The organism is Gemmatimonas phototrophica, from assembly GCF_000695095.2.
Taxonomy (GTDB): domain Bacteria; phylum Gemmatimonadota; class Gemmatimonadetes; order Gemmatimonadales; family Gemmatimonadaceae; genus Gemmatimonas; species Gemmatimonas phototrophica.
In genome coordinates, this window is record NZ_CP011454.1 from 1 (window position 1) to 227,064 (window position 227,064).

Sequence of the window (227,064 nt, forward strand, 5' to 3'; positions counted from 1 at the left end):
CGCACAACGAGTTGGGGTTGGTGATATCGACTTGCTTGCCAACACGAACCGAGTCACAACTCACGACCCTGCACCCAATTGACTTATCCACACGGAACGGGGTACCTTCGCCGCCCCTCCCCTCTTCCGTTCGCCACTGCTTGGGACACCATGTCGCTATCGCCTGCTGAAATCTGGGACCGCCTGCGCCAACGTGCGCGACAGGTGCTTCCTGAGCAGACGTACCGCACCTGGCTCGAGCCCACCGACGCCATCGTCGTCGAAGGCGACACCCTGATGGTCGGCGCCCCCGACCAGTTTTCGGCCGACTGGAACGAGTCCAAGCACGCCGATCTGCTCGCCACCTTCGCCCCGGTGGCCCTCGGCCACCCCATGAAGGTGCGCTTCAAGGTGAACGAGGAACGAGCCGGGCGGGTGCAGATGGACATGTTCGTGGCGCCACCGCCAGCACCAATTGTCGCGCCACCAACAAAGCAGCAATCGCGCATTTCTACGCCACTCAACCCGTTGTACACCTTTGACCAGTTTGTCATCGGCAAGTCCAACGACGTGGCCGCGGCCGCCGCTCAGGCCGCCGCCCAGGCTCCCGGCAAGGTCTACAACCCGCTCTTCATCTACGGAGAAACGGGGCTCGGCAAAACCCACCTCATGCAGGGAATCGCCCACGAACAGCTCCGCCGCAACCCGGCGCTGCGCATTGCGTACGTGGGGACCGAGCAGTTCACCAACGAGTTCATCAGCGCCATTCAGACCGGCCAGATGGGCGATTTCCGCCGCCGCTTTCGGGAAATCGACCTGCTGCTCGTGGACGACGTGCAGTTCCTCAAGGGGAAGGAATCCACCCAGGAGGAGTTCTTCCACACCTTCAACGCCATCTATGAGGCCGGGCGCCAGATCGTGCTCACCTCCGATCGGCCCCCCAAGGAAATCCCCGGACTCGAATCCCGGCTCATTTCCCGCTTCGAGTGGGGGATGGTCGCCAACGTCGATTCCCCCGATCTCGAGCACCGCATCGCCATCCTCAAGAAGAAGGCGAGCGTCGATCACCTCGAGCTCACCATCCCCGACGAAGTCATCGAGTTCATCGCCCAGCATGTGAAGTCGTCCGTGCGCGAGCTCGAAGGCTCCATCATCAAGCTGTTGGCGTACGCCTCCTTTAAGCACCGCGAGATCTCCGTCGATCTCGCCCGCGAAGCGCTGCGCGACAAGCTCCGGGGGGCCAACACGTCCGATTTCCCCGACGTCCCGCCCACCACCATCACCGTCGCCACCATTCAGCAGGTCGTGGCGCGCGAGTGGGGGGTCACCCCCGATGGGCTGCGCTCCAAGACCCGCACCAAACAGCTCACTACCCCGCGTCAGGTGGCCATGTACCTCTGTCGCGAGCTCCTGGCACTGCAGCTGGTGGAGATCGGCAACGCCTTCGGTGGGCGCGACCACTCCACGGTTATCCATTCCCTGGAGCGGGTGGCCGAAGATATGGCCGGCGAAGCCGGGTTTACCGAGCGTGTTTTGAAGGTTCGGGGCATGTTGGAAACTCTGCGGACAACCGGCCAGCTCGGCACCTGAATCCCCATCGCTCCACAGTCCCCCACATTTTTGCCACCCCCACCTGTGCAACTTCGGGGAGTCTCCTCGCCTCCCCACAGGAAGTCCACATGAGGTGATATGGCGAAAGGTGTTCTGAACGCGTAGCTTGCAGCGTTTATAGACAAGCCCACATCCCCTGCTACTACCACTGTTTTTATATCTAAGTCTGTTTTTAAACAGCAGGTGTGCGCAGTCCTTCCACAAAAACGGGCATGAAGTTCACGATCTCGCGTGAAAAACTGCAGGAAGGCCTCCAGGCCGTGACCGCTGCGGTACCGGCCAAGACCACTTTGCCGGTACTCGCCAATCTGCTCGTCGAAACCACCGAGCGCGGAATTCGCTTTTCCGCGACCGACCTCGATATCGCTGTCAGCACGGAAGTCAGTGCCGACGTCGAAACGCCTGGCGCGATCACCATTCCCGCCAAGAAACTCAGCGAGATCGCCCGCGAGCTGCCGCCGTCGCCGGTCAAGATCACGGCGAGCGGCGAGCAGCGAGTGACCATCGAGTGCGGACGATCCAAGTTCAAGCTGCTTGGCTTGCCGCGCGATGAGTTCCCCACGTTCCCGAGCGTACGCTTCAACGACTCGTGGCGCGTCAAGTCGGGAGAACTGCAAAAACTCATCTCGCACACCGCCTTTGCCGTCAGCACCGAAGAGTCGCGACCCATTCTCAACGGCGTGCTCTGGGAGCTGCGCGAAGAGCGCATGCGCATGGTGGCCACCAACGGTCACCGCCTGGCCAAGATGGAGCTGCCAGTCGAAGCCAGCAGCGCCCCGCCGGGCGATCTCATCGTGCCCCCCAAGGCGCTCGAGCAAATCCGCCGGCTCTTTCCGGCCGAAGAAGAACTCGAAATTGCGCGCGGCGATAACCACCTCGGCTTCCGCTCGCCATTCACGTCGGTCTTTACCCGCCTCGTTGAGGGTCCGTATCCCAACTACGAACAGGTCATCCCCAAGGACAACGACCGCTATGCGCTGGCCGACAAGGCCGCGCTCACCAGCGCCCTCAAGCGCATGAGCGTCATTGCGTCCGATCAGACGCACCGCATCAAGATGTCGTTCAACACCGGGATGCTGAAGTTCAGCGTCACCACCCCCGATCTGGGCGAAGCCAGCGACGAACTCCCGGTGAACTACACCGGCGATCAGCTCGATATCGGCTTCAACGCCACCTATCTGCTGGAAATCCTGCGCTACATGCCCACCGAGCAGGTGCGCCTCACGTTCAAGGCCCCCGAACGTGCCGCCACCATCGAGCCCGAAGGGTGGGACGACCCGGCCAAGTACCTCTGCCTGGTCATGCCGCTGCGGTTGATGGATTGAGGTGGAAAGCTGTCAGCTCACAAGAACTGATAACTCAAGACTTGAACTGACAGCTGACAACTCGAACTCACAACTGAGAACTCGCCCGAGGATCACGTGATCTTCGGGCGAGTTCTCAGTTTTCAGTCGGAGTTCTCAGTCGTCAGTCAAAGTTGTCAGTTCTCAGTTCAACTACCGCACCCGCTCCGCCCTCACCTCGACCTTCTGCACAATCTGCTGGGTGCGGGCCGCATTGCCCGGTGTCCGTTCCGTCGCCTGCATCGTCAGGGTCGATGTGCCCTCCAGACGCTCCACAGTGCCCCCTGCAGCGGCGATCTCCACCCGCTGGGACCCAGTGGCTGTCCCGGCCAGTTCGAGGCTCCTGAAGGCCGATCCGCCCTTCCCTTCGAGCCTTGTGACCAGCTCCCGTCGAAGCACGAGTTGGCGATCGTCCAGCTTTTCGAGCGTTGAAATGACGGTGCTATACACCGTCATTGGGACACCATTGCGGCATACAAGGGTCACCGTACTGTCTTTCCACCGTTCTCCGGCCAGAATTCCATTGGGAATGCGGACCAGTAGTTCACGGGCCAGTGCGGCTGCGCCGGCTTCTGGCCGGTCACACTCGTTAGCCAGGGGTGGGCGGGTGGTCACCCGCACCAGAGCGCTGTCCATGACGGCATCCAGCAGCAGGAGCGCCGGCATCGTGGGGAGCATCGTCCCTTTGCTGTTGTCAAAGCTCGTGCGGACCGTGAACGAATCCACCTGACCCGCGCCCTTGAGCGCGCCAGCGGTGGTACGGTCGAAGCGCCACGACACGAGCGCGCGCGACTCCACCCGTTGCTCATCGGCGGCCGATCCGCTCACCCCCTCGCCACTCACCTTGAGCCGCGCCAGCGATTGCACACGCCAGGTGGCCATTGGCACGCGGCCGGGGAGCGAAACACGCAGGGGACCGCGCTCAACAGGCGCGGGAACCGGAATTGGAGCGGGGCTTGGTGTTGGAGTAATAACAGCACCACCACCGCAGGCAGACGCCAGCATTGCGCCAAAAGCGCCAAAAACTGCTCTCTTTACGGGTCTCGTCACGTTACATCACTTCCCGAAAAGACTGGAAAAAACACACGGACACCGCCGGCCTATAAGCCGGGTTCTGTCGGTACACCGAGGTGCACCGGACGGTCATTCCTCTCGGCGTGCCGTCACCGACACGCTCCAGCAGCCTACCCGCGGTTCACTGCGTCAGCCCGAAGGCCTGGCAGCCCTTTCGAGACGGGCCGTCTCTCACCGCCTATTTGGCCTTGCTCCGGTCGGGGTTTACCGAGCCACGTTCGTTGCCGAACGCGCGGTGGGCTCTTACCCCACCCTTTCACCCTTACCGTCTTCTTGCGAAGGCGGCGGTTTGCTTTCTGTTGCACTGTCCGTTGCGTGAAGCTCGCGCCGCACGCACCCAGGCGTTACCTGGCAACCTGCCCTGTGGAGCCCGGACTTTCCTCGGAGCTGAGGCGCGGCCACCAGGGCCCGTCCCCCATCTTCGCGACCGTCCGGCCGACGATATCCGTGTCTGCCCAATATAACGGCGCCCCCCATCATGACGGGGCATGGCGCGGCAAATCAGCGCCCAGACATACACCAGCACGCGGCAGGCTGACAGCGGAGTGACATGCGCCGGTATTGTCGCCCCGTTCATAACCAGGTGCGGAGTCCTGCTTCGGCCTGAGCAGTCACCTTGAACGGAGGATGGACATGGTCACCAGCAGTCGAGCACCACGTGCCGTGGTCACGTTCGTGACGCCGGCGGAACAGCAGCGCGTGGATGCCCTGACCGGCCGAGGGTGTGTTACCGTGCATCGCGAAAACCTGGACCAGGTGCTCAGCGATCTGCGCACACACGCCGTGTCGGCGGTCATCGTCAGCGTGTCGCGCTACCAGCAGCACTACGCGCCTTCGGTCGCGCGGCTTGTTCGTGAGTTTCCGCGGGTGCCGGCTGTGGCGCTCCTGTCGGCCTACGAGACCCGATCGTCAGCCGCGCTGCTATCGCTGGGTGAACATGGCGTGCGCACCCTGGTGGATACACGCGATCCTGCCGGGTGGCGCGAATTGCGCTCGCTGGTGAATGCGGAAACACCGGGGAGCATTGATAACCTCGCCATTCGCACACTGCGCAATGATTTGGCGACGGCCCGCAGCAGCAGCGTGCGCTTTTTCGACACGCTCTTCACAGTGCCGCGCAGCATGACCACAGTGCAGCAATTGGCCCGCTACATCGGTGTGGTCCCTACCACCCTCATGAGTCGATTCTACCGGGCAGGTATTCCGGCGCCCAAGAAGTATCTGGCCGCGGCCCGTCTGGTACGCGCCGCACACCTGCTGGAGAATCCGGGGAGTTCCATAACCCAGGTCTCCTTTCTCATGGAGTACTCGTCACCGCAAAGCTTCTCCCGACACGTTTCGGGCATTCTGCACATGGGAGCGGCGGAGTTTCGACGCCGCTATTCCGGTGAACAGATGCTGGAGCACATGCGGCAATCGCTCGTCCTCCCGTATCGACAGCAGCTCCAGACTTTCGATCCGTTTGCATCGCCACCGCAGTGGTTGGTGCAACGCCGTCCCGACAGTGAACGGGTGGCGGCGCCAGATTAGGCGTTAGCGCACCACCGCAAACTCTGTCGTGTGCCGCAGGGCCATGGAGCGTAGCCGCGCGGCCGCCTGCGACAGTTGCTGGGCGCTGTGGGACAGCTCTTCGAGACTGCTGCGCTGCGCCGCCGAACCATCCGCCGCCGTACGGGCGCCGGCTGACGCGCGCTGCGCGGAGAGATCAAGCGCTTCGAAGGCAGACGCGGCTGAGGCGGAGAGCTGCGCCTGCGTTTCAGCGAGCACGGCCACTTCATCGCTCTGCTTCGTGATGCGCGAAATGCCGTCCACCATGGTGGTGAGCGCCCGGGTGGCATCACGGGCAATGGTCCCGGCCCCCTGCACCTCGTCAGCCGTCGTATCCATGGCCAGGACGGCGGCGCTGATGTCATCGCGCACCCGCTGCACCGTGGCGGCCACGCGCTTGGCCGCCATCGCACTTTCCACCGACAGCGCGCGGATTTCATCTGCTACCACGGCAAACCCCAGCCCATCTTCTCCGGCACGCGAGGCTTCAATGGCGGCGTTGAGCGCCAGCATGTTGGTTTGCCGGGCAATGCGGGACACGGTATCCACAAAGTGTCCCACCTGTTCAGAGGCCGGCTCCAGTGCACGTACGGTAGTGGCGGCGGCGTTCACATCCTCCCCCACGCGCAGCAGCGCCTGCGCGGCGCGTTCAATGGCCTCTCGACTGGCCCCGGCCATGTCATCAAGCACATGCGCGTCGGAAGCCGTGGTGTGTGCGGTGCGCCGTGCCGAATCGGCGGTGCGCCGCGCATCGTGTCCCGTGCGAAGCCCCTGGGCGGCGCGCTCCTGTTGCACATGCAGCTCCTCGCTCAGGGAGTGCGCCCCACCGGCGACTTCCACCGCCCGTCGCTGCATGGTGCTGGAGGCGCTGTACACCTGCGTGGCCACGGCCGCGACTTCGTCGGCTTCACGCTGCACCGTCTCGATCAGCAGCTGGAGCTCGTCCACCATGCCGTTGAAGCTGCGCTCGAGAAATCCCAGTTCATCGGCGTGACGCGCATCGGCGCGGGCGGACAGATCGCCGTGTTCCACCTGCGCCATGCGCTCGCGGGTTCGCCGTAGTCGGGTGATAAGGCGCGACGGCATCTGAATGACCTGCTGCGAAACGAGCAGCAGCAACCCGGCCGCGAGCAGGATGTGCGGTGTGGGCGTGGCGCTGAACGGCATGAACGCGTTGTGCGCGAAACTGGCCGCTACAAACCCGGCAACAGACGCCGCCGTGGTGACGTACCCGAGCGTGGGTCCCCGATCGAACGAATAGGGGACAATGGCCAGGATGTAGGTGAGCACCAGCACGGGCGCCCCGAACACGTACACCACCCCGCTGATGAGGGCGGTGTCAACGATGGCAAAGAGGTACTTGAGCCAGCGGCGGTAGAGCGACGGCGTGGACCCGAGGACCGACAGCAGCGCATTGAGCGCCAGCGCTCCGGCCAACATCCCGGCCACAGTCCAGAGGGGGACGGCCGCGAGTCCCAGTTGCATGGCGCCAACCAGGACGACGGCCACGATGATCGTGCTCCACAGCCGGCGGCGCGACGCCACGCGGAAGGTAGCGACATCCTTGGCCCGCTCCTCTTCGTAGAGCGTGGCGGCCGAGACCGGCACCGCCCGCGTTGAGGCGGGGGTGAGCAGTCGCGGCATCGACCGCGGCGTCAGCGAGGGAAGGGCGGGAGAGGCCATACGCGTACAAGACGCGCAAGCCGGCGGGGGGTATCGGGGCGTGGCCCCCCGCCAATCCCCAGTCTACGCGATCAGCGGCATCAACTGTTCGGCGGTCACCAGACTGATGACCCGCAAGCCCGCCGCTTCCAGCGCTTCCCGCCCGCCTTCCTGGCGGTCTACCAGCGACAACACGCCCAGCACCTCGCCGCCGGCGGCGCGAATGGCTTCGACCGCCTTGAGGGCGGAGCCACCGGTGGTGATCACATCTTCCACCACCACCACCTTGTCGCCGGCCTGGAACGGCCCTTCGATGAGCTTCCCGGTCCCGTGCTGCTTGGCTTCCTTGCGTACGGTAAAGCCCCGAACCATCTCCCCGTCACCGCGCTCGGCGGCCAAGGCGCTGGCATGGGCAATGGCGTAGGCAATCGGGTCGGCGCCGAGGGTCAGACCGCCCACGGCGTCTACGGGCCAGCCGGTGGCACGGAGCGCGGCCAGGCCGGCCCGCCCAATGAGGAGCTGCCCTTCGGGGTGCATCGCCGTGAGGCGGCAGTCCACATACAGATTTGAGCGCCGGCCGGAGGCCAGCACAAAATCGCCCCGCTTGGCCGAACGGCTGGCCAGCAGGGCGATCAGGCGTGTCATGGTGGCGTCGGTCAACGTCCGAACAGTCCCTTCATCTTGCCAAAGAGTCCGCCCTTGTCCTTGCCGGCATCGCCGCCGCCCCCTGAGGAGGGGGCAGGAGCCGACTGCCCAGTGGGCATGACCGTGCTACCGGCCGCCTCGATGAAGGCATCGGAGAACGCCTTGACCGACGGATACCGTTCGGCGGGCGCCTTGGACAGGGCTTTCATGACCACCGCTTCCACGGCGGTCGGGAACGTGAGACTGGGCTTCGCCTTGTTGAGCGAGACCGGCGGCTGGGTGAGCAGCTGTGAGAACAGCTCACGCGGCGACTTGCCAGTGTACGGCAGGCACCCGGAGAGCAGGAAGTACGCGATGGTCGCCAGCGAATACTGGTCGGCCGCCGGACCCACCAGCTCGCCCGACAATGCTTCCGGCGCCACGTACATGAGCGTGCCCACGAAAAACCCGGCCCGGGTCAAGCGCTGGTCGGGAGCGGCGTCGGTATCGGCAGCAATGCCGAAATCGAGCAGCTTGATGTGCTTGGCCGCCGGATCGTACATGATGTTCTCCGGCTTCAGGTCGCGGTGCACGATGCCCACATCGTGGGCCGCCTGAACCGCTCCGCAGATCTGGGCAAGGATCTCACCAACCTCCTTGCACGGCAGGGGGCCGCTCTTTTCGGCGTACTTGTCCAAGATCTCGCCACCGGCCCACTCAATCGCCAGATAGTAGCGATCGGTGTCCGATTGGCCGTAGTCTAGGGTGCGTACGATGTTCGGGTGTTCTACCCGTGCACCGAACTGTGCCTCGCGCAGGAAACGCGCGACAGCGGTTTTATCGTGCTGCAGCTTTTCGCGCAGCACCTTCAGGGCTACGGTGCCATGTGTGGCATGATCGGCACGAAAAACGGTAGCTGTACCGCCTTCGCCAACCTTCCCACGCACCGTGTACCCGGCAAGAGTCGTCCCGACTAGCGTCTCGATGGCCACGGGGCGAACGTAACGCCGTACGGCAGTCGCAGCAAGACAAAGAACAGGAACGTGTCGTAACCTTTGGACTATACGTCATAACATGACACGGAAGCCATTTTCGCGTCCCGCCTTCGGGACCCTCATTTTCTCGGCTACTGCCGCCCTTCTCCTGGCCGGTTGCGCACGCGCGCGCCCCACCGGAGCGAACTCAACCGTACCGACTGCGCCAGGTGGCCCACCAGGGGCCCCGCCATCGGTGCTGGGAGCGCCGGCCGAAATGCAGCGGCTGTACCGGTCCATGGGACTGGTGGCCGGATCGGGGGCCATCCCCTTCACGGCATCGGTCTCCTTCCTGCGCATGCCGTCTCCGGATTCCACGCTCACCCTGCTGGCCCTCTCGCTCCCTTCCCGCGCGCTCGGCTTCACGCGCGAAGGCGACCGCTACGCAGCGGGGTACGTGGCGCGCGTGCAGATCCGGCAGGGCGCCACTCTGGTCCGTACCATCGAAGCCACTGAGCAGGTACGGGTCCCAACCTTCCGGGAAACGTCGCGTTCCGACGAGAGCATCATCTGGCAGCAGTTCGTGCGCCTCGCGCCCGGCCGCTACACCATGTCGATGAGCGTCAAGGATGAGTCCAGCATCCGCAACTCGAGCGAAGAAGTCTCACTGGAGGTGCCGCGACTGGCACCGGAGGGGCTTTCGTCACCGGTGCCGGTGTACGAGGCCATTCCACGGCAGAGCGTCGATTCGCTGCCGCGTATTCTGGCCCGCCCGCGGGCCACGGTGGTCTATGGCATCGATTCCGTGCTCGCGATCTACCTCGACGCCGTAGGGCCCACACCGCCCGCATCGATGCAGGTACGCGTGGTGGGCGACGCGGATATTGTGGGCGTGGACACCCTGGTTACGCTGCCGGTGCGCGCCGGCGGCCGCAGCGGTACGGTTGGCATTCTGGTGAATCGACTCGCGGTGGGGATCAACACGGTGCTGGTCTCGGCGCCCGGGCGCCCCGACACCGCGCGCACTCGCATCCTGGTGTCGCTGGGCGAAGATGTGCCCATTGGCACGTTCGACGAAATGATCGCCTATTTGCGTCTCTTCACCAACGCCGAGCGGATCAGGGCTTTGCGCGAAGCGGACCTGAGTGCGCGGGCGGCGGCCTGGACGACGTTTCTGCAGGAAACCGATCCGGTGCCCGGGACGGCTGAACATGAAGGCATACGTGATTACTTTGCGCGCATCCGCAACGCCAACGTCCGTTTCCGTGATGATGCCGGAGCCGGATGGCAGTCGGATCGCGGCACAGCCTTTGTTGCGCTGGGCGATCCGGACAACATTATCGACACCGGGTTGCTCAATCCAAATGAGCGCGTCCGCCAGCAGATCTGGGAATATCGCGAGCTTCGTATCCAGCTCATCTTCGTTGACCAGACCGGCTTTGGCCGCTGGCGCCTCAGTGCCCAAAGTCGTGGCGATCTCGACGTGGCCATTCGTCGCAAGCTCGGCGTCCGCTGAGTTGCTGCTGAAACGGGAGGGTACGCACCATGGCTGACGTGACCCTCCCGCCGTCCCCGCGACTGTTTCTGGTGGACGGCTACGCGCTCATCTATCGCGCGTTCTTTGCCCTCATGCAGCGTCCACTCACCACCAGTCGTGGTGAGAACAGTTCCATTGCGTGGGGCGTCGCCAATTTTCTCAAGCGCCTGCTCAACACGCACAAGCCCGAATTGCTGGCCTGGGTGCACGACAGCGGTGCGACGTTCCGCGACGAGCTGTACCCCGACTACAAGGCCACCCGCGAACGGCTCACCGACGATCTGCAGGCCGACTTCGATCAGGGACTCGAGCGCGTCATGCAGCTGCTGGCCGCGTACGACATTCCCGTGCTCACGGCCGAAGGGTTTGAAGCCGACGACGTGATTGGCACGATGGCGCGCAAGGGAGTGGCTGCCGGCTACAACGTGGTCATCGTGTCCGGCGACAAGGACTTTCAGCAGCTGGTGCGTCCGGGCGTGTGGCTGCTCAACCCCGGTCGGGGCGGTCCGGCCAGCGTGGAAGAGAACTGGGTGGGCGTGGAGAACGCCAACGATCGGCTGGGTGTGCCGCCCGAACGCGTCATTGATTATCTGGCACTGGTCGGTGACAGCTCCGACAACGTGCCGGGGGTGAAGGGCATTGGTGAGAAGGGCGCCATTGAACTGATCAATCAGTTTGGTGCCCTCGAAGAGATCATCGCGCACGTGCACGAGATCACCAAGAAGCGCCCGCGTGAAGCGCTGCTGCAATACGAAGCCGAGGCTCGGCTCTCCAAGCAGCTGGTGACCATTCACGAAGACGTTCCGGTGGAGCTTGATCCCACCAAACTCCAGGTGAACGCCCCGAACGCCGAGGCGCTGCGGGCGCTGTATCTGGAGCTCGAATTCAGCAGCCTGTTGAAGGACGTTGGAGGCACGGGCGCCACTGCCGGTCCGTCATCGGCCCCGGCGGCAGCGGCCCCGGCCCCCCCGGCGTCGCGTGCCCCGTCGCTCGCTGATCGCCCGGCGCCACTGCCGGTGGTGCGTGGCGAGAGCGGCGTGCCGGTGCTCGCCGATGCCGTGTATCGCACGGTGGATTCGCTCGACGCCCTGACGGCGTTGCTGGCCCGCGTGCGCGAGGTGCCGTACATCGCCATTGATACGGAAACCATTACCGACGCCGACGCGCCGTACGCCATTGATGCCATGCGCGCGCAGCTGGTGGGGCTGTCCGTGGCGGTGCGCGCCGGCGAGGCGTACTACCTGCCGTTCCGTCATCGGCGTGAGGATGGTGGTGGCAATCTCGCGTTGCTGTCGGGAGACGCGGGCATTGCGGGGCAGCGCATCAACGCGGGCGCGCCGGAGCCGGTCAATCTGCCGTCGTTCGACAGCGCGGCGTGTGCGCCGCTGCGCGCGATGCTCGAAGACGCCAGCGTGAAAAAAATTGCGCAGAACGCCAAGTACGATGTGCTGGTGCTGCGCGGCGCCGGGGTGCGACTGGCCGGGCTGGAGTTCGACACCATGCTGGCCAGCTACGTGCTCGATCCGGGACGTCGCTCGCACGGGTTGGACTTGCTGGCGCTGGAGTTTCTTGGGCACACCATGACGGCGTATGAACAGCTGTGTGGCAAGGGCAAAACGCAGCTGGGCTTCGATGTGGTGCCGGTGGATGCCGCGCGCGATTATTCGTGTGAGGACGTAGACGTCACCATGCGTATGCGGGGCGTGCTGGAGCCGCTGCTGGCGAGCCACGAGATGCTGTCGCTGTTGCTGACCATGGAAGTGCCACTCGTGTCGGTGCTGGCCGATATGGAGTACGATGGCATTGCCATCAATCTCGCATGGTTCGACAGTCTCAAGACACGCTTCAGGGCCGAGCGGGAGCGCGTGGAGCAGGCCATCTACGCGGAAGCGGGGCACGAGTTCAACATCAACTCCAATCCGCAGCTGCGCACGGTGCTTTTTGAGGAGCTGGGGCTGCCGGTCAAGAAGAAAACAGCCACGGGACCAAGTACCGATGCCAGTGTGTTGCAGGAGCTGGCCGAAGAGGGGCACACCCTGCCCACGCTGCTGATGGAATACCGCGAGATCTTCAAGCTGGAAGGCACGTACATCGACGCGTTGCCACGGCTTGTGCATCCGCGCGATCATCGATTGCACACGTCGTACAACCAGACCGTTGCCGCCACGGGTCGCCTGTCGAGTTCAGATCCGAATCTGCAGAACATTCCCAGCCGCCGTGAACTGGGTCGCGAGATTCGTCGGGGCTTTGTGCCGCGCGAGGGATGGCGGCTGCTCAGTGCCGACTACTCGCAGATCGAGTTACGATTGCTCGCGCACTTGAGCGCCGACCCGGCGTTCGTGACGGCGTTCAGGGCCGGTGGGGACATTCACAAGCAGACCGCGGCGATCATTTTTGGGGTCTCGCTAGTGGATGTCACCAGCGAGATGCGCGCACGCGCCAAGACGATCAACTTCGCGACCATTTACGGGCAGGGAGCGCACGCGCTGTCGCGTCAGCTGCGCATTTCGCACGCGGAAGCGAAGGCGTTCATCGACACGTACTTCGAGCGCTTTGCCGGGGTGAAGGGCTTCCTCGACGACTGTGTCACGGTGGCCAAACAGAAGGGGTACGTGGAGACGCTGTTCAAGCGGCGTCGGTACATCCCCGAGCTCAAGGAGCGGAACTTCAATATCCGCGCCTTTGGCGAGCGGGTGGCCGCCAACGCGCCCATTCAGGGCTCGGCGGCCGACCTGATCAAGATTGCCATGATTCGCGTGCACGAGGCGCTGGCCAGCGAGGGGCTGGCGGCGCGCATGCTGCTCCAGGTGCACGACGAACTCGTGTTCGAGCTGCCCCCGGAGGAAGAGGGGGCGTTGGCGGCGCTCGTGAAGCGGGAAATGGAGGGGGCGGCGACCCTCAATGTGCCCCTCCTGGTGGAGATGGGGATCGGCACCGATTGGGTATCGGCCAAGTCGTGATGCCATAAGCGCTTGCCTTCAATCACGAACCATCCGGTCTTGCAATGTGCAGGAAGTTCCGGGGTGTGCGAGAGAGGGTGCTGTTCAAGAAACCGGAACAAGAATCCCAAGTCGTTGCTATTCAACGGCTTGGGATTCTTGCTGAACGCGGCATCAGGATTGCTATACACGAGGACGTCTGCGGGATTCTGCCGCGCACGGCGTCCCGCTTCCTAATGTCTGCCCGGCCCCTCCGCCGGTTCCGTCCAGAGGCACTGCACATGCGATCCACCCGCCAGGGCTTCACGCTCATCGAACTGCTGATTGTGGTCGTGATCATCGGCATTCTTGCCGCGATCGCGATTCCGAAGTTCCAGACCACCAAGGGCAAGGCGTACGCCTCGACCATCAAGAGTGATCTGAAGAACCTCACCAGCGTGCAGGAGGACTACTTCTACTTCAATGAGACGTACGCCAACGCGATGGGGCTGGTGAACTTCGACGGCACGGACGGCGTGACGATCACGATTGCCGAGGCCGATGGGCGGGGGTGGTCGGCGACCGCCACGCATCCGGCGGCGTTTCCGCTAACTTGTGCCGTGTACTACGGCGATGCCGCGCCCCTGTCGCCCGCGACAAAGGAAGGGGTCATCGAGTGCCAATAACGTCTTGAGCGAACTCCCCCCCATCGCGAAGGACCCCGACTCCCGCCGGCGCATGATGCGCCTGCGGGAGCTGACGTTTGCACAGGGGTGCCGCGAATTTGCGCTCCGCAAAGCGGGGATGATTCACGCCATGGACGGTGGCCTCTGGCTGCATCGCCACGTGTGGAAAGGGGAGCCGCTGGTTCATTTGGTCAGTACCGATCGCGCACGGCTGGTGGCGTTCGGAACGGCACTGGGGCTCCCGGAACACCGCCTGCAATACAAGCCGCTCAAGGACCCGCGCAGCGAGCTGCGGCGGGAAGCCTGGCACTGGGATCTCGGTGGCCCGGTGTATCCGCCGTTGGATGCACGGCTGTTGACCCCCTGATCCCGCGCCGGTGCGTCCTGGGCGAGGCGCGCGTCAGGCGCTGATCACGGCCCGTTCGAGGTCGCCGGCTTCGCGGCGAATAGCGTCGGCTTCGCCAATGAGCCCCCGCTGCAGCTCCGGTTCGCGACGAAAGACGAAATAGGCCCGCATACGGGCGCGGGCTCGGCGCATGCGGTCTCCGTAGCGCAAATCGCTGCTGGCCGACGGCACCAGGGTGGCCAGAAACAGCAGGGCCCACCACGGCCCGGCCAACCACCAGACGGCCGCCGTTTGCACCACATAGGCGCCCAGCACGAGGAAGAGCCCCAGCACCAGGGTGTTCATGGCGGGTTCGTCGCGGGATGTCACGTTACGCAGCGCCAACCGTCGGGCGAGCTGGATGGGCACCAGATGCGTGAGTCGGCCCCAGAGCCCCACGGGCGCCAGAATTGTTGCCAGCAACAGCTCACGCAGGGCGAACCGGACACCGGGCGTGGCCTCGGCACTGATGGTCACGTCGTGCACGTCGAGAGCGCGCTGCTCGAGTTGGGCGCGGAACGCCCGGATGCGGGCTTCCAGGGCCACCGCCCGGCGCTCCAGGGCGGCGTTCTGTTTTTCGCGCATTGTCTGTTGGGCGCGATCGAGGCGCTTCACCACCGCGAGGGTGGAGCCCAGGGATGTCTCTTCGTCGCTCAGCGATGGCACGGGCTCCAGCAACGCCGCCAGCGTGCTGCCAACGGTGTGCAGTCGTTCGGCGTCTTCGGCCGATGCAAAGTTGAGCGTGACGGCGGCCAGACGTTCTGCCACGATGTGCGTGAGGGTACTGACCTGCACGTTGGCCGCCAGCAGCGCATCCACCTCAATGGGCTCACCCACCTGCACGAGGACACGCGAGCGTGGCTGTTCCTTGCGTTCAAACAGGAGGCCTACGGGCACGATGCGAATGCCCTGCACCCCGAACTGTTGTGCGGCGTGCACCGTCATGCGGGCGAGCCCGGTGCGCAGGGGGGCCATGCGGGGGTCATCATGACTCTTGCCCTCGGGGAAGATCACGATGGCGGCGTGTTGGGCGAGGGCCTGCGCCACCGCATCAAAGGAGGCCGCGTTGCGCGCGGGATCATTCGCCGCGTCGCTCCCCTGTTTGGCTTCGTCGGCTGCGCGCCGCAGCGGCACAACGCCTACGCGAGTAAAGAAGCGGGCGGCGATGGGGTTGGCGAAGATGGTGGCCTTGGCGGTAAAGCCAACGCGCCGCGGCGCGACGGCGCCCACGACCATGGCATCCACCAGCGCATTGGGGTGGTTGACCGCCAGGAAAATGGGGCCCTCGCGCGGAATGCGTTGCAGCCCCGTGGTACTGACGCTGCGGTAGTACCACCGCAGCGCCACACGGACCACAGGCAACAGCACTTCATAGAGCACGCGGTGCGATTCCGCTACACGCCGTGCGTGCGGGCATCCGCCTCGCGCGCCATGCGTTCACCGTCCTTGATGTTCACCAGCGACAGCAAGGCGCCGCCCACCACGAAGAAGGCGATGACCCAGAGAATGGCGCCACGACTGCTGCCGGTTTCGCCAATGGCGACACTGAAGACGAGTGGTCCGAGAATGCCGCCGAACTTTTCAAAGACGCTGTAGAAGCCGAAGAATTCCCCGCTCTTGTGCTTGGGCACCATGCTGGCGAAGAGCGATCGGCTGAGTGCTTGCGTGCCGCCTTGTACGGTGCCCACCAGCACCGCGAGGATATAGAACTCGCGCGCACTGTTGATACCGTACGCGAAGATGCAGATGCCGGTGTACACCGCGAGACCCAGCAGGATGGACAACTTGGTCCCCAGCTTTCCCGCCAGTGTGCCAAAGGCGAAGGCGAAGGGAATGCCGACAAACTGCACGATGAGAATGGCGGCAATGAGATCCTGCCGCGCAATACCAATCTCGGTGCCGTAGGCAGTCGCCATCTTGATGATGGTCTGAATGCCATCGTTGTAGATCGTGAAGGCGAGCATGGTCAGGAACGCCTGCTTGTAATGCCGCAATTCACGCAGCGTTTCACCGAGGCGGCTGAAGGCGACCAGCACGGCGTTGCCCCGTGGCACTTCATCCGCTTCAATGACTCGTGCCGGTTCACGCACCCCCCGGAACAACGGGATGCTGAAGAGCAGCCACCAGAAACCGACCGAAACGAACGCGAGCCGCGCCGGGAGCGTGGCCTGTTCACGGGGCAGGTTGTCGCCAACCGGCAGGCCGAGCAACGCCGGATTACTGATCCAGGCCAGATTCAACGCCAGCAACACCCCACCGCCGATGTAGCCGAATGCGTAGGCCGCGGTGGAGACCCGGTCGATTTCATCGTGACGCGCAATGTGCGGCAGCAACGACTCGTAAAAGGTCATGCTGCCGGTTGCTCCGGCCATGGACAACACAAACAGGGTGGCGGCCAGAAACAGGTCACCATGCTGGATGAAGTACATGCCCATCGTGGCAAACACGCCCAGCATCATGAAGACTGCGAGGAATTTTTTCTTGGCGGCCTGATAATCCGCGACGGCACCGAGGATGGGCCCGAGGATGGCAATCACCACGGCCGCAACGGTATTCGCGTTGGCCAGTGATTGGGTGGCGGACTCTGGAGTGCCGTTCGCCCCCGCCACGGAGATGAAGTAAATCGGAAAGACCGCCGTCATGATGACGGTCTGCATGGCCGATACGGCCCAGTCGTACATGGCCCAGGCGCGCAGCTCCGGCCGGTGTAGTCCTAGTGCGCTGAGAATTCCCTTGGGGGCGGTCGGTGCCGCGTTGGTAGTCATGGGACACAATCCTCTGGGGCGGCGCGGTCGCTGTCCAGTACGTCGTATGACATACTTCTGTGCATGTTGCCACGGCCATTCTGCGGGTTGTCCCGTCTGCGTGCGGTACGCCTTGCCCCGATCCTGATGCTCTTTGCCTGTGATCGTCCGGCACCGGCGGTGTCGGACGACTCCGTGCGGGCGGTGGCCGATAGTTCGGGGATGGACAGTACGCGCCTGCCGGACACGCCGAATGGCTGGGAGGCAGACGCCGGCCCTTTCGTGGTGCTCCCCACGGTGGATGGCGGGCTGCTGGCCGGATCGCTGCTACGCCCCGACGCTACCGATTCCACGGTGGCCGACACCACCGGGGTGGGGGCGCTGCTGGGAGACGGACGGCTTGATCTGTTCTCGCGGGCGGGCAAGGTGGCTGTCGTTCGCATGAGTGTGGAAACCAGCCGCGGGGAGGACGCGGGGTGCAGCGCCTGGCCGGTGGCTCGATTTGGCGTGGACGCGGGGGTCACGCTGGGACCGTGGACCGCGGCCTTTGCCGCCGGTCGGGTGGTCGCGATGCCGCTCGACTCCATTGAAGGGCTCGCGTCGCGCGATTCAATGCAGCTGGCGGCCAACCTCACGCGGCTGGCGTCCCGCCTTCCGGACGATACCAGCGCCACCTTCCGCGGACTGCCGTTTGTCGTGCTGCGCGCCTGGCGTGCGCGCGAGGGTGACAGTGCCAGCGCGGGTGGGTTTGTCGTCACCACGCTCGCCCGTCGGGTGAATCAGGAAGACAATCCTGTGGAAGAGCGGCTCGTGCTGGTGATCGATGCCCAAGGGGCGGATGCCACCACGTGGCGCGTGGGGTGGCACGAGCGCGCATCGGGGCGGGAGGAAGAGTTGGTGGTGGCGGAACCCTTGCTGGCGTACCGCATCACTGGCGCCAGTGAGCCGCGTCTGCTCTTTGGTCGCGATGATGGCGTGGCGCTCAGCGCCGCCGTGCTGTCGCGCCGTGGTGGTGTGTGGCGGGTGCTCTGGGAGAGCGCCATTGCCGGGTGCAACTGAGTCATCACTCCCGCACCGGCACCGTCAGGGAGCCGTGTCGCGCGTTGCCCGGTAGTCCAGGCCCCACTGCCGCAGCGCCTCAATGGCCGGTAGTGCGGTGCGCCCCAACGCGGAAATGGTGTAGTCCACATGCGGCGGTACCACGGGATGCACAGTGCGTGTCAGCAGGCGCGCCTCCTCCAGCTCCCGCAACTGCTGGGTGAGCATCTTGTGGGAGACCCGCTTGAGATCGCGGTGCAGTTCGTTGTAGCGCCAGCTGCGCTGATTGAGCCGCCAGAGAATGGGCATCTTCCACTTCCCGCCAATGGCGTGCAACGCCAGTTCGACGGGGCTCTGAAAGGTCTGGCCTTCGAAAACAAATTCGGGCATGTCACTCTCTAAATGGTAAGTATCACCCCAAAAGGTGCATACTGTACTGAATGGCTGTTTAATCGTACGCTCCGGGTGACCCTTAGAACAGGAGCTGCCGCGGTGAGTGCCACCCTCAATGTGTCCAACCCGACCCGCCCCAAGCGGGTGCTGATGATTGCCGCCAACCCGGCGGTCTCTCCCGTGACCCAATGGCCGGTGGGCTTCTGGTGGGCGGAGCTGACACACCCTTACTGGGCCTTTGCGGAGGCCGGCTATGCAGTGGAGATTCGCAGCCCCATCGGGGGCGCGCTGGTCGCGGACAGCTACTCCGATCCGGAAGACAGCAGCGGCTATTCGGCACACGACATTCTCTCGCTCGGTTTCAAGCGATCGGCCACGCACGCGGCATTGCTGGCCAACACCTTGTCTATCGCCGACGTTGATGTGGAGGCCTATGACGCGCTGTTTGTGACTGGTGGGCAGTCCCCCATGATCACGTTTCGCGGGAACGTCGGCATGCAGTCGCTGGTGTCGCGCTTTTACGAAGCCGGCAAGATCACCGCGCTGGTGTGCCACGGGACCTGCCTGCTGCTGGAGACGCGGCTGTCGTCGGGGGAACTGCTCGCGCAGGGCAAAACGTGGACAGGCTTTGCCAACAGCGAGGAGAAGTTCGTCGACAGTTTTGTGGGCAAGCGCATTCAACCGTTCTGGATTGAAGACGAAGCGCGCGCCATGGCCGACACCAACTTTGTGGTAGACCAACGCTTTCGTGAATTTGCCGTGCGCGATGGCCGGCTCATTACCGGTCAGCAGCAGTTCTCCGGTGCCGCCGCGGCGCGCCTCGTGATCGAAACGCTTGGCCGTTGACCCCCCAGCTCCCTGCCTCCTGCCCCCTGTCTCCATGACCATCGCCATTCTCGGTGCCGGCCGCGTCGGCACCACGCTCGGTCGTCGCTTTGCCGCCGTGGGTCACACCGTGGTGTACGGTGTGCGCTCACCCGCCGATCCGAAACACACGGACATGCCAGGCCCCGTGTTGTCATTGGCCGATGCGGCCCAGCAGGCAGAGATGCTTGTGCTGACCAGTGCCTGGGTGGGCGCCGAAGAGACGCTGCGCGCCGCGGGTTCACTAAACGGCAAGGTGCTCGTTGATGCCACCAATCCCATTGGCCCGGGGATGGTGCTCACGCACGGCACCACCGATTCCGGTGCCGAACAAGTGGCACGCTGGGCACCGGGCGCGCGCGTCGTAAAGGCCTTCAACAGCATTGGCATGGAAGTCATGGCCAATCCGGTCTTTGCCAACGGCTCCTCGGTGCTGTGGTTGTGCGGCGACGATGCGGCCGCGTGCGACACCGTGAGTGCGCTTGCGCAGAGCATTGGCTTTGAGCCCGTACGACTCGGGCCCTTGGTGCGCGCGCGTTTCCTCGAGCCGGCAGCACTCGTGTGGATTACCGCCAGCGCCTCACTGGGACGCGAGTTCAGCTGGGGCATTCTGCGGCGCTGAGTTTTCGCCCGCGGGTTGATCCGTGATGGCGAACAGTCGGTCAGCGTTCGCCGTGCACGCGCGCGAAGTAGTCCTGCACGTCCAGAGCGAACTGTTCGGGGTGCCCGGTCAGCTGCCATGTCAGTTGCTCCGTGAGCACTTCCGGACGGTCATCGATGGCCAGCCAGCGCTCAATGACGCGCGACTCCACATCCACAATCCAGTACTCCACCCCTTCGCGCTGATAACGGCGCCGCTTCACCACACGATCGTAGCGGGCGGTGCTGGGGGAGAGCACTTCCACGAACAGTACGGCAGACTCCGGCACCTCATCACGGGTCGGGGCTCGCCCGGCCGGTGTGGGCACCACGGTGATGTCCGGCTGGACCACTGTGTATGTGTCCAGCACATAGTCGAGCGGGGCGGGGAGAATGAGTGCCCGCTGACCTACGCCCGCGTAATCGTTGAGCGCCGACATAAGCAGCGACAGCGCAATCTGATGCGCCAGGACGGGGCTCGCGCTCACCAGCAGCTCCCCGTCCACACACTCAAAGCGCTTGCCCGGTTCCTCGGGCAAATTCTGCACCTCGGCCGCTGTCCAGCGGCGCTGCTCCAGGACTGGCATAGCCATAGTTTGCTCGGCGATTGGCAATGTTGGCAAGGGGACATGCCGGCAGGATAGCTCGACGACTTCGTGCACGTGTCACCAAAATGACGCCGATCGCATCATTCCCACGCACGTCGGCCCGGGTTTCGCAAGGACTCCAATTTGTCAGCCCCAATGCGTAGAATCCGCGCCTATGACTGCTCCTACCCTCGATCTACTCGCCCCCGTGCTCGTGTCACGCGTGGCGACGGAACTGTCGCTGAATCCCCAGCAGGTTCAGCGCACGCTCGCCCTCTTCGCCGAGGGCGCCACGCTCCCCTTTATCGCCCGCTACCGCAAGGAAGTCACGGGTGGACTCGACGAAGTGCAGCTCCGCGATGTGCGTGAGCGCGCCGAGTATCTCAAGGAGATGGAGGATCGCCGCGCGGCGATTCTCAAGAGTATTGAAGAGCAGGGCAAGCTCGACGATGCACTCAAGGCCACCATTCTGGCCGCCGACACCAAGCAGGCGTTGGAAGACCTCTATCTGCCGTTCAAGCCCAAGCGTCGTACCCGCGCCATGATTGCGCGCGAGCGCGGGCTGGGCCCGTTGGCGGAAACGCTCATGCAGGGCGCGATGGACGATGCCGCGATGCTGGCCCAGGCCGCGGGCTTCGTCTTGCCGGAAGTTGATGGCAAGCCCAGTGAAGTGCCGACGCCGGAAGCGGCGCTGCAAGGGGCACGGGATATTCTGGCCGAACAGATTGCCGAAGACGCCGTGGTGCGCGGGTGGGTGCGTGAAGTGACGCGCGCCAAGGGTGTGGTGAAGAGCAGCGTCCTCGCCGACAAGAAGTCTGACGACTCCAAGTTCAAGGATTACTTTGAATTTTCCGAGTCGCTGGGCACCATTCCCAGCCATCGCATGCTGGCTATTCGTCGCGGCGAAACCGAAGGCGAACTGCTGTGGCGCATTGAAGCGCCGGTCGAAGAGATCAACGCCCGTCTGTTTTCCGAAGTGGGCACGGGCAAGAAGGCGGTGCAGCAGTTCACACTGGTGTGCGCCGATGCCTACAAGCGCTTGCTGTCGCCGGCTATTGAGGTGGAACTGCGCGTGGAACTCAAGACGCGCGCCGACGACGAAGCCATTACCATCTTCGGCCGCAATCTCGAGCAGCTGCTGCTGGCCTCACCGGCTGGTGAGAAGAAGGTCATTGGGCTCGACCCGGGGTTCCGCACCGGCGTGAAGGTGGCGGTGGTAAGTGCCACCGGTGCGTTGGTGCACACCGACACGCTGTATCTCCATCAGGAAGATCGCTTCGCCGGCGCCGTGCGTCTCATGGTGGAGCGGTTCACCCCTGAACTCATTGCCATTGGCAATGGCACGGCGAGTCGCGAAACGGAAACGCTCACCAAGGCGGCGCTGCGGGAAATGGACGCGCCGCGTCCACAGGTGGTGGTCGTGAACGAAGCCGGCGCGTCGGTCTATTCGGCGAGCGATCTGGCGCGCAGCGAATTTCCCGAGCTCGATGTGTCGCTGCGTGGTGCCGTGAGCATTGCGCGCCGGCTGCAGGACCCGCTGGCCGAGCTGGTGAAGATCGACCCCAAGAGCATCGGGGTGGGGCAGTATCAGCACGATGTGAACCAGACGCGCCTCAAGCAGCGCCTTGATGACATTGTGGAGAGCTGCGTGAATCGCGTGGGCGTGGAGATCAACACCGCGTCGTCGGCGCTGCTGGGCTACGTGGCCGGTATTGGCCCCAGCCTCGCGCAGTCCATTGTGTCGTTGCGCGACAGTAAGGGTGGCTTCAAGAGCCGCGGTGATTTGAAGGACGTGCCGCGTCTTGGCGCGAAGGCGTTTGAACAGGCCGCTGGGTTCTTGCGTGTACGCGGTGGAGTGCATCCGTTGGACGCCAGTGCCGTGCACCCGGAGCGCTATGCGCTGGTGGAGCGCATGGCGAAAGATCTTGGTGTGGCCGTGGGTGAGCTGGTGGGGAACGAGGCGCTCGTCGATCGCATTGCGCTGCAGCAATACGTGAGCGACGACGTGGGCATGCCCACGCTGCGCGACATCGTGGCGGAACTCAAGAAGCCGGGGCGCGACCCGCGTGCCGCGTTCGAGCCGCCCGCGTTCCGCGAAGACATTCAGAAGCCGAGCGACCTGCTCCCCGGGATGGTGCTGGAAGGGGTGGTGACGAACATCGTGGCGTTTGGCGTGTTCGTGGACATCGGCGTGCACCAGGATGGGCTGGTGCACGTGAGTCAGATTGCTGACAAGTTCGTGAAGGACCCCAACGATGTGGTGAAGGTGGGGATGAAGGTGAAGGTCACGGTGCAGAGTGTGGATTTGCCGCGGAGTCGCATTGCGCTGAGCATGCGCAGCGACGGCGGCATGGGTCCCCGGGCTGGTGCGTCAGTCGAAGGGGGGACGCGCCGTGATGTGCAGCAGAACAATCAGCAGAACAGTCCGCAGCGTGGCGGGGCGCGTCCGGCCCCGGGCAAGCCTGCGGCTAAGCCTTTTGTCCCGACCAAGGGTGCGGTGGCACCGAACGGGATTCGGTTCAAATAGGGCACCGGTAGTGGCTGACGTGGGGTGAACAGCTCTCACAGAGGTCACGGAGGGACGGAGAGCACGGAGCAAACAGCGTTTTGCATTGCTGTTTTCCGTGTCCTCCGTCCCTCCGTTTCTCCGTGAGAGCTTTTCAAACCAAGCTGCCGCCGCACCCGCCCGCTGGCTAACTTGATTGGATGCTCTCTCGCGCCATGAATTGGCTTCGCCGCGGTGTCCATGCTTGATCCGGAACTGGAACGTCTGTTCTCTCCCGTGTTGCGGGAGCGTGCCCGGGCATACCTCGCACCGGGGCTGATCACCTGGCGCCAGGTGCACCACAGCCGGGTGGATGCCACGGTGCAGGGGACCCAGATGTATCGGGTCCAGATTGAAGTGGACGTGCGTGATGCCCAGAGTGGCTGTACCTGTGCCTATGCCAGCGAACATGGCATGTGCAAGCATCAGTGGGCGGTGATGATGCTGCTCGACCGCGAGGGAGCACTCCCGGAAGGGTTGCACCCGGCGGCGGCCCCACTGCGCGTGGCGTTTGTCACCCCTGAGGAGCATCAGGAGTTTGCGGCGCCCCCGCGTGAGGTGGTCCCTGAGGAGCCCACAGGGCCCCAGGCCGAATGGCAGATTGCCATGCGCGCCACGGCGCTCGCGCAGCGGGCGCGGGATCTGCGACCGGAGAGCAACCGCGCCACCGCCATGCCGGCCGACCGGCGCATTGTCTACCTCGTGCACGCCACCGAGGTCTCCGACCATCCCGGCGTGCGCGTTCAGGTGGCCACGCAGCGTCGTACCCGAGACGGGGTGTGGGAAGAATCGCGTCATTTCGGGTTTTCGGCTGATGCGTGGTTCAACGCCACCGATCCCGCGGACCGTCTGATTGCCGAAATGCTGCACGGCTCGCAGATGGTACAGCATGTGACCGGTATGCCCCCGGATGGCTTTCACGTGCCACCGCGCGCTTACGGCACCACACTGCGCGCCATCTGTGACACCGGGCGCGCCTTGCTGGCCACCAGCCGCCGTTCGCTGGATGGGCGGGTCATGAAGTGGGACGATGGCGCGCCCTGGACCGTCGCGTTGCGCGTGGAGCGTCCCGACGCCGAACGGTATGCGCTGGTGGGAGACGTGCAGCGCGATGGGCTCTCACGCCCATTGGCCGATGTGGAGTGGGTGTCTCCCAAGGGGCTCATCATTCAGGGGGATACGCTCGCGCGCTTTGACGCGCAGGATATCTGGCCGCTGGTGCATCGCCTCTGGTACGACAGCTCACTCGACCTGGGTGACGATCCGTCGCCGTTCCTGGCCGACTATCACCTGCTGCGTACCGCGCCCAAGCTGTCCTTGCCGCCGGGCGAATTGCAGACGGAGGCCGACGCGGCGCCGGTGCCGTATCTGAGCATCACCAGCGGTCCCGATGCCGGACGACGATCGCAGGCGTGGCTGATGGTGCGCTTCCGCTACGGGACCGCCATGGTGGATGCGCAGTCACCGGCTCCCACCACCTTCGATCGCAACACGCGGACGCTGTACCGGCGCCGCATGGCCGCCGAACGCAATGCCGTCACGCGGTTGCGCGCGCTGGGCGCACTGGAGATGTACTCCCATGTGAACCATCGCATGGGGCTCACCATGTCGTCGCATCTGTTGCCACGCGCCACCGCCACGCTGGTGCGTGAAGGGTGGCAGGTGGAGACCGATGGTGCGTTGCTGGTAGCCCCCGGCAAACTCGAGATCAGTCTCTCGTCGGGGATCGATTGGTTCGACCTGCACGGCGGCGTGCGCTACGGGGAGCAGATGGCCTCGTTCGCGGCGGTGCTGGCGGCCGCTGCGGCCGGCGAGGAACAGGTCCGGTTGCCCGATGGATCGATGGGTGTGTTGCCGATGGACCAGATTGCCACGCTGCAGGCGCTCATGGCGCTCGCCGAGCGTCGTGGAGACGCGTTGCGTTTCCGTCCGGCGCAGTTGGCCATGCTCGACGCGTTGCTCGACGAGCTCCCGGATGTGGATGTCGATGCGCACCTCGCCCACGCGCGCGCGCAGTTGCACGAATTCCGCGAGATTGCGCCGGAGCCGGTACCCGATGGTTTTGTCGGGGAGCTGCGCAACTATCAGCGCGACGGGCTGTCGTGGTTTGCGTTCCTGCGTCGCTTCCAGTTGGGCGGTTGTCTGGCCGACGACATGGGACTCGGCAAAACGGTGCAGGTGCTGGCCATGCTGGAAGCACGTCGCGCCGAAGGAAAGGGACTGTCGCTGCTGGTGGTGCCGCGGTCGCTGGTGTTCAACTGGATGCGCGAGGCGGAGCGTTTTGCGCCTGCATTGCGGGTGCTCGATTTGAGTCATGCCGAGCGTGAGATCGATGCGCTTGATGCGGCGGATGCCGATGTGGTGGTCTCCACGTACGGGACATTGCGCCGGGACATTGACCGGTTGGGATCGCGCCGGTTTGACTATGTGGTGCTCGACGAAGCGCAGGCGATCAAGAACGCGAGCACAGCCACCGCAAAGGCGGCGCGGTTGCTGCAGGGCGATCATCGGCTGGCACTCACGGGCACGCCCATTGAGAACCGTATTGAGGAGCTGTGGAGTCTCTTCGAGTTCCTCAACCCGGGGATGCTGGGCGCGTCCACGCGATTCAGCACGGCGGCGCGCATGCTGGGGCAGCGCGCCGGTGATGGCGTGACGTTACCAGGCCAGCCGCGTGATGATCTCTTTTCGCGCGCGCTGCGCCCGGTGATTCTGCGGCGCACCAAGGGGCAGGTGGCGTCGGAGCTGCCCATGCGCACGGAGCAGACGCTGGAAGTGGAGCTGGAGCCACGGCAGCGGGCGTTCTACGAGGAGCTGCGGCAGCAGTACGTGGAGAGTGTGTTTGCGCAGGTGGAGCGCGAGGGATTGTCCAAGTCGCGCATGCACATTCTTGAAGCGTTGCTGCGCTTGCGGCAGGCGGCCTGTCATCCGTCGCTGGTGGATCCGCGCAAGGCGGCGCTGCCGTCGGCCAAGCTCGATGTCATTGTGCCGTCGCTGCAGGAAATTGCCAACGAGGGGCACAAGGCGCTGGTCTTTTCGCAGTTCACGAGTTTTCTGTCGTTGCTGCGCAACCGGCTGGATGCGCAGGGGATTCCCTACGAGTATCTCGACGGCAAGACACGCGACCGTCAGGCCCGAGTGGAGCGGTTCCAGTCGGCCGAGGGGCCGCCGCTCTTTCTCATCAGTCTCAAGGCGGGTGGGCACGGGCTCAACCTCACCGCGGCCGAGTATGTGTTTCTGCTCGATCCGTGGTGGAACCCGGCGGTGGAAGCGCAGGCGATTGACCGCGCGCACCGTATTGGTCAGACCCGGCATGTGCTGGCCACGCGGGTAGTGGCGCGCGATACGATCGAGTCCAAGATTCTCGAGCTGCAGGCGAGCAAGCGGGCGCTGGCGGACTCTATCCTTTCCGAGGACCGCGGGGGATTGGCCAGCATTGGACGCGACGAACTGGCGTTGTTGCTCAGCTAGAACGGCGGTTGGGGGTGGGCTTTGGTGTGGGCTCCGGCGCGCGGCGCCCCCCAGCCCCTTGGCGCGTTGCTTCGGGGGTGGCCGAGCAATGCTGGCGCATTGCCGGCGTCACCCCCTCAGAGACGCGCGGTCGGGGCTGGTGGGCGTCGCGCGCCGTTATCCTCGGGCGCACCACGGCGGTCGTGGTGCCTACGCGATAGTGCTTCCGCGTCGCTTCGCTCGCTCATCTCTAGCCCGGGCGCTTATATGCGTCGGTGAGCCCGGCGCGGGCCCACACCTCCGCCGCGCGTCTCTGAGGGGGTGACGCCGGCGCCGCGCGAGCGGCGCACGGCCACCCCCGAAGCAACGCGCGAAGGAGTGTGTGGGGTCGCGCCGGTCGGTCGCGCGCACGACCGCAACCATTGCGCGCCCAGGCCGTGTCGAAACGAAGCCGCCCTCGGCGGCGTACGTGTTGGCACGCAGCGAGCCCGGTCGGGCCCGCATCCCACCTGCATGGCGGAGTCTGCTTTACCCTCATGACCTCCCGACGTGATTTTCTGTGGCAGGGCGGCACTGCCTTTGGCGGCGCCCTGCTGGCCGGCAGTGCCCTCGCCGGCATTCCGCGCCTGCTCTCTGCGGCGCCGGCGCCCGATGCCAAGGCGCTCGAAGCGTTCACCGATATTGCCAACGTGCGCGCGCTCATGGACGCCGCGCTGAATGCCGCCAAGATGGCCGGCGCTACCTACGCCGATGTGCGCTGCAGCCGTCAGCGGCAGAACTTCGTGTTCACCCGCGAACAGCAGATTCAGCAGGTGGTAGACACCGACACCGTGGGCATTGGTGTGCGCGCCCTGGTTGATGGTACCTGGGGTTTTGCCGCCACGCGCATTCTCACCACCGATGGTGCCGCCGCGGCGGCGCGCGAAGCGGTGGCGATTGCCAAGGCGTCCAAAATTGCCCGTGCCAATCCCATTGAGTGGCTTCCCGCCCCGGTGGTGAAGGACGGCGTGTGGAAGGGGGCGTTTACGCAGGACCCGTTTGACATTCCGGTGGAACAGAAGGCCGATCTGCTGCTCAAGGCCAACGCCGGCGCGCTCAAGGCGAAGAATGTGAAGTACGTGTTCAGCGGCTTCTTCTTCGTGAAGGACGAACGCAACTACGCCAACACCGACGGCACCGTCACCAAGCAGGACGTGGTGCGCTCATGGCCCACCATGCAGATCACCGCCGTCAGCGCCGACTTTACCGACTTCCAGAACCGCAGCAACATGGTGGCCCCGATGGCCCGCGGCTGGGAGTACATCCTGCAGAGTGATCTGGTGGGGAACGCGCAGAAGTGGGGCGAAGAAGCGGCCGCCAAGCTCACCGGCAAGCCGGTGGAGCAGGGGCGCTATGATCTCGTGCTCGACCCGCAGAACTTGTGGCTCACCATTCACGAAAGCATCGGGCACCCCACCGAGCTCGATCGGGCCATGGGCTACGAAGCCAACTACGCCGGCACCAGCTTTGTGGCGCCGCCCGACAAGATGCTGGGCTCTCTCAAGTACGGCCCGAGCATCATGAACATCCAGGGCGACCGCTCACAGGAAGGCGGACTCTCCACGATTGGCTGGGACGACGACGGCGTGAAGCCCGACGAATTCCTCATTGTGAAGAACGGCATGTTCAACGACTACCAGACCACGCGTGAACAGGCGCCGTGGTTGCGCTGGTGGTACGACAAGAGTGGCGCCCCCGTGCGCTCACACGGCTGCTCGTACGCGCAGGGGTGGGACAACGTACAATTCCAGCGCATGCCCAACGTGTCACTCATGCCGGGCGAAAAAGATCTGTCGCAGGACGATCTCATTGCCGCCACCGATCGCGGCATTCTCATTCAGGGCGACGGCAGCTTCTCCATTGATCAGCAGCGCTTCAACGCGCAGTTCGGCGGGCAGCTCTATCACGAAATCAAGGGCGGCAAGGTGGTGGGCGTGTTGAAAGACGTGGCCTATCAGATTCGCACGCCGGACTTCTGGAACAGCATGGACATGATTGGCGGCAAGCGCAGCTATCAGCTGGGTGGCTCCTTCTTTGACGGCAAGGGACAGCCGCCACAGGTGAACGCGGTGAGCCACGGCTCACCCCCGGCCCGTTTCCGCAATGTGAACGTGATCAACACCGGGAGGACAGCGTAATGCAAACCAATACCGCCATCCTCACGCGCGATCAGGCGCAGGCGATCGTCGAAAAGGCGATCAAGATGTCCAAGGCCGATGCCGTAGACGTGCAGGTGAATACGTACACCGCCGGCAACATCCGCTTCGCCGATAATCAGGTGAGCACCGCCGGCAGCACCACCGACGCGCAGCTGGGCATTCAGAGCGCGTTCGGCCCCAAGCATGCCGTGGTCACCACCAACGATCTCTCCGACGAAAGCATTGCCCGCGCCGTGCGTGAAAGCGAACGGCTGGCGCGTCTCTCGCCCGACGATCCGGAGTCGATGCCGCAGCTGGGGGCGCAGACGTACACGCCGGTCAACTCGTTCTTCGACAGCACGGCGAATCTGTCGGCCAGCGACCGTGCCAAGGCCGCGCTTGACGCGCTCGAACTGTCTCGCAAGTCCGGTGATCTCAAGGCGGCCGGGTATCTCGTGACCACTGCCGGCGCGTTGGCCATTGGCAACAGCACCGGCATGTTTGCGTATCATCGCAGTACCAACGCGAACTACACGCTCACCGTGCGCACCGCCGATGGCACCGGTTCCGGCTGGGCCGCCGGTGATCATGCCGACTGGGCGCAGCTCGATGCGCGTCGTGTGGCAGAGACGGCCGTAGAAAAAGCGCGCCTGTCGCGCAATCCGGTGGCCATTGAGCCGGGACGCTACACGGTCATTCTCGAGCCGCAGGCCGTGGGCGATCTGGTGCAGCTCATCAGCAACTACGCCGACGCCCGCAGCGCCGACGAAGGGCGCAGCCCCTTCGTGAAGCAGGGGGGTGGCAACAAGGTGGGCGAAAAGATCATGGATGAGCGCATCACGATCTTCTCCGACCCCGCCGATCCACAGCTGCTGGGTCGCCCGTGGGATTTTGAAGGCATGCCACTCGGCCGTCAGGTGTGGATTGAGAACGGCGTGCTCAAGCAGCTCATCTACTCGCGCTTCTGGGCCAAGAAGCAGGGCAAGACACCCACCGGTGGCCCGAGCTCCTTCAAGATGGCCGGCGGCACGCAGAGCGTGGAGGATCTCATCAAGGGCACCACACGCGGCATTCTGGTGACCCGCCTGTGGTATCTGCGCGAAGTGGATCCGCGCACCATTCTCTACACGGGACTCACCCGCGACGGCACGTTCCTGGTGGAGAATGGCAAGATCACCAAGAGTCTGCGCAACTTCCGCTTCAACGAGTCGCCGCTGTTCATGCTGAACAATCTCGAGGCGCTCGGCAGACCGGAGAGACTGGCCGGCACCGAGCAGGGCGGCGATGTGGTGATGCCGTCGCTCAAGGCGAGGGATTTCAATTTTACGAGTTTGTCGGAAGCGGTGTGATGGATTGCGTTTAGGCCGGGGAGTTTTGAGTTCTCAGTGGGAGTTTTCAGCTGTCAGTTCGAGTTACCAGTCTTCAGTTTTCAACTGATAACTCACAACTTCAACTGACAACTGAATACTCCCACTCACAACTCAAAACTCCTCCGCCAAGCGCAACCTCACTTCTTCGCCACCTTCTCCACCCCCTCCATCACCCGCAGCAAATTGCCGCCCCAGATTTTCTCAATTTCGGCCGCCGTATAGCCGCGCCGCACCAACTCGGCGGTCACATTCATCGACTCGCTGGCGTTGCGCCAGCCGTCCACGCCGCCGCCGCCGTCGAAGTCGCTGCTGATGCCTACGTGGTTGATCCCAATGCGCTTCACCACATAGTCAATGTGATTCGCAAAGTCCGCGACCGTCGCGGCCGGGTCGCTGGGATACCGCCGTGCCGTGATGTCCTCCTGCTTGGCCAGATATTCGTTGCGCTTGTCGTTGGGAAGCGCTTCGATGGCCCGCTGCACCGCCACGCGTGAGCCCGGGGCAATGCCGTATTCCTTGCGCAGCGCGTCTACTGCGGCGGCGCGTTCGGCATCCTTGGCCGGGTTGCACTTCACGTAGCTGTTGAACGCCACCAGCTGAATCACGCCGCCGTTCTTCTTCAGCGCGTCGAGTTGCTCGTCGTCCATGTTGCGGCTGTGATTGCACAACGCGCGCACGCCACTGTGTGACGCAATGATGGGCGCCTTGCTCAACGCCACCGTTTGCAGCATGGACTGTTTGGACGGGTGCGACACATCAATCATCATGCCCAGCCGATTCATCTCGGCGATGACCTGCTTGCCCAGCGGCGAGAGACCGTTGTGCAGCCACACGCCATCACGTTCGCCGGTGTTGCTGTCGGAGAGCTGGCTGTGACCGTTGTGCGCCAGCGACATGTACCGTCCGCCGCGCTGATAGAACTTCTCCACGTTGGCAATGTCGCTGCCAATGGGAAAGCCGTTCTCCACGCCAATGAAAATGACGCGCTTGCCGCTGCGGTGAATGCGACGGGCGTCGGCCGCCGTGTACGCCAGTTCGGCGCGCGCTGGTGCGAGCTTGTCGGTGAGGCGATGCACGGCGTCGAACTTTTCGAGCGCCTGCGCATTGGCGCGCGCAAAGCCGGCCGCGTTGAGCGCGGTGTCCTGCCCCACGTACACGATGAGAAAGGCGCCCACGAGGCCACCCTCTTCCATCTTCACGATGTCCACCTGCGTACGCGGCAGCTTCTGCGCGTAGTTGGGGCCGCTCTCGTTGAAGTTCGCGGGCGAGATGTCTACGTGCGTGTCAATGGAAAGCACTTTCGCGTGAATGGCCTTGGCCGTTGCAAGAATGGCCGACTCGTCGCGCGGGGGCGGTCCCGATTGTGCAGCGAGTACAGTGGGAAGGCCCAGCGCGAGGCCCAGCGGCCCCATGGCAAGGAGAGTACGGAGTGTCGGCATGGTGATGAATGGATTGGGACAAATGACCGATCAGGGACAACTCGCGGGGTACGTAGAAATACGCCGCTCAGGCGAGCACCGTTCATCCATTTCCTACCTATGGAGATACCATGCTCATTCAGCTGAATACGGACAATCAGGTCGAGGGAAGTGACGAGGAGGTACGCCAGGCCGAAGCCGATCTGCAGCGCACCATGGCGCGCTTCGACAAGCATATCACCCGCATTGAGGTGCATTTTCAGGACGCCAATGCCGAGAAGGCCGGGAGCAATGACAAGCGATGCATGCTGGAAGCCCGGCTCCGTGGTCGCGATCCGGTGGCGGTAAGCCATACGGGGCCAACGCTCACGGCGGCCTTCCATGGCGCGCGCGACAAACTCACCACCGTGCTGGACCGTCGGGTGGCGCGTCTGCGGCCGCCCAAGGGCGTTGATCCCTTTGAGACGCAGGGTCTCTCCCTCTAGGCGGCACACAACCCACGCGGGCCCAGCGAGTGATTCGCTGAGCCCGCGTCTCTGGTATTCGTGACCGCCATCAGCGTTCCGGGGTGAATCCCCGGCCGAGGTCCGCCTTCATCTTGTCGCTGGCGTAGATCGCGACTTCCACCCGCCGGTTCAACTGCAGCCCGTCTTCGGTGCTGTTGTCGGCCACCGGTTCGGCTTCCCCCCGCCCGTTGGTGCGCAGTCGTGTGCGTGTCACCCCCAGGCTCACGAGATAGTCGGCCGTCGCGTTGGCCCGACGCTCGGAAAGCGCCTGATTGTAGCTGTCTTCGCCCCGCGCGTCGGTGTGCCCCACAATGAGCAGGTCACTGCCGGGATACTCGTTCAGGCTTTTGGCCAGATTGCGCAGATTGGTGGCGGCCAGATCGCGAATGGTGGACGACTCGGTGTCAAAGAGCAGGCCGGAGGCGAACGTAACCTGAATGCCTTCGCCTACGCGCTCTACCGTGGCCCCGGAAACCTGCTGCTCGATCTTCTTGGCTTGCTGATCCATCTGGTGTCCAATCACCGCGCCCAGCGTGCCACCCACCACGGCGCCCAGAATGGCCCCCTTGGCGGTGGAGCCGTTCGCGCGACCAACGGCCGCTCCAATGGCCCCGCCAGCGGCGGCGCCAATGGCGCCCCCTTCCTGCTTGCGGTTCAACGACTGGCACCCGGCCAGTGTGGTGCTGACGAGCAGCCCGCTGAGCAGCAGGCGCTTTGGTGTGTGTGCCGACATGTGGTGCTCCCTGTGAATGTCATTGGCGATAACAGGCACAGGGCGTGCCAGCGTATGCTCGAGGTCGTGATGCCCGTCGCGTTGATCGTGCCGTCGGTTCCTCCCAGTCCGGCTCACGCCGTTCATGGTGCCGATCATGCACGAAAGGCTCCTACCCCACCCGCTTCCCCAGCGCCGCCGGTGAGGCGGCCCGCCCGCTCGCGCCGGCCAAGACCAGCAGCGTGAGGACATAGGGGAGGGCGAGGAACAGCTGATACGGCACGCCGGTGAAGCCCATGGACTGGAAGAGCGTCTGCAGCGAGTTGGCCGCCCCAAAGAGCAGCGCTGCCGCTGCTACACCCAGCGGGCGCCACCGGCCCAGCACCACAATGGCAATGGCAATGAAGCCGCGCCCGGCGGACATGCCTTCCACAAACGTGCCCGCCTGCGCGAGCACCAGCGTGGCACCGGCCAGCCCCGCCATGCCGCCGGCGAAGAGCACCGCCAACGCTTGCACACGCCGTGGCGCGATCCCCGCCGCCACCGCGGCCTCGGGATATTCGCCAATGGCGCGGAGCGCGAGCCCACCATGTGTGCGCTGCAGCCACCACGCGAGGAACGGCGCCAGCAGCATCACGACGTACGTGGCCAATGGCTGCGCAAACAACCCCGGGCCCACCAGCGGCAACGACGACAAACCCGGAATGGCCACCACCCCCGTCGTTGGCGTACTCAGCGCCACTCCAGACGTGCCGAAGATGGTGCGGTACAGCGTGCCGGTGAGGCCGAGCGCAAACATGGTAATGGCGGTGCCGGTGATGATCTGGTCGGCCTTGAGCCCCACCGTGAACAGCGCGAATACCGCTGCCACGGCCACACCGGCCAGCGCCCCCACCGCAAAACCACCGCCTACCCCAATCACACCAGCCGCCACGGTGGCGCCCAGCGCTCCGGCAATGATGGACCCTTCCAGGCCAATGTTGATCACGCCCGCGCGCTCACTGATGCACTCGCCCAATGCCGCGAACGCCAGCGGAGTGGCCGTGCGCACCGTGGCCTCAAGAAAGCCGGTGCCAATATCCAACGCGCTCATGACATCCTCACGTCGCGGCCTCGGCGCGCGCCGCCACCGGAGTGTCCACGCGATCACCTACTCGATCGACCACACGATCGGCCGCGACCACCAGCAGAATGAGCAAGGCTTCCACCACACTCACCACGACACTGGGCACACCCGCATCACGCTGCATGGCGTTGGCGCCAGCTTCGAGCGCCCCGAAGAGTAGCGCCGTGCCCAGTACCCCCACCGGATGCAACCGCGCCATGAGTGCTACAGCAATGGCGGTGTAGCCGTACCCCGGCGAAAAGTTTTCGTACAGCGCGTACGTGATGCCGGTGTACTCCACCGCGCCGCCCAGCCCCGCCAGCAGCCCGCTCAACAGAAAGGCGGTAAACACGGTGCGCGAGACGGCAATGCCACCGGCTGATTGGGCGGCAAACGCATTGGCGCCCACGGCGCGCACGCGGAAGCCGCTCGCGGTGTGCGACAACCACCACCACACACCCACCGCCACCACCACCAGCAAGGGCACACCGGCGTGCAGTCGGGTGCCATCCAGCAGCACCGGCAAATGCAACGCGTCGGGCAACGACGCCGACTGCGGATTGATGCGCGTGGGTTCCTGCAACGGGCCACGCACCAACCACCCCGTGAGATACAGCGCCACGAAGTTGAGCATGATGGTGCTGATCACTTCCAGCACGCCGAAGCGCAGGCGCAGCAGCGCGGCAATGCCAGCCCATACCGCACCAGCCGTTGCACCCGCCACCAGCAAAACGGGAATACCAATCACCGGCGAGACACCGGCCATTGGGACCGCCATGGCCGTCGCGGCGGCAGCGCCTATGAGCAACTGTCCTTCGGCACCCACATTCAGGATGCCCGCCCGAAATGCCAGCGACACTGCGAGGCCGGCAAAACCGAGCGGCACCATCCGCACCATGGTGGCCGAGGTGATGGCGTACGACGAACCAAACGCTCCACGCACCAGCGCCTGCAACGCCGGTCCCACGTCGTGCCCGGTGGCCAGCAGCAGCAATGACAGCAACAGCAACGCGGCAACCAGCACGGCGGCCAACGGTGCAACGCCACGATACCAGAAGGCGCGCGCGTTCATACCCCGCCGCCCACGTTATGCGCCGATGCGCCCCCCAGCATGGCACGCCCTACCGCGTCGCGATCACCGCGTACTTCGTGCGCCTGTCCGGCGTGCATCACATACACACGATCTGCCAGCAGCATGACTTCATCGAGGTCGCTGCTGTACACTACGACGGCGGTGCCGGCGTCGCGTGCGTCGCGCAACGATTGCTGCACCGCCGCGGTGGCTTTGAAATCCAGACCGCGTGACGGATTCTCCACGATGAGCGCTTCCGGCTGGTCGGCCAGTTCGCGCCCCAGGACGAACTTCTGCTGATTGCCCCCCGACAGCGTGCGCGCCACAGCCGATGCACCGGGCGCCCGTACATCAAAGCGCGTCAGCAACTGTGCAGTGCTTTCGCGCAGCGCACGCCAGGGCATGCGCCCACGACGGGCACCGGCGTTGCGCAGCGCCGTGTTCTCAAAGAGCGGGGCGTCGAGCAGCAGCGCATCACGATGGCGGTCTTCCGGCACAAAGCCCACGCGCGCGGGACGTACGACACGTCCCGCTGTTGCCTCCAACCGACCGGCGAGCAAACGAAGCAGCTCGTGCTGTCCCGCGCCTTCCACGGCCGCGATGCCCACAATTTCGCCGGCACGCACCTGCAACGTGGCGTGGTGTACGCGCTCTACGCCGCGGGCATCACGCCAGCGTACAGCGTCGAGCGCCAGCACCGTGGAGGAGGCGCCTTCCGGTACCGTGGTGCCGGAGTGCAGCGGGACCACGTGTGATGCCGTTTCCGTAATGCCCGCGGCCACTTGTTCTGCACTCTGCCCGGAGACATCGGGCTGCTCTCCCAACATGGCGGCCGCGAGCGCGTCCTGTGTGGTGTGCGCGGCGCGGGTCGTGAGCACCGTGCGGCCGCGGTGCAGCACGGTAATGTCATCGGCTACCGCCAGGGCATCGCGCAGTTTGTGCGTAATGAGCACCACCGCATTGCCGGCGTTGGCGTGTTGCCGAACCCACGCCAGCAACTCGGCGGCTTCACTGGGGGCCAGCACGGCTGTTGGTTCATCGAGAATGAGCAGCTGCACATCACGCGCGAGCGCTTTCACAATTTCGCACCGCTGCTGCGCCCCTACGGGCAATGTGTCTACGCGCGCGTGCGGGTCGAGCGGCAAGCCGGCGCGTGTCGATACCTCACGTACGCGCGCTTCCGCCGCCGCTGGGTGATACGCGCCATGTCCACCCAGCGCCACATTCTCTGCCACCGTCATGGCGGGCACCAGTGTGAAGTGCTGATGCACCATACCAATGCCACTGGCCAGCGCGTTCGCCGGCGAGGAGAAGTGTACCGGGGCGCCCCGCCACTGCATGTCGCCGGCCTGCGGCGCGAGCAAGCCGAACACCACGCGCATGAGTGTGGTTTTGCCGGCGCCGTTTTCCCCGAGCAGCGCGTGCACTGTTCCGGGTCGCACCACGAATGATGCGTCGTCGAGGGCCAGCACTCCGCCAAAGCGGTGCGTGATGCCACGCAACGACAGCATGGGCACGACGCCCGGTGTTGCTCCGCCCGGAGCGACTCCGGCGACGGAGGTGCTCACGACCCGGTGGGGAGGTGCAGGAAGGTCCAGGGCACGCCGAAGCGCGCCTCAATCCACGCGCCGAGTGCCTGCACACCGAGGGTTTCGGTGGCATAGTGGCCGGCGTAGATCACACAGAAGTCGTGTTCGAGTGCTTCGACCGTGGTGTGGTGCGGGCCTTCGCCAACAATGAGGGTGTCTACGCCGCGTTCGCGCGCTTCGCGCAGTGTCTCGGTGCTGGCGCCACCGCCCGTGCAGATGGCCCACCGCTTGGTGGTGCGGCTGCCCACCGGGATGGAAGTGCGCACCGAGCCGCCGTAGCGGGCCGCGAACGCTTCCACACGCGCGAGCACATTGGCCGTGGGTTCGTTGGCGTCACCCATGACGCCCACATCAATGGATTTGTAGCGCGCAAAGCCGGCCGACGGAACAAGTCCCAGCGCCTGCGCGAGACGCACGTTGTTTCCCAGCTCCGGGTGGCAGTCCAGTGGGAGGTGGGTGGAGTACACGGCAATGTCGGCGCCAAAGAGCGTGCGGAATTTTTCGTAGTGCACGCCGGTGAGTGGCTGCGCGCCACCCCAGAAGAGGCCGTGGTGCACCACCAGCAAATTGGCGCCGCTGATGGCGGCTTCGGTAATGGCCGCGCGCGACGCGTCGACGGCCACCGCCACTTTTCGTACCGTGCCCCGGTTGGCCACCTGCAGGCCATTCACCGCGCCGCCGTAGTCAGGGATATCGAAGGTGCGCAGTTCCGTGTCGAGCGCCTGCACGACATCACGCAGCGAAGCGACCGGGGTGTCGAGCCCATTGCCGGTCGCTTGCGCGAGAATGCGGTCGTCGTTCGGAGTGGACATGCGTCGCGGTGGCGTGTGGGGGAGTTACTTGGCCGGGGCGATGGGCTTGGCGCTGTCGGCGGCCACGGTGAGATCCTTCAGGGCGTCGAACGTTCCTGTTCGCAGGAGGGTGCCCACGCTGTCGGAGGCGGCCATGGCGGTGGCGGGGATAACCGCGCTCAATGCCGGGTTGAGCACCAGACGCACCACATCTTCCTTTACCCCGAGGCTGATGACGCGCCCCTTGAAGGCGCCGCTCTGGACTTCGCGGCCGAGGAGCATGAAGGCCTTGGGAAGATCAATGACCACGCTGCCCAGAATGACGTCGGGGGCGACGGCGTTCTGGTTGGCGTTGGTGCCGAAGGCGTACACCTTCTTTTCCTTGGCGGCTTGGAAAATCCCCAGCCCGGCGGCGTCCGCGTTCTGGAAGATGATGTCAACGCCGCGCGCAATCTGGGCGAGCGCCTGTTCCTTGCCGGCGCTCACGTCATCCCAGTTGCCGATGTACGACGTGATGACCTCGACCTTGGGGTTCACGGCCTTGGCGCCGCGCGCAAAGGCTTCGAAGCTGGCTTTGACGGGCGGCAGTTCGGTGCCGGCAATGAGCCCCAGCTTGTTGGTCTTGGTAACCGCACCGGCAATCATCCCCGCCTGGTACGAGGCCTCTTCGAAGAGAAAGGCGACACCGGCGAGGTTGGGGCCCGTCACGCGTCCCGACGTGACGATGTAGTTGGTCTTCGGATAGCTGGGCGCGACGCGGGTGGCGGCATCCTGAAATTCGAAACCGTGCCCAACGACCACGGTGTACCCCTGCGCGCCGTACTGGCGAAAGTTCTCTTCGAACTCGGCGGGGGTCTTGGTCTGGATATGGGAGATCTGCGCGCCCAGCGAATCGCGGAGGGCGGTGAGCCCGTCATAGGCGCCGCCATTCCACGACTTGTCGGAGATGGGGCCGGGGGTGAGCAGGGCCACGCGCAGCGTCGGTGCGCCGGTGCTGTCGGCTGCGCTGGTCTTGCTGTCGCCACCACAGGCAGAGGCGGCCGCCGCGGCAGTCGCGAGCGCCAACGCGCGGAACGTCTTCGAAATCATCGTAGATATCCTATGGTGGCGCATTTGTGGCGCCTTGGTGGGTTAGTCCAGAGAAACGCCAAGTACTTCGAGGAGGCGCTCGAGATCATCGTTGGAGAAGAAGGCGATGCGCACTTCGCCCTTGTCCTTCGCTGAAAGAGAAATGCTTACCCCCGTCTGCAGTTTCCGCCGCAGCTTTTCTTCGATCTGGCGAACCACGGCGCCGGAGGCCCCGGCGGGGACGGCAGGGGCCGCGCCTGGGGTGGCTTTCTTGCCGGCGGCGGGTGGCTTGGGGCGCCCGGCCTGCACTCGGCGTTCGACTTCGCGCACGGACAGTCCGTTCGCCGACACCTCGCGGGCGAGGTCCACAATGGCGCGTTCGGTGCCCAGCGGAATGAGGGCACGGGCGTGCCCGGCGGTGAGCTGCTTGTCCTGGAGCATGCGGCGCACGCTGGCCGGGAGCTGGCGCAGGCGCAGCGCGTTGGCCACGGTGGAGCGGTCCTTCCCCACGACGTCGGCGACTTCCTGATTGGTGAGCGAGAAGTCGTCGATGAGACGCTGGTAGCCGTCGGCCTCTTCAATGGGATCGAGGTCGGCGCGCTGCAGGTTTTCGATCATGGCCAGCGTGGCCAGCATGCGATCGTCGACCGGCTTCACCAGCGCCGGGATCTCCGTCCACCCCAACCGACTGGCGGCGCGGAAGCGGCGCTCACCGGCAATGAGTTCGTAGCCTGAGCCGGTGGGAGCGGGGCGCACGGTAATGGGCTGGAGCAGCCCATTGATGCGCAGGCTCGACTCAAGGTCGGCCAGCTCCTCGGGGCGGAACTCCTTGCGCGGCTGGTACGGATTGGCGCGAATCTCCGACAGCTTGAGCGTGCGCAGCGACCCGGCGGCGTTGGGTTCTTCCACCGGTGGTGCGGGCGCGGGGGCTGGCGTGGCCGTCGCGGCGCCGACAGGGGCCGTGGTTTTGGCGGGCTCTTTCCGGGCGAGCAGGGCGTCGAGCCCGCGTCCGAGCCGGCGTGGTGGTTCAGGGGTCATACGGCGTCACTGGGGTGGTCGTGCGCATCCGGGGATGGCGCGGCGTCCTGGGTGGCATCGCGGCGTTCGATCATCTCGCGGGCCACGGCCATGTAGGCCTGTGCGCCCACCGACGCCACATCGTACACCACAATGGGCTTCCCGAAGCTGGGGGCTTCCGCGAGCCGAATATTCCTGGGGACGACGGTCTGGAAGACCTTGTCGCCAAAGTGGGAGCGGGCGTCCGCGGCCACCTGGCGACTGAGATTGAGCCGCGTGTCGTACATGGTGAGCAGCACGCCATCCACTTCGAGCGTGGGATTCATGGAATCCTGCACGCGCTGCACGGTCTCCATGAGCTGCGACAGCCCTTCCAGCGCGTAGTACTCGCACTGGAGCGGAATGAGCAGGGCGTCGGCGGCCACGAGCATGTTCAGCGTGATGAGCCCCAGCGACGGCGGGCAGTCAATCAGAATGAAGTCGTAGCGGTCGCGCACTCCGGCCAGGGCGTTGCGCATCCGGGAGACGCGGTCGTCGGCATCGACGAGTTCCACTTCCACGGCGGCCAGATCGGGCGTGGTGGGGAGCACATCGAGGTGCCGGAACTGCACGCCCCGAATGAGCGCCTGATCGAGAGGGACTTCGCCGAGCAACACGTCGTAGGTGTTGACGGAGAAGTCATCGCGGCTGATGCCGCAGCCGGAGGTCGCGTTCCCCTGGGGATCGGCGTCGATGAGCAGCGTGCGCTGCTCCGCGACCGCGAGGGAGGCGGCGAGGTTCACGGCGGTGGTGGTCTTTCCGACTCCACCTTTCTGATTGGCGATAGCGAGTATGCGTCCCACGGCTTTGGCTGAGAGGGGGGTTCGCGGGAGGCGAAGTATAGGGCGAATGGGGGCGGCGGACCATGGCGGCGGCGCAATTGCCTGCGAATTGGCATGGTTTCACGTGAAACGGGCGCGTTGGGGGCGGTCTGGCGCCGCGCGGGTGCAGTTAACGGCGCTTTGGGGTTGGTGTGGGCCCCGTCGCGCGACCCCCTCCCACCCCTTGGCGCGTTGCTTCGGGGGCGGTGCCCCCTCAGAGACGCGCGGTCGGGGCGGGAGGGGGCCGCGCGCCGTCAGCCTCGGGCCATCCGCCGCGGTCGTGGTGCCTACGCGATAGGGTGGGCGCGCGCACTGGAGGGCCAAGCCCGGCGCGGCCCCACACCTCCGCCGCGCGTCTCTGAGGGGGTGACGCCGGCAATGCGAGAGCATTGCACGGCCACCCCCGAAGCAACGCGCGAAGGAGCGTGTGGGGTCGTGCCGGGCGGACGCGAGCACCGGGCCACCCCCGAAGCAACGCGCGAAGGAGCGTGTGGGGTCGTGCCGGGCGGTCGCTCGGGAAAATCACGGCGTTTCACGTGAAACACTTTCGCACATGAGCACAAAAAAGGCCCGGACGCAGTCGCCCGGGCCCCTCCTTATCTGTGCGAGACGCCTTACGGCCGCTTGGCGAACTTCCAGCGGGTCCCCACCGAGACGCTGATGGTGTTGGTACCGGCGCTGATGGGGGCCGGGGTATCCGCCTCGACCTTCATGGCCATGGCCATCATGGCCCGCGGCTCGGGGCGCTCAAATTCATTGATCGTGAGCTCCATGAGCTCCGCCACCTCGCCGCCGGCAGCCTTGGCGGCCACCTCAGCCTGGCGCCGCGCCGAAGCGACGGCCAGAGTGAGCGCCTGATCCTGCGCCTTGGCCCGATCCTTTACCAGGAAGTCCAGCCCGGCCACCCGATTGGCGCCGTTGGCCAGCCCGGCGTCGATGATGGGGCCCGCCTGCTCCAGCTTGTCGGTCTCCACCTGCACGATGTTGCTGACCTGATAGCCGTCAATCACCACTCGGCGCAGCTTGTCGTCGTACCGCTGCACCGGGGCCACGTTGTAGTTGAGCGTCTGAATATTCGCCGCCGGGACGCCCAGCTTCTGGATGGCCGCCAGGATGGCCGCCTGCTTCTTGTTGTTTTCCTGCGCCGCCAGCTGCGAGGTCTTGGCCTGGGTCTCGACACCCACCTGCACACGCGCCCGGTCGGGGGCCACCTGCACCTCACCGCGCCCCGACACAAAGATCGTGGGCGGCTGCGGCGGCTGCACCACCTGCGCCCCACCCACACGCGCCAACGCCAGACTCATCCCCACCGCGCCCAGCGCCATGGGAATAACACCCCTCGGGCTGATCGTTCGGTACAACCCACGATATGACATCGGCTGGCGCATATGCTCTCCCGGCCCCGTGGCCGCTAATTGGGAAGACAACTCCTGAATTCTACCCCTCCAGACCCCGTTTGGTCACCAAGGTTCAAGAACAGGGCCCTCTCCGCCTTGGAACGTGTGGGACGAGACGGTTTCAAGGGACCAAATACTCCTATCTTATACAATCACTATAGAGCCAGTATTAAGCCATTTCACATCAGAAGCACCAAAAGTGAGAAAATACCGACCTCATCACCTCCTCACCTCCTCAACTCCAACGTTCTGGCACAACCACATCTTGCCAATCGCAGAGTTGCAGCGGAAACGCCGCGCCAGGTCCATTCGCCGTTGCCGTTCAGCCTCTTCGAAGCCAGCGACTCGCAACGGGCTAACCGACGGGAACGCCGCGCCCGAACGAAGGAGGTGAGGAGGATCGGAGGTGTGGAGCTCCCCGTCCCCTACATCTATATAGATGTAGTTTGGCGCCGGACTTCCCACATGAGGTTCTGCAGGTCGGCGGGGCTGATGCCGGGAATGGCGCTGGCCTGGGCCAGCGTCGCGGGGCGCAGGCGGGCCAGTTTCTGCCGCGCTTCAATGGAGATCGTTCGGATCTCGTCGTATTTGAGCGACGTGGGGAGGGGCAGGGCCCCTTGGGCAGTGAGCCGAGCGGCGCGCGAGCGCTCCTTGTCGAAGTAGCCGGCGTATTTGATCTCCAGCTCGGCGCCAATTACGGCATCCCGTGGGAGATCGGCGCCCACCCCGGCGGCATCAAAGAGCGATTGCAGGGAAATGTCCTGCCGCTTGGTAAGCTCCACCGCCCGCACCGCATGCTGCAGCGGACGGGAGCCGGCGGCCACCAGCAGCGGGTCGGCCACCTCCGGCGTCATGCTGGTGCGTTCGGCCAGGGCGAGCGCATCGCGCACCGCCGAGAGGCGCGAGGCCATGACATCGCGTTCCACGCCGGTGAACAGCCCGGCCTCGTCGGCAATCGGTGCCAATCGCGACAGCGCGTTGTCCTGCCGAACGGTGAGCCGGAATTCGCTGCGGGAGGTAAACAGCCGATACGGCTCATCAACGCCGCGCGTGATGAGGTCATTCACCAGCACGCCGATGTAACTCGTTTCGCGCCCCAGTACGAGTGGCTCACGCGCCTGCGTACACCGCGCGGCGTTGATGCCGGCAATGACGCCCTGACCCGCCGCTTCTTCGTAGCCGGTGGTGCCATTCACCTGCCCGGCGAAATACAGCCCATCAATGGCGCGCGAACCGAGCGACGCATCGAGCTGTGTGGGCGGATAGTAATCGTATTCAATCGCGTAGCCGGCGCGGGTCATGCGCACATGCTCCAACCCCGGCACGGAGCGCAGAATCTCCAACTGCACCGGTGCCGGCAGACTCGTGGAGAGGCCGTTCACATACAGCTCGGTGGTGTCGTGCCCCTCGGGTTCGAGGAAGAGCTGATGTCGTGTCTTGTCGGGAAACTTCACGACCTTGTCTTCGACACTCGGGCAATAGCGCGGCCCGCGTGACGCAATGGCGCCACCGTACATCGCCGACTCATTGATATGATCGGTGATGATCTCTGTGCCCGATTCTTCAAGCCACGTAATCCAGCAGGGCATCTGCACCGGATGACGCGTGGTGCTCTCCGCATGGTGCGAGCGGCGCGGGGTGGTCCAGAAATGCGACCACGAATAATCGAACAGCTCAATCTCGCTGTCCTGTCGCTCCGTCACGTCGTAGCGCACACTCCGCCCGTCGATGCGCGGCGGTGTGCCGGTCTTGAAACGCTCTGTAGTGAGCCCTACGGCGTCGAGCTGTTCACCCAGCAGCACACTGGGCGCTTCACCAGCGCGGCCACCACTGATGCGCGTGCCGGTGCCAATGTGCATGGTGCCACGTCCAAAGGTGCCAGTGGTGAGCACCACCGCACGCGCACCAAAGCGACGCCCTTCGGCGGTTTCCACGCCGGCAATGCGACGGGTACCGGCGGTAGCGCCTTCGTCGAAGAGCAGCCGCGCGACCATCCCCTGCATGGTGAGCAGATTGGGCTGCGCTTCCAGCAACGTGCGCACCGCTCGCCGGTACAATCCGCGATCACATTGCGCGCGCGGCGCCCACACGGCCGGCCCCTTGCCGCGATTGAGCATGCGGAACTGCACACTCGCCAGGTCGGTGGCGCGCGCCATGATACCGCCCAGCGCATCCACCTCGCGCACCACGGTCCCCTTGGCAATGCCGCCAATGGCGGGATTGCAGGAGAGCTGCCCGATCTGTTCAAGCGCGCCGGTAATGAGCGCGACCTTGGCCCCACTGCGGGCGGCCGACACCGCCGCTTCGGTACCCGCATGTCCGCCGCCCACCACGATCACATCGAACGTGGCTTCGAGGGTGGCACTGGTGGGGGAGGGGATGAGGTCAGTCGGCATGCTCAAAAGGTAAAACAAACGATCGCTGTTGCTGCCGATTTCTTTGCGGCCATGCCGCATCGTGCTCCCACGGCTCCACTGCCGCCGGCTATCGCACCGAACCAAATTCCGGCATGCCTCTCACTCTCTCGCACACCGCCCCCACGCTGCTCATCAAGAAGAGCGCGTTTGAACGCGTGGGTCTCACCCGCGCCCAGTTCGACGAGGCGCTCTCGTTGACCGCCGACGAGTTTCGGGTGGAAGCCGGGCTCATTGCCATTGGCCCGCTGGTGGGTGAGGATACGCTCTCCGACCTCATTGCCCAGCTCGAGGAGTTGGGGCTGGCCTACTACGACGACTTCTTCGAGTTCAGCGGCAACTGGCCGGACTGGCTCAAGCTGTTCGTCATGGACGCCGGGGTCTGACGGCCCCAGCGGCGCCCTTTGCGGTGCGCCGCCATCCAGGCATCACTACGGCGGTGCATCCCTTCCCAGCCGCAGTCGGTGCACCAGCTGTAGCGCACGCGAAACCCCAGAAACCGACGCCACCCTTTGCGCTGCACGGCGAGCGTATCGCCGTCGCACACCGGACACTGCGCGCCCTCGGGGAGCATCACCAGATACACCTTGGTGAGTAGCAAGAACATGCTGATCTGCAACGCCGAAATGACGGCGATGAAGATGTAGGCATCGGTCCAGCTCCAGCGTCCGGGCATCGCGCTTCTCCGTTACAGCCGCTGCTCAACCGCAGACCACGGCTCGGCGAACGCCACGCCCTCGTCCACCCGGTCAATCACGACCTCGATGCCCTCGGCGAGTGCGTCCCCGTCGAGGGACCGCACCGGCAACGTGCATTCGTGTCCGTCCAGCTCGTACACCAGCGTGCCCGTTCCATTGGCCTGTGCCTCGTGGGTGATTCGCGCCAGCGTGCCCTGCAACAGATAGCGCGGGTCCATGTCATCGGCGCGCGCGCTGGGAATGGCCCACCGCGCAATAAGGAGCGACTGCAGCGCATAGGCACCACCGCCGGCCACCAGTGCCACCACGAGTGACGCCACCCAGCTGAACCCGGTGTGTCGGTCGAGCAGGTACCCGGTGAGTCCAAAGACCACACCAAACGCGGCGATGCTGGCCAGGTTGAAGAGCGCCGACGGTTCTGACGCCGGGTTGTGCTCACTCCGCCGTTCGTGCGGGGCACCCATGGGTGCCACCGAGCGCTCGGTGCCATGCAGCATGGCATAGACCCCGAGCACTAACCCCGTTACGAAAAACGCCAACGTCACCACTGTCACCGCAGGACTCTCCGACAAAGACACGCCAACGCCACCTGTTACCAGGCTACCTATCGCGCCGCACCCACCTCGTCAAAGCTAGAGCGCTGCACCACGCGGCTCCATCCTTCGACCCAGAAACTCGGCCGCCCGCCACTCGCCATAATACCAGGGCGTGAGCGGACCCGAGTACGACGTGAACCCCACATGGCCGCCGCGAGCCGGGAATTCCATCTCGACGGCGCTATTGCCGGCAAGTTCAGTGCGCACCCGGTCCAGCACCGCCGGCGGAAGAAACGGGTCGTCCACCGCACTGAGCAGCAAGGTGGGGCGCTGAATACGCGAAAGATACGGGAGGGAGCTGGCGCGGGCGTAATAGTCGGCGGCATCCCTGAACCCGTGCAACGGCGCCGTAAAGGCATCGTCGAATTGCCAGAGCGTGCGGGCCTGCCGCACCACCTGCAGCGGGGCCAACTCCGGATGCCGCGAGATCTTGGCCAGCGCCTTGGGGATGAGCGACTTGAGAAAGAACTTCTCGTATACGGCCCCGAACCCCCGCCCGATATACCGCGACGCCTCGGCCAGATCGAACGGGACCGACATGGCCACGGCCCCACGCACCTGCGCCGGGAGTGCATCCCCCTCCTCCCCCAGCATCTTGCAGAGCACGTTGCCCCCCAGGCTCACACCCATGAGCCCCAGCGGAGCATTGGGGAAGGCGGTGACCAGTTGGCGGACCACCCAGAGCGGGTCACTGGTCTCGCCAGAGTGGTAGCTCCGGGGTAGGCGGTTCGGCTCCGAACCACAAGTGCGGAAGAGCAGCAGGTCGGCGGCCCACCCCCGGGACCGGGCCTCGCGGAACATGGCGCGCGCGTAGTGCGAGTGCACACCACCCTCAAGGCCATGAAAGAGGAGGAGCCGAGGACTGTCGGGACCGCGCTGACCGTCGAGCCGAGCCAGCTCCACAAAGTCGCCGTCGGGGGTGTCCCAGCGCTCCGTCCGCACGGGCAGCCGCGGCTCCCGGCGCCCCAGGCGTCCCCACAGCGTGGCGCTGTGCGGGTCGGGGAGCCACCAGGCGGGGCGATATGGACGGGACGAAGGCATCATGCGCACGCAATCTAAGTGTTAGACTTGGCGCACCCGTTCCACAGCCTTCCTCGCGTCCCCCTCCGCGTGCTCAAGAAAATTGTCCGCAACCTGACCTTTCAGGTCATCGTCGCGGTGACCCTCGGTGTCCTCCTCGGCGTCGTCGCCCCGGATTTCGCCAAGTCGCTCAAGCCCATTGGTGACACGTTCATCAATCTCGTGAAGATGGTGATCACGCCGATCATCTTCCTCACCATCGTGCATGGTATTGCCAGCATGGCCGATCTGTCCAAGCTGGGGCGCGTGGGAGGAAAGGCGCTGCTCTACTTCGAGATTGTATCCACCTTTGCGCTGGGCATTGGGCTGGTGGTGGTGAATCTCACGAAGCCGGGCAAAGGACTCGACATCAGTGCGCTCGCCAAGGGGGACGTGAGCAAATATCTCGCGGCCGGCGAAAAGCAGAGCATGCTGGAGTTCTTCCTGCACATCGTGCCCAGCAACGTGGTGGCCGCGTTTGCGAGTGGCGATCTGCTGCCGGTGGTGTTCTTTGCCGTACTTTTTGGTGTAGCGCTCACCGCCGTGGGTGATGCGGGGCGCGACATTGCCGATCTGCTGGTGCGTTTCCAGGCGGTGTTCTTTCGCATCGTGGCCATGGTGATGGTGCTGGCGCCGGTGGGCGCGTTCGGGGCCATGGCGTATACGGTGGGCACCTTCGGTCTCAAGACGCTGCTGCCGCTGGGACGCCTGATGCTCGATGTCTACGTCACGATGGCGCTGTTCATCTTCATTGTGCTCGGCTCCATCTGTCGCGCGTACGGTTTCCGCATCTGGCCGTTTCTGCGCTACATCAAGGAAGAAATTCTGCTGGTGCTGGGCACCTCAAGCAGCGAAGCCGCACTGCCGCGCATGCTGGAAAAGCTGGAGCGCTACGGCTGCGCCAAGCCGGTGGTGGGGCTCGTTATTCCCACCGGGTATTCGTTCAACCTCGATGGCACGAGTATCTACCTCAGCATGGCAGCCATCTTCATTGCGCAGGTGTACGGCATTGATCTGCCCATTGGCGAACAGCTCACGCTCCTGGGCATTCTGATGCTCACCAGCAAGGGCGCGGCAGGTGTAACGGGCTCGGGGTTCATTGTGCTCGCGTCAACACTGGCCGCGACGCGCACCGTTCCCGTGGAAGGGGTGGCGCTGCTGCTGGGCGTGGATCGCTTCATGAGCGAAGCGCGCGCCATTACGAATCTCATTGGCAACGGCGTGGCCACGCTGGTGGTGTCACGCAGTGAAAACGCGTTCGATGATGAGAAGCGCGCGATTGCTGAGGCGGGGATGTAAGGGGCAACAGCTGGGCCGGACAACAGCTGGGCGGGACAACAGCATGACCTACTGCATGACGAACAGCATGACTAACGGCGGGTTACTGCGGGGTGACTGCGGGAGACTAGTGGGTTGGGGCAGTTCCCCCCAAAAGTCATCATCAGCAGTGATCGCTGACTCCCACTCCGTCACCCGCTGTTTGTCATGCAGTAGTCATGCAGTAGGTCATGCTGTTGTCCCGGCCTGCAGTTGTCCCGGTGGCAGTTATGGCCCCGCCGGAAGCCGAGAAGCCCCGCCGCCCGCTACACCGCCCGCTGCACCGTGCACGGATTCCCGAAGGCGAGCATTCCCGCCGGGACATCGCTGGTCACCACGCTGCCGGCGCCAATGACCGCACCTGCGCCAATGGTGACACCGGGCATGATAAGAGAACCGGCGCCAATCCACGCGCCGTCGCCAATCACGATTGGGCTGGCGGTGGTCACATACGGGGACTGTCCGCTGCCAGGGGTCCACTCGGCGGGCAGGCGCTCGGCCGTGGCCACCGGATGCGAGGCGGTGAGCAGCTGCACGCCCGGACCAATCAGGACCTTCTCGCCAATGGTGATGTTGGCCGAGTCGAGCATGACGACGTTCATGTTGATGAACGTGTGCGCTCCGATGGAGATGTGGGCCCCGTAGTCGCAGAAGAACGGCGCCTCAATCCAGACCCCGTCGCCAATGTGCCCCAGCAGGTCCCGCAGCACCTGCAGCCGCGGTACGGTGGCGTTGGAGGGCGTCTGCTCGAACTGCTGCAGCCGAGCCCGGGCCCGGTGGGTGAGCGCCAGCAGCTCCGGATCGCGCGAATTGTACGGCAGTCCGGCACGCATGCGGGTCCGCTCGGTTTCTGGGGCATTGGTCATGTTCTAAATTACCCCGATGCCCCCGGCCGACCTCCTTGTTCAGATATTTGGCACCAAAAAGAGTGCCGATACCCGAAAAGCGCTGCGATTCTTTGCCGAACGCCGCGTGAAAACGCATTTCGTGGACCTCGCCGAGCGTGCCGCCTCGCTGGGTGAGCTGAAGCGGTTCACGCAGAAATTCGGCGTGGAGGCCATTCTCGATCGCGACAGCAAGCGCTTTGCCGACCTCGGGCTGCGCACGGCGCTCTACGGCGAAGAGAAGTGGCTGTCGATCCTGGCCGACGAACCGTTCATGCTGAAGCAGCCGCTGGTACGACTGCAGAACAAGTTGTGCGTGGGTGTTGATGAGAAGCTGTTCAAGGACTGGCTGGCGTAATCAGGCAACACTCATAACCCATGACTCGAACCCATAACCCGGAACTGATCAGTTCCGGGTTTTGCGCTTGAGTCATGCGTTGTGAGTTAGAAAACTCTCGGCGTATAGACCACGCCATCGGGTGTTTCACCGGCCTTGAGTTCACCGACAATTTTGCGTTGGGCCACGTCGATAATGGCAACGGCGCTGCCCGTGCTGAATGACAGAAAGGCGTACGTGCCGTTGGGGGCGAAGATGATGCCCTGCGGTCCTTTGCCGGGGAGCGAGAGGCGCGCGAGTTCCTTGCGCGACGCGCGGTCAATGAAGCGCAGCTCTTCTTTGCGCAGGTCGGGCATGAGTACGAGCTTGCTGTCGGGCGAATAGAGCACACGGTACGGCCAGCCAAAGCCCTCGGCGGCCGTGCTCACGGTGCCGGAGACGCTGTTCACCACACTGATCAGCCCGGTCTGGTTGCTCCCCACCCACACCTCGGCGCCATCGGGGGTCACGTTGATGGCTTCCGGCTGGTTGGGCACGGCAATGGTGCGCAGCGATGTGCCGGCCACGAGATCGAGTTCTGAGACGGTGTTGCTGCCAATGTTGCCTGTCCAGCCGCGGGTACCGCTGGCGGTGATGCCCACCATGTGCGAGCCGTTCTGGTTGGTGGGAATGACCTTGGGAATTTCTCCCGTGGCGACGCGCACCAGCAGCAGGGCCCGGTTGGCTTCGCTGGTGACGGCCACGAGCGAGTCGCCGGGGAGCAGCACGAGACCATGCGGGCGGCGGTATTCGCCGAGCGAGGCCGTGCGCGTCACCTTGCGTCTGGGGACGTCGATGAACGTGAGCGTGCTCCCCGGTGCCGGGCCGGTACCATAATCGGTCACGATGGCGGTGCGCCCGTCTTGCGTGAGCACGATTTCGTGCGGCCCGTTGCCGGTGGGGAGCGTGGCCAGCGTGGCGCCGGTCCCCACATCAATGATGGTGGCCGTGCCCGGCGTCTTGTTGGTCACCACGAGCGTGCCGGTGAGTCCAGCCACCTGCGCGTGCAGGGGAGTGACGATGGCCAGCAGGGCCGTCAGCAAAAAGGCGCGGCGCATGAGAATTTTCCGGTAGGGTGCGGGGGACGGTCTGGCGCGATAAGATCGCGTCATGGCACGATCGCGCTTTTCGGCTACGAACGCCGTCGGACATTCGTTCAGCGGGACGTTTACCGCCACCCTGTTCCGTTATCCTGGCAAGGGCGGCTGGACCTTTGTTGAGGTGCCCGACGAGTTGGCGCCGCCGGTCACGCACGGTTGGGGACGAACCCCGGTCACGGCGTCGATGGGTGGCGTATCATGGGAAACCAGCGTGTGGCGCGGGAAAGATGGTCGGACGCTCCTGGCGCTTCCGAAAAAGGTACGAGGGTCGTTGGGCGAAGGTGATCACGTCACGTGTCGCATTCAGTTTTCCGCGCTGTAACCTATAACTCTTCTGCTCATGCTCTCCCCCATCGTTGCCGGTGTCTGGCGCATGGCCTCCTGGAACTGGACGCCGCAGGAGCGCCTGCGCTGGATTGAGCAGTGTCTCGAACTGGGCGTGACGAGCTTTGATCACGCCGACATCTACGGCGCGTACACCGTGGAGGCGCTCTTTGGCGAGGCGCTGGCGCTGGCGCCGGGGCTGCGGCAGCGGATGCAGCTGGTGACCAAATGCGGCATTCAGCTGCGCGTGCCGGCGCGCCCCGATACGCGCATCAAGCACTACGACACCTCGGCCCAGCACATTGTGCGCAGCGTGGAGAACAGTTTGGCGGCGCTCGGCACCGACCACATTGAACGTCTGCTGCTGCATCGCCCCGATGCCCTCATGGATGCGGATGAAGTGGCCGGCGCGTTCGAGAGGCTGCAGGAGAGCGGCAAGGTGCAGCAGTTTGGCGTGTCGAATTTCAGCGTCGCGCAATTCGAACTGCTTCACGCGCGCTTTCCGCTGGTGACCAACCAGATTGAGTGGCACCCGCTGCACCGGGCGCCGCTGCACGATGGCACGCTCGATCAGGCCCAGCGCATGCGCGCGCATCCCATGATCTGGTCGCCGCTGGCGGGCGGTGCGCTGTTCACCAGCCACGCCGAAGACGCCATGCGCGTGCGCGGGGTGCTTACCAGCATTGGTGCGCAGTATGGCGTGAGTGCGGCGACGGTCGCGTTTGCGTGGATCCTGCGGCATCCCAGCCGGCCGCATCCCATTGCCGGCTCGCGTCGTATTGAGGCGATGCAGGAAGCGGTGGCGGCGGTGGGGGTGCGGCTGGATGCGCAGGAGTGGACGGAGATTCTTTGCGCGGCGACGGGGGAGGAGGTGCCATGAGGGGCCGCCATAGACAGGGAGCAGGGAGCAGGTGGCAGGGGGCAGGAGGCAGGGGCACTGCGGTGATGATGGGGGCGCTTCTTGCTGCGTTTCCGCTGAGCGCGCAGCAGGCGCCGTTGGGAGGATGGCCGCAGCATTCGCGGGCGCGGCCGGCGCCGCCGGTGGTGACGCCCGGGCCACATGTGAGTGTGTTGCCGCCGCGTGATGCGGTGGTGCTCTTTGATGGCGCGTCGCTGAACGCGTGGATGATGAGCGACAGCACGCCGGCCAAGTGGCGCGTGGTGGATGGCGCCTTTGAAGTGACGCCGGGCACGGGCACGCTGGTAACGCGCGCCGCCTTTGGTGATGTGCAGCTGCACATCGAGTTCATGTCCCCCAATCCGTCCAAGGGGCGCGATCAGGACCGCGGCAACAGCGGCGTGTTTTTTGGCGGCGGCCGCTACGAAGTGCAGGTGCTCGATTCGTACAAGAACCCCACGTACGCCGACGGGCAGGCGGCGAGTTTGTACGGGCAGTATCCGCCGCTGGTGAATGCGAGCCGAGTGCCGGGGGAGTGGCAGAGCTACGACATCACGTACAAGCGACCGCGCTTTGCTGCCACCGGCAAGGTGCTGCAGCCCGCGGTGCTTACGGTGGTGCATAACGGCGTGCTGGTGCAGGATCATCGCGCGCTCATTGGCCCTACGGCCAACGGTTCGCGCCCGCCGTACGAAAAGCATGAGGACCGGCTGCCGCTCATGCTGCAGGACCATGATCATCCGGTGCGCTTCCGTAACGTGTGGGTGCGCAACCTGGAGGCGCTGCCACAGGAAACGGTGCAGTACCGCACGCCGCAGGGCGATGTCTTTCGTGCGCTCGGCGAGACGGATGCCGTGGTGAAAGCGCGTGCGGCACTCGGCGGCAACTATCGCAATGTGAGCAACGTGATTGCGCTAGGTGTGGCGCAGTCGGGGGTGCGGCAGTTTCGCGAAGCCATTACCACGTTTACGCGTGGACTGGCGGCGCTACCGGCTACGGGTCGCAACGTGAAAGACGAAGCGATGCTGCTGCGTTGGCGCGGGCATCGCTATCTGTCGGTGCGCGAGTTTGCCAAGGCGGAGGCCGACCTTACGCGCGGGTTGGCGCTGGATGGCACGAACTACGGCATTCTGTTCCACCTTGGTGTGCTGCGGTTTCACGCCGGGCGCTTTGCCGACGCGGCCGCCCTGTTTGCGCGCGCACAGCCCGTGGCGCCGGATGGTGGCGAGCGGGCCGGCAGTACGGACTGGTTGTGGATGTCGCTGGCGCGGGCGGGGCGTGTAGCAGAAGCCAATGCCATGCTGGTCAAACGTATTGATCAGCAGCCTGACCCCAAGCCGGCGCCGCCGGGGTACGCGTACGTCACGCGGCTCAAGCTGTATCGGGGGGAGATCACCCCGGAGCAGCTCATTGGTGACAACGAAGTGGATGACGTGAGCATCTCCACGCTCGCCTATGGCCTGGGCAACTGGTACATGGTGAAGGGCGATACCGTTAACGCGCGGGCCGCGTGGCAGCGTGCGGTGCAGAGCGGTGGCTGGCCGGGCTTTGGCTTCAACGTGGCGGAAGCGGAACTGCGGCGGCTCGGGGCGCGGCGGCGGGCTCGGTAAAGAGCTCGTCGGAGGCACGGAGGGACGGAGTGCGCGGAGAAATGCTAAAGCCATGCTCCGCTCCTCTGCACCTCCCCACCTCCTTCGATCGGGCCCGTACCAGATTGAGGGGGGTGTGGAGCTGAGGAGGTGAAGAGAACCTCTGGCTGTTCTCAGCCCTGCCAATCGCGCGATGTGGCCAGCAGCGTTGCGGGCACGCCAATCACGTAACCCAGCACCAGCAACATCGGCGCCATGATATCGCCGCCGCGCCAGAGATCGACGTAGCCGAGCAGCAGTGTCAGCGCGGTGATGCCACCGGCCACAGCGGTCTGTCTGTCAAGGGCCATGCGGTTACAGCTCCGTGGCCAGTTCGCGCACCTGCACCGGGTCGAGCGTGCAGTCGTTCACCTGAAACGACACGGCAATGGCGTCACGCGGCAGGAGTGCGCGCACGCGCCATTCTGTACTGGAGACGCGGGTGAGGCGCGTGGGCTCGAAGGGCACCACATGCGCTTCGTTGGCCTGTTGGTCGCGCAGGGCGCGTTGCACCTGCACATCGCGCACGTCGCTGCCGCGCACCACGTACTCCACCACCTTCATGGTGTCGAGCAGGCGGCCCTGCATGATGGCGGCGAGTGAGTCGGCGCCGCGCACCGGCACGGCGCTGTCGCCCAGCACGATCGCCGACGGCTGCACACGGGCGGACAGGTCGCGCTGGTCACTCTGGCGCACCGTAGCGGCCAGCATGAGCATGGCGGTGAGGAGCACACCCCCGAGCCCGGTGAGCGAGCCGCGGCGGCGCCAGCGCGAGGCGTGCTGCACCATGGGGGCCGATAGCAGGCGCGGCGTTGGCAAGCCACGGACGGCGTGCATGATGCGCGTGCGGGCTTCGGGGCGCGACGCCACCGGGGCGCGCAGCGCGTCCACGATCCACGTGGGCGGCTGGTCGTGGTGGTCGGGGGAAAAGGCGCCGGGCTTCATGAGGACAGGTGCTCCGTAAGCAGGGTGCGAAGACGTTGGCAGGCGCGCTGAACACGCATCTTGAGCGCGGACACACCCACGCCCGTCAGGGCCGACATCTCTTCGTAGCTCAGTTCTTCGCCGAACCGTAAGACCAGCGCCTCGCGCGCTTCCGCCCCCAGATGGGACATGGCGTGCGCCAACTCGGCGCGGCGGCTCAGCGCATCGTCGTCAGCGCTCACCGACAGATGCTCGGTGTGCAGCTCCGGGTCGAGCGCCACGTAGCGGGCGTTCTTGGTGGCGCGCGTGCGGCACTGGTTCACCAGAATGCGCATGAGCCAGCCGCCAAACTTGTCGCGCTCGTGATAACTGCCCAGATGACGGTAGGCGCGGACGAAGGCGTCCTGCACCACGTCTTCGGCGTCGTCGGAATCGGCCAGCAGATGGGTGGCCACACGCAGACACTGCGCGTGGTACCGGTCAACCAACGCCGCAAAGGCGTCGGTCTGGCCGGCCAGCACCTGGCGGATCAGGAGCGCATCGGGGGGTGAATGAGGATCGGGCACGCCATCCAACCCGGGTTCGGCGGGAATCGTCACATCGGGTTAGACGGGGTTTCGTGCCCGATGGTTGCAGGGGGGCGGCGGGTTGGGTGTGGGCTTGGGTGTGGGTTTGGGTGTGGGTTTGGGTGTGGGCCCCGTCGCGCGACCCCCTCCCACCCCTTGGCGCGTTGCTTCGGGGGCGGTGCCCCCTCAGAGACGCGCGGTCGGGGCGGGAGGGGGCCGCGCGCCGTCAGCCTCGGGCCATCCGCCGCGGTCGTGGTGCCTACGCGATAGGGTGGGCGCGTCGCTGCGCTCGCTTTGGGGTGCGCGCGGGCTGGGGGCAGCGGGGGAACTGATCAGTTCCGGGTTTTGGGTTCGGGTATTGAGTTGCGGGTAGACCGTGGCATTGCCCGAACCCAGAACCCATGACTCAAACCAGGAACTCGAAACTGATCGGTTGGCGCACTCGCCCCGTGAGCCCGGCGCGGCCCCACACCTCCGCCGCGCGTCTCTGAGGGGGTGACGCCGGCAATGCGTGAGCATTGCTCGGCCACCCCCGAAGCAACGCGCGAAGGAGCGTGTGGGGTCGTGCCGGGCGGTCGCGCGCACCGGGCCACCCCCGAAGCAACGCGCGAAGGAGCGTGTGGGGTTGTGCCGGGCGGTCGCGCGCACGGAAACTCAGCACCTCAGCACCTCCGCTGCCAAGGTCGTATACCAGATGTCGCCACAAGCCGGCGCCTGACTCTCACCCGGATTTCCCGATGGCCCCTCGATCCAATTCCGCCTTTCGCCGTGCGGCCGCCATGGTCCTGCTCGCGCCGGCGGTTGCTGCTGCCCAGACCGTCACCGCCCCGCCCATCGCCGAGGATGCCCGCATTCATGAGGCGGTCGCCAATGCCTCGGCCGACCGCGTGAAAAAGGACATCACGACGCTCGTGAAGTTCGGCACGCGTCACACGCTGTCGGATACCATGTCCACCACGCGTGGTATTGGGGCGGCGCGTCGCTGGATTTACGGTGAGTTCCAGAGCATCTCGAAGCAGTGCGGCGGCTGTCTGGAAGTGCGCTACATCGAGGAAGTGTGGAAGGGGAGCCCCACGGGGCGTATCAAGGACGACGTGAACGTGGTAAACGTGGTGGCCATTCTGCGCGGCGCCACCGAACCCAATCGCTACATCGTGCACACCGGCGACATTGATTCGCGCGTGACCGACGTGATGAACGGGACCAGCGAATCACCGGGGGCCAACGACAACGCGAGTGGTGTGGCGGCGCTGCTGGAAGCGGCCCGTCTCATGAGCAAGCACAAGTACGCCGCGTCGGTGGCCTTTGTGGCGCTGAGCGCCGAAGAGCAGGGGCTCTTTGGTGGCGAGATCGTGGCCAAGGTGGCGCAGAAGGAAGGGTGGCGCATTGATGCCGTGATCAACAACGACATGGTGGGGAACAGCCGCGGCATTGACGGCGTGTTTGAAAACACCAAGGCGCGCGTCTTTGCGCCGGGGTTGCCGGCCAATACGCCGCCGGCCGAACTGCGCCGCATTCTCACCAACGGCGGCGAGCTCGATACGCCGAGTCGTCAGCTGGCGCGCTACATCGATCTGGTGGCCGATCGCTACCACCCCAACATGGACGTGGAGATCATCTACCGCCTCGATCGCTATGGTCGCGGTGGACACCACACGCCGTTCTTCAATCTGGGTGCGGCGGCGGTGCGTCTCATGGAAGCGCACGAAGACTACACCAAGCAGCACCAGGATTTGCGTACCGAGAAAGGCATTGCCTACGGCGACGTGCTGGAGGGCGTGGACTTTGACTACGCCGCCAAGATGACGGCGCTGGATGCGTCGGTGCTCATGTCATTGGCGTGGGCGCCCGCCGCGCCAGACTCCGCCACCATTCGCGGCTCGGTGCAGCCGTCTCCCACGCTGCGCTGGAAGGCGAGCCCCAGCCCCGACGTGATGGGCTATCGCATTTACTGGCGCAAGCCGAGCGAAGTGAACTGGACCCGCTCGCGCTTTGTGGGGAACGTGACCGAGCATACGCTCAAGAACGTCATTATCGACAACTACTTCTTTGGCGTGGCGGCGGTGGGCAAGAACGGGCAGGAAAGCCTGGTGGCGTTTCCGCGCTGAGCGGGACCGTCAGCGTTTGCTGAGTGCAGACTGAATGAGTGGCTCCACGATGCCGGCCATGATTCGGTAGCCGGCATCGGTAGGGTGCACGCCATCGGCCGCATGCTCGGGGCGCATGCCGCCCCGCTCGTCCGCGAACGGCGTGTGGTAGTCCACGAAGGTGGCCCCGCGCTGCGCGGCGTACGCTTTCAGCCAGCGATTGATGGCGATGATTTTGGGCGCCGGCTGCAGCCCTGGCTTCCACGGGTAGTCGTACACGGGCAGAATGGCGCACAGCAGCACTTTGATACCGCTGGCCTGCGCCAGCTCGGCCATGGCGGCGAGGTTGTCCTGGATTTCCTCGAGCGTGGCAGGGCCGGTGTTGCCGGCAATGTCATTGGTGCCGGCCAGAATCACCACGGCGGCGGGCTTGAGGGCCACCACATCCTGCCGGAAGCGCAGCAGCATCTGCGCGGTGGTCTGGCCGCTGATGCCCCGCCCCACATAGGGGCGCCCCGGAAACATGGTGGCAAAGTGGCGGGCCCACCCCTCGGTAATGGAGTTGCCGAAGAACACCACGCGCGACGTTCCCGGCTGGGGGGCACCGAGCGCGGCGTTGGCCGCGCGGTAGCGCGCCAGTCCGGCAAATTCGACGGCCGACGAAGACTGGGACATCACGCGAGGAGGAAAGGCGACGGCCAGCAGGAGACCGGTAGCGCAGGCGACGACGGTCGTGCGCCGCGCACGGGGTGAACGGGGAGTCATGTGCATGGGCTATTCTGCCTTGCCCGAGCACCCCTCACAAGCCACGGCCATGTGCAGTGCTCCGAACGCACTTGCGAGGGGGTAGGCGGCTCTCCAAGCTATTCCGGTTGTACCGGTCATCACATTTACGGCATCAATGGAGCGCATATGGGTTCGGCGAGATGGACGATGGGAATGGGGGGCGTGCTGCTGGCGTCCGTCGCCGTCATGGCGGCGACACCGTGGTCGCCGCGGGCCGTCGTGCAGGTGACGGTAAACGCACGCTGTGCCGGGCCAAACAACACTGAAATCACCGTGAGCCCGTGGAACGTGCGGTTACAGCAGGGCGATGAGATTGAGTGGGTGATCGCGGCCAACGCCAACAGCAACGACATTACCGTGACCCCCAAGGAGACCAGCGACTGGCCCTTTGCCACGCGTGGTCCGTTCAATGCCGCCAAGGGGCGTCCGGCGCGGGTGAATGGGATGCGCCAGAACGGCCGCGGCACGTACAAGTACAACATTCAGTTGGTCTGCCAGTCCGGGAACAATCCACCGGATGAAGTGCTGATCGACCCTGATATCATTGTGGACTGAAACGCTCTCAACCCAGGAGATGTGTATGCGCAGAGTTTTAGGGCGGGGCGTCGCAGTGGCCGCGTCAATCACGGTCGTGGTGGCGCTGGCGGCCTGTGATTCCGGGGGGCGCGCGGCGCCGCCGGCGTCTGATCGCGAGATAAAGGCCAAGAACGCCGATACGATCACGGTCACCGCCAACTGTGCGGCCGCGAATCAGATCGATGTGGACGTGAACAAGTGGGTGGTGGACATGAAGCCGAATGGCGTTGTCACGTTCGTCGTTGACACCGCGTCGTCGGATGATGCGGTGGTGACCATCGAGCAAAAGACGCCGGATCAGTGGCCGTTTGCCGACGCGCCGCCGTTCAATCCCGGCAAGGGCAGCGCCAACGGGCCAAAGGGTGGCAAGGCCAAGGCGGCGAAGGGTGAGTACCACTACAACCTTCGTGTCGTGTGCGGGACGGCCCCCAACACTCGCACCGTCCTGATCGACCCCGATATCTTCGTCGACTGACGACGGTCTGACGCACCACGACGTACCCTGACGTACCCTGACGTACCCCATCACCACGGCATGAGCGCATTCCCGAAACACCCCGCCCGCATCGGCCCGTACGACATCATCCAGCTGCTTGGTGAGGGCGGGATGGGTGTCGTGTACGAAGCTGAAGAAACCGCACCGGTGCGGCGGCGGGTGGCGCTCAAGCTGGTCCGCGCGGGGCTGGACGATGCGCGCGATGTGCTCGCGCGCTTCGATGCGGAGCGTCGGGCGCTGGCGGTGATGAATCACCCCGGCATTGCGCGCGTGCTGCAGGCCGGGAGCACGGAAAACGGTGAGCCGTACTTCGCCATGGAACTCGTGCGCGGTTTGCCGCTCACGGAGTTCTGCGACACGCGCCGCCTCGCGGTCCGTGATCGGCTGCTGCTGTTCATCGGCATCTGCGAAGCGGTGCAGCACGCGCACCAGAAGGGCGTCATTCATCGCGACCTCAAGCCGTCCAACATTCTCGTCACCGACGAGGAAGGACACCCGCAGCCCAAGATCATCGACTTCGGCATTGCCAAGGCGCTGGGGCCGCAAAGTTCGGAACAGGTGGCGAAAACGCTGGCGGGTTTTGCCATGGGCACGGTGGCGTACATGAGCCCCGAGCAAGCCAGCAGCACCGCCATGGACGTGGATACCCGCGCCGACATCTACTCCCTCGGCGTCATTCTCTACGAATTGCTCGTGGGCAATCTGCCGGTGGATCCGGTGGAAGTGGGGATCTACGAATTCCTCGCCCGTCTGGCGAGTGGCAACACGCTACCGCCCACGCCGAGCGTGGGATTGTCCACGGCCATCGCCCGCAGCGAAACCATTGCGCAGCGTCGGCGTACCGACCCGCGGCATCTGCGCAAAGAGTTGCGCGGCGATCTCGACTGGATCGTGATGAAGGCGATGCACCCCGACCGGGTTCATCGTTTCGAAACAGCCAACGGACTCGCCGCCGACATCAAGCGCCATCTGGCCAACGAGCCGGTCACGGCCCGTCCACCCAGCACGCGCTATCGCCTCAGCAAGTTCGTGCAGCGGCACCGGGTGGGGGTGATGACGGCCGGGGTGGCGTCCATTATGGTCGTGGCGAGCTCCGTGGTGGCTACGGTGGGCTTCGTGCAGGCGCGCCGCGCCGAACGTCGTGCAGAAAGCGACGCCGCAGCGGCCAAGCAGGTGACGGATTTCATGGTGGATCTGTTCCGGCAGTCCGACCCCACCGTGTCGCGACGTGGCAGTGTGACCGCGCAAGCCATTCTGGAGCAGGGCATCAAGCGCGTCACGACCGACCTGGCCGCGCAGCCGTTGCTGCAGTCGCGTCTCATGCAGGCCATGGGCACGGTGCAAACGGCGCTCGGACGGTATCCCGAAGCACGCGCCATGCTGCAGGACGTGCTGCAAACGCGCGAGCGACTCCTGGGGCCCGACGATGTGCTGGTGGGCGAAACACTCACCACGCTCGGCGAGATTACGCGCGACTTTGGTGAGCTCGACGACGCCGAACAGTACCTCACGCGCGCACTCGCCATTCGTGAGAACGCCTACGGTGCGACGCACGTGGATGTTGGACAAACGCTATCCATGTTGGCGGCGCTGCGCTGGAAGCAGACGCGCTACGCCGAGGCGGAGAGTCTGTACCTGCGCGTCCTGGAGATTGATGGAAAGGTGCGCACTCCCGATGACCCTCGCACGCTGCGCGACCTGCGTGGGTTGGCGGCCGTGTATCGCGGGCAGAAGCGCAACGCCCAGTCCGATTCACTCTGGAAGGTGGTGTTGGCCCGTCAGGAGCGCGCGCTGGGGAGCGACCATCCGGATGTGGGGACAACGCTGAACAACATTGGCGCCTACGCCTACCTGGACGGCAAGTACGAAGAGGCGGCCACGTACTATCAGCGCGCGCGCCCCATTTTCGAGAAGGCGTATGGCACCGAGCATCCGCTCCCGGTGGGGGTGATGAACAACGAGGCCGAGGTGCTCTGGAAGCTCAAGCGCTACCAAGTGGCCGAACCGCTGTTCCGATCGGCGCTGGCGGCGAAGGAGCGGTTGTATGCGCCCGACAATTCGTCCATTGCCATTTCACTGAACGGCCTGGCCGGGGTGCTGCGCGACAGCGGGCGCGCGGCGGAGGCGGAGCCGTACTACCGGCGCGCGCTGTCCATTCGTGAAGTGAACCAGCGATCGGCCGATCTGGCGGAAACGCTGCGCGACTATGCGGCGCTGCTGCGGGCCACCAACCGCGCGGTGCAGGCCACACAATACGAGGAGCGGGCGGCGGCGCTCAAGTAAGGGGCGCTGTATAGCGGCCGGCGCCGGCGGCGAGTAACCTGCCGCATGCTTCGTAACGTGGTGTACTGGGTGTGCCACCGGTGTCTGCACTGGTTTTATCGCGAACACCGGGTGGAGGGGCTGGGGCGGGTGCCGGCCAGCGGGCCGGTGATTCTGGTGGGGAACCACCCGAACGATCTGAGCGATGTGATTGCCGGGTTGTACGTGACGCCCCGTCCGGTGCGCTATATCGCCACGGTGAGTGTGACCACCTCGTGGGCGGCGCGCACCATGTATCAGGCCATGGGTGTCATTCCAGTGGCGCGTGTGCGCGACGCCCGAAAGATGCGCGCCGAAGGGGTGGATCTGGCGGCGGTGAACCAAGCGGCCAACGACACCGTGGCAGCGGCGCTGGCCCAGGGGGACGCCATTACGGTGTTCCCGGAAGGCGGTGTGCACGATGTACCGGAAATTGGTCGTTTGCGAACAGGTGTCGCCAAGATGGTGCTGACACATCTTGATGCTGGCGCCAAAAATGATGTGACCATCGTGCCCTTCGGTGGCCAGTACGAGGCCCCGCGCACGTGGGGAAGCGACATGCTGAGCGTGGTGGGTACCCCTTGGTCGGCGCGGGAGTGGGTGGCGGCGCAGCCCGAGGGGCAGCGCGGCGCGGCGGCCTTTACCGACGCGCTGAAGGCGTCGCTGCTTACTGTGACACGGAACGCCCCCACCTGGGAGGAGGCGGCCACCCGCGATGAAATCGTGGCCGCCGTGGCTGCCCGGCTTGCCCCGGGCAATCCGCTGGGGGCCACAACCACGGTGCTGGAGCGGGCGGCGCAGCTGGCCGCCGATGCGCACAGCGATGGGCCATCGGGCGTGGCCGTTCGGATCAAAACGGCCGCGCATACGCTGGCGCACGCGGTGGAACGGGCCGGCGGCATTGGCAGCTCCAGCGTAGATCATGCCCGTCTGCTGCTGGCCCTCGACGTGCACGCGGAACAGTCGCTGGCGCCCTCCTTCCTGCTCCTCGGCGCGGCGGCGCCGGCTGCCGCCATTGGGTGGCTGGTGCATGCCCCCATTCTGGCGCTGGTATACCGGGTGGCCAAAAAAGGGGCCACCGCCCGCACCGACGTGGTGCCGCGCTGCTTTGCCCCCGGGCTGTATCTGGTGATTGCCTGGTGGTTGGTGGTGGCCGTTTTGGTGGCCGTGGGGTTGGCGCTGGCCGGCTGGTCGCCGCTTTGGGCGCTGGCGGTGCTGGTCACGTTGCCGCGCTTTGGTGACCTGGCCATTCGCTGGGGGAACTGGCTGAAAGGATGGCGGTTGGTGCGGCGGGCGCGGTCGTGGTCGACAGCGGAGCGGGTGGGGCTTGGAGAGGCGGCGGAAGCGGTGCGAGGGGTGTGGGAGGGGGAATCAGGGGGCAGGTAGCGGGGGGCAGGGAGCAGGTTTTGGGAGCAGGAGGCAGGGGGAAGGCTGTCAGGAGGAAGAGCACTACCGATTAGAATCATCCCATGACGCTCATATCCCTTGGGAATGCCGGAGTTGATTTCGGCGCCTCTGAAATTTTCCGCGATATCTCGGTCACCGTCGCCGCCGGCGATCGGTGGGCGATCGTGGGGCGCAACGGCACCGGCAAAACCACGCTCGTGCGTCTCATTACGGGTACGCTGCAGCCTACCCGCGGCAATGTGGCCCGCATGCCCGGGCTGCGCGTGGCGCTCATGGATCAGCACCGTCGCTTCCCCGACGATCAGAGCCTCTGGGACATTGTGGCCGACGCCTTCGGCGACCTGCGCGCGCTGGAGCAATCGCTCGCGAAACAGGCCGCCAACCTCGAGCATGACCACAGCGAAGGGGCCATGGAAAAGTATGGCCGCGACCTCGAGCGCTTCGAGCGCGAGGGCGGCTACGAAATGGCCTCCAAGGTGGACGCCATTCTCATGGGCGTGGGCTTCGACCCCGAGATGGCGAAGGTGACGCGCATCGGCACGCTCAGCGGTGGTGAACGGGGACGCGTCGCCCTGGCGCGGCAGCTCGCGACGCCGTCGGACCTGCTGCTGCTCGACGAACCCACCAATCACCTCGATCTCGATACCACCGCGTGGCTGGAGCAGTATCTCGCCACCACCGATCGCACGGTCATTTGCATCAGCCACGATCGCGCGTTTCTGAACGCGATGGCCGACCATGTGCTGCACTTTGAAGGCGGCACCGCGTTTGCCTACACGGGCAGCTACGAAAGTTTTGTGCAGCAGCGCGAAGAGCGTCGGCTCACGCAGCAGCGCCAGTTTGAAAAGCAGCAGAACAAGATCACGAGCGAGATGGACTACATCGCGCGCAACCTGGCCGGCCAGAACACACGGCAGGCCAAGGGGCGGCGCAAGCTGCTGGCGCGCATGCCGCGTCTGTCGGCGCCCATTGGCGCTGATGGCGTGATGGCGCTGCGCCTCGACGCCGGCAATCGCAGCGGTGACCGCGTGATTGAGGCGAAAGACGTAACCGTGGGGGTGCCCACCCCCAACGGGCCGCGGACGCTGGTGAACAACGTCACCGTCGTGATGGAGCGCAACGAAGTCGTGGCGCTCGTGGGTCCCAACGGCGCCGGCAAGAGCACGCTCATCAAAACGCTGCTCGGCGAAATGCCGCCGCTCGATGGCGAAGTGAAGGTGGGCCCCAGCACCACCGTGGCCTACTACCGGCAGGACGTGGGGCACCTGCCCCTCGACAGCACCATTTACGACGCCATTGCCAACGAGCGCCCGCTCTGGGAACGACGTCAGGTGCAGGGGCATCTGGGACGCTTCGGCTTCAGCGGTGACGAAGTGCAACGCACCGTGGGTACGCTCTCCGGCGGCGAACGCGCGCGCGTGGCCATGGCGCTGCTTACGCTCAGCACCAACAACCTGCTCATTCTCGACGAGCCCACCAATCACCTCGACGTCGAAAGCATCGAGGTGCTGGAAGACGCCGTGGAAGGCTACGAGGGCAGTGTGCTCATTGTGAGCCACGACCGTGCCGTGTTGCGCGGCCTTGCCACGCAGGTGTGGGAGCTGCGGAACAACGAGCTGCAGATCTTCCCGGGCTCCTTTGTGGAGTGGGAAGCGATGCGCGCCGAACGCATTACGCAGGAAACCAAACAGTCACGCGCCGACGATCGCAAAGACAGCGAGCGGGCCGTGCGTCAGCGCGAACGCGAGAAGGAACAGAAGGAGCGCGAGAAGGCCGCCGGTGGTGATCCGCGCAAGCTGTTACGTACGGCGGAAAAGGCGCTGGCCGACGCCGAGCTGCGGGTGGCCACGCTGGAGTCCACCATTGCCGACCTCACCGAGCAGCTCGACGATGCCACCCTCTACGACTCGCCGGCCGGCATCAAAAAGGCTGCCGCGTTGGGCAAACAGCTGGACGAGGAACGCGAGCTGCTGGAAGACGCGATGCACGAATGGAGCACCGCCGAGGAGTACGTGAGCGTGCTCAAAAAACGGTAACAATTCTTCAGGAATGTGCCGGAAATCCATACTCGACGTGCAACTTCGCCTGCACGTCGGGCGTAGAAGCGGGATATGCGTACTTCTTCCTCAATGATGGTTCGCGCCGTGGCCGGAGTGGCCGTGGCGTTGTGGTTGTCGGCGCCGGTGCTTGGCGCTCAAACGGCCGCCCCGCTCAGGCAATTGCTGCAGGATGCCAGTTTGCGGAATCGACTTCCCGACAGCCTGATCTCATACAAGGCGAACGTGGAAACGGAGATTGCCATTCTGCTCCGCCGCGAAGAGGGGGTGGAAGCGGTAGGGGCCATTGAGCAGGTGGCCAGCCGGCTGCGCTGGAACCGGGCCGGCGGGTATGAGCAGCGGGTGCAGGGATACCGCGCCCAGCAGCTCGGGGGCAACGTGTCCATGCTCACGCTGTTCCAAACTGGGTGGATCAACCCGGTGCTGTACGGCAACCGGTTGCGGGTGCGTCCGCGCTCCAGCAACTCGCGTGGGCAGGCGGCGGCCGTGTCACGGAACCGCGATGGCAGCGATACGCTGCCGGCGGTCCATCCGCTGGCCACCGACCGCGATGCGTACTACACGTATAGCGGCGGCGATACAATCGTCACCATGCGCGCCGGCGACCGGGTCATTCCCATTGCGCATGTGCGCGTGCAGCCGCGCCCCGATGTGAAGGGCAAGGTCATTCTGTTTGATGGCGAAATGGATCTTGATGCGTCGCGAGGCACGCTCGTGCGGTTGCGCGGCCATTTTCTGCGCACCGGGGCGTCGCGGTCGTCATTGGGGAGTACGCTGGCCGACGCGGTGGCGTACGTGGAATACGAGAACGGCGAACGCAACGGCCAGTACTGGTTGCCGGCCACGCAGCGCATTGAGCTGCAGGCCAACTCGCCTCTGCTGGGCGATGGGCGCGCGGTCATTCGCATTGTGTCGCGCTTTGCCAACATGGAAGTGAACGACACGGTGCTCGATGCCGCCACCCTGGCCAAGGCCGATTCGCTGCGCGCGCTGGCGCGTCGTCCGCTCACGTATGCGTCCACCGATTCGCTGAACCGCTTCAGTGCCTGGCGCTACACCATTGGGGCCAGCACCAACGGTATGCACGCCGACGATTTTCAGGACATTGCTCCCGACCGCTGGCGCACCACCGGCCCACCACGGTTTGACCTGTCGGCGCCACGTCCGGCCGACGTGATGCACTTCAACAGAGTGGAAGGGCTGTTTACGGGCGTGGGGGGCAAATTCGCGCTGCGCGATCTGGCGCCGGGGGTCGTCGTGCGCGCCAACGCCGGCTACGCGTGGGCCGAACAGACGGTGCGTGGCCGCGTGGCCATTGAACGCACCCGCGGGCCGTGGTCGCTGGAGCTCCGCGGCGGCCGCTCCATGGATATCACGAACGACTTCCGCGCGCCGCTCGATTCGGGCAACACCTTCGCCGCCCTCAGCTCGCTCGATTCGTACGACTACGTGTCGCGCAACTTTACCGCGCTGTCGGCGGTGCGCCGCATTGGGGCCCGTCGCTGGATTCTGCGTGCTGATGTGGGGTACGGCGACGACCGCTATCGTGCGGCGCAGTATGTGCGCGGGCCGTTCGGTGGCGATCTCTATCGCGCCAACCATGGCGTAGACGAAGGGAGCTACATGCGCTCAGCGGCCGTCGTGGAGTGGCACCCCGATCTCAACGCCGAGTCGCTCAAACCGGGGCTGGGGGCACGTGTTGCCTACGAGCGCGGTGATGGCACACTCTCGTGGCAGCGTACGGAAGCGCGGTTGAGTGGGCGTCGTCCGGTGGGGCCGTTCATGCTGCTGGCCCGCGGTGATGTGGGCATGGTGACGGGTTCGCGCATTCCGTCGCAGCAGCTCTTTGAACTGGGGAAGTATCAGAACCTGCCGTCGTACGAGGACAAGCAGTTCGCCGGCTCCCGTGCAGCGGCGTTGCGGGCCAGCCTGCAGTACACCAGCAAGTTCTTGCGCAATCCCATTCGGGTGGGGCAGTTCTGGTTGCCGGCGGTGGCCCCGGGGTTGAGTGTGGGGGCACAGAGCGGGTGGGCCGATGCGCCCACAAATGCGGCGCGTGCGTCGGTGGACCGGCTCACGGTCATTGATCCCACGCTGCTGGCGCTCTGGGCGCCGGTGGCCACCCCAACTGGCCGCGTGCGGGCGAGTGTCACGGCAGGGTTCCGCTTCTTTGGCAACGCGCTCTTTGTGGGCGCCACGCGCCCGGTGGATCAGTCGGCCAAGTGGCGCACCCTGGTTGGGTTGGGGCAGCAGTGGTGACTTCTGTGTGGGGCTGAGTTGGGTTGAAAAGCTCTCACAGAGGACACAGAGGGACGGAGGGCACGGAGCCTACTCCCCAAGATCAGCGGGGTCGGCTCCGTGCTCTCCGTCCCTCCGTGACCTCTGTGAGAGCTTTTCCAAAACACGCCTGCCACCGCCACCATTAATTGCGGCAGCACGGCATTCAACTCAGCTTCTTTCCATCATGCAGATCCGCCTCAAACACCACGCTGACGGTGCTGTCTCACTGACGTGCACCCGCGCTGACGGCAGCACCACATGGCAGCGGTTCACCGGGCCAACCGCCATGGTGATGCCAGTGCACGACCTCACGCATTACGCGGTGGAATCCACGCTGGGGTATGCGCGCGGCTTTTACGGCTTGGTTGCAGAGGGGTGGGCCATTCAGGACTTCGCCAAGCCCTGGCCGCGTGGCCCCATTCCCGACGAAGCGCGCGAGGTGGAGCTCCTTGTGGGGTTCTTTGACGCCGAACGCCGCGAGGGGGTGACGTGGAGCGCCGAGGAGTTTGGGGCGCACGCGGCGGTGTTCATCGCGGCGACCGAGGCGCGTGGCAAGACCGCGCCCAGTGCGGTGCGACTCCCCTCGGCGGAGCAGTTGGTAGCGGTGCGTGCGGTGTGTGCGGATCTGCTTGCGCGGTGGTTTGCTACGGAGCCGGGGGGCGAGTTGGTGCTGGAGTTCGGGTTGGTTTAACAGCTCTCACAGAGGGCACAGAGGAAATGGAGGCCACGGAGCCTATTCCTCCAGATCAGCGGGGTCGGCTCTGTACCCTCCGTCCCTCTGTGTTCTCTGTGAGAGCTGTTCAAACCCACCGTCCGCCACGCCAACGCGTGCCGTAGACGATCCGTCCCTCTGGCGTAGGACTCGCGGCCTTGTGAGTTTACGACCATGGACGCCTCCAATCATCTGCTGCCCACTCGCCGTGACTTTTCCGGCGACGACCTGATTTTCACGCTCAACGGCAAGGCGCAGAAACGCGCCGCGGAAGGGGCGTCGGTCATCAACGCCACCATTGGGGCGTTGTACGATGATCAGGGCAAGCTGGTGGTGCTGGACACCGTGATGGGGCAGTGGCAGCAGCTCACGTCGGGGGAGATTGCGCCGTACGCGCCCATTGGTGGCGACCCCACGTTTCTGCTCAACCTCGTGCAGCGGCACTGGCCGAACATAAGCAAGCTGTCGGTGGGGGTGGCCACGCCCGGCGGGTCGGGGGCGCTGGCGCTCACGCTCAAGAATCTGCTGGAGCGCGGCGACACGGTGCTTACCGCCGCGCCGTACTGGGGACCCTACTCGACCCTCGCCGTCGAGGCGGGGCAAAAGCTGGCCACGGTGCCGTATCCCGATGTGCACAGCGGCATTGATATCGGTGCGTGGGAGGCGGCGTGTCGCGACATTCTCGATGCGCAGGGGCGCCTGCTGGTATGGCTCAACGACCCGTGTCACAACCCCACGGGGCGCAGCTTCAGCAAGGCCGATCGCACCGCGCTCATGGATGTGTTGCGCGACGTCGCATCGCAGGGGCCGGTCACGCTTGTGCTCGACCTGGCGTATCTCGACTACGCGCGCGATCCGCAGGATGTGCGCGACGCGCTTGATGACTACGCGGCCTTTGCCGCCGAGGGCTCGGTACTGGTGGGCGCGTGCCTGAGCTTGAGCAAGGCGTACACGTTGTACGGAGCGCGCGCCGGGGCGCTGGTGTTTCCGTGGAGCACCGACGCGGCGTTGCAGGGGGCGCTCATTACGAGTTGCCGCGGCACGTGGAGCAACTGCGCGCGCGGGCCCATGAGCGTGCTCAATCGCATTTCGAAAGATGACGCGCTCAAGGCGTCACTGGAGCAGGAGCACGCGCAGTGGCGCACGTTGCTGGCGAAGCGCGCGGCCGCGGTAGACGCCGCGCTCAAGGCCGAGGGTTTTCCGGGTGCGGCGTACGACGGCGGGTTCTTTGTCACGCTCGATGGCGGTGCCAACCCCTCGGCCACCTGTGACCGCATGCAGCAGCACGATGTGTTTGTGGTGCCCCTGCCTGAGGGGCTGCGTGTGGGCATCTGTGCCATGAAGGCGGCGGATGCCCCGCGCTTTGCGGCGGCGTACGCGGCGAGTATGCGCGGCTAGGACTGGCACCGTCAACAGCTTGTCGGAGAGCACGGAGGCCGGAGAGCACGGAGCAAAGCAAAGTGGTTCTCCTGACCTCTCGATCTCCCCACCTCCTCCGATCTGGTACGTACCAGATCGAGGGAGCTGAAGAGCTGGGGAGGTGTAGAGAACTACACTACACGTTGTTCTCCGTGCCCTCCGGCCTCCGTGCGCTCCGAAGAGCTGTTCGGCGGTGTAGCGGCAAATTCACCGGTCGCCCCAAAGACTCGCCAATGGCAGAACGAATCCTGGCAGTACAGGCGCTCCGTGCAGTGCCTCGTTGGCGCCAACCAGTGTGACCGATCCGTCGGCGTGATACGCCTGCGCACAGGTGCGAATGGGGTCGATGACCCATACCAACGGCGTGCCGGCGTCGAGCCACTCACCAACCTTCTGGAGCAACGCGCCGGCGCGATCGTTCGGGGAGCGAATCTCGACGGCCAGATCGGGGACGCTTTTGAGGAATCCCTCGCTGATCGGTCCCCCCTTGAGGCGCTCCTGCGAAAGAAACGCGAGATCCGGCGCACGCACGGTATCCGGGTCGTGCGCCAGCCAGAAACCGGGGTCGCCAACGAGCACGCGACCAGCCACTGCATTGGTGGAGCGCAGATAGACCCCAATCGCCACGGTCAGCTCAAAGAGCACGCCGGCGTGCGCGCCGCCCACGGGTTCGCGCACCAGCAATTTCCCTTTCACCAACTCGGTGCGCCGACCGCGCGCATCGTAGGTCAGCAGTTCACTGGCCGACATCAACGTGGGTGATGCGATCATGGCGGGAACGCTCCGTTGGCTGGTCGAGGTCATGCGGTCCACGCTACGACGTCCCGTCACCTCATCGTCAGCGCCCGCACTCTAACGATACGCTCGGCGTTTGGGCCGAGTCCATTCCGCGGACGGATCTCTTCACCTCCTCAGCTCACCACCTCTTCCGATCTGGTACGTACCAGATCGAGGGAGTTGTGGAGGTGGTGAGGTGAGGAGAACACCTGTTCAGCGTTGCCGGCTCACGACATCACTTTACGATTTCTTCTGCTACAAGACCGGTAGAGGACATGACGGCAATGGATAGCCGCTTCTCGGCGAAGGCGACGCGGTCGGCGTAGGAGAGCGGCAGCGAGCCGCTGGCGGTGGTGCGGTTGGGGCCCATGAGGCGGGCGACGACGCGCAGCGCTTCGCTGGGGATGGTCATGCGCGCCATCACAGGAGCGCTGCCGATGGTGCCGGAGGCGGGGCCGGTGAGCGTGCCGCCACCCTGTCGGCGCAGCACCACGGCGGTGATCTGATTGGGCATGCTGGTACGTACGGTCCAGCGCAGCTCGTTGTGCACGGCATCGATGGTGAGCAGCGTGGTGACCGTGGCGCTGCCGGAACGGGCCGTAATGGTGAGTGGGCGCGTCACGGGTGCCGCGCCATTCACCAGCGCTGGTGTGGTGGATGGTGCGCGCCGCCTCGGACCGGCTTGCTCAAAGGCGTAGGCATAACTCACGAGATCCACATCGCTGAACCCTTTACCCAGCAGCTCCACGCTGACCGGCAGGCCATCGCTGGTGAATCCGGCGGGCATGGCAATGCTGGGGAGTCCGCTCTGCGCACCGAGCGGACAGGTGCTGCCGGGTTGCACCTGGCCGGGGAACACCGGCTTCTGGCGCACGGTGGGATAGGCGAACGCGCTGAGCTTGAGACTGTCCAGCAGATACTCCACACGCGCGCGCAGCGCTTGCTGCCGCGCCAGTGTGGTGGTGTGCGCGGCGTTGGGGAGTGCGGGAAAGGTATCGGCGCTGCGGAAGCGAACTTCCAGTTCGCGATCGAACTGTCCGCGCCGCACGATGTCACCAATGCTCTTCACGGGCGCGTTGGGCACGCCGGCGAGATACGCGGCGAGGTCACCCTTGGTCTCCATATTGATGACGCTCGTATTGGCAATGAGCGTGTCAAACTCGGCCATGGGCACCTCCACCACAGTGGCACCGAGCTTGGTCATGACCGCCATGGCGGCGCGCACGCTGTCGGCGATTTCGCTGTCGGTGTCGCGCAGATACGGCAGAAAGAGGCCAATACGGGTGCCGCGCAGCGCGTCGCGATTGAGCGCGGGGAGGAACTTTGCGCGTCCGGTGCGCACGGATTCCGTTGTCGCATCGGCGGAATCGTACGCCACCGAAATATCGAGCGCGATGGCCAGGTCAGTCACGGTACGCGCGAGCGGCCCGCCAATGTCCTGCGTGTGCGAGAGCGGGATGATGCCGGTGCGGCTCACCATGCCAATGGTGGGGCGCAGGCCCACCAGGCTGCCAAAGGCGCTGGGAATGCGAATGGAGCCGCAGGTGTCGGAGCCCCAGCCAATGGTCGCAAAGCTGGCGGCAATGGCGGCACCGGTGCCACCGCTGGAGCCACCGGGGCAGCGCGCGGGGTCGTACGGGTTGCGCGTTTGTCCGCCCAGCGAGCTGATGTTGGTAATGCCCGCCGCAAGTTCGTGCATGTTGGCCTTGGCCAGCACAATGGCGCCGGCATCGCGCAGCCGCTGCACCACAAAACCGTCGCGCGCGGGCTGACTGGTGGCCAGTGCCAGCGACCCGGCGCTGGTGGGCATGTCACCGGTGTCGTAGTTGTCCTTGAGAATGATGGGCACGCCGTGCAACGGACCACGCACCTTGCCGGCGCGTCGTTCGGCGTCGAGCGCGGCGGCCTGCTGTAACGCGCGCGGATTGAGACGAATGATGGCGTTGAGCCGCGGCCCGGCCTGATCGTAGGCGGCAATGCGCGCGAGATAGGCGCGCGTGATACTCACACTCGTCGCACGCCCCTCGGCCATGGCCTGCTGCAGCTGCGTCACGGTGGCTTCGGTGACTTCGAGCGGCTTGGCGGGCTGCGCGTTGGCGCTGGTGGCGGTGACCGCTGCGAACAGCAGGGCTTGGCTTAGGTGGCGCATGGTGTGAACCGCTCTCACAGAGGACACAGAGGAAATGGAGGTCACGGAGCAAACAGTATCGTGTCGGAACCCTGTGCCTGAACGACGGAGGTGAAGAGCTGAGGAGGTGAGGAGCGTCTCTTCACCTCATCACCTCCTCAGCTCCATCGTTCAGGCACGTGAGCTCCATCGTTCAGGCACGTGAGCTCCATCGTTCGGGAACTCATGAGGCATACGTGAAGCCAGTTGCTTCAGTACGGCACGTGCACGTCGCCGTACTTCACGTTCGTGCGCGGCTCGGCCATCATGGGCTCCACGGCATCACGCCAGCGGGCGTAGTGCGCGGTGGCCTTGTGAGCGGCGGGGGCATCGTCGGCGATGTACGCTTCAATGAGCGTGAACTTCGTGGGGTCGTCCTGCTGCTGCAGCACGTCGAAGCGCACGATGCCCGGCTCCAGCACGCTGTTGGTGGCGTTGTCGAGTGTGGCCGCCTTGAAGGCGTCCACGAACTCGGGCTTCACGTGCACAAAAACCTGAACAATGAGCATATAGGGCAGGGTAGAGTGTCTACCAAGAAGCTACGCCCCAAGCGTACCGCCCGCATATTTGCCGCATGAAATTCTGCTCCCTGCTCCCCGCCGCCTGCCTCCTGCTCCCTGGTCTGCTGGCCGCACAAGCGACAGCTGCCGCGGATGCCGTCTATCTCAACGCCCGCGTCTGGACGGGTGACTCGCTCAACCCCGCCGCCGAAGCGCTGGCGGTGCGCGGCGGGCGTCTGGTTGGGGTGGGACGCGAGGCGGATATCCGCATGCTGGTGGGGCCCGCCACGAAGGTGACCGACCTGGGCGGCCAGCGCGTGGTGCCGGGGTTCATAGACGCGCACTGGCATCTGCCCACGCAGTCGCGGGCCGATTTGGTAGGGGCCGGTAACGTGCAGGAAATTGTGAAGCGGCTGCAGGCGTGGGCGGCCAGGCTCCCCAAGGGGGCGTGGGTGGTGGGGCGCGGATGGACGCCCAGCGACTTTCCGCAGAACGCGGCGCACAAGCAGTATCTCGATGCGGCGTTCCCCAGCCAGCCGGTGTTCATTACCGACCGCGACGGGCATCAGGCGTTGGCCAACAGTGTGGCGCTACGACTGGCGCAGGTCACCGCGGCCACCAAAGACCCGGCGCAGGGGGTGGTGGAGCGTGGGGCCGGCGGTGTGCCTACGGGGCTGCTCAAGGAGAGTGCGAGCGGGTTGGTGAGCCGTCTCATTCCGCCCCCCAGTGCGGCCGACATTTCGCGGCGCATTCACGAGGAAACGCGCGCGGCGGCGAGTCATGGGATTACCATGGTGCACGAGGCCTCACGTCGCGAGGCGAGTGGGGAGGTGTTTGAGGTGCTCGCGGCGGCGGCCAAGGCGGACACGATGCTGCTGCGCTGGTATGTGTCGGTGCCCTTCAACCCCGGCGCCACGCGGGCGCAGCTGGCGAGCTATGTGGCGCTCAAGCAGCGCTTCAGCGGGCCATGGCTGCGTTACGGTATTGCCAAGGGGATGCTCGATGGCACCGTAGACGCGCAGACCGCGGCCATGCTGGAACCGTACGCCAACACTGATGCCACGGGGCTGCCGTTCTGGAGTGCATCACAGCTGAACGGTGGTGTGGTGCGCTACGACAGCGCCGGGCTGCAGGTGGAGTTGCACGCCATTGGTGACAAGGCGGTGCGTATGGCGCTCGATGCCTTTGCGCAGGCGCAGCGGGCAAACGGCAAACGCGACAGCCGCCACCGGGTGGAGCACATTGAAGTGCCGCACCCCGGCGACTTGCCGCGCTTCAAGCAGCTGGGGGTGATTGCCAGTACGCAGGCGATATTTGCCACGCCCGACGTGACCACGCTGACCAACTACGCGCCGTTGCTGGGCCCCAAGCGGGCGGCACTGAGCAACAACTTCAAACAGTTCGACGACGCCGGCGCGCGTCAGGCCTTTGGCAGTGACTATCCGGTCTTTCCCATGGATGTCATTCGCGGCATGTACACGGCCGTGACGCGCATGACTCCCGAAGGCACACCGCGTGGTGGCTGGTATCCGGCGGGGCGCATTACGGTGGAGGCGGCGCTGCGGCACTACACGCGTGATGCGGCCTATGCGGCGTTCATGGAGAACGATGCGGGGATGTTGCGCGCCGGCATGCTGGCCGACTTCGTGGTGCTGTCGGACGATCTGCTGCGTATGCCGCCCGAGCAGATGCTGCGCGTGAAAGTGGTGCGCACCGTGGTGGGTGGGCGCGATGCGTATGTGGCGGGTGGCGGCTGAGTTCAGCGTGCGCCGATGTTGGGATGCGGCATGACCGCGCCACGGATTACGCGGATGGGGCAGATTTCCACAGATACAACACCACGGATAGGAACGGTGCATCTCGCCTCTCCTCTGCACCTCGCCACCTCTGTGCCTCCATCGATCGGGTCCGTACAACCGTGCCCGATTGATGGAGGTGATGGGGTATGGAGGTAAGGAGTCGCCTGCCCCTGCCGCGAGATGTCAGACGATAGAGAAACCGCACTACGGATAAGAACAGATGGGTCGCAGATGGAACACGGATCCTGCACCTGTCGACAACTGGCCACCGGAATGTTCGACTAGGCACCACGTACCTGCAGATTGTCACATAAGACGTGCATGTGCGGCATGGCAGACGCTATGCATGAAGGCTGTGGCCGGTTGCCACCTGTCTTCAGTTCATTGCCTACACCATGCCCAAGACCAAATCCGCAAACCTCCGTGGTATGCCACGCGTGCGCGTGGCCTTGGCCCTCCTGGTCGCGCTGCTGTCTCCACATTCGCTCATGGCGCAACAGCGCGTGGATACACTCACCCGCCGAGATTCGCTGGCCTCGGTGCGCGACTCCGTGTTTCTCGAGCGGGTGGAGCGAGTCACCGAGTCGCCCAAGGTGTATCACGCCGAACCCATTGGCATTGATCTCATGCGCGATCTGGGCGCGCGAAAAGGGGAAGCGGAATGGAATGTGGGATTCGCCCAGAAAGACAAAGGCACCTACGATGAAATTCTCACCTTCGTGGAGTACGAATGGGCACCAGTGAACCGGGTGGGTCTCGAAATCGAAGTGCCCGTCGTGTTTCATGCCCCACTGGGTTCCGGCGGCGAGCGTCCGCCCAGTGATCAGATTGAGGGGCTCAAACTGGCCGGCATGTACACGCTGCAGGTGGACACGGTACGACACTGGAGCACCGCGCTTGGTTATCTGCACGAAGTGCTCCTGAACGAAACGAATGCGGTACTGTTGCGAAAGCCGGTGGACGGACAGCTGTTCAATCCGTTTCTGGTTACGGCTCGTCGGTGGACGGACAACTGGCACACGCTGTTGTACACCGGCCCGCGTCTTGTTCGGCGCAGTGGTGGTGGCTGGGAGAAGCCGGTGTTCGAAGCCAACTGGAACGTGCACTACATGGTCCCCGGCACCCGAAATTTCGTGGGACTCGAGGTGAATCAGAGCGTGGAGAATCGTCGCAGCAACTATGTGCTGCGGCCGCAGATGCGGGTCTCCATCAATGACCATTTCCTCATTGGGATTGCCGGCGGCATTCCGGTGAACCGTGAGAAGGAACGGGTGGGCACGTTCATCCGTCTCATCTATGAGCCGCGCAGCGGCAACAAGACGTCACGCAAGCACTGACCACCTCGCCACGTAGGCTGGCGCAGGAACAGCTAGCTTGCAGCAGTGACCGTGTGCGGGTGGCACGGAGCCACCGCATCCCCGTGTACCCGGAGAGCTGCTGTATGCTGGGCGAAATTGCCATGGAAGTCGTGGTCATTCTCATTCTGCTGGTCATCAATGGCGTCTTCTCCATGTCGGAGTTGGCGGTCATGACCGCCAAGCGCACTCGGCTTGAACATCAGGTTGAAGAGACGGGTGATGCTGGTGCACGGGCAGCGCTTACCCTCGCCGCCAACCCCAACGCGTTTCTTTCCACGGTACAAGTGGGCATTACGCTGGTGGGGGTGCTGGCGGGCGCCTTTGGTGGGGCCGGTATTGCCGAGGTGCTGGCGCTGCAGTTCACACGCGTGACGTGGTTGGCGCCTTACGCAACCTCCATTGCGTTTGCGATTGTGGTTACCATCATCACCTTTCTCTCGCTCATCATTGGCGAGCTGGTCCCCAAGAACATCGCGCTCTCCAATCCCGAGCGGGTGGCCGCGTGGGTGGCGCGTCCCATGGGGGCGCTGTCGCGAGTGGGCGGGCCAATCGTTCGGCTGCTAACGGCCACCACCAACCTGGTGCTGCGTGCCATGGGGTTGGGGACGGTGGCTGAGGCTGGTGTGACCGAGCAGGATATTCGCGCGCTGGTGGAGCAGGGCGCGGAGTCGGGAGTGGTGGAAGCCGCCGAGCAGGAGATTGTGGAGAATACGTTTCGGCTGGGCGATCGCACGGTGGAGAGCATCATGACCCCTCGCCCTGATGTGCTGTGGGTGGACATCAGTGATCCGCCTGAGGTGTTGCGCGAGCAGCTGGCGCAGGCGGCGCGCGAGCGGTTTCTGGTGTGCGAAGGTGAACTCGATCAGGTGGTGGGCATCGTGTTTGCGGAGGACCTGGTAGTACGCGCAGTGGCCGGCGACGCCATTCACAATGCTGAGGCGCTGCGCGCGGTGTCGCGTACGCCGGAGTATGTGCCGGCCATGATGCCGGTCTTCAAGCTGCTCTCCACGCTCCGTGAACGCCGCTCGCACGCGGCGGTGGTCCTCGATGAGTATGGCACCGTGGCCGGGCTGGTCACGCTGCACGATCTGCTGGAATCACTGGTGGGTGACGTGCCCGACGCAGCCAACGGTGACGAGGCCAACTTCGTGCGTCACGCCAACGGCAGCTGGCAGATTGATGCCGCCACGTCGTTGGAAGAAGTGGAGGCGCGCTTGGGCATTGAGGCCGGCGAACGTGAGCAGGCCGAGATTCTCACATTGGGTGGTTTTGTCATGGGTCGTCTCGGTCGTGTCGCGCGCGAGGGGGACGTGGTGGAGTGGGGAGAGCGGCGTGTCGTGGTAACACGCATGCAGGGACGGCGCATCGTGACCGTCGTCATTGAAGCCGCTCGTCGTAGCGCGGTGGATCCGTCGCGACTGCTGTCGTAGTCACCGGTACCTCTGTATCTCGTCACCTCTTCACCTCCTCCAATCAGGTCCGCACCACCGTGCTATTGTGTCAGATCGGTGGAGGTGGGGAGCTGTAGAGGTGAGGAGGAATTATTGACTACGCATGGGTAACCGCGTCGGCGCCCGCAAGGCCACACCGTCCAGCCACTCTACTTCACCTGCCAACGAGAGCACGACGCGCGATGTGGCCAGCGCCTCCAGTACACATTCCAGCAGCAGGCGCACAATGGCTGCGCCACTGCAGTAGTGGGCGCCGGCGCCAAAGGCCACGTGGCCGGCGCGGCCGAGGCTGAGCTGCAGGGTGTTGGGCTCGTTGAAATGCGTGGCATCACGGTTGGCGGCGTGCAGTTGGATAACCACCAAATCGTTGGTGCGAATGTGCCGGTCGTCGATATCCACGTTGGCGAGCGCCTGTCGGTACACCGCCCGTGTAGGCGTGGCGTAGCGCAACAATTCGTGCGCGGCGTTGGTGGTCAGCGCACCGCTGTGCGCGCGCAGCCAGGCGTATTGCGCCGGGTGCTCCAGCAGCGCCTGCGCCGCACACCCCAGCAGCGCCGGCAACGATTGCGACAACGCCACGAATGTTTGTACCGCGGCGGCGCCGTGCTGCACACCCAACGTGCCAAGCAACGTGACCGCCGCCTGCTGCGCCACTGGTGTTGTGCCACCATTGGACGACTGCGCCGCCGCATGGAAGATCGTGCGCGCCAGCGGCCAGCACTCGCTCACCACACCATCAGAAAGCCCGGTCAGTGCACCGGTTGCCACCCGCGCCCACGGCTGCGCCACGGCAGTCATGAAGCACGCGCCCTCAGCGTCCACGGCATCCACCAGCGAAAGCGCCTCCGCCACCAGTACGCCGCGCGCGCCACGCACCACATCCAGCGGGATATGGGCCCGCACGGCCGAGTGCACATCGGCGTGCGCCTCGTGCCCGGCGCTCTGCGTGCCGGGCACCACCAGCTGCGGGTGCAGCAGCGCCGCCTGCACATGAGCAAAGCGGCGCAGCTCCACACGCGACCCCGCCACGGCGGGCTCGGTCAGGGGGTGAGTCCCTTGGCGAAGCTCAGGCACGCCGCGCGTTGTGTCGTCATGGCCGCCGATGGACCGAAGCACTGGAAGAACAGCGTCCCTTTGGGCGTTTCCGCCACGACGGCCATCAAGATGTGATCGGGGCGTGCCGCATCGGCGCTTGAGCCGTTGCCCATGCCACGCGCGTAGGTGCCACGGTACTCGGCGATGGTATACGGCATACCACGCACCGTTTCGTGGGCCACCAACTCTGGCACCGCGCCGCCGGCCGGGTTGGAGAACTGACTCTTCCAGCGCTCGAGGTTGGCTTCGGGGCTACCCCCCTGCCCGGGGCCAAAGAAGTACACCACCACCTCCACCGGCACACTCCCCGCTGCACCCGGCACCTTGTACTCGGCCAGCCGCATGCTCGACGACGGCGTGCCGCTCACCCAGCCGGCCGGGACGGTGGTCTTGTAGCCCAGGAAGGTGGCCGCGGTCTGCGCCTGCGCCTGGCCGGCCAGCGCGCCGGCGAGCAGGGTGGCCACGAGGGCTGGGCGAGCAAGATGCCGCACGAGCGGGTGCGTGTTGGTGTGCATGGCAGGGCGAGTGGTGGGGTGAGCCGGACGGATAGTGGTGACGAGGCGTGTTCCAAGTATCGCGTGCCAGGGGAAGGCTGCCTAGCACGTAACCTGGAGCGGGGCGTTCCTGCTTGCCAAGGCCGTCGCCGTGCGGTTGTGTACGGGAATACACCGTTTCACCACCTGTTGCTCACTACTGCCCACCATTCCCGTGCGAATCACTCCCCGCCGTGCGCTGGCGTCCGCTTTGGGCTGCACCGCACTTCTGTCGTTGTCTGCGCACACCGCGCAGGCGCAGCGAGGTCAGGGCCGAGTGGCCCCGGCCAACGCCGATACCTCGTTTGATGTGAAGTGGCGCAACATCGGCCCCAACCAGTCGGGTCGTATGGTTGCCGTGGCCGGCAGTACGTCGCGCCCCGATGAGTACTACATGGGCACCACCGGTGGTGGCGTGTTCAAAACCACCGACGGCGGCAAGACGGCGTTGCCGGTAACCGACGCGTACTTTGGCGGCACCATTGGCAGTATTGCGGTGCAGCAGAACAATCCGGATGTCGTGTGGGTGGGTGGTGGCGAAACGCCCATTCGCGGCAACGTGAGCCATGGTGAAGGCGTGTGGAAGAGCACCGACGCCGGCAAGACGTGGCAGTACATGGGGCTCAAGGAAACGCAGTACATCTCGCGTGTGCGCATCAACCCGGACAATCCGGACATCGTGTACGTGGGCGCACTGGGGCATGTCTTTGGCCCCAACAAGGAACGCGGCGTGTACCGCACCACCGACGGTGGCAAGACGTGGAAGAACATCCTCTTCCGCAACGATTCCACCGGTGTGGCGGACATGATCATGGACCCCACCAACCCCAAGATCATCTACGTGAGCTTCTGGCAGGCCGGGCGCAAGCCGTGGCAGCTGGTGAGCGGCGGCATGGGGAGCGGCATCTTCAAGACCACCGACGGTGGTGATACGTGGACCGAGATCACGCGCAACAAGGGGCTGCCGCAGAGCGGGCCGTTGGGCGCCATTGGCATTACGGTGAGCCCGGCCAAGCCGAGCCGCTTGTGGGCCATTATCGAGCACGAGCCCAACGGTGGTGTGTATCGCAGTGATGATGCGGGCGCCACGTGGACGTTCATGACCGGCGACCGCAATCTGCGTCAGCGTTCCTGGTACTACAGCAAGCTGTACGCCGACCCGAAGGACACGAACGTGGTGTACGGCCCGCAGGTGAGCCCGCTGGTGAGCAAGGACGGCGGCAAGACCTTTGTGCGCGGCTTTGGTGGTGGCGACAACCACGACATCTGGATTGACCCCACCGACCCCAAGCGCATTGCCGTGGCGCACGACAACGGGTTGATCATTACGAAGGACGGCGGCACGAACAGTGTGCGTGTCGCGGTGGCCACGGGGCAGTACTACCACGTGCACCTCACGAACCACTTCCCGTACCATGTGTGCGGTGCCAAGCAGGACGCCGGTTCGAGCTGCGGCCCCGTGCGGGCAGCGGCGCTGGGCGGCCGTGAAGCGATGATGGCGCAGATGATGGGTGGCGGTGCGGCGCCGGCGGCGCCGGCGAGCCCGTACAGCGCGTTCTACAGTGTGGCCGGCGGTGAGAGCGGATACATCAGCAGCGACCCGCGCGACCCGGACATCACCTACGGCGCCAACTACGGCGGCAGCATGGACATGGTGAACCGTCGCACCGGCAAGTCGCTCTCGCTCGATCCGTGGCCGCTCAACCCCATGGGCCACGACGCGAAGGACAGCAAGTATCGCTTCCAGTGGACGTATCCCATCGTGCATTCGCCGCACGATCCGAACACCATTTACGTGGGCAGCAACGTGGTGTTCCGTTCGCGCGATCGTGGCATGACGTGGACGCCCATCTCGCGCGATCTCACGCGCAATGATCCGCGCACGCTGGGCGCGAGTGGTGGCCCCATTACGAAGGACCAGACCAGCGTGGAGTACTACGGCACGGTGTTTACGCTGGCCGAGTCGAAGCTGGTGAAGGGGGTGATCTGGACCGGTAGTGATGACGGGTTGTTGCATGTGAGCCGCGACAACGGCGTGACGTGGAAGAACGTGACCCCCAAGGGGCTCCCCGAGTGGATGCGGTGGAGCATCATTGAGGCCGGTCAGCATGCCGCGGGCACCGCGTATGTGGCGGGCAACCGGTATCAGATGGACGACTTTGCGCCGTATCTGTACAAGACTACGGATTACGGGGTGACCTGGACAAAGATCGTGAACGGCATTGCCGCCGATCATTTCACGCGCGCCATTCGTGAAGACCTGCATCGCCCGGGCATGTTGTACGCGGCGACGGAGCGCGGCGTGATGGTGAGCTACGATGCCGGCGCCAACTGGACGTCGCTGCAGAAGAATCTGCCGCCGGTGCCGGTGAGCGACATGATGCTGCGTGACGACGACCTGGCCATTTCCACGCACGGTCGTGCCTTCTGGGTGCTGGAGAATCTCACGAGCCTGCGTTGGGCGCCTGAGGTGGAGAAGGCGGCCGGGAGTGCGCCGTACCTGTACAAGCCGGTGCCGGTGTACCGGTTGAACGGGCAGACGCAGCCCACGTTTACGTACCGCCTGCCAGCCGACAGCATGGTGGTGAAGTTCGAGTTCTACGATGCGGCCGGGAAGCTGGTGGGCACCGCGGCGAGCAACGACACCACGAAGCCGCCGGTGGACCCGCGTTTTGCCGGAATGGGCTTTACGCCGCCCGCGCCGCCCAAGCCGGGCATTCGCAAGGGGGTGAACCGATTCACGTACACCATGAAGCACGATGATGCCAAGACGTTCCGCGGCATGATTACGTGGGCCGGTCGTGGCAACGGGCCGGCGATGGCGCCGGGCATGTATCGCGTGCGCATGACGGCGGGGAACAGCGCGCCGGTGTCGTATGATTTCCGCGTGCTCCCCGACCCGCGCAGCGACGCGACGGAAGCGGACCTCAAGGAGCAGGTGCGCTTCGCGCTGCAGGTGCGGGACAAGATCACGGCCGCGAATGAGGGCGTGATTGAAAGCCGCCACATCAAGAACGCGCTGAATGACCGCGCGCCCAAGATGGCCAGTGTGGCGGCGTTCGCGCCGTTGGCGAAGAGCTTTGCCGATTCGCTGCTGGCGGTGGAAGACTCGTTGTATCAGACAAAAAACCAGTCGGGGCAGGACCCGCTGAACTTTCCCATTCGTCTCAACGATCAGCTGGGCGGGCTGATGGGCTTCGTCATGAGCGGCGAGCGTCGGCCGGCGAAGCAGAGCTACGATGTGTGGAACGTGCTGGCGCCCAAGACCGATGGTGAGCTGGCGCGGTTGGAGCGCGTGATCACGACGCAGCTGCCAAAGGTGAACGCGCTGCTCAAGGCGGCCGGTCAGCCGGAGATTGTGCGGAGCAAGACCGAAGGCCCCGCGCCGCGTCCCATTACTCCGTGAGTCGGCAACGTCAGTCGCACTGAGCACTGACAGCTCGAACTGAACACTGACAACTCCCCGCCGCCAGCGGGGAGTTTGTCGTTAGCGGGTGCCGCCTTGTTGTGAGAGACGGTGGGTATGTCCCGCAGACCTGTCTCTCCACGATTTCCGTTTATCCTGCAAGCGCTACAGCAGAACATCGGAGGAGCCATTGGCCGAACTCTCGCGGATGCCGCCGTCCGGCCCGAAGGTCAGGGACAGATAACGCCCGTCGCTTATGGCAACTAGAAGCTCAATCCCGTCGTGAGCTTGTAGAAGCCACCCGTCGCACCGTCAAGCACATTGCTGCCCATCGTCATCCGAGCGAATGCATTCGAGCCGGGCAGAGCAAACTGGAGGTATCCACCTACCCACCGGTAGGTGTCACTCGGGCTGCCGTTTACCGCGGTAGTCCGCGAGTTGCGCAGCTGTTCGAGATGCACACCCGCCGAAGCAATGGTGGCGAACTTCACGCCCGCGTTCGCCCAGTAGTGGAGAAAGTCGAGCTGCACCGGCCCGACTTCGCGAGCAGCGCGGTAGTACCCTCCGTACACCTCACCCTCGGCACGTTTATCGGCGTAGTTCACGGTCAGGCTTGGCACAATGCCATCGAGCACATTGGGGCTACCGCCGGCCGGGGCACCCGACAGCAATGAACCATGCGTGACGCCTAGCTGCGGCTTGATAGCAAGACGATCCTCGGCGAGTCTGAATCGTGCGCCAACACCAAACTCGGTCCAGAGATTCGCACCGTTCGGCGTACCGCCCACATTGAAGGCGGGAATAGTCCACAATGTGCCATAAAAGGCAAAGTCTACATTCTTCGCTTTCTTCGGTGTGTAGGTACCAGCGAACGTAGGATAGAAGCCGAAGAAGTTGTCCTGATTCAGCGCGACCGTGAACGAGGAAGCGCGGTCCTGAGCGACCACCGGAGCGGCGACCAGCGCGGTCAGCATCACCGCACGGCGAACATGTTTCGAGATCAAAGTTGACATTGAAGGGCAGAGTCAGGAGAAGGCGAGGATGCCGCGTGGAGAGCATGCGTACGCGTCCGGTGGACTTGCCCATATATCGGCACAGTTATGAGCAAACATTAATGACTCGCAGCGTTCCATTTTTCAAAACGCGATGCCGCTCTGAGGTATCCGCCTGATGTCGCATCCCGCGCGGACGGGTCGCATCCCCGTCGTCGTACCGCGTCGTCACGTGGCCCTTGTGGGGGATGCGCACGAGCAGCCGGGCGAGGAACAGGAGCGGGTCCGCCGTATCGGCGGCTGACCGTCCCCGTTCCGTTGCGCGACGGTTGCCACCGCTCGCTACACGAACAGCATATGTGTGCCGTGTCCCGATCCCTGCTGGTAGAAGTCACCCACGGTCAGTACGCCGTCGACACCCGCGTAGAGATCGTCCTTGGTGTAGTGGAACATGTCCATGGCCAGTTTGCAGGCCCAGAGCTTGACGCCGGACGCGCTGAGAATGTCCAGGAACTCGTGCACATCGGGCATATCCACGCGCTCCATCTCCCGTTTCATCATGGCCGTGGCAATGGCTTCCATCCCCGGCAGACCGCCCAACATGGTGGGCATGTGCATGGCCGGGTTGCCCACGGTCGCGATGTGCAGGTGCTCGAGCTTCTCCTTGTGAATGGCCTCCAACCCAAAAAACGTAAAGAAGATCTCTGCTTCGATCCCCTCCATGCGCGCGCCATTGGCGAGTACAAAGGCGGCATAGACGTTCTCCAGCGTCGCCTTCGACAGGATGATCATCATCTTGCGAATGGATCCATCATGCTCAGACATCTGTATCTCCAGTAAGTGAGCGACGGTCGCCTGGCCGCTACAGGCAACTGACCGGTTTGGGAATGCCCGCAATTCTGGCCGCGGTTTTCAGCGGCGCCGTCGGGAAGAGCTGGTAGAACTCCTTGATGTCCGTCACCCCGCTCTTGCCTATCCGGCGGATGCTTAGCGGCACCTCTTTCTGGAATTCCGACTGGAGGTACGTCAGCACCTCCCAGTGTCGCGGCGTCAGGGCAAGGCCTGCCTCCCCGGCCAGTGTTTCTCCCACGGTACGCGACCATTGGGCGAAATCCGTCAGATATCCTTCTGCGTCAACGGTGATGGTCTGTCCATCGATAAGCCGATCCATGTGTTCCTCCCATCAATGTCAAATCGTGTGGTGTACCCGCCGCTCACGTGTAGTGCTTGCCGGCTTCCTGCATGTGTGTGGAGACGAAGGGCAGATGGTGGCCCGGCAACAGCATGTGCCAGTAGATCCAACGGAACGCCATCTTGCCCATGTGGTTGGTGCGCGACTCAGAGAGCAGGCGCAGCGGCCCGACACCTGGAAACGGGAAGGTCCCTTCGACTGGCTCGTGGGTGTAGTTGAAGTCGATGAGGATGGCCTTGCCATCGCCCGTTTCGATGAAGCAGTTGGCATGCCCATCGAACTCCTCCTGCAGTGGCTCCCCCGCGATGAAATGCAGCACATTCGCGGTCAGGATCTCGGCCTCGAAGTGCGCCACTGAACCCGCCTTGGACGCTGGCAGGTTGGTGGCATCCCCAATGACAAACACGTTGGCGGCAGCGACCGACTGCAACGTGCCCCGATTGGTGGGGACATAGTTCAAATCGTCCCCGAGCCCAGAGCGCTCCATCAGCGCGTCACCCTTGTTCAGCGGGACGGTCACCAGGAGATCGAAGGGGATTTCGCGCCCGCCGTAATCCACCAGGACGCGCCGTTCGTCGTCGATACGCTCGACCGCAAAGTCGGTCTCCAGACGGATGTGCTTTTGCGTCAGCAGGTGGTCGAGCGCCTCCGTCGCCTTGGGTTTCGTAAAGGCGCCACTGAGCGGCGTGACGAAGACCAACTCCACCTGATCGCGAATACCACGATGCCGGAAGTAGGAGTCGGCGAGGAACGCGAATTCCAGCGGAGCCACCGGGCATTTGATGGGCATCTCGGTGATGTGCACCACCAGACGCCCTCCTGTCCACGTCCGCAGGTGATCACGCAACGCCACCGAGCCGTCGAACGTGTAGAAATCGAAGATGCTCTGCCGCCATTGCGGACCCAGCATGCCTGGTGTTTCTTCTGGCGCAATCTTGCAGCCGGTCGCGATGATCAGCACGTCGTACACAAGGCTGGTCCCGTCCGCGAGCAGGATCTGCGAGTGCGCCGTGTCGATGCGCTCGACGCTTCGGGTGAGCAGCTCTACGCCGTCGGGGATGAAATCCGCCAGCGGTTTGACCGTGTCTTCGGGTGCATAAATGTCAAACGGGACGAACAGCCAGCCGGGTTGGTAGTAGTGCTCGGTGCGCTCGTCGACTATGACAATGCGCCACTCACCATGTTCCCGGCGTTTCGTCAGTTCGCGGTGCAGATGATTTGCCATCATGGTGCCCGCCGTACCGGCACCCAGAATCGCCAGCGTTTTCATAAAAGGAACCTGAGGTATGTGAATAGACGCATACTCTCATAGATTCCAATCCGGCGCCGTCAGGCGATTCCGCTACCTCTGCCGGAAATCCCCTGACAGTTTGGGGCGGAAATCGATCCTGAGGCTGCGCATCCCCGGTATCGCCGCCTCTCCCGCCCTGGCCTGCCACGTCGTATCGTGTACATGGAGTTCACTTGATCTCACGGGGATATCGCATGTTTCGTTTTACTTGGACCGCGCTCGTCTTCGGGGCCGTGCTGAGCGGCTGTGCATCCACATCGACACCACGCCCCACGGATCTCACAACCCCTCGCCCGACACGCGTGGTCACGCATGTCGTTACGCACGACGCCAAACTCATCGGCTCGGCGGTGGGCGGCGTGCGGGTGACCATTCGTGACGTCACGACGGATCGTATACTCGCCGAGGGCCAACATGATGGCGGTACCGGCGACACCAAGCGCATCATGCAGGATCTGCGCAAGCGCGGCGATACGCTCTTCGCCGCGACCGGTGGCGCGCGGTACGAAGCGACCGTCGCGATTGCGGCACCGACGCTGGTGGACATCTCGGCCGAGGGACCGCTTGGCTACCCCGATCAGTTGACGCGAGCCAGCAAGCGGCTGCTGTTGTTTCCAGGGCGTGATGTGGGCGGCGATGGTATCGTGCTTGAGTTGCACGGTTATGTCATTGACCTGATGGGTCCCGACACCACTCAGGCACTTCCGGCGTCGAGTGCGCTCCGTGTACGCGCTCGCGTGCGCATGCTGTGTTCATGCCCCACGCAGCCGGGGGGCATGTGGGAAGTCCGGGATGTCGTGGCGCGGCTGGTGCGCAATGGTGTGGTCGTCCGCGAGGGGGCACTCACGTACGGTGGCGAGTCGAGCATCTATACAGGCGAGCTGGCACCGGTAGAATCCGGTGTGTATCAGCTTGAGGTCCTTGCCGCCAATCCAGGGGCAGCGACCTTCGGGATTGTTCGACGGCGCGTCACGATTGTCCGCTGAGGCGTGCACAAGCACCAGCGCCATGGCCACGGCGCGCCCTGTGATCGGCACATCGACGCGTTCACGGCAGACGCAAACGTGCCACTCAGCGCGCCGCCCCTCCGTTCGCCGCCAGCCGCCGATCAAAAAAGTCGAGCATGCGTTCAAAGGCGTAGCGGGTCTGGTACCGCGGCCCGAGGTCCCAGCCGTGCGGCGCGTCGGGCAGGGTCAAGAGCTCCACGTCGCGGCCAAGTTGCATGAGATACTGCAGCAGCCACACGGAGTCGCGGTACAGCACCACCACATCGCGCATGCCGTGCACCAGCATGAGCGCGTCCTTGAGACCGGCGGCCTTGGTGGACGACGAGGCGCGAGCAAACTCGGACGGCCGCTGCTGCGGGGTGTCCATGACGCGCTGTTCGCCGGTGAGCGCGTGGAACACATTGGTGGCGGGCGCCGCGGCAATGCCGGCGCGGAACACCCCGGGCTTTGTGAAGAGCGACATGCTGGTAAGCAGCCCGCCGTAGCTGCTCCCCCAGATGCCTACGCGCTTCTCGTCGGCGATGCCCTGCGCAATAAGCCACTCTACACCGCTGTGGATGTCTTCTACATCAATGCCGCCGTAGTCCAGCCGTATGCGGCGGCGGAACGCCGTGCCATGGCCGGAGCTGCCGGCCACGTCGAGCGCGAACACCACGTACCCTTTCTCCAGCAGCACCCGGTCGAAGCCCCAGAGCGGGTGCGAGTTGCGACCGCCCCACTGGTTGCGCACCGTGTTGCTGTAAATCGACCCCACCACCACCGGCCAGCGCCGGCCAGGGGTGTAGTTGGGGGGGAGCAACAGCCGACCATGCACCGTGGCGCCGTCTTTGCGGCTGGTGAACGTCACATACTTGGGCGCCGGCCACTGGTAGGCGGCAAACTCGGGGCGCGGTGACAGGGTCACGCGCTGTTCGCTCGCCGTACCAGGGTTCTTAGCGGCAAGGTCGGTGACAAACAGATCTGGCGGTACCGTGTCGCTGGAAAAGAGCACCGCGGCCAGCTGACCGTTGGGCGAAACCACGGGCGTGTGCGTGCCGGGGCGCACAGACACGCGCACCGGTGCTCCGCCGCGCAGCGGCACGCGGTACACATGCCGCTCCTCCGCGCGCCCTTCGTTGGCCACGACCATCAGGCCGCGCGGCGTGACGGTAAAGCCGAACACCGCCCACCCCCCGCTGGTGATGGCGCGCGGCGCACCGCCCGCCGCGTCTACCTGCCACACATGGTAGTCCTGCGCGCGATCGCTCGTGAAGTACACGCTCTTGCCATCAGGCGACCACGCCGCGCGCCACTCGGCGGACACATTATCGGCCTCCTGCTCGCGCACGAGCAGGCGCGTGGTGCCCGTGGCCACGTTGGCCACGAACAGCCGCCGGTCCTTCACGAACACATCGCTCTTGTCGATGAGCAGTGATTCTCCACGCGGCGAGTAGGCATACGTGAAGACAATGTCGGTGGGCTCGCCGCCCAGATCGAGCCAGCGCGGCGTGCCGCCAGTGTGTGCCACGAGCCCCAGGCGGCGGTGCTCGGAGGGTTCGCCGGGAAGCGCTCGGCGCACCGGCGTGGCGACCACTTCGTCGGGGAGGTAGTCGGGAATGAGCCGCGTGCGGATGGGGGTGCGGTCGGTCTCGACAATAGCGAGCGTTTGGCCGTCGGGTGCCCACGCAAAGTCTTCCACGCCCACGCCGGAGCGGGCGAGGGTGGTGATTCGCTGCGGCGCGCTGAGCGTGTCACCGCGCAATGCGGCCACCCAGAGGTCTCCGTCGCGCACAAAGGCCACGCGCGCGCCCGTGGGGTCAAAGGTAGGGCGCTGCACTGCGCCCGGTGGCGTAACCAGACGCACCGGCGTTTCGCCCGGTGTCACGAACCACAGGCCGCCCTGAAAGGCGTACAGCAGCCGACGCCCGTCGGGGTGCCAGCTGATGCTGCGCACGCCTTCGTCGAGCTCCGCGCCAATGGCGGTGCGTTGCGCATCCCACGACGAGTCAGGTGTGGCAGGAATGGGTGGGCGAGGCAGGCGCGTGACGCGCTCGGGGCGCAGCGATTGCCCCGGTACGACACGCGCCACGAATACATCGAGGAACGGCATGCCTTCGTCGTTCCAAAGAAAGGCGAGTGTGCCCCCGTTGGGCGACCAGGTCATGCCGCGCGGCTCCGTGCCAATGAGCGACGGCAGCGTATAGAAGCGGTTGATGCTGTAGTCGGGCTTAGGTTGCGCGTTGCCGATGTGCGCGGCGGCCACCAGCAGAAGCGCCGCGCCGACGCCGCGATATGCGCCACGGCGCAAAAGCTGCGAGGTCACTTCAGCACCCCCAGGGCGCGCAGTTCATCCTCGAGACCGGTGAGCTCCCAGCGAATGAGCGCAATCGGAATGGGGCCCGCCGCCAGGAAGGCGTCGTGGAACGTTCCCAGATCGAACGCATCGCCCAGCTGGCGCTGACGGTCGGCAAGCAGCTGCTCGAGTTGTGTCTTGCCGATGGTGTAATTCATGCCGTAGGCCGGCCGACGCAGGTAGATGGCGAGGTCGTAGCGCGCGAGGTTCTCCTCCATGAGCGGCACTTCGCGCACGAGATACTTGATCGCATCGTCGAGCGTCCACTCCCCCGTTTGCATGCGCAGCTCGGCGTGCACCCGGGCGGCGCGCTTGAGCTGCGCAATCCAGAACAGCTCGCGCCCCTTGGGGCGGTCGTCGAGCAGGCCGGTGTGGAGGTACATCTCTTCGATGTAAAAGGCCCACCCCTCGGCGCGCGTGCCATCGCTGAAGCCGCGGCGAATGGGGCGTGGCTGCCGCCGCTGCAGCGCGCCGTCAAAGCGGTGGCCGGGAATGGACGCGTGCACATGATTGTTGAGCGGGTCGCGATACGTGAGCTCTTCCCAGAAGTGCCGCGCCCCGCCCCACGCGCTGCGGTCAATGAAAAAGGCGTCTGTGTCGTACTGCGGTGGAATGTCGGTGGGAATGGTGAGCAACCGTTCACGCTGCGTGAACGTGCGAATGTGCGTCTCCGCCTCGCGCGTGCGCCGTTCGTGTTCCTCAACAGTAGTGACCGGCACGATGGCCGGCAGCGCGCGGTACTTGTGCCGGTCGAACGCCAGTAGCGAGCGGGCGCGGGCAATCTCGCGTTCGCCAATGAGGCGTACCTGTTCCACGTTGAGCGGCACGAGGCGCACGTGGCGCAGGTACCAGGCGTAGTCCTCCAGCCCAATGTGCGCGGGCGCCGTCATGCGGGGGCGTTCGGTGGCGAGCCAACCGGCAAAGGCGCGCAGCGCGGTGAGTGAGGAATCGGCGAGCGGCACGAGTGTCGGGTCGTGCTGCACAAGGCGCGCGCGCAGATCCTCGTACCAGCCAATGATTCCTGCTGGCGGCGGGTCGCGACGGGGCTCGCCCTGATTCACGCCGTCGGAGCGGGTGAGATGAAAGTGCGCGATGCCGGCCAGCTCACCGGCCGGTTCGGTGAGGGCGCGGCGCGCGGCCGCGACGGTGCGGGGCACGGCGCGCAGCTGTTGCGTGAGCCGAGTACGCCCGTCGGCAGTAAGTGGCACGCCGGTGTAAGGGGCACGCGCGAGCAAGTCTACCCAGTGCCCCGGATCGCGCGCCCACGGACGCAACACGCGCAGCTCGAAGTCGAAGGCATCGAGCTGTGTGCGCACGAGAATATGATCGATGCGGTCGGCCACGGACCAGGTGGCCGTGTTGAACGCGGCGTGGCGGGCGCGGAGTGCGTTGAGGCCAGTACGCCACCGGCTGAGCGTCTCGGGGGAGTAGACCGGCACGCCGCCCTCAGTTGGCGGCGCGCGCAGGGTGCGCAGCGCCTCGTTCAGCTGGACGAGGCTATCGCGCTGGGCGTCGCTTTGGGCGGCGGCGTTTCCAGGACGCGCCGCGATGCCGGCGACGAGGAGGGCGAGCGCGCACAGGCGGCGGCGTGTGCGGAGCGGGAGGGATGGGCGCATCCCCCAAGTTGGCGCGCGACGCCACAGGCGGCGAGGGTGGGCAGGCCGTGGGAGCGTCCTGCTGTGTCGCCTCTCTACGATTTCGGGACGTTCGCGCGGTACACCACCAAATTGACGGCTGGCGTACCGGCCCGCGCGAGTGTGATGACGCCGAGCGAGTCGAGTGGGCCTAACCGGTCAGAGAGCGCCACCGAGGCCGGTCTCCAGCCGCGCTTCCAGGGCTGCGCGTGCTCCACGACGATCGCCGGATAGCCGGCAGGCGGCTCGCGGAACGGCAGATGATGGGGATCATCGCAGGCACAGACGATCCGCGTGGTGGCGCCGAGCGCAACGCCAAGTTTGCCCGCCTGAATCCAACTGCGCGCCGTCACGCCCCCAGTGACGTCGATGTCACGCGCCGCGAGCGAGTCGCGGAGTGCGCGCCAGTCGAAGGCGTCGAGCGCGGGATCGGCGGGCGCGCGCAGGGCCACCACTTGGCCACCCAGCCAGCCGGTTGCCACCTGCGACGTGAGCATGGCGACCAGTACGACCCACGCGCCGGCCACCGCCGGAATCCATCGGCGCGGCCATGGCGCGCCCCGCGCCAGCGCCTGGTCGAGCGCGCGGCCCAACAGCGGGGCCACGAACAGCCATCCCGGCGCCTGCCAGTGCGGTAAGCCGCGCGCCCCACCCAGCGTGGATGCCGTAAACAGGCCAATCGGCAGCACCGCGAGGCAGGCAAAGAACCACCCACGTTCATCTGTTTGGCGCCGAACCAATGCGCGCCCCAGGGCGATGGCCAAGGGAATCGCGATCCACGGCAGCAACCACGCTGCCTGGCCACCCACGTTCTCCAGGAACGGCGCAAGCGACCAGTCGGCCGTGGTCGTCGCCCGCGCGCCCTGAAACCGGAACGATACCCAGTCGTGCTGCGCATTCCACCACAGCACCGGCGCCGTGCAGCTGATCGCTATGGCCGCTGCAAGCCACGGGCCCGGGGTGCGCAGCTGCCGCCGACCTGACGCGGTGGTCAGCAAAAAGAGCAGCAGCCCCGCGCCGTACAGCGCACCATGATATTTGCTGAGCAGCGCCCCACCAAGCAGCAGGCCCGCCAGCATCCACCGGCGCGTAGACACCTGCACCGGCCTATCCACCGCCGTGGAAGCCCCGAACAGCATCGGGGCGAGCACGAGCACCGCCAACGACGCACAGAGCACCAGCGGGCCGTCGGGCAAAACCCAGGTGCCCGTCGTGAGGCCCAGCACCCCGGTACACGCCAGCGCCAACGCCCCGAGCGTCCCCGCGCGCGCGCCAAAAGCGTGGTGACCGAGCCGGCCTACGGCCCACAGCGTCACGCTGAACGCAAGCACGAACGGCAGTCGTACCAGCACGGCCTTCGTGTCGCCGGTGAGCCACGTCATGGCACCGGCCATCCAGAAATGCAGCGGCGGATGATCGAAGTAGCTCCAGGAGAGCGGGCGAGCTACGGTCACCGCATACGACTCGTCGACGCCCAGTCCCGTGGTGCCTGCCACCAGCAGGCGAATAGCGGTCGATGCCGCAATCACCATCCACAACCGGGTCACCCACCAGGCGTCGGTGCGTGCAGAGGGCGCGGCGTTCACGCCGGCACCGGCTGTGCCTTCGGGAGTCGACGGCGACGACGGGCCTGCACCGACGTGAATACCGCCGCATACAGGCAGCAGGCAATCCATCGAAACGCGGCGGTGCGCGGCGCATCCACGGTGGCGGCGGCTGCCCCCAGGATCACCCCATCCCACCGTACCACGGGGTTGAGCAGCAGAAGCTCCGGCGCGTCCGATCCTGTTCCGATCACGGTTGCACGCAGGTAGCCATCGTCTGGCCGTGCGACGGCACGCGCGATGGTCACGCCGAGGGAGTCGGTGACATGTGCCGTTCGTGTTGCGCCATCCTGTCCGGTGAACTCGATGTGCGCAATCGGTCCGCGCGCGCGCACTTCGAGCGTATCGCCGAACAGTTGCTGCGACACGAAGCTGAGCTGCGCCTGTCCACCGACGCCATGTACACCGATGGTGCGACCGGAACGGATCGCGGAACGTACCGCATGGGTTTCGCGCGAGTGCGTGTACACGAGCGTCCAGTTCACACCGGTCTCACCGGCGCCGTGAATATCGTGCGAGTCGTCGCTCGCCATCACCCACACTGCGCGCCCCGACGAGAGGGCAGCGTCCCATTCCGTCGTGGCCGGCGACACGAAGTGGTTGAGCACTTCGAGTGCGTCGTAGCCCGAGAGCTGGCGCAGGTCGGCGACGGAATGTCCTTCGCGTATCGCCGGATGGGCGAGTACCACGACGGCCCCGGTGAGCTCGAGCCGGTTGATGATGTCCTGCTTGTGGTGCACGGTTTGGCCGAGCGGATAGTCGCGCCACACCACGGCATCACCGCCAATCGCGAGGCGATGTGACTTCTGCAGGTTCCAGCCCTGCTCGTACACCGGGAACGTGCCGGTTTGCTCGGCAGCTGACATCGAGTGGTAGTTGGAGAGCCCCACGATGTCGTAACGCATCTGGGCGTAGGCGGCGGCTACCTGTTCCGCGCTCTGGCCGCCGTGGGTGGCACCGCCCCACGCGACGGAGTGCGCGTGGAGGCTCGCCTTTTGCCAACGACCGGTGGCGTTGAGATCGCCGTAGGGGTTGTACCAGCGCCCGCCGGCGAATGGTCGCGACTCAGCGAACTGATACAGTGGGGCAGTGGCATACAACAGCGAGACGAGGAAGAGCAGCGCCAGCAGCCCCGTCACCGCGTGGGCCGCAGACAACCAGCAACAGCTGACAAACATGGATGTCATCGCACGCACAGCGCGCATCGGACTCCAGCTCTTGGGTTACCACATCATCACCGATCGTGATGTGGTGGCCAAGCGCCCGTGCACAGCTGTGACAGACTGTGACCGGATCGTCGTGCACACACCGCCGCTATTGCGGCGGGCCGGCCGTGACGCTCTTGAGCTCCATGGTGAGCGTGGCGATGCTCACCTTGGCCCGCACTCTGAGCGGAATATGACGTGCATCGTTCGAGAACCAGACCTCGGCCTCTCCGCCTTCACTGAAGAGACCTTTCGTGCGGATGATGGGCTTCACCACGACCGCGTCGAACTCACCGGCCGGCAGCATGATGCGCTCCGTGCGCAGGACGCGTACCGTGACCGGGTTGCCGTCGCGCTTGTAGTAACGTGCCGCTGTGTACTCGTCGCCAACCTTGAGCGGCAATGTGCGAATGAAATAAATGAATGACACGTCGTCGAGCGGAATCGCCGACGCCAGCGTGCCACTGTCCGCGGGATTCTCCAGACTCACGAAACGCATTTCACCGGGAAAGAACTCGTAGGTGCGTTCCTTCTTGTATCCCGTCTGATCGAGCTTCTGCTCGAACCGGTGGGAGAACAGCTTGCGCGCGTCGAGCCACGAGCGCTGCGCGTCGTTGATCTTGAACACGGTAATGCCGCCCTTCGTGCGAAACGACAGACGGTAGGTTGGGTTCCCGCGCAGCGTATCGAGCGCATCGACACTCAGCGACGCCGTACCGTGGCCCCGCACCAGGAACCATTCGGCCTGCAGCCGGAACTCCAACGACTCGCCGACCTTGAACGGCACCGGGGCGAACGCGGTTCGCGCCGAGGGTGCGCTTCCGGCGTTGCCGGCGTCCTGCGCCGCGCCGGAGTGGGGCAGCAGCATGGAGGGCGCACTCCACAACAGCGCGCGGATGAGAAAACAGAGCCGAAGTCGTTGCACGATGCACGATACCCAGCGCGCGTGAATCTGGCCGCTCCGGCATTTCTTCGGTTCACCCCATTCTCATACTTCCGGCTCACCGAGCCGTTACAAGGCGTAACGGTCGGACTCACGAGTCCGAACTTCAGCAATAAGATAAAAAGCCGATAGAAACCATCGAGAACGTGGCTCCGGCGCCGACCGGCCCACGCCCTACCCGTCCGCTCCGGCGGCGTCGATGTTGACGCGGCGAGTCGAGGGGTACTCGCCCACTGTCCAATGCACCGCATGTTGCAATTTGTCGTCCGCCGCCCGATCAGCACCCAACTGTGGCTCGCGGTCGCGGCCGCGCTGCTGGCGGGGATCAGTGCCGCTGCCGTGGCCCTCCAGGCGCTGCGCTCGACTGCTACCGATGCCGCGGCACTCGACCAATCCGTGGTTACCCCGCTCGCCGACGTGGGCCAGCTCCAGAACGAAGTGCAGAAGGTCCGCGTCGCGTACCGGGATCTGGTGTTCGACGACACCCAACGCGCGGATGCCCTGACCCGCATGCGGGCCTCGCTCGCCGAAATCGATTCGCTTGCCCCGAAGCTCGTTGCCTCGGCACGAGCCCCGGAGGTGAAGGTGCTGGCGGACTCCTTTGTCACGCGATTCCGAGCGATCCAGCCGCAGCTTGACGCGCTTGTTGCCGCCGCCAGCTCCGATGATTCCCTCGCCCAGGCGCTGATGCGTGGGACACTCCGTCGCGACATGACGGGCGTTGAGACGATCCTTGGCGCGCTGGCCGTGGCGGAGGTCAAGGAAGCCCGGCGCTACTCCGCCCGGGCCATGGCGAGAAGCCGCTCGAGCCTGTTTCTCGTGAGCAGCGTGCTCATTGCGGGGCTCCTGCTGGCGTCCGTCCTCGCTGCCGCCATCGTGCGCCGCACCACGACCGCCCTCGTGCAGGTCCGTGAACGACTGCAGGCTCTCGAATCGGAGAGCATGGTCACTCTGCAGCACGCCACCGAGAACCTGGCGCGCGGCCGGCTTGATGCGCTCAACACCACAGAATCGTTGCCGCTCGCGATTGACGGCGCGGATGAACTGGCGGACGTGGCAACAGCCCTCAACGGCACCCTGGCGCGCTCCGAAGCCGCGATGGCCTCCTACGCCGCGGCTGTCCGTTCACTGCAGCGCATGCTGGGGGAAACCCAGCGCGTGGTAAGCGCCACCCAGCGCGGTGAGGCCAATGTACACGCCAACAGTGACGGGTTCGATGGCGCGTTCCGCGACCTCCTCGACTCCTTCAACGATGCGCAGGATGCCGCGCGACGCCCCGTGCAGGCTGCCTTGACCGTGCTCGAACAGGTCGCCGCACGCAACCTCGCCGTTCGTGTGACCGGGGAGTTTGTCGGCGAGCACGCCCGGCTCACGAGTGCGGTCAACACGGCTGTCGCCAATGTGGCCAACGCGCTGCATGAAGTGGAGACAGCCGCGGAGCAGATTGCGGCGGCGGCCCAGCAGGTGAACTCGGGAAGCCAGAACATGGCTGATGGTGCGTCCACGCAGGCGGCGTCGGTCGAGGAGATCACTGCCGCCGTACAAGAACAGGCGTCAGTCACCTCGCGCACCGCGGGACGGCTTGACGAAGCTCGCCAGCTTTCACGTCAGGCCCGTGACCGGCTCCGCACCGGTACGGACAGCATGCATGAGCTGTCTGCAGCAATGACGCGGCTGAACGGGTCGGCCCAGCGGACGGCCCAGATCGTGCGCACTATCGACGAGATCGCGTTCCAGACAAATCTGCTGGCCCTCAATGCAGCCGTCGAAGCCGCGCGGGCCGGGGATGCAGGAAAAGGGTTCGCCGTCGTCGCCGATGAGGTCCGTCAGCTCGCCATCCGTGCCGCCGCGTCAGCGCGCGAAACGTCGGCGCTGATCGACGACACGGTTGCGTCCACGCATGAGAGTCTGGGCATCACCGAACAGGTGCGGGCACAGCTCGGCACCGCGGACACCGATGTGGAACGCGTTACGGCTCTGGTCGAGCAGGTCACGGTTGACTGCGGTGCGCAGCGGGATCAGATCCAGGAGGTCTCGCGCGCCGTCGAGCAGGTCAGTGCGCAGACCCAGCGCGCGGCGGCCAATGCCGAGGAATCGGCGAGCGCTGCCGAAGAGCTGAGCGCACAGGCATCCACCATGAAGGAGCTCGTGAACCGCTTCGAGATTACCGATGCTCGTGGTACGCCTCAAGTCCTCGCCCGGCGAGGCCCGGCCATCATTGCACGATTGGCCACCGCCGCTACGGCCGTATCCCCGTCACCACTGGCAGCACGATCCTAGAGGCCTGCCCCTTGCTGCGATAAATGCGCTGCGTGGCGGCGCGGAAGTCGCTGGGTTTCGCTTCGAAAATATTCGGTACGAACGTTTGCGGGTTGCGATCAATGAGCGGAAACCACGTGCTCTGCACCTGGATCATGACCCGATGCCCTTTCTTGAAGGTGTACGCCTGGGTGTGCAGGTCGATGGTGATGGCTTCCGGCACGTTGGGCGTGAGCGGCACCGGCTTCTGTGGATCCTTCCGATAGCGTGCCCGAAACACATCGTTGGCGACCATGAACTGATAACCATTCATCCGCAGCTCTTTCATGCCGGTATCGGGGTACACATCAATGAGCTTCACCACGTAATCGGCATCGGTGCCACTCGTGGCGGCGTGCAGCGTCACGGTGAGATCACCCGCGATGGTGAGATCGTCGGTGAGGGTGGGGAGCTCCCAGCTCAACACATCGGGACGGTTGTGCACGAAGCGCTGGTCTTCGGTGAGCCACGTTCTCCAGGTGGAGCCCGGTCCGTAGGTCATCTGCACCGGACGCTGACGGTACGGCACCGGCTTGGCCGGGTCGGACACGTACGCGTCGTAGGCGGGGGCCGTCGTGGTGGGTGGCTCCCACCCCAGCGCGCCCCCTTCGCGCATGTACAGACTGCGTGGTGACACGGCCGTTTTGGGCGGCCACGTGTCGTAGCGCTTCCACACGTTGCTGCCGGCCTCGAAGACCAGCGCTTCCGGGAGCGTCCACCCAGCCACGTCGCGCTGCTCGGGGTGCAGATGGCGCGCGAAAAACGGCGCCATGATGGAATCGCGGAAGAAGCGCGCCGTGGGTTGCCCAAACTGGATGGGGCCCAGGGATGCGCCTTCGCCGCCCATCCAGCCGCCATGATTCCACGGCCCCACCACAAGGAAGTTCTTGTTCTCGCGATCGTGTTTCTCGAGTTCGCGGTAGATGGTGACCGGACCGTAGAAGTCTTCCTGGTCCCACCATCCTGCCACATGCAGGGCGGGCACGGTGACCTTGTTGAGATACCCAGCCATCGCCTGACGCTGCCAGAACGCATCGAAGTTGGGATGCTGCGCGAAGTCATTCCACGTAGGAATGGTCCCCTTGAGGAACTTCTCGTTTACCGTTTTGAGCGAGCCGAGTTTGAGGTACCACTCGTAGGTGTCGAATGCGTCCATATTGAACTGCTTCACGTCCTTGCCGCTTTCCATCATGGTGGCGTATTCGAATCCGTAGCTCAGACGGAACGCCCCGTTGTGATGGAAGTCGTCGCCCTTCCACATGTCGGCCGGTGAGGCCTGCGGCGAGCCGGCTTTCAGGGCCGGGTGCGGATCGAGCATCGCCATGGCCGTTGTCCAGCCGTCGTATGACACGCCCGTCATGCCCACGCGGCCGTTGTTGTTGGGCACGTTCTTGAGCAGCCACTCGATGGTGTCGTACGCGTCGGTGCTTTCGTCAATGGCCTTTGCATCTGCGCGGTTGGCGCGCGGGGGCCGTTGCATGACGAACTGTCCCTCCGACTTGAACTTGCCGCGAATGTCCTGGAAGACGAACACGTAGCCGTTGCGGGCAATGTCGCGCGCCATGAAGCCCCAGCGGGCTGCCACACTCGCCGCCGTGTTGCCATCCACGCCATACGGCGTGCGCACGAACATGATGGGCAGGGGTCCCGCTGCATTGGTGGGGGCGAGGATGCGCGTGTATAGTTTGGCCCCGTCGCGCATGGGGATCATTGACTCGGTGAGCGAGTAGCTCGCCGCGGCGGGCGCGGCTGTGGCCGGCTGGGCGGAGACGGCGCGCCCCCACAGCAGCAGCACCGGAAGGATTCGAGAGAGTCGCATGCGATAGCTTGCAGCAGGGTCGGCCGATGCGCTACCTGCGGCCATCCCGGGGTGGTTGTGGTCACCCGCTCTCCACACCCAAATCCCTTCATCTGATCGGTGGTTCCGCTGACCGGCCGTTCCGCACTGCTATAGATGCCATTATAATAGATAGCGTGATACGCTCCTTCGCTGACCTGGCCACCGAGGACCTGTTCAATGGGGTCGATAGCCGCCGCGCCCGGCACGCGTGCCCCGTCACGCTCTGGTCCGTGGTGGCACGCAAGCTGACTCAGCTCAATCGGGTGCGCGACCAACGGGAACTGGCGGTGCCGCCTGCCAATCGTTTGGAAGCGCTGAAGGGCAGTCGACGCGGGCAGCACAGCATCCGCATAAACGATCAGTACCGGATCTGCTTCCGGTGGGAGGAGGGCTATGCCGACGATGTCGAAGTCACGGACTACCACTAAGCCCGCGAAGGGCTCCCCGCTGGTGCAGCGCCGCCTGCCCACCCATCGGCCACCGACGCATCCGGGTGAGATGCTGCTGGAGGAGTTCCTCAAGCCGCTGGGCATCTCGCAGTCCGCGTTCGCGATCCAGCTGGGGGTTTCTTTTCCGCGGCTGAACGAGGTGATCAACGCCAAGCGGAGCGTCACGCCGGATACCGCGCTGCGCCTCGCCCAGGTGACGGGCATGAGTGCCGACTTCTGGCTCGGCCTGCAACAGGATTGGGATCTGTGGCACGCGCTCCGATCGAAGGAGGCCGCTGCGATCGCGCGCCTGAAGCCGTTGCCCCGCGCCGGATGATCGGGCGCTGCAAGGTGAAGCTAATCCGTTGATTATTGGTGCGGAGAGCGCGTCCGCGCGACATCTTTCTCCACAGCTTCGCGCAACAGCCACACTCGTCACGAACTCCTGGAGCGATCATGGGCAAGTACACACTCAACGTGAACGGCACATCCCGGAGCGTCGAAGTCGAACCCGACACGCCACTGTTGTGGGTGTTGCGCGATTCGCTGGAGCTCACCGGCACCAAGTTTGGCTGCGGGATTGCCCAATGCGGCGCCTGTACGGTGCACGTGAACGGCGTGCCCACGCGCTCCTGTCGTACGGCCGTTTCCACCGTGGGCGCGGCGGCGGTGACCACCATCGAAGGCATTGACACCCCGCAGGCGCGCGCGCTGCAGGATGCCTGGTGCGAACTGGACGTGCCGCAGTGTGGCTACTGTCAGGGCGGACAGATTCTGGCCGCGGCCGCCTTGCTCAAGGCCAAGCCGCACCCCATCGACGCTGACATCGACTCGGCCATGGCGCGCAACGTGTGCCGCTGCGCGTCGTACACGCGCATTCGGGCCGGCATCAAGCGCGCCGCCGAGTTGGCTGCGACCACCACTCCAGCCAACGGGAAGCGCGAATGAGCCACCAACAGATCGATCGGCGCCAGTTCATCAAGATCAGTGGACTGGTGGGCGGTGGGTTGCTGGTCGCGAGTGCGCTGGAGACGGCCGAGGCGATGGCCTCGAGCACGGCGGCACTCGCACCCGCTGCAGACTTTGCCCCGAATGTGTTTGTGAGTATCGCGCCAAGCGGCACCGTCACGCTCATTGCCCCCAACTCGGAGATGGGGCAAGGGATCAAGACGTCGTTGCCTATGATCATCGCCGAAGAGCTCGATGTGGCCTGGGAGCAGGTGACCGTGGTGCAGGGTGACCTGAACCCGGCGTATGGTCGTCAGTTCAGCGTGGGGAGCGGAAGTACGGTGGCGAACTACATGGCCATGCGACGCGCCGGTGCCGCCGCACGGGCCGTGCTCGTGGAGGCCGCGGCCCAGGAGTGGGGCGTAAGCGCGAACGAATGCGCGACGGCCAACGGCATGGTGATACACGCCGCGTCAAACCGACAGGCATCGTACGGCGCCCTCGCCACCAAGGCCGCGCAGCTGCAGCCCCCGGTCAACCTGACCCTCAAAGATCCGAGCACCTTCAAATTGCTCGGCACCCGCATTGCGGGCGTGGACAACAGGCAGATCGTGAAGGGTGCGCCGCTCTTTGGTATTGATGTGAAGCTGCCCGGCATGCTCTACGCCACGTATACCAAGTGTCCGGTGTTTGGTGGTGAGGCAGTGAGTGCGAACCTCGATGAGGTAAAGGCCAAGCCCGGGGTACGCGATGCGTTTGTGCTGAGTGGCATTGCGGGGCTGCCCTCGGGGGTGGCGGTGGTGGCGGACTCCACGTGGAATGCGTTCAGCGCCACGAAGGCGCTCAAGGTGCAGTGGAACGAAGGGGCGCAGGTTTCGCAGAGCAGCGCAGATATGGCCGCACAAGCCGTGACGCTGGCCAAGGCCAACGGGGCGGCATCGCTCCCGCAAGGCGCGAAGGCGGTGGAGGCGGTGTATCACTATCCGTTTCTCGCCCACGCCACGCTCGAACCGCAGAACTGCACCGCGTGGTTCAAGGACGGCGTGATGGAGATGTGGACGCCCACGCAAATTCCGGCCACGGGACAGGGGCTGGTGTCGAAGGGGCTGGGAATTGCCGCAAAGGATGTGAAGGTGCACATCACGCGGCTGGGCGGTGGCTTTGGTCGACGCGGCAGCAACGAGTTTTCCCTCGAAGCAGCGGCAATCGCTAAGCGCCTGGCGGGCACGCCCATCAAACTCACCTGGACGCGCGAACAGGATTTTGCGCACGACAACTATCGCTCCAACGGCTGGCACTTCTTCTCGGCGGGGCTCGATAGCGCGGGTAAAGTGGTCGCGCTCAACGACGAGTTTGTCAAAATGCAGGGCGGGCCGGGTGACATGACGGCCACCGGCTTCCCGTTCAATGCCATTCCGGGATCGACGGTGCGGTCGAGCAAGTTGCGTGGGGGCATCCCCACGGGGTATTGGCGGGCGCCCGGTGATAACGGCAACACGTGGGCCACGCAGTGCTTCATGGACGAACTGGCGCACGCGGCCGGCAAGGAACCGCTTGCCTTTACGCTGGACATGCTGGCCACCGTGCCGGCATCGCCGCGCTTTGACGCTGGCAAGATGACGGCGGTGTTGAAGCTCGCCACCGAGAAAGCGAACTGGGGGCATAAGCGTCCGCGCGGTGAGGGGCAGGGCTTCGCCATCTGCTTCGCGAACGGTGCGTACGTAGCCATTGTGGCCGATGTGGCGGTGAGCAAAGCGGGCGAGCTCACCATCAAGAAGCTCACCGCCGCCGTGGATGCCGGCACGATTGTGAACGTGAGTGGCGCCGAGGCGCAGGTGCAGGGCTCGATGCTGGATGGCATCAGCGCGGCGTGGTTTCAGAAGGTCACCATTGAGCGTGGCGCGGCGGCGCAGACGAACTTCAACAAGTACCCGATGCTGCGCATGCAGCATGCACCGCCAGTCGTGGATGTGCACTTCATCAAGTCATCGGCACCGCCAACCGGGCTTGGTGAACCGGCACTGCCGCCGGCGGCGCCGGCGGTGTGCAACGCGATTTTTGCTGCGACGGGGAAGCGCATTCGCACGCTGCCCATAGCCGACGAGGCGCTCAAATGGGCATAGCCGCTGCCGTAGCCGTTATGTCGATGGTCGTGGCAGCGCCTTTGGTGGCGCAATCACAGCCGGCCGACAGCACGATCCAGCGCTGGCTCACCGAGCGGGTGACCAACGGCTACGCCACAGGGATCGTGGTTGGTGTGCGAGACGGGGGCCGCGACCGAGTCGTGGCCGTTGGCGGGGCGCAGCGCGACGGCCGCCCGGTGGGCGCGACGTCGTTTTTCGAGATTGGCTCCATCACCAAGGTCTTCACGAATATCCTTCTGGCCGACATGGTGCTGAAGGGAGAGGTGGCACTCGAAGACCCCGTGCAGAAGTACCTCCCGGCCGGCGTGACCATGCCCAGCCGCAATGGCAAGGTGATCACCCTGCTTGACCTCGCGACCGCGAGCTCAGGGCTTCCCTCGCTCGGCAGCAACATGACGCCGAAGGATATCCGGAATCCGTACGCTGACTACAGCGTGCAGCAGATGTATGAGTTTCTCTCAGCTCACACACTCCGGCGCGACCCTGGCGAGCGATACGAGTACTCGAATATTGGTATGGGACTGCTCGGGCACGTGCTGGCACTGCGCGCGGGCAAGTCGTATGAGATGCTGCTGCGCGAGCGTGTGCTGGAGCCGCTCGGTATGCGCGAGACGTTCATTGTCATGCCGTCTGACAAAGCGGCGCGCTTTGCGGTCCCGCACGATGCCGACCTCGAGGAGGTGCTCCCGTGGGACATCCCAACGCTCGCGGGCGCGGGCGCCCTCCGGTCCACCACGCGCGACATGCTCCGGTTCGCCGATGCGGTAACGCATCGCGACCGCGGACCGTTAGGCAAGGCCATCGCCTTCTCCATCGAACCACGGCGCCCCACGACGAACCCCAACATGCGTATTGCCCTGGGGTGGCACGTGCGCGAAGCCAACGGGCGCTCCATCGTGTGGCACAACGGCGGGACCGGAGGTTTCCGAACCTTCTTCGGTTTCGACCCCGCGACGGGCGCGCATTCCATGGTGTGGTCCAACACCTCCAACGGCGTGGACGATCTTGGTTTGCACCTGATTGATTCGACCGTCGCCCGCATGCGCACGCTGCCGCGGCTCAACGTGGCCGTACCGGCGGAGACATTGCGTGCATATGTTGGGTCGTATGTGCTCGCGCCCGGTGCGGTGATTGCTGTGAGTGAGGCACAGGGCAAGCTGTTCGTCCAGATCACCGGTCAGCCGCGCTTCAGGCTGTGGCCGGAATCGGCGACCAACTTCTCTCTGCGTGCCGTGCCGGCGAAGGTGCGCTTTGGCGCGGACTCTACTGGCGCAATGACCCTCACGCTGGACCAGGGCGGGCGGGAGCAGCGGGCGAGGAGGCAGTAAATGACGGGAAAGGCATTGGCGCTGGCCGTCATCCTCGTAGTCGGCTGCGGTGGCGAGCCTGCCGCCGCGAGTGGTACCGATGCACCAGCCTTCGATCTCGAAGCCGCGCGTTCCACTATTGCACAACAGAACAAGCAGTTCACCGACGCGCACGTTGCGGGCGACGTTGCTGCCATTGATGCGATGTTCCTGCCCAATGCGCGGTCGTACCCGCCCGGCGCACCGGCGGCGATCGGCATTGCCGCGATCCACACATTGACCGTGGACTATCTCAAGTCCGGTATCACTGAGTTTCGCGAAGAGACGACGGCCTTGTATGGAAACGCCGAGCAGATCGTGGACGAAGGCACGTACGTGCTGACCTACGGAGCGGGCATTACGGAGCGCGGTAAGTACATCAATGTGTGGAAGCAGGTGAACGGGAGCTGGCGTATTCAGGCGAACATCTGGAACAGTGACCCGCTGCCGACGACATCGAAGTAGCGTGCATTCCGCGTAACAACACCATACCAGGGAGATATCAGATGGCTCAGGACAACAAGAAGTTCGGTCTCGGAATGGTACTCGGATTGGCTGTTGGTATGCTGCTCTACCGGTTGCTCTTCAGCTAGCCAACACGGGCGCCACCGTACATCCAAACGGATATGCTGCGCGTCGCGCAGCTTCTGGTCGCTGCCGCGGGGGTCTATCTCATCAGTCTGGGTGTGACAGCCGCGATCGCTCCACCGCGCGCGAAGCGCTTTCTGGAGGCGCATGCGAGCACGGTGCGGGCACACGTTCTGGAGCTCGCGCTGCGCCTGGTGGTGGGGCTTGCCATGATGCTCGCCGCCCCCGCGATGCTCGGCACGGAGCTCGTGCGCTTTGGGGGCGGTGTGCTGGTGGCCACGACACTCGTGCTCGCGGTCTTGCCGTGGCGGCTGCATCAGCGATTCGCCGCGTGGGCGGTCCCGATGGCCACACGCACCATGTCGCTGGTCGCGGTTGGCGCGCTGGCGGGAGGCATCGCGGTCCTGGCAGCGCTCATGCTCGGACCGCGAACGACGTAGCGCAGACGGTCTATTGGTTCCGCCACCACGGCGTGGTGGTGCCTTCGGGTTTGTGGCGCAGTCCGTGCTCCGCCATATCCATGAGGCGCGCAATGTTGCCGCCCGGGCCTGCGTAGCAATGGCCGCGCTGATCGCCCCACACGAAGTAGCCCTCATTGCGGGGGTTGGAGGTGGTCTTCATCCACGCCTCCAGTTCACGCGTTGAACGATCCAGATGGAAGTTGTCCATGTCTCCCATGTAAATGTGAATCTTGTCATTCAGCTTGGGACCCACGGTGGACCAGTTCTTCTTGAGATACTCGAGAATGTCGTAGTTGTCCTTCCAGTACATGGCCACTGAGCGATCGATCACCCCCGTTTTGGGATCAAAGACCGGTTTGAAGTAGCCGTCGGTGCCGATTGGTCCGAAGGTGGCACTCCAGATATCCAATTGGCCGGTGCCGCTGCGCCCTTTGGTGCCGTTCACCAGCTCCATCCACGCCCGCTGCTGTGCGGTCTGACGCACCTCGCCGTTCACCTCGCGCGAATTGATGGTGGGTGTGCGATGCCATTCGGTGACCTGCTTGAAGAAGCCATTGTCATCCTTGTAGAGATTCATCCCCTCCACGTCGGTGAAGGTCACGGGATCGGGACAATAGCTCCAGGTTCCACCAAAGAAGTCGGGGTGCCAGACTTGCAACGCGAGTGACTCCCACCCTCCCGTTGAGCCGCCGGAGAGCCAGCGCGCCCAGGGCTCCTTGATGATGCGGTAGCGCTTCTCCAGCTCCGGAATGAGCTCCTGCATGAACGCATCACCGTACGGGCCGTTGTTCACGGAGTTCACCGCGTACGAGTCGTCGAAGTACGGCGTGGGATGCTGGAACGTCACCGCAATCATGCGCGGTGTGGTCTCGGCCAGCCACCAGGCGCGAAACACCGAGTCGCGATCAAAGCCGTACGGCGCAGCTATGGAGAAGTGCCCCTGCTGATGATTGACCGGGTACTCGATGGTGCTGGTGGCGTACCCCTTGGGCAACAGCACGGTGGCGCCGAGGTAGATGGGCCGCCCCCAGAACTTGGTGAGCATGGGGGATTGGAACTTGAATCGCTGCACGTACTCGTTGTCGGCCGGGACAACAATGGGCGGAATCTTCTGTGTCACGGCCAGCTTCACCACGCCCGCCGCGCGAGGATCAATGCGCAACTTCTGCGGCGTGCTGTACAAGTTTCCCGGAGACCTATTCCACGCCTGCCCTTCCCACTGGTCATCGTGCATCCAGAGCGTGTGTCCGTCGGCGCGCTTGAACTCGCTGTACACATTCACGAAGGCTTGCACCCAGTACTCGCCCGCCGGCACATCGGCCATGTCGGCGACCGGTGTGCCGAGGTCGGTGCCGTCCACGACAATGGGACGGTTGGGCGCCACGGCCGAAAAATCACGCGCGAACATGGGGGCGCCCACGCGCCCAATCTGCAGACGCGGTTCGGTCTGGTTGGACCGCGAAAGAATCACGTAGGCGCGACCGGTGGTCGCTTCGTTGCGCACGGACGCGGGAATGGTAATCTCGAAGCGCGCCTTGGCTTTGCCCGACGGCCAGTCCAGCAGCGGGGCGCGCTGGGCGACCGCCAACGAGGCGAGCGCCGGGATAGCGGCCAGTACGATGGCCGCGCGCACGGCGCGTGCACGACACCACGCAAATGTGTTCATGGGAGTTTGGTGAGCGGTGAGCGGTGCCTCGGCGTACGGCCAGGCCGGACGTGCACAGGGGGCTGGTCGAGTATACGGTGCAAACGCGGCTCGCGTGGCCGCCGACTCCCTTCCGCAGCGCCGGAGCCTTGGCACAGGACGTGAACAGGACCACGGATAGGAACAGATGGGTCGCGGACGGAACGCGGATCCAGCCAAGTCCTTCCTGTCGCTGGACTTCAGTCAATCAGTGGTAAGAAACGGCTGTATCCGCGTGGAATCTGTGGCTTATCTGTGCCAGGTATTGCCGCACCGGGTCGTTCGTCACCGAATCATATGCGGATTGTGATGCTAACGCACTATACCACAACAGGTTAAGCGATAATCAAGACCCCTCAGCACCGCCGTTGCTACAGCCGCTTCTCTTCGTTCAGTTACAGCTTGAGCGAACCGATGGTGGTTATTGGCCAAAGACCGGATGATCACATCGTGGGAGCCGCAGATGCCAGGCGGGCGCCTGAGTTCGCGTCGATGTTGAGGAGTGGCGTGAGCTGCCCGTCTGCCAGTGAGACGGTAGATTGCAGGCATGACGGCCCAACCCCTCACCCGATGCGATGTGCAGACACGCCTCGCCGAGGCCCAAGCGGAGATCTTCCGATTGGGTGTGCAGCGCTTGGCGCTGTTCGGGTCAGTCCAACGCAACGAAGCGCGCAGCGACAGCGACGTCGATGTGCTGGTCGAGTTCCTGCCTGGACAGAAAACATTCGATCACTTGCTGGCGCTCGGGGAGCTGCTCGAGCAGACTCTTGGTCAAACGGTCGAGCTCGTCACAGTCGAGTCGCTCTCGCCGTATCTGCGCCCCTATATCCTCGCCGAAGCCCAGGATGTCCTTCGCGCCGCGTGAGTACCTACGTCACATTGCAGACGAAGCGGCCTACCTGGAACTCGCTACCGCTGGGGTGAGTCGCGAGGCATTCCTGGAAGATCCGACCCTTCAGCGAGCCTGCGTGCGGAGCTTCGAGATTATCGGTGAAGCCACAAAGAAGGTGCCGGCCGAATTGCGCCAAGCGCATCCCGAGGTCGCATGGCGCGCGATGGCCGGCATGCGTGATCGACTGATTCATGACTACTTCGGCGTAGACCTCGATCTCGTGTGGGATGTAATCCAGGAGAAGATTCCCACGCTCCGTAGACAGATCGCACAGATCCTCGCCGCGGACTAGCCGTGGGTCACTTCTGGCATGGCGATTGGAGCTGCATCCATTCTTCGTCATGTCCCATAGGCTCCATGTGGCCAACCGGCCTGTGGAATTTCATTGACGCTCAGGCATTTAGTGACAGGTAGAAGTCATCGCGACATAAATGCCGCTTTCGCGACAAAAAAATCTAATTCGCGACAATAATTACCCGCCGATATGAGCAGTCTTACGCGCTTAGCCCTCGCCCTCGCCGCTCTGCTCGCCTGGGCCTGCACCAAGCCAGCGCCCGGCGCTGACGCAGAGACGGCACTCATTGCCGGTGAGGACTCGTTGCGCGCGCGCTATGTGCGGCAGTTTACTTGCCCTGCCAGTGTGCCACGTGAATGGCGGCGGCGTGACGGGGTGCCGCTCGCTGATTGGGAGTGCAGCGCCCTGGTGGCTACGGCGGCCGCGCTCAAACGCGCTGAAGCACAACCCGGGTATGTGAGAGACTGGGCGCGCTTGCCGCTCCGGTGCGCTCACGTGATTGCTTTTCGATACCCGGAGCTGCGCCCCGATGGTACCTTCTCGCCGCTGCAAGGCTATTGGTCTGTTGAATTCCTGAACAGTCGAGCGCAAGGGGCGCGGGGTATTGTGTACGTGCCGAGTGGTACACTTGAGGTGCAGCCACTCAACAACGAATTCGTTGCGCCACTCGAGGAATTATGCCGCGCAGGGCTCTGACGATGGGCGGTGAAGGAGAGCAATGGGATTCACGATGCTGCTGATCGTCGGCATCCTGGCTTTCTATTGCCTCTTGGCATCGCCCGGTGTCACCGCCGTCAACTGCGGGGGCATCATGTACGTGGTTCACCGGCGCCTGTCCTTACAGCGAGCGAAGCGACGCGAACGCCCTATCGCGTAGGCACCACGACCACGGCGGAGCGTCGTGATCTGACGGCGCGCGGCGCCCTCCAGCCCCGACTGCGCGTCTCTGAGGGGGCAGCGCCCCCGAAGCAACGCGCCAAGGGGCTGGAGGGGGTCGCGTGACGGAGCGCTCACCGTTCCCCCGTCGTAGCCAAACCCCGCCCTGTGGCGCACCTTTGCCAAACGGTCGGTCTTCGTTTGGCAATCACTCCCCCGCATGCATCGTCTCGCGCTCCCGGCCCTCTCCCTGTTCACCCTGCTCACCCTGGCGCCCACCGCCAAGGCGCAGGGCCAGGTCGCAGCGCCGGCGCAAAACACCGTCTCCATCCGCGGCACCGTCCGCGACGACTCCACCAGCGCGCCGCTGCCACGGGTGACCGTCTCGGTGGAGGGCATTCCGCAGGTGGTGCTCACCGACAGCACCGGGCGCTTTGCTTTTAGCCGAGTGCCGCGCGGTACCGTGGTGGTGCGGGCCAGGCGGGTGGGATACGCCGCGGTGGAACGGCCGGTGCGCGTACGCGACAACGCCACCGCCGACGTGGAGCTGCGGCTACGGGTCACCGCCGCCACGCTGGTACCGGTACGCACGCAGGCGCAGCTCACCGAGCGCGAACGGTTTGAAGGCGCCCCGGCCACCTCCACCATTTCCCTCAACGCCGCGACACTCTCGGCGCTCCCGGCCATTGGCGAGGCCGACGCCATGCGCGTGGTGCAGCTGCTCCCCGGGGTGGTGGCGCGCAACGACTTTACCGCGGGGCTCAATGTGCGCGGCGGCGAGCAGGATCAGAACCTCGTGCTGCTCAATGGCATTCCGCTGTACCAGCCGTTTCACCTGGGCGGGGTGTTCAGCACGTTCATGGACGCCACCGTGGGGAGCATTCGCCTGCACGCGGGCGCCCCGCCGGTGGAGTATGGCGGCCGTCTGTCGAGTGTGCTCGAGGTGACCAGCGCCGAAGAAGCGCGGCGCGGCGTGCACGGTGAAGTGCAACTGTCGCTGCTGGCCGCCTCGCTGAGTGTGGGGGGCGCGAGTGCCAACGGACGCACGAGTTGGCAGGTGGCCGGGCGACGCACCTACGCCGACCAGATCGCGCAACGGGTGGCCCAACGCGACTTTCCGTACGCCTTTTATGACGGGCAGCTGCACGTAAATCGGCAGCTGCCGCGCGGTGGCACGCTGTCGCTCACGGCATACCACGGCCGCGACGCGCTGCGCGAAGACTTTACGCAGCGCGAAGACACGCTGGGGCTGGACGGCGCCTACGCACTGGATTGGGGGAACGACGCCGTGGGGCTCACCTGGTCGCAGCCGCTGGGCGCCCGCAGTGCGTGGGTGCAACGGGCCAGCGTGTCGCGCTTTAGCAGTACGCAAGACGAAGGGGCCGGCGCCCTGCGTGCCTCCAACGATGTGCGCGAATGGCGCGCCAGTGGCCTGCTGCGCACGGAGCGCGGGGCGCACGTGGTGGGTGTGGGGTACGAGGCATCGCAGCACGATGTGTTGTTCAAGGAAACCTCCCCGCAGCTGGCGGCGGAGCTGCAGCGGCTTACGCAGCGTCCGGTGTCGGGGGCGCTGTTCCTCGACGACACGTGGCGCGTAGGGCGCCGGCTTACGGTAAGGCCCGGGGTGCGCGCCGAGTATGTGAGGAGTGCCCAGTGGGTGGGGGTGTCGCCGCGGGTGGCGGTGCGGTGGGCGCAGGGGGAGGATATGGCCTTTACCGCGACGGTGGGGAACACGGCGCAGTGGGTGCACGCACTGCGCGAAGAAGATGACGCGCTGCGCTTCTTTGACCGCTGGGTGCTCTCCGACTCCAACATTCCCGTGGCGCGCGCCACGCAGGCGAGTGTGGGGGTGGAGCGATGGCTGTCCAGGAGCCGGTTTGTGCGCATTGAGCCGTTTGCCAAGCGCTACGGCACGCTGGTGGAGCGCAACGGGCTGGACGATCGCGGCATGGTGGGCGACGAGTTTCGCCCCATCACCGGCACGTCTACCGGTGTGGACCTGTTTCTGCGGCAGGTGGAAACGGGGCCGCTGAGCGGGTGGATATCGTACACCTACACCAACAACTCACGCACGGATGGCGTGGACAGCTGGCGACCGGCGCAGGATAGGCGACATACGCTGAATGCGGTGGGCACGTGGCGCGTGGCCAATGGTACCGTGCTCTCCGGCCGGCTGGGCGTTGGCTCCGGCGTGCCGTATACCGGGGTGGAGGCGCAGCTGGTGCGCCGGCTGGCCGACCCGCGCAACAGCCAATGGGACCGCGGCGTGGTGGAGGGGGACGTGCAGAGCATTGCGGGGGCGCGCAACGCACAGCAGCTGCCCCCCTTCGTGCGCCTCGACTTCTCGGCGCAGCGCAGCTTTGTGCGCGGGCGCACGACGCTCACCCCGGTGCTGGGGGTGATCAACGCGACCAACCGCCGCAATGTGTTTGCCTATCGGTTTGACTATACCGCGGTGCCGGCGACGCGTGAGAGCCTGTCGCAGTTGCCCATTGTGCCCACCATTGGACTCACGGTGGCCTGGTGAAGCGCGCCCTGTTTATGCGATGGCGTGGCTTGGCCCTGGGTGCGGCTGTTGTGGCGCTGGCGTTGGGGTGCACTGAAGACCCGCCCGTGGCTCCGGAGTCTCCGTTTACCGGCACCTGGGTGCTGGAGACGGTGAATGGCGCGCCACTGCCGCGTGTGTTTGCTGTGTTGCTGGATGGAAGTCGCCGAGCCGTTATTGGGGGCGAGATTATCGTGCGTACGCGCGGGCGGCTGGACGATACCAAACGGGTGATCTGGGAGCGGCCCAGTGGCGCGCGCCTGGAAGACGCGGTGGACACGCTCACCGCGCCGTTCAGCTCCACGCCCACGCAGCTGTACATTCGCCGCTATTCGCTGCTGGCCAACAACGATTGGGTAGACACCGGCACCGTGAGTGGTGAGTCGTTGCAGCTGCGGGCGCGATTGCTGGAGGAGCGCTTTGGTACGCAGCGCAATGTGGTGCTGGGCTACCGGAGGGTGCGATGACCCGCCGAGATGTGCGCGTTGTGCGCAGTTGGGGGATGGGTGCGGTGGCGCTGGTGGCCGCGCTGAGTGGCTGCGTGTTCGACCGCATCACACTGCCGTTGGCGGCCAATGTGGTGGTGGTGCACGGCGTGCTCAACCCCGGGGTGACGGACCAGGTGGTGCTGCTGGAGCGCGCGCTTGATGGGCAGGGGAATACGGTGCGTGTGCCCTACGACTCGCTAAACCCCATTGTCTCCAACGGCGGCACGCCCATACGCGACGCGCGTGTGGTGGTGCGCAACAGTCGCGGTGATTCGGTGGTACTGCGCGAGGAGCGCAGCTATCGTGCGGACGGCAAAGGTGCGGGCGTCTATCGCTTTGCGAACATTGAAGGCGTGGGGGCGCCCTTCGCCCTTGTGCCAAGCTTTGTGGTGGCGCCCGGTGAGCGCTACGAGCTGCGTGTGGCCACCACCGATGGCGCAGTGGTAACCGGAGCTACTACGGTGCCATTGGCCACCGGGCGCACCGTGCCCACGGTGCCGCGCCAGTTCTATCGCGATCGCGACTCAGTTTTTGTGGGCTGGCAGCCCGTGGCCAACGCCGCGCGCTTTGAAGTGCGCATTGAAAGTGTGAGCGGCCCCTTTGTGGCGTTTGTGGATTCGCTGGAGTATCTCGTGGCCGGTTCGCTCACGCATACCAGTCGTGCCGGGCGGCCGCGGGTGTTCTGGCCGGGCGTTCGTCAGCTGGTAACAGTGAGTGCCGTGGACGCCAACTACCACGACTACTACCGCAGCGGCAGCGACGACTTTGGCACGCGCGGGCTCATCACGCGCCTGGCCGGCGGGGTAGGCGTGTTTGGCAGTATGAGTCGCGTACGCGAGCGCACGCTGGACGTAACCGCCGATAATGCAGACGCCCCCGCCGGGCGCTGGGAAGCCACCACCACCGTGGCATCGCCGCTGCCGCAAACCTTTCAGCTCTGGCCGGAGAGTGAGTCGTTGGGGGCTACGCGACTGTCGGGGCAGGTGCTTGGCTTATCCATCTCGGCGCCACCGCAGACCGTGGTGGCCACGCAGACCGGAGTGCAGATCACAGTCAGCGTATTGGCGCGGCAGTCGCTGCGCGATACCGTGGTGACGATTGACGGCCGACTGGAAGGACTGGGCAGCGGCGAGGTGCGGTTGACCGGAACGGTACGTGGGACGGGGCAGGCGGTGGTGTATCGGCGGCGGTAGTAGGGGGCGCTGCGCTAAATGCCGGAAGAACTGGGGACGAGTCGCGCCGACCGCATGTGCTTAGTAGACTGACTACTCCGCCAAGAGTTTGTCGTCTCCGGTTACTGAATGCTGATCGAGGAAAGTTGAAGTGAGGGAGGTTTTTGGCGTGTTGTCAGTCGGTCCGGCGCCTGCGGCTTTGTTTTCCCTTCTCAGATCCCGCAAACCCTTCTCAGTATCGGTGGCCCTGACAACGTCGAGCCTGCCGAGTAGCTCTCAGCTTCAACCACGCGATATCGATAGAGAGCCAGATCCGCCTCCGCAAACGCCGACTACAAGCCCTTCGTAGTAATGCCGTTCACAGGCTGAATTAACATGTTGCGCAACATCACTCCGTTTGACTCAGAACAAATGACTACGTCGGTGTCACGCGTGCCCTGTCGCTGACTCTAAAGCACTGCTGCTACACCACATTTATCCCGACAGTCTTACCGTTTTTTCAACAATCTGTGCGATGAGATAGGGGGGGACACTCTCACCGATTGCATGCGCGATTAAGGTACGAGACGCGTCCTTCCCACGAATTATCCAACGATACTCGTATCTACTGACAGTCTGAATCACCAACGCTTCATAAGTTGAAAGTACTCGATTCTGCGACGGGTGAATCTTATTGTCTGACGCCTCAAATGGGAAATTGCTTGTTAGGGCACGCGCCGGCTTGTCCCACTCCATGCGCCGATATGCGGAGTGGAATCCACGAATCAAACGACGAGAGAGTCCGTCCGCTTCGGCAAGGCTCGGCCTAGGGAGAAGTTCTCCGCAGCGCTCACAGTAGATCGGAGTACTCTTGCTTGATTGCCATCGACCATCTTCGATAAGATCCGAATGCCGACGGTTACCCTGATATCCACAGAATGGACTTACGCACTGGTTATTAAATGCGGTCTCCCCCTCTGGAGTGTGACTTACCCACCAGTACTTCTCGGGCTTCATTACGCCGACACGGTGGAGTGGATGAAACCACGGAGCAGCATTCTTTCCAACACTGGCGTCAATTTCCGGAAAATTACTAATCGCATGTCGGAGCGTTACTGGCATCCGGCGCTCACTGCTGGGGAAAAATGACATACCGTTCGATCGGTAGAACTCTGCGCCTTTTGGCTCTCTGGTAAAAATGGTAATGAGGCGTTTCCTCAGCTGTGGGATACCGAAATCAGAGCATGAGATGACTTCGCCACCGCCGACATACTCTTGTCCCAGGCGTTCCCGTATGTAGTCAAGGATAAGACGCGGTCCGTACTCAGTGCGAATCTCGGTGTAACGCATTCCTGGTACGTTCTCAAGCACTAACCACTTCGGCCGAAGCTCACAGATAACGTCCATAGCCGGAATGATAAGACGATTTCGAGCGTCTTCCTCTTCGCGAACGCCGGATGCAACTAAGGATTTCAACTTACCCGCACCGTTAGTTGACATTCCCTGGCATGGGGGTGTCCCATATACCATGAACAGTTCTTCGCCAGCAAGTATTTGCTTGGTTGTTTCGATGATTGTGCTTCGACGATCCCAAATGTCCCCCCGAAACATTTTCGTAGAGGGAAAATTCTCTTCGTAAAGGTCGCAACGATCTGAAAGTAGTTCGTTCGCAACGAGCACCTCTACACCGGCGGCGACCATTCCCAATTCCCCTAAGCCGGCGGAGGAAAAGAGGCTGATTCCGAGCTTTCGGGAAGCAGTGTTCATCGTAGGCTGATCGTATGGGATAGCGGGCGAACCATATTACCAAGAAAAGAGCCATCCAATTGTTTGAACGGCAAATGGCTCAGTTGAGCATGGAAAGCACGGTCGCTGCGATAGCGCTACCCAGAAGAGGAGGAACTGCATTTCCTATCTGCGAAGCGATTTCAGTGTAAGGTCCGACAAACAGATAGTCATCATCAAAGGACTGAAGCCTAGCCGCTTCCCTGGGAGTGATCGTTCGATGCTGGGTCGGATGAATGCATTTGTTCGAAGCCGGGCTTTGGAACTTTACGGTAATAGTTGTTGAGGGCTCGCTTGCTGAAAGACGCGAGTAACATGAACTGAACCCACTACTGATCAGATGCTTTGGAATACTCGAAATGTTTGGCCCCGCATGCTTTATAACTTCGAGCATTCGATCTGAATGATTTGCGGCGCGATGGAGAGTCAGAGATTTTGCACGCGCTCTTCGAGCCCGCTGATAGTCATTCTTCGGATCTTGATCGTAGCAGACCAATTCCTGTCCGCGCTCAAGTTGTGGCAACTCCCCGATCGCATCCTCAACCGAAACGGCTCTAAGAAGACCTGATCCACCAAGCAAGTATCGAGAGCGATCCTTGAATCCGATCACCTTTCCGTCAAAAAAATGCGTAGGCGAAGGAAAGTGAACAGCGCGATTATCCCGAGCTGCGATCATAATGAAACGTTCACGCTTCTGCGGAACGCCATAGCTCGCCGCGTTGAGGATTCGCCAGTCCACCGAATAGCCAAGCTTGGTGAAAGACTCAAGTAGTTGATCGAGAGTTCTTCCCCCCTGGTGAGTGAGCAAGCCGACTACGTTCTCGAGAACGACTACCTTTGGTCGAAATGCCTCGACGAACTGCGCAAACCTAAGATACAGATTGTTGCGATCGTCCTCTCGCTTGTTCGATCTATTCGGCCTTAGCGATGAGAATCCTTGACAGGGCGGCCCCCCAATAACGACATCAACTCTTTTCCGTCGGATCGCCGACTGAACACTTTGCGGTGATACCGAACGTATGTCATTCGTCTCTACTAGTATACCGGGATGATTTCGACGGGCTGTTTCGCTCGCTGAGGCATCTAGGTCTATAGCGTACTTGAGTGCGAATCGCGTGGAGAAGTTAAGGAACCCCTGCGAAAAGCCGCCCGTGCCACAGAAGAGATCGATAATTGAGAGGTTGTTGGCTCCCATGCTTGATTGACTCCCTAACAGAACGGTTACCTGACGAAAGTAGATGTCACTTTCATCGCGTGCACATCGATATTGTAGTCGGGCAGGACGAAATCGAAGTGCGAATCAACTTCTCAACCTCAAACTAACTGAATGGCACCCAACACGCCATGCTAGGGCGTGGTAGGGATGGCGGAGGGTGCATTAGCCTGATGACTATGGGCAACAGCAAGCGACTCATTAGTGCCGAATCTATCCAGCGAAGCCTAGGCAGAGCGGTTCGAGTAACACGTAACGCCAAGGGGTTAACTCAAGAGGAAGTTGCGCGTCGCTCTGGATTTGGGTGGAGGCACATTCAAAAGATTGAGGCGGGAGAGGTGAATGCCACTCTTCGAACTATTTGTCGCGTTGCGCATGCATTAGATGTTGACCCCGGGGATTTGCTCAAGGAAATCAGGGTGGATTGAAGTGCCCACCCAGGGGCAGTCATCTTCGGGAAGTCAAAAGTGGCGGATGGTTCAAAAATACCGCGAACAACGCCACACTTACCCGCTCTTCATCGCTTCGCATTGTCGCACCTGCTACTCTCGTTGGCAGGGATAATCGACAGCCAACAAACAGGCGCGCTTTCGGATCACTCCCACAGAAGACACGCAGATGTTAGCAAATACAGAACTGATAATTCTTCCCTACTCAAGTAAAGAAGGTCGAAGCATTCTTCAGATACTTGTGTGGGAGCTTGAGAATGGTGGCTGGACATCTTTCCGCGGCGCCGTTGCTTTTGCTAGGCATTCAGGCAACGATGTTCGACTTCTCAGTGCCCTTTCGTCGTTTGTTGAAAGGGGTGCTTCAATCGCTCTGACCTTAGGAGCTGATACTTTCGGTACGACTGGTCGTGGGACCGAGTATCACGCCGTAGAAACTCTTCTTCGACTGTTTGCTCCGTATCCGAACGCTGAACTCTTTCTATATCATGAGCCCCGAAGAACATTTCACCCTAAAATCTATCTCTTCGCGAATGAGCAAGAGGGGCGAGCGTTGTCAATTATTGGATCCTCAAATTGGACAGAAGGGGGGCTTGCCGAGAATGTAGAAGCAAACGTCTTGATAACGTTTGATTTGACCATTGCAGACCACCTATCCAATTACCAAAGTCTCAAGGGCCACTTTGAACGCTATTGGAGCGAGATGCAATGAGCGAGGGAGAAGGATTCGCGCGACGCGTAACACTTGAGACTCTTGAGCAATACGCACCGCTTCTTGGAAGGAAATCTGGCGAGATAAGTGCCCGTCTCGGCAGTGGTTCGACAGACGGAAGCACTGTATTAGAGCCGAATGGACAACCCTCTCCGCCAGATGCTGCCCTTATAGCTGCAGAGGCCCTGTTCGTGGGAGAGTCGGTAAGGACGGGAATGACCTATCGTCGGCCTACGGTTAAACCCCCAGCTATCGTTTGCGGCGGCCAGCCTCAGACACCGTATGTCCCAACGGTATCCATCGAGGGTGATGGAGCTTTCCTGCTAATGAGAGTCCGACCACGTCGTACCGGTACTCAAGTACAAGTTTCGCTAATCATTCATCAGTCACCATTCATGAATCATGCAACCGAGGTTGTCTCGGGTGAGGACCATTCGGTACGTCCTATTGGCTACGACTTTGTCAAACGGGGGAATAACAGAGTGCCCAATCTCGCAAGGTTCGAGGCCCCAGAAATGAGAGGAATGACCAACCCCGTCGCGATCTTTGAGTGGGTAAGTACCGGTACACTAACAACTGACAGAATACTTAGGTATAAGCTCTTGGACGCAGATACAAGCATCCTTGGCTCGAGGGTTTTCGAGAAGCTCAAGCTTGGAATTAGTACTAGCCCGTTGACGGACTTGAGCCAATTGAGCGATAGTCATACAGTTGTTTCCAAGTCCGATATCGAGAGTGCACAGTGGTACAGACTAGATCGTAAGTAGAACCGATGGGGCGTGCGCGATCTGCTCTGGGCTGTACTTGCTGGTCCGCATCTGCTGTCCTCTCCGCCCGCACTCGGGGCTTGGGCCAGCCTCTACACTACCGCCAAAATGTGAGTCGCGCTGGGTCAAGACATTGGGTGCAGACCCAAGGGGTCAGCAGGAAGTTGGTCGGTCTACGGAGACCAACCAGATCATGGTGGCCGTTGCACAAGTGGGAAGCGGGGGCGAAGCTTGTCTGACAAACGTTGAGACGCGCCCTTTCCCGATGCCCTCGTAGAGTTGAGCCAGAACATGCGATGCTGCCCCGAACCGACTGTCAATCAAAGCCCAGCTCCATGTCGCTATCATGGTCCAATTCCAGGTCGTCACTCTCCTCGGACCAACGTTCAATCCTCGGTGTCACCGGCTCCGGTACTCTCCGCTTGATCAACAGCGTAGGAAACCGGATTGACGTGCCTTGAGAGTGGAAGGCCTCGTAGTGCAGCATTCCCGGGTGCGCCACGCCGTACACCGTCCGAAAGGTTTGCGTAGTGCGCCTGGCCAGCTCACGTAGACCAACCTCTGTCGGGAGCATCTGGGTGAAAAAATTCGGCGAACCCAGAGCGCATGGTTCGTCAGGAAGCGCCGTGGGCCGACTCCAACCCAGGCGTTGCATCCGTGCATACTGCCGTTCATCCAACAGCAGTTCGGGTGGCTCGATGTATCCATTGCCTGCCGCCTCGGCGCGGATGCCGTAGGCGCCCTGCCCGGCAAACTGCACGTACTGATTCGCCCCCTTGCGCGCGATGATGAGGTACTCGTCTTCGCTCAACGCCCCGATGCAGGCGGCGAGGTTTTTCGTGAAGTCGCGCCAGTGCTTGTTTACAGCCATGGGACCTTCCGCGGTTGAAGTGCGGCGAGCATTCGGTTCACAGCAAAAACTACGCGGAGGGTCTGACAATGCCGGCGGTGCCCAGGAACCATCGAGACCTACCATTAGCAGGCAATTCACCCAATTTCATGCGCATGACTCGCTCGAATACACGCATCTCTGCTAGGCTAGGCGTCCTACTCGCACTCTCCGCCCTGGCATGCGCCAGCCCACTATACGCCCAGCGTGTAGTGCCAGTCCACGAAGAACCCCGCCACCGACTCATGTTCGAAGGCGGTGGCCTGCGCGTGCTCGATGTGCAGATCGCGCCGGGTGACACGTCGCTCTATCATCTGCACGCCACGCCCATTCTGTACACCAGCGTATCGGTGTCACGCACCATCGAACAGCTCGTGGGCGGTGACTGGCCACCACCAGGCACGCCGCCCATTCTGCAGTGGGTGGTGGGGCGCACGCTGTCCGACACCATCTATCCGGTGCGTCCCAAATCGCACCGGGTCACGAACATTGGCACCACGCTCTTTCGGCTCATTGCCGTGGTCACCACCGACGGCACACCGCGGCCGTTTACCACACCCATTGGCAACGAGCTGCTCGGTGCGCCGGAGCTGTCGAATTCGTGGTTCAGGCAAACGCGCGTGACCCTCGCCCCCGGCGATACGTCGCCATATAAGCAGGCCACGCGCACGGTAGTAGCCATTCTCCCCATGAGCGGCAGCGCCACCATTGAGCGCGACGGCGGCCCCGCCACACTGCTCTCCACCCCGGGCGCGTTCACGGTCATCGCCGCCGGCACCCGCTACCGGCTGCGCCATAATGCGGGGTCAACCGCGGAAGTGGTGCTGGTGCAGCCGCACTGACCTGGGTTGTTGCACACACCGGCGGCCAGCACCCTCTCCTTTACGAATGCATGACCGGCCCACGCTGGGTGGGCCGGTGTTGTGCCCATGGGTCAGGGCGCGGTGCGCAGTCTACGGTACTTATGGATAAGCGCGTTGGTGGAACTGTCGTGCGCCAACGCAGGCGTTGACGCGGACTCGAGCTCCGGCACAATGGCCTGCGCCAGCGCCTTGCCCAGCTCCACCCCCCACTGATCGAACGCGTTGACGTTCCAGATCACGCTCTGCGTGAAGACGATGTGCTCGTACAGCGCAATCAGCGCCCCCAACACCGCCGGCGTCAGTGTATCCGCCAGCAGCATATTCGACGGGCGGTTCCCCTCAAACACCCGGTGCGGCACCAGCGCCGCTGCGGTGCCCTCGGCGGCCACTTCCTCCGCCGTTTTGCCAAAGGCGAGCGCCTCCGCCTGGGCCAGCACATTCGCCACGAGAATGTCATGGTGTCGGCCTAGCGGCGTGAGCGCGTTGGCAAACACAATGAAGTCGCAGGGAATGAGGCGCGTGCCCTGGTGGATGAGCTGGTAGAACGAGTGCTGTCCGTTGGTACCGGGCTCGCCCCAGTACACGGGGCTGGTGTGGTAGTCCACCGCGACCCCCTCGCGCGTGACGCGCTTGCCGTTGCTCTCCATGGTGAGCTGCTGGAGGTAGGCCGGAAAGCGACGCAGATAGTTCTCGTACGGCAGCACGGCAATGGACTGCGCCCCGAGAAAGTTCGTGTTCCACACACTCAGCAGCGCCATGAGCACCGGCAGGTTCTGCTCAAACGGGGTGCGGCGGAAATGCTCGTCCATCTGGTGAAACCCATTAAGCAGGGCGCGGAAATGCTCCGGCCCCACCGCGATCATCGTGGACAGGCCAATCGCCGAGTCCATGGAATAGCGGCCGCCCACCCAATCCCAGAAGCCGAACATGTTGGCCGGATCAATACCAAAGGCAGATACCTTGTCCGCATTCGTCGAGACGGCCACAAAGTGCTTCGCCACCGCGTTCGTGTCGCCGCCCAGTCCGCGCACGCACCAATCCCGCGCGCTCTGCGCGTTGCTCATCGTTTCGAGCGTGGTGAACGTCTTGGAGGAAACGATGAACAGCGTCTCCGCCGGGTCGAGATCGTGCGTGGCTTCCACCAGGTCGGCGCCATCGACATTCGACACGAAGCGGATGGTGAGTGACCGGTCGCTGTAGTGGCGGAGCGCTTCGTAGGCCATCACCGGGCCGAGGTCGGAACCGCCAATGCCAATGTTGACCACGTTGCGGATCCGTTTCCCCGTGTGCCCCGTCCATTCGCCACCTCGCACGCGGGTGGCGAAATCCGACATCCGGTCGAGCACCTCATGCACGGCCGGCACCACGTTCTTGCCGCCCGTCGTGAGGACCGCCGAACGCGGTGCCCTGAGCGCCACGTGCAGCACGGCGCGGTCTTCGGTGTTGTTGATGTGCTCGCCGCCAAACATGGCGTCGATGTGCGCTTGCAGCCCGCACGCCTGCGCCAGCTGCACCAGCAGGCCAATCGTTTCGTCGGTAATCCGATTCTTGGAGTAGTCGAGAAAAAGCCCTGCCGCTTCGGCCGTCAGGCGCTCACCGCGACCTGGATCGTTGGCGAACAAGGCGCGCAGATGCGCGGCCTGCAGCATTTCATGATGTGCGCCGAGCGCCCGCCAGGTGGCGCGTGCGGTGAGAGATTCATCAAGAGCGGTCATCGGTGCGTTCCTGTTCGTGCGAATCCTGCCAGCCCGGCGCGCGTGCACGCACGCGGGCGACGCCATGCGGGTGACGCCATGCGGGTGACGCCAATCGTCAGTCCTGCATCTCGCTCGAAGTATGGTGGGACGACGAGTGCCCGTACAGCGGGAACCGGGAGTCGTTTACGGAGCGGCCTCAGCCCCCGCCCGGCATGCGGCATAGCAGGAAGCACCGCTCCAGACGCGATAGCTCCGCCCCCGAGAGCGTCAGGACGCGGACCCGGCTGGCCGCAAGATTCGCGTCTACCAGACGGCCGATCTCCTGTGCCTGCTGCAGTACGGTGGAGTACTCCGCAAACACCGTCCCGACCTTTACTTCAAACAACAGGTCATCACTGCGTTCACGGAAAAACTGCACCCGCAACGACTCGTGGAGCGCAGACATCACCACCTGCTGGGTGTCGGCCTCGCGCAGGATTACGCGACGACCCATGATCCCTTCGGTGCTGCACTGGTAGCGCCGCCCATCCAACGTGAAGGTCTGCAACACGCCCTGCATGGGCACGGCGTGTGTCGTGGCCTGTGTCATCAAGGCCCCGTTGGCATCGTGCACGTTGAGCGTAAACGTGCCGGCCGACAGCCGCCCCTGCAGCAAGACGTAGGCAAAATCTCGCCCACTGATATGGCGCGCCGCGGCGGCCCGCACATCATGCACCGTGGCCGCCGCATTCTCCCGCTCCGCGCGCCTGGCCAGACGGATCCCCCACCAGGCCATCAACGCCATCAAGACCGCAAAGAAGGCCAGGAGGCCAAAGACGGTGGTGTCGGTCGCTGTCATGACCATAAAGAACGGCCCGGGGCGGTTTTCGACAATACGGCGCGTGCTCGCCATATTCCCCTCCTGTTCGACCCGCCCCGCCGGCACGTACGGACAGACATTTTGCCACCGTGGAGTGTCACCCATGTCTCACCCGACCACCGGTCTGCTGGTCCTTGATGGAGGACTCGCCACCGAGCTGGCGCGGCGCGGTCATGACCTGTCAGACGCGCTCTGGTCAGCCCGTGTGCTCGCCGATGCCCCCGAGGCTATTGAGGCGGTGCATCGCGAGTATTTCGAGGCCGGCGCCAACGTGGCCATCACGGCGAGCTATCAGGCGAGCTTTGCGGGGTTTGGTGCGCGCGGGTATTCGCACGGCGATACGGTGCGGTTGCTCCAGCAGTCGGTCACCCTCGCGCAGGCCGCGCGGGCGCAGGTTGCCGCCAGCGACTCGGCGACCACCCGCGATATGTGGGTGGCCGCATCGGTGGGGCCGTACGGGGCCACGTTGCACGACGGCTCGGAGTATCGCGGTGACTACGGGCTCACCGAAGACGAACTCGTGGCCTTTCACCGGCCACGCATGGAGGCGCTGCTGGGTGCGGGCCCCGACCTGCTGGCCTGCGAAACGCTGCCGTCGCTGCTGGAGGCGCGGGCCATTGTGCGGGTGCTCCGTGAGCATCCCGACGCGCGCGCCTGGGTGACGTTTACCTGCCGAGACGGCGCGCATACGTGTGCGGGTGATGCCATTGCCGAGTGCGCAGAGATGCTGCACGCGGAAGCGCAGGTGGTGGCCATGGGGGTCAATTGTGTGGACCCGGTGCTGGTGACCCCGCTGGTACGCATCATGGCCGCTGCGACCAACAAGCCCGTGATTGTCTACCCCAACTCGGGGGAGCTGTGGAACGCCACCGCGCGCTGCTGGGAGGGGTCGGCCACGCGCTTCACCGGCTATCTGCACGAGTGGATAGAGGCCGGAGCTTCGTGGATTGGTGGCTGTTGCCGCACCACGCCGGAGGATATCAAGGTCGTGCGTGCGGTGGTTGATGGCGGGTGAGGCTGGCCGTCATGCACCCGCGTTTTGGGGTATACTGAACCCATAGACCCGCTGGCGTTGCGCGTTGACACCATGCGGACGATCCGCCGCTGCACACACACTCCCCATCGTACTGCTCATGCAAAAGAAAAAAGCCACCGAGCTCCAACGCGCGTGGGGCGACAAACCGTGCCCGCATCCCGCGTTCTCGCGGGAGTACGATATGGGAGAGCGCACCGGCAACTATTGCTGCACGCAATGCGGCGCGAGTGTGAGCTTTCGCGAGAAGGCGGAAATCATGGCGGCGCGCGCGGAGCAGGACGCATGAGTCACGCGTCCAGAACCCTCGCCCTGACGCTCACAACGCTCATGGTCGCCGCCTGCGCCCGCGCGCCCAAGTACGCCGCGCCCATCCCTGCCGTCAGCGAAAAGCCGCGCGCGCTCTTCACGTTGCAGGCCGTGGATATGCGTGTGGGTACCGGCGCACCGGTAACACCGGGCAGCTGCATCTTTGCGCACTACACCGGGTGGACCACCGACGGCAAACAGTTCGATTCGTCGCGCGACACCACCAACGCCGGGGCGGCCAAAAATCCCATCAGCTTTCCGCAGGGCTTTCGGCGTGTGATTGCCGGCTGGGACGTCGGCTTTGACGGCATGCGCGTGGGCGGCACCCGTCGGCTCATCATTCCGTATCAGCTGGCGTACGGCGAAAAGGGGCGTCCGCCCGTCATTCCGCCCAGTGCCACGCTGATTTTTGACGTGGAGGTGATGCAGGTGGCCGATACCCTGCCGCGCCCACAAGGCGCGCCGCGAGGGGCGGGGACAGCGCCGCCGTGTCCGGCGTGGAGTGCGGTGAAGCCGTAGGGGGCAACAGCGTTGAACGCGACGGACGTGTGACGGGTCCCCGACGTGTCGCGAACGGAGCGAGCGGCCGTCCCGAAACGTGTGCTGAATCTGGAGTCGAATTCACAAATGTTTACTGGCGATGCGTGGGGTCAGTCGATAGCATAAACGGGATTGGCCCTGGCCTCCGCAGTTATTGACGCCCTCACGCACATCACGTCTGTGGACGATCTGCTCCCGAGATTGCAGCGCTCATTCGATGCCACACATTCCATAGAGCGTGAGCTCGGTGGCGGTGGCATGTCTCGCACCTATCTCGCGACCGAACGTGCGCTCAACCGTCGTGTCGTCATCAAGGTGCTTGCACCCGAGCTGCTTGCCGGTGTGAGTGTGGAGCGCTTCAAGCGCGAGGTGCTGCTCGCTGCCCAACTGCAGCATCCGCACGTGGTACCGGTGATCGCGTCGGGTGATGCGGAAGGTTTGCCGTGGTTCACCATGCCGTTCGTGGATGGGCCGTCCCTGCGGCAGCGGCTCACGGCGGGGGCGATGCCCATCGGCGAGGTCATCGCGGTGCTGCGCGATGTCGCCCGTGCCCTGGCGTTCGCGCATGGCCGTGGCGTGGTGCATCGCGACATCAAGCCTGACAACGTGCTGCTGTCGGAAGGCAGCGCCACCGTGACCGACTTCGGGATCGCGAAAGCCATCTCGGCGTCGCAGAAGGCGGCGCCGGTCGGTGCGACGCTCACCAAGGCCGGCATGTCGGTGGGCACCCCCGCGTACATGTCGCCGGAGCAGGCGGCGGGGGATGCGAGCACCGATCATCGGGCCGATCTGTACGCGTTCGGCGCGATGGCGTACGAGATGCTGGCCGGCCGTCCGCCGTTCGTGAGCGAGTCGCCGACACGATTGCTCGCCATGCAGATGACTGAGCCGCCGAGGCCGGTCACGCAGTTGCGGCCGGATACGCCACCGGCGCTCGCGGACCTGGTCATGACGTGCCTGGCGAAAGAGCCCGACGCGCGTCCGAAGGCCGCTGCCGATCTCTCCCGCGTACTCGATGCGGTCGTCACGACGGGATCGGGGGCGGCTGCGCCGGTGGTGCTGCGCGGAGGTGCCGTGCCGTTCGCTCACATGCTGGCGATGTGGGGAGCCGCGACAACCGTGGTCCTGGCGGTGACCTGGGCGGCGACTGTGACTGTGGGGCTGCCCACCTGGGCCATGACCGGTGCCTCCCTGCTGATGGGGATCGGACTCGTCGCGCTGCTATTCACGGGCTGGGTGCAACGCGCGAGCTATCGTCAGCTCACCACCACGCCGACGCTGACGCCGGGCGGCGGCGCGATGCCAATGGGCACGATGGCCACGCTGGCGATCAAGGCCAGCCCGCACGTGTCGTGGCAGCGCACGTGGAAGGGCGGGGTGGTGGCGGTGACCTCGTTCGTGCTGCTGCTGGGCGGGTTCATGACCGCGCGCGCGTACGGAATCGGCCCCGTGGGCTCGCTGATTGCCAAGGGCGCGCTGGCAGCAAACGAGAAACTGATCCTCACCGACTTCAAGAGTCCGGCGAGTGATACGTCCCTTGGCGTCACGATCACCGAAGCGCTGCGCGCCGATCTGGCGCAGTCGCGCAGTATTCGCGTGCTGTCACGGGCGAACGTGCGTGATGTGTTGCGGTTGATGCGGCGCAGCAACGATGCCGGCGTCGATTTGTCGCTCGCGCGCGAAGTGGCGACGCGCGAAGGCATCAAGGCGATCGTCGACGGAGAGATCGTACAGCTCGGGAACGGTTATGTGGTCGCCGCACGATTGCTCACGACGCAGACCGGGGATGAACTTGGCGCGTTTCGGGAGACCGCGTCGAACCTTGACGAGCTACTCCCGGCTGTTGAGCGCATGTCACGGGCACTACGTGAGCGTATCGGCGAATCGTTCAAGGATATTCGCGCCGCCGCGCCGCTCGAGCGGGTCACTACCTCCAGCGTAGAAGCGCTGAAGCTGTACGTACGCGGCATGCGGGCCATCGAGGAGCAGGATGACATCGGCACGGGCGGGCCGCTACTCGAGGAAGCCATACGGCTCGACCCGGGCTTTGCCATGGCCTATCGCAAGTACGCGGTATCGCTCGGCAATCGGCGAACCGCGGATCGCTCAAAGATCGTACAGATGTTGGTGAAGGCGTATGAGTTGCGCGACCGCCTGAGCGAAAGCGAACGGCTGTTGACGACCGCTTCGTACTGGAGCACCGGTCCTCGGGAAGACATCCGTCAAGCGGTCGCCGCGCTCGAGGCGCTCCGTCAGCGCGATTCCACCTACTTCCCGGCCATTAACAATCTTGGCGTTCTGAAAACCGGCATCGGCGACTTCAGGGGGGCGGCTGACGATTTTCGCGCGGCGGCCCGACTGGAGCCCGGTATCGTAACCGGATGGACGAACCTTGCAGGCCAGCTGGTCGAGCTGGGTGAGTTCACGCAGCTCCTCGCCGCGGCCGATAGCGCCGAGAAGGCGTTGGGCGAGAACTCCGATGCCCCGTGGCGCATGCGAGCGTGGACGTTGGGGCGGCCAGAACAGGCGGCGGAAGCAGAAGCGTTCTTCACCAAGGCGCTCGGGCGCTTTGCCGATCGAATGACGTTGCGGATCGATTTCTCGCGGGGATTGTCCTCCGCGCTTCGTAGGCAAGGCCGTGTGCGTGAAGCCCAGCGGCTGCAGGCGTTGGCCGACAGTGGCGTCGCATCACAGGGGCAGACGCCAGACGGGCTGCAGACGACGCTCGAGCGTGCGCAGGATGCTGCCGTCCTGGGGAACGACACGGCATCAGCGCGCCGTCTCGCGCAGGAGGCAATCAAGCGGTACGACTGGCGAGCCGCCAACGATGCCGATCGTCAATATGGTCGGTGGGGCGTGTCGCTTCTGCGGGCGGGCCTCCCTGATCTGGCGCGGCAAATGGCCGACTCGCTCGGGAAGCGCTTCGCCACGTCCAATGTTCGGGACGACGGTCGCATGCTCGCCCTGCTGCGTGGTGAACTCGCCATGCACGAGAAACAGTTCGATACCGCCATCAATACGCTGCAGGCGGCCATTACGAACTACCCTGAGAATGGCGTCGGCCAGTTCGGGCCATCGCTGGCCCTTGCCTATATTCGCGCCGAGCGGCCGGATTCGGCGATCGCGGTCTTCGAGCGGTATCTCGCCAGCAACTCGCGCTCGCGCATCAACGGAACCGGGCCCCGCTTCGAGGCCGTAGCCTTTGAACGCCTCGGGTCACTGTACGAAGACAAGGGCAACAAGGCCAAGGCGCTGCAGCACTACGAAATGCTGCTCGGGCTTTGGAAGAACGCCGATCCGGAACTGCAGCCACTTGTGCGGGATGTGCGCGCGCGTGTGGAGCGACTGCGGCGCGGCACGGGCTGAACAGCTGCCGTGGGTATGGCGCTACCGCCGCTGCCGTGTCCGGCGTGGAGTGCGGTTAAGCCGTAGTGTCCCAGAGGCTGCGTAGCGGAACGGCAAACAAGCCGTCGCCGAATGACGCCGTGGTTTCCCCGTCATACAGCACAACGCCACAGCGGAAGCGCGCTCCCGTAACGCTCTGGAGCTTCCGCAGTCCGCTGAAGTCGGCGGCCGTGACGGTTGCGCCGGCCTTTACCTCGATGCCAGCCAGCTGGTGCGCACCGCGCTCGATGACCACGTCCACTTCCACACCATCTCGGTCGCGAAAGTGAAAGAAGGTCAACGGGTCCTCGTACCAGCTTCCCTGGCGTCGCAATTCCTGATACACGAACGTCTCCAGCAAATGGCCGAACGTCGTGCGGTCGGCCCGCAGCGCCTCAGCGTCCATCCCCAACAGTGCGCACGCCAATCCGGTGTCGCCGACATGCAGCTTGGGCGTTTTTACCAGTCGGCTCAGTCGGTTGGAATGCCACGGCGGCAAGCGGTCGAGCAGGAAGACCCGCTCGAGCAGCGTGATGTAGTCATTGATGGTTGGCCGTGAGAGCTGAAATGGCGCGGAGAGTTCCGCCACGTTCAGCAACTGCGCCGTGTGCGCGGCGGCTACGGCCAACAGCCGCGGCAACGCATCGAGTGAGCTGATACGCGACAGGTCGCGCACATCACGCTGCACCAGTGCGTCGAGGTAGTTCAGGTACCAGGTCGCCCGCCGTCGCGCGGTCGATCGCGCGAGCGCGGCAGGATATCCACCAGCCACGACACGGTCGATCAGACCGGCGGCGAGCCGCGGCTTTGGTGGCGCCTGGAACGCACCCGCAAACAGTTGCTCGAGAAACCGTGGCTCCTTTCGCTCGATCTCTGCCTGGGCGAGGGGATGCAGTCGCAGGACGTCCATGCGTCCGGCCAGCGAATCCGACAGCCGGGGCAGGAGCAGCACATTTGCCGAGCCCGTGAGGATGAAGCGGCCCGGCGTGCGGTCGCGATCGATCGCCGCCTTGAGTGTGGTGAACAGCTCAGGGACCCGTTGGACTTCGTCGAGAATCGCGCGCGCCGGCAGATCCGCCACGAAGCCTACCGGGTCCGACAGCGCCGCTCCACGAACCGTATCGTCGTCACACGTGAGGTACGCGTAGCCCAGCCGGTCTCCCACGGTTCTGGCGAGCGTGGTCTTGCCCGATTGACGCGGTCCATGCACGAGCACGGCCGGCGAGTCGGCCAGCGCTTCGAGCAGCCGTGCTTCGGCGAATCGGGGATAATCGGCCGGATTTGACATACGGCTAATCGTAACCCTGATGAGCGGCTGATTGCAAGGTTAGATAGCGGCTGATCGTAAGGTTCGATATCGGCTAATTGCAAGGTTGAATAACCACATCAGGCTGGCGGTGGTCCGGGTATCTTTGGGGTGTCTTCCACCTCGAGCGCTGCCAATGGGTCAAACCGTTGAGCTAATGGACCGGATCACCGTGAACCCCGACCAATGCGGGGGGCGTCCCTGCGTGCGGGGAATGCGCATTCGGGTGAGCGATGTGCTCGATTTGCTGGCGGTAGGGCTCACCACCCATCAAGTGGTCGAGGAGCTCCCCGATCTGGAGCGCGACGATGTGGCGGCCTGTCTGCGCTTTGCCAGTCGTCGCCTGGGGCACCCCGTTCTCGCGGTGTAAGCTGTGCGGCTCTGGATAGACGCGCAGCTGCCACCAGCCCTCCTCCAGGTCGCGTTTCCGGAGCGTACAGGTGGGCTTCAAGAACTCGGAAGAAGCTCGGAAGTCGAGCGCTTCCGAGAGTCTCGTCGGTCACACGTTCGCCATCACCGCGTACTCCGTGGACTCCGTCAGGCGTGCGTCAGCGGTGACCAGCGTCAGTCCCAGCACCTGCGCGGTGGCCGCAATGAAGCGATCGGCCGGATCCTCATGCGAGAGTGTGAGGCGACGGCTGGCGACGGCGATGTCGGTGGTCAGGGCGGCTTCGCGCCGAGGGAGCGCCTGTACCATGCGCTCCACCCACACGGCCGGCGTTTCATCAATGGTGATGCGACCGCGTTCGGCGAGCAGGTGCGCTTCCCAGACACTGACCGGCGAGAGCCACAGTTCGTTCTCGGCCGACGTCAGCGCCGATCGGACCGCTGGCGACAAGCGATCCGGGTCGAGCAGTGCCCACAGCCAGATGTGGGTATCGAGCAGCAGCTTCATGCGCTGAACACGTCCCAGTCGTTCGTGGCACTGGCCGGGGCGATGAGATCGTCGGTCAGGGTGGCGGTGCCGGCCATGGATCCGAGCCAGGCCTCGCCGGTACTGGCGACCGACGGCGGGTTGATCTGTGCCACCGGCTCGCCCCGCTTCGTGACAACAATGGAGGTCCCGGTCCGCCGCACGCGCTCCAGGACCGCCAGACAGGTGGCCTTAAACTCGGAGATGGCAATGGTCTCGATGGGCTTGGAGGGCATACCTCAAACGTACTTTGGCATTTGACTATGGTCAATGACTATGGTCAATTGCTGTACATCGTCAGGGTATCTTGGGATGTCTTCCACCGTAAGCGCTTGCTATGGGCAAGACCGATCAGCCAATGGACCGGATTACCGTGAACCCTCTCACGTTCGCCGACGTCTGCGCGCTGGCCGCCACGCTGCCGAGCGTGGAGGTGGGCACGAGCTACGGCACCCCCGCCCTCAAGGTGCGGGACAAAGCTTTCGCTCGGCTCTGGGAAGACGGCACGACGCTCGTGCTCAAAGTGCCGTTCGCGGTGCGTGACCATTTGTTGGCAAGCGCGCCGGCCACGTACTTCGTGACCGACCACTACCTCGGCTACCCGGCGGTGCTGGTGCGACTTGGCGCCGCCAACACGGAGGAGCTCACCCCGCTGCTGGAGGAGGCGTGGCGACAAGTCGCGCCCAAACGCCTGCTGCAGGAGCATGAGCGGCTCCACGGGGATTCAAAGAGTCAGCCTGGTTGAAGAGCCTATTGTTCCACCTGGAGGCACCTGGCTGGTGCAACACCCGTAGCGTTCAACGACGCGGACTTACTTGAGCCGCGCCTGCATCTCGCTGATGAGATCCTTGTAGCTGTTCAGCAGACGATCCCACGCCTCGAAGTTTTCGTCGTCGCGCGCGGACTTGAGCGGGTCCCGGTTCTGTTCGGAATCGATCTTGATGGCGTAGCGCAGCGGCGAGTCCCCCTGCCGCTTCACGATGACCCGCGTGCGCACCACCCGACCGGTCTCCTTCCAGGTGCGCACCTGCCACGCCGTCCGCAGGTAGCCGGTCTGGCTATCGGAGTTCTCCAATACGTCGAAGGCGGAGAGCACGATGCTCGAGACCAGCTTCCACGCCTGTTCTTCGGCGAGCTTGGACGAGACCTCAACGGTGATGTTCACGTTGGCCTGATCGCTGGCCACTGAGGCGCCGTACGATTCGTCGGCGGCCAGCTGCACGTTGGCTTCCAGCGGCGGCGCCGGCGCGTTGTCCTGCACGCAGTAGGGCTCCTGCCACGGCATGAAGCCGGACTGCTCCACCCGCACCGTCACGCACCCGCCCTCGGGGATCTTCACGCTCACGGCGCCGGTGCCCGCCTGCCGGTTGTTTACGAACACCCGTGCGCCCTGGGGCGCGTTCACCGCGACCACACGCCCGGACAGCGGGACCTGGTCGCCCATGGGCGGGGGCGGGAACCCTTCCTTGTTGCAGTACTGCCGCTCGGTGGGGGTCCACCCGGCCTTCTGCACCCGGATGGTGGTGCACCCGCCGTTGGGGACCACGACGTCGGCCACGCCGTCCCCAAGCTTGGTGTCGCCCGTAAAGACCTCGGCACCGGGCAGTGCCGCCGTGACGGCCACGCGACGGTCCACCAGCTCAAGCTTGTCGGTGGACACCGGGTACTGGGTGGAGCCCTTGTCCCACTGGTAGACGCGGCGCACGGTGGCAAAGCCCGGCTTGCGCAGCTCCACGGTGGCGGAACTTCCCTCCTCCACCTCCACGTCGGCCTGTCGCTGTCCGGTGGCCGTCCCATTGATGTAGATCGTCGCATCAAAGGGGAGCGCGCTCACCTCCACGACGCGCCGGTTGAGGAACAGGGTGATGCGCTTGTCCTTGTAGTCGGGGCCCTTGGGGAAGGAGCGCCGGACCTCCTTGAACCCCTCGAGGCGCACGACCACGGTGTTCGACTCGTTCTTCTCGAGCTTGAGCTTCGCCGCGCCCACCCCAATGCGCTCGAGCGACCGGTCCAGCTCCTTGAGGCGGTAGATGGTGGCGGCCGCCGGGGAGGCGGTGAGTTCGAGCGTCTGTGCGCCGAGGGTGGAAGCGCCGGCGAGGGCGCCAATCAATACACCGGGCAGCGACAGGGAGCGGCGGGAAGGCATGAGCAGAAGCGGAGGAGGGTGGGGCGGAACGATGCAATAAAGGTATGGGGGGTACCGGAAGGACGGAACGTCCGTGGCGCTGGTCACGGGGACCATCTGAGGGATCCGCGGACCCGTTACCCCTATCGTTACCGCCGCAGCCACATACGCATAGTGCGCGTGACTATGTCCGTCGCTTCATGCTGCACAAAGTGCCCCGCGTTGGGCACGGTCACGATGGTGACGCTGTTGTCCACGAATTCCCACGTGCCATTGAGGCCGGCCGCGAGCAGGTAGCGGTCGGTGAGGCCGTGGATCATGAGCACCGGCGCCTTGACCTTCACCAGTGGCGTGGTGTCGAGCGTGTACGGTTCGCGCGGATAGTTGGCCTTGTAGTAGTTGAGCATCCCCTCCATGCTCGACTGCTTGAACGCCGTCACGTAGCGTGCGCGCGCGGAGGTATCGGTGACCCACCCGGCCAGCCCTTCGGCCGTGAGCGCCTGCGCGGCGTTGGCCTGCTGAAAGTTGCGCGCATACTGACTGTTGGCGGCCTGCTGCGGATTGTTCACCAGCTCTCGGCGCAGCGCGCGCAAATGCGGCAGGTTGAGAATAATGAGCTGCTCCACCACCTCCGGTTGTGCCATGGCCACCGACCAGGCCACAGCCCCGCCCCAGTCGTGCCCCACGACAATGGCCTTCTCGCGGCCAAGTGACTTGATCACGGCGACCACGTCGTTGACGAGCAGCGGCATGGCGTAGTTCGCCACGCCATCGGGTTTGTCCGACAGGTTGTAGCCACGCTGGTCAATGGCCACGGTGTAGTAGTCGCCTGACAGCGCAGCCATCTGGTGACGCCAGGTATACCAGAAGTCGGGGAAGCCGTGGATCATCACCATGAGCGGCTTGCGCGCATCGCCGAGCGCCGCGTAGTGGATGCGCACGCCATTGGAGCTGGCGTAGCCGTGTGTTACGCGGGTGATAATGTCGGCGGTGGCCTTAGTGGGCTGGGCCATCGCCGGCGCGGCGATGACGAGCCAGGCAAGCAGGAGCAGTCGGGTCATGGGCGCGTGGCAGCCGGCGAGGTGGCCGTGGTGAGTTGAATGCCGTGTGCTGAATTGGCGGTTGGCTGGTAGAACTCGCAAGCGAAGAGCCCGCGGCCAGCTAATTTCGTGGGCGTGACCGCCCTTTCCATTTCGACCAGCTCCTCCCCAAATCGATGGCTTCGTTCACACGCCACACCTTCTTGCTCTGTGTGCTCCTCAGCACATCCGTCAGCACGCGCCTCAGCGCCCAGGACGAGAAGTTCTCGGCGCCGCTGCTCTCGGACGTGCGTCGACTGGCCAATGCCATCCCGGGGGAGGCGCCGACTGCGATTCGGCTCGAGCTGCAGAACCCGTTCCTGATCCCGCGTGCCGACTGGGTGGAAGGGGCAGGAGTCGACACGATTCGGGCGGCTGTCCCCGTGTTTCAGCTGCGGTTCCCGCGCGGGTGGATAATGGTGGACGCAGCAATGGATCGTTCATTCGTCCCGACCAGCAAAACGTTCGATGAGTCGACGCACCAGCGAATTCACACGGCCATGCGCGACGCGCGTCTCGTGCTGGTGACCCATGAGCACTACGACCATATCGCAGGCGTATTGAAGTCGCCCTATCTCTCGACAATCCAGTCGCACACGCTGCTGTTGCGCGCACAGGTGCGCACACTGCTCGAACGTCCCAGTCGTCCCGATATTCGCATTGACTCGGCAACGGCTGCCAAATATCTGCAGTTCGATTATGACCGCCTGATGCCCTTGGCGCCTGGTGTGGTGCTGATCAAGTCGCCGGGGCATACGCCCGGTTCGCAGATGGTATTCGTACGCCTCAAGACAGGCGAAGAGCTTCTGCTGGCCGGGGACGTCGCGTGGACCATGGACGGCATCGAGAATCAGCGGCAGAAGCCCGAAGGGACTACGCGACGGTTCGGCGGTGAGGATCGGACGCAGGTTGCCGCGGAGCTTCGCTGGCTCCGCGATGTGCAGCGAGAAGGGGTGCACGTGGTCGTCGCCCACGATCTGGCGAATCTTGAACGGCTGATGGCGCTTAAGCTTCTCACGTTAGGCTTCGATACGAAGGCGCAGTGAGCGCTTACCGTCTGGAGCGCCTGCCCTTTCCCCTCCCCACACCCGCTGCGTCATGCGCTCACTCGGCAAGCTCCACATTCTCCCGCTTCTCCTGGCCGGCGCGATGAGTGCGGTGGGGTGCGATGATGAACGCGAACAGGCGCCCCCGGTGCATCCCATTGTGGGGACCTGGCTGGTGCAGGACCCGAACGCGCCGTTTCCGCATCACCTGTATGTGTTCAACGCCGACGGCACCATGCAGCAGGCCAACCCGGATGCCGGCAATGCGCGCGGCAGCGACAGTGACGGCAAGGGCATCTGGGCGGATCGCGGGGACCGTATTGACGCCAAGTGGGTGGAGCTGTCGGCGGACCGCAGTACGCATCAGTACACCGGGCGGCTGGAGCTCACCATGCAGATTGTGGTGCAGGGGGATTCGCTTACGGCTTCTGAGACGGCCAAGCTGTTTGATGCGGCCGGGGCACCGGCGCCGGCACCAGAAACACCAAAGCCGCTGCGTGGGGCGCGGGTTACGCTGCCGTAGACCTATAACGGTAGCGGTGCGCACGGTGCGCGAACATGCGGTGAAAAGACAACGCCCGGGTGCCTAAGCACGCCGGGCGTTGTCACATCGCACTGCCACGCCGCCTTACGGCAAACGAATCTGCCAGAGCGATGGCTTGTCAGCCTGTGTCGTGGGCGGAAGGATCTTCTGGGTGAGCACACCGGCTTGCGACACGATGCCAAAGTCATCGTCGTTGATAACGAAGAGCATGTTGCCGGGCGCCATGGCCAGCCCTTCCGGCTTGTCGTGCGGATAGCCGAGGCGCGTGAGCTCAACGCGCTCGCGCTTGGTGACCGGCTTGATGCCAGCGGCCAACAGCTGTGCTTCGGTGGAGCGTTCGAGGGTTTTCCCCTCGACCGGCGTGGCGCCGAGCACACCCAGCGCGCTCACGTCAGTGGCGTTGGTGATGTCGATTTCGTAAATGCGCTTGAGCGTTGCGGGACGGGGGCCGAAGAGGAATGTGCCGTCGCGCTCGAGCACCAGGAAACGCGTGGCCGAGAGGGCCAGAATTTCGCTATTGCCCTGAATGGTCGGGCTGTCGAGCAGATAGAGGTATTCGCGTGTGCTGCCGTTGGTGAGATGCTTGAACAGGATACGCGTGACCAGGGACTTGTCGCGCACATCTTCCTGCGCCGGATTTTCCAACGGCGCCTGCATGATGCCCACCAGCCACTGCCCGTCGGGCGTAATGGTGAGCCCTTCCATGCCACGATTGGGGCGGCGCAGCTTGTACACTTCCGGCAAGCCGCCGTTGTTGCACGGTGTATAACGTTCGATCTCGCGCCCCGTGGCGTCGAAGTGCACCATGAACGGGCCGTATTCATCCGACAGCCAGAAGCTGCCATCACGCAGGGCCACGATACCTTCGGGGTCGAGGCCGTTCACGTCGGACAGTGGGCCACTGCCATCGACGTTCTGGCCAATCTCCAGCGTATTGCCGCAGGCCAGACTCGGCAGCGGCAGCCCGGTCATGGGCGTACCGTTTTTTGCCTTGAGCACAATCTCGCCGTCCAGGCGCAACTTCGTGCCGCTGATGTGCGCACGATAGATGCGCGGCGCGTACGTGGGGTCGGGGAAGCGCTTCGGGGTGCCGGCGCTGCGCGGGCCGTCGTAATTGGGGCCGCGATCGGTGAGCAGATAGAAATCGCGCGACGTGCCCGGCACGAGAGCCATGCCGCTGCCGTAGCCGCTCTTGCTCACGACCACATCACCAACGGTCGTGAGCACGTCAGGGTCGCGGGTGGCCACGAACTGCACCGTGGGCGTCGCGCCGGCCTTGGCGCTGCGTGCGGCTACGTCGAGGTCGGATTCGGTCGCGAAGGGCTGACGCTCCGTGCACGCAGCCAGGCAGGTGGCAGCGACGGTGAGCAGCAGGGGTGTAGATGAACGCATGGGAAAGCTCGTTGGAAAGTTGAAAGGGGAATGTTTCAGAATGCCGAACAGGTCACGAGCCCACGGCGCAGCGAGATGCCGCCGGTCTCGTTGTCATCCACCCAGAACACGGGCTTGCGGCCGCTCACGCACTCGGCCTGCGGTGCCAGCGTGAAGCCTTCGTTGTTCACGTCGGGCAAGCCGCTCGGCCGTTCGAAACGCTGGGTGACAACGAAGGAGCCCAGTGAGCTCGAACCGCTCTGGGTATCGATGGAGAGAATGGTGGAGCGACCGTTGCACCCGTTGTCGCAGATGGCCCAGAGCTGATTCAGTTCGCGGTCGAAGCTCAGCTCCATCACCACAGGGAATCCGCTGGTGAAGGTGGCCAGTCGGGTGAACGACCCGGTCACCTGATTGAGCGCATATGCGTGGATGGCTCCAGTGGCCTCAACACCCACGAAGAACAGCCCGTCGCCGTGATCGGGGTAGTTGGCCGGATTGTAGAGGGCATTGGTACCCTGCACGCGGAAGCCGCGGGCCACCAGATACGCATCGGGAACGAAGGTGATGCCTTCGAGGCCGAGGTTGGCGCCGTTCGCCGGCAGGTCGGCGGTGATGTCCCACTCCATCGCGGCGGTGAGCGTGGTACCACTTACCGACGGATCGTAGCGCAAAATGCTGTTGCGGCTCACGGAGTTGCTGGCGTTGTTGCGTTCCGAAGCCACATAGATGGCAGAGCCTACCAGCGCAACGCCTTCGGCGTCGACATCGCCCAACCCGTTGGGGTAGCGCAGCAGCTTGCCGGCGCTCCAGTCGTTGGCCGCGTCACGCGCCCACGCGCTGCCGGTCCACACCAGGCGGAACAACGCACCGGGGCCGTTGCGCACCGCCCACATGACGCCCGGGGCCGAGGTGCCGGACGCCTGATAGGCGAGGCCGCTCATGTTGCCGCCAAACGTGGTGTTGCCGAACGTCTCGCTCACGACGGTGGCATCACCGGGCCAGGCAAAGAACGTTGGTGGAGCCGGGCAGTTGTTGGCGGCGCCCTTGGTGGATTCAAGCGTCGTGGCGAACGACCCGGTGCCATTGGGGCAGCGACCGTACGTGGTGGTGGCGTGTGCCGTCCACGTGTAGCTGTCGAGCACCGTGGTGCCGTCTGGGGCAATGAACTGCGCCTGGTCGCCGCCGCCGAGCCCAAAGGAGAACTGCGCCTGCTCAAGCACCAGATATGCACCCGGCGCGATGGTCGTGCCGGCGGGGATGACATAGCCGCCAGTCACGACATTGTCGCGGAAGATGTATCCGGAAATGTCGGCGGTGGTTGCGCCGGTGTTGAACAACTCGACCCAGTCACCCGGTGTGCCACCGTCCGACTCGATTTCGTTGATCTTCACGGCAACCGCGAGAATCCCGCAGTTGTTCGGTGTGCCCTTGGTAGACGCAGGGCTGGTCACGAAGGCGCCGGTGCCATTGGGGCAGCGGCCATACGTGGTGGCCGCATGGGCGGTCCACGTGTAGCTGTCTACGAGTGTGCCGCCACCTGGTGCAAAGAGGCGCGCGGCATCGCCAGCACCCAGACCAAAGCCGAACTGCGCTTCGTCGAGTACGAGGTAACCGCCAGCGGCGATAATGGTGCCGGCCGGCAGCGTGTACGGCACGCGCGAGTCATCGTTGTCGCGGAACACGTAGCCGCTCAGATCAACGGCCGTAGCGCCAATGTTGATGAGCTCCACCCAGTCGCCCGGCGTGCCGCCGTTGGACTCGACTTCATTGATCTTGACGGTGGTGGTGGCCACCACGCAGCTATTGGCTGCGCCCTTCGTTGCGGCCGACGTGACGATCAGCGCGCCAACACCATCGGGGCAGCGGCCGAACGTTGTGGCGGCATGTGAGGTCCAGCTGAAGCTGTCCACGAGCGCGGTGCCGTTGGGGCGATAGAGGCGCACCGCATCTGCGGCATCGAGCGCAAAGCCCAATTGCTCCTGCTCCAGCACCAGATAGCCATTGGCCGGAATGGTCGTGCCGGCCGGGAGAGTTGTACGGCTGGCGTCGACGTTGTCGCTCAGGACATAACCGGCGAGCGATACGGGTTGCGCGCTGGGGTTGTACAGCTCAATCCAGTCGGCCGGTGCGCCGCCATCGGACTCGATTTCGTTGATGCGAATGAGTACGTCACAATCGTTGGCACTGCCCTTGGTCACGATACTGGTGGTGGCAAAGGCGCCAGTGCCGTCTGGGCAACGGCCGTAGGTAGTGAGTGCGTGGGCGGTCCACTGATAGCTGTCGGCGAGCGTGGTGCCATCGGCCGCGAACAACCGCGCCTGATCGCCGCCGCCAAGGCCGAAGTCAAACTGCGATTCGTCGAGCACCAGGAACCCACGGCCGGGAATGATCGTGCCGGCCGGAATCACATAGCCGCGACTGTTGTCGCTATCGCGAAAGACGTAGCCGGACAGATCGAGCGGTCGATCGTTGGTGTTGTAGAGTTCCACCCAGTCGCCGGGCTCACCGTTGTTCGACTCCACTTCGTTGATCTTGACATAGTTGCGGGCGACCGGCTGCTCGAGGCGGAAGCGCACCGCGAACTGCTGACCGGCGACCAGTCCGGTAAAGCGCGACGCGTCGACCGAGGCGAGCGCCGGTGTATTGCGCACCATCATGACATCCACAAAGCCCAGCGTTTGCCCGCTGCGCAGGACAGACACTCGATAGGCTTGTCCGGCCTGTGCCCCACTGCGGCCCGTGAGCCACTGCAACTCGTAGCGTTCACGCGTCGCATCCAACGTGAGGCGGCTGGGGGTGGGCAGGCTGGTGGCGTCGAATCGTTCAATGGCCGGGCCCTCGCACACGCTGGTGCTGTCCAGGGCACACACTTCGACGGAAAGTTCGCTCAGCGCGTCGGCGTCGAACGTGCCGCCGGTGGTGGGATTCGCGGCGACTGTCGGGGCGAGCCAGAAGAACTCGGGCTGGCCACCGCGGGCGGCGTCGGAAATGGCGAAGCGGGGGGCGTCGCTCGGTGCTTCGACAGCTACCGGATTATCGGCGCAACTGGCGAGGAGGGCGGCACTGACAAGGGCAACGGCGCCCCGGAACAGTAGACGGGTCACGGACAGACTCCGGGAAGGCAAGACGTGGCGATTGACCATGCGTCAATCGCAGTCGCCCACACTCGGGGTCCCTGGTAACGGACTGCGTTCCTATGGTGTCACGGTGGCGTCACGGCGGCACTGCTGCTTCGTAGCAGCCTCAACTACTCCCTTACCGCAACCGCCCACCATTCGCCTGCACCAGCGGCGAATTTTCAAGGTTGTACCGCTTCATTGCCGCTTTGAAGCGCGGCGCGGTGCGAATGGCATCAAACCACGGGTTGGCGAGAATGACCGACGGCACGAGGTCGCCGTCGCTGGCGGCAGCGGCCTCGAGCGCAGCGAGCGCGCCGCTGGTATCTCCGGTCACGAGGCGTGAGCTGAGGCGGCCGTACCACACACCACGCACATCGTCGCCCATGCGCTCGAGGCGCTGCGATATGCGCGTGGCTTCGCCCAACTGCCCGCCCATCGCCAACGCGCGGGCCATGCCGCCCAGGTACATGGGATCGCTCACCAGCGGTGCCAACTTCGCGGCACGCTCGGCGCCCTCCGCATGGCGACCGGCCATGGCCAGCGCCGTCAGCATGATGGTCTGAATGGGCGCCACCGTTGGCGCGAGGTCATGTGCACGAATCGCGAGCGCCACGCCCTCATCAAATCGCCCGGCGCTCGCCAGCGTGGCTCCCTCCCACGCCAGAATGATTGCCGACAGTGGGTCCAGCACACGTGCGCGCGTGAACGCCACCAGCGCGTCTGCCACCCGCCCTTGATTGCTCCGGTTGAAGCCAAGCCGCCAATAGGCAATGGAGTTCGTGGAGTCGAGTGAGATGGCCCGTTTCGCTTCCCGCTCGGCGTTGGCCCAATCGAATTCCTCAGCGGCGATTGCTGAGAGCGCGATGTGCACATCGGGGTTGAGCGAGTCGAGGGCCAGCGCGCGCGCGGCGGCGACGCGCGCCACTGGCAGTACGTCGCGCATATGGCGCAGCACATAGTACGGCGTGGCCATGAGCGCGATGGACTTTCCGGCCCACGCGCGGGCGAACGATGAATCGGCGCGAATGGCGGCGTCGAAATAGCGCTCGGCGTCAGTGAACACCGGCCCGCGGTTGCGATATACCTGCATGCCACGCAGGTACTGTTCGTACGCCTCCGGATTGCTCGTGCCCGCACTGACCGTGGTGCTGCCAAGTCGGAGCTGCAGTTGCGCACCAATGGCCTGCGCCAGCAGCTCCTGCATGCGGAATACATCGCGCGCATCCTGCTCGAACGTATCCTGCCAGAGTACGCGACCGTCGCTCGCGTTGCTCAATTCGGCGGTGACGCGCACCCGGTTGCCCTCGCGTCGCAAGCTGCCGAGCAGAATGGTGCGTACGCCGAGGGTGTCCCCCAGTTGTTGGGCCGAGAGCGCTGAGTTCTTGAAGCGCGCCGAAGTGGAGCGGCCGGCGAGACGCAGTCCGGGTACACGCGACAACACGGTGGTGAGTTCGTCGGCAATGCCTTCGGCGAGATAGGTGTTTGCGGTGTCACCACCCACCGACGCGAAGGGAATGACGGCGAGTGAGGCGTCGCTTTCTGCAGTCGCCGGCGCTGCCGAAGCACTGCTGGCGGGAGCGGGGGAGCGCGAACTCCACCACGCCACGCCGCCGGCAACGGCAACGAGTGCGACCGCCAACAGGGCAAGTGATGTACGCGATTGTGCGCTGGCGCGTGTCGGAGCCGCCGATACCTCGCCGCTGGTAGAGAGCGCAGCGAGCACTGCCTCCATACTCGACGGGCGCGCCGCGGGATCTTTCGCGAGACATTGCGCAATAAGCGCGCGCACGGCTGGCGATGCACCCAATGCCGTGATGGCCGGCGCGGGGGTCGCGATGTGCGCCGCGGTCATGGCGGCAGGGGTGGTGCGATCGGCAAACGGATGCGCGCCCTGCAGCAGTTCGTAGGCCAGCACACCCCACGCGTAGATGTCGGCGCGGTGATCGGTGCTGCTGTCACCGGTGGCCTGCTCGGGGGCCATGTACGCGGGCGTGCCAATGGCCATGCCGGCTTGTGTGAGCGCGGTGCCGTCGCCGGTATTGTTCGCCTGCGTACGGGATGCATTGAGCGCCTTGGCAATGCCAAAGTCGGCCACCACCGCGGTGCCACTCGAGAGCAGCACGTTGTCGGGCTTGATGTCGCGATGCACGATGCCGCGCGCATGTGCGTAGGCGAGCGCCTGCGCCACGTTACGCAGAATGCCCAGCGCTTCGGCGGTGGGGACAGTGCCGCGTGTGAGCACAACGCGCAGCGATTCGCCGGCAACAAACGGCATGGTGAACCAGGGGAGCCCGTCGCTGGTGGTGCCGGCCGTGAGCACCGGCACGATGTGCGGCTCCTGCAGCGACGCGGCCAGCTTTATTTCGCGGGTGAAGCGCTCCGTGCTGAGCCCCGCCGCCAGTTCGGGGGACAACACCTTGACCACCACGTCACGCCCCAGCGCTTCGTCGCGCGCCAGGAACACGCGCGACATGCCGCCCCCGCCCAGCTCGCGCTGGAGCAGGAGCGTGTCGCCGAGGGAACGTTGGAGTTGGTCGCGGAGAGGAGCGGTCATTCAGGGACGGGAGGGGGCGTGCCGGAGTCTACCATCCCGGGTGGGCGGGGGTAATTACGGGATCGTTCATCATCAGATGGCGAAATCGCTTACGCCCGAGGCTGCGCGGCCGAGAAAGCCAAAAGATTATTGACGCGAAATTCGTGTAACACTAAATTCGTGTCATGAAGAACGTCACGGTAACCCTCGACGAAGAAGTCGCCCGCTGGGCTCGGGTCCGGGCGGCTGAGCTCGACATCAGCGTGTCGCGTATGCTGGGCGATCTGCTGCAGGAACAGATGCGCCGACAGGTGACGTACCAAACGGAAATGCGGCAGTTCCTGGTGCGAGAGCGCCGGCCACTCAATGCCGATGGCTCGGCGTACCCTTCACGCGACGAGCTGCATGACCGCACCAATCTTCGTTGACACCAATGTGCTCGTGTACGCGGTCGATGCCGGCGCTGGCGTAAAGCATACGGCGGCGCGCGACTGGATGACCGTGTTGTGGGAGCGCCAAACCGGTCGGATAAGCGTGCAGGTGCTCCAGGAGTTCTACGTCACCGTGACGCGCAAACTCCGTCCGGGCATGTCGCCGACGGAAGCGCAGCGCGACGTGCGCGCCCTGATGCCGTGGGCGCCCATTGAGATCAACAGCCAGATTCTCGAACGGGCCTGGTTCATTGAGTCCCGCTACGGGTTGTCGTGGTGGGACGCGCTGATTGTCGCGAGCGCGCAAACCCTTGGCTGTCGCACACTGCTCACGGAAGACCTACAGCATGGGCAGCAGTTTGATGAACTGACGGTGGTGAATCCGTTCAAGGTTGCGCCGCCGGTGTGAACCGCGACGCACGCCCTGCTCAATACCAGCACGCACTTACGCAGGGCCCAGCACTTCAGAAAAAAACGGCTCCAGTTCTATCACTATTGGCTGCAACGCGCCGTGTGGCTGCCACGTGATGTGCGCATCGTGAATCGTTGGCCGTTCGTCGCCGGGCATCCATCGTTCCACGACACGCGAATCGAGATCGACAATCCAATACTCGACATTGGCCCGCTGATAGCGCTCGCGCTTCACTACCCGATCGACGCGCGCGGTGCTGGGCGACAAGACCTCGACAAACAGCAGCGCGTGGCCGCGTTCCTCGTACGTACGCGGCCGTCGGCCGTCCGTGAGCGGAACCACGTACAGGTCAGGGTGCACCAAGGTACGCGGGTCGAGTACCCACTCTGACGGCGACACGAACACCGTGCCGATTTCTGCCGGCCGCACGAGTGATTCGAGCACAATGGCCAAGGTCGTGACCGCGCCCTGATGAGCCAGCCGTGGCGTGGGGCTCACGAGCAGCACCCCGTCCACGCACTCGTAGCGGTGCGACGGGTCTTCCGGAAGCGCCTGCACTTCGGCGGCGGTCCAGACACGGGGCAGAAGCGCTGGCATGGCCATAGTGTGCGCCGAGGCGGGGGGAAACGGCAAGGGATCACGAGTCACGATGGCATGCGATCGCCAAGGATGTGTCATCGTTTCCATGCGCGTGCTATCCGTACTACGCGCACGATAAACCGCAGCAGCAGTACCCCAACCACCAAAAAGGCGCCGACCCGGCGAAGCCGGGCAGCGCCTTCCACACAAACCCCAACTGCCCTGTTCCCCAACCGCAGTGGCCGTCCAGAACCGCAGTGGCATTCCAAAAACCGCAGTAGCAGGTCAAACCCGAACCGCGGTTGCAGTAAGGGCAGATAGCGCAAAGAGCAGCCACCCCGCCCCGCCTGTACATTCTCCCCCATGACCCGACTCTCCTTCCCCGCCGCCGCGCTCGCGCTGCTCGTGGCCTCGTCGCTGGGCGCCCAGCCCAAGCCGTTCACCTGGCCCACCTCCACGCCGCAAAAGCTTGGACTCAATGCCGCGGTACTCGATAGCCTGCACGCCGAAATCACGGCGGGGAAGTATGGCAACATCGACCGCATGCTGGTCATCCGTCGCGGCACCATCGTGATGGACAAGACGTACGCACGCGACTACGACGGCATGTACGGCGACTCAGCGCGCTCGACCTCCACGCTCAACAACTCGCACGACCCCACGGGCCCGTTCAACTATTTCAACCCGTGGTGGCACCCCACCTACCGGCGCGGCACACTGCACACGCTGCAGTCGGTCTCCAAAACGGTGGCTTCGGCGGTCATTGGTGCGGCGGTCACGCGTGGCGATTTCCCCGATCTCAATACGCCCATTCTCAAGTATTGGGACACCACGACGGTCGCGAATTTGGATGATCGCAAGCGGCGCATCACCATTCGGCACCTGCTGACTATGTCGGGCGGCTTCGACTGGAACGAAAGCATTCCGTACAGCGATCCGAACAACACGGCCGGCGCGCTCGAGGCCAGCCCGGACTGGGTCAAGTTCACCATCGATCGGCCCATGATGCGTGAGCCCGGCACCACGTTCAACTACAGCAGCGGCGAGAGCGCGCTGCTGGCGCACATCTTCTTCCGTGCCACCGGCATGGACATTGAGGAGTACGCGGCGCGCCATCTCTTCACGCCGCTCGGCATTACCAACTGGCAGTGGAAGCGCACGCCGTCGGGCACCATCGATACCGAAGGTGGTCTCTATCTCGAAGCGCGTGACCTCGCGCGCATCTGGCAGCTCTGGTTGCAGGGCGGACGCTGGAACGGCGCAACGGTGGTGTCGGAACAGTGGGTACGCGAGTCGGTCACGCCGCACATTCCCACCAGCGCCCGCGCCGGCGCGCCACAGTACGGCTACAAGTGGTGGCTGTACAGCAACCCGGTGCAGAAGGACAAACTCATCTGGGCCGGCTCGGGTTTTGGCGGGCAGTTCCCCATGGCGTTCCCCGACCAGGAGATGGTTGTGGTGTTCAACGCCTGGAACATCACCGGTCCGCCGTCGCTGCCGCTGCGCGCAGTGCAGGAGCGACTGATCAAGGCGGCGAAGTAGCGGCCTGCGTCATCGCCGCGCCCCATGACTTCATCCATCATCGACTTCGGCAAAGGCCAACCGTCGCTGTCGTTGCTCCCAACGACCGCGCTGCAGACCGCGGCCGAGCACTGTCTGGCGCAGCACGACCCCCTCTGGTTGCGCTACGGCGACGATCAGGGGGAAGCACCTTTTCTGCATGTGCTCGCGGGCTTCCTCACGCGGCGCTACGCCGCCCCGGTAGACGCGTCGCAGCTCATGACGACCAGCGGCAACTCGCAGGCGCTCAGTTTGTGCTGCACGCGTTTCACCACGCCCGGCGATACCATCTTCGTTGAAGCGCCTACGTACTTTCTCGCGCTCGATATTTTTCGCGATCACGGACTGCGCGTGGTAGGCATTCCCATCGACGACGAAGGGATGCAACCGGAGGCGCTGCACGAGGCACTGGCCACACACCGGCCGGCCATGTTGTACACCATTCCGTCATTTCAGAACCCCACCGGCATCACGCTGTCGGCGTCGCGACGGGAACAGCTGCTTGCCGCCTGCGCGGCGCACGATGTGCTCGTCGTGGCCGATGAGGTCTATCAGCTGCTCGACTTTGGTACGCCGCCGCCGCCGTCGCTCGCGACATACGCCAGCGAGGCCCGCGTGCTGTCACTGGGTTCGTTCTCCAAAATCTGCGCGCCTGGGCTGCGGCTTGGCTGGGTGCACGGCGCACCGGCGCTGCTGGAGCGCCTCATGAGTTCGGGGCTCGTGCAGAGCGGCGGGGGGCTCAACCCGTTTACGTCGGGCGTGATGCACAGTCTCATCACACTCGGCTTGGCCGACCGTGTGCTCGACGACCTCAAGCCGGTGTACGCCGAGCGGAGCCGCGTACTCTGTGACGCGCTGCGAGAGGAGATGCCCGAGGCGCATTTTGTGGAGCCACGTGGCGGCTATTTCGTGTGGGTCCAGTTGCCGGGCGTGTCGGCGCGTGCGCTGCGGCCGCTCGCGCGCGACGAGGGAGTGTCGTTTCACGCGGGCACGCGCTTCGTACAGGGCGACCAGTTTGGCGATACGATGCGGCTCAGTTTCGCCCACTACGACGGCCCGGTTTTGCGCAAGGGTGTGCAGCGGCTGGCGCGTGCGCGACGCCGCTGAGGAGCAGCGGAACGGTCTGACGATTTCCACGTTTCGGGGCGGAACGCCACCCGTGACGGTGACCACCCCCCGACCAGCGGGGACGCTTGCGGGCCAAGAACCAACCCACTATCTACCTCGGAGGCTCATATCTCATTACTGAACTTGTTGACTCGGGGAGCAGATGTCCAAGAAAATCATCGCCGTATTCGGTGCCACCGGTGCCCAGGGCGGCGGGCTGGCCCGCGCCATCGCCGCTGACCCCTCCAGTGGCTTCGTGGCCCGCGCCATCACGCGCAGCATCGACTCCGACAAGGCCAAGGCCCTCGCGGCGCTGGGCATTGAAGTGGTTGCCGCCGATGCCGACAAGCCGGAGACGCTTGCCGCGGCGCTGGACGGCGCGTATGGCGCCTTTGTGGTGACGAACTTCTGGGAGCATTTCAGCGCCGAACGCGAAGGGGTGCAGGCGTCCAACATTGCGCGCGCCACGAAGGCGGCCGGCGTGCAGCACGTGGTGTGGTCCACGCTCGAAGACACGCGCCTCGCCTACCCGGCCGACGGCTCCAAGTTGCCGGTGCTCCATGGTCAGTACAACGTGCCGCACTTCGATTCCAAGGGTGCGGTGGATCATGTGTTCACCAATGAAGGTGCCCCCACGACGTTCCTCGCGGCGGCGTTCTACTGGGACAACCTGATTCATTTCGGCATGGGTCCGCGCGCGGGCGAGAACGGCGACCTGGTACTGGCCTTCCCGTTGGGTGGCGCCAAGCTCCCCGGCATTGCGGCGCAGGACATTGGTGGCGTGGCGTACGGCATCTTCAAGCAGGGCCCGTCCACGGTGGGTCAGTACATCGGTGCTGCCGGCGAATCCCTGTCGGGCGAAGAGATGGCCGCCAAGCTTGGTCGCGCCATTGGCCGCACCGTACATTTCTTTGACGTGCCCTTTGATACGTACCGTGGACTTGGCTTCCCCGGCGCCGAAGATCTGGGCAACATGTTCCAGTACCAGCAGATGCAGGGCGAGACGTTCCAGGCAGCCCGCGACGCGGTCAAGAGTCGCACCCTGCACCCGGCGTTGCTCGACTTTGATGGCTGGCTCGCGGCCAATGCGGCGGCGATTCCCATCGGCTGAGGCCATCGTTCACCAGCGAACTCACCATGAAAAAGCTGTTCGTCCTGATTGGTACAACGGCAGGGAGTTCGCTGGGCTGGTGGCTGGGGTCGCCGTTTGGGCTCTACACCAGCTTTCTGGTGAGCATGTGTGGTCTTGGATTCGGCATGTGGTACGGAGCGCGAATGGCGGCGAGGTACGAGCCATGAGCGCTCCGTCTGCAGCAGTCCTGCGCAACGGGTAAGCCTCGAGCTCCGCGCGAGCTCTTACCGCCCCTGCGGGAGCCGGGCGAGCGCTTCGTCGAGCATGCCAATGAGCGCCGCGCGATCATAGCTGAACTGGTGCCCGTGGTTGAGCTGCACGAGCTCCTCGATGGCTTTGCGAATGGTGACCGCGGCCTGATTGGCGGCCGGCACCACCATGTAGCGTACCCGTGGCTGCGGCGCGGTAAACGCGTGCAACGCCGCGGCGGCCACGCTGTCGGGGGCGGGGTAGTTGTCGTAGTTCCCCATGGCACGCACGAAGTTCTGCATGGCCGCCTCGAACGAGGTACCCTTGGCCCGATCGGCTGCGGCCACAGCGGCGCTCATGGTATTGCGTCCAATTTCCGAGCGATAGTTGCCCGGTTCAATGAGACTTGAACTCACACCAAGTCCTGCCATCTCCGCGCCCAGGGCATCGCCAAACGCTTCCACGGCGTGCTTGCTCATGGAGTAGACACCCAGCATGGGGCCGGAGAGCACACCGGAGATGGACGAAATGGTGACTACGCGCCCCTTGGAGGCGATCAGCAGCGGCGACATGGCGCGCGTCACGCGCACCGGCCCCATGACGTTTACATCAAGGACACGACGCAGTTCGTCATCCTCCGTCGTCACGAGCGCCCCGCCGGTGGCCACGCCGGCGTTGTTCACGAGACCGAACAGTCCACGACCGTCGCGCTGAATCTGCTGCACGACCGCGGCAATCTCTTCGTTCGACGTTACGTCGAGTCGTACACCACGCATGTTGGGAATGGCCGACAGCGCCGATATGTCGCTGGGCTGTCGCGCCCCGGCGTACACAAAAAATCCTTCGCGCGCGAGTCGCTCGGCAATGGTGCGTCCAATACCTGAACTGGCGCCGGTGACCAGGACGGCACGCTGCGCGCCCGGCGATTGGGGTGCTGGCGTCTGGGCCACCACCGGCGACGTGAGCCCAAGCCACGTGGTGAGGGCGACAAGCAACAGTGGTGCGCGGCGCATAGGTGCGGTGGGCAAAAGTGGTGGTGAGGCAGCATGCTGGCCGAACGGCACGAAAAACATACGTTCCTGAGGGAGCTGCGACATTACCCTCAACCGTCTTTGCACAATGGCCGACGCCAAAACGAAACCCACCGCCGCCAGTGTAGACGAATACCTCGCGTCGCGCGCGACCGCACAGCAGCTCGTTGATTGTCACGCGATTATGGCCATCTGCGCGCGGGTCACCGGCCATCCCCCAGTAATGTGGGGGCCGAGTATCGTGGGGTTCGGGTCGTACAGCTATCGCTACGACAGCGGGCACTCGGGCACGTCCTGTCTGACCGGTTTGGCCGTGCGCGGGAAGGAGTTGGTCGTGTATCTCATGGTCGAAGATCCGGCCCAGATGGAGTTGCTCACCCGCCTGGGAAAGCACCGTCGCACCGCAGCGTGTCTGTATCTCAAGCGTCTGGCCGATGTGGATACGGCGGTGCTGGAGCAGCTCATTGCGGCGTCGGTGGCGGATCTCCAGCGTCGCTACCCCGGCGCCACTCCCGCCTGACACATCCGCACCTGGTTGCCGTACGGTTGCTTGCCCCCTTGCCTGGGGGGAGATAACGTCGCCTATCCCTACCTGCCGAGGCTGCTGTGTCCCCGCTCCCCAAGTGGTACAAGCCCGTTGCCATTGTGGCGCTGCTGTGGAATCTGATGGGCGTGGCCGCGTATCTCGCTGATGTGACCATGTCGCCCGAGGCAATTGCACAGCTCGACGCCGCGCAGCGCGCCATGTATGAGGCGCGTCCCATGTGGTTCGTGGCTGCCTACGCCATTGCGGTGTGGCTGGGTACGGCGGGCTCGCTGGGGCTCGTGCTGCGCAAACGCTGGGCGGGCGGGGTGCTGCTCGGATCGTTGCTGGGGCTCATCGTGCAAGACGTGGCGCTGTTCACTCGCCCGGAGTTCACGGCGGCGGGTGCTGCAGTGATTGCCCTGCAAGGTTCGGTGCTGGTGATCGCCGTGTTGCTGGTGCTGCTGGCGCGCAAGGCCAACGCACAGGGGTGGCTGTCGTAGAACGCGCGGCGAGAAGAGCAGGGACTGCTCGCGTGTGAACGAGTACCAAAAGCTAGAGTGCGACTGCCGGCAGCCAGAGCGAGAACGTGGTTCCTGCGCCAGGCGTACTCGTGACCTGGACTCGTCCACCAGTGCTTTCGAGAATGCGCGCCACCATCGCCAGTCCCAGTCCGGTACCGCGGTCGGCGGACTTGGTGGTGTAGAACGGTTCCCAGATGCGCGCCAGCAGCTCCGGCTCTATCCCCACGCCGCTGTCGGCCACTTCAATAGTGGCACCGCCCGGCGCCGCGGTGGCCGTAATGCGCAGGGTGCCGCCGTCGGGCATCGCGTCGCGTGCATTGAGCGCGAGATTGAATAACAGTTGCTCAAGGCGCCCGCGATCGATGCCCAGCAGTGGCAGCGATGGGTTGAGATGGAGCGACAGCACAATTTGACGTCCCATGAGGGGACGCAGCAGCAGATCGAGGCGCGTGAACAGCTCGTCGAGAGACGCCTGACGTGGCACTCCCGAGGGGGGCCGTCCAACACTCAACACGGTGCGCAGCCGCAGCGCGGCCTCGTTCCCTACGCGCTGCAGATCCTGCACAGACTGCTTCGCCTCCTCGCGCAGTGGCTCGTCTTCAAGCAGTTCGGCGGTGGAGGTCATGACCTGCACGACGTTGGCGAGATCGTGCGTCAGTCCCGTGGTCACGGTGTTCACCAATTCACGACGCTGCAACAGTTCGGCTTCGCGTTGAGCTGCCAACAGCGCTTCCAGTCGCTGCTCGGACGCTGCGTGCGCATCGCGATAGATCTGCACGGTGCGCTGCAACACACGCGCGCTGAACCAGAGCCCGGAGAAGGTGACGCCCAGCGTGACGAGGCGGTACCGAATGGACAGTTCGGCGTCCGGGATGGTGGGGGGCAGTATGCCACGTGACGCGAGCAAGAGTCCCACCATGGCTGCGGTGAGATAGGCGCCGAGGATGACGAGCCCCGTCCGCATTTGGTGGAACATCAAGGCGAGCGTCACCACGAGGGCAACGGCCATGGTGGTCAGCGTGCGCGGCCCATTGAACACGATGGCCGGGAGCGACAGGATCATGATTCCCACAATGGCCATCGACGCGCGCTGTTCGACGGGCCAGCGGGTGCGGCGCAGCGCCCAGCCGAGCAGCGGCACGCCGATCAGGACGATCACCAGCAGCAGCCGTCCGTTGGCTTCGCCCCAACGAATGAACGTCCCGAGCGCAAAGATCGGCGTCCAAAGCAGGAGCATCAGCCGTGACAACAGGAGCAGAGCCTCCTGTTGGGCGCGCAGCAGCGGATCGTCCGGAAGTGTCATTCAGGAATTCGATGGGAGGAACGCGCGCCGGCCCTGTTTGATACGATCGGTCGCGGCACTCCGTTCGGCAACTGGGCACCAGCGGCTGCCGCGGAGAGCAACGGCTCGGCTCGTTACGTCTGTGCTGGTCTGTATGGTTGAGGCCGGTGTGGAGCGTCGATCCCGAGCGCGAGCAGGTGGTGGTCTATCGGGCCGATGGCCGTGTGTCGCTGCTCGGGCTTGGCGATACCCTGCGCAGCGACAGCGTGCTGCCTGGTTTTGCCTTGGCACTGGCTGAGCTGTTTGCCGATGACTGATGGGGATCACGCGCAGACCATGCGGGGAAACTCGCCCTGCGGCCCCGCGTAGGGTGCAGTGGGCATCCGTCGTCCCCTGCTCCCATATCATTGCTTACCGCTGCCGCTTTTCCATCCACGCGCTGGGGCATCATTGCCCTCGCAACGCTCCCCTACTGGGGACTACTGGCGTACCAGCATACGCACGGTGGCGTCAGCGGGCATTCATTTTTGGCGCGCGCTGATATGCCCACCATCTCGAACTGGTGGGGCGGGCTGACGTTGCCACTGGTCGCCTACATACTCACGGGTCGTGTGCAGCGACGCCTTTCGGCGTTCGGTGCGCAGGCGGCGCAGGCCGACGAGGCTTTGCGCGTCGCGGCGGCCGCAATGGTGGGGGCCGCGCTGTACGGCGCGGCGATGGCTCTTGGTTTCTCCACGGGACACGACGCGGTCTCGTCGTTCCTGTTCACGGCGCTGCCGCTGGTGGGCTTGTTGTTCCCCGTCTTTCGCGCCGAGTATCTGCTGGGGTTTATTGCGGCGCTGAGTATGGTCTTTGGCGGCGTGTTGCCGCTGATCATTGCCACCGGCGTGGCCATCATGTCGCTGGTGCTGCACGCCACGATCCGTCGCGGGGTGCGCTGGCTCTATGCGCGTCGTGCCACGAGTACGCCGGTGATGTAAACGACGTCCACATGACACGAGATCTGCTGTGGGTTGATAGCCGCGCCGGATTGGCGGTCGGCGCCGCCATGTTTGCCCTGACGGGGTGGCTGAGCCCGTTCTACGGCCTGTCGCGCGAACTGTTGTGGATCATGGGCGCGGCGAATGTGGGCTACGGCCTGTACTCGGGATGGCTGTTCACGCGTCGCCGCCGTAAGCGGAGGGCGATTGTAGTATTGGTGGTAGCCAACGCCACGTGGGCGCTAGGTTGTCTGGTGGCCGCGGTGTATTTCGCGCCGGTGGCGACCGTGTTTGGCGTGCTGCACCTGGCCGGTGAAGGGCTCATTGTGGGGAGCCTGGCGGCGCTGGAGTGGCGTGCCCGTGACGTGCTGGCCACCTCTTCCTGATTTGTATGGCTGCTGAAATAACCACCCGCGTGCTGGACCGCCATGACCTCCACGCGTTGCGCGCGCTTCTGACGGTCTTTGGCGAGGCCTTTGAGGACATGGAGACGTACACGGCGCAGCAGCCCAGCGATGCGTACCTGCAGGAGCTGCTGGCGAGCCCCACGTTTATGGCCGTGGCCGCGTTCGCGCGGGCCGAGGTGGTTGGCGGACTCGCCGGCTATGTGCTCCCCAAGTTCGAGCAGGCGCGGAGCGAGTTCTACATCTACGACTTGGCGGTGCGCGACGCATATCGGCGGCAGGGGGTGGCGACGGCGTGTATTGAGACGCTCAAGTGCGCCGCTGCCGAGCGTGGGGTCGTTGTGATCTTTGTGCAGGCCGACTACGGCGATGATCCGGCGGTGGCACTCTACACCAAACTCGGTACGCGAGAGGATGTGATGCACTTTGATATCACGCCTGCCAGTGCAGACTGATTCTTTTCATATGCAACGCATGCATCGCTTCCCGTTTGTTCGCGAGGTTGCCCGCCTGGCCGCCGGCATTGGAGTGGCATTCACGGTATTTGCCAACCCAGCGCGTGCGCAAAGCACGCCACGCTCGGCCCCACCGAGTGGTCCCACGGTCACCTTGCCACCGGCGCTCGATAAGGTGCTGCGCGACTACGAGGCGGCGTGGCGCAAAGGCGATGCGGCGGCGTTGGCGGCGCTTTTTGCCGACGATGGGTTTGTCCTGCAGACCGGGCGCGCGCCCATTCGGGGGCGGGCGGCGATCACGGCAGCGTACACCGGGCAAGGCGGGTCGCCGCTGGTGCTGCATGCGCTGGCCGGGTCGGTGGCCGATACCGTGGGGTACATCATTGGCACGTACGACTACGGTTCGGCGGGGCCAGCGCAAGGCAAATTCACGCTCACGTTGCGGCGGCGGGCTGGTGGCCCGTGGTTCATCTTTTCCGATATGGACAACAGCACGCGTCGGCCTGAGTAGCGGCGTGGATCAACCACTCTGCGACTGCCACCGTCAATTCGTCGAGACTCTTTATGTCTGATTTACCGGCTGTCTTTGCGGCGCTCACCAAGATCATGCAGCCCTACGCCAGCACGCTGGACGTCAAGAAAGACGACACGAGCGAGCTGTACGTAGACACCACGCACATCCAGAAGAACAAGAAGCCGCTGTTCTTTGGTGCCGTGCAGATCAAGAAGTCGTACGTGAGCTACCATCTCATGCCGGTCTACGTGAAGCCCGAGCTGCTGGATGGGTTATCGCCAGAGCTCACGGCGCGCATGCAGGGTAAGTCGTGCTTCAACTTCTCCAAGGTGGAGGCGCCGCTGTTCAAGGAACTGGCGGCGCTCACCAAAGCGGGCTACGCGAGTTACAAGGCGCAGGGGTTCGTGTAGCGCCTGGTCAGCCCAGTCGGCCGCCAATACGAATGGTGCATCAAGATCAGGCAGTGTGGCGCGCCCGGCGTTCGTCATAGGCCCTAACGCAATGAGGCGACGGGCGCGCGCCTTGTGCAGTTCGGTCCAGTTGCTTTTGGGGCGCCGCGGAGAGAAGCGCTGCACCCGTTCGATCGGGGTGATGCGTTTGGCGAAGCTGTCAATCCAGCCAAAGCAGAGGGCTTCCTCGACGGCATCGAGGTAGTCCACCGTGGGCACGTCGGCCCGGTCATCGGCCACCAGCCAGATGTCGCGCTTGTCGGCGTGGTGCGTGAAGTGAACCGGCCTTCGGGCGTTGCTACCGTACGATCTAGTGACGTGTGACTACCGGTAACGGCGCATCCTGGAAAACACGGTGGTGTCGTGGGCGGGGAGCACCAGGGTGCCAGTGGTATCGAGCGCGGTGAGGGTCCGCTGCGTGGCCCGTGCGGCGCTGCGATTGGTTGCCACGCCTGTCACACCACCGCGGGCCGATTGTGCGAGGTCGAAGGTGGCATCGCCAGCCAGCAGAATGCGCTTGTCACCATCTTCGATGACCACGCCCACATGGCCCGGCGTATGGCCGGGGACCGAAATCACCCGCACGCGCCCGTCGGTGGTCAGGGCTCGGCCTCCGGTCAACGCCGTGGAGAAGGGCGTCGCCGCTACGGTGTCCGGTGCAAAGTTCGTCGGCCACCGGCACGTGAAGCTGCCGCGATGTTTGGGCCAGTTCCCGGCGCCGGTGAGCACGGGGCGGTCCAGAAAGCGGTGCAGGCCGGCCGTGTGATCGGCGTGGAAGTGGGTAATGACCACCTGCTTTACCTGGTCTGCCCGCAATCCAACCGCGGCCAGTCGTGCGTCGAGATCGTCACCGGCGGGCACATCAAAGCGCAGATTCTTGCGATAGAAAAGCCCGGTGCGTTTGTCGCAGGCCCAGTATGGTTTTTGCGCGAAGGCGGAATCAGCGCCGGTATCTACCAGGATCAGGCCCTCGGGATGCTCGATGGCATAGACGACAATGGGCATCCAGGGCGTCCAGGAGCGGCCCAGGAAAATGGCCGGAATAGCCACGAAGGCCGGGGCATCGAACTCGCGGTGCGCGCCTTTGACCCCCACCCATCCCACCCGTAGCGCATGCACGGCAATGCGGCCGTCGGCCGTGCGCACCGTGGCCATGGGAAGGGGTTCCGGTTGGCTGGGCACGGCAGGCGGGGCGGTCTGGGACGGGAAACAGGCACTGAGCAGGAGCAGACTGCTCGCGAGGAGCGAGACGGAGCGAATTGGCATGGGACACCCGCGAAAGAGGTAGTAAATAACACTGTTATTGAGTACAATAACAGTGTTATGTCGCCAAAAGCAACCGCCCCCATTCCCGTCCCCGCCACGCCACCGTCGTTGGCCGATGCAGTGCTGTCCGCGGCGAGCCATCGTTTCCAGCACGGCGGAGTGGATGCCCTGTCGGTGCGGGCGATAGCCGCCGATGCGGGGTGCACGACGATGGCCGTGTACACGCACTTTGGTGGCAAAGACGGGCTGTTGCAGTACTTCTTTGATGAGGGCTTTGGGCGATTGAGCGCGGAGCAGCGCGCCGTGCCCGAAACGCTGGCCCCGCGGGAGCGCGTGGCGGCACTCTGTCGCGCGTACCGCAGGATCGCGCACACGTTTCCGCATCACTACGACCTTATGCTGGGTGCGCACAGCGGGCGTTTCACCCCGGCGCCGGAGAGCCGGCGACACGCCCTCAACACCATCGACTATCTGGTGAATGTGCTGGCGCTGTTTGAAGCGCCGGGCGCTGCGCTGCGCGAACGCGCGCAGGCGCGGGCGCACGCGCTCATTGCTTTCTGCCACGGCTGGGTGATGCTCGAGCGGGCCGGACTCTATGCCGTGTCAGACGAAACGACGAGCGCGTTCGATCAGGCGGTCGGATTGCTCATCGCGCCGGCAGTGACGGCGTAGGCGGAGTGAGTGGGGGACCACCACGGTTCGCTGGTGGTAATGTCGGGATAATCGTGGACGAGCCCCAGGGTCACGGTGGTGTGGCCAGCCATCTCATGGGGCAGGTACCCGTGACCCCGTGGCACAGGCTACCCCATGACAGGTACATCCCTGGCGGGGGGCAGCGTCCCCGTCCAGTAATCCCACATGCAATGATCGCTATGCGAACGATCGTGTCTGCCGTGCTGCTGTTCTGTACCTTCGGCACGCCCGCCGGTGGGGTTGCGCAGGACGGGGCGTCAACCACCCCTGACCGTATTGACAGTTTGCTGGACCGTGAACAATGGGCCCTGGCCGACAGCGAGCGCTTTGACGGCAGGACCACCGAGTAGCGCATTGGCCTTGGTACCAGACGCTCGTGGCGACCATGACCATGGCGGGAGAGACACGGGGCGGATCAGCCGGTAGCTTTGCTGTCATGCACCCCGCCAAAGTAGTCCGCACCCGGCTGCACACGTTTACTGACCTGCCCAACATTGGGCCGGCCATGGCCGGCGATTTTGCCGCGCTGGGGTATACGCACCCGCAGCAGTTGGCGGGGCTCGATCCGTTTGCCTTGTATCAGGCACTGAGCGCGCACACCGGGACGCGCCAGGACCCGTGTGTGCTGGATGTGTTCATATCGGTGACGCGTTTTCTGGCCGGCGAGGCGCCGCAGCCGTGGTGGGCGTATACGGCGGAGCGGAAACGACTCTACCCGTAGCCGACCGCCGTCAGCTACGGGTATTGCCGAGTCAACGTTATCGCACCACCCGAACGGCATCGCTGCCGCGAACGTACGTGCACCCGTTGCGTTGGCGGCCTTGCACTGTCAGTTGCGTCGTGCTGCTGGTCACATCGCCGCTCTCGCGCACTGTGGCCATGTCAAAGCGCAGCAACAGGTCGGCTATGCCATCGCTGTTCACGTCCTCGACGCTGGCGAAGAGCGCGCCATTGTTTCGTTGGGCAACGGCGGCGTCTATGCCCACGCCATCACCCAGCGTGATCGTTGCCACATCCATCTCACGAACATCAACTGTTGATGATCCAAGGATGGCGGTACTCAGCAACCCCGGCCGCGACAGTGACAGGCTGTTGGTAGCGCTGCCCGGTAGCACGTCGATCGCGACACTGAGCGGCACAATGAGCAGCTCGCGCGACACAGAGCGACTCGCCCCCTCGCGATCGGTCACGGTGAGCGTCGTTGGCCAATTGCCAGGCATACACGCCTGCTGCGGCAAAGCAAAGCGCCCCAACGTGGACGTGGTCCCGGTGATTGGCGCGCGATAGCCGACGTCCCAGCTGTAGCTCCACGGCCCGTCGAGCAGACCGCTATCCTCAATCAGCATGGCGAAGGGGATGGTTTCTCCCGAGGTATACTGCGGAGCGAACGCGGCGATGCTGGCCGAGGGCGCACTGTTCTCCACGATCACCGGGAATCGCACAAGCGTGTTGGCCCCCTGGCTGTCGGTCAGATAGGCCGTGAGCGTAAACTCGCCGCTTTCCGGGAAAGAAACGGGGAGAAAAATGAGTCGCGTGTTGGGGCTGTCAAAGTTCGGACTCGACAGCGCCAGCGTTCTCGTGACGGTGGCCGCACCGGTGCCCGGGGAGAATTCGATCGTGACGTCATCCCGACCGGCGTCATCCACCAGCAGCGTGTAGTAAACGGTCGCCCCTTCCGCTACGCGTGCCGGCCCCTCGAACTGTCCACGCGGACGATCGTTCATGACCTCGATCACGAACGTGGCCCGGGCCAACGCAAACCCATCGGTGACGGCGACCCGTCCCGTGTATTTGCCGCTCTGCTCGTACCGATGCCACGGGTTGGTTCCCGAGCAGTCGGCCGGCTTGGGAGGCGCGACGTCGCAGGTGCCGTCGCCGAAATTCCAGAAGAATTGCAGCGACGGATCATCCGGATCGAACGTGCCACTCGCATCGAACTTGAACACCGTTCCCTCGAACTGCGAGCCAGGTGGTGTGAATACCAGGGTCGGCGCATCGTTGTTGTCGCCGTACAACGCCCCCACGGCGTCAATATCGCCGGGCGACAGAACGCGCGAGCCCATCAGGCCATCGCGACCACGCAGGGAACGGATGGTCGGCTGCCCGTTGCGCGAGAAAAAGGACGTGCCGTAATGCATGATGGACGTTTCGTCGTACAGCCCATAATCATTACCTGAGATGTCGCCGGAATCGCACATGGATTCGAACTGACTCTCTTTCCCGCTCTCGACGTTCTCAAACAGAATGTCGATATAGTAGCGGCGGTCGCAGCGCTGATGCTCATGCATGTAACCAATCGCGTGCATGATTTCGTGTTGCACGGAGCTCGCATCGCAGTTCGGCGTGAGATTGATGTCCTGTCGTCCGCCGACTCGGCCATACTTTGACGAGCAGCCGGTGCTTGGCACAAAACGGATGTAATCCTCCTCGTCGGTTCGCGGGACGAGTACCACGCCGTTCGTTTCACGCACGAGCGTCTCGATGGCACGGAAAACGCGTCCGGAGTCTGGCAGGTCCGCGCTGATTTCAAATGGCACACGACCGTGGAGCCACCGGCGGTCGGAGCGATTCAGAATCATGGAGGCGCGCGCCTCGCTCGGCAGGCGCAGCAGAGCTTCACGAGTGGTGGCAATACGGTCGGCCGGGCCAAGGTCGATGTCTCCGCTCCAAATGGCACTGCCGTTGTGCACTTCGAACGTTACCTGGACGGGCTTTCCCGCCGCATTGAAAATCCAGCCGGTACGCTGGGGCCCCGCACTCTGGTACCCCACCCACGGCGCATTCCGGGACGGGAGGAGCTGGTCTCCCACCGACATCGGCCCGGACGGGGTCTCTCGGCACGAGGCAAGCAAACCGAGGCAAATGAGCGCGCCGGTGCGCACGGACGTTCTGACGGGAGGCATGTGACGCGGTGTTGTTGGTGGGCGGCCGACCGCTGGAGTTTTCCAGCGTCCTCACACACCATCGGATTTCCTGGTGGAAACCCGACATGCCGACAATCCGCATTCCCCAACGCCCGACAGGCTCAGCTACCAGACCGTTTGGGAATAGAACGCGCGAATCACCCTATCCGACGACACCAGCGTGGCATGATGTTGCATCGCTGTTGCGACGATGATGCGGTCTACGGGATCCCGATGATCCCATTCCAGTGCGAGCACCTGGCGCCAGATGGCGAGATCGACCGGGAGGATGGACAGCCCACTCATGGATTCAATACGGGTCATAAATCCATTAAAGGTGTCGCCGAGGTCGAGCTGCCCCCGCTGTGCCTTGAGACCGATCTCCCAGAATGAGACCGCACTCACCAGCAGAGGTGTATCCTGCACCGTGGCGAGGCGCGACCGCGCAACCCGGCTCAATCGTGCCGGGTCTTGTAACCACCAGAGCAGGACCGCCGTGTCGAGTAATAGCGGTCGGACTGGAGTTTCCCGTACGTGCTTGGCAGCGGCCGCTTGGGACGGTTTCCGGTAGGTTTGCGCCTGGCGTTCAGGCACCAGCCCACTCGTCAACAGTCGGGGCATTGGGATCATCGGTAAAGCGCACCGGCCCGATCGCGCGAAACTCTGCCAGTACGTCGGCCATGGGCCGTTTCTCCGCAAACGGTACGACCTGCAGTACCGGCTTGCCGTGATCCGTGACGACCAACGGCTCGCCGGTCTCTTCGACCTGCCGGAAGTACTCGAGCATGCGCGCTTTCAGCGCACTCTTGGAAACGGTCACCATAGTCATAATTCTAGTCATTTGGGAGAATCCTGCCAGCCAGGTGGTCCTCCGCCATGTTATTCGGCGCCAATCAGCTCGCCGCCGAGCAATTCGCGGCTTCAACATCCGATGCGTGTTCAGCACACGCTCGGCGAACCCATTGATGAAATGTGGTTCGGTATACTTCGTGAGGAGTGGAGTGCGCAGCAACGCGCGCCGTCCAATAGCAAGTCTCTCTAACGCCCTATTGCCATGAAAAACGTGTTCACCATGCTGGTTCCGGACGCGTCATGACCCCGTTTGATCTGTTGGCCGTTCTGATGACGGTCACGGCGTTGTTTGCGTATGCGAACTATCGCTGGCTGAGGTTGCCCACCACGATCGGATTGCTGGCCATCGCGTTGGTTGGTTCCGTGGTGCTGGTGTTGCTCGGACGCGCCGAGGTCGTGGATCTGGCGCCGCTGTTGGCCTTCGTGAATGCCGTCGACTTTGATGCCACGCTGCTCAACGGTATCCTCGGCGCCATGCTGTTTGCCGGGGCGCTGCATGTGGACCTCAATGACCTGCGCGCCGAGCGCGTCCTTATAGGCGTGCTGGCCACCGTGGGCGTCATTGTGTCCACGCTGCTGGTGGGGTACGGGGCGTTCTTTCTCACGCGATCTGTTGGGGCGCCGGTGCCGCTGGCGTGGTGTCTGGTGTTTGGGGCGCTTATTTCGCCCACCGATCCCATTGCCGTCGGCGCGCTGCTCAAAACGGCAGGTGTCCCTCAGAAGCTGCAGACCACCATTACCGGGGAATCGCTGTTCAACGATGGTATTGGCGTGGTGGTGTTCCTGGTGCTCGCCGGCGTTGCGAGTCAGGGCGGCGGGATCGATTGGCTGCACGTCGCCGAATTGTTCGGCGTCGAGGTGATTGGCGGCGTGCTGTACGGCTATGCGATAGGGTGGCTGGCCGTACGCATGTTGTCGCGCGTTGATGACTATCAGGTGGAGATCCTGCTGACCCTGGCACTGACCAGCGGTGGGTATGTGCTGGCCAACCGGCTGCATCTGTCGGGCGCGCTGGCCATGGTGGTGGCGGGACTCATGATTGGCAGCCGTGGCCGCGCCGTCGCCATGTCGCAGAACACGCAGGCGCGGCTCGACGACTTCTGGGAGCTGGTGGATGAGTTCCTCAACGCCATGCTGTTCGTGGTCATTGGCATTGAGGTGGTGATTGTGGACTTCACCCCAACTGCTGCCCTGCTTGGTGCCCTGGCGATTCCTCTGGTGTTGCTGGCACGCTGGCTCAGCGTAGGGATGCCGCTGATTGCCATGCGCCGCCGTGTGCCGGCACCGGCGGGGGCTCTCCCGATCCTCACATGGAGCGGACTCCGTGGCGGCATCAGTGTAGCGCTGGCGCTGTCGCTACCCGTGTCCGAGCATCGGAGCATTCTGGTGACCATCACCTACGTGGTGGTGTGCTTCTCCATTCTCGTGCAGGGGCTCACGGTGCCTATAGTGGTGAAGCGTGTGCTGGCGAACGCCCCGGCGAAATGACCGAGGGCTGCCGGCAACTCACGCCTTGCTCAGTTGACGGTCAAGGATCCCGCGGGCATGCGTGGCATCTCCGGAGAGCTCCCCCTGTTCCCACAACCCGAACAGATCGAGCGATTCCCCTCGTGCCGCCGCTCTGGCCAAATGTTCGGCCACGAACAGTGTCTCGGCCAGCGGATGCTTCTCAGCGGGCGTATCCCGCCGATGATGCGTGCCAATGGCGTCGGCGGCATCGACACCCAGCCCCCAGCGGTGCGCTGCGACCGCCCCAACAGGCTCGTGCAGCTCGGCCAGCACTAACTCCAGCCAGCCATCGGGCAGGGCCACATTGCGACGATTGGCTGTGCGCACGGAGGCTAGGCGATCGAGAATAATGAGTGTGCCAACATCGTGGAGCAGCGCGCAGGCGAATGCTTCTTCGCCATCGGCGCCAAAGGCAGGGGCCAGGGCACGGGCCATTGGGCCGGTGTTCACCATGTGCTGCCAGGCGTTGGCCAGCATGCCGTCGTACACTCCGCCCGGCTTGCTGAGCAGTCCGTCCACGGACGCCGACACCACCACGGCTCGCGTTCCGGCCAGCCCAATGCGATCGAGTGCCGCGTCCACTCTGAGAATGGGAGACAGCCCAGCCCCGTACGACGCGCTGTTGGCCTGACGCAGCAGCGCTTGAACGAGCGATGGGTCCTTGCTCAGCCGGATCACCAGCTCCGATCGCGGAAAGTTCTCCCGTTCGCAGAGCGACATGGCCTCGCGTGCGGTGCTTGGCAGCTGACGAATGAGATCTTCCGGTGGCGCGCTCAGCTGGGTGAGCACACTGGACACATCGGGCCACTTGGCCGTGTCAGCCGTCGCGCTCCAATCCTCGCGCAACTGGTGCAGCGTCCGTGAGGCGCGGTCGGTCCAATAGGAGGCGTCGCGCGCCAGCCACACCAAGCCACTCCCACGCGATACATCTGCCGAGGCTTCGTACGCCTGCAGAATCTCGTCGGATCGACGAGGCGCTCGAGGAGGCACCGTGGCAAGGGAGCGTTGCTCTTTGCCGCCCAACAACCTGGAAAAAAAGCCGGACATCAAGGTGACGAAATGCGGAACGGCGGGGCGCTGACACAGTGCCCGGCACAACAGATTCGGGATCTCGTCGTCGAGCTCAACCGAAGATAGACCAAGTACGAAAAATCATCCGATGTGTGCGCATTTGTGCCCACATCGGAACGCTCGTACTGCTCTACTCTCAGAGGACGCGCCAGCGCGCAAATGTTTTCATTCCGAACCTCTTGTTCTCACGCCAAATTCGCCTGGCGGAAAACCTTGGCGCGGCGTCCCGTGTCTCACCGCGGTAGATGCTTGACCCCACTCAAAGCTCGCATCATCCCACCCGGAGTTGGCATGCGTTGGCTTCCCTTCATGATGTTCGCCGCACTCAGCACCACGGCGGCCCAGCAACCCAACCGCCTCGCTGTGCAACTTGATTCGGCCATGCGTGACCTCGCCGCTCAGGGGTTCAGTGGCGTCGTGCGCATTGAACGGCAGGGCGCCACGTTGCTTGAGCGTGGCTATGGGCTGGCCAATCGCGCGCAGAAGGCGCCCTTCAGCGCCTCCACCGTGGTGCAGATCGGGTCGAACACCAAGGACTTCACGGCGGTGGCGCTGCTCCAGCTGCAGGAGCGCGGAAAGCTCGCGCTCACCGACTCGCTGGCCCGCTTCTTTCCCAACGCGCCAGCCGACAAACGGGTCATTACACTGGCCCAGCTCATGAATCACACCGCGGGCTTGCCCATTGGTCTTGGCGGAGACTTTGACGCGGTCACGCGCGAGCAGTTCCTGCAGACGGTCTTTGCGCGACGACTCGATGCGCCGCCCGGTGGGCGCGAGCAATACTCGAATACCGGGTTTGCCCTGCTGGCTGCAGTCATCGAAACGGTGAGTGGGCAGTCGTACGACGTGTATGTGCGCGACAATATTCTCCAGCCGCTGGGGCTCAAGGACACCGGGTTTTTGCTGCCCAAGTTCGACCCGAAGCGCTTTGCACACGGCTATCGTGATGGCGTGGATCAAGGGGCCATTGTGGAAATGCCACATGCCGCAGACGGTCCGTATTGGAACCTGCGTGGCAACGGTGGCATGGTCTCCACCGTCAGCGATATGCACACCTTCTACAAAGCGGTCTTCGAGTCGAATACGCTGCTGCGTGCGGAGTCGCGGACCAAGCGCTTCAATCCCGACGTGCCCGTTGGTCTTGCCGGATCCGATCTGGTGAATTTCTTCGTCTTCGAGCGACTGCCACGCGAGCAGATCGAACTGATCGTCGCGACGAATAGCGCCGAGTTCCGGGCGCCACGGGTGCTGGACGCGATCAGGCCCATTCTGGGGCTGCCCAGCCCGCAACTGCGACAGCGCGTCATGGCTGGCGGCGGCGCCCGCCAAAACGCCAAAGCGCCTTCGGCAGCGGTCGCGGCGCTCGCGAACGAGTTCATTACCGTAGTGAACCGCGCCGACGCGGCAGCGCTCACGACGTTCATTGGCCAGCGCTTCGACGCCGCGCCCGGTTCACCAACCGTGCCGCAACGCGTGGCCCGCATGGGTGAGATGCACAAAAACCTTGGCGTGCTCACTGTAACGGGAATGGACGAGATTGAGCCCAATGTTTTGGATGTCAGTGTCATGACGGCCAACGAAGGGCCAGCCACGCTGAAGCTTTTTCTGGAACCCGGCACGCCCCTCCGCATCAAATCCATTCAAGTGCTGGTTGGGGGCTAAGCCCCGCGACGTGACCGGAGCGACGAGACAGCTGTAATTGCCAGTGGCGGAGCGGGTCTGCACAATTACCGCACCGCCAGTGCCTCTGCTCTTCTCGTCCATTTGTCCCGTCGGCAATGAGTGAAAAGAAGCGTCCCGCCCGGAAGTCCTCGTCTCCGCCCCGCATTGATCAGCAGGAGCAGCTGCATCTCAACATGCTCCGATCGGTGGTCACCGAGCCGCTGCGCTCGCGTGTGCTCGAGGAGCCGAGTGCCACGTACGACGTCATCATTGCGCTCAACGAGAATTTTGAGCAGGGATTGGCCCGTGCGCACGAACTAATGGAAGCGCGCGTCGCCCAATGGGACGTGATGACGAACAGAGCGGCGGGGTACTGTTTTGCGGCGCTGACCGGCCAGCAGATTCTCGCACTGGCCGATGAAACGCGGAGCCTTGCCGACGAACGCGGACGCGGCGCGGCGGTGGTGCATCGCATCTGGGAAGACAGCTCTGTGCAGTTGCTGCTGCACCGCTCGCTGGTGACCGTAAAAGCCGATGCGGCGCAACGTGCGTTCGAAGCGCTCGGCGACGGGATTACCTGGGCGGTGATGGACAGTGGCATCGCGCAGTCGCACCCGCATTTCCGTCGCGATGCGTCCCCGGTTGGCCCCATCGATACGCTGGCGGTGTCCTCGCCACTCACGCACGAAGACTTCACCCCCGACGGTCGTGCACGGGCATCAGACACCGCCCATCCCTCGGCACTCGAAGATCGGCTCGGCCACGGGACGCACGTGGCGGGGATCATTGCCGGCTACTGGGAATCGTCGCACCCCGACGGTGAGCCGGTGCTGGGGACCGAGACACAGAATGAGCGGACCGGCACCCCGGACACGCGTCGTGAGTCACTGCGTCGCATATCCGGCGTGGCGCCCCGGTGTCGGGTGGTGAGTCTTAAGGTCATTGCCGATCGGGACCGCACGGATGCGGTGAAGCAGACGCGTGGGGAAGGGAAGGTCAGCTGGATGCTCATGGCCATTGATCGCATTCAGGAGTGGAACCAGCACGGCCGGCGGCTGCAGGTACACGGCGTGAACATGAGCGTGGGCTATGATTTTGATCCCCGCTGGTTTGCCTGCGGGCAGAGCCCGTTGTGCGTCGAGGTAAATCGCTTGGTGAAAAGCGGCGTGCATGTGGTGGTGGCAGCGGGCAACAGCGGCTATCCCATGTTCATTTCGTCGGCAGGGCGTCCGGATGCGCGCTACATGGATATGAGCATCACCGATCCCGGCAACGCCGATCTGGCCATCACCGTGGGCTCCACGCATCGCGAGAGCCCGCATTTGTACGGTGTGTCGTACTTCTCCTCCCGCGGTCCAACCGGCGATGGGCGCATGAAGCCCGACCTGGTGGCGCCGGGTGAGCGCATCCGTTCGTGTGCGGCCGGTGCCGAGGCGGACAAGTACACCGGCGGTGTCGATAACACATCACCGGCCGGTTCGGCATCGCCCGCACTGTACTGCGAACTCAGCGGCACCAGCATGGCCGCGCCACACGTGTCAGGGGCTATTGCGGCGTTTCTGTCCGTGCGCACCGAATTCATTGGACAGCCGGAACGAGTAAAAGCACTGCTGATGGCGAGCGCCATTGACCTTGGGCGCGAGCGACACTTTCAGGGCGCGGGACTGCTCGACCTGATGCGTACGCTGCAGAGCGTCTGACCAAGACTCTTCGAGGGACGCATGGAGCAGCTGGCAGGATTCCCGTGCATCGCCATTGCAACGAACAAGAGCGGCTCCCCTGCAGGGGATGCCGCTGTGGATGCGGTGGTCGCCTCGCTGCAGCCGTCGGGTGTTTCCGATGTGATCGTAATGGTACACGGTTTTCGCAACAGCGATGCCGAGGCGCGCGCGTTGTACGAACAGTTTCTTGCCACGTTTCGTGTGCATCTGGAGTCGGGGCGCTTTCCCCAGCTCGCACAGCGCACTATTGCGGTCGTTAGCGTTTTTTGGCCGTCCAAATCGTTCAAGGAAATGCCAGAGCTGACCCGGAGCGCCGAAGGTGGTACGCTCACTGTGCGCGACGATGCCGTGGAAGACGCCGCTACCGCCTACGCCCTCGATGCGCTCGAGCGGTTCGCCGAGGAGCAGCCGGACAACGCCGCGGACGTGCGTGCCGCCACGGCTGCGCTCATGCACACCCCTCACGATCCGGCGTTGCAGGACGAACTGTTGTCGGTACTGCTCGCCCGTCTTGGCACCAGCGACGACGACGTAGCGGAGGGGCTGACGGCGCTGCGCAGTCGTGCAGGGCATGAGGTTGTCGCCTCCCTGGCTGTCCCTATCATCCTGCCGCTCGCGCACCATGGTGCTGAGGGGGGCACGGCCGTGCTGGGTAGTACGGGTACTTCCGCCGATGCGCGTGGCGAGGCGCTGTTCATCGGGTCGCTGTTCCGTTCCATTCGCGGGCGGGTGGGGCAGCTGCTCAACATGGGAACCTGGTACACCATGAAGCAGCGTGCTGGCGATGTGGGGGTCCATACCGTTGCACCGCTGGTGCGCGCCATTGCCCGCACACCGCGGGTGCCGCGCGTGCATCTGGTGGGGCATAGTCTCGGCGGTCGGGTCATGGCATCGGCTGCGGCCACGCTGGCTGGTACACCTCCGGTTGATTCACTGCTGCTACTGCAGGCGGCCTTCTCCCATTACGGACTCGCGGCCACCGTGCCCGGTCGAGAGGGCGCCGGTGCCTTTCGCGCCGCGGTTGCCCCCACGCGCGCCGTTGCCGGCCCGTTTGTAGCCACATACTCGGCGCGCGACACCGTGGTCGGGCACGTGTATGCCATCGCGTCGCGGCTGGCGGGAGACAACTACCGGGCCATTGGCGATGCGAGGGACGCGTACGGTGGCATAGGTCGTAACGGAGCCCAGCAAACGAACGAAGCACGGGCCATTGTGCTCGGCGACGAGATGCAACACTACGCGCTGGATTACACGGGCATTGTGTGCGTTGATGGTACGCCAGACGACGGCATCACCCACCACAGCGATGTCACCAATCGGCGGGTGACCAATCTGTTTGCGCAGATGATGGCAGCCACCTGACAGGGCGGGCCGCGGGGAGTGCCTCGCGGCCCGTTGGGGTGTGTCAGAACCGGTAGATCGCCGCCACGCCGGTGATGCTGGGCATCTTGTCGCGCGGGACCACCACTACATCGCCACCCATACGCAAAGCGAGTTCGGCCAGATCGTCCACAATGTCGTCGGTGTGGGGATCGTCGAGTGTGCCCGGCGTTACCTGTCCGGTGGCGCGATCAACTGATCCTGGCACGGTGCGGTCGGCGTCCACCAGCAAGGTGCGCACGCGCCCACCGAGCGCGGCCAGCGCCACTGCAGAGAGGTCGTCGGAGGCGAGTGCGCGCGGATGCGCGGCATTGAAGTCGTCGAGCAGTCGCTGCAGCCGTGCGTCGAACGTTGGCCCCAGAATCTCCCAGGCACGGGCGCGGAGTTCATCGGCACTGATCGCATCCGGGTTGATCCCAATGGCCTGCTCTACCAGGTGCGGGTTGTGACTGACCGAGCGGAACGCGGCGTGATACTCGGGCAGCGCAGCCAGCACGAGTGGCAGATCAGACAACGGCGAATGACTGTCGATGATGGCACGGTCTACCACGCGGAAGAAGCGCTCCGTGTCCTTGTCGATCTCGTCACTCTTGGAGCCACTGCCATAGTGCACTGCGGTGCTGCTCCCTCCGCTGCCGGACGCACTAATGGCGCGGGTTGAGGAGTACGGTTCAGTGAGCTCGCTGCCAAGCGCGTCCGTGAGCGAGCGCGGTACGGTGGGACTGAGCTCCATCTCGTCGAGCGCGTCGCGGTTGCCGTGAAAGAGGCGTACGTGCTCCCGCGTGATGGCAAGAATTTCGAAACGATCGGCCGACTGCAGCACACGCAAAAGCGGTTTGATGTGAAAGCTGTCGGCCACCATGGTCCGCGTGGAGACCGCGCGCTGCAGCTTGTACACCTTGTAGAAGTCGGGAGCTCGGAAGATGGCGAGCCCGTCCAGGGTGTGATGCCAGAAGCGATCGCTCTCCAGCAGCTCATGGAGCGGCGCGAACAGCGCCTCGCGATCCGATTGACTGAGTGGCATATCGAGCGACGCCAGCGACTGTTCCGCCTCCTGCAACTGATTCTTGAAGCGAATCACATTCTGCTTCTGATCGGGGAAGCGTCGCTCGGTGGTGAGATAGAGGGAAATGCACGGTCCCGCTCGTTCACTGAGCAGATCACTGAACTGATGCTGGGCGATTGTGGTCATAGCGAACCTCTTTTGGGGAATACGATTGGTACCCCATCGCAACCGTATCTGGTCCGGCCAGGCGACATGAACACACGCTGGCAACAAAAGCGTTGCTGCTGCTCGACGCTGCAAGCAATCCCAGCCGCAGAACGCTCCCACGCCGTCCCGTATAAACGCATGACGATGTCCACTATTGGTGAGGGTCTGCGGTGGTGCCGCCGGGTTGGTTGCGTCCGTTGCGCAGAGATCGCAGGATATGGGGAACGGTGGTTTGCGTCACGGCCGCCGCGACCTGCACCGCTGTGCATGCACCTTGTCTCAGCATTCCGTTACCGCGTGATGACGCCAGCCCCTGGCTCCGAGAATGAGCGGCAGCAGTTTGCGGCGCTGCAGCAACGGCTGCCGCAGCTCTTCACTCGCGTATTTCGCGATCGTCATGCGCCGCAAACGATTGTCGTGATCCCCAGCATGTCGCTGGATCACGAGGAGCTGCGGAAGCTGGAGGGCGCTGGGCACTATGAAGAGCGGCTGCTCTGTCTTCTCATGCTGCTGCGCTTCCCTCGCGCCAACATGGTGTATGTCACCAGCGAGCCTTTGTCGTCCACCATCGTGGACTACTACCTGCACTTGTTGCCTGGTGTGCCGCCTTCGCATGTGCTCCCGCGTCTGGCACTGCTCTCGTGCAACGATGGGTCGTCGCTTCCGCTCACCGAAAAGATTCTCGCCCGTCGCGAGCTGATTGATCACATTCGCGGTCATATCGCGGACCCCATGTCTGCGCATATGACCTGCTTCAACGTGACCGCGCAGGAGCGCACGCTGGCGGTGCAGCTGGGCATTCCCCTCTACGGCTGCGATCCGGACTTCGCGCAGATTGGCACCAAGAGCGGCAGTCGCGAAACGTTTCGTCGGGCTGGTGTTCCCTTGCCGTACGGCCATGAGCGGCTGCGCGACGCGAACGACATCGTGCACGCACTGGCCGACGTCAAGCGCGCGGACCCCACCCTCCGCCGCGCCATGGTCAAACTGGATGACGGGTTCTCCGGAGAAGGGAACGCCATCTTTTCGTTTGAGGGAGTCCCGGATGCCACCGTGGGTGCCTCGACGGCGGACCCACTGGTACGGTGGGTTCGCAAGGTGATTCCGACGCAACTGAAGTGTGTCGCCGAAGTGGAGTCGTGGGAAACGTTCTCGCATCGGTTTGCCACCATGCAGGGAATCGTCGAATCGTTCGTGTCAGGCGACATCATCCGCTCCCCGTCGGTGCAGTGTCGTATCGATCCCTTGCATCACGCCACGGTCATTGCGACCCATGACCAGATTCTGGGGGGATCATCAGGGCAGGTGTACCAGGGTTGCACGTTCCCTGCAAATCCGGCCTATAGCGCCGACCTGCATGAATACGGCGCGCGCGTGGCCCGCCTCCTGGCACAGGATGGTGTCCTGTCGCGGTTTGCGGTCGATTTCATGACGGTCCAGCGCGACGGTGCGTGGCACACTACCGCGATAGAAATCAATCTGCGCAAGGGTGGCACGACGCATCCCTTTCTCATGCTGCAGTTTCTCACCGATGGCGAGTACGACGTGGCCTCCGGCGTGTTCTACTCGCTCAATGGCAATCCCTGCTACTATCACGCCACGGACAATCTGCGGCATCCGTCGTACGTGGGGCTGACGCCTGAACGCCTCATTGATATCGCGGTCAGTCACGACCTGCACTTCGATGCCGCCAGTCAGGAGGGGGTGATGTTTCACCTCATGGGTACGCTCGCCGAGCATGGCAAGGTGGGCACGCTCTGCGTTGGGCGCACCCCCGAAAACGCGGGCCAATTGTATCAGCAGACCGTCGCTGCACTGACTGGAGCGCTGGAGTAACCCCTCCGGCGGGCGGTCCTACCGCGTCGTGTCGGGCTACGACACCCGATCGAGGGTGGCCACAAACAGATCATACAGCGCACGCAACCGCGCCGGATCGTCAATGTGCCCTGACACATCGAGCGCGAGCGGATCGGCGTCCGGTGTGGGGTCGTGGAACGTGCCCGCATCGTCGTGGCGGTGCAGCTGCCCTTCAAAATGGGCGAGGTACTGCTGACGCAACGCCTCGTCAGCGAAGAGCTGCCGCACCAGATCGGGGGTATCGCCTTTGAGGACAAAGGCTTCGTCGAAGGTGGCGTCGTCCACGTGAATGTCGAGTGCCCCGAACCACTGCGCCACGGAGCTGGCGAAGTTCGCGCGCGATACCGAAAAGCGGTGCGCCGGCAGCGACGGCAGCGTGGTGGAGAAGCGGGTGGACAGCACGGGAATCATCACCTTGCCCGTCATGATCATGGTGACATGCCCTTCAATGCGAATCACATGGCCGCCGTGCGGAATCTCCATGACCGACTGATTCCCAAACCCTACCGCGGTGCACGTTCCCCCCAGCTCCTTGGCAAACGTCGGCCACGTGTCGTCCGGCTCGGAACGAAAGAACTCGGCAATCTTCATACCCTGGCCCCCAGCCGTTTAGTTTTCCTGCGACCTACTCCACCTGTCGCCTCAATTACCGCGTGACGCTTCTTTCCTGTTCCAATATCGGGATCTCCTTCGGAGCCACCGAACTGCTCAAGAATATCACCTTCACCGTCGCCGAGGGTGAGCGGTGGGGGATCATTGGGCGGAACGGCGCCGGCAAGTCGTCGATCTTCAGCGTGATTACCGGCGACCGTCAGCCCAACGTGGGCGCGGTGGCGCGCAAGCCGGGGCTGCGGCATGCGTTGCTCGACCAGCACCGGGCCTTCGAGGGCGCCACCACGGTGTGGCAGGCCGGCGCGGCGGCGTGGCGTGACGTGATTGCCCTGGAGCAGAGCATCGCCGATCAGGCCATGCAGCTGGGAGAGCTGGGCGACAAGGTGACCGACGAGATGCTCGAGAAATTCGGGCACGATCAGGAACGGTTTGCCGACATGGGTGGCTACGAGTACCACGCCCGCGTGGATGCGGTCTTGCAGGGGTTGGGCTTTGACGCCGAGGAATCCAAGACGCGGCTGGTGTCTACCCTGTCCGGTGGCGAACGCGGGCGTGTGGGACTGGCGGCGCAGCTCATTGCGCCGGCCGACCTGTTGATGCTCGACGAACCCACCAACCACCTTGATCTCGATACCATTGCCTGGTTGCAGGAGTGGCTCAAGGATGCGGGAGAGACGGTGCTGGTGGTGTCGCACGATCGTGCCTTTCTCGATGCCATCTGCACCCACATCCTGCACATCGAGGCGAAATCGAGCGAGTGGTACAAGGGCAACTACAGCCAGTTTGTCCCGCAGCGCGCCGAACGTCGCCTCACGCGCGAGCGCGAACTGGAGAAGCAGCGCGCGTACGTGAAGAAGGAGGAGGAGTACATCAAGCGGAACATTGCCGGCGTGAACTCCTTCCAGGCCAAGGGCAAGCGCAAGCGTCTTGAGCGCTTGCCGCGCCTGGCGCCACCGCCGGGTGATCCGGCGGCCATGTCGCTGGAGTTCAAGGTGGGTGACCGTGGTGGCGACCAGGTGGTTGCCATCAAGGATCTGCGCGTGGAAGTGCCCGGCCGTGTGCTGGTAGACGATTTTACGGCCGTGTTGCGCCGCAATGACTTCGTGGCGCTGGTAGGCCCCAACGGCGCCGGCAAGTCATCGTTCATTTCCACGATGCTTGGCGATCTGGCGCCGGCCCAAGGCACCACGAAAGTGGGCAGCTCCATTACCCCCGCGTATTTCCGACAGGACCTTGGCGACCTGCCGCTGCAGATGGCCATGTTTGACGCGATTCAGGCGCAGCGGCCGCTCTGGAACCGCGGGCAGGTGCAGAATCACCTCGGGGCGTTCGGTTTCAGCGGTGAGGAAGTGTTCCGCGAAATCCGTACGCTGAGCGGTGGCGAGCGCGCACGCATGGCGCTGGCGCTCATGACGCTGTCAGGGGCCAACCTGTTGGTGCTCGACGAGCCCACCAATCACCTCGACGTGGAGAACATCGAGGTGCTGGAAGATGCACTCGATGAATACGAAGGCACCGTGCTGATCGTAAGTCACGATCGGGCCTTCCTGCGTCAGGTGGCCACGCGTGTGTGGTGGTTCAACGGCACGCGGCTCATGGACTTCGACGGCCCGTTTACGGAGTGGGAAGCGGATATGGCGCGCCGCGGGCAATAACGCGCGAAGCGGGCACGAAGTCGCCCACGCCGGGGCTGCGGCGCTTCACCCCGTGAGCTGCCGCAGCACCTGCGTCCCGGATCGACTGGCCACGATCTTGGCGCCATCGCGCAGCTCCACGAGATAGCGCCCCGCGTCGTGCGGACGAATGGCGATGACACAATCGAGATTCACCACATGAGAGCGGTGAATGCGGATGAACCGCGCCGGGTCGAGCCGCGGCAGTAATGCACTCAATGTCATGCCCAGCAGTTGGCGTCGTCCGTCTACCACGAGGGCGACATAGTCGCCGTCGGCATCCAGTCGGCTCACATCGGCCAGGCGAATGGGCACCAGCCGCTGGCCGGTGCGCACGAACACGCGCTCCAGCGGTGCGCCACCCTGCTCCTGCACTTCACGCAGTCGATCGAGCGGCTCCACATCGGCAGGGAGTGCGACCCGGTCGCGCAGACGCGCCACGGCGGTGGCAAAGCGCGCGGTGCCAAAGGGCTTGAGCAGGTAATCCACCGCGCCCAGCTCAAACGCCTGCACGGCGTGCGTATCGTGCGCGGTCGTGAACACGATGTGCGGGCGGTGAACCAGCGCGGTGAGCACGCCAAAACCATCGCGACCCGGCATGCGCACATCGAGAAAGAGCACATCGGGACGCACGGCATTCACCAGCGCCACGGCCGTATCGCCATCAGCGGCTTCGCCCACCAGTGTGAGGGCGTCATGCGCCTGCACCAGCGCGCGCAGGTGATCGCGGGCCACGGGTTCATCTTCCACAATGACCGCCCGCAAGGGCGTGGGCGGTACCGTCAGTTCGGTGCTGGTCATACGGGCAACAGCAGGCGAACGCTAAAGCCCTCGCCGGGCGCCGTGGTGACCTGCAGGGATGCACGCGCGCCGTATTTAGCGGCCAGGCGTTTGCGCAGCGCATCCAGACCAATACCGGTGCCGCCAGTGGACGAGCTGCCAGAGGCCGGCGACGACGGCATGCCAAGGCCATTATCGGCCACCGAGAGCACCATCTGCTGTTCGTGCACCTCGGCGCGTACCACAATGGAGCCACCATTGGCGCGCGGGGCCAGCCCGTGCCGAATGGCGTTCTCCACCAACGGTTGCAGCGAAAGACTGGGGACCATGAGATCTCGTGCATCGTCATCGATCTCCATCACCACCTGCAAGCGGTCGCCGAGTCGCGCACGCTCGATGGCGAGATAGAGCTCCACAAACCGCAGCTCTTCGTCCAGCGGGACGGTTTCACGGGCCCCGCGCGTGGGGTCGAGGACATAGCGCAGCAGCATGGCCAGCTGCTCCAACGCCTGCTCCGCCGCTTCGGGATCGCGTCGCACCAGCGCCGTGGCCGTGTGCAGCGCATTGTACAGAAAGTGCGGGTCCACCTGCGCACGCAGCACCGCCAGTTCGGCGCGCGCCCGCTCGGCTTCGGCGACACGCAACCGGGCTTCGCGTTGACGCGTGCGTTCACCGGCCTGCATGGCCCACGTGACACTCGCAATGGTGGCATAGACGACGATGCCAAAAAACAGTTGCCAGAGAATCCACGGACGCACCTGCGCGACCGTGGTGCTCCAGTCCCCGAACGCGAGACGAATGTCGTACACGATGTACGCGGACCAGATCAGCGTGTACAAACTGGCGCCCAGCACGTGCGCCGGCCGCGGCGACCATGTGGTATTGGCATCCTGCGCGTCGAGTACGCGGCGGCCCAGGGTGCGCACCCACCAGAGCGCCGCCACGCCCAGCCCGGAGGCGATACCTACAGTGCTGAGCGCGCCAATCACCGCCTCGTTGATGGGCATGGCGTTTGGTGCACCTATGAGAATGGCGTACACCAACACCAGCGGTACCCACAGCACGAGATAGATCAGCGCGCCCCGCATGGTCATCGCGTACGCTCCAGCGACGGCTTGAGTACGTATTTCACCCACGCGTAGTCGGGAGCGAGGTTCAGCGCCTTGTCATAGGCGGCTCGGGCGGCGTCGCGCTTGCCGGCCTTGCCTTCCATCTGCCCAAGCCACGCATAGGCCTCGGCCTGTCCCCACGCCGGGAGCGGGCGCTGTGGGGCGTCGGCCGCAAAGGCCCGCAGTGACTGTTGCAGCAGATCGCGCGCCTTGTCTTCGCCACCGCCAAAGGCACTGGGCTTGTACCAGGCCGAGACGGCGCGCAGCAGCAACACGCGTGGATTGTTGGCGCCCAGCTCGACGGCACGGTCTTCGGCGGCGTTGGCCTTCATGCCAAAGCGCACGCCGCGCAACATGCTGTCGCCAATCATGGAACCCGTGGCCGACGCAATCAACGCATGGGTCTCCGGCAAAGGACGGATAGCGGCGGAGCGCTCAAAGAGCGACACCGCTTCTTCGTACAGCGGCAGCGCCGTGTCGAAGTCACTGAGGCGCTGCGCCTGACGATAGCGGATATACCCCTGATAGTGCAGCAGCAGCGGTTCATCTGGAAATACGGTGAGCGCCCGCTGGGCCAGCTTGTACGCCTGGGCGAGCCCGGTGGTGTCGCCCGCGAGATAGGCGCGGTCGGCCACGGTGCGCACACTGTCGGCCAACCGAGCGGCGCCGGCGAGCGCCCCGGCGGGGGCCTCGGGTTTGGTGGCAGCCGTCTGGGCGTGCAGGGTACCCGCCGTGGCGAGCGTGAGCGCCAAGACGGCAGCCGCACGAAAAGGCACGCGGGCGTTACGGCAGCAGGAGAGTGGCACCAGCATAAATACTCCGGTTGAAGGGAGAGCGGACCGGCGTGCGTACCGTGTAGTCGGCATTCCACGTGTAGCGCATGATGTTGCGCCGGTCAAAGACGTTGGAGAGAGAGGCCCAGAACACCGCGGTGGGCCCGGTGCGCCGCGCGAGCAACCAGCTCACGCTCACATCACTGCGCCAGTAGCCTGGCAGGCGCTCGCCGTTGGGGGCGCCGTACTCCGGTAGCACGCCATTGGCGGTACTGGTGCGCCCCACGATGTTGGTGAACGGGCGACCGGTGGCGTAGCGCAACGCACTGTTGATGGAGAGGCGTCCCAACTCGCGCTCCGTGAGCCAGATGACGGAGTGCGTGATGCTGGTGGGCGCGGTGGCGAGCACCCCTGAGCGCGGGTCGGTGCGACGCGCATCCAGCACACTCCACACCAGACGGCTGCGTGAGCGTTTGCCGAACTGCCAGCGCAGTTCACTGTCCACACCAACGGCGTCGCCTTCACCACCGGTGACTACACCAAACGATGGCGTGAACTGTGCCAGCGACTGCCAGCGGCGGGCATAGGCTTCAATGCGCAGCCGAGTGCCACCCATCTGTCCGCGTTCAAGGGCGATGGTGCTCTGCACCACGCGCATTGGTTCGGCGATGGTATCGCGCACCAGAATGGGTTCGGGGATCTGATGGTACGCGCCCACCGACGCCACGATGCCCCACGGGCCACGCTGCGTGGCCAACGCCACGCGCGGGTCGAGCGTGGTACGCTGCGTGTAGTTGCTGCGATCGGCGCGCAGACCGGTAGTGAGTTGGGCCCACGGCCGCACCCGCCACGTGAGTTCACCATGTACGCCACTGCGCGTGGTGGGCGTATTGGTCGAGAACAGCGTGCTGCCGGTGGTGACGGTGCCGCGGTAGGTGGCGGTGAACCGCTCGTGTTCCACACCCAGCATCACGCCCAGGCGTCTGCCTGGGGCCCGACGCACGGAGGCCACGAGGTGATCGCTGGCGAGAGTGGTGCCAAGATCGATGCCAGGCAGCTGTTCGTCGCGGGAAAAGCGGCTGCGCCCGGCCGACACACTGGGGCGCCAGGCATAGGTGGTGTCACGCCACGACAGCACCGTGAGCCCTTCGGTGGAGGAGGCCGCGTAGCGGCTGGCGCCGGTGATATCGGCCGCGCCCACGCCAAACTCCTGCTGTTGCTGCACGGAGAACAGCTTCAGCCGGCTGTGTGTTGATGTGGCGTATTCAAGCGTGACCGCGGCATCACCGCCGCGCGGTGGCGGATCGTACGGTTGCGCCTGTCCAAAGGCCGCTGTAAGGGGCCCCAGGTCGGAGATGTTGGCCAATACGCGCACACCAAGCTTTGGCGTGACCGCGATGGCTGCATTGGCCGACGCCCCGCCGATACTGGCACTCAGCGAGCCGGTGCTGCGCGACGGGCGACCGGCGGTTTCCATGCGGACCACGCCACTGAGCGCGTTGCCATAGGCCGCGCCGAAGGCGCCGGCGGAGAGCGTCGCGTTGGCGAGGAGAAACGGATTGAGCGAGGCCCCCACGTGGCCGGTGGGATTCCCGAAGCGGGCCGGCGAGAGCATGACGACATCGTCCACCAGCACGCGGGTTTCGGTGACATCACCGCCGCGCACAAAGAGGCCGGTGCCTTCGTCCACGTTGCTGACGCCGGGGGCAATCTGCAGGGCGCGCGCCACGTTGGCGGCGGCGCCTGGCGTTTGTACCACATCGAGTGGGCTGAGGGCTTCGCTGCTGCTGGCGTTGCTCAAGCGGAACTCGCCCGGCGGCAGCACGGTGAACGACGCGAGCCGCGGCACCCCCTTGGGAAGCACCAGCACCACCTCGCTATCGACCGGGAACGTCAATTCCACCTGCACCGGCGGATCGCCAAGTGCTCGGGCCACGAGCATACCGCGTCCGATCCACGCGGTGGGGAGCCGAAAGCGCCCCGTGCTATCGGTGAGCGTGCGCTCTTCCGATTCGAACAGCTCAATCGTGGCCCCAATGACCGGTTGTCCGGTGGGGCGACGCACCACACCCTGCACGACGCGCTGTGCCGCGCTCGGCGTGGGCGCGGGAAGCATCGGTGCCGGTGATTGCGCGCCGGTGGCGGCGGGGGCGAGCCCCGCCAGCACCAGCAGCACGAGACGATGACGCGTGAGGTTCATGCCGCAGCCTACGCCGGCGGCGGCCCCGTGATTCAAGTCAGTCGACGAATCGACAGCACGGGTCGGTGAATGGGGAGGTGGCGCCCAAACCGGGCTCGGCTTACCCCGTCAGCTCATTTCGTGGTCGGCGCGAGCAGCGTCTGCACCCCCTTCACAATTTCATCGGCGGTGGCTTCGTACGGGAACGTGAGCCGCACGGTGCCCTGCTGGTCGAGCACATACAACGACGTGGAGTGCGTGACGCTGTATTTGGCGGCCGACTCGGGGGTAGGGACGATCTTGTACGACGCGCCGTACTGTGCCACTACCGAGTCGATCTGTGCCCGTGTGCCGGTGAGCCCCAGCGCATCGAGGCTGAACAATTCCAGATCTGCCTTGAGTACCGCTGGCGTATCGCGATCAGGATCGACCGTGACGTACAGCGTTTTCACTTGCGCGGCGCCCGGCCCCAATCGGCTGGCCACCGCCGACAGCTTGGACAGCGTGGTGGGGCAGACATCGGGGCACATGGTGTAGCCGAAGAACAGCATGACCACCTTGCCTCGCTGCGAACTGAGCGAGAACGGCGCGCCGGTGTGATCGGTGAGTGAGAAGTCCCCGCCAGCAGGATCGTCGCCTTTGCTGCAGGCGCTGAGCCCGGCACTCAGCGCCAGCGCCACGGTGAGAAATGCGCGTCGCCGCATTACATGCCGCCCATCTTGCGGACCGTCGCCACCACCGGCACGCGGGTGCCGTCATCGAGCGTGAGCTCGACTCGCACGGTATCGCCGGGCACCAGCGGCTTCTTGAGACCGAACAGCATGAGGTGCAGTCCGCCCGGACGGAGCTCCACCTGTCCGTTGGCCGGCACCGCGATGCTCTTCACCGGCGACATCTGCATCATGCCACCGTCGCGCTTCATCTCGTGCAGTTCCAGCGTATCACCAACACTGGCCTTGCCGCTCACGATGGTGCGTGTGGTGGCCCCTGCGTTCTGGACCGTGAGGAACATGCCGGTCACCGCCCGCCCGGCCGGTGCTTCGCGTACCCACGCATCGCGGGCGGTAACAACCGTGGTTTGTGCCAGCACTGTTGATGCCCCAGTGTGCATGGTTACAAGCACCAGGGCCGGGATGATCAGGGGCAAAGAGATGCGGCGAAACAAGCCGTTCATGGAGTAACCTCACTGGAGAGTGGAGTGCCACGCAGCGATACGATGTACATACCGATCGCGAGTCGTTGATTGTTGGTGAGATGTGCGTACAGCGGCATCGCGCCGCCGTTGGGAATACCGGTGGCCAGTGTCTGGGCAATCGCCTCTGCCGTGGTGCCATTGCGAAACGCCTGCACCATCCGAAAGTCGCGGGGGGGTGGCACCAGCGTACGCCCAACTGGACCGGTTCCATCGCCAGCCAGACCATGACACGCCGCACAGCCGTTGCCTTTGAACAACTGTTCACCGGTGGATATCGAAGGGGCGGTTTCCGACACGGTCGCCACCACGGATGCCGGTGCAAGTGACAGCGCCGAATCGAGATCGCTGTACGACACAACACGCGCCACGGCAGAGCGCGACCACGCGTTGGACAGTCGTACGACAATGCGCACCGAATCACCACGGGTGTGAGGCGTGGCCAATCCGTCCACCGAAACGGTGTAGCCGCCGGGGGCGAATCGCACGGCGCCACCGGCGGGAACGACCACGCCCGCAAGAGGTGACATCATCGCGGTGGCTCCCCGCATCGCGCTGGCGCTCGGCATACGATGCGCGGTGACCGACTGCAGGGTGGTACCAGACGCGCCTTCGACGTCCACACGAACCACCTGCAGCTCAATGGCGCTGGTATTGCGCACCGTCATGTATACCGCCGCTGGCATCCCCCCCGTTGGTAGCGTGAGGACCGCCTGCTCAATCTCCAGGACGCGCGTTTCCGTGCCGCACGCGCTCAGCAGCAGCGTGATGCCGACGGTGGCCACCGCACGGAACGCACCAAGATTGACGAGGCCCAACAGAGACCCGCGAGGCATATACCCTGAAGCTACCTGCGCGGTTTTCCGCTTCAATCGGGCATTGGCTGACAACGGACCAGCAATTCCTCCAGCTTGTCGAACGACCCCGTCCACCCCTGTGTCATGCCGCCACGCTCGGCGATAAAGGCGGCAATTTCCTCTGGCGTCGCATGGCCGTGCGGGTTCCAGCGAACGGTTACCCGTGTTTGTGTCGGCCCTTCCTCAGTCAGCTGCACCAACGTGCGCATCGTCTCGGGCCAGACCGGTGCGCCAGGGTGACGCGACATCTGCTCGTGTTCGTCGGTGAAGCACTGTGTGTACTCCAAGCGATGCGGCGCCTCCACCGCGAGATACTCCACGCGGCCGTACATCGTAAACGCGCCGTTGGTCATGGCGTAAAAGCCATCGCCGCCAGGGGCGATATTGATGCGATGGAACTCCATGGAGAATTCCGTGGGCGGCAGCCACTGCGCAAAGTGCTCCGGCTGCGTCCACATCTCCCACACGATCGCAATGGGCGCGTCAAAGCTGCGATTGATCACGAACACATCGGCGCCCGACACCGTCTTCTCGAGATGTTCGCCTAGACGATCCCACGTGCTATTGCCACCAGCCGCTTTGATGAAGCCGCGCGTTTGCTGTGCCTGCTCCGGCGTGGCGAGCGTCATGCACAGCTCCAGCTGCGTGCGTTCACCGAGGTCGTGAAAGTCCACCGTCACGCGGAAGAGCGGTGCGCTGTCGGCGGCTGAGGCGCCGTGATCGTACACCAGTCGCTTCTGTGGCTCCACCACGTGATAGCGCGTGAAGTTGGGCCAGTCTTTGCCGTCGGGACCGTGCATGGTGTATACCCACGTGCCATCCACCCGCAGCTCCTTGCTGTGGGTGGTGATGGTAAAGCCACGCGGTCCCCACCACTGCGCCACCTGCGCCAGATCGGTCCACGCGTCCCACACCAGCGCGACGGGTGCGTCGTAGACGCGGGTGAGGCGAATGTCGCAGCTGCTATCGGCTGACGTCATCGGGGTGGCTCGGGGTGGGGGTGGGGGTGGGGGTGGGCGTGGGCGTGGTCACGGGAGCTGTGACTTGGGCTGTGACGGTCTTGAGGTACTCGCCCAGGCGATCGAGGCTCGCTTCCATGTGGGCGCGATACTCGTCCATCCAGGCGGCGGCGTCTTTGAGCGGCGCGGCGTTGAGCGTGCAGGGGCGCCATTGGGCCTCGCGCCCTTTGGTGACGAGCCCGGCCCGCTCCAGCACCTTGAGGTGCTTGGTGACTCCCGGGAGCGTCATCTGCCCCAGAAACGGCTCGGCGATCTGGGTGACACTGGCCTCCCCCTGCCGCAGGCGCGCCAGGATGGCGCGGCGGGTGGGGTCGGCGAGGGCGGAGAAGGTTTGGCTCAGCGTGTCCTGCATGATATACCAGTTGGTTAATTAGCTGACTGGTATAGTAAGTGGCGGGGTATATTCTGCAAGGCGGGGTATATTCTGCAAGACGGTACGCTCGGAATCGGTGGCCCCCAATTTTCTGGTACTGACCCAATGCGCCTGCGAAGCTTGCTGACACGCCCAAAACTGGCCGCACTGCTGCTGCCAGCGGCCGGTGCTGCCGCCCTGCTGTTTTCGCCCGCCGGCAAGCTGCCGGCCAGTGCTCGCTGCTCATTGGCGCCTGGTGGTACGATGGCGTTGCTCAAGGTCGAGCGAGACACCCTGTTGCCATTGACCGAGTCGCGTCAGTCGCCCGTCTTCTCAAGTAGCGCGCCGGCCGGTGGCCGCGGCGAAATGACCGACACCATGATCATGCCGGCGGCGCGGGTGCGGCTGCTGAACGTGGATGATGTCACGCGCGCCGCGTTCACCGCGGCGGGGATTTCGGACACGCAGCCGCACGCGTATATCGTGGCCGCACCGTATGGCGCCGACTGCCGCACCATTCCGTGGTCGGACACCGTGACCTTCGCCGTGCCAGGCGAAATTGGTTATGTGCGTGCAACGCTGGCGGCGCGGGATCGCTGGATCGGGAACGTGCCCGTGCTCGTCATCCCCGACTACTGGAACTATCCGTATCCACGGCGCGGTCGCCCGTATGGTGTGCCGGTCAATGCGCCGCTCGCGCCCGCTGCCGCGATGTTTGATGCGCAGCGTCTGCTGCATCGCCCGTACTACACCACACGACCGTCGCCGTCGGAGATTGATGCCGCGGGTGGCGAGCGTGGCGCGCGAGCCATGGACTGGGCGCGCAGCAATCTCCAGCACGCCGAACTGGAACCGATCCGCACGCTTGTGCGCGATGCTGTGTTGGAAACCGATTGGCGCGTCGCTCAGCGCACACCCAGTCAGCTGCGCGGTACATACCGTGTTGAGCTGCACGCCGACACCACGACGTACACATGGTACTTTCGCACGCAGCCGCAGCTTGCCTATCGCTGGGACGGGGAGAGGCAGCGTACCACAGCGGAGCTGCTTTCATCTCCGCACATTGGCGGCTACCGCATGGTGGGGTATGCCGCCGAGTCGCTGTCGGCGCTGACTGGTGATCCGGGCAGCGGGAGCAATCGTCGACCATTGGTATGGCTTGTCGTGAACGACCGTCCCACCACGCCCGGCAATGAGGCGCGGCGGGAGTTCACCGGCGTGCTGGAGTTCATGCAGAGCGCCACGGCCGAAGCGGCGTGGGATGCACTGGCGCCGTTCACGCCCCCGCTGAGCGTCGCGGACAGCACGATGCTGGCCCGCATGGGGCGCCCCTTGCCACGCGGCAACCGGCAGCCGCGGTTGCCAATCACCGTGCAGCTTGGTGCCAATGAGAGCGTGCGTGCCGACAGCACGTGGGTGACCGCAGGCCGTCGCTTGCGGGTGGTGCTGACGCGAGTGGATACCACGACCACCCGCCGCACGTTCTGACCGGTTCTCGCCGGATATTGCACGGGTCAGGTGTGCAACGGTTCATTGCGCCGAGCTGCCACGCTCGGCGTACATTTCGGGCATGACCGACATTGCCAGCCGGCTGGGCGCTGCCCTTGCAGAACGTTACGAGATTGAGCGGGAGCTGGGGCACGGGGGTATGGCCACCGTGCATCTGGCGCGCGATATCCGCCATGGTCGTACCGTGGCCATCAAGGTGTTGCGCCCCGAGCTTGCCCAGGCGGTAGGTGCGGCGCGTTTTCTGCGGGAGATCAACATCGCCGCGCAGCTGCAGTCGCCGCACATTCTGCCGCTGCTCGATTCGGGGGAGGCGGACGGGCTTCTGTACTACGTCATGCCGTACATCGAGGGCGATTCACTGCGTGGTCTGCTCGCCAAGGAGGGCACGCTGGCGCCGTCGGACGCAGTGCGTCTGTTGCGCGATGTGGTGGACGGGTTGGCCCACGCTCACCGTGCTGGCGTGTTGCACCGTGACATCAAGCCAGACAATGTCATGATTGCCGATCGGCACGCGTTGCTGGTGGACTTTGGTGTGGCCAAGGCCATGCGCGATGCCACGAAGCAGCACGATCTCACCAGCATCGGCTTTTCGCTTGGCACCCCGAGCTACATGGCGCCGGAGCAAGCCGCCGCCGACCCCCTCATCGATCATCGTGCCGACATTTATTCAGTTGGCGTGATGGCGTATGAAATGCTGTCGGGTACCCTGCCGTTCACCGGTGCACCACAGGCCGTCATGGCGGCGCATATCTCCAAAGCGGTTCCGCCGCTGCTCACGGTCACGCCGCATGTCCCGCCTGCGCTGGCGCAGCTGATCATGCGCTGCCTCGAGAAGGATCCGGCGTTGCGCTATCAGTCGGCAGCAGAACTGCTCGAGGCCATGGAGTCGCTGGCGACGCCATCGATGTCCACCGTGGTGTCACGACCTCCGGCCGCTCGCCGCTCACGCATGGTCTTGCTGGCCGGAATGGGAGTGGCCCTCGTGGCCGTGGCAGGCTATTTCGGAACGGCGGCGCTGCGTCGCGACCAATGGGTGAACAGCACCGGCAAGCCCATGCTGGCGCGGTTGATTGAAGCCAGCGATATCGACAGCATCGTGACTGTCGCACTCGAAATTGATCGTATTGCGAAGAACGATTCCGTCACGGCGAGTTTGCCGGGATTTATGGTGCGTCGTGCGGTGATAACGACCATGCCGGCCGGCGCGACGGTCTGTCGCGCCTCGTTTGCCGATACCACGCAGTGGCGATGCCTCGGCACCACCCCCACCGATTCCGTGTGGTTGCCGAATCGTCCCGGATTGTTCCGGTTTCAGAAGACGGGTTATCGCACCACCTATCGCGTGGAGGGGCCGCGACCCGCGCTCGTCCCGCTCGATAGCGCGTCGGCTCCGCACGCGGAAATGGAACGGATTGCCGCCGGGAACTTCGACACCTTTCTGGTAGGAACCGACGGGAATCCGGAGTTGCCCTTGGGCGAATTCCGGCTCGACCGCTTTGAAACATCCAATCGTCAGTACAAGGCGTTTGTCGACGCCGGCGGCTATCGGGACTCGAGCTACTGGGAGCATCCGTTTCGCGAGGATGGTACCGCGCTCTCGTGGGCGCAGGCCATGGCGAAGTTCGTCGATCGCAGTGGACTTCCTGGGCCGGCAACATGGGAAGGTGGCGACTACCCGGCGGGGAAGGGCGATTTCCCCGTGGGTGGTGTAAGCTGGTACGAGGCCGCGGCGTTCGCGAAGTTCGCCGGCAAGTCGTTGCCGACGCTGTATCACTGGGCCCGGGCCGCCAGTGTATACCAATCGCGCTTTGTGGTGCCGTACAGCAACCTCGAAAGCAAAGACGCACTGCCGGTTGGCACACTGCGCGGCGTGAGCTGGGCTGGTGTGTCCGATATGGCCGGCAATGTGCGCGAGTGGTGCTTCAACGATGCGGGCGCGAGTGGCCGGTACATTCTGGGCGGCGGGTTCAGCGATGCGACGTATTCGTTTGTGGATGCGTACGCACAGCCTCCCATGAGTCGTGCGGCCATCAACGGTTTTCGCCTCGCACTCTACGCGCCCAACGAACCCAGTCTCGCCGCCGCATCGGCACCCATCTCACGCGCGGTGACCGACTATGCCAAGGAAACCCCGGTATCCGCGGCGATCTACGCCGCCTACCTGCCGCAGTTCGACTACGACAAGAGTGCGCTCAACGCCAAGGTGGAACAGCGCGATACCACGCCGGAGAACTGGATTGTTGAGCGGGTGAGTTTTGATGCCGCGTACGGTGGGGAGCGCATGGCGGCGTGGATCTACCTGCCCAAACGCGCGACCCCGCCGTATCAGACCGTCGTGATGTTTCCGGGATCGGGGTCGATTGGAGCGGCGCCCAGCACCAGTACACCCGATACGCGGATCAGCTTTTTGCCGCAGGCCGGTCGTGTGGCCGTGTTCCCGATTTTCAAGAGCATCCACGAGCGAAGCGACAGCCTGCGCAGCGACATCCCCGACCGCTCCATCTTCTGGCGCGATCACGTGATCATGTGGGTCAAAGACTATCGCCGTACGCTCGACTACCTGAGCACGCGGGCCGATATCGACAGCACGAAGTTAGCCTATTTCGGCTATAGCTGGGGTGGCAACATGGGTGGGATCATTCCTGCCGTCGAACCGCGCATCAAAGCGAGCATGTTGTACGTCGCCGGCTTGACCATGGAGCGCAGTCGACCGGAAGTGGATCCCTTCAACTATCTGCCGCGCGTGACATCGCCGGTGCTGATGCTCAACGGCAAGTACGACTACTTCTTCCCGTCGGAAACGGCGCAGAAGCCGTTCTACCAACTCCTGGGCTCTCCGGCGGCCGACAAGAAATACAAGGTGTACGAAGGTGGTCATGATGTGCCGCGCACCGAATTGATCAAGGAATCCCTGGCGTGGCTGGACAGGTATCTGGGGCCGGTGTCCAGCCGGTCACCTGGACGGCGCTAAGCGTTGTTCAGGAGGCAGGCGGCCCACTCAAAAACGCGTCTGCCGGGCTGAGGAGCACCCCCGGCGCGAAGCCGAGCAGCAACAGCAGCAGAATGAGCATGGCCGCCACCACGCGCTCGCGCGTGAGCAGATCGGGGGCGAGCGATGGCGTACCGCGCCCCAGAAAGACGGTGGAGTACGTCATGAGCGTGGCCACGGCGAGGAAGGCGCTGGAGAGAATCATGGCCACGGTGCTCGTGGGACTCTCCATCCACAACGTGTGCAGCAACAGATCGTCGGCCACAAAGCCGGCCATGCCGGGCAACCCCACACCCGCGCCACCAAAGAGCGCAAAGGCAGCGGCCAGCACGGGAAACGCCGCCACGCGCCCGCCGCGCCCCACAAATGACACCGCACCCACGCGCGATTCGAGGGCACTCGTCATGATGCCCAGTCCGCCAAGGGCCAGCCCCATGGTGACGGCCACCAGCAGTGCCGCGCCGAAGTTGCCAATGCTGGCCGTGCCCAGCGCTGCCAGCAACATGCCGCCGTGCATGGCGGTGGTGCCGCGTACAAAGCCGCGCAGATCACGCTGCACCAAGGTAATGAGGGCTGCCCCCATGGCCGCGCCGGCGCCAATGCGCACCAACCAGGGCGCCGCCTGAATGGCCACGTTGTGGTGATCGACGAACCGCAGATGCACAAACACCAGCGCAATGAGTGACGCCATCTGCTGTGTCTGCACGAACGGCGCGCGATCATTGAGCGCCGCCACGCCCACATGCAGCGGCATGACACCGGCGCGCAGAGCAATGGCGACTCCCGAGAGCGCCAGCGCCACGCTCATATGGTCGCCTCCTACCGCCACTGATGCGCCGATGGCAAGGATAGCCGAGAGCACCAGCATCACGCCGCCGGTTCGCGTGGCGGACCACGCCGTCGCGGCATGCATGAGCGCACTGGCCGCCACGGCCGCGTAAGCTACGGATCCATTGCCCGCAAAGAGTGCCACCGCTTGCACGACCATGAGCGACAACAGCATCCACGTACGATGACGTTGCGGCTGCGCCACCACCGGGGCCGCGCTCAACAGTGCGCACACCAGCAATGTCTCCCACGGCGCCGAGACCGTACTCGTGAGATCCATCATGACGCCGATGACGTGGACGATGCATCTGTACCCGTCGCCTGCGGGACATCGGCCGAGCAGACCCGCCGCCAGCTACGATCGGCCCGATCCAGCAGGCGCGCAAAGCCCATGAGTGGAGCCAGCAGCCTATCGATGAAATCATCCAGCCGCAGCCGATGCAACGACGCCGCATACACGCGCGCCGACAGCGACGGCGACAGGCGATCGAGCCACGTGGGGTGACGAGGCACATGTCCCAGCCGGTGGCTGTCGTGAATCATGTTGGGCGCCTTGAGGTACTGTCCAAGACGCAACAGCGCATGACACACCAGATGCGCCAGCGCGAGCGTGGTCCACCCCATGCCGATCTCGGCAAGAATGAGCCCCACCTGCGCCAGCGTCGCGTGGGCCAGCGCCCCCTTGGCATCGGTGTGCACGCGCACCACGGCCGCCGCGTAGAGCGCGGTACTGAGCCCTACCACCACCGACATGGTGCGCGCAATGACTGACGTTTCAAGCACTGGCCACACGCGCAGCAACAGAAACAATCCGGCGTGAATGGACACGGCGCCGTAGAACAGCGCACTGGAGGGCGTGGGCCCTTCCATGGCGCGCGGCAACCATCCGGAGAAGGGGAGCTGCGCCGACTTGCCCATGGCCGAAAGCAAAAATAGTAGGGCAATGGCGGTAGACTGCACCATGGGTAGCGCCGCCGCCCCCGACATGGCGGAGAAGCGCGCGGAGCCCAACAGCTCGAACGTGGCCACGGTGGCGATCAGCAGCCCGGCATCGGAGAAGCGATAGGTGGCGAATGCGCGCACCGACGAGCGCACGGGTTCATCACGCTCGTGAAAAAAGCCAATGAAGAACGCCGACGAAATGCCAATGAGCTCCCACCCGGCGAAGAACAGCTCCAATGCCCCCGCCAGTGCCACCAGCTGCGTACCCGTGGCAAACACGCCAATGAGCGTGAAGAAGCGCGTGAAGCCTGGCTCCTTGTGCAGATATGTGCGGGAGAAGCGTGCTACCAGCGCCGTGAGCACGGCCGCGAAGAGCGCAATGGTCACCGAAATGCGATCAACCAGCAGTACGGCGGGAATGCGGAAGTCGCCAATACGCAGCCAGTCGCCAAACTCGACGTCACCTCGCACGGCGTCGCCACCGATGCCGAGAAACCCCGCAGTCACCGCGACCACCGACGCGATGGATATCATGAGGCCACTGTTCACCACGCGCATGACCCACCCTTCGCGTACGGGCGCCCGCCGCAACAGCACGCGCGCGCCTACCAGCACCACGCTGCACAGCGGCGCCAGAATGGCGAGGGCAAGCCCCCAGCGAACCATCAGCACGGTATTACTCATGGTACCATTCACGGCGAGTGCTCATGCTGGCTGATGGTGTCCGGGGCCCACGGCAGCAAAGGGCAGCGCCCGCCGCACCAGCGCCGGCGCCAGATGTCCGCGGCTTTGCATGTGCCACTCCGGCGATCTCTCCACCACCGGCAGCAGCATGGGCTGCGGTTCGTACGGCACAAAGCCGCCGTCCTGAAAGAGCTGCATGGCACCGGTCTCGGGATGCACCGACACCAGCTGAATCCACTGCTTCACCACCAGCTCGGCCACCTCAGCCTGTCGTCCGGCTACGGTGAGCAGCGCTTCCGGTGTGGCGTCTACAATGAGCAACAGACGCATGGGCTCATGGATCTCCACCATCTGCCGCGGCAGCCCTGTGCGCAGATCGCTCTGGTGGCCGTTCATGACACCAATGAGCCCCGTCACATTATGCGGCAGTTTGGTGCCACAGCCAAACGTCTCGTTGTCCACCGAGGAGAAGTAGTACTCGAGGCTGATGCCCGCGCCCACCGGCCCGACCGCCGCCAGAATGCGCTCGAGTACTTTGTCATCCTGATCGATCGTGGAGTCGTAGCTCACCAGAAAGGCGCGACGGTCGAGATGCAGCCCGCGCGTGAGCGTACGGGGCCCCACAATACAGATGGCGTTGGTGCAGTGTCCGTATTCCGGGCGCGGCTGCGCCAGGTGCGATGACCGTGCTTCCACGTGACGCAATGCGCCCTCAGCGGTAATGCTGAGCGGCGCGTCGTCGAAGCGCCGACACCGTTCCTGCGCATCATCGCGCCGCGCCAGCTCAAGCGCGCCGTAGACCTCCTGAAAGGCGCCCGCCAACGCGGCGGGCAGTGTTTCGAGATCGTAGTAGCGCACACTGTCGTTGGCGGTGTCGTGCAGTGCGCCAATGAACCAGGTGTCGGCGGGAATGGTGATGCCTCGTTGGCGCACGCCGTCACGCACGTCGGGGCGATTGGCCATATCGGCAAACACGCGCGCATTGGCGCCGCCACGACGTCCGCCGCAGGCGCCGCAATCATGCGCCGACTCATGCGGGTTGTTGAGACTGGTGGAGCCATGGCCGAGGAACACCACAATGGGCGCGAAGTCCCGCACGAGGCCCAGGTTGGTGAGGACGGCGGTCACGCGATCCACGGATTCGTCGAGCGAAAAGCCCACGGGTTTCTCGCCGGCGTCCATGCGTGCGCTGTCGCTGACCCGGAACGCGGAGACGCGCGTGGCTGGCACCGGTGCCAGTCGCGAGACCAGCCGTTGGCCCCACTCCAGCGACGAGCGTGGGGCGGCAACTCGGGCCAATGTTTTGAGCCCGGACAACGGCCCGAGGAGGAAACTCAAGCCGGCACCACCGGTGAGGGTGCGCGACGCGACCGCCGCACGACGTTCCCACCCCAGCCAGCGTTCGCGCGCGCGGGCCCGCAATGCATGCGTCCCAAGCGCGGTATACACAGGGCGCTCGTGCACTTCGTGCGCCGGCGTGACCACCACCGGGCAGTGCGCCGCCGGCGCGTGGTCATCGAGCCCCATGTAATCGATGGCTACGCCAAAAAAGCCAGCGGTGCCGTAGGTGATGTATCCGGGGTGCTGTTCTTCCAGGGCGCGCCGAATGGATTCTTCGCGCTCGTCGATGCAAAACACGAACTGCCCGCGCGGCCGTTCGGCGGAAGGCGTCTCGGCGGGCAGTGCCCGTCGCGCCGCCATGGCGTCGAGAATGACCGTGCGGTACGCGCGTTCGTACGCCTCCTGAAACAGCTGCCGGCGCACCATGCCACTGCACGTTGAACACTCGTGCCACAGCGCACCGAGCGCGTCGCCGGTGAGCGACTGCACGTCGGTGGCTGTGAGCTGGGCGGCACGGGCAATCTCCCAGAGCAGTCGCGCATCCAGGAGCGCCGGCCGCGCCGGGGGCGCTGGTGTACGGGACTGCAACGCCGCCCATTCGTGCGGAAGGCCCGCCTGCGTGCACTGCTGCTGCACCGCGTGCCATTCGAAGAGCAATCGCACGGCCAGAAAGTCTTCGAGTGACACCGGGGTGCCAGACGGATGCTCTTCGGGGTGTCGTTCCAGACGCGCAAACATGCCGCTCCAGCCTGGCAGGGCGAGTGCCGTTGCCACCAGAAACGGTTCGATGGCGGCCCCAGTGACACCGAGGAGCGCCAGCATGCGGTCAATCACGGAGCGCGCCGATTCGTGGGTCGCGGCCACGGTGCGCATGGCATCGTCTACCCCGCGGCAGGCACGCGGCGGCGCGGCGCCTACCCCGTACGTCTGCGCCACCGCGTTCAGAAATCCCTGCTCGCAATAGGGGGCCGCAACCTGCGCCTGTCCCTGATCCAAAAATCCCGACGCCAGGCGAATGAGTTCACCGTGCACGGCGATGTCGGTGTCCGGCTGTCCGTGCGATACCAGCACATCACGATGCCGTTGGAGGCGACGGGTGTCGGGGCGGACCAGCCGCGGGCCGTATGATGCGCGGGTGAGGCAGGCGTCCCAGAGTTCCGGGACTTCACATACGGGCGCAACGCCCTCCTGAATCAGATAGGCCAATGCGGCGGCGTCGTCACTGTCGGCCTCAGTAAGCGTGAGTAGCTGCCACAGTTCCGCCCGTGTCAGGTGAGCGAGCACCGGCTCACTGCCCCGCGCGCCCAGTACGCGGTCGATCTCCACGCGGACGTCGGAGGCGGCCACCCGTCCGGCGCTCAGTGCGGAACGAAACTCACGCAAGGTGAGATACGGTTTGGCGCCCAGCGCGGCCGCACCGGCCTGCACCCCATCGTGAAACGGGAGATGTTGAAAGGCGTGCAGCGTGTTGTGATGAATGAACACGCCAATGGGCCCCTGATCGGGGAGGATGCCATGGGCCGCGGCCAACGCCCGCGTCACGGGATCGTCGGGCAGGTGCGACGATGATCCGTGCGCGTGGGTGGGCGGCGCATGGGCCGTCATGATCAGTGCCCGCCGCCGCCCTGCGCGTGCGTCAGATCAATGCCACGCACCGTCACCGTGATGTTGCGATGCTCAGCGTCTTCGATGAACGTGGCCAGCACTTCCTTCACATCGTGATCGATGTACTCGTCGGTGCCGTCAATAATGACGGTTTCACCGTCGTCCACTTCTTCGAGCGTGGAGATGATGCCGGGCTTGGAAACAAACGTGCCGTCACGACGGAAGCGCATCTGCCACACGCCGGCGTCGTCCTTAATGGCGACCACGGCACGCTTGGAGTTTTCGTAGAGCACGAACACGATGCCCACCACAATGCCCACAATCACACCCTTGAGCAGGTCGAGTACCAGCACGGCGGCAATGGTAATGGCAAAGGGAAGCAGCTGCGTGATGCCCAGCTTGACCTGCGTGGTGAAGAGCGTGGGCTTGCAGAGGTTGAGTCCGACCTGAATGAGGACGGCGGCCAGGCAGGCCAGCGGAATGCGATTGAGCAGCGGACCGGCCAGCAGTACGGCGCCCAACAGCAGCAGTCCGTGAATGAGCGCGGACAGTCGCTCGCGTCCACCGGCGTTCACATTGGCGCCGCTGCGCACAATGACGGCGGTGACGGGAAGTCCGCCGAGCAGGCCGGATACCGCATTGGCGGTGCCCTGCGCCAACAGTTCGCGGTCGGGCGGGCTATGACGCTTGAGCGGGTCGAGCCGGTCAATGGCTTGCAGTGAAAGCAGCGTTTCGATGCTGGCCACTACGGCAATGGTGGCGCCGGCCATCCACGCGGCCGGGTTCATGAACGCGGCAAACTCCGGCCGTGGCAGTGCGGAATACAACGCACCGGCGCCACCGAGTGGCACGTTCACGAAATGACGGGCCTCGAGCGCAAAGGTTGGATTGGACGACACCAGCGCGGCCGTGACACTGGCGAGGACCACCACCACGAGCGCCGGTGAGACCAGTTTGATTTTGGCCATGGGCGTGTACTTCCACCCATACAGAATGGCGAGCGACAACAGCGCGATGGACACGGCGCCGGCGTTGTGCTGCGACAGCATGGTGGAGAGGCCGCCGTCCGATCCCACCGCCACCGGGAGTTGCTTGAGAATGATGGTGATACCAATGGCCGCCAGCATGCCCTTGATCACCGACGACGGCACGACAGCGGCAAAGCGACCGGTGCGCAAAACGCCAAGCAGAAACTGCAACAGTCCGGCGATGATGACGGCGGTGAGGAACGGATTGACTCCGCCGAGATGCTGCACTTCCACCAGGACGATGGAGGTGAGGCCGGCAGCAGGCCCGGTCACGGACAGTGGTGACCGGCTGATGAACGGCACCACCAGCCCACCCACAATACCGGCAATGAGCCCCGAGACCGGCGGCAGGCCGCAGGCGATGGCAATGCCAAGGCAGAGCGGTAGCGCGACCAGAAAGACGACGAATCCGGCAACGGAGTCTTCCTTGGGGTGGCTGAACATCGAGGGGTAGTGATGCATGCAGAAACGTCAGGGAGTGGGGCAGGGGAGTGAACCAGCGGGCTAAGGTACGCCGCTTTCCGGGAAACGCTACGGGGACAGGCTGAAATCGCTGGAGGGTGCTGCACATGAAAGAATGAGGCCTATATCTTTCATTTATGCCTACGACTTCCAATGTCGTCCCTTCACCGGATGCCAGTGCCGTCGTGGCCAAGGCCGCTCTGGCGGCGGCGGCCCGTCTCGGGCTGAGCCACCGACAGCTTGCGGCCATCATTGGCACCAGTGAAGCGTCGGTCTCTCGGCTGCAGCGCGGCCGGGGGATTGATCCGGACAGCAAGGAAGGAGAGTTGGCCCTCCTTCTGGTGCGCCTGTTTCGGTCTCTGGATGCCCTGGTTGGGGGCGATGAGTCACACGTGCGTGCCTGGATGCACGCCATGAACGATCATCTGGGCGGCATACCGGCCCAGCGTATTGCCACCGTGGAGGGGTTCGTGGATGTCATCCAATATCTGGATGCACTGCGAGGGCGCCTCTAGGCGGCAGCTGCTGCAGCTCGCCCCGTGGCGGGTGGTGGAATCGCAGCACCAGGTGTCCACGCGCAAGCTGGTGGATTCAGCCGCCGAGCAGGAACTGCTGGAAACGCTGGTGGACCGGGTGAAGCCACCGGTCGCGGTTGGGGGGCGGTTGCACTATCTGCTCTCCACGCCGTTCCGCTACCCGCCGTTGCGTTACGGGTCACGCTTCGGAGCTCGTCAGGAGCGCGGTATCTGGTATGGTGCCGTGGAGCAACGCACGGCGTTTGCCGAAGTGGCGTACTACCGATTGCTGTTCCTGGAGGGCACGCGCGCCTCACTGGATGTGGTGATGACCGAGCTGTCGGCGTTTACGGTGCGCATGCGCAGTGACCGGGGCGTGCGCCTCGACCAGCCGCCGTTTCTCGCGCATCGCGACGCCATTTCTTCACCGGTCTCATATGCAGAGTCGCAGGCACTGGGGCGCGCTATGCGTGAGGCCGGTGTGGAGCTGTTCGTCTTTGTATCGGCGCGTGATTCACGGGGTGGGCTGAACGCGGGCGCCTTTACCCCGGCGGTGTTTCGCGCCGCCAAGCCGCAGCACTTTCAGCGCTGGCATTGCACGGCCACGCGGAACATGGTGGAGTTTGTGCGCGGTGATCTGACCGGTGACCGCGACGTGCACACCTATGCGCGCGAGCAGTTTCTGGTGGAGGGGGTGTTGCCGATGCCGGGGGTGTGAGCAGGGCATTCTGCGACACCGGCGTTGTTGGCTGGGCTTGTAGAACTGCCTTACGAGGACTGCTCCGATGCGGCGGACAGGGCGTCCAAACGAGGACTGGCTCCGGCATGGGCTCGCGGCGTACTGCTGCGGCGAGGCTGATCACTATTGTGGTTCGGTTTTTGAGGTGGTGGAGAGTGCTTGTCGCATCCACCGTCGCAGTCCTCGTTCAGACGCCCTTGCCGACGCCGCGGGACAGTCCTCGCAAGGCCGTTGTTCTTTGCTGGCCGCGACACCCGTGCCTGCGGCTGGCCTCGTAGAACTGCTTTACGAGGACTGCTCCGATGCGGCGGACAGGGCGTCCAAACGAGGACTGGCTCCGGCATGGGCTCGCGGCGTACTGCTGCGGCGAGGCTGTTCACTATTGTGGTTCGGTTTTTGAAGTGGTGGAGAGTGCCTGTCGCATCCGCCGTCGGAGTCCTCGTTCAGACGCCCTTGCCGACGCCGCGGGACAGTCCTCGCAAGGCCGTTGCTTTTTGCTGGCCGCGACACCGGTGCCTGGGGTCTCGTAGAACTGCATTACGAGGAATGTGCAGACGTCGAGGATGGCTTGTACGACGGCCGCGTCATTGCGGCACACGGCCGTGACGAGCTGCTCGGCCAACTGGTGTGCTGTGGGTGGGGTGTTGTTTGGTCCACTGAGGCCTCCTCGGCGTTGCCAGTACCCGTGAAAGTGGCCATCCTGCAGCCATGAGCGAATTGTCCGGGTTTTCGACGCCCACGCTGCTGGCCATGAAGGCGCGGCTGACCAACTGGATAGTCTACATCGCCGCTGTCGATCTGCTGGTGGTGACGATATTGGTTTATCTCTTCATGACGCGGCCGCCGGCGCGGGTGATGCCGCTGGTGCCCATTCTCACGCTCCCTGCCATTACGATTTTCCCGTTTTTGCGGCGGGTGAGTGCCGTAAAGAAGGAGCTCGCGGGGCGGGACCAGGTGGGGGGGTGACGCGTCCAATTTTCGAAAAGCACGCGATCAACTGGCTGTGTTCCAACATTCCCCTCCTATCGAACATGACATCACGCTCCGACCGAGATCTGGAACGCACGTACACGCGCACGCAGTTCGTGGCCAAACTGCGTCGCTTGGCCGATGCATTGGAAGCAGAGACCGCCTTCACCATTCAAGTGGCCGGCGAGCGGTTGCGGGTGCCGGCACATGCCGAATTCAACATCGAGCACGAACGTGCCGAGGGCACCGATGAACTGGAGTTTCAGGTGCGTTGGTCGGCAGAGTAAGGCGACGTGAACGGGGCGCTCCGATGCACTGGAGCGCCCCGTTGTACTACGCGTGTGGCAAACAGTTACGCACTGGGTGCCGAGTCGGCGCCGCGCCACAGGTTGGAGGTATTCAGTTCTTCGCGGCCGCAGAGCTTGAGGCTGCAGAAGAGCTGCGTGCGGTAGGCCGCATAGTTGGCCAGCAGCATGGTGACGAAGTGCGCGCCGCGCGACATGGGGCCACCAAACAGCTGAATGGTGCCGCGCATGTCGTCGTCGCTCATGGCGCCAATCTGTTCGGCAAACCAGGCCGGATGGGTAGCCAGCACGGCGTCGAGCCCTGCCAGGTCGAGCTGATCGGCCGCACCCTGCGCGGCACCCCAGGCGGCGCCATCAAACACCCCCGTTTTGATGGCCGTGGTGAGCGCCGGCCCCTGCACCATGAGGTAGCGCACGAGCTCAATGTTGCTGCGCTGCTTGGGCGTGGCGCGGAAGTCCACCGCGTCGGCGTCGATCTTGGTGATGAGGTGGCGCAGCACGTTCACTTCGTGCGACAGGGCGCCAATGAGTTCGTCTTTGGAGAAGACCATGGGATGGGCAGGGAAAGGGAGATCCGCGGTGAGCCGAGCGCGGGCAGGTCGCCCGCGTGACGCGCGGAATAGTTACGGCACAGGGGCGCCGGGGCAAGCGGATCAGGCGGACTGTCTTGGTCCGTGAGCACATCTTTTCGTACCTTTTACCCATGTCACTTCACGCGACCATCCGTCAGCCCGTTGGCGTTCTCTTGGCGGCGCTCTGCGTGCTGACCGCCTGCCGACCGGTCGCTCCGCCGCCGAAGTCGCCACTGCCGCCGACCGTCGCGAACGTCGCGGCCACGCGCCGGGCCCTCTGGCTCGATCCGTCGCACGCCGAGTGGCGGCGTGAGGCGCCTGCGGTGTCGCACCTCCGCTTCGAAACCAGCAAAGGGGTGTTCGTGCTGGAGTTGCACCGGGCGTGGGGTCCGCTGGGCGTAGACCGTCTGTATAACCTCGCGCGCCTGGGCTACTACGATGACACGCGCTTTCACCGCGTGAATGCCCGCTACATCGCGCAGTGGGGACTGCACGGCGATTCCTCGGTGAACGCCGCATGGAAGGGGCGCTATCTGGCCGACGATCCGCCGCGCTCGCGCAATGCGCGCGGCACCTTCGCGTTCTCATACGAAGGGCCAGGGAAGCCGAACACGCGCAACACGCAGCTCTATGTCAACCTTGCGGACAATGCGCGCAACGACGCCGAGCCGTTCACGATTCTTGGTACGGTGATCGAGGGAATGGCCGTGCTGGACAGTTTGTACAGCGGCTACGGAGAGAACGCCGGCAGCGGCGTGCGGCAAGGGAAACAGGGTCCGCTGGAACGGGGCGGCAATGCGTTCATGGATCGTGAGTATCCGCGGCTGGATCGCATTACTCGGGTAACGGTGTCGACGTCTTGACAGCGAACTTCTTCGAAGCCGTTGCCTTTCATGCCGTAGGAAATCCCTTCTTCGATCTGGTCGTCCACGGCTTCGAGCAGTGCCGCCCGCACGACCTCGATGGTCGCGCGAGTCTCGTCCGGCAATTCGCTCAGGTCGTCCGCAGCGGTCGTAGCCTTGCCCGGCATCGGTACTCCGGGTGAGTGGCGGAGGAAGCCTGTACGGGGCAGTCGGGCCCGGGCCACCATAAGGCGTAATGCTCTGGTCGGTCGATCAGAGGGGCCATGTCGCCGCCGCAGATCACCGCGGCGAAGTCGTTGGTGGCGCGAGGTGACAGTCGCTGGAATATTTCTAGATCTTAGTCTATATTCTAGAATCATGGCCATCAGTATCAAGGATCCAGACACCGACCGTCTCGCCCGTGAGCTCGCGGCCGTGACCGGAGAGTCGCTCACCGAGGCGATCCGTGCCGCGCTGGTCGAGCGACTCGAGCGTCACCAGCGTCCCGAGCGTCGCTATCCCATGCGTGAGGCCGCCCTTCGCATCCGTGAGCGGCTGAACGCGTTACCGGTAGTGAATGCCGGGGCCGGCATCGAGCTCGAGTACGACGAGCACGGTCTCCCCGCGTGATCGCCGCATCGCGCGCAGCGGTCATCGACACATCGGCGCTGGCCGCAATCGCACTTGGCGAGCCTGCAGCCGATCAGCTGGTCGGCGCCGTGGAATTGCTCGCGTTCCGCCTCGTCTCCGCCGGTTCAATTCTCGAACTGTCGCTGGTGCTGCAGGCCCGCTTCGGCACGGCGGCGGACATAACGGTCGACGAGCTCGTGCGGGATCTGCACCTCGACGTGGTGCCGTTCGACGGTCCGCAGCTGGTGCTGGCGCGCGATGGCGCCCGGCGCTTTGGTAAAGGCCGGCACGCCGCGTCGCTCAACTTCGGGGACCTCTACGCCTACGCATTGGCCATGGATCGGCAACTGCCATTGCTGTATGTCGGCAATCATTTCGCGCGCACCGACGTGCTGACGCTCGCAGTATAGATGGCCGAAATAGCACTCCTGTCGCGATCGCCGCGTGCGGGTGAGACATTCGTGGCATGAATGAGCCGATTGCGCGTCTCACCTCCTCCCTCGCCGACCGCTACCGCGTCGACCGCGAACGCGGCGGAAGGCGCAGTGATGCTGCAGGGTTTTGATTGCCCAATGTGCCCAGATAGACGTCATATTTGCTGGTAATGCAAAAACCTCTTCTTCAACGGTGTGGCGCACTGGCTGCGAGCCTCGTGGCCCTCGCAACCGCCTGCGTGGGTCAGCGCCAGACGACCGTAACACCACGGACGCCGACCGAAAGTGCACCGTCGTCCACGGTGATCGACGGGGCCTTTGACGATTGGCGCGCGGTACCGGTGTGGGCTCGGTTCCCCGCTTCGTCCGCAATGGCCAGCGCACCACTCACGGTGCAGGCGAATGACGATTCGCACTTTTTCTATCTGTCGGTAGCGCTGCGCGACAGCACGGTGGTCAGCGCCATGTCCGGCACGATGCACCTCCTCATCGATGCCGATGCGGATAGCACGACCGGCGGCACCGCGTACGACATGCGCGGTGTGGATTTCGCGCTGGATCTGTCGAGGCTCGACATTGTGCAGGCGGGCGTTCATGGAGCCGGAATCGCCTTACGCACGATCACCAGTGCGGGACTCGGCGCGTTTCGCTCGGCCTACGAACTCCAGGTCGTTGCGCTGCCCGGCTGGAGCACCGATCGGTTTGAGCTCCGGATTGCCCGAGACGGTGCGCCGCAGGGCTGGCCGCGTCTCGGGGCGCAGATACGCGCCCGGATGGTGCGGGTGGCCCCCGACAGCGCGCGTGTAGCGACCCCCGTGCAGCGGTACGTGTTCACAACACCGCTCGATACCACGCCGTTGCGCGGTGCGTCGTCGGTACCCGACAAAGCGCCAGGAGCGGTGCGCGTGGCGCACTGGAATGTCTCCGAGGGGTCCTTCCTTGCGCCGGGCAATCACGCCAAGCTGCTGGCGGCCGTGTCGCCGGAGATCATCGTGCTCGATGAGGTGTCGGGGGAAGTAGACAGCACGGCGTTGGCGGCGTTTTTTGCCCGCCCCGAGTTGGCCCGAATGGGGAGCTGGCGCTTCGTGCATGGGCAGAGTGGCGGGCGGCAACGCGGTGTGGTGGCGGCGCGCGGGCGTGCCATTCGGGCCGAGCCGAGTATGCGCTACATGCGTTACCCCGATGGGTCGCTCGACAGTCTCGCGCGCAGTGATGCACGAATGCAAGCGCGATTCATCGACACGGAGCGTCGGGCGAATATCGCCAGTACCGGCGCGTGGGTAGACGTGGACGGCATTGAGACGCTCTTCGTCACCGTGGACCTGACCAGCGGTGGATATCTCGGCAGCCCCAACGACGCCTTTCGCCTGCTGCAGGCGCGTACGATGCGTCGCTATGTACTCGACGCCATTGGACAGGGATCATCCCGCGCGCCGGTGGTGATTGCCGGTGACTACAACTCGGTGGCGTCGTACGAGTCGGTGCGCACGCTGCAGCAGTCGCTGGATACCGATGGTTCGGACCTGACGTTGAATCGCGCGTTGCGGTTGGATGGTCGTACCGCCAGCACGTGGCGCAACGACAGTGTCGCGCAGTTCACGCCAGGGCGACTCGATCTGGCACTCTACTCCGACCGGGCGTTCGAGCAGACCGGTGGGTTTGTGTTTGCCGCGGAAGACCTGACAGACCGCTTGCTCGGATCGCTGCAGATCACCCGGGATATGTCTAGGCAGTCCTCAGACCACCTTATTGTGGTGACGGATCTGCGGCGCAAACAGGGAGCTCCTCGTAAATAGTTGCGGGGCCGACAGAACTGCCGACAGCAATAGTGCACTATAGGGACAGTTTCAAAGCAATGACGGTGATTGACTGATACCGCATTCTTTGGATGGCCGTACCATGGTGCCGACTTCACTGTCGAATGCTGACCTTGCCGCGCAGATACCAGACTGGGAGCTTACCCCAGTCCGCTTACTCCTCGTCGCCCCGCGCTGTGTCCTCTTCGTCCCCACTCGAAAGTTTTGCGCCGGTCGCGCTTGCCGCCCTGCTGGACGGCGACGCCGCTGATCCCGCACATCTGACGACTCGCGGGGGCGCGCTGTTCGTGGACATCGCCGGCTCCGTCTCGCTCGCGGAGCGGCTGATGACGCTGCACGGCGTGCAGGGGACCGCCGAACTGTCGCGCGTGTTGAGCGCCACTTTCGCGCCACTGGTGCATCTCATCCACGAAGCGGGTGGTGAAGTGGTGCAGTTTGCCGGCGACGCGCTGCTGGCGGTGTTCCCGGCCAACTATGCCCACGACGAATGGGCCGCCGTACAGGAAGCGATTGAAGCGGCCGAGCGCATGCTCGCGCTCGAACTCACGCGCGGGGTCACGCTCCGCGTGGGGGTAGGGGCTGGTGCCTTCACCATTGCCCGGCTTGGTGGCGATATGCACCAGTCGGAACTGGTGGTCTATGGCCCCGCGGTGGCCGAGTGTTTTGTGGCGGCCGCGTCCGCCCGGGTGGGCACGGTTGCGCTGGGCTCCACCGCCGCGGCGCGTCCGAATGCTGCGCAGTCGCCACCCCGCCCGCGCACCACGCAGTGGCGTGCTGCCCTGAAGCCCACCAGCGTGACGGCGTTGGTTCCGCGGTCGGTCCGCACACGCATTACGGAAGGGGCCGATCCGTGGCTCGCGGAATCGCGCCAGGTGACGGTGCTCTTTGCGCTTGTGCATGGCATCTCACTTGAGGCGCCCGAAGCGGTGCAGCAGCTGCATCACGTTACTGAAGCGTTCAAGCAGGTGGTGCACGAGCACAATGGATTCGTGCGTCACGTCAGCATTGACGACAAGGGCATCGTGGCCGTGGCGGCTTTCGGTATTCCGCCCATGGACCGCGAACCGCAGCCGGCGGATGCGCTCCACGCGGCCATGGCGTTGCAGACGGCCACCGAATCGCTGGGGTGCTCCGTTTCCGTGGGCATTGCCACCGGACGGGTGTTTTGTGGTGCCATTGGCGCCGAGTCGCGACGGGAGTACGCGGTGGTGGGACGCACGGTGAATCTGGCGGCGCGTCTCATGGGCAAAGCGCAGGGCGCCATTGTGTGCGACGAAAGCACGCAGCAGGCCGCCCACGCGATCGCGCGCTTTTCACCTCTCCCGCCTCTTCTGGCGAAGGGCTTTGCCGACGCTGTGGTGCCGCACCGGTTGGAGGCGCTCGACGACCCCACCAAGGCCGCGCTGCGCACGCCCACGCCGCTCTTTGGACGGGACACTGAGCTGCGTCGCCTTCTGGAAGTGGCGCAGGATGCCACGGCCGGCCGGCGCACGGTGCTCCTGGAGGGGGCGCCGGGGCTGGGCAAGAGTACGCTGTTGCGCGCCTTCGCCGATGCCGCAGCCCGTACCGGTACGGTGGTGCTCAAGGGACAGGCGCAGTGGAATCAGCGCGCCGCCTCGTATCACGCCTGGGTGCCCATTGTGCAGGAACTGCTGGGCGTGCAGGACGACCTGGACGCCGCACGGCGGCGCGAGACCGCCGAGCGGATGGCGGTGGGTGATGAGTCAGTGGCGCGTCGGTTGCCACTGCTCAACGACGTGTTGCCCGTGGGGCTGCCGGAAACGGAGTGGACCGCTGGTCTCGATGGCACGTCACGCGCGGAAGAAACCCGCGGACTGCTGCTCGATCTGTTGGTGCGCTATCGCGGTACGCGCACGCTGGCGCTGATCATCGATGATGCGCAGTGGTGCGATGGCGAATCGTGGGCCATGGCGCTGCGCGGATTGAACGATGTCTCGGGAATCCTGTTGGTACTCTCGGTGCGCGAAACACAGGCGATCCCGGTCGAAGCGCGCCGGCTGCTCGATGATCCGCGTACCACCGCCCTGGTGCTCGGCGCACTCGATACCACTGCCATCACTGCGGCCGCCGCCGTTGCGCTGGGGGTTCGCCGATTGCCCGCCGCCATTGGTCAATGGCTGCAGACGCAGGCGGGGGGTAATCCTTTCTTCGCGCGCGAGCTCGCGCTGTCGCTCGTGCAGCAGGGCGCGGTGGAAGTGGCTGACGGATTGGTGGTGCGCGCGCCGACCGCTGACGCGCTCTCGCGCATGGCACTACCCGCCTCCATGGAAGCGCTGGTGTTGCATCGCATTGATGCGCTCGATGCCACGCAGCAGGCGCTCCTCAAGATGGCGAGCGTGTTGGGCTTCACGTTCACGCGACAGGATCTGCACACCATCCATCCGGTTGCGGAGCGCGTGGATCGGCTGAACGACGATCTGGCGGCATTGGTTCGCGCGCAGCTCATTGTCTCCACCGAGCGTGGCTACGCCTTTGCGCACCAGATCATCGTCGACACCACGTATCGCATGATGGTGGGCGATCAACTGCGTCAGGCGCACGCGCAAGTGGCGGCGCTGCTGGCGGCCCGCGCCGGCGATGAACCGGGTGCCATGGCGGGGCAGGTGGCCTACCACGCTCTGGCGGCCGGCGACACCACGGCCAGCTTCCGATGGCTCTCCGCAGCCGCCGACGAAGAGCTGCGCAAGGGTGCCTTTCGCGATGCCGTATATCACTTGCAGCAGGCGCTGACGCTGGATGAGCAGTGCGGATATCCCATGGATACCACGCAACGGGCGCATTGGTATCGTTTGCTTGGTGATGCGCACGAAGGGTTGGGTGAAATGCAGGACGCGCAGCACAGTATGCAGAGCGCGCTGCTGCATCTCGGCATTACCCTGCCGGCGTCGTCCGGCGGCTGGCTGCGGTTGGCGCTGCGCGAGCTCCTGCGTCAGCTCACGCATCTGGTGCTCACCCCCAAGCCGTACCCGGCGGATAGTCCGGAGTGGCGACGCGCGCGGGACATTGCGCTCGCGATGATCACCATCTCCGAAGTGCAATACGGCGACAACAACGCCAATGGCATGGCGGCCATGATCTTTGGCGCGGCCAATTCCGGTGATCGCCTTGGCGAAGTGCCCGGTGTCTCGCGCGTGCTGGGGCTGGTGGGCGTCAGCTTTGCCATGCTCGGCGCCGCACCACTGGCGCGTCGCTACTTCGATCGGGCCGAACGCGTGGGCGCCAACATCGGTGACATGAGTGGCCGCGTGCGCACGTCGGTGGCTTATGGCTCGTGGGCCACGTGGACCGGCGGACTGGCCCGTGCCGCGGGCATTTTGCAGCACGCTCGCACGCAGGCCGAGACCCACGGCCTTCGGCGTGAGTGGGAGATGGTGGTTGGGGTGGATGCCAACGAACAGCTGGCGCGCGCCGATTACGAGGGCCACCGCAGCATGGGTGCGCTGCTGCTCACCACCTCGCGTGAACGTTCGCGTCCCTTGGGACGGGTGTGGGCCTTGCTCATTCTCTCCAGCAATCATTTGCGCACCGGCCAACTGGATGCCGCCGGCGAGGTGCTGGAGGAGCTGCGCGGCATTCCGGATTTGCTGGCGCAGGAGCAGGTGCAGGCCGACGGCAATACGCTCATGCTGGCGGTCCGTCGCAACGACTGGACGCAGGTGCGACGCATGGCGGACGTGGTGGCCGATGGGCTGGGTATTCGTCGGGTGGGCGGCAACCCGGCGGGGCCACGCATCGTGATTCCCTTTCACTGGCAGCCCTTCTGGGCGCATTCGGAAGCGCGCGTGGCGTTGCTGGAGCGCGCCTCACCGGTAGAGCGCGTGCAATTGCTGCGTGATGCCGACGCGGCGGCCCGAGCCCATGTCGCCTTCGGCAAGCAGTTCCGACTGGGAGAAGTGGGGGCGTTACTCTGTCACGGTCGTGTCCAGAGTCTGGCTGGCGCCGAGGCGCGCGCCAACCGACTGCTGGCGCGCGGCGTGGCGCTGGCCGAGGAGTTCGGCATGCCGTATGAATTGGCGCGGGGCATTGCCTTTCAGGGGTTGGCAGCGGCGGCCGGTAGCGCCGAACGTCGCCGGCTGTTGGCCGATAGTCGCCAGCGGTTTGCCGCCATTGGCTCGCGGTGGGAAGTGCAGCAGGTGGAACAGCTCATTGCCAGAGATCACGTATGACACAGAGCACGTGGACGGTTGAATCACTCGGTGAGGCCCGCCAGTGGGGTGACCCATTGGCCGCTGGTGCCGTGAGCGCCGCCTTTGGCCTTGCCGACGATATCGAGCTCGGCACGCGGCGCGTTGCCGACTTCATGCAGATGCTCGTGCGGGAGGAGGGGATCCCGCACGGCCAGATACCGCCTCTCGTGAAGGACTTTTTGGAGCAGGCAGCCGAGGTCCCGTCGTGGTACAGAGGGGAAAAACTGTTGGAAGGCGAGAAGCTGTTCATGGAGCACGGCCTGCTCAGTCTCGCCTCGCTGTTGCACGCCAGTTTGCCGGAGTGCTACCTCATGGAGCGCGGCGTGCATGTGCTCTATCTGACGCAGCAGCTCGATGCCCACGTGTTTCGCCGACTGCTGGAAACCGCACAGATGGTGGTGACGGTCATGTCGCCCGGTGGTATTCGCGAAGAGAATGGACGTCTCGTGGGCCCCGGTGTAAAGGTCGCGCTCAAGGTGCGGCTGATGCATGAGACCATGCGGCACCTCATTCAAGATGCCTCGGACGCGACGCCCAACACCCCGGCGCTGCGACTGTCGGAGGTGATGATCAAGTGCCCGTGGCAGCGTCAGCAGTGGGGGGCGCCCATCAATCAGGAGGATATGGCGTACACGCTGCTCACGTTCGGCTACGTGATTCCGCGTTCGCTGGTGCGGCTTGGGGTACCACTCGACAAGGATGCGCAGGAAGCCATCATGCACGCGTGGAATGTGGTGGGGCATGTGATGGGGGTGCATCACTCCCTCATGGCGCACACGTTGGCGGATGCCGAGGCGCTCTATGCCATGATTCAGAAAACGCAGGCGGCGGAGAGCGACATGGCGAAGGGGATGACTCGGAGTCTGGTACGGGTGGTGCGCGATCAGTTGCCGTTCTTCCTCCAGTGGGCGCCTCCGGTGCTCATTGAACATTTGTGTGGACCCGAGGCGGCGAAGATGCTGGGGGTACGCAACCAGAGTTTCTGGGGGCGCCTCTTTCACGGACCGGCATTACGGCTCCTGCGTTTTGTGCTCAAGCTGGAGGCGGTGTTCTTCAACAGTTCCAAGGCCGGTCGTTGGGTGCTCTTGCACTTCGGGGAGCATATGGTGCGCTTGCTGGCCCGGTTTCCCAAGGGGACACGCGACCGTTCGTTTGAACTGCCGCACGATGTGGCGGTGGCGTGGGGGCTGGCGCGGTCATGACGGTGCCAACAGAACAGTCCGAGTCGCACACCACGCAACTGGAGCGGGAGAGCCGCAGCGATGTGCGCATGCTGGTGGTGTTGCTGGTCACCCTGGGGGTGGCTGGTGCGCTGTCGCTCAATGCGGTCCAGGTTGCTCGGCCGGCAGTGGATCACCTCCACCAGCAGCCCAGCCCGAACGGATACACGTGGAGTACCGCGCTATTCATTCTCCCCTGTCTGGTGCTGGGCGCGTGGCTGTACCGGCACCCGAAGCTGGTGGTGCAGCGTCGTGCGGTGTCCTTTGGGTTGCTTGCCATCGTCCCGGTGTGGTGTGCACTCGATATCCTGCTGGGACGCACGTTCTTCAAGTTTCCCAATAAGGGTTCCACCATGGAGTGGTACTTCTGGGGATGGAAGCCGGGGAGCGGCTGGGCACGTGAAATTCCCATTGAGGAGTTCATTTTCTACATTGGCGGCGTTGCGGCCATTCAGCTCACGTATGTGTGGTGCAGTGAGTCGTGGCTCTCGCGCTATCGCGCCAGCGATGATGATCGTCGCCTGCTGGGTGGCAGCAAACTGCATCAGCCGCACTGGAGCTCCTTGCTCACCGGCGTGGCGCTCTTTGGTGCCGCCTGGGCCTACAAGGTGCTGGTAGCACATTCCACGGGCATCCCCGGGTACTTTGGTTTTCTGCTGTTGAGCAGCGTGTTGCCCATTTTCATTTTTCTCAATGTGGTGCGACCGCTCATCAACTGGCCGGCGTTTGCCGTGACCATGTTGTTGCTGGTGTTTGTGTCGCTCCTCTGGGAGGTGACGTTGGGCATTCCCTACGGCTATTGGGATTATCAGCAGGAGCAAATGATCGGCATCTTCATTCGGCCGTGGAACAATCTGCCGGTGGAGGAACCGCTGCTGTGGGTCGCGGCCGCGTGGCTCAACGTGATCGTGTACGAAGTCATTCAGCTATTGCTCGTTACGCGGCGATCACTCTGGTCGCTGGTGATGCCACACCGGAGCGCGACATGAATACTGCGGTTCCACTTACGCCGCTTGATCGCCAGCGCTGGCAGTTGGTGCTGGGCACCATGGCGCTGGGGATGGCCCTCATTCTGCTGGCCGCCAGGTTTCATCTGGGGTGGAAGGTTGCCGCCCTCAGTGCGCTGCTCATCAACGCGCTCTTGTTGTGGCACGCCTTGGCCCGCAAGGACGCCCTCTTTCTGAAGCTGTTTGTCTTTGGACTGGTGGCCGGTATCGCCGAATTACCCTCCGACTGGTTCTCGGTGTCGGTGAAGGGCGTGCTGTCGTACCCCGGCGGTGAGCCCATGGTATGGACCAGCCCTCTGTACATGCCGGCCGGCTATTCGGTGCTGCTGGTGCAGTTTGGCTGGGTGGGGTGGCGCACACTGCACCGCTTCGGACTGGCCAAGTCGGTGCTCATTACCGGTGTGGCGGGCGGCGCCATGGTGCCGGTGTACGAGTATTTGGCGCACAGCGCCAACTACTGGACGTATCAGAACACCGCGATGCTGTTCAACACCGTGCCGTATTACATCCCCGCGGGCGAGTTTGTCTTCATGGCCGCGGTGCCGTTCATGCTGCGCAAGCTGGATCGTGGTGGTCTGGGTACCGCGACTGTGCTGGGTGTGCTGGAAGGCGCCATCATGTTTGTGGCGTGGTGGGCCTCGTTCCAGCTGCTGCAGTAGCGAGCCGCCGCGCCGCGTACACCCGGAGTTACCAGGTGTACGTGGCGCGTCCCAGCACGCGTCGCCCAATGACCGACGCACCAAACGCTTCGTAGCGTCGCTGATCGAGCAGGTTGGTGGCGACCAGCTGCAGTCGTACGCGCGGCGACAGCTGATGACCGGCCACTACATCAATCACCTGTCGGGCCGGGACTCGCCCGTTATAGAACCCGCTGCGCCACGCATAGCTCTCCACCAGACGTGTGGTGACGCTGGCATCGGTGCCGCCCGGCGCGCGATAGGTAAGTGTCACGTTGCCCATGTGCGTGGGCGTATTGGCCAGCAGCGTGTCGCCAACCACAAACGTGTTGCGCTGCACTGACGCGCGGAAATACGCGGCGTTGGCTTCGAGCGTCAGCCGGCTGGAGAGCGGATACCCCACGGAGAGTTCACCGCCCCACTCAGTAGCACGGCCGGCATTGCCCAGTGACAGCACATAGGCGCTGCCGCCGTTGGGCAAACGGGTGAGCCCGGGTCCCAGCACACCGAGGGCGGCGCTCTGCAACGCGCTGCGCGCGGCCTCGGGCACCGCACTGGGTGCCGTCCACGGGGCGTACAGCGGGTTGGCGCCGGCCATCAGATTCGTCACGAAATTCGTGAGGGTGCTGTAATACGCGTCGACGGTGACAAAGCCTTTACCGCCGAGCGGGCCTTTGTAGCCCAGCTCTGCGCTGCGCACCTTTTCCACCGCCAGGTTGCGATTGCCAATGGCGAGGACCGGTACCGCGGCCGAGTTGGTGAACAGGGTGCCGTTGGGCACGCCCCCCAACGCCGGGCCAAGGGGCGAGAGGCGGAGCCCCTGCTCGAGCGCGTTGAGGTCAAGCGGCGCACCCGCGGGCTGCTCAAGAAAACGCTCGACGGGGTTGGGCGTCTGGAACGCCTGATTCCAGGTGAGCCGTACCCGCTGCGATGTGGTGGGCGACCACACCAGTGCCGCCTTGGGCGACCATTGGGCCGTGTAGAGATTGCTGCCGTCGTAGCGGGCCGCGCCCAACAGCTCCCACGTGGGGGCGAGTTTGTAGCGCAGCTGTCCAAAGAGCGCGGCGTAGGAGTCGCGGCGATCGTCGTCGGCCGCGGAGAGGAAGGTGCCCTTGGAATCGATGGACACGGAGCGCAGCGAGGCACCGGCCACCCACGAGCCGCGCGTGCCGGCAAAGGGACGATTGAGCTGTCCTTCCACGTGCCAGATGTCGTCGTCGTCGAGCTGCGGCAACCCGGAGGCGAGGCTCCATTGATCGCCGGAGCGACGCCCCGAGTAGTAGGCCATGAGGTTGTACCCCTGCGCATCGAGCGCCACGCGGCCCCACGGGCGCAATGCGCTGGCAATCTGACTGCGCCCGGCACCAGTCATGAACACCTGATTGCGAATCTCCGCCGTGCCGGCTTCGGCCGTGAGCACGGCGCCATTCTCGCGATAGTAGTCGAGGCGGGCCGACCCGTACGCACTCGACATGGGGTCGGGGGTGCCGGTTGTGACGCCGGGGAGTCCCGGCGCGCCGCTCTTGGTTTGGCCAATGAGTGGGCGCACCTCGAAGCCGGGGAGGGGCGCGGCAATGGTGTAGCGCGAGGTATCAATGGCTGCCGCGTATTCGCGCGCGAGGGCGCCGGGCTGCGTGCGCGACGCATCCCAACTGTCGCTTTGGTTGTATCCCGCGTTGAGGCGCCAACCCCAGCGGCCGTTGTCACTGGCTGAGGCATGCTGCACATCGGCGCGCAGCGTGCCCAGTTCGCCACCGCCCACCGCCAGCATGGAGCCGCGCGCATCACGCGGCGCCGGCGAAATGATGTTGAGCACGCCACTGAACGCATTCGCCCCGTACAACGCCGACCCGGGCCCGCGCACAAACTCGGCGCGTCCCAGCGCCTCGAGTGGCAGCGACATGGCCGACCATTCCTGCGCCGACAGCGTGGGAATGGCGAGGTCGCGTCCATCCTGCAGCACGAGCACGCGGCGGGTGAGGAACGAATTGAAGCCGCGCGCGCCCACATTGAAATCGTTGATGCCGTTCTGTGGCGCGAACACGCCGGGCATGGAGGCCAGAACCTGCGGCAGTTGCCCGGTGACCGACGCGTCGGCGAGTCGAATGGCGTCGGCAACGGCGACGGCGGCGGGCGCGTCGACAATGCGCTCCGGTGAACGTGAAGCGGTCGTCACAACCAGCGTGGAGGGCAATACCACGGAGACGGTGCTGAGCGCCGCGTTCACCGTAAGGCTATCGCGCGCCGGCACCGTGACCGTGGTCTGCCACGCCTGGTAGCCCATGCCGAAGAACATGAGGGGGACGGATCCGCCGGGAATCACGAGGCGGTACTGTCCCAGCCGGTCGGTGAGAACCCCCACTGCGCTCCCGGCTACCCGCACATGGATACCGGCCAGCGGCGTACTGTCGGCGGTGGCGATGACCCGGCCGCGAATGACGCCGGACGACTGGGCGCCGAGCGGTGAGGCGGGCAGTAAGGCGACCGTAAGGGCGCACGCCAGAAGCAGCGACGGCACCCGAAGGAGACGACGGCAGGACAGCGAAAGGGCAGGCATCGGACCGCGATGTAGAGAGGCGAGGCACCACACCGTGCGGGCATTGGTGCACGGCACATGGTAATTGCACCGGAACGGTGGGGAGTTCAACTGCTCATACGGTTTGGGTTTCCATCTACGGCGGTTCAGGTTTGGACCTGCCACAGCGGTTCTGGACGGCCACTGCGGTTTTGGACGACCACTGCAGTTGAGGAACACGGCGGTTGGGGTGGAGATGGAAGCGCCCGCCGGCTTCGCCGGGCGGCACTTTCCGCAGAAACCCGAACTGCTGTGCTCCTCAACTGCAGTGGCAGTCCAGAACCGCTGTGGCCGTGCCATGCCAGTTGCCGACCCCCGGATCTCTGCTGCAGAATTGGCCATGTCCATTTCCCGGATCTGACATTGAGCGAACTGCAGGATACCCTGGGACAAGTACTGCACACGACTCATCGCGTCGTACGTGAGCTTGGCGGCGGCGGTATGTCCCGTGTCTTCTTGGCGGTTGAAACGGCACTCGATCGCGAAGTCGTTGTCAAAGTGCTGCCACCCGAAATGGCGAGTGGGGTAAGCACCGACCGCTTCCGCCGTGAAATGCAGATGGTGGCCAAGCTGCAACACCCGCACATCGTGCCGGTGCTGAGCACCGGAGCGGTCGGAGATCTGCTCTATTACATCATGCCGTACATCAGCGGCGAATCCCTGCGGATGCGCCTGCAGCGGGAGGGAGCCCTCCCCGTTGAGGCCAGTGCGCGCATGCTGCGGGAGGTCGCCGATGCACTCAACTTCGCCCATGGTCATGGCGTGGTGCACCGCGACATCAAGCCGGACAACGTGCTGCTGTCGAGTGGTCACGCGCTGGTCACGGATTTTGGTGTGGCCAAGGCACTGAACATTGGCGCAGAAACCGGGGCGGATCATTCGGCGCTGACGTCGATCGGTTTGGCGATGGGCACTCCTGCCTACATGGCTCCTGAGCAGGCCATGGCCGACCCACTCACGGACGGTCGCGCCGACCTGTACGCATTCGGCGTGATGGCGTATGAAATGCTGGCGGGGCAGCAGCCCTTTACCGGTACGAGCCCGCAGGCATTGATTGCGGCGCATTTGACTCGTGAACCGGAGTCGTTGCGCGTCTACCGCAGTGCGGTCTCACCGGCGCTCGATGCCCTCGTACTCAAGTGCCTTGCCAAGCGGCCAGCCGATCGCTTTCAAAGTGCCGCGGAGCTAGTGCCACTGCTCGATGGTTTTGCGCACGCCACATCTGCGGCAACTGCACCAGCGATGGCTACACCTTCGCCTGAGCATGGTCAGCGCGCCCATGCACCCTCGAAGAGGTGGGTCCTGCCTGCGCTGAGTACGCTCGGCATCGCCGCCGCAACGTGGACACTCCGCCAGCTCTTCGGGCTCCCTGACTGGATCGCGGCCACCGTCTTTGGAGTCGCGCTGATTCCGGTGGTGATGACCTACCTGTTCCGACGGAGACTTCCCGGCCCGGTGGTTGTGGCTCCCACATTGGCACGGCAGCGCATGCTGCTGGCCACTGCATGGAGCGGCGTCGTGCTGGTCGCGTCAGCTGGTGCGCTCTATGGGCTCAAGGCACAAGGGATTGGCCCCTTTGCCACGCTCCTGACGGATGGCGCCATCGCTGAACGTGATCGACTGCTGGTGGCAGACGTGGGCAATGCCACCACCGACAGCACGCTGGGTGTTGCACTCACGGAGGCGCTTCGCATCGACCTGTCGCAATCCAAGGTCATGCGCCTTATGGCTCCCACCGAGATTCGTGACGGGCTGCAGCGCATGCAGCGCGATGTCCAGGGTACTCTCACCGCCGACATTGCTCTGGAGTTGGCCGCCCGTGAAGGGGCGAAGGTAGTGGTTTCCGCCGATGTCGCACCATTCGCCGGTGGCTTTGCGCTGTCGGCCCGCGTGCTCGATGTGCAAGGACAAACACTGTATGCCACGCGCGCCACGGCCAACACGCCAGCGGAGATCATTCCCGCCGTGGAGACACTGTCGCGGGCCATCCGTGGGGCGATCGGTGAATCGCTGCGAAGCATCCGGGCCACCGCGCCGCTGGCCAAGGTGTCCACGTCGTCCCTCGAGGCATTGCGGTTGTACTCGGTCGCCGAGCGCAGCCGTCAGACGGGTGAAGACGTCGATCGATTGCCTATGTATCGCCAGGCCGTGGCATTGGATTCCACCTTCGCCATGGCCTGGCGCGGGATCTACGCCGATCTGAATAACCTGCGCGGCGATCCAACCGGGAGATTGGAGGCGGCGGATCGGGTCTTCCGCTACAAGGATCGATTGCCAGCCAAGGAAGCGCTCTACGGCGAGGCGCTCTATGCGTCCATCCAGGGCAACCTCGAGGAAACAGTGGCGGTGTACCGGCGTATTGCCGTGCAATGGCCCGATGAGGTGACGGCTCGCAACGGCATTGGCCTCTATCTGCGAGCGCTGCTGCGCTACCCGGAATCAGAACGCGTGCTCACTGAGCTCGTGCAGTCAGGCAAGGCACCGGCCTCGTCGTACTACAATCTCGTCACCACCCAGATTCCGCAGGGGAAGTTCAAGGAGGCGGAGCGCACGCTGCTGCAAATGCAGCAGAAATTCCCCGTTTCCCCGCAGCGTTGGCAGGCAGGGTACTTTCTGGCGAGCGCCACGAATCAGTTCCCCAAGGCTCTGGCCATGGGCGATTCTCTGACCACCGCCGGCGGAGCCGGGTTCCGCTATTGGGGCCACCTCTACCGAGCGGAAGTCTTCTGGCTGCAGGGGCAAATGGCCAAAGGGCGGCGCAGTACCATTGGTGCCCGACAGGCCCAGCGGGATCAGCAGAATCCCGGGACTGCACTACGGACGGAGTTGTGGGAGATCTTCACCGATCTGCAGCTGCGTGGCGACACCACCGCAGCACGCGCGCTCACGAAATCAGCGCTGACGAATACCGTCTTTGACTCGTTGCCACTCGCCAGTCGCCCGTGGGGAGATCTGGTACGCTTGTACGCCGCCATGGGGCAAACGACTGAGGCAAAGGCGCTGTTCGCCCGCTATGAACAAGCCATGCCGGAGCTGTGGCGGAACGATGACGCGAGCATGGAACGCGGTCTCGCGCAACTGGCCTTGGCAGAATCGCGTGCCGAGGTGGCGGTACCATTGGCGCGAAAAGGGGCGGAGGGATGTGACGGATGTTCGGGTGACCTGCTCGGACAGGCTTTCGAACGTCTGAATCAGCCCGATTCAGCGATTGCTGCCTACGAACGCGCCCTGCGCCCTCCGACATACGGCTCGGGGTTTCAGAACTGGCGTCCGGCCATCGTGCCTCGTACGCTGTTCCGCTTGGGTGAGCTGTACGAGAAGGTGGGCAACAAGAAACTGGCCCGTGATCGCTACGCGGCATTCGTCGATCTCTGGCAGCAGGCCGACCCCGAATTGCAGCCGGCCGTCCGTGCGGCCCGCGAACGGCTTCGTGCGCTGTCCACCGAAGGGTGATCGTACCCGGCCGTTGCAGGCCACCCCAACCCTCGCCCCGCCATGCTCTCCCGACGTGAGTTTCTGTACGGCAGCCTCCTCGCCACAGCAGCCACCGCACTGAGACCTCAACAGTCTCAACTGCCGCCCATCTCGTTTGATCTGCACACGCATCCCGGGGCCTTCTTCAACAAGGGGAAGCCGGGATATGTCGGCGACGATTCGCTAGGTGGTACCGTGCGGGGCATGCGCGGCGGTCAGCTCACGGGCGCGTTCTTCAGCTTGGTGGGGGATGCCCCACTCATTGAGCTCACGCCCACCGGCGTGAAAACCCGCGGCGCGTACTCCCCGGGAGAAGCGGTGGTGGAGTATGCGCGGCAACTGCGCTTGCTACGCGCACAGCTGGTGGGGACGCCGGCGTTCATTGCCACCCAATCCAACGATCTGCTGCGCGCGCAGCGCGAAGGCACCGTGGCCGCGTTCCTTGGCTGCGAAGGTGGCGAATTCCTGGACGGCGACGCGCAGCGCGTGGATGTGTTGTATGCCGATGGCATTCGCTCGCTGCAAATCGTGCACTATGTACCCAGTGCGCTCGGCGATCTGCAAACGCAGCCGGCGCAACATCAGGGGCTGTCCACACTCGGCAAAGCGGTCGTCGCCCGGTGCAACGCCCGCGGCATGCTCATCGATGTCGCGCATGCCTCCATGCAGACAGTGCAACAGGTCGTGGCCCTCACCACGGCGCCCATCATTCTGTCACACAGCATTCTGTCCATGGACAGCAGCCGTCTGCTGGCCGCACGCTCCATCAGTGTGGAGCACGCCAAACTGGTTGCGCAAACCGGCGGCGTGATTGGCGCCTGGCCCAGCGGTTTCAACAAGAGTTTCGATGAGTTCGTGGACAACACCAAACGACTCATCGACACGGTTGGCGTTGACCACGTGGGACTCGGCACCGATATGGACGGCAATCTCGAGCCGGTCTTCGCCGATTACAACAAACTCGGCGCCTGGGGAGCGGCCTTGCAGCAGCGCGGCTTTTCGCGCGGTGAGGCCGAAAAGGTCCTCGGCGGCAATATGCTCAGGGTGCTATCCACGGTCATTGGCTAGCAAACGCCACTGCGGTTCAGGTTTGGAACATCCACTGCAGTCTTTGGACGGCCACTGCGGTTCCGGACTGCCACTGCAGTTGAGGAGCACGGCAGTTTGGGTTTCTCCGGAAAGTGCCGCCCGGCTGCGCCGGGCCGGCACGCTTTGGCGGTTGGAGTAACCACAACCGCAGTGGTCGTAACGCAACCACCAAGGAAATGCGCCCGCCCGGCGAAGCCGGCGGGCGCTTCCATTTCCACCCCAACTGCCGTGTTCCTCAACCGCAGTGGTCGTCCCAAACCGCCGTGGCCGTCCAGAACCGCAGTGGCAGGTCCAAACCCGAACCGCCGTTGCGGATTACCGTGCCGACGACTGCTTCCACACTTTGTATTGCTCCGGCATGCACACCGCACACGGCCGATAGCCGGCGACAATGGCCGTGGCTTCGTCGGCGAAGAAGACGCGCTGCTGCTCGTAGCTGCGGCCGGTGCCGAGAGCACGGCGGGCGGCTTTGCAGTCCAGGCGCCCATAGATGCGATTCTTGCGATGTCCGCCTACGGTACCCTTGGTGGGGCTCGAAACGGAGCTGCCGTCGGCAGTGATGAGGCGGTACAGCTTCTCTGAGGTCATCCCGGTAAGTTAGTGCAGAATCATCCCAGTGGATGGGTGCGGCTGCGAACGCAGGATTTCTCAGGCTGGAGTAGTGGTATGCCGCGACATGTGGAAGCACATCGACTCGATCGCGTGGGGTGGCTGCGCGCGGCGGTGCTGGGCGCCAACGACGGCATTGTCTCCACGGCCAGTCTGGTGGTAGGGGTGGCGGCATCGGGCGCCGACCCGGCCGCGGTGGTGGTGGCGGGAGTGGCGGGGCTGGTGGCGGGCGCCATGTCGATGGCGGCCGGCGAGTACGTCTCGGTAAGCTCTCAGGCCGATACCGAAGCGGCCGACACGGCTCGCGAAACGCGGGAGCTGGCCGAGGACCCGGAGCAGGAACTCGACGAATTGGCCGGCATTTACGAAGCCCGCGGGCTCGACAAAGCGCTCGCGCGGCAGGTGGCCGAACAACTCACGGCGCGTAATCCGCTCGAAGCCCATCTGCGCGATGAGTTGGGCATCTCGGAGCACCAGCGGGCCCGGCCGCTGCAGGCGGCGGTCGCGTCGGCCGGTACCTTCGCCGTGGGCGCTGCGGTGCCGCTGGCCATGGCCTGGGTCACACCGGCGGCGCTGGCGGCCTGGGTCGTGACCGCGGGATCGCTGGTGCTGCTCGTGCTGCTGGGCGGTCTGGCCGCCCGGGCCGGTGGCGCGAGTGCGCTCACCGGGGCCTGGCGCGTTGGGTTCTGGGGGGCGTTTGCGATGGGGCTGACCTATGCCGCCGGCAAACTGTTTGGGGCGGTGGTGTAACCGCCCCGTCCATCGTGAGCCTTCGCTATCCCATTATAGAGCCATTATCAGATCAGTATCAGATCAGTATCAGCGTAGCGACTGCTCCAGATCGGCCGCGATAAACGCCATCACCGCCATGACGGCCACGCAGCGCTGCACTTCTGTGGGATCCAGCTTGTCGGGCGTATCCGCGTCGGTGTGGTGAAACCAGAAGTAGCGACTGCCATCCACTTCGAGCCCCATCCCCGGCACGCCGGTGGCCATGATGGGGCCAATGTCGGCGCCACCACCACTGGGGCCAATCTTGCCGGCCCCAATGGGCGCCAGCAGTGAGCCAATGGCTTCAATGGCTTTGCGCGCCTCGGGCGTGCCGGTAAAACCGAAGCCCAGCGGGTTGAACACGCCGCCATCGCTTTCGATGGCCAGCTGATGCGGCTCCTGCTTGTGCATGTCGCGATACGCGTTCCCCCCGCGCATGCCGTTCTCTTCGTTGGTCCACCCCACCGCGCGAATGGTGCGACGCGGTGTGAGCCCCAGCTTCTTGAGCAGTCGCAACGCTTCCCACGCCACGACCACCCCACCAGCGTCGTCCATGGCGCCCTGACCCACGTCCCACGAATCAATGTGGCCGCCCATGACCACGATCTCGTTGGGACGCTCACGACCACGCAGTTCACCCATCACGTTGTGGCTCTGCGCATCGGGGAGCGTTTGTGCGTTCATGCGCAACGTGACGCGCACCGGCTGTCCGCGTGCGATCATGCGCCGCATCATCATGGCATCTTCGGCGGTCACACTGGCGTGTGGAATTTTCACAACGGTGCTGTCGTAGCTCATGCTGCCAGTGTGCGGCGTGCGCATGCTGTACGGTCCTGCCGCGCGAGCGAGACTCGCCACGGCGCCCACCTTGGCCGCGGCAATGGCCCCCAACCGGCGGAACGAACCGTTGTAGCCGTAGTCCCGCCACTCGGCGTCGTACAACACGATCTTTCCTTTCGCCTCACTGGCTCGCTGCGTGAGCTCTTCAAAGCTGGCCACGACCATGACGTCGGCGGTGATGCCCTGTGCCGGCGTGCCAATGCTGCCACCCAGTCCCAGCATGGGCAGCTTCTGCATACGTGGGGCCACGAGCTCCAGTGACTCTTCGCCGCGCACCCAATGCGGCACCATCACTGGTTCCTTGCGCACGTTGGCCAGGCCATCATGCGTCATCGTTTGCACCGTCCAGTCAATCGCCTGCTCGAGGGCTACGCTCCCCGACAGTCGATGTCCAAAGCGATCGGTGAGCTCCGCAATTCTGTTCCACGCCCCCGCGCTGTCGGCTTGCGCTGCAGCAATGATGCGATTGGCGATGTCACGGTACTTGGCCGGAATGTCGGCCGCTGGCTGCGCGCCCAGTGGCGCCGTGAGCAGCGTGCCAACGAGGGCGGCGAGTGTGCCGGTTGCAGTGCGAATCATGATGCTCACTTCCGCTTGGCCAGTTCACGACCCGTGCGAATGATCGCATCAGTCTGTTCGGCGGTGCCGGCCATGAGCAAGCCGAGATAGCCCTTGGCGAGACGATCGCCAATGGTTTTGTCGTTTGCCGTCATCATGCTGGGCATCCCCAGCTTTGCACCGGCGTCGCGCACATTCTTGCACGCCGTTTCCGCGCCCGGGGCATCACCACCCATGTCGCGCGTGAGACTGCCAATGCCACACGACAACAGGCTGTATCCCGGCACTGCCGCAATCGCCTGCATCTCGGCCACCGCGCCCTTGTCTTCAATCATGAGCATCGCGATAACGGTGCCCGCGGGGTTCTTGGGTGACCACACATTCGCCCTGAGGTCCGTGAAGAAGCTCACGGCGAGCGCCGCTTCACTCGCGCTGCGCACGTGCGGAATGACCACGCCTTCCGCGCCCAGCGCCAGCACTTCCTTCACGCGCGCGCGGGTAAGTTCGGCGCCGGCCGCCTCAATGGTGGGAATGCGCACCAGCAACGTGGGGTGTCCGCTGCTGGCCTTGAGCCCGGCCACCATGGCCTTCACCGCCTCCACATCGTAGGCGCCTTCCAGATTGAGAAAGAGATAGTCGTGTAGCGGGTTGGCGCCGAGCGCCTTGGCGCCATCCGCCGTGTAGAGTGGCGGAAGTCGTTTGCCATTGGCGTCGGTGGCGCCGGGGGCCCGCTCGCTGGGCACGAAGATGCCAAAGGCGGGGGACCCTGCTTTCCAGAGCGTGAGGGCTGATGAGGACTGCGCCGAAAGGGCGGCAGGCAGCAATAGGGAAGCCAACAGGAGGGGGAGGCGCATATGGGCGGCGGGAAGGAGAGCCTGGGGATAACTTCTGCGCATGCTGACTGAGAGTACGCATGGCGCGAGACGGGCGCTGGTAACGGTAGGGCTGATCATGGCCGTGCTGGGCGGTGCCGCGGCTTGCGGTGCGCCCGCCGAGCAACGGCGTCCGGTCGATAGTACCGCCAAAGTGCAGGCGGCGCCCGTGATTCCACCGCCGCAGTCGCCAGCAGTGGCGAGTCCGGCCCGCTTTACCGTGCGCGTTGAAACGAGCAAAGGCCCGTTTGTGGTGGAGGTCACCCGCGATCTCGCGCCGCATTCGGCCGATCGCTTTTATGAGCTGGTGACCAACGGCTATTTCGCCGACGTGCGTTTCTTTCGACTCGTCCCCGGCTTTGTGGTGCAATTTGGCGTGCACGGCGATCCGGCGGTGAATGCGGTGTGGGATACGGCCACCATTGCCGACGACGTGATGCGCACCAGCAATCGCAAGGGCACGCTGGCCTTCGCGGCCAACGGTCCACACTCGCGCTCCACGCAGCTGTTCATCAGCACCGGTGAGAACGGGCGCAAGTTGGACGGACAACGCCTGTTCACCCCCTTTGGCCGCGTGGTGCAGGGGATGGATGTGGTGGAAAAGCTCAACGCCGAGTATGGTGAGGAGCCGAATGCCATTCGCGCGGTGCGGCAGGGGAATCGTTATCTCACCCGCTGGTTTCCCGCGCTCGATTATATCGTGCGCGCCACTGTGCTTTCCGACAGCAGTGCTTCCACCATTTCACCCGTTTCTTGAATGGCTACGCCGAATCTCTCCCAGGAGTCCATCGACTCCCTGCGCACCGCGAAGAGCAAGCTGATGCGCGGCGTGATCATCTTTGCCGTAATCGACGCACTGCTGGTGCTGGTGTTTGTCGCGCTGGTGATGCAGAAGGGGCTGACGGGTTCGATGGTGGTCTATCTGCCGCTGCTCGTGGTACCCATGCTGGGGATGATTCCCACCATTACCAAACTGGGTGCGGTGGAGAAGGAGCTGAAACGGCGGCAGCAGTAGCCGTCAGGCGCCGGTTTCCACCGGCGTGTCGGGCTGACTCCCCCACTCGGTCCAGCTGCCATCGTACAACGCCGTTTGCGTGGCACCGGCCACATCGAGGGCCAGCAGCACGGCGCAGGCGGTAATGCCGGTGCCGCAGCTGGCGGCAATGGGTGCGTTGATGTCCACACCGGCATCGGCAAACTTCTGACGTAGCTGTTCAACCGGTAGCATGGTGCCGTCGCTCTGTACCATGGTGGCGTAGTGCACATGATGCGCCCCCGGCATATGGCCGCCACGCACGCCGGCGCGCGGTTCGGCTTCTGTCGCGCTGAAGCGTCCCAGGGAGCGCGCGTCCACCACCTGCTCGCTGCCGTTGGCCACGGTGGCACGCATGGCCTCCAGATCACGCCACCGTGCGGCATCGAGGCGCGGTGTGAACGTCGCGGCTGGGTAACTGGTGATCGTCACCGAGAGCAGGCGCTCTTCACGCGTCCACTTGGGGAGACCGCCGTCGAGCACGGCCACGTTGGCGTGTCCCATGGTGCGCACCATCCACCACAGCCGCGGGGCGCTGAAGTTCTGTCCCGAACCGTCGTACACCACGAGCGCGGTGTCATCGCCAATGCCCAGCGCGCCCAACCGGGCCGCCAGCACATCGGGCGCGGCCAGGGTGTGCGGGTAGAGTGCGTTCTCATCCGCCAACGCATCGAGGTCGACGTACACCGCCCCCGGAATGTGTCCCGACGCAAACTCCTCGCGCGGCGCGCGCCCGGCAGAGGGCAGGTACCAGCTGGCGTCCACAATCCGCAGGGCGGCGTGATCGAGGTGCTGTGCGAGCCAGTCCGTGCTGACGAGCGGGGTGGGGAGCAGGAGCGACATGGCGGGTGGGGCGGGGCGGTGAAACAGCAAGACGGCGGACGGCAGCCACACCGGTGGCAGAGGGCCGTCACACAAAAGTACACGCTGCGACTGCTGCCCACTGCCGTCTGTGGGGCTGCGGTCTGCCGTTTTCGACGTCCCGCGGGCCATTACCCCGCGACCGCCGCATCGCCGAGACTATCTTTCCTGCTGTCGTGGATACGATGCTCTTTCGCCGCTTCCCCCTGCTGCCATGATCACGGCGTTCATTCTTCCCGGTCTCTACAATTCCGGGCCGACCCACTGGCAGAGCCGGTGGGAGGCGCTGGATGCCGCCTGCGTCCGAGTCATGCAGGACGACTGGGCGACGCCGCGGTGCGAAGACTGGGCGGCCACGTTGCAACAGGCCATCGAGCAGCACAACGGGCCCGTCGTGCTGGTTGGGCATAGCTCGTCGTGCATCACCGTGGCGCATTGGGCGAGCACCGCACCGGCACAGCTGCTCGCCAAGGTCCGCGGCGCCCTGCTGGTGGCGCCCAGCGATCCCGATGGCTCGGCCTATCCGGCGGGACCGAGTGGGTTCTCCCCGGTGCCGCTCCTGTCGCTGCCATTTCCGAGTATCGTGGTGGCCAGCACGAACGACGAATACGTCTCGCTCGAGTGTGCGCAGCGATATGCGGCGTCGTGGGGCAGCACGTTCGTCAACATCGGGGCCCGTGGACACATCAATGGCGACAGTGGGCTTGGTGATTGGCGTGAGGGGTACGCGCTGCTGAACCGCCTGCGCGGCTCCCGCCGCGTCTTCATGGTGGGAGCCACCGGCACCATTGGACGTGCCACGGTGCAGGCACTGGTGCAGCACGGTCACGAGGTGGTTTGCTTTGTGCGTGCCAGGAACGGACAGGCGCCGGCAATCCCTGGAGCCACGGTGCGCACTGGCAATGTGTCCGATGCCAAGAGTGTCGTGCGCGACGGATTCTGCGGTGAGTCGTTTGATGCGGTCGTGAGCTGCATGGCGTCGCGCACCGGCGGTTCCAAGGATGCGTGGGCCATTGATCACGACGCGCAGCGTCATGTGCTGGACGCCGCGAAGGCGGCGGGGGTATCGCAATTCGTGCTGCTGTCGGCCATCTGTGTGCAGAAACCACTGCTGGCGTTTCAGCACGCCAAGTTGGCCTTTGAGCAAGCCCTCATGAACAGCGGACTCACGTGGTCGATCGTGCGTCCCACGGCCTTCTTCAAGAGCATTTCCGGTCAGGTGAAGCGCGTGCAGCAGGGCAAGCCATTTCTGCTCTTCGGGAACGGCGCCCTCACCGCCTGCAAACCCATCAGCGACGGCGATCTCGCGCACTTTCTGGCGGGATGTCTGCACAACCCCAGCTGGACCAATCGCATTCTTCCCATTGGTGGCCCGGGCGACGCGATGACGCTCCGGCAACAAGGGGAGTTGCTCTTCTCGCTGGCCGGCAAACCACCGCAGTTCAAGAGCGTCCCCGTCGCGTTGTTCGACGTGATTGTCGGCGTGTTCAGCACGCTCGGTGCCATCATCCCGCCGCTGCGCGACAAGGCCGAGTTTGCGCGCATTGGTCGCTATTACGCCACCGAATCCATGTTGCTCTGGGATCCGGTAGCCCAGCGATATGATGCCGTAGCCACCCCCTCATTCGGCAGCGATACGCTGGCGGATCATTACGCGCGGCTGTTGCGCGGCGAGGTGGCGGACGATCGAGGGGAGCACGCGGTGTTCTAAAAGCCACTGCAGTGGCAGTCCCAAACCGCAGTAGCAGTTCCCCAACCGCAGTAACACTCCTCCGACTCTGCATGCGCCCACACCTACTCGCCACACTCATCCTCGGCGCTCTCACCACCGGCTGCGCCTCCGGTTCCCAACGGGCCATCGCGCCGTTCTGGACACCGACGGCGGCGGCCGCCACGCATACGCTGCGACCGTCGCCCACGACGGTGGTGAATGGCGGCTACGATCCCGAGGCGCCGCCGGTGTTGCGCATGGCGTCGGGGGATCTGCTCGATGTGAGCACCGTGTCCACCTGTGGCACGCGTCTGCTGCAACCCGGCATGGATACCGGCACCGTGGAGCCGGCCATTCGGGCCATTCAGGCGGCGGTGACGGCCGGTACGCTCAAGCGTGGACCGGGCGGGCATGTGCTCACCGGTCCGGTGTACGTGGAGAACGCGCAGCCGGGTGATGTACTGGAGGTGCGCTTCCACCGCATTGATCTGGCCATTCCGTTCGCCTGCAACAGCTTCTCGTCGCGCAGCGGATTCATTCCGGAAGATTTTCCAAACACCACGCGCTCAAAGATCATTCCGCTGGATGCCCAGCGCATGATTGGCCGCTTTGACGACGAGCGCGGCATCGAGATTCCGCTGGGTCCGTTCTTCGGCAGCGTGGGTGTGGCGCCGCCAACTGCCCGCGGGCGCATCAACAGCGCGCCGCCGGGCATGCACGCCGGGAATCTGGACAACAAGGAACTCACCGCCGGCACGGTGCTGTACATCCCGGTGAATGTGGCCGGGGCGCTGCTGCACATTGGCGACGGACACGCCGCGCAGGGTGACGGCGAAGTGGATATCACCGCGCTCGAAACGGCGCTGCGTGGCACGCTGCAGCTCATCGTGCGCAAGGACATGAAGCTCACCTGGCCCCGCGGCGAAACGCGCGACCACTGGATAGCCATGGCCGCCGACAGCAATCTCACCGTTGCCGCCAAAATCGCGGTGCGTGAAGCGATCGTGCTGCTGGGCGATGTGTACCAGCTCCCGCGCGAAGATGCGTATCAGCTGGTCAGCACCGCTTGCGATGTGCGCATCACGCAACTCGTGGACGGCACCATGGGGGTACACGTGATGATTCCGAAGAAGCTGTTCACTCGGCGTCGGTGATTGAACAGCAACAGCGGTTCAGGTTTGAACCTGCCACTGCAGTTCTGGACTGCCACTGCAGTTTTTGACCACCACTGCAGTTGAGGTGCACCGCAGTTGGGGTCTGTATGGAAGCGCCCGCCGGCTTTGCCGGGCGGGCGCATTCCTTTGGTGGTTGTCTCACTGCAACTGCAGTTGGCGGTTATATCAACCACCAAAAACGTGCCGCCCAGGCGAAGCCGGGCGGCACGTTCCGCAGAAACCCAAACCGCCGTGCTCCTCAACTGCAGTGGCAGTCCAGAACTGCTGGTGTCTTCCAATACTGCAGTGGCAGGTCCAAACCCGAACCGCAGTTGCAGTTCCACGAACCGCCGTCTTAAAGAGGCGCCATTCTGAACGCCGCCTGCCGCTGCTCGAATGCATGCGCCAAGGCGAACAGCTTCGCATCCGAACCTGGCAACCCCACAAAACTCAGATTGCCGGCGGGGAGCCCGTCGGCGCCGTAGCCGGCTGGAACGGAAATTTCTGGGAGCCCCAGCCAGTTGCCGTAGCCGAGCGGGGTGCGCACATCGGGCCACGGGTCGCTGGCGTTCGGCGCTTTGAACGGCATGGTGGGATAGATCATCGCGTCGAGGCGGCGCTCCTGCATGCTGCGCGCGAGTTGGGCCACCACGGCGTCGCGGGAGCGCAAAAAACTCACCGATGCCGCATCGTGTTCGTAGGGCTGTGCGGCCAGCGACGCCATGGCCTCCCACTGCTCGGGTAGCACATCGTAAAACGCCCGATACGAGGCCAGCCCACGCTGCATCGCGGCGTGGGCATCGACGCCCTGTCGTTCGAAGTACCGACGCAGTGCATTGGCGGTACTGGCTGGCGCATTGGCGTTTGGCGCCACATCGCCGCGGGCCTTGGCTGCAGCGGCAAACTGCTCGCGATACGTCACACGGTCCACCGCCGGCGCAAATGCCTCCACAATCGCGCCGGCGTCCACACAACTCGCCACGGCCGCATCGAGGATCCCCAGACACTCGGCCGTCATCTGGGCGCGCGGCGCATGCCGCTCCACGAAGCCCAGTCGTGTGCCTCGCAGCGCGTTTGCGTCGAGCGTCTGCAGCGCCCCACGGGTCCAGCGCCCCGTCAACGACAGCCCGTCATCTTTGTCATGACCGGCCAGCACATCCAGCAGGAGCGCTGCGTCGGCAACTGTGCGGGCGAGCGGCCCGTGCGTATCCAGCACCGGCCAGGTGGGAATGACGCCGCTGCGCGGCACGAGCCCAAAGGTAGGCTTCACTCCCACCACGCCGGTGAACTGCGCCGGAATGCGATTGGAGCCGCCGTCGTCGGTGCCCAGCGCGCCAAACGCCATGGCGGTGGCCACCACGACCGCCGACCCGGCACTGGAGCCACCCGGCGTTATGCGTCCGCCGTTGTCGTGCGGGTTCAGCACCTGGCCGGTATAGCTCGAGGTGCCGTTGCCGCGATACGCAAAGTCATCGGCCGCCGTCTTGCCCAGCATGACGGCACCCGCCGCGCGCAGCCGAGCCACTTCCACGGCATCACGCGTCGCGCGCGCGGGAAACAGTGCCGCCCACGGTGCGCTGGAGGCCGTGGTGGGCAACCCTTCCATGTCGTAGATGGACTTGGCAAAGAGCGGTACGCCGTCCAACGGTCCCCGCAGCGCCTTGGCCCGCCACCGGGTGTCCGATGCGGATGCTTCGGCCAACGCGCTGTCGGCCAAGAGATCGATCGCGCGCAGTTGAACGCCTCTGGTGCGGCACTGCTCCAGGGCGCGCTTCGTGATCTCGAGCGCGGTGTACTCGCCGCGTAGGCGACCGGCCTGATACTGGGCAATGGTCCCGTGCAGCGGATCGGCAGCCAGCTGCGCCCACGCCGGCCACTCCACCAGCGGGAGCGCCAGGAGCGCGCCAAAGTGTGTCAGGGCTTCACGTCGGGAAAGACTCATGCGGGGCGGTCTCGGTCGGGAGAAATGCGGCTCCGTAAGAAACAGCGCAGGCTCGCTTCAGCGCCAGCCGTTCGGAGCCCCCCCGCCTCAGCGCTGATCGTACACGGCTCGATACACCACCGTGTCGCCGCCCGTGGTGGTCCGCGGCAGCCGCACCTGCCGGTTCCCCTGGTCTTGCGACGACGAGAATTCAAACGTGCCGTTTACCACGAACTTCACCTCGGTCACCAGACGGCCCGTGCGTGCTGAGACGGTTGCGGTATAGAGGCCGGCACTGTCGGGCACCGGGACCATGGGCGTGTCCTGTTGCCAGGAGAGTGGCAGGTCGGCGCCGCGCACCCCGACGCTCCTTACGTCGGGCACCCGCGAGACATCCACACGAAAGATCACCGTGCGGACGTACGCCTCTTGCACGCACCCCGTGGCCACGGTCATGATGGCCAGCGCGGACATTGCCGCCGTGGTACCCCATCGACGCCGGCACATCACGACGCACGCTCCCGCGAGATCAGCGCATCGAGGCTGAACCGTCCCGCCCCCAACACCATGGTAAAGAGGGAAAACCACACGAAGCCGGTGGCCGGCAGCATGTTCCAATAGCCCGCTTGCCATTGCTGGAAAAAGATGGCCACCAGCATGGTGCACATGATCAGAAAGGCGAAGGGACGCGCCAGCAGCCCGAGCAGAATGCAGACACCACCCACCCCCTCGGCAAAGGCGCCCAACCAGGCGAGCGTGTTGGGAAATTGCGCGAACAGGCCGCCAAACTCCGCCACGTCATTCGGGAACCAGAAGGCCACTTCAAAGAATCCCAGTCCATTCTCCGGCGGCGACCAGGGGAGCCCGAACTTGGGCGCCCCGAAGTACACCGTGAGCATGAAGCCGCACACCAGACGGGGGACAAGCAACAGCACATCCCCGGCCAGCGGCACGGGAACAGGTTTGGTCAGGCGGGCAAGCCACAGGGTCATGGGACTCGGTTGTGAGGGTCTACCGTAGGTTCGCGCCGCACGGTGTCGTGGATGCACTACCCGCGTTTCGAACGTGCCCCCTCCTGTGCTAGTTTCCGGGGTCCATCCTTTGTTTCCGTCTGCGCACCGAGCTCTCCGTGGCCAACATTCTTCAGCACCTTCCTGCCGGCGAAAAGGTCGGCATTGCCTTCTCCGGCGGTCTCGATACCAGCGCGGCGCTGCATTGGATGCGCGAAAAGGGCGCCATTCCGTATGCGTACACCGCCAACCTCGGCCAGCCCGACGAAACGGACTACGACGAGATTCCGCGCAAGGCGATGGCGTACGGCGCCGAGAAGGCCCGGTTGATTGAATGCCGGTCGCAGCTGGTGGCCGAAGGGCTGGCCGCGCTGCAGTGCGGCGCGTTCCACATCAGCACGGCGGGGCAGACGTACTTCAACACCACGCCGCTGGGTCGGGCCGTGACTGGCACGATGCTGGTGGCGGCGATGCGCGAAGATGATGTAAACATCTGGGGCGATGGCAGCACGTTCAAGGGCAACGACATTGAGCGGTTCTATCGCTACGGGTTGCTCACCAACCCCAATCTGCGGGTGTACAAGCCGTGGCTGGATCAGCAGTTCATCGACGAACTGGGCGGCCGCACGGAGATGGCGGAGTACCTCATCAAGTCGGGCTTCGAGTACAAGATGTCGGTGGAGAAGGCCTATTCCACCGACTCCAACATTCTGGGCGCGACGCACGAAGCGAAGGACCTCGAGTTCCTGAACAAGGGGATGCACATCGTGCAACCCATCATGGGTGTGGCGTTCTGGCGTGATGAGGTGGAGGTCAAGCGCGAGACCGTGACCATCCGCTTCGTGGAAGGGTATCCGGTGGCCATCAATGGCCAGGAGTTCGGCAGCGCGCTCGAGCTGTTCACCGAAGCCAACGTGATTGGTGGCCGTCACGGGCTGGGGATGACCGACCAGATTGAGAATCGCATCATTGAAGCGAAGAGCCGTGGCATTTACGAGGCGCCGGGGCTCGCGCTGCTGTTCATTGCGTACGAGCGGCTGGTGACGGGCATTCACAACGAAGACACCATCGAGCAGTACCGCCTGAACGGCAAGAAGCTCGGCCGGTTGCTGTATCAGGGGCGCTGGCTCGACCCGCAGTCGCTCATGCTGCGTGAGAGCGCGCAGCGGTGGGTGGCGCGCGCCGTCACGGGTGAAGTGACCATCGAACTGCGCTGTGGCAACGACTACTCCATCATGGACACGTCGAGTCCGAACCTGACGTACAAGCCCGAGCGTCTCACGATGGAGAAGGGGCAGGAATACTTCTCGCCGCTCGATCGCATTGGGCAGCTCACGATGCGCAACCTCGACATCGTGGACACCCGCGACAAGCTCGCCATCTACTCGGCGACGGGACTGCTCCAGTCTTCGGCCACCAACGGCGTGCCGCAACTGCGGAGTGGAAGCGACGAATAAGCGGCGGCGTTCGCGGCGGGACACACACCGCTTGTCTCGGCCGCCTCAGATCTGAGATCTGAGAGTCAGAGCGTTGCGAGGCCCGAGGTGCGATGGATATCGAATGTGAGAGGGTCGAGATAACCACGACGATGAGAGGTGCGAGTGCTTACGTCCGCTCGTAACAGCGGGGACGACCGCTGTTCCAGCGGCGTCCGTGGGGGGCACATCAGTGCGGAGGCAACTGCTCGCACCTCTCACTGTCGTGGTTATCTCGCCCCTCTCACCCTCGATATCCATCGCACCTCGATCGTCCCAACGCTCTCACCTCAGCGTCCCACATCTCCGATCTCAGATCTCATCCTGCCATGTAGGAGAGGTAGGCCCCTTGTGGGTCCTGCACGATCATGATGCGGCCGTGGGGTGAGTTGATGGGTCCCGCCACGGTCTTGCCGCCGTGCTTGGCCCACACCGCATTCGCTTCCTCCAGGTTGGCCACGGCGAAGTAGGGCATCCAGTTGGGCGGAATGCCTTCCCAGTGCTCGTCCATCTGCAGTACGCCGGCCACGGGGGCGCCGCCGCCAGCGGGATGGAGCGTGTGATAGACCACGCCGGGCGCGTCCAGCTTGTGCACGTCGAGGTCAAACACCTTTGCGTAAAACTCGGCGTTGCTCGCGCCATTGCGGCTGTTCACTTCGCTCCAGCACATGGAGCCGTGTTCGCCCTCGATCTCCGCGCCGATGAACGGGTCGGCTTGCCAGAGCCCGAACACGGCCCCGTCCGCATCGACGGCGATCGCCATGCGTCCGGATCCGGGGATGTCCATGGGTGGCACCATGACCTGACCACCGTTGGTGGTGATGCGCGCGATGGTCTCGTCGGCGTCGGCGGTTCCCCAGTACACGGTCCACACCGTTGGCATGGCCTCTTGTCCCGGCATTTTGGGCGCCAGGGCAGCCGCGGCCCGCCCGCTGGGGGTGCGGGCCATGGTGTAATGCCCGAACGCGGGCCCCATGTCTTCATAGCTCCAGCCGAAGAGTTCGCTATAGAGCGACTTGGCCGCGCCGAGGTCTGAGGTGGACAGATCGAACCAGCACGGCCGGTGGAGCAGCGGGGCGTCGATGGGAGGCATTCGGGTCCTCGGGGGTGGGGAGTGGTCGGAAAAGCTACGGCTGTGGCGTGGCGCGTGCTTCATCTCTGACCCCCCGTTGGACCGCGAATCATCGCGCAGAGTTGCATCCCCGTGGGAAAGGGCGAGTATTCAGCCTCCCACCGAGTCATCCTACCGAAGCAAAGGAGTTGCTCATGAAGCGTTTCATGCAGGGTGCCGCCGCGGCACTCGCCCTGGCCCTCGTGCCCCAGCTCGTGCAGGCGCAGGACAACGAGAAGTCGATGGCCGTCAAAGGCGGCATCCAGATGAAGGGGTGGATGGGTGTCGTGGACGCCAAGGAAGCCAAGGCCGGTCTCACCGTAGACAGCGCCAAGTTCGTGTCGATGGGCCCGGGCATGCACGCCACGACTGGTCCGGCCATTACGTACTGGAATCCGTCCATGAAGGCGAGCGGTGACTACACCGTGAAGGCCACCTTCTCGGAGCGTGAGTACATGGGGCTCAACAACCACCCGCATCCGTACGGGCTGGTCATGGCCGGTAACGACATGGGCGCCGAGGGGGCCAGCTACCTGTACTGCGCGGCGTACGGCAACGGCAACTTCATCGTGCGTGGCTTTGGTCCGGCCCCGTTCCAGATGAACGGCCCGCGCGGCGGCATGCACCCGGCGGTGAACAAGGCCGAAGCCAAGGGCAAGCCGGTCACGCAGGAAATCGCCATGTCGGTGAAGGGCGACAAGGTCTCCTGCAGCATCAACGGGCAGGAAGTGGCCAGCTATACCAAGGCCGAAGTGACCGGTGCGGGTAAGCTCAAGAGCACCGACGGCGTGGTGGGCTTCCGCATGGGCCACAACACCGACGCGCACATCGCCGGTTTCGCGCTCACCAAGAACTGAGTTCAACGCGTATGCGCATAGCCGTGGTGGGTGCCGGTGCAGTGGGCGGCGTGTTTGGCGCCCGACTCGCCACGGCTGGTCACGAGGTCACGTTCCTCGCGCGCGGCACCACGTTGGAGGTGCTGCGCACGCAGGGGCTGCAGTTGGAGAGTGTGCACGGCAACGTGCACCTCTCTCCCACGCACGCCACCGATGATCCCGCCGCCATTGGTGTGGTGGATTGTGTGTTGGTGGGCGTGAAAGCCACGCAGGTGGCGGCCATTGCGCCGTCGCTGCGCCCCCTGCTTGGTCAGCACACGGCGGTTATCCCACTGCAGAACGGGGTGGAGGCCAGCGTACAACTGGCGCAGGCGCTGGGCCCCGACCATGTGCTGGAAGGGTTGTGCCGGGTGATTGCCGAACAGGCCGGCCCCGGGAAGATCCGCCACATGGCGGTCACGCCGCTGCTGGAGTTCGGACCGCGCGCCGGGCACCCGCCAGCCCCGGCCGTCGCGGCCGCCCTTCCCGCCATTGCTGACGCCATCAACGCGGCAGGGATGCAGGCGCTCATTCCCGCCGACATGGCGGTCGCGCTCTGGGAAAAATTCCTGTTCATTGAGCCCATTGGGGTTGTCTGCGCGGCCACGGGAGAGTCGTTCGGCCCCGTACGAACTATTGCGGAGACCCGCGCGCTGGTGGACGCCGCGCTTGACGAAGTCATTGCGGTGGGGCAAGCCGTCGGTGTCGCGTGGCCAGCCGATGCAAAAGCCGTGGTTTGGCAGCGATATGACAGTTTGCCACCGCACGAACGCACCAGCATGGCACGCGACCTCCTCGCGCAACGCCCCAGTGAGTTTGACGCCCAGACCGGCGCGGTAGTGCGGCTGGGACAGCAGTATAGCGTCGCCACGCCTGTGCATGCCGTGCTGCACGCGGTGTTGCTGCCACGGGTAATTCCCGCCACCTGATCCGCCAGCAGCGCGACAGTCCAGGGGGCGCGCTTCGCGCAGCGGCGCCGCACGCACGCCGCCGGGTCGCGCACCAGGCCGCCGCGGTCCCGGCCATGTAATCTCCCTCATTCGCATTTTTCAACGAATTCGCAGCGGGTTGTCCCGACCGTGCGTAATTTCAAGTACGCGCACCACTCTCCGATCTCCCCCCCCGTCGGAGCAGGCGCACCCCCGTGGTACACGCTGGTCCAG

General features: G+C 64.5%; 198 protein-coding genes, 1 other RNA gene and 1 pseudogene. 109 read left to right on the forward strand and 91 right to left on the reverse strand.

Annotated elements, in window-relative coordinates:
* Positions 1-150: 150 nt before the first annotated feature.
* Both dnaA and dnaN read left to right on the forward strand, forming a co-directional pair.
* Positions 151-1,569, forward strand: a complete 1,419-nt coding sequence (dnaA, locus tag GEMMAAP_RS00010; protein WP_026848931.1) for a chromosomal replication initiator protein DnaA — start codon at positions 151-153, stop codon at positions 1,567-1,569.
* Positions 1,570-1,802: 233 nt separating this feature from the next.
* On the forward strand, positions 1,803-2,915 hold the full coding sequence (gene dnaN / locus GEMMAAP_RS00015; RefSeq protein ID WP_026848932.1) for a DNA polymerase III subunit beta: 1,113 nt from the start codon (positions 1,803-1,805) through the stop codon (positions 2,913-2,915).
* A 171-nt stretch (positions 2,916-3,086) separates the two neighbouring features.
* Here dnaN and GEMMAAP_RS00020 read toward each other — a convergent pair whose 3' ends face one another.
* Both GEMMAAP_RS00020 and rnpB read right to left on the reverse strand, forming a co-directional pair.
* Positions 3,087-3,815, reverse strand: coding sequence for a hypothetical protein (locus GEMMAAP_RS00020; RefSeq protein WP_026848933.1), 729 nt, complete (start codon positions 3,813-3,815; stop codon positions 3,087-3,089).
* A gap of 205 nt (positions 3,816-4,020) precedes the next feature.
* Positions 4,021-4,450: RNase P RNA component class A (rnpB, locus tag GEMMAAP_RS00025), an RNA gene on the reverse strand.
* A gap of 184 nt (positions 4,451-4,634) precedes the next feature.
* Between rnpB and GEMMAAP_RS00030 the strand changes: the two genes are divergently transcribed.
* A complete protein-coding gene (locus tag GEMMAAP_RS00030; protein WP_026848934.1) occupies positions 4,635-5,537 on the forward strand; it encodes a helix-turn-helix domain-containing protein in 903 nt (300 codons plus the stop codon).
* Positions 5,538-5,540: 3 nt separating this feature from the next.
* Here GEMMAAP_RS00030 and GEMMAAP_RS00035 read toward each other — a convergent pair whose 3' ends face one another.
* From GEMMAAP_RS00035 to GEMMAAP_RS00045, 3 genes are all read right to left on the reverse strand, one after another.
* Complete coding sequence (locus GEMMAAP_RS00035) at positions 5,541-7,238, reverse strand: methyl-accepting chemotaxis protein (protein WP_082820927.1); 1,698 nt, start codon at positions 7,236-7,238, stop codon at positions 5,541-5,543.
* A 63-nt stretch (positions 7,239-7,301) separates the two neighbouring features.
* Positions 7,302-7,862, reverse strand: coding sequence for an orotate phosphoribosyltransferase (pyrE, locus tag GEMMAAP_RS00040; protein ID WP_043580257.1), 561 nt, complete (start codon positions 7,860-7,862; stop codon positions 7,302-7,304).
* Positions 7,863-7,873: 11 nt separating this feature from the next.
* Positions 7,874-8,833, reverse strand: coding sequence for a serine/threonine-protein kinase (locus tag GEMMAAP_RS00045; RefSeq protein ID WP_053333847.1), 960 nt, complete (start codon positions 8,831-8,833; stop codon positions 7,874-7,876).
* A gap of 82 nt (positions 8,834-8,915) precedes the next feature.
* Between GEMMAAP_RS00045 and GEMMAAP_RS00050 the strand changes: the two genes are divergently transcribed.
* The 4 genes from GEMMAAP_RS00050 (at position 8,916) to GEMMAAP_RS00065 (ending at position 14,323) form a co-directional block, all read left to right on the forward strand.
* Positions 8,916-10,331 (forward strand): GWxTD domain-containing protein, encoded by a 1,416-nt coding sequence (locus GEMMAAP_RS00050; RefSeq protein WP_082820929.1) that lies wholly within the window; start codon positions 8,916-8,918, stop codon positions 10,329-10,331.
* 29 nt (positions 10,332-10,360) lie between these two features.
* Positions 10,361-13,312 (forward strand): DNA polymerase I, encoded by a 2,952-nt coding sequence (gene polA / locus GEMMAAP_RS00055; RefSeq protein ID WP_043580060.1) that lies wholly within the window; start codon positions 10,361-10,363, stop codon positions 13,310-13,312.
* A gap of 260 nt (positions 13,313-13,572) precedes the next feature.
* Positions 13,573-13,956, forward strand: a complete 384-nt coding sequence (locus GEMMAAP_RS21035; RefSeq protein WP_075071361.1) for a type IV pilin protein — start codon at positions 13,573-13,575, stop codon at positions 13,954-13,956.
* Positions 13,957-13,960: 4 nt separating this feature from the next.
* Complete coding sequence (locus GEMMAAP_RS00065; protein WP_145978913.1) at positions 13,961-14,323, forward strand: hypothetical protein; 363 nt, start codon at positions 13,961-13,963, stop codon at positions 14,321-14,323.
* Positions 14,324-14,356: 33 nt separating this feature from the next.
* Here the strand turns inward: GEMMAAP_RS00065 and GEMMAAP_RS00070 are convergent, their stop codons facing one another.
* Together GEMMAAP_RS00070 and GEMMAAP_RS00075 are read right to left on the reverse strand one after the other, a co-directional pair.
* Positions 14,357-15,721: a lysophospholipid acyltransferase family protein gene (locus GEMMAAP_RS00070; RefSeq protein WP_026848939.1), complete on the reverse strand. Its 1,365-nt coding sequence runs from the start codon at positions 15,719-15,721 to the stop codon at positions 14,357-14,359.
* A gap of 14 nt (positions 15,722-15,735) precedes the next feature.
* Positions 15,736-17,106 carry an MFS transporter gene (locus tag GEMMAAP_RS00075; protein ID WP_026848940.1) on the reverse strand — a complete coding sequence of 457 codons (1,371 nt, stop codon included), beginning with the start codon at positions 17,104-17,106 and terminating at the stop codon, positions 15,736-15,738.
* A gap of 63 nt (positions 17,107-17,169) precedes the next feature.
* On the opposite strand from GEMMAAP_RS00075, the gene GEMMAAP_RS00080 reads away from it, so the two are divergent.
* Complete coding sequence (locus GEMMAAP_RS00080) at positions 17,170-18,144, forward strand: hypothetical protein (protein WP_145978914.1); 975 nt, start codon at positions 17,170-17,172, stop codon at positions 18,142-18,144.
* Between the two features lie 24 nt (positions 18,145-18,168).
* On the opposite strand, the gene GEMMAAP_RS00085 is transcribed toward GEMMAAP_RS00080, so the two are convergent.
* Positions 18,169-18,513 (reverse strand): winged helix-turn-helix transcriptional regulator, encoded by a 345-nt coding sequence (locus GEMMAAP_RS00085; protein WP_026848942.1) that lies wholly within the window; start codon positions 18,511-18,513, stop codon positions 18,169-18,171.
* A 102-nt stretch (positions 18,514-18,615) separates the two neighbouring features.
* On the opposite strand from GEMMAAP_RS00085, the gene GEMMAAP_RS00090 reads away from it, so the two are divergent.
* Together GEMMAAP_RS00090 and GEMMAAP_RS00095 are read left to right on the forward strand one after the other, a co-directional pair.
* A complete protein-coding gene (locus GEMMAAP_RS00090; protein ID WP_026848943.1) occupies positions 18,616-19,362 on the forward strand; it encodes a type 1 glutamine amidotransferase domain-containing protein in 747 nt (248 codons plus the stop codon).
* Complete coding sequence (locus GEMMAAP_RS00095) at positions 19,352-20,002, forward strand: NADPH-dependent F420 reductase (protein ID WP_425482922.1); 651 nt, start codon at positions 19,352-19,354, stop codon at positions 20,000-20,002. Before GEMMAAP_RS00090 ends, GEMMAAP_RS00095 begins: the two co-directional genes overlap by 11 nt.
* Before the next feature lie 40 nt (positions 20,003-20,042).
* Here GEMMAAP_RS00095 and GEMMAAP_RS00100 read toward each other — a convergent pair whose 3' ends face one another.
* Positions 20,043-20,612 (reverse strand): Uma2 family endonuclease, encoded by a 570-nt coding sequence (locus tag GEMMAAP_RS00100; RefSeq protein ID WP_082820931.1) that lies wholly within the window; start codon positions 20,610-20,612, stop codon positions 20,043-20,045.
* 169 nt (positions 20,613-20,781) lie between these two features.
* On the opposite strand from GEMMAAP_RS00100, the gene GEMMAAP_RS00105 reads away from it, so the two are divergent.
* The 4 genes from GEMMAAP_RS00105 (at position 20,782) to GEMMAAP_RS00120 (ending at position 30,127) form a co-directional block, all read left to right on the forward strand.
* Positions 20,782-23,133 (forward strand): Tex family protein, encoded by a 2,352-nt coding sequence (locus GEMMAAP_RS00105; RefSeq protein ID WP_053333849.1) that lies wholly within the window; start codon positions 20,782-20,784, stop codon positions 23,131-23,133.
* Positions 23,134-23,352: 219 nt separating this feature from the next.
* Entirely contained in the window at positions 23,353-26,622 is a 3,270-nt protein-coding gene (locus GEMMAAP_RS00110; protein WP_053333850.1) for a DEAD/DEAH box helicase, read from the forward strand.
* Between the two features lie 515 nt (positions 26,623-27,137).
* Positions 27,138-28,778: a TldD/PmbA family protein gene (locus GEMMAAP_RS00115; protein WP_026848945.1), complete on the forward strand. Its 1,641-nt coding sequence runs from the start codon at positions 27,138-27,140 to the stop codon at positions 28,776-28,778.
* The gene (locus tag GEMMAAP_RS00120) at positions 28,778-30,127 is read left to right on the forward strand and encodes a TldD/PmbA family protein (RefSeq protein ID WP_026848946.1); all 1,350 of its coding nucleotides are present in this window, start codon (positions 28,778-28,780) and stop codon (positions 30,125-30,127) included. Before GEMMAAP_RS00115 ends, GEMMAAP_RS00120 begins: the two co-directional genes overlap by 1 nt.
* A gap of 158 nt (positions 30,128-30,285) precedes the next feature.
* Here GEMMAAP_RS00120 and GEMMAAP_RS00125 read toward each other — a convergent pair whose 3' ends face one another.
* Positions 30,286-31,587, reverse strand: coding sequence for a dipeptidase (locus tag GEMMAAP_RS00125; RefSeq protein ID WP_026848947.1), 1,302 nt, complete (start codon positions 31,585-31,587; stop codon positions 30,286-30,288).
* Positions 31,588-31,697: 110 nt separating this feature from the next.
* On the opposite strand from GEMMAAP_RS00125, the gene GEMMAAP_RS00130 reads away from it, so the two are divergent.
* Positions 31,698-32,051: an HPF/RaiA family ribosome-associated protein gene (locus GEMMAAP_RS00130; RefSeq protein WP_053333852.1), complete on the forward strand. Its 354-nt coding sequence runs from the start codon at positions 31,698-31,700 to the stop codon at positions 32,049-32,051.
* A gap of 70 nt (positions 32,052-32,121) precedes the next feature.
* Here the strand turns inward: GEMMAAP_RS00130 and GEMMAAP_RS00135 are convergent, their stop codons facing one another.
* From GEMMAAP_RS00135 to mnmG, 10 genes are all read right to left on the reverse strand, one after another.
* Positions 32,122-32,805, reverse strand: coding sequence for a YiaD family glycine zipper/OmpA-like lipoprotein (locus tag GEMMAAP_RS00135; protein WP_043580269.1), 684 nt, complete (start codon positions 32,803-32,805; stop codon positions 32,122-32,124).
* A 151-nt stretch (positions 32,806-32,956) separates the two neighbouring features.
* On the reverse strand, positions 32,957-33,877 hold the full coding sequence (locus GEMMAAP_RS00140) for an ABC transporter permease (RefSeq protein WP_026848949.1): 921 nt from the start codon (positions 33,875-33,877) through the stop codon (positions 32,957-32,959).
* 7 nt (positions 33,878-33,884) lie between these two features.
* Positions 33,885-34,961 (reverse strand): ABC transporter permease, encoded by a 1,077-nt coding sequence (locus tag GEMMAAP_RS00145; protein ID WP_053333853.1) that lies wholly within the window; start codon positions 34,959-34,961, stop codon positions 33,885-33,887.
* The gene (locus tag GEMMAAP_RS00150) at positions 34,958-36,529 is read right to left on the reverse strand and encodes an ABC transporter ATP-binding protein (RefSeq protein WP_145978916.1); all 1,572 of its coding nucleotides are present in this window, start codon (positions 36,527-36,529) and stop codon (positions 34,958-34,960) included. Before GEMMAAP_RS00150 ends, GEMMAAP_RS00145 begins: the two co-directional genes overlap by 4 nt.
* A complete protein-coding gene (locus tag GEMMAAP_RS00155; RefSeq protein WP_053333854.1) occupies positions 36,526-37,362 on the reverse strand; it encodes a Nif3-like dinuclear metal center hexameric protein in 837 nt (278 codons plus the stop codon). Before GEMMAAP_RS00155 ends, GEMMAAP_RS00150 begins: the two co-directional genes overlap by 4 nt.
* Positions 37,363-37,386: 24 nt before the next feature.
* On the reverse strand, positions 37,387-38,430 hold the full coding sequence (locus tag GEMMAAP_RS00160; protein WP_043580064.1) for a BMP family protein: 1,044 nt from the start codon (positions 38,428-38,430) through the stop codon (positions 37,387-37,389).
* 42 nt (positions 38,431-38,472) lie between these two features.
* Positions 38,473-39,447 carry a ParB/RepB/Spo0J family partition protein gene (locus tag GEMMAAP_RS00165; protein WP_026848953.1) on the reverse strand — a complete coding sequence of 325 codons (975 nt, stop codon included), beginning with the start codon at positions 39,445-39,447 and terminating at the stop codon, positions 38,473-38,475.
* On the reverse strand, positions 39,444-40,268 hold the full coding sequence (locus GEMMAAP_RS00170) for a ParA family protein (RefSeq protein ID WP_082820932.1): 825 nt from the start codon (positions 40,266-40,268) through the stop codon (positions 39,444-39,446). Before GEMMAAP_RS00170 ends, GEMMAAP_RS00165 begins: the two co-directional genes overlap by 4 nt.
* Positions 40,269-40,900: 632 nt before the next feature.
* The gene (locus GEMMAAP_RS00175) at positions 40,901-41,611 is read right to left on the reverse strand and encodes an SIMPL domain-containing protein (RefSeq protein WP_053333855.1); all 711 of its coding nucleotides are present in this window, start codon (positions 41,609-41,611) and stop codon (positions 40,901-40,903) included.
* Positions 41,612-42,114: 503 nt separating this feature from the next.
* Positions 42,115-44,079, reverse strand: coding sequence for a tRNA uridine-5-carboxymethylaminomethyl(34) synthesis enzyme MnmG (gene mnmG / locus GEMMAAP_RS00180; protein WP_053333856.1), 1,965 nt, complete (start codon positions 44,077-44,079; stop codon positions 42,115-42,117).
* A 113-nt stretch (positions 44,080-44,192) separates the two neighbouring features.
* On the opposite strand from mnmG, the gene GEMMAAP_RS00185 reads away from it, so the two are divergent.
* A complete protein-coding gene (locus tag GEMMAAP_RS00185) occupies positions 44,193-44,483 on the forward strand; it encodes a hypothetical protein (protein ID WP_026848955.1) in 291 nt (96 codons plus the stop codon).
* Here the strand turns inward: GEMMAAP_RS00185 and GEMMAAP_RS20160 are convergent.
* From GEMMAAP_RS20160 to GEMMAAP_RS00195, 3 genes are all read right to left on the reverse strand, one after another.
* Positions 44,408-44,773, reverse strand: coding sequence for a hypothetical protein (locus GEMMAAP_RS20160; protein WP_145978917.1), 366 nt, complete (start codon positions 44,771-44,773; stop codon positions 44,408-44,410). The two genes, GEMMAAP_RS00185 and GEMMAAP_RS20160, sit on opposite strands and share 76 nt — an antisense overlap.
* A gap of 12 nt (positions 44,774-44,785) precedes the next feature.
* Positions 44,786-45,349, reverse strand: a complete 564-nt coding sequence (locus GEMMAAP_RS00190) for a hypothetical protein (RefSeq protein WP_145978918.1) — start codon at positions 45,347-45,349, stop codon at positions 44,786-44,788.
* A 78-nt stretch (positions 45,350-45,427) separates the two neighbouring features.
* Positions 45,428-46,435 (reverse strand): YheT family hydrolase, encoded by a 1,008-nt coding sequence (locus GEMMAAP_RS00195; RefSeq protein ID WP_053333857.1) that lies wholly within the window; start codon positions 46,433-46,435, stop codon positions 45,428-45,430.
* Positions 46,436-46,501: 66 nt separating this feature from the next.
* Here GEMMAAP_RS00195 and GEMMAAP_RS00200 point away from each other — a divergent pair, with 66 nt between their 5' ends.
* Positions 46,502-47,749, forward strand: a complete 1,248-nt coding sequence (locus tag GEMMAAP_RS00200) for a dicarboxylate/amino acid:cation symporter (protein WP_026848958.1) — start codon at positions 46,502-46,504, stop codon at positions 47,747-47,749.
* Between the two features lie 284 nt (positions 47,750-48,033).
* On the opposite strand, the gene GEMMAAP_RS21110 is transcribed toward GEMMAAP_RS00200, so the two are convergent.
* Complete coding sequence (locus tag GEMMAAP_RS21110) at positions 48,034-48,633, reverse strand: sugar O-acetyltransferase (protein WP_026848959.1); 600 nt, start codon at positions 48,631-48,633, stop codon at positions 48,034-48,036.
* A gap of 16 nt (positions 48,634-48,649) precedes the next feature.
* On the opposite strand from GEMMAAP_RS21110, the gene GEMMAAP_RS00210 reads away from it, so the two are divergent.
* Entirely contained in the window at positions 48,650-49,009 is a 360-nt protein-coding gene (locus GEMMAAP_RS00210) for an arsenate reductase family protein (RefSeq protein ID WP_043580066.1), read from the forward strand.
* An 86-nt stretch (positions 49,010-49,095) separates the two neighbouring features.
* On the opposite strand, the gene GEMMAAP_RS00215 is transcribed toward GEMMAAP_RS00210, so the two are convergent.
* A complete protein-coding gene (locus GEMMAAP_RS00215) occupies positions 49,096-50,085 on the reverse strand; it encodes a YncE family protein (protein ID WP_026848961.1) in 990 nt (329 codons plus the stop codon).
* A 52-nt stretch (positions 50,086-50,137) separates the two neighbouring features.
* Here GEMMAAP_RS00215 and GEMMAAP_RS00220 point away from each other — a divergent pair, with 52 nt between their 5' ends.
* From GEMMAAP_RS00220 to GEMMAAP_RS20425, 3 genes are all read left to right on the forward strand, one after another.
* Positions 50,138-50,449 (forward strand): DUF1905 domain-containing protein, encoded by a 312-nt coding sequence (locus GEMMAAP_RS00220; RefSeq protein WP_053333858.1) that lies wholly within the window; start codon positions 50,138-50,140, stop codon positions 50,447-50,449.
* An 18-nt stretch (positions 50,450-50,467) separates the two neighbouring features.
* Positions 50,468-51,331: an aldo/keto reductase gene (locus GEMMAAP_RS00225; protein ID WP_043580067.1), complete on the forward strand. Its 864-nt coding sequence runs from the start codon at positions 50,468-50,470 to the stop codon at positions 51,329-51,331.
* 65 nt (positions 51,332-51,396) lie between these two features.
* On the forward strand, positions 51,397-52,959 hold the full coding sequence (locus GEMMAAP_RS20425) for a 3-keto-disaccharide hydrolase (protein WP_075071362.1): 1,563 nt from the start codon (positions 51,397-51,399) through the stop codon (positions 52,957-52,959).
* Between the two features lie 152 nt (positions 52,960-53,111).
* Here the strand turns inward: GEMMAAP_RS20425 and GEMMAAP_RS20430 are convergent, their stop codons facing one another.
* The 3 genes from GEMMAAP_RS20430 to GEMMAAP_RS00240 are packed head-to-tail and all read right to left on the reverse strand — an operon-like array spanning position 53,112 to position 54,500.
* Positions 53,112-53,288, reverse strand: a complete 177-nt coding sequence (locus GEMMAAP_RS20430; RefSeq protein WP_158514664.1) for a hypothetical protein — start codon at positions 53,286-53,288, stop codon at positions 53,112-53,114.
* A 4-nt stretch (positions 53,289-53,292) separates the two neighbouring features.
* Positions 53,293-53,922 carry a hypothetical protein gene (locus tag GEMMAAP_RS00235; RefSeq protein ID WP_026848964.1) on the reverse strand — a complete coding sequence of 210 codons (630 nt, stop codon included), beginning with the start codon at positions 53,920-53,922 and terminating at the stop codon, positions 53,293-53,295.
* Complete coding sequence (locus tag GEMMAAP_RS00240) at positions 53,919-54,500, reverse strand: RNA polymerase sigma factor (RefSeq protein ID WP_026848965.1); 582 nt, start codon at positions 54,498-54,500, stop codon at positions 53,919-53,921. The genes GEMMAAP_RS00235 and GEMMAAP_RS00240 overlap by 4 nt, the downstream gene beginning before the upstream one ends.
* 704 nt (positions 54,501-55,204) lie before the next feature.
* Here GEMMAAP_RS00240 and GEMMAAP_RS00245 point away from each other — a divergent pair.
* Entirely contained in the window at positions 55,205-56,575 is a 1,371-nt protein-coding gene (locus GEMMAAP_RS00245; protein WP_082820934.1) for a M28 family peptidase, read from the forward strand.
* A 9-nt stretch (positions 56,576-56,584) separates the two neighbouring features.
* On the opposite strand, the gene GEMMAAP_RS00250 is transcribed toward GEMMAAP_RS00245, so the two are convergent.
* Complete coding sequence (locus GEMMAAP_RS00250; RefSeq protein WP_043580278.1) at positions 56,585-57,319, reverse strand: SGNH/GDSL hydrolase family protein; 735 nt, start codon at positions 57,317-57,319, stop codon at positions 56,585-56,587.
* Positions 57,320-57,487: 168 nt separating this feature from the next.
* On the opposite strand from GEMMAAP_RS00250, the gene GEMMAAP_RS00255 reads away from it, so the two are divergent.
* The 8 genes from GEMMAAP_RS00255 (at position 57,488) to GEMMAAP_RS00290 (ending at position 68,567) form a co-directional block, all read left to right on the forward strand.
* The gene (locus GEMMAAP_RS00255; RefSeq protein WP_158514665.1) at positions 57,488-57,895 is read left to right on the forward strand and encodes a hypothetical protein; all 408 of its coding nucleotides are present in this window, start codon (positions 57,488-57,490) and stop codon (positions 57,893-57,895) included.
* 25 nt (positions 57,896-57,920) lie between these two features.
* The gene (locus GEMMAAP_RS00260) at positions 57,921-58,391 is read left to right on the forward strand and encodes a hypothetical protein (RefSeq protein WP_145978920.1); all 471 of its coding nucleotides are present in this window, start codon (positions 57,921-57,923) and stop codon (positions 58,389-58,391) included.
* 60 nt (positions 58,392-58,451) lie between these two features.
* Entirely contained in the window at positions 58,452-60,695 is a 2,244-nt protein-coding gene (locus GEMMAAP_RS00265) for a serine/threonine-protein kinase (RefSeq protein WP_053333859.1), read from the forward strand.
* Positions 60,696-60,740: 45 nt separating this feature from the next.
* Positions 60,741-62,099, forward strand: a complete 1,359-nt coding sequence (locus tag GEMMAAP_RS00270; RefSeq protein ID WP_082820936.1) for a 1-acyl-sn-glycerol-3-phosphate acyltransferase — start codon at positions 60,741-60,743, stop codon at positions 62,097-62,099.
* A gap of 83 nt (positions 62,100-62,182) precedes the next feature.
* Positions 62,183-64,156 carry an ABC-F family ATP-binding cassette domain-containing protein gene (locus GEMMAAP_RS00275; RefSeq protein ID WP_026848970.1) on the forward strand — a complete coding sequence of 658 codons (1,974 nt, stop codon included), beginning with the start codon at positions 62,183-62,185 and terminating at the stop codon, positions 64,154-64,156.
* 75 nt (positions 64,157-64,231) lie between these two features.
* Complete coding sequence (locus GEMMAAP_RS00280; protein ID WP_145978921.1) at positions 64,232-66,436, forward strand: hypothetical protein; 2,205 nt, start codon at positions 64,232-64,234, stop codon at positions 66,434-66,436.
* 205 nt (positions 66,437-66,641) lie between these two features.
* Positions 66,642-67,148 carry a hypothetical protein gene (locus tag GEMMAAP_RS00285; protein ID WP_026848972.1) on the forward strand — a complete coding sequence of 169 codons (507 nt, stop codon included), beginning with the start codon at positions 66,642-66,644 and terminating at the stop codon, positions 67,146-67,148.
* Positions 67,149-67,343: 195 nt separating this feature from the next.
* Positions 67,344-68,567, forward strand: coding sequence for a pyridoxal phosphate-dependent aminotransferase (locus GEMMAAP_RS00290; RefSeq protein WP_026848973.1), 1,224 nt, complete (start codon positions 67,344-67,346; stop codon positions 68,565-68,567).
* Between the two features lie 228 nt (positions 68,568-68,795).
* On the opposite strand, the gene GEMMAAP_RS00295 is transcribed toward GEMMAAP_RS00290, so the two are convergent.
* The 3 genes from GEMMAAP_RS00295 to GEMMAAP_RS00305 form a co-directional block, all read right to left on the reverse strand.
* Complete coding sequence (locus GEMMAAP_RS00295) at positions 68,796-69,392, reverse strand: Uma2 family endonuclease (RefSeq protein WP_082820937.1); 597 nt, start codon at positions 69,390-69,392, stop codon at positions 68,796-68,798.
* Between the two features lie 208 nt (positions 69,393-69,600).
* Positions 69,601-71,514 carry an amidase family protein gene (locus GEMMAAP_RS00300; RefSeq protein WP_053333861.1) on the reverse strand — a complete coding sequence of 638 codons (1,914 nt, stop codon included), beginning with the start codon at positions 71,512-71,514 and terminating at the stop codon, positions 69,601-69,603.
* 230 nt (positions 71,515-71,744) lie between these two features.
* A complete protein-coding gene (locus tag GEMMAAP_RS00305) occupies positions 71,745-72,041 on the reverse strand; it encodes a putative quinol monooxygenase (protein WP_026848974.1) in 297 nt (98 codons plus the stop codon).
* 65 nt (positions 72,042-72,106) lie between these two features.
* Between GEMMAAP_RS00305 and GEMMAAP_RS00310 the strand changes: the two genes are divergently transcribed.
* From GEMMAAP_RS00310 to GEMMAAP_RS00320, 3 genes are all read left to right on the forward strand, one after another.
* Positions 72,107-73,789 (forward strand): amidohydrolase, encoded by a 1,683-nt coding sequence (locus GEMMAAP_RS00310; protein ID WP_026848975.1) that lies wholly within the window; start codon positions 72,107-72,109, stop codon positions 73,787-73,789.
* Between the two features lie 470 nt (positions 73,790-74,259).
* Positions 74,260-75,168: an HAEPLYID family protein gene (locus GEMMAAP_RS00315; RefSeq protein WP_075071586.1), complete on the forward strand. Its 909-nt coding sequence runs from the start codon at positions 74,260-74,262 to the stop codon at positions 75,166-75,168.
* A gap of 104 nt (positions 75,169-75,272) precedes the next feature.
* Positions 75,273-76,619 (forward strand): hemolysin family protein, encoded by a 1,347-nt coding sequence (locus tag GEMMAAP_RS00320; protein ID WP_026848977.1) that lies wholly within the window; start codon positions 75,273-75,275, stop codon positions 76,617-76,619.
* Positions 76,620-76,730: 111 nt separating this feature from the next.
* Here the strand turns inward: GEMMAAP_RS00320 and GEMMAAP_RS00325 are convergent, their stop codons facing one another.
* On the reverse strand, positions 76,731-77,714 hold the full coding sequence (locus GEMMAAP_RS00325; protein WP_158514666.1) for a cytochrome P450: 984 nt from the start codon (positions 77,712-77,714) through the stop codon (positions 76,731-76,733).
* Positions 77,681-78,250 carry a hypothetical protein gene (locus GEMMAAP_RS00330; protein ID WP_026848979.1) on the reverse strand — a complete coding sequence of 190 codons (570 nt, stop codon included), beginning with the start codon at positions 78,248-78,250 and terminating at the stop codon, positions 77,681-77,683. Before GEMMAAP_RS00330 ends, GEMMAAP_RS00325 begins: the two co-directional genes overlap by 34 nt.
* A 193-nt stretch (positions 78,251-78,443) precedes the next feature.
* On the opposite strand from GEMMAAP_RS00330, the gene GEMMAAP_RS00335 reads away from it, so the two are divergent.
* Positions 78,444-81,674: a WD40/YVTN/BNR-like repeat-containing protein gene (locus GEMMAAP_RS00335; RefSeq protein ID WP_053333863.1), complete on the forward strand. Its 3,231-nt coding sequence runs from the start codon at positions 78,444-78,446 to the stop codon at positions 81,672-81,674.
* 263 nt (positions 81,675-81,937) lie between these two features.
* On the opposite strand, the gene GEMMAAP_RS00340 is transcribed toward GEMMAAP_RS00335, so the two are convergent.
* Complete coding sequence (locus GEMMAAP_RS00340) at positions 81,938-82,648, reverse strand: DUF6733 family protein (protein WP_053333864.1); 711 nt, start codon at positions 82,646-82,648, stop codon at positions 81,938-81,940.
* Between the two features lie 196 nt (positions 82,649-82,844).
* Here GEMMAAP_RS00340 and GEMMAAP_RS21040 point away from each other — a divergent pair, with 196 nt between their 5' ends.
* Entirely contained in the window at positions 82,845-82,970 is a 126-nt protein-coding gene (locus tag GEMMAAP_RS21040; RefSeq protein WP_274519027.1) for a hypothetical protein, read from the forward strand.
* A 38-nt stretch (positions 82,971-83,008) separates the two neighbouring features.
* On the opposite strand, the gene GEMMAAP_RS00345 is transcribed toward GEMMAAP_RS21040, so the two are convergent.
* From GEMMAAP_RS00345 to sqr, 3 genes are read right to left on the reverse strand one after another with little or no spacing between them, the layout of a single operon-like run.
* On the reverse strand, positions 83,009-83,491 hold the full coding sequence (locus GEMMAAP_RS00345; protein ID WP_026848981.1) for a DsrE/DsrF/DrsH-like family protein: 483 nt from the start codon (positions 83,489-83,491) through the stop codon (positions 83,009-83,011).
* A 37-nt stretch (positions 83,492-83,528) separates the two neighbouring features.
* Positions 83,529-83,837, reverse strand: coding sequence for a TusE/DsrC/DsvC family sulfur relay protein (locus GEMMAAP_RS00350; protein WP_026848982.1), 309 nt, complete (start codon positions 83,835-83,837; stop codon positions 83,529-83,531).
* A gap of 43 nt (positions 83,838-83,880) precedes the next feature.
* Complete coding sequence (gene sqr, locus GEMMAAP_RS00355) at positions 83,881-85,128, reverse strand: type III sulfide quinone reductase, selenoprotein subtype (RefSeq protein WP_026848983.1); 1,248 nt, start codon at positions 85,126-85,128, stop codon at positions 83,881-83,883.
* Between the two features lie 215 nt (positions 85,129-85,343).
* On the opposite strand from sqr, the gene GEMMAAP_RS00360 reads away from it, so the two are divergent.
* Positions 85,344-86,135, forward strand: a complete 792-nt coding sequence (locus tag GEMMAAP_RS00360) for a hypothetical protein (RefSeq protein WP_145978922.1) — start codon at positions 85,344-85,346, stop codon at positions 86,133-86,135.
* A gap of 85 nt (positions 86,136-86,220) precedes the next feature.
* On the opposite strand, the gene GEMMAAP_RS00365 is transcribed toward GEMMAAP_RS00360, so the two are convergent.
* The 5 genes from GEMMAAP_RS00365 to GEMMAAP_RS00385 all read right to left on the reverse strand — a co-directional run bounded on the left by GEMMAAP_RS00365 (position 86,221) and on the right by GEMMAAP_RS00385 (position 93,856).
* The gene (locus GEMMAAP_RS00365) at positions 86,221-88,458 is read right to left on the reverse strand and encodes a prolyl oligopeptidase family serine peptidase (RefSeq protein WP_026848984.1); all 2,238 of its coding nucleotides are present in this window, start codon (positions 88,456-88,458) and stop codon (positions 86,221-86,223) included.
* A complete protein-coding gene (locus GEMMAAP_RS00370) occupies positions 88,455-90,104 on the reverse strand; it encodes a DUF885 family protein (protein WP_026848985.1) in 1,650 nt (549 codons plus the stop codon). The genes GEMMAAP_RS00365 and GEMMAAP_RS00370 overlap by 4 nt, the downstream gene beginning before the upstream one ends.
* Before the next feature lie 74 nt (positions 90,105-90,178).
* Positions 90,179-91,708 (reverse strand): glycosyltransferase family 39 protein, encoded by a 1,530-nt coding sequence (locus tag GEMMAAP_RS00375; protein ID WP_053333866.1) that lies wholly within the window; start codon positions 91,706-91,708, stop codon positions 90,179-90,181.
* Positions 91,705-92,931: a CehA/McbA family metallohydrolase domain-containing protein gene (locus tag GEMMAAP_RS00380; protein ID WP_145978923.1), complete on the reverse strand. Its 1,227-nt coding sequence runs from the start codon at positions 92,929-92,931 to the stop codon at positions 91,705-91,707. Before GEMMAAP_RS00380 ends, GEMMAAP_RS00375 begins: the two co-directional genes overlap by 4 nt.
* Positions 92,932-93,040: 109 nt before the next feature.
* A complete protein-coding gene (locus GEMMAAP_RS00385; protein WP_145978924.1) occupies positions 93,041-93,856 on the reverse strand; it encodes a DUF3108 domain-containing protein in 816 nt (271 codons plus the stop codon).
* Between the two features lie 267 nt (positions 93,857-94,123).
* On the opposite strand from GEMMAAP_RS00385, the gene GEMMAAP_RS00390 reads away from it, so the two are divergent.
* Complete coding sequence (locus GEMMAAP_RS00390; protein ID WP_158514667.1) at positions 94,124-96,154, forward strand: methyl-accepting chemotaxis protein; 2,031 nt, start codon at positions 94,124-94,126, stop codon at positions 96,152-96,154.
* Here GEMMAAP_RS00390 and GEMMAAP_RS00395 read toward each other — a convergent pair.
* Positions 96,114-97,991, reverse strand: a complete 1,878-nt coding sequence (locus GEMMAAP_RS00395) for a CocE/NonD family hydrolase (protein WP_043580073.1) — start codon at positions 97,989-97,991, stop codon at positions 96,114-96,116. The genes GEMMAAP_RS00390 and GEMMAAP_RS00395 overlap by 41 nt on opposite strands.
* 155 nt (positions 97,992-98,146) lie before the next feature.
* On the opposite strand from GEMMAAP_RS00395, the gene GEMMAAP_RS00400 reads away from it, so the two are divergent.
* The 7 genes from GEMMAAP_RS00400 (at position 98,147) to GEMMAAP_RS00430 (ending at position 103,906) form a co-directional block, all read left to right on the forward strand.
* Positions 98,147-98,440: a type II toxin-antitoxin system RelE/ParE family toxin gene (locus tag GEMMAAP_RS00400; protein ID WP_026848989.1), complete on the forward strand. Its 294-nt coding sequence runs from the start codon at positions 98,147-98,149 to the stop codon at positions 98,438-98,440.
* Complete coding sequence (locus GEMMAAP_RS00405) at positions 98,406-98,777, forward strand: HigA family addiction module antitoxin (RefSeq protein ID WP_026848990.1); 372 nt, start codon at positions 98,406-98,408, stop codon at positions 98,775-98,777. Before GEMMAAP_RS00400 ends, GEMMAAP_RS00405 begins: the two co-directional genes overlap by 35 nt.
* Before the next feature lie 119 nt (positions 98,778-98,896).
* On the forward strand, positions 98,897-99,388 hold the full coding sequence (locus GEMMAAP_RS00410; RefSeq protein ID WP_026848991.1) for a (2Fe-2S)-binding protein: 492 nt from the start codon (positions 98,897-98,899) through the stop codon (positions 99,386-99,388).
* Positions 99,385-101,511 carry a xanthine dehydrogenase family protein molybdopterin-binding subunit gene (locus GEMMAAP_RS00415; RefSeq protein ID WP_026848992.1) on the forward strand — a complete coding sequence of 709 codons (2,127 nt, stop codon included), beginning with the start codon at positions 99,385-99,387 and terminating at the stop codon, positions 101,509-101,511. Before GEMMAAP_RS00410 ends, GEMMAAP_RS00415 begins: the two co-directional genes overlap by 4 nt.
* 17 nt (positions 101,512-101,528) lie before the next feature.
* A complete protein-coding gene (locus GEMMAAP_RS00420) occupies positions 101,529-102,860 on the forward strand; it encodes a serine hydrolase (protein ID WP_158514668.1) in 1,332 nt (443 codons plus the stop codon).
* Positions 102,861-103,343 (forward strand): nuclear transport factor 2 family protein, encoded by a 483-nt coding sequence (locus tag GEMMAAP_RS00425; RefSeq protein WP_075071364.1) that lies wholly within the window; start codon positions 102,861-102,863, stop codon positions 103,341-103,343.
* A gap of 161 nt (positions 103,344-103,504) precedes the next feature.
* The gene (locus GEMMAAP_RS00430; protein ID WP_026848993.1) at positions 103,505-103,906 is read left to right on the forward strand and encodes a hypothetical protein; all 402 of its coding nucleotides are present in this window, start codon (positions 103,505-103,507) and stop codon (positions 103,904-103,906) included.
* A gap of 10 nt (positions 103,907-103,916) precedes the next feature.
* On the opposite strand, the gene GEMMAAP_RS00435 is transcribed toward GEMMAAP_RS00430, so the two are convergent.
* Entirely contained in the window at positions 103,917-105,593 is a 1,677-nt protein-coding gene (locus GEMMAAP_RS00435; protein WP_053333870.1) for an alpha/beta hydrolase, read from the reverse strand.
* 565 nt (positions 105,594-106,158) lie between these two features.
* Here GEMMAAP_RS00435 and GEMMAAP_RS00440 point away from each other — a divergent pair.
* The 6 genes from GEMMAAP_RS00440 to GEMMAAP_RS00465 all read left to right on the forward strand — a co-directional run bounded on the left by GEMMAAP_RS00440 (position 106,159) and on the right by GEMMAAP_RS00465 (position 111,900).
* Positions 106,159-106,476, forward strand: a complete 318-nt coding sequence (locus GEMMAAP_RS00440; RefSeq protein ID WP_026848994.1) for a nucleotidyltransferase family protein — start codon at positions 106,159-106,161, stop codon at positions 106,474-106,476.
* Entirely contained in the window at positions 106,457-106,795 is a 339-nt protein-coding gene (locus GEMMAAP_RS00445) for a HepT-like ribonuclease domain-containing protein (protein WP_026848995.1), read from the forward strand. The genes GEMMAAP_RS00440 and GEMMAAP_RS00445 overlap by 20 nt, the downstream gene beginning before the upstream one ends.
* A 192-nt stretch (positions 106,796-106,987) precedes the next feature.
* Positions 106,988-107,494 carry a hypothetical protein gene (locus GEMMAAP_RS00450; protein WP_026848996.1) on the forward strand — a complete coding sequence of 169 codons (507 nt, stop codon included), beginning with the start codon at positions 106,988-106,990 and terminating at the stop codon, positions 107,492-107,494.
* Positions 107,495-107,840: 346 nt separating this feature from the next.
* Positions 107,841-110,201, forward strand: a complete 2,361-nt coding sequence (locus GEMMAAP_RS00455; protein WP_274519053.1) for a carboxypeptidase regulatory-like domain-containing protein — start codon at positions 107,841-107,843, stop codon at positions 110,199-110,201.
* On the forward strand, positions 110,198-110,686 hold the full coding sequence (locus GEMMAAP_RS00460) for a hypothetical protein (RefSeq protein WP_026848998.1): 489 nt from the start codon (positions 110,198-110,200) through the stop codon (positions 110,684-110,686). The genes GEMMAAP_RS00455 and GEMMAAP_RS00460 overlap by 4 nt, the downstream gene beginning before the upstream one ends.
* A complete protein-coding gene (locus tag GEMMAAP_RS00465) occupies positions 110,683-111,900 on the forward strand; it encodes a DUF4249 family protein (protein WP_082820939.1) in 1,218 nt (405 codons plus the stop codon). Before GEMMAAP_RS00460 ends, GEMMAAP_RS00465 begins: the two co-directional genes overlap by 4 nt.
* Positions 111,901-112,353: 453 nt before the next feature.
* Here GEMMAAP_RS00465 and GEMMAAP_RS00470 read toward each other — a convergent pair whose 3' ends face one another.
* Both GEMMAAP_RS00470 and GEMMAAP_RS00475 read right to left on the reverse strand, forming a co-directional pair.
* Positions 112,354-113,625, reverse strand: coding sequence for a DNA cytosine methyltransferase (locus tag GEMMAAP_RS00470; protein WP_075071365.1), 1,272 nt, complete (start codon positions 113,623-113,625; stop codon positions 112,354-112,356).
* 79 nt (positions 113,626-113,704) lie between these two features.
* On the reverse strand, positions 113,705-114,838 hold the full coding sequence (locus GEMMAAP_RS00475; RefSeq protein ID WP_202969171.1) for a DNA cytosine methyltransferase: 1,134 nt from the start codon (positions 114,836-114,838) through the stop codon (positions 113,705-113,707).
* 197 nt (positions 114,839-115,035) lie between these two features.
* Here GEMMAAP_RS00475 and GEMMAAP_RS21185 point away from each other — a divergent pair, with 197 nt between their 5' ends.
* Both GEMMAAP_RS21185 and GEMMAAP_RS00485 read left to right on the forward strand, forming a co-directional pair.
* Entirely contained in the window at positions 115,036-115,284 is a 249-nt protein-coding gene (locus GEMMAAP_RS21185; RefSeq protein ID WP_075071588.1) for a helix-turn-helix domain-containing protein, read from the forward strand.
* Positions 115,285-115,474: 190 nt separating this feature from the next.
* Positions 115,475-116,014, forward strand: coding sequence for a phospholipase D-like domain-containing protein (locus GEMMAAP_RS00485; RefSeq protein ID WP_082820941.1), 540 nt, complete (start codon positions 115,475-115,477; stop codon positions 116,012-116,014).
* 1,083 nt (positions 116,015-117,097) lie between these two features.
* On the opposite strand, the gene GEMMAAP_RS00495 is transcribed toward GEMMAAP_RS00485, so the two are convergent.
* Positions 117,098-117,652, reverse strand: a complete 555-nt coding sequence (locus GEMMAAP_RS00495; protein WP_026849001.1) for a TY-Chap domain-containing protein — start codon at positions 117,650-117,652, stop codon at positions 117,098-117,100.
* A gap of 230 nt (positions 117,653-117,882) precedes the next feature.
* Here GEMMAAP_RS00495 and GEMMAAP_RS00500 point away from each other — a divergent pair, with 230 nt between their 5' ends.
* Complete coding sequence (locus tag GEMMAAP_RS00500) at positions 117,883-118,512, forward strand: cupin domain-containing protein (RefSeq protein WP_158514670.1); 630 nt, start codon at positions 117,883-117,885, stop codon at positions 118,510-118,512.
* Positions 118,513-118,604: 92 nt separating this feature from the next.
* Here GEMMAAP_RS00500 and pgi read toward each other — a convergent pair whose 3' ends face one another.
* Together pgi and GEMMAAP_RS00510 are read right to left on the reverse strand one after the other, a co-directional pair.
* Positions 118,605-120,248, reverse strand: a complete 1,644-nt coding sequence (pgi, locus tag GEMMAAP_RS00505) for a glucose-6-phosphate isomerase (protein WP_026849003.1) — start codon at positions 120,246-120,248, stop codon at positions 118,605-118,607.
* Between the two features lie 178 nt (positions 120,249-120,426).
* A complete protein-coding gene (locus GEMMAAP_RS00510) occupies positions 120,427-121,068 on the reverse strand; it encodes a hypothetical protein (RefSeq protein WP_145978925.1) in 642 nt (213 codons plus the stop codon).
* A gap of 124 nt (positions 121,069-121,192) precedes the next feature.
* Here GEMMAAP_RS00510 and mmuM point away from each other — a divergent pair, with 124 nt between their 5' ends.
* The 4 genes from mmuM (at position 121,193) to GEMMAAP_RS00530 (ending at position 126,337) form a co-directional block, all read left to right on the forward strand.
* On the forward strand, positions 121,193-122,104 hold the full coding sequence (gene mmuM, locus GEMMAAP_RS00515; protein WP_043580079.1) for a homocysteine S-methyltransferase: 912 nt from the start codon (positions 121,193-121,195) through the stop codon (positions 122,102-122,104).
* Positions 122,105-122,222: 118 nt separating this feature from the next.
* Entirely contained in the window at positions 122,223-122,411 is a 189-nt protein-coding gene (locus GEMMAAP_RS20750) for a hypothetical protein (RefSeq protein WP_043580081.1), read from the forward strand.
* A complete protein-coding gene (locus GEMMAAP_RS20165; protein WP_075071367.1) occupies positions 122,408-122,950 on the forward strand; it encodes an FKBP-type peptidyl-prolyl cis-trans isomerase in 543 nt (180 codons plus the stop codon). The genes GEMMAAP_RS20750 and GEMMAAP_RS20165 overlap by 4 nt, the downstream gene beginning before the upstream one ends.
* A 201-nt stretch (positions 122,951-123,151) precedes the next feature.
* Positions 123,152-126,337 (forward strand): serine/threonine protein kinase, encoded by a 3,186-nt coding sequence (locus GEMMAAP_RS00530; protein ID WP_053333871.1) that lies wholly within the window; start codon positions 123,152-123,154, stop codon positions 126,335-126,337.
* A 55-nt stretch (positions 126,338-126,392) separates the two neighbouring features.
* Here the strand turns inward: GEMMAAP_RS00530 and GEMMAAP_RS00535 are convergent, their stop codons facing one another.
* Positions 126,393-127,643, reverse strand: coding sequence for an ATP-binding protein (locus tag GEMMAAP_RS00535; RefSeq protein ID WP_026849006.1), 1,251 nt, complete (start codon positions 127,641-127,643; stop codon positions 126,393-126,395).
* 154 nt (positions 127,644-127,797) lie between these two features.
* Between GEMMAAP_RS00535 and GEMMAAP_RS00540 the strand changes: the two genes are divergently transcribed.
* Complete coding sequence (locus tag GEMMAAP_RS00540; RefSeq protein WP_043580082.1) at positions 127,798-128,031, forward strand: DUF433 domain-containing protein; 234 nt, start codon at positions 127,798-127,800, stop codon at positions 128,029-128,031.
* A 129-nt stretch (positions 128,032-128,160) separates the two neighbouring features.
* Here the strand turns inward: GEMMAAP_RS00540 and GEMMAAP_RS00545 are convergent, their stop codons facing one another.
* Both GEMMAAP_RS00545 and GEMMAAP_RS00550 read right to left on the reverse strand, forming a co-directional pair.
* A complete protein-coding gene (locus GEMMAAP_RS00545) occupies positions 128,161-128,556 on the reverse strand; it encodes a type II toxin-antitoxin system VapC family toxin (protein ID WP_026849008.1) in 396 nt (131 codons plus the stop codon).
* Complete coding sequence (locus GEMMAAP_RS00550) at positions 128,553-128,810, reverse strand: type II toxin-antitoxin system Phd/YefM family antitoxin (protein ID WP_026849009.1); 258 nt, start codon at positions 128,808-128,810, stop codon at positions 128,553-128,555. Before GEMMAAP_RS00550 ends, GEMMAAP_RS00545 begins: the two co-directional genes overlap by 4 nt.
* A 101-nt stretch (positions 128,811-128,911) precedes the next feature.
* Here GEMMAAP_RS00550 and GEMMAAP_RS00555 point away from each other — a divergent pair, with 101 nt between their 5' ends.
* Complete coding sequence (locus tag GEMMAAP_RS00555; protein WP_202969173.1) at positions 128,912-129,319, forward strand: MmcQ/YjbR family DNA-binding protein; 408 nt, start codon at positions 128,912-128,914, stop codon at positions 129,317-129,319.
* 66 nt (positions 129,320-129,385) lie between these two features.
* Here the strand turns inward: GEMMAAP_RS00555 and GEMMAAP_RS00560 are convergent, their stop codons facing one another.
* A complete protein-coding gene (locus tag GEMMAAP_RS00560; protein WP_026849011.1) occupies positions 129,386-130,720 on the reverse strand; it encodes a hypothetical protein in 1,335 nt (444 codons plus the stop codon).
* A gap of 128 nt (positions 130,721-130,848) precedes the next feature.
* Positions 130,849-131,760 carry an alpha/beta fold hydrolase gene (locus GEMMAAP_RS00565; RefSeq protein WP_043580083.1) on the reverse strand — a complete coding sequence of 304 codons (912 nt, stop codon included), beginning with the start codon at positions 131,758-131,760 and terminating at the stop codon, positions 130,849-130,851.
* Positions 131,761-131,915: 155 nt separating this feature from the next.
* On the opposite strand from GEMMAAP_RS00565, the gene GEMMAAP_RS00570 reads away from it, so the two are divergent.
* Both GEMMAAP_RS00570 and GEMMAAP_RS00575 read left to right on the forward strand, forming a co-directional pair.
* Positions 131,916-132,824 (forward strand): MBL fold metallo-hydrolase, encoded by a 909-nt coding sequence (locus tag GEMMAAP_RS00570; RefSeq protein ID WP_026849013.1) that lies wholly within the window; start codon positions 131,916-131,918, stop codon positions 132,822-132,824.
* 52 nt (positions 132,825-132,876) lie between these two features.
* Complete coding sequence (locus tag GEMMAAP_RS00575; RefSeq protein WP_053333872.1) at positions 132,877-133,347, forward strand: hypothetical protein; 471 nt, start codon at positions 132,877-132,879, stop codon at positions 133,345-133,347.
* 105 nt (positions 133,348-133,452) lie between these two features.
* Here the strand turns inward: GEMMAAP_RS00575 and GEMMAAP_RS00580 are convergent, their stop codons facing one another.
* The 3 genes from GEMMAAP_RS00580 to GEMMAAP_RS00605 form a co-directional block, all read right to left on the reverse strand.
* The gene (locus GEMMAAP_RS00580) at positions 133,453-134,760 is read right to left on the reverse strand and encodes an esterase-like activity of phytase family protein (protein ID WP_053333873.1); all 1,308 of its coding nucleotides are present in this window, start codon (positions 134,758-134,760) and stop codon (positions 133,453-133,455) included.
* Positions 134,761-134,795: 35 nt separating this feature from the next.
* Positions 134,796-137,846 carry a lamin tail domain-containing protein gene (locus tag GEMMAAP_RS20800; RefSeq protein ID WP_202969174.1) on the reverse strand — a complete coding sequence of 1,017 codons (3,051 nt, stop codon included), beginning with the start codon at positions 137,844-137,846 and terminating at the stop codon, positions 134,796-134,798.
* Between the two features lie 151 nt (positions 137,847-137,997).
* A complete protein-coding gene (locus tag GEMMAAP_RS00605) occupies positions 137,998-140,415 on the reverse strand; it encodes a serine/threonine-protein kinase (RefSeq protein ID WP_053333874.1) in 2,418 nt (805 codons plus the stop codon).
* 164 nt (positions 140,416-140,579) lie between these two features.
* On the opposite strand from GEMMAAP_RS00605, the gene GEMMAAP_RS00610 reads away from it, so the two are divergent.
* Positions 140,580-140,822 (forward strand): alpha/beta hydrolase family protein, encoded by a 243-nt coding sequence (locus GEMMAAP_RS00610; protein WP_043580084.1) that lies wholly within the window; start codon positions 140,580-140,582, stop codon positions 140,820-140,822.
* Complete coding sequence (locus GEMMAAP_RS00615; RefSeq protein WP_026849015.1) at positions 140,800-141,234, forward strand: PIN domain-containing protein; 435 nt, start codon at positions 140,800-140,802, stop codon at positions 141,232-141,234. Before GEMMAAP_RS00610 ends, GEMMAAP_RS00615 begins: the two co-directional genes overlap by 23 nt.
* Positions 141,235-141,270: 36 nt before the next feature.
* Here the strand turns inward: GEMMAAP_RS00615 and GEMMAAP_RS00620 are convergent, their stop codons facing one another.
* Positions 141,271-141,834 carry a Uma2 family endonuclease gene (locus tag GEMMAAP_RS00620; RefSeq protein ID WP_158514671.1) on the reverse strand — a complete coding sequence of 188 codons (564 nt, stop codon included), beginning with the start codon at positions 141,832-141,834 and terminating at the stop codon, positions 141,271-141,273.
* Between the two features lie 345 nt (positions 141,835-142,179).
* On the opposite strand from GEMMAAP_RS00620, the gene GEMMAAP_RS00625 reads away from it, so the two are divergent.
* From GEMMAAP_RS00625 to GEMMAAP_RS20435, 4 genes are all read left to right on the forward strand, one after another.
* A complete protein-coding gene (locus tag GEMMAAP_RS00625; protein WP_053333876.1) occupies positions 142,180-143,358 on the forward strand; it encodes a serine hydrolase domain-containing protein in 1,179 nt (392 codons plus the stop codon).
* A 24-nt stretch (positions 143,359-143,382) separates the two neighbouring features.
* Complete coding sequence (locus tag GEMMAAP_RS00630; protein WP_026849016.1) at positions 143,383-144,483, forward strand: aminotransferase-like domain-containing protein; 1,101 nt, start codon at positions 143,383-143,385, stop codon at positions 144,481-144,483.
* Between the two features lie 163 nt (positions 144,484-144,646).
* Positions 144,647-145,594 carry an NmrA/HSCARG family protein gene (locus tag GEMMAAP_RS00635; protein WP_026849017.1) on the forward strand — a complete coding sequence of 316 codons (948 nt, stop codon included), beginning with the start codon at positions 144,647-144,649 and terminating at the stop codon, positions 145,592-145,594.
* Between the two features lie 26 nt (positions 145,595-145,620).
* Entirely contained in the window at positions 145,621-145,782 is a 162-nt protein-coding gene (locus GEMMAAP_RS20435; protein ID WP_158514672.1) for a hypothetical protein, read from the forward strand.
* Positions 145,783-145,839: 57 nt separating this feature from the next.
* On the opposite strand, the gene GEMMAAP_RS00640 is transcribed toward GEMMAAP_RS20435, so the two are convergent.
* Entirely contained in the window at positions 145,840-146,817 is a 978-nt protein-coding gene (locus tag GEMMAAP_RS00640; protein WP_026849018.1) for an SDR family NAD(P)-dependent oxidoreductase, read from the reverse strand.
* Between the two features lie 106 nt (positions 146,818-146,923).
* On the opposite strand from GEMMAAP_RS00640, the gene GEMMAAP_RS00645 reads away from it, so the two are divergent.
* Together GEMMAAP_RS00645 and GEMMAAP_RS00650 are read left to right on the forward strand one after the other, a co-directional pair.
* Positions 146,924-147,355, forward strand: coding sequence for a DUF1801 domain-containing protein (locus tag GEMMAAP_RS00645; protein WP_026849019.1), 432 nt, complete (start codon positions 146,924-146,926; stop codon positions 147,353-147,355).
* A gap of 86 nt (positions 147,356-147,441) precedes the next feature.
* Positions 147,442-147,861, forward strand: a complete 420-nt coding sequence (locus GEMMAAP_RS00650; RefSeq protein WP_026849020.1) for a hypothetical protein — start codon at positions 147,442-147,444, stop codon at positions 147,859-147,861.
* Positions 147,862-147,913: 52 nt separating this feature from the next.
* Here GEMMAAP_RS00650 and GEMMAAP_RS00655 read toward each other — a convergent pair whose 3' ends face one another.
* A complete protein-coding gene (locus GEMMAAP_RS00655; protein WP_043580086.1) occupies positions 147,914-149,185 on the reverse strand; it encodes a sensor histidine kinase in 1,272 nt (423 codons plus the stop codon).
* Positions 149,186-149,331: 146 nt separating this feature from the next.
* Here GEMMAAP_RS00655 and GEMMAAP_RS20440 point away from each other — a divergent pair, with 146 nt between their 5' ends.
* The 6 genes from GEMMAAP_RS20440 (at position 149,332) to GEMMAAP_RS00680 (ending at position 151,927) form a co-directional block, all read left to right on the forward strand.
* Positions 149,332-149,481, forward strand: coding sequence for a PDDEXK family nuclease (locus GEMMAAP_RS20440; RefSeq protein ID WP_158514673.1), 150 nt, complete (start codon positions 149,332-149,334; stop codon positions 149,479-149,481).
* 225 nt (positions 149,482-149,706) lie between these two features.
* A complete protein-coding gene (locus GEMMAAP_RS00660; RefSeq protein WP_026849021.1) occupies positions 149,707-150,144 on the forward strand; it encodes a hypothetical protein in 438 nt (145 codons plus the stop codon).
* A gap of 11 nt (positions 150,145-150,155) precedes the next feature.
* The gene (locus tag GEMMAAP_RS00665) at positions 150,156-150,530 is read left to right on the forward strand and encodes a hypothetical protein (RefSeq protein WP_053333877.1); all 375 of its coding nucleotides are present in this window, start codon (positions 150,156-150,158) and stop codon (positions 150,528-150,530) included.
* Between the two features lie 5 nt (positions 150,531-150,535).
* Positions 150,536-151,003, forward strand: a complete 468-nt coding sequence (locus GEMMAAP_RS00670; protein ID WP_043580087.1) for an AAC(3)-I family aminoglycoside N-acetyltransferase — start codon at positions 150,536-150,538, stop codon at positions 151,001-151,003.
* Between the two features lie 19 nt (positions 151,004-151,022).
* Positions 151,023-151,514, forward strand: a complete 492-nt coding sequence (locus GEMMAAP_RS00675; protein WP_043580318.1) for a DUF4440 domain-containing protein — start codon at positions 151,023-151,025, stop codon at positions 151,512-151,514.
* A 53-nt stretch (positions 151,515-151,567) separates the two neighbouring features.
* Complete coding sequence (locus GEMMAAP_RS00680; RefSeq protein ID WP_026849024.1) at positions 151,568-151,927, forward strand: hypothetical protein; 360 nt, start codon at positions 151,568-151,570, stop codon at positions 151,925-151,927.
* Positions 151,928-152,290: 363 nt separating this feature from the next.
* On the opposite strand, the gene GEMMAAP_RS19900 is transcribed toward GEMMAAP_RS00680, so the two are convergent.
* Complete coding sequence (locus GEMMAAP_RS19900) at positions 152,291-153,232, reverse strand: MBL fold metallo-hydrolase (RefSeq protein WP_026849025.1); 942 nt, start codon at positions 153,230-153,232, stop codon at positions 152,291-152,293.
* Positions 153,233-153,289: 57 nt separating this feature from the next.
* On the opposite strand from GEMMAAP_RS19900, the gene GEMMAAP_RS20445 reads away from it, so the two are divergent.
* The 3 genes from GEMMAAP_RS20445 to GEMMAAP_RS00695 all read left to right on the forward strand — a co-directional run bounded on the left by GEMMAAP_RS20445 (position 153,290) and on the right by GEMMAAP_RS00695 (position 154,646).
* A complete protein-coding gene (locus GEMMAAP_RS20445; RefSeq protein WP_053333878.1) occupies positions 153,290-153,904 on the forward strand; it encodes a TetR/AcrR family transcriptional regulator in 615 nt (204 codons plus the stop codon).
* Positions 153,905-154,104: 200 nt separating this feature from the next.
* On the forward strand, positions 154,105-154,275 hold the full coding sequence (locus GEMMAAP_RS20190; RefSeq protein WP_158514674.1) for a hypothetical protein: 171 nt from the start codon (positions 154,105-154,107) through the stop codon (positions 154,273-154,275).
* Between the two features lie 86 nt (positions 154,276-154,361).
* Complete coding sequence (locus GEMMAAP_RS00695; protein ID WP_026849026.1) at positions 154,362-154,646, forward strand: helix-hairpin-helix domain-containing protein; 285 nt, start codon at positions 154,362-154,364, stop codon at positions 154,644-154,646.
* Between the two features lie 37 nt (positions 154,647-154,683).
* On the opposite strand, the gene GEMMAAP_RS00700 is transcribed toward GEMMAAP_RS00695, so the two are convergent.
* From GEMMAAP_RS00700 to GEMMAAP_RS00710, 3 genes are all read right to left on the reverse strand, one after another.
* Positions 154,684-156,828, reverse strand: a complete 2,145-nt coding sequence (locus GEMMAAP_RS00700) for a M12 family metallopeptidase (RefSeq protein ID WP_082820946.1) — start codon at positions 156,826-156,828, stop codon at positions 154,684-154,686.
* Between the two features lie 126 nt (positions 156,829-156,954).
* Positions 156,955-157,458: a PIN domain-containing protein gene (locus GEMMAAP_RS00705; RefSeq protein WP_082820947.1), complete on the reverse strand. Its 504-nt coding sequence runs from the start codon at positions 157,456-157,458 to the stop codon at positions 156,955-156,957.
* Positions 157,415-157,651 (reverse strand): type II toxin-antitoxin system Phd/YefM family antitoxin, encoded by a 237-nt coding sequence (locus GEMMAAP_RS00710; protein ID WP_043580088.1) that lies wholly within the window; start codon positions 157,649-157,651, stop codon positions 157,415-157,417. Before GEMMAAP_RS00710 ends, GEMMAAP_RS00705 begins: the two co-directional genes overlap by 44 nt.
* A gap of 269 nt (positions 157,652-157,920) precedes the next feature.
* On the opposite strand from GEMMAAP_RS00710, the gene GEMMAAP_RS00715 reads away from it, so the two are divergent.
* The gene (locus tag GEMMAAP_RS00715) at positions 157,921-159,168 is read left to right on the forward strand and encodes a cation:proton antiporter (protein ID WP_026849029.1); all 1,248 of its coding nucleotides are present in this window, start codon (positions 157,921-157,923) and stop codon (positions 159,166-159,168) included.
* 18 nt (positions 159,169-159,186) lie between these two features.
* On the opposite strand, the gene GEMMAAP_RS00720 is transcribed toward GEMMAAP_RS00715, so the two are convergent.
* Positions 159,187-160,179, reverse strand: coding sequence for an HDOD domain-containing protein (locus GEMMAAP_RS00720; RefSeq protein ID WP_158514676.1), 993 nt, complete (start codon positions 160,177-160,179; stop codon positions 159,187-159,189).
* A gap of 390 nt (positions 160,180-160,569) precedes the next feature.
* Between GEMMAAP_RS00720 and GEMMAAP_RS00725 the strand changes: the two genes are divergently transcribed.
* From GEMMAAP_RS00725 to GEMMAAP_RS00735, 3 genes are all read left to right on the forward strand, one after another.
* The gene (locus GEMMAAP_RS00725) at positions 160,570-161,922 is read left to right on the forward strand and encodes a serine hydrolase domain-containing protein (RefSeq protein ID WP_158514677.1); all 1,353 of its coding nucleotides are present in this window, start codon (positions 160,570-160,572) and stop codon (positions 161,920-161,922) included.
* A gap of 116 nt (positions 161,923-162,038) precedes the next feature.
* The gene (locus GEMMAAP_RS00730) at positions 162,039-163,622 is read left to right on the forward strand and encodes a S8 family peptidase (RefSeq protein ID WP_053333883.1); all 1,584 of its coding nucleotides are present in this window, start codon (positions 162,039-162,041) and stop codon (positions 163,620-163,622) included.
* A 21-nt stretch (positions 163,623-163,643) separates the two neighbouring features.
* On the forward strand, positions 163,644-165,005 hold the full coding sequence (locus tag GEMMAAP_RS00735; RefSeq protein WP_026849031.1) for a hypothetical protein: 1,362 nt from the start codon (positions 163,644-163,646) through the stop codon (positions 165,003-165,005).
* 43 nt (positions 165,006-165,048) lie between these two features.
* Here GEMMAAP_RS00735 and GEMMAAP_RS20450 read toward each other — a convergent pair whose 3' ends face one another.
* Positions 165,049-166,215 (reverse strand): baeRF3 domain-containing protein, encoded by a 1,167-nt coding sequence (locus GEMMAAP_RS20450; RefSeq protein ID WP_026849032.1) that lies wholly within the window; start codon positions 166,213-166,215, stop codon positions 165,049-165,051.
* A gap of 321 nt (positions 166,216-166,536) precedes the next feature.
* Here GEMMAAP_RS20450 and GEMMAAP_RS00745 point away from each other — a divergent pair, with 321 nt between their 5' ends.
* Positions 166,537-168,072: a peptide ligase PGM1-related protein gene (locus GEMMAAP_RS00745; protein WP_043580093.1), complete on the forward strand. Its 1,536-nt coding sequence runs from the start codon at positions 166,537-166,539 to the stop codon at positions 168,070-168,072.
* Between the two features lie 36 nt (positions 168,073-168,108).
* Here the strand turns inward: GEMMAAP_RS00745 and GEMMAAP_RS00750 are convergent, their stop codons facing one another.
* Positions 168,109-168,684 (reverse strand): hypothetical protein, encoded by a 576-nt coding sequence (locus GEMMAAP_RS00750; protein ID WP_053333884.1) that lies wholly within the window; start codon positions 168,682-168,684, stop codon positions 168,109-168,111.
* A gap of 62 nt (positions 168,685-168,746) precedes the next feature.
* On the opposite strand from GEMMAAP_RS00750, the gene GEMMAAP_RS00755 reads away from it, so the two are divergent.
* The gene (locus GEMMAAP_RS00755; protein ID WP_026849034.1) at positions 168,747-170,360 is read left to right on the forward strand and encodes an ABC-F family ATP-binding cassette domain-containing protein; all 1,614 of its coding nucleotides are present in this window, start codon (positions 168,747-168,749) and stop codon (positions 170,358-170,360) included.
* A 45-nt stretch (positions 170,361-170,405) separates the two neighbouring features.
* Here the strand turns inward: GEMMAAP_RS00755 and GEMMAAP_RS00760 are convergent, their stop codons facing one another.
* The 9 genes from GEMMAAP_RS00760 to GEMMAAP_RS00800 form a co-directional block, all read right to left on the reverse strand.
* The gene (locus tag GEMMAAP_RS00760) at positions 170,406-171,179 is read right to left on the reverse strand and encodes a LytR/AlgR family response regulator transcription factor (RefSeq protein WP_053333885.1); all 774 of its coding nucleotides are present in this window, start codon (positions 171,177-171,179) and stop codon (positions 170,406-170,408) included.
* Positions 171,176-172,252, reverse strand: coding sequence for a sensor histidine kinase (locus GEMMAAP_RS00765; RefSeq protein ID WP_053333886.1), 1,077 nt, complete (start codon positions 172,250-172,252; stop codon positions 171,176-171,178). Before GEMMAAP_RS00765 ends, GEMMAAP_RS00760 begins: the two co-directional genes overlap by 4 nt.
* Complete coding sequence (locus tag GEMMAAP_RS00770) at positions 172,249-173,043, reverse strand: tetratricopeptide repeat protein (protein ID WP_158514678.1); 795 nt, start codon at positions 173,041-173,043, stop codon at positions 172,249-172,251. Before GEMMAAP_RS00770 ends, GEMMAAP_RS00765 begins: the two co-directional genes overlap by 4 nt.
* Before the next feature lie 7 nt (positions 173,044-173,050).
* A complete protein-coding gene (locus tag GEMMAAP_RS00775; RefSeq protein WP_043580096.1) occupies positions 173,051-175,240 on the reverse strand; it encodes a TonB-dependent receptor in 2,190 nt (729 codons plus the stop codon).
* Between the two features lie 113 nt (positions 175,241-175,353).
* Positions 175,354-175,923 (reverse strand): SCO family protein, encoded by a 570-nt coding sequence (locus GEMMAAP_RS00780; protein WP_026849037.1) that lies wholly within the window; start codon positions 175,921-175,923, stop codon positions 175,354-175,356.
* Positions 175,923-176,393, reverse strand: a complete 471-nt coding sequence (locus tag GEMMAAP_RS00785) for a copper chaperone PCu(A)C (protein WP_053333888.1) — start codon at positions 176,391-176,393, stop codon at positions 175,923-175,925. Before GEMMAAP_RS00785 ends, GEMMAAP_RS00780 begins: the two co-directional genes overlap by 1 nt.
* A complete protein-coding gene (locus GEMMAAP_RS00790; protein ID WP_075071371.1) occupies positions 176,390-177,247 on the reverse strand; it encodes a copper chaperone PCu(A)C domain-containing protein in 858 nt (285 codons plus the stop codon). Before GEMMAAP_RS00790 ends, GEMMAAP_RS00785 begins: the two co-directional genes overlap by 4 nt.
* Before the next feature lie 32 nt (positions 177,248-177,279).
* Positions 177,280-178,248, reverse strand: a complete 969-nt coding sequence (locus GEMMAAP_RS00795; RefSeq protein ID WP_026849039.1) for an SRPBCC family protein — start codon at positions 178,246-178,248, stop codon at positions 177,280-177,282.
* Positions 178,232-178,639 (reverse strand): ArsR/SmtB family transcription factor, encoded by a 408-nt coding sequence (locus tag GEMMAAP_RS00800; protein WP_053333890.1) that lies wholly within the window; start codon positions 178,637-178,639, stop codon positions 178,232-178,234. The genes GEMMAAP_RS00795 and GEMMAAP_RS00800 overlap by 17 nt, the downstream gene beginning before the upstream one ends.
* 126 nt (positions 178,640-178,765) lie before the next feature.
* Here GEMMAAP_RS00800 and GEMMAAP_RS00805 point away from each other — a divergent pair, with 126 nt between their 5' ends.
* Both GEMMAAP_RS00805 and GEMMAAP_RS00810 read left to right on the forward strand, forming a co-directional pair.
* Positions 178,766-180,127: a hypothetical protein gene (locus tag GEMMAAP_RS00805; RefSeq protein ID WP_026849040.1), complete on the forward strand. Its 1,362-nt coding sequence runs from the start codon at positions 178,766-178,768 to the stop codon at positions 180,125-180,127.
* 82 nt (positions 180,128-180,209) lie between these two features.
* Positions 180,210-183,119, forward strand: a complete 2,910-nt coding sequence (locus GEMMAAP_RS00810) for a protein kinase domain-containing protein (protein ID WP_053333891.1) — start codon at positions 180,210-180,212, stop codon at positions 183,117-183,119.
* Positions 183,120-183,126: 7 nt separating this feature from the next.
* Here GEMMAAP_RS00810 and GEMMAAP_RS00815 read toward each other — a convergent pair whose 3' ends face one another.
* The 4 genes from GEMMAAP_RS00815 to GEMMAAP_RS00830 are packed head-to-tail and all read right to left on the reverse strand — an operon-like array spanning position 183,127 to position 190,027.
* Positions 183,127-184,248: a proton-conducting transporter transmembrane domain-containing protein gene (locus GEMMAAP_RS00815; protein WP_082820949.1), complete on the reverse strand. Its 1,122-nt coding sequence runs from the start codon at positions 184,246-184,248 to the stop codon at positions 183,127-183,129.
* On the reverse strand, positions 184,245-185,591 hold the full coding sequence (locus GEMMAAP_RS00820) for a proton-conducting transporter transmembrane domain-containing protein (protein WP_075071372.1): 1,347 nt from the start codon (positions 185,589-185,591) through the stop codon (positions 184,245-184,247). The genes GEMMAAP_RS00815 and GEMMAAP_RS00820 overlap by 4 nt, the downstream gene beginning before the upstream one ends.
* A 21-nt stretch (positions 185,592-185,612) precedes the next feature.
* Complete coding sequence (locus tag GEMMAAP_RS00825) at positions 185,613-188,537, reverse strand: DUF2309 domain-containing protein (RefSeq protein WP_053333893.1); 2,925 nt, start codon at positions 188,535-188,537, stop codon at positions 185,613-185,615.
* Between the two features lie 2 nt (positions 188,538-188,539).
* On the reverse strand, positions 188,540-190,027 hold the full coding sequence (locus GEMMAAP_RS00830; RefSeq protein WP_082820950.1) for a SulP family inorganic anion transporter: 1,488 nt from the start codon (positions 190,025-190,027) through the stop codon (positions 188,540-188,542).
* Between the two features lie 137 nt (positions 190,028-190,164).
* Here GEMMAAP_RS00830 and GEMMAAP_RS00835 point away from each other — a divergent pair, with 137 nt between their 5' ends.
* The 4 genes from GEMMAAP_RS00835 to GEMMAAP_RS00850 all read left to right on the forward strand — a co-directional run bounded on the left by GEMMAAP_RS00835 (position 190,165) and on the right by GEMMAAP_RS00850 (position 192,537).
* Positions 190,165-190,542: an MbcA/ParS/Xre antitoxin family protein gene (locus GEMMAAP_RS00835; RefSeq protein WP_026849042.1), complete on the forward strand. Its 378-nt coding sequence runs from the start codon at positions 190,165-190,167 to the stop codon at positions 190,540-190,542.
* Positions 190,502-191,260, forward strand: coding sequence for an RES family NAD+ phosphorylase (locus tag GEMMAAP_RS00840; RefSeq protein WP_026849043.1), 759 nt, complete (start codon positions 190,502-190,504; stop codon positions 191,258-191,260). Before GEMMAAP_RS00835 ends, GEMMAAP_RS00840 begins: the two co-directional genes overlap by 41 nt.
* A gap of 729 nt (positions 191,261-191,989) precedes the next feature.
* Positions 191,990-192,247, forward strand: a complete 258-nt coding sequence (locus GEMMAAP_RS00845; protein WP_026849044.1) for a hypothetical protein — start codon at positions 191,990-191,992, stop codon at positions 192,245-192,247.
* 65 nt (positions 192,248-192,312) lie between these two features.
* The gene (locus GEMMAAP_RS00850; protein WP_026849045.1) at positions 192,313-192,537 is read left to right on the forward strand and encodes an amphi-Trp domain-containing protein; all 225 of its coding nucleotides are present in this window, start codon (positions 192,313-192,315) and stop codon (positions 192,535-192,537) included.
* A 65-nt stretch (positions 192,538-192,602) separates the two neighbouring features.
* On the opposite strand, the gene GEMMAAP_RS00855 is transcribed toward GEMMAAP_RS00850, so the two are convergent.
* Entirely contained in the window at positions 192,603-193,106 is a 504-nt protein-coding gene (locus GEMMAAP_RS00855; protein WP_026849046.1) for a hypothetical protein, read from the reverse strand.
* Positions 193,107-193,258: 152 nt separating this feature from the next.
* Between GEMMAAP_RS00855 and GEMMAAP_RS00860 the strand changes: the two genes are divergently transcribed.
* From GEMMAAP_RS00860 to GEMMAAP_RS00895, 8 genes are all read left to right on the forward strand, one after another.
* Positions 193,259-193,990, forward strand: a complete 732-nt coding sequence (locus GEMMAAP_RS00860) for a peptidylprolyl isomerase (RefSeq protein ID WP_082820951.1) — start codon at positions 193,259-193,261, stop codon at positions 193,988-193,990.
* A 357-nt stretch (positions 193,991-194,347) separates the two neighbouring features.
* Positions 194,348-194,599, forward strand: coding sequence for a type II toxin-antitoxin system VapB family antitoxin (locus GEMMAAP_RS00865; RefSeq protein WP_026849047.1), 252 nt, complete (start codon positions 194,348-194,350; stop codon positions 194,597-194,599).
* On the forward strand, positions 194,596-195,009 hold the full coding sequence (locus GEMMAAP_RS00870) for a type II toxin-antitoxin system VapC family toxin (protein WP_026849048.1): 414 nt from the start codon (positions 194,596-194,598) through the stop codon (positions 195,007-195,009). The genes GEMMAAP_RS00865 and GEMMAAP_RS00870 overlap by 4 nt, the downstream gene beginning before the upstream one ends.
* A 194-nt stretch (positions 195,010-195,203) precedes the next feature.
* On the forward strand, positions 195,204-196,829 hold the full coding sequence (locus GEMMAAP_RS00875; protein ID WP_158514679.1) for an endonuclease/exonuclease/phosphatase family protein: 1,626 nt from the start codon (positions 195,204-195,206) through the stop codon (positions 196,827-196,829).
* 197 nt (positions 196,830-197,026) lie between these two features.
* Positions 197,027-201,037, forward strand: coding sequence for an AAA family ATPase (locus GEMMAAP_RS00880; RefSeq protein WP_026849050.1), 4,011 nt, complete (start codon positions 197,027-197,029; stop codon positions 201,035-201,037).
* Positions 201,034-202,260 (forward strand): oxygenase MpaB family protein, encoded by a 1,227-nt coding sequence (locus GEMMAAP_RS00885; protein ID WP_026849051.1) that lies wholly within the window; start codon positions 201,034-201,036, stop codon positions 202,258-202,260. The genes GEMMAAP_RS00880 and GEMMAAP_RS00885 overlap by 4 nt, the downstream gene beginning before the upstream one ends.
* Positions 202,257-203,267 carry a hypothetical protein gene (locus GEMMAAP_RS00890; protein WP_145978931.1) on the forward strand — a complete coding sequence of 337 codons (1,011 nt, stop codon included), beginning with the start codon at positions 202,257-202,259 and terminating at the stop codon, positions 203,265-203,267. Before GEMMAAP_RS00885 ends, GEMMAAP_RS00890 begins: the two co-directional genes overlap by 4 nt.
* Positions 203,264-203,944 (forward strand): DUF6989 domain-containing protein, encoded by a 681-nt coding sequence (locus GEMMAAP_RS00895; RefSeq protein ID WP_026849053.1) that lies wholly within the window; start codon positions 203,264-203,266, stop codon positions 203,942-203,944. The genes GEMMAAP_RS00890 and GEMMAAP_RS00895 overlap by 4 nt, the downstream gene beginning before the upstream one ends.
* A gap of 28 nt (positions 203,945-203,972) precedes the next feature.
* On the opposite strand, the gene GEMMAAP_RS00900 is transcribed toward GEMMAAP_RS00895, so the two are convergent.
* Positions 203,973-206,519 carry a TonB-dependent receptor gene (locus tag GEMMAAP_RS00900; protein ID WP_158514680.1) on the reverse strand — a complete coding sequence of 849 codons (2,547 nt, stop codon included), beginning with the start codon at positions 206,517-206,519 and terminating at the stop codon, positions 203,973-203,975.
* Between the two features lie 57 nt (positions 206,520-206,576).
* Between GEMMAAP_RS00900 and GEMMAAP_RS00905 the strand changes: the two genes are divergently transcribed.
* The gene (locus tag GEMMAAP_RS00905) at positions 206,577-209,990 is read left to right on the forward strand and encodes a serine/threonine-protein kinase (RefSeq protein WP_082821536.1); all 3,414 of its coding nucleotides are present in this window, start codon (positions 206,577-206,579) and stop codon (positions 209,988-209,990) included.
* A gap of 42 nt (positions 209,991-210,032) precedes the next feature.
* Positions 210,033-211,079 carry a dipeptidase gene (locus GEMMAAP_RS00910; protein ID WP_053333896.1) on the forward strand — a complete coding sequence of 349 codons (1,047 nt, stop codon included), beginning with the start codon at positions 210,033-210,035 and terminating at the stop codon, positions 211,077-211,079.
* A gap of 336 nt (positions 211,080-211,415) precedes the next feature.
* On the opposite strand, the gene GEMMAAP_RS00915 is transcribed toward GEMMAAP_RS00910, so the two are convergent.
* The gene (locus GEMMAAP_RS00915) at positions 211,416-211,688 is read right to left on the reverse strand and encodes an Ada metal-binding domain-containing protein (RefSeq protein WP_026849055.1); all 273 of its coding nucleotides are present in this window, start codon (positions 211,686-211,688) and stop codon (positions 211,416-211,418) included.
* Between the two features lie 78 nt (positions 211,689-211,766).
* Between GEMMAAP_RS00915 and GEMMAAP_RS00920 the strand changes: the two genes are divergently transcribed.
* On the forward strand, positions 211,767-212,459 hold the full coding sequence (locus GEMMAAP_RS00920; protein WP_026849056.1) for a VIT1/CCC1 transporter family protein: 693 nt from the start codon (positions 211,767-211,769) through the stop codon (positions 212,457-212,459).
* A 69-nt stretch (positions 212,460-212,528) separates the two neighbouring features.
* Here GEMMAAP_RS00920 and GEMMAAP_RS00925 read toward each other — a convergent pair whose 3' ends face one another.
* Positions 212,529-213,899: a M28 family metallopeptidase gene (locus GEMMAAP_RS00925; protein WP_026849057.1), complete on the reverse strand. Its 1,371-nt coding sequence runs from the start codon at positions 213,897-213,899 to the stop codon at positions 212,529-212,531.
* Positions 213,900-213,904: 5 nt separating this feature from the next.
* Positions 213,905-214,732 (reverse strand): aldolase/citrate lyase family protein, encoded by an 828-nt coding sequence (locus GEMMAAP_RS00930; RefSeq protein ID WP_158514682.1) that lies wholly within the window; start codon positions 214,730-214,732, stop codon positions 213,905-213,907.
* Between the two features lie 40 nt (positions 214,733-214,772).
* Here GEMMAAP_RS00930 and GEMMAAP_RS00935 point away from each other — a divergent pair, with 40 nt between their 5' ends.
* Together GEMMAAP_RS00935 and GEMMAAP_RS00940 are read left to right on the forward strand one after the other, a co-directional pair.
* Complete coding sequence (locus tag GEMMAAP_RS00935; protein WP_053333898.1) at positions 214,773-215,507, forward strand: peptidylprolyl isomerase; 735 nt, start codon at positions 214,773-214,775, stop codon at positions 215,505-215,507.
* Positions 215,508-215,765: a hypothetical protein gene (locus GEMMAAP_RS00940; RefSeq protein WP_026849058.1), complete on the forward strand. Its 258-nt coding sequence runs from the start codon at positions 215,508-215,510 to the stop codon at positions 215,763-215,765.
* 3 nt (positions 215,766-215,768) lie between these two features.
* Here the strand turns inward: GEMMAAP_RS00940 and sseA are convergent, their stop codons facing one another.
* Positions 215,769-216,626, reverse strand: coding sequence for a 3-mercaptopyruvate sulfurtransferase (sseA, locus tag GEMMAAP_RS00945; protein WP_043580358.1), 858 nt, complete (start codon positions 216,624-216,626; stop codon positions 215,769-215,771).
* Between the two features lie 232 nt (positions 216,627-216,858).
* Between sseA and GEMMAAP_RS21120 the strand changes: the two are divergent.
* The 3 genes and pseudogenes from GEMMAAP_RS21120 to GEMMAAP_RS00960 all read left to right on the forward strand — a co-directional run.
* Positions 216,859-217,371, forward strand: a pseudogene (locus GEMMAAP_RS21120) (RBBP9/YdeN family alpha/beta hydrolase); the annotation flags it as partial.
* A gap of 39 nt (positions 217,372-217,410) precedes the next feature.
* Positions 217,411-218,355, forward strand: coding sequence for an NAD(P)H-binding protein (locus tag GEMMAAP_RS21125; RefSeq protein WP_043580359.1), 945 nt, complete (start codon positions 217,411-217,413; stop codon positions 218,353-218,355).
* Positions 218,356-218,426: 71 nt separating this feature from the next.
* Positions 218,427-219,509, forward strand: coding sequence for an acetamidase/formamidase family protein (locus GEMMAAP_RS00960; protein WP_026849061.1), 1,083 nt, complete (start codon positions 218,427-218,429; stop codon positions 219,507-219,509).
* A 355-nt stretch (positions 219,510-219,864) separates the two neighbouring features.
* On the opposite strand, the gene GEMMAAP_RS00965 is transcribed toward GEMMAAP_RS00960, so the two are convergent.
* The 3 genes from GEMMAAP_RS00965 to GEMMAAP_RS00975 all read right to left on the reverse strand — a co-directional run bounded on the left by GEMMAAP_RS00965 (position 219,865) and on the right by GEMMAAP_RS00975 (position 222,422).
* Entirely contained in the window at positions 219,865-221,451 is a 1,587-nt protein-coding gene (locus GEMMAAP_RS00965) for an amidase (protein ID WP_026849062.1), read from the reverse strand.
* A gap of 87 nt (positions 221,452-221,538) precedes the next feature.
* Entirely contained in the window at positions 221,539-221,904 is a 366-nt protein-coding gene (locus tag GEMMAAP_RS00970) for a CBM20 domain-containing protein (protein WP_026849063.1), read from the reverse strand.
* Positions 221,905-221,936: 32 nt separating this feature from the next.
* A complete protein-coding gene (locus GEMMAAP_RS00975) occupies positions 221,937-222,422 on the reverse strand; it encodes a DoxX family protein (RefSeq protein ID WP_043580100.1) in 486 nt (161 codons plus the stop codon).
* Positions 222,423-222,559: 137 nt separating this feature from the next.
* On the opposite strand from GEMMAAP_RS00975, the gene argG reads away from it, so the two are divergent.
* On the forward strand, positions 222,560-223,897 hold the full coding sequence (gene argG, locus GEMMAAP_RS00980; protein WP_026849065.1) for an argininosuccinate synthase: 1,338 nt from the start codon (positions 222,560-222,562) through the stop codon (positions 223,895-223,897).
* A 337-nt stretch (positions 223,898-224,234) separates the two neighbouring features.
* On the opposite strand, the gene GEMMAAP_RS00985 is transcribed toward argG, so the two are convergent.
* Positions 224,235-225,008, reverse strand: a complete 774-nt coding sequence (locus GEMMAAP_RS00985) for a VOC family protein (RefSeq protein WP_026849066.1) — start codon at positions 225,006-225,008, stop codon at positions 224,235-224,237.
* Positions 225,009-225,181: 173 nt separating this feature from the next.
* Between GEMMAAP_RS00985 and GEMMAAP_RS00990 the strand changes: the two genes are divergently transcribed.
* Both GEMMAAP_RS00990 and GEMMAAP_RS00995 read left to right on the forward strand, forming a co-directional pair.
* Complete coding sequence (locus GEMMAAP_RS00990; protein WP_026849067.1) at positions 225,182-225,883, forward strand: hypothetical protein; 702 nt, start codon at positions 225,182-225,184, stop codon at positions 225,881-225,883.
* Positions 225,884-225,894: 11 nt separating this feature from the next.
* Positions 225,895-226,830 (forward strand): 2-dehydropantoate 2-reductase, encoded by a 936-nt coding sequence (locus GEMMAAP_RS00995; RefSeq protein WP_026849068.1) that lies wholly within the window; start codon positions 225,895-225,897, stop codon positions 226,828-226,830.
* Positions 226,831-227,064: the final 234 nt, after the last annotated feature.

What these genes read in the sequence shown, in the direction of transcription:
- dnaA (WP_026848931.1), top strand. Translation starts at nt 151, where the DNA reads ATGTCGCTATCGCCTGCTGAAATCTGGGACCGCCTGCGCCAACGTGCG.
- dnaN (WP_026848932.1), top strand. Translation starts at nt 1,803, where the DNA reads ATGAAGTTCACGATCTCGCGTGAAAAACTGCAGGAAGGCCTCCAGGCC.
- GEMMAAP_RS00020 (WP_026848933.1), bottom strand. Translation starts at nt 3,815, where the DNA reads ATGGCCACCTGGCGTGTGCAATCGCTGGCGCGGCTCAAGGTGAGTGGC.
- GEMMAAP_RS00030 (WP_026848934.1), top strand. Translation starts at nt 4,635, where the DNA reads ATGGACATGGTCACCAGCAGTCGAGCACCACGTGCCGTGGTCACGTTC.
- GEMMAAP_RS00035 (WP_082820927.1), bottom strand. Translation starts at nt 7,238, where the DNA reads ATGGCCTCTCCCGCCCTTCCCTCGCTGACGCCGCGGTCGATGCCGCGA.
- pyrE (WP_043580257.1), bottom strand. Translation starts at nt 7,862, where the DNA reads ATGACACGCCTGATCGCCCTGCTGGCCAGCCGTTCGGCCAAGCGGGGC.
- GEMMAAP_RS00050 (WP_082820929.1), top strand. Translation starts at nt 8,916, where the DNA reads ATGACACGGAAGCCATTTTCGCGTCCCGCCTTCGGGACCCTCATTTTC.
- polA (WP_043580060.1), top strand. Translation starts at nt 10,361, where the DNA reads ATGGCTGACGTGACCCTCCCGCCGTCCCCGCGACTGTTTCTGGTGGAC.
- GEMMAAP_RS21035 (WP_075071361.1), top strand. Translation starts at nt 13,573, where the DNA reads ATGCGATCCACCCGCCAGGGCTTCACGCTCATCGAACTGCTGATTGTG.
- GEMMAAP_RS00075 (WP_026848940.1), bottom strand. Translation starts at nt 17,106, where the DNA reads ATGACTACCAACGCGGCACCGACCGCCCCCAAGGGAATTCTCAGCGCA.
- GEMMAAP_RS00080 (WP_145978914.1), top strand. Translation starts at nt 17,170, where the DNA reads ATGTTGCCACGGCCATTCTGCGGGTTGTCCCGTCTGCGTGCGGTACGC.
- GEMMAAP_RS00085 (WP_026848942.1), bottom strand. Translation starts at nt 18,513, where the DNA reads ATGCCCGAATTTGTTTTCGAAGGCCAGACCTTTCAGAGCCCCGTCGAA.
- GEMMAAP_RS00100 (WP_082820931.1), bottom strand. Translation starts at nt 20,612, where the DNA reads ATGGCTATGCCAGTCCTGGAGCAGCGCCGCTGGACAGCGGCCGAGGTG.
- GEMMAAP_RS00105 (WP_053333849.1), top strand. Translation starts at nt 20,782, where the DNA reads ATGACTGCTCCTACCCTCGATCTACTCGCCCCCGTGCTCGTGTCACGC.
- GEMMAAP_RS00110 (WP_053333850.1), top strand. Translation starts at nt 23,353, where the DNA reads ATGCTTGATCCGGAACTGGAACGTCTGTTCTCTCCCGTGTTGCGGGAG.
- GEMMAAP_RS00115 (WP_026848945.1), top strand. Translation starts at nt 27,138, where the DNA reads ATGACCTCCCGACGTGATTTTCTGTGGCAGGGCGGCACTGCCTTTGGC.
- GEMMAAP_RS00120 (WP_026848946.1), top strand. Translation starts at nt 28,778, where the DNA reads ATGCAAACCAATACCGCCATCCTCACGCGCGATCAGGCGCAGGCGATC.
- GEMMAAP_RS00125 (WP_026848947.1), bottom strand. Translation starts at nt 31,587, where the DNA reads ATGCCGACACTCCGTACTCTCCTTGCCATGGGGCCGCTGGGCCTCGCG.
- GEMMAAP_RS00130 (WP_053333852.1), top strand. Translation starts at nt 31,698, where the DNA reads ATGCTCATTCAGCTGAATACGGACAATCAGGTCGAGGGAAGTGACGAG.
- GEMMAAP_RS00135 (WP_043580269.1), bottom strand. Translation starts at nt 32,805, where the DNA reads ATGTCGGCACACACACCAAAGCGCCTGCTGCTCAGCGGGCTGCTCGTC.
- GEMMAAP_RS00140 (WP_026848949.1), bottom strand. Translation starts at nt 33,877, where the DNA reads ATGAGCGCGTTGGATATTGGCACCGGCTTTCTTGAGGCCACGGTGCGC.
- GEMMAAP_RS00145 (WP_053333853.1), bottom strand. Translation starts at nt 34,961, where the DNA reads ATGAACGCGCGCGCCTTCTGGTATCGTGGCGTTGCACCGTTGGCCGCC.
- GEMMAAP_RS00155 (WP_053333854.1), bottom strand. Translation starts at nt 37,362, where the DNA reads ATGTCCACTCCGAACGACGACCGCATTCTCGCGCAAGCGACCGGCAAT.
- GEMMAAP_RS00160 (WP_043580064.1), bottom strand. Translation starts at nt 38,430, where the DNA reads ATGATTTCGAAGACGTTCCGCGCGTTGGCGCTCGCGACTGCCGCGGCG.
- GEMMAAP_RS00165 (WP_026848953.1), bottom strand. Translation starts at nt 39,447, where the DNA reads ATGACCCCTGAACCACCACGCCGGCTCGGACGCGGGCTCGACGCCCTG.
- GEMMAAP_RS00175 (WP_053333855.1), bottom strand. Translation starts at nt 41,611, where the DNA reads ATGGCGCTGGGCGCGGTGGGGATGAGTCTGGCGTTGGCGCGTGTGGGT.
- mnmG (WP_053333856.1), bottom strand. Translation starts at nt 44,079, where the DNA reads ATGCCGACTGACCTCATCCCCTCCCCCACCAGTGCCACCCTCGAAGCC.
- GEMMAAP_RS00185 (WP_026848955.1), top strand. Translation starts at nt 44,193, where the DNA reads ATGCCTCTCACTCTCTCGCACACCGCCCCCACGCTGCTCATCAAGAAG.
- GEMMAAP_RS20160 (WP_145978917.1), bottom strand. Translation starts at nt 44,773, where the DNA reads ATGCCCGGACGCTGGAGCTGGACCGATGCCTACATCTTCATCGCCGTC.
- GEMMAAP_RS00195 (WP_053333857.1), bottom strand. Translation starts at nt 46,435, where the DNA reads ATGATGCCTTCGTCCCGTCCATATCGCCCCGCCTGGTGGCTCCCCGAC.
- GEMMAAP_RS21110 (WP_026848959.1), bottom strand. Translation starts at nt 48,633, where the DNA reads ATGACCAATGCCCCAGAAACCGAGCGGACCCGCATGCGTGCCGGACTG.
- GEMMAAP_RS00210 (WP_043580066.1), top strand. Translation starts at nt 48,650, where the DNA reads ATGCCCCCGGCCGACCTCCTTGTTCAGATATTTGGCACCAAAAAGAGT.
- GEMMAAP_RS00215 (WP_026848961.1), bottom strand. Translation starts at nt 50,085, where the DNA reads ATGCGCCGCGCCTTTTTGCTGACGGCCCTGCTGGCCATCGTCACTCCC.
- GEMMAAP_RS00220 (WP_053333858.1), top strand. Translation starts at nt 50,138, where the DNA reads ATGGCACGATCGCGCTTTTCGGCTACGAACGCCGTCGGACATTCGTTC.
- GEMMAAP_RS00225 (WP_043580067.1), top strand. Translation starts at nt 50,468, where the DNA reads ATGCTCTCCCCCATCGTTGCCGGTGTCTGGCGCATGGCCTCCTGGAAC.
- GEMMAAP_RS20425 (WP_075071362.1), top strand. Translation starts at nt 51,397, where the DNA reads ATGATGGGGGCGCTTCTTGCTGCGTTTCCGCTGAGCGCGCAGCAGGCG.
- GEMMAAP_RS20430 (WP_158514664.1), bottom strand. Translation starts at nt 53,288, where the DNA reads ATGGCCCTTGACAGACAGACCGCTGTGGCCGGTGGCATCACCGCGCTG.
- GEMMAAP_RS00235 (WP_026848964.1), bottom strand. Translation starts at nt 53,922, where the DNA reads ATGAAGCCCGGCGCCTTTTCCCCCGACCACCACGACCAGCCGCCCACG.
- GEMMAAP_RS00245 (WP_082820934.1), top strand. Translation starts at nt 55,205, where the DNA reads ATGGCCCCTCGATCCAATTCCGCCTTTCGCCGTGCGGCCGCCATGGTC.
- GEMMAAP_RS00250 (WP_043580278.1), bottom strand. Translation starts at nt 57,319, where the DNA reads ATGACTCCCCGTTCACCCCGTGCGCGGCGCACGACCGTCGTCGCCTGC.
- GEMMAAP_RS00255 (WP_158514665.1), top strand. Translation starts at nt 57,488, where the DNA reads ATGGGAATGGGGGGCGTGCTGCTGGCGTCCGTCGCCGTCATGGCGGCG.
- GEMMAAP_RS00260 (WP_145978920.1), top strand. Translation starts at nt 57,921, where the DNA reads ATGCGCAGAGTTTTAGGGCGGGGCGTCGCAGTGGCCGCGTCAATCACG.
- GEMMAAP_RS00265 (WP_053333859.1), top strand. Translation starts at nt 58,452, where the DNA reads ATGAGCGCATTCCCGAAACACCCCGCCCGCATCGGCCCGTACGACATC.
- GEMMAAP_RS00270 (WP_082820936.1), top strand. Translation starts at nt 60,741, where the DNA reads ATGCTTCGTAACGTGGTGTACTGGGTGTGCCACCGGTGTCTGCACTGG.
- GEMMAAP_RS00275 (WP_026848970.1), top strand. Translation starts at nt 62,183, where the DNA reads ATGACGCTCATATCCCTTGGGAATGCCGGAGTTGATTTCGGCGCCTCT.
- GEMMAAP_RS00280 (WP_145978921.1), top strand. Translation starts at nt 64,232, where the DNA reads ATGCGTACTTCTTCCTCAATGATGGTTCGCGCCGTGGCCGGAGTGGCC.
- GEMMAAP_RS00285 (WP_026848972.1), top strand. Translation starts at nt 66,642, where the DNA reads ATGCAGATCCGCCTCAAACACCACGCTGACGGTGCTGTCTCACTGACG.
- GEMMAAP_RS00290 (WP_026848973.1), top strand. Translation starts at nt 67,344, where the DNA reads ATGGACGCCTCCAATCATCTGCTGCCCACTCGCCGTGACTTTTCCGGC.
- GEMMAAP_RS00295 (WP_082820937.1), bottom strand. Translation starts at nt 69,392, where the DNA reads ATGACCTCGACCAGCCAACGGAGCGTTCCCGCCATGATCGCATCACCC.
- GEMMAAP_RS00300 (WP_053333861.1), bottom strand. Translation starts at nt 71,514, where the DNA reads ATGCGCCACCTAAGCCAAGCCCTGCTGTTCGCAGCGGTCACCGCCACC.
- GEMMAAP_RS00305 (WP_026848974.1), bottom strand. Translation starts at nt 72,041, where the DNA reads ATGCTCATTGTTCAGGTTTTTGTGCACGTGAAGCCCGAGTTCGTGGAC.
- GEMMAAP_RS00310 (WP_026848975.1), top strand. Translation starts at nt 72,107, where the DNA reads ATGAAATTCTGCTCCCTGCTCCCCGCCGCCTGCCTCCTGCTCCCTGGT.
- GEMMAAP_RS00315 (WP_075071586.1), top strand. Translation starts at nt 74,260, where the DNA reads ATGCCACGCGTGCGCGTGGCCTTGGCCCTCCTGGTCGCGCTGCTGTCT.
- GEMMAAP_RS00320 (WP_026848977.1), top strand. Translation starts at nt 75,273, where the DNA reads ATGCTGGGCGAAATTGCCATGGAAGTCGTGGTCATTCTCATTCTGCTG.
- GEMMAAP_RS00330 (WP_026848979.1), bottom strand. Translation starts at nt 78,250, where the DNA reads ATGCACACCAACACGCACCCGCTCGTGCGGCATCTTGCTCGCCCAGCC.
- GEMMAAP_RS00340 (WP_053333864.1), bottom strand. Translation starts at nt 82,648, where the DNA reads ATGCTGACCGCGCTGGTCGCCGCTCCGGTGGTCGCTCAGGACCGCGCT.
- GEMMAAP_RS21040 (WP_274519027.1), top strand. Translation starts at nt 82,845, where the DNA reads ATGTCGCATCCCGCGCGGACGGGTCGCATCCCCGTCGTCGTACCGCGT.
- GEMMAAP_RS00345 (WP_026848981.1), bottom strand. Translation starts at nt 83,491, where the DNA reads ATGTCTGAGCATGATGGATCCATTCGCAAGATGATGATCATCCTGTCG.
- GEMMAAP_RS00350 (WP_026848982.1), bottom strand. Translation starts at nt 83,837, where the DNA reads ATGGATCGGCTTATCGATGGACAGACCATCACCGTTGACGCAGAAGGA.
- sqr (WP_026848983.1), bottom strand. Translation starts at nt 85,128, where the DNA reads ATGAAAACGCTGGCGATTCTGGGTGCCGGTACGGCGGGCACCATGATG.
- GEMMAAP_RS00360 (WP_145978922.1), top strand. Translation starts at nt 85,344, where the DNA reads ATGTTTCGTTTTACTTGGACCGCGCTCGTCTTCGGGGCCGTGCTGAGC.
- GEMMAAP_RS00370 (WP_026848985.1), bottom strand. Translation starts at nt 90,104, where the DNA reads ATGCGCCCATCCCTCCCGCTCCGCACACGCCGCCGCCTGTGCGCGCTC.
- GEMMAAP_RS00380 (WP_145978923.1), bottom strand. Translation starts at nt 92,931, where the DNA reads ATGCGCGCTGTGCGTGCGATGACATCCATGTTTGTCAGCTGTTGCTGG.
- GEMMAAP_RS00390 (WP_158514667.1), top strand. Translation starts at nt 94,124, where the DNA reads ATGTTGCAATTTGTCGTCCGCCGCCCGATCAGCACCCAACTGTGGCTC.
- GEMMAAP_RS00395 (WP_043580073.1), bottom strand. Translation starts at nt 97,991, where the DNA reads ATGCGACTCTCTCGAATCCTTCCGGTGCTGCTGCTGTGGGGGCGCGCC.
- GEMMAAP_RS00405 (WP_026848990.1), top strand. Translation starts at nt 98,406, where the DNA reads ATGCCGACGATGTCGAAGTCACGGACTACCACTAAGCCCGCGAAGGGC.
- GEMMAAP_RS00410 (WP_026848991.1), top strand. Translation starts at nt 98,897, where the DNA reads ATGGGCAAGTACACACTCAACGTGAACGGCACATCCCGGAGCGTCGAA.
- GEMMAAP_RS00415 (WP_026848992.1), top strand. Translation starts at nt 99,385, where the DNA reads ATGAGCCACCAACAGATCGATCGGCGCCAGTTCATCAAGATCAGTGGA.
- GEMMAAP_RS00420 (WP_158514668.1), top strand. Translation starts at nt 101,529, where the DNA reads ATGTCGATGGTCGTGGCAGCGCCTTTGGTGGCGCAATCACAGCCGGCC.
- GEMMAAP_RS00425 (WP_075071364.1), top strand. Translation starts at nt 102,861, where the DNA reads ATGACGGGAAAGGCATTGGCGCTGGCCGTCATCCTCGTAGTCGGCTGC.
- GEMMAAP_RS00430 (WP_026848993.1), top strand. Translation starts at nt 103,505, where the DNA reads ATGCTGCGCGTCGCGCAGCTTCTGGTCGCTGCCGCGGGGGTCTATCTC.
- GEMMAAP_RS00435 (WP_053333870.1), bottom strand. Translation starts at nt 105,593, where the DNA reads ATGAACACATTTGCGTGGTGTCGTGCACGCGCCGTGCGCGCGGCCATC.
- GEMMAAP_RS00440 (WP_026848994.1), top strand. Translation starts at nt 106,159, where the DNA reads ATGACGGCCCAACCCCTCACCCGATGCGATGTGCAGACACGCCTCGCC.
- GEMMAAP_RS00445 (WP_026848995.1), top strand. Translation starts at nt 106,457, where the DNA reads ATGTCCTTCGCGCCGCGTGAGTACCTACGTCACATTGCAGACGAAGCG.
- GEMMAAP_RS00450 (WP_026848996.1), top strand. Translation starts at nt 106,988, where the DNA reads ATGAGCAGTCTTACGCGCTTAGCCCTCGCCCTCGCCGCTCTGCTCGCC.
- GEMMAAP_RS00465 (WP_082820939.1), top strand. Translation starts at nt 110,683, where the DNA reads ATGACCCGCCGAGATGTGCGCGTTGTGCGCAGTTGGGGGATGGGTGCG.
- GEMMAAP_RS00470 (WP_075071365.1), bottom strand. Translation starts at nt 113,625, where the DNA reads ATGAACACTGCTTCCCGAAAGCTCGGAATCAGCCTCTTTTCCTCCGCC.
- GEMMAAP_RS00475 (WP_202969171.1), bottom strand. Translation starts at nt 114,838, where the DNA reads ATGGGAGCCAACAACCTCTCAATTATCGATCTCTTCTGTGGCACGGGC.
- GEMMAAP_RS21185 (WP_075071588.1), top strand. Translation starts at nt 115,036, where the DNA reads ATGGGCAACAGCAAGCGACTCATTAGTGCCGAATCTATCCAGCGAAGC.
- GEMMAAP_RS00485 (WP_082820941.1), top strand. Translation starts at nt 115,475, where the DNA reads ATGTTAGCAAATACAGAACTGATAATTCTTCCCTACTCAAGTAAAGAA.
- GEMMAAP_RS00495 (WP_026849001.1), bottom strand. Translation starts at nt 117,652, where the DNA reads ATGGCTGTAAACAAGCACTGGCGCGACTTCACGAAAAACCTCGCCGCC.
- pgi (WP_026849003.1), bottom strand. Translation starts at nt 120,248, where the DNA reads ATGACCGCTCTTGATGAATCTCTCACCGCACGCGCCACCTGGCGGGCG.
- GEMMAAP_RS00510 (WP_145978925.1), bottom strand. Translation starts at nt 121,068, where the DNA reads ATGACAGCGACCGACACCACCGTCTTTGGCCTCCTGGCCTTCTTTGCG.
- mmuM (WP_043580079.1), top strand. Translation starts at nt 121,193, where the DNA reads ATGTCTCACCCGACCACCGGTCTGCTGGTCCTTGATGGAGGACTCGCC.
- GEMMAAP_RS20750 (WP_043580081.1), top strand. Translation starts at nt 122,223, where the DNA reads ATGCAAAAGAAAAAAGCCACCGAGCTCCAACGCGCGTGGGGCGACAAA.
- GEMMAAP_RS20165 (WP_075071367.1), top strand. Translation starts at nt 122,408, where the DNA reads ATGAGTCACGCGTCCAGAACCCTCGCCCTGACGCTCACAACGCTCATG.
- GEMMAAP_RS00535 (WP_026849006.1), bottom strand. Translation starts at nt 127,643, where the DNA reads ATGTCAAATCCGGCCGATTATCCCCGATTCGCCGAAGCACGGCTGCTC.
- GEMMAAP_RS00540 (WP_043580082.1), top strand. Translation starts at nt 127,798, where the DNA reads ATGGGTCAAACCGTTGAGCTAATGGACCGGATCACCGTGAACCCCGAC.
- GEMMAAP_RS00545 (WP_026849008.1), bottom strand. Translation starts at nt 128,556, where the DNA reads ATGAAGCTGCTGCTCGATACCCACATCTGGCTGTGGGCACTGCTCGAC.
- GEMMAAP_RS00550 (WP_026849009.1), bottom strand. Translation starts at nt 128,810, where the DNA reads ATGCCCTCCAAGCCCATCGAGACCATTGCCATCTCCGAGTTTAAGGCC.
- GEMMAAP_RS00555 (WP_202969173.1), top strand. Translation starts at nt 128,912, where the DNA reads ATGGGCAAGACCGATCAGCCAATGGACCGGATTACCGTGAACCCTCTC.
- GEMMAAP_RS00560 (WP_026849011.1), bottom strand. Translation starts at nt 130,720, where the DNA reads ATGCCTTCCCGCCGCTCCCTGTCGCTGCCCGGTGTATTGATTGGCGCC.
- GEMMAAP_RS00565 (WP_043580083.1), bottom strand. Translation starts at nt 131,760, where the DNA reads ATGACCCGACTGCTCCTGCTTGCCTGGCTCGTCATCGCCGCGCCGGCG.
- GEMMAAP_RS00570 (WP_026849013.1), top strand. Translation starts at nt 131,916, where the DNA reads ATGGCTTCGTTCACACGCCACACCTTCTTGCTCTGTGTGCTCCTCAGC.
- GEMMAAP_RS00575 (WP_053333872.1), top strand. Translation starts at nt 132,877, where the DNA reads ATGCGCTCACTCGGCAAGCTCCACATTCTCCCGCTTCTCCTGGCCGGC.
- GEMMAAP_RS00580 (WP_053333873.1), bottom strand. Translation starts at nt 134,760, where the DNA reads ATGCGTTCATCTACACCCCTGCTGCTCACCGTCGCTGCCACCTGCCTG.
- GEMMAAP_RS00605 (WP_053333874.1), bottom strand. Translation starts at nt 140,415, where the DNA reads ATGACCGCTCCTCTCCGCGACCAACTCCAACGTTCCCTCGGCGACACG.
- GEMMAAP_RS00610 (WP_043580084.1), top strand. Translation starts at nt 140,580, where the DNA reads ATGAAGAACGTCACGGTAACCCTCGACGAAGAAGTCGCCCGCTGGGCT.
- GEMMAAP_RS00615 (WP_026849015.1), top strand. Translation starts at nt 140,800, where the DNA reads ATGACCGCACCAATCTTCGTTGACACCAATGTGCTCGTGTACGCGGTC.
- GEMMAAP_RS00620 (WP_158514671.1), bottom strand. Translation starts at nt 141,834, where the DNA reads ATGCCAGCGCTTCTGCCCCGTGTCTGGACCGCCGCCGAAGTGCAGGCG.
- GEMMAAP_RS00625 (WP_053333876.1), top strand. Translation starts at nt 142,180, where the DNA reads ATGACCCGACTCTCCTTCCCCGCCGCCGCGCTCGCGCTGCTCGTGGCC.
- GEMMAAP_RS00630 (WP_026849016.1), top strand. Translation starts at nt 143,383, where the DNA reads ATGACTTCATCCATCATCGACTTCGGCAAAGGCCAACCGTCGCTGTCG.
- GEMMAAP_RS00635 (WP_026849017.1), top strand. Translation starts at nt 144,647, where the DNA reads ATGTCCAAGAAAATCATCGCCGTATTCGGTGCCACCGGTGCCCAGGGC.
- GEMMAAP_RS20435 (WP_158514672.1), top strand. Translation starts at nt 145,621, where the DNA reads ATGAAAAAGCTGTTCGTCCTGATTGGTACAACGGCAGGGAGTTCGCTG.
- GEMMAAP_RS00640 (WP_026849018.1), bottom strand. Translation starts at nt 146,817, where the DNA reads ATGCGCCGCGCACCACTGTTGCTTGTCGCCCTCACCACGTGGCTTGGG.
- GEMMAAP_RS00645 (WP_026849019.1), top strand. Translation starts at nt 146,924, where the DNA reads ATGGCCGACGCCAAAACGAAACCCACCGCCGCCAGTGTAGACGAATAC.
- GEMMAAP_RS00655 (WP_043580086.1), bottom strand. Translation starts at nt 149,185, where the DNA reads ATGACACTTCCGGACGATCCGCTGCTGCGCGCCCAACAGGAGGCTCTG.
- GEMMAAP_RS00660 (WP_026849021.1), top strand. Translation starts at nt 149,707, where the DNA reads ATGCCCACCATCTCGAACTGGTGGGGCGGGCTGACGTTGCCACTGGTC.
- GEMMAAP_RS00665 (WP_053333877.1), top strand. Translation starts at nt 150,156, where the DNA reads ATGACACGAGATCTGCTGTGGGTTGATAGCCGCGCCGGATTGGCGGTC.
- GEMMAAP_RS00670 (WP_043580087.1), top strand. Translation starts at nt 150,536, where the DNA reads ATGGCTGCTGAAATAACCACCCGCGTGCTGGACCGCCATGACCTCCAC.
- GEMMAAP_RS00675 (WP_043580318.1), top strand. Translation starts at nt 151,023, where the DNA reads ATGCATCGCTTCCCGTTTGTTCGCGAGGTTGCCCGCCTGGCCGCCGGC.
- GEMMAAP_RS00680 (WP_026849024.1), top strand. Translation starts at nt 151,568, where the DNA reads ATGTCTGATTTACCGGCTGTCTTTGCGGCGCTCACCAAGATCATGCAG.
- GEMMAAP_RS19900 (WP_026849025.1), bottom strand. Translation starts at nt 153,232, where the DNA reads ATGCCAATTCGCTCCGTCTCGCTCCTCGCGAGCAGTCTGCTCCTGCTC.
- GEMMAAP_RS20445 (WP_053333878.1), top strand. Translation starts at nt 153,290, where the DNA reads ATGTCGCCAAAAGCAACCGCCCCCATTCCCGTCCCCGCCACGCCACCG.
- GEMMAAP_RS20190 (WP_158514674.1), top strand. Translation starts at nt 154,105, where the DNA reads ATGCGAACGATCGTGTCTGCCGTGCTGCTGTTCTGTACCTTCGGCACG.
- GEMMAAP_RS00695 (WP_026849026.1), top strand. Translation starts at nt 154,362, where the DNA reads ATGCACCCCGCCAAAGTAGTCCGCACCCGGCTGCACACGTTTACTGAC.
- GEMMAAP_RS00700 (WP_082820946.1), bottom strand. Translation starts at nt 156,828, where the DNA reads ATGCCTCCCGTCAGAACGTCCGTGCGCACCGGCGCGCTCATTTGCCTC.
- GEMMAAP_RS00705 (WP_082820947.1), bottom strand. Translation starts at nt 157,458, where the DNA reads ATGATCCCAATGCCCCGACTGTTGACGAGTGGGCTGGTGCCTGAACGC.
- GEMMAAP_RS00710 (WP_043580088.1), bottom strand. Translation starts at nt 157,651, where the DNA reads ATGGTGACCGTTTCCAAGAGTGCGCTGAAAGCGCGCATGCTCGAGTAC.
- GEMMAAP_RS00715 (WP_026849029.1), top strand. Translation starts at nt 157,921, where the DNA reads ATGACCCCGTTTGATCTGTTGGCCGTTCTGATGACGGTCACGGCGTTG.
- GEMMAAP_RS00725 (WP_158514677.1), top strand. Translation starts at nt 160,570, where the DNA reads ATGATGTTCGCCGCACTCAGCACCACGGCGGCCCAGCAACCCAACCGC.
- GEMMAAP_RS00730 (WP_053333883.1), top strand. Translation starts at nt 162,039, where the DNA reads ATGAGTGAAAAGAAGCGTCCCGCCCGGAAGTCCTCGTCTCCGCCCCGC.
- GEMMAAP_RS00735 (WP_026849031.1), top strand. Translation starts at nt 163,644, where the DNA reads ATGGAGCAGCTGGCAGGATTCCCGTGCATCGCCATTGCAACGAACAAG.
- GEMMAAP_RS20450 (WP_026849032.1), bottom strand. Translation starts at nt 166,215, where the DNA reads ATGACCACAATCGCCCAGCATCAGTTCAGTGATCTGCTCAGTGAACGA.
- GEMMAAP_RS00745 (WP_043580093.1), top strand. Translation starts at nt 166,537, where the DNA reads ATGACGCCAGCCCCTGGCTCCGAGAATGAGCGGCAGCAGTTTGCGGCG.
- GEMMAAP_RS00750 (WP_053333884.1), bottom strand. Translation starts at nt 168,684, where the DNA reads ATGAAGATTGCCGAGTTCTTTCGTTCCGAGCCGGACGACACGTGGCCG.
- GEMMAAP_RS00760 (WP_053333885.1), bottom strand. Translation starts at nt 171,179, where the DNA reads ATGACCAGCACCGAACTGACGGTACCGCCCACGCCCTTGCGGGCGGTC.
- GEMMAAP_RS00765 (WP_053333886.1), bottom strand. Translation starts at nt 172,252, where the DNA reads ATGACCATGCGGGGCGCGCTGATCTATCTCGTGCTGTGGGTACCGCTG.
- GEMMAAP_RS00775 (WP_043580096.1), bottom strand. Translation starts at nt 175,240, where the DNA reads ATGAACCTCACGCGTCATCGTCTCGTGCTGCTGGTGCTGGCGGGGCTC.
- GEMMAAP_RS00780 (WP_026849037.1), bottom strand. Translation starts at nt 175,923, where the DNA reads ATGCGGCGACGCGCATTTCTCACCGTGGCGCTGGCGCTGAGTGCCGGG.
- GEMMAAP_RS00785 (WP_053333888.1), bottom strand. Translation starts at nt 176,393, where the DNA reads ATGAACGGCTTGTTTCGCCGCATCTCTTTGCCCCTGATCATCCCGGCC.
- GEMMAAP_RS00790 (WP_075071371.1), bottom strand. Translation starts at nt 177,247, where the DNA reads ATGCCTCGCGGGTCTCTGTTGGGCCTCGTCAATCTTGGTGCGTTCCGT.
- GEMMAAP_RS00795 (WP_026849039.1), bottom strand. Translation starts at nt 178,248, where the DNA reads ATGACGTCAGCCGATAGCAGCTGCGACATTCGCCTCACCCGCGTCTAC.
- GEMMAAP_RS00800 (WP_053333890.1), bottom strand. Translation starts at nt 178,639, where the DNA reads ATGCAGGACACGCTGAGCCAAACCTTCTCCGCCCTCGCCGACCCCACC.
- GEMMAAP_RS00805 (WP_026849040.1), top strand. Translation starts at nt 178,766, where the DNA reads ATGCGCCTGCGAAGCTTGCTGACACGCCCAAAACTGGCCGCACTGCTG.
- GEMMAAP_RS00810 (WP_053333891.1), top strand. Translation starts at nt 180,210, where the DNA reads ATGACCGACATTGCCAGCCGGCTGGGCGCTGCCCTTGCAGAACGTTAC.
- GEMMAAP_RS00815 (WP_082820949.1), bottom strand. Translation starts at nt 184,248, where the DNA reads ATGATGGATCTCACGAGTACGGTCTCGGCGCCGTGGGAGACATTGCTG.
- GEMMAAP_RS00820 (WP_075071372.1), bottom strand. Translation starts at nt 185,591, where the DNA reads ATGAGTAATACCGTGCTGATGGTTCGCTGGGGGCTTGCCCTCGCCATT.
- GEMMAAP_RS00825 (WP_053333893.1), bottom strand. Translation starts at nt 188,537, where the DNA reads ATGACGGCCCATGCGCCGCCCACCCACGCGCACGGATCATCGTCGCAC.
- GEMMAAP_RS00830 (WP_082820950.1), bottom strand. Translation starts at nt 190,027, where the DNA reads ATGCATCACTACCCCTCGATGTTCAGCCACCCCAAGGAAGACTCCGTT.
- GEMMAAP_RS00835 (WP_026849042.1), top strand. Translation starts at nt 190,165, where the DNA reads ATGCCTACGACTTCCAATGTCGTCCCTTCACCGGATGCCAGTGCCGTC.
- GEMMAAP_RS00840 (WP_026849043.1), top strand. Translation starts at nt 190,502, where the DNA reads ATGTCATCCAATATCTGGATGCACTGCGAGGGCGCCTCTAGGCGGCAG.
- GEMMAAP_RS00845 (WP_026849044.1), top strand. Translation starts at nt 191,990, where the DNA reads ATGAGCGAATTGTCCGGGTTTTCGACGCCCACGCTGCTGGCCATGAAG.
- GEMMAAP_RS00850 (WP_026849045.1), top strand. Translation starts at nt 192,313, where the DNA reads ATGACATCACGCTCCGACCGAGATCTGGAACGCACGTACACGCGCACG.
- GEMMAAP_RS00855 (WP_026849046.1), bottom strand. Translation starts at nt 193,106, where the DNA reads ATGGTCTTCTCCAAAGACGAACTCATTGGCGCCCTGTCGCACGAAGTG.
- GEMMAAP_RS00860 (WP_082820951.1), top strand. Translation starts at nt 193,259, where the DNA reads ATGTCACTTCACGCGACCATCCGTCAGCCCGTTGGCGTTCTCTTGGCG.
- GEMMAAP_RS00865 (WP_026849047.1), top strand. Translation starts at nt 194,348, where the DNA reads ATGGCCATCAGTATCAAGGATCCAGACACCGACCGTCTCGCCCGTGAG.
- GEMMAAP_RS00875 (WP_158514679.1), top strand. Translation starts at nt 195,204, where the DNA reads ATGCAAAAACCTCTTCTTCAACGGTGTGGCGCACTGGCTGCGAGCCTC.
- GEMMAAP_RS00885 (WP_026849051.1), top strand. Translation starts at nt 201,034, where the DNA reads ATGACACAGAGCACGTGGACGGTTGAATCACTCGGTGAGGCCCGCCAG.
- GEMMAAP_RS00890 (WP_145978931.1), top strand. Translation starts at nt 202,257, where the DNA reads ATGACGGTGCCAACAGAACAGTCCGAGTCGCACACCACGCAACTGGAG.
- GEMMAAP_RS00895 (WP_026849053.1), top strand. Translation starts at nt 203,264, where the DNA reads ATGAATACTGCGGTTCCACTTACGCCGCTTGATCGCCAGCGCTGGCAG.
- GEMMAAP_RS00900 (WP_158514680.1), bottom strand. Translation starts at nt 206,519, where the DNA reads ATGCCTGCCCTTTCGCTGTCCTGCCGTCGTCTCCTTCGGGTGCCGTCG.
- GEMMAAP_RS00905 (WP_082821536.1), top strand. Translation starts at nt 206,577, where the DNA reads ATGGTAATTGCACCGGAACGGTGGGGAGTTCAACTGCTCATACGGTTT.
- GEMMAAP_RS00910 (WP_053333896.1), top strand. Translation starts at nt 210,033, where the DNA reads ATGCTCTCCCGACGTGAGTTTCTGTACGGCAGCCTCCTCGCCACAGCA.
- GEMMAAP_RS00915 (WP_026849055.1), bottom strand. Translation starts at nt 211,688, where the DNA reads ATGACCTCAGAGAAGCTGTACCGCCTCATCACTGCCGACGGCAGCTCC.
- GEMMAAP_RS00920 (WP_026849056.1), top strand. Translation starts at nt 211,767, where the DNA reads ATGCCGCGACATGTGGAAGCACATCGACTCGATCGCGTGGGGTGGCTG.
- GEMMAAP_RS00925 (WP_026849057.1), bottom strand. Translation starts at nt 213,899, where the DNA reads ATGATTCGCACTGCAACCGGCACACTCGCCGCCCTCGTTGGCACGCTG.
- GEMMAAP_RS00930 (WP_158514682.1), bottom strand. Translation starts at nt 214,732, where the DNA reads ATGCGCCTCCCCCTCCTGTTGGCTTCCCTATTGCTGCCTGCCGCCCTT.
- GEMMAAP_RS00935 (WP_053333898.1), top strand. Translation starts at nt 214,773, where the DNA reads ATGCTGACTGAGAGTACGCATGGCGCGAGACGGGCGCTGGTAACGGTA.
- GEMMAAP_RS00940 (WP_026849058.1), top strand. Translation starts at nt 215,508, where the DNA reads ATGGCTACGCCGAATCTCTCCCAGGAGTCCATCGACTCCCTGCGCACC.
- sseA (WP_043580358.1), bottom strand. Translation starts at nt 216,626, where the DNA reads ATGTCGCTCCTGCTCCCCACCCCGCTCGTCAGCACGGACTGGCTCGCA.
- GEMMAAP_RS21125 (WP_043580359.1), top strand. Translation starts at nt 217,411, where the DNA reads ATGGTGGGAGCCACCGGCACCATTGGACGTGCCACGGTGCAGGCACTG.
- GEMMAAP_RS00960 (WP_026849061.1), top strand. Translation starts at nt 218,427, where the DNA reads ATGCGCCCACACCTACTCGCCACACTCATCCTCGGCGCTCTCACCACC.
- GEMMAAP_RS00965 (WP_026849062.1), bottom strand. Translation starts at nt 221,451, where the DNA reads ATGAGTCTTTCCCGACGTGAAGCCCTGACACACTTTGGCGCGCTCCTG.
- GEMMAAP_RS00970 (WP_026849063.1), bottom strand. Translation starts at nt 221,904, where the DNA reads ATGTCCGCGCTGGCCATCATGACCGTGGCCACGGGGTGCGTGCAAGAG.
- GEMMAAP_RS00975 (WP_043580100.1), bottom strand. Translation starts at nt 222,422, where the DNA reads ATGACCCTGTGGCTTGCCCGCCTGACCAAACCTGTTCCCGTGCCGCTG.
- GEMMAAP_RS00985 (WP_026849066.1), bottom strand. Translation starts at nt 225,008, where the DNA reads ATGCCTCCCATCGACGCCCCGCTGCTCCACCGGCCGTGCTGGTTCGAT.
- GEMMAAP_RS00990 (WP_026849067.1), top strand. Translation starts at nt 225,182, where the DNA reads ATGAAGCGTTTCATGCAGGGTGCCGCCGCGGCACTCGCCCTGGCCCTC.
- GEMMAAP_RS00995 (WP_026849068.1), top strand. Translation starts at nt 225,895, where the DNA reads ATGCGCATAGCCGTGGTGGGTGCCGGTGCAGTGGGCGGCGTGTTTGGC.